The following is a 230,686-nucleotide window of genomic DNA, read 5'->3' as shown; positions in this document are numbered from 1 at the left end:
GACAAGATTCTGGTCGCGGCACCTTCTCGCACCGTCATTCAAGACTTATCAATCAAGCAACGGAGGAAGAGTTTATTCCACTAAACAACATAAGTGAGAAGCAAGCTCGCTTTGAAGTTATAGATAGCGCACTATCTGAGTATGCTGTGATGGGTTTTGAATATGGATATAGCCTTGACTCTCCATATTCACTGGTGCTCTGGGAAGGGCAATTTGGTGATTTTGCAAATGGTGCGCAAATCATGATCGACCAGTTTATTGCATCAGCAGAAACAAAGTGGTTGCGATCAAGTGGTCTAGTTTTACTTTTGCCTCATGGTTATGAAGGGCAGGGGCCTGAGCATAGTTCTGCTCGTATAGAGAGGTTTTTGCAACTCTGTGCAGAGGATAATATGCAGGTGGTTAATTGCTCTACTCCTGCGAATTATTTTCATGTTTTACGCCGACAAATTAATCGAGATTTTCGTAAGCCTTTAGTGATGTTTACACCTAAATCACTATTGCGTCATAAAAGCGCAGTTTCTAACCTTTCTGACTTTGAAGGAAAATTTCTTACGGTAATTCCAGAGTGTAGAACAGGTTTAGTTGCAAGTGATAAAATACGTAAAGTTGTAATATGTAGTGGTAAAGTTTATTACGACATAATTGAAATGCTTGAAGCACAAAAAATAAACGATATAGCAGTAGTGCGTTTAGAACAATTTTATCCATTCCCGGCCGATAAACTAAACAATGAACTCGAAAAATATAAGAACGCTGAAATTATATGGTGTCAAGAGGAACCAAAAAATATGGGAGGATGGTTTTTTGTTAATCCGTTAATAGAAGAGGTTCTATCTAATCTAGACACTCAAGCAAAAAGGCCTAAGTGTGTTGCAAGACCCTCTGCTGCATCTCCTGCATGTGGTTATGCTAATGTCCATGCTCAACAACAAGCAGAAATTTTGAAGCAAGTTGCGCATGAGATCTAGCACAATTGTGCAAATACTAAACAGCTTCAAGCAGGCTCATATAATTAGATGCTGGCACCTAGATAACTCATAGCAATAAAAAATTTCCCATGTTACAAAAAAGATTGTGGCGAGCAAAGCTAGTTTACAGATTCTTAAATTTTATATTCTATGACTAGAATAAATTTAAGGAGTATTTTATGAATAATAATAACACTTTCCAATTACAATCTTATGCTATTACAAAAAAAGAAGAGAGACCAAATTCTCGAATAGATATTAAGGTTGAAAATGACGAACTTATTGATGTCAAAACAGGTGAATCTACTGGCAAAAACTATGAAGAATGCTTCAAGGTTATGCTAAATAATAAAGATAATATTACACTGAATCAATACGATAGGCTTGAAGGAGAATGTAATGATAGTGAATGCCAAGCTTGTATGGATGCAATGAATGCTGCTATAATAGGGGTCATCTGGCTTGAATCTTAAGACATAAAGGTGAGGGCGCTTTTAAGAATAAAATAAATGGAGTAAGAAAAATCAGCGAACATGTTTTTGGATATTGTGCTTAATCTGAAACCAATAGCGTTCAGTAGAATTGAGATCAGGTGAGTAAATGGGAAAAACGAAATCTTATATTCTTCTGATTCTATTAAAACTCTCACTTTTAGCGTTTTATGAAAACATATGATTGATTTTTTTTTACTTCGGTATGGTAAGTTCCAATTTTGGAATTTCTTGCAGCTATTTCAGAAGTAGTGATGTATCAAGCAGAAATCGTAAAAGTGCAAACACCGAACGGCTTCAAGTAGACTTATTAATTAGACGCTGGCACTTAGATAACTTACAACAATCAAACCTCTTATATACTTATACAAATATAAAAAGACTTTTATTTTTTTATATTTGTATAATCTTTATTAAGATTTTCATTTATTTTTCTCAAAATAGTTAATATAGTAAATATTAATATTAATTAATATGAGATATACATGAAGACAGAAACATTTGAGAGGTTAATAGGGCAAACTAGACTACGCAGAAATAGTAAAGCTGAGATCATAAAGTTAAATAGAAACAAAAAGGCTTTTATAGATGAGGATAAAAAGTCTATCGAATTAGCTGAGGCTATTTTTGCAGAAAATAATATGTTTCGTTTTCGCAAACCAGGTCTTGCTACGGATTACATTTTGCACAAACTAATAAATGATAAAAAGCTTCTTGAGGAAATGAAAGATAGAGGTAGAAGTATAATACGTCTTTTTTCTTTGCTATCAATGTATCGTAATCTTCCCGATTGCTATGTTGTGGAAAAAGAAGGATGTATTACTGAGTTTGGAATACTTACTGATGTTGACGAATGTTTAGAATCAGTACCTTTAGAAGACTTTATACTTATTGAGTCTGTTTCGTACCTAGAGTACATTTTGTTTGATAATAATAATATTAGAAATAGGTTAGTTGAAGATTTAACTAAAGATAAAACAAAATTAGATATTTTCATAAATGGAATTTTGACAATATATAGCAAAGAGGAAGCAAAATTAGATATTGCCCTAAATGTAATTTTAGCAATAAATAGCTCGGATTTGGTATTATCTTATATCAACACAATGGAGGCTTTTGATGAGAAAGCTAGAAATTTTGTTAATCACATACAGAAAACCAATAGGATGGACTACCTTTTTAAGGAAAACGGTACAACGCTTGTAAAATTAGTTCTAAAGGAGTTGTTAAAACTTTCTATTTTACAAGAAAGAGAAAACACTACATTAGAATTTCCTCAAATTTCGAGTGTGGAACATTGTAATGGGCGATAGACTTTAAAATATGCTGAGGCTCATTTAAATATGAGCCTAAGTATCGCTTAACTTTTATGGAGCATACTTTAACTTATTTAACTTCCACCAAGGGAATATTATTCCAACTGTTACTGCCACAGTTATCAATAGAAGCGTTTAGGTAATCTGTATCAAATCGTACTGGTACATCAAATTCGAAGCTTGCGGTGATTATTGTGCCTTTTGCTGGTGGTTTCATAAATTCTATTTCTCCAGTTGAATAATTTACTGAATATTTTTCTGTCTCTTCACCATTGAGGTAAATTTTTATTGTATCATGCACTGGCTTTTTAATAGTTCGTGTATGCTTGTCTTTTCCACTTATGTAAGTTTTTATCAGCTGAAAGGTCGCTTTTTTATCGTCTCCTATGCCAATTTCTTGATTGATAACTGTAAAGTCTGACCAATCCTTAAAGCGAAACCCTATAGCTTTACCTTTTCGTGCCTGAAAAAATGTTATGAGTTCTGTTAGCTGCTCGTTTGACCTAACTCCATAAGCTATGTTATACCTGGCACGTGCACGAGACCAATTAATATTGCGCTGCTCACAGCCATTATGAGTTGTTACAATGTCAGTCGAAAATTCCGGTCCTCCAGTAGAGCCATAAGATATATTTTCTGGAAATCTAATTTCTGTAAATGACATATGTCCTCCTGTAAAAATAAAGTTGAGTTGATATAGATGAAGTAGGAAAGATCTTAAATTTTTGAAGCTGCTTTATCAATCAGGCTATAAATTTTAAATCCCGTTTCTTCTAGAAAAGTATGGGCAATATTTTTCTTTGGCTCACTTTTGAGTTCATTAATGTCTTTATGGCTCTGCATCAACTTATACATACAAATACATGTAACAACTAAAGCAACTCCAGCAAGATATGCCAAAGGAATTGGTTGAGTAAAAACAGTAGCTATAGCAGATGCTGTGAATGCTATAGCTGTTATTACAGCAGCTATGCTATAAATAGCTTCTCTTCTGTAACTATTGATTAATTTCTTTTCTATTGCCTCTTGTTGTGTTTCTTGCCCTTGTTGATGAGAAATAGTAATTACTGTATCTGTATGAATTGGCTCACTAGCGCTGCTTTCTTGTTGTACTTCTGGCTTTGGTTACTCATAAGCAGGAACTTCTGTAACCTCACCAAAGATTTCTTCAACAGAAACTGGTTGATTTTCTGTTATATCAGAATGGATTTTGCTAAGAAGTGGCACAAAATGCCTCATGTAATTCACTACTACTACAGTTTTTTTGCTACTATCTATCTCTAGTTGATTGAGATTTATATCTTGTATATACACTTCTGGATCATCATCATGTGCTGTAATTTTAGTTACCGTAACTTTTTGGCTGTCTTCCTCTATTGAATAAATATAAAGCTCCACTTTATACTTGTCGCATATCATTCTACCTTCAATGTCTGGACGACCCCATATAGGTGGATCTGTGGCCATATTCTTAATATTTTTTAAGTACTCATGAAAAGTCTTTTTCTCATCTATCATATTTATTTTAGTTTTTGGATCTTGTATAGGACCATATGGACCTTCTAGCGCAACAAAGTAGCCACCAATAGCAGCGTCTTTTATTACTGCTTTATAGGCCCAACTATCTTGTTTACCATGTTGCTCAACATAATCTGCGCAGTCTTTTCTTAATGATTTTGCAGTAAAATAATGATCTGGTTTTATATTTAACTCATTCAATCCTTGAGCTACAGAGTCAAAAAAGCAATCCCCTGTCTTTATAGCAGCTCCTATTTTTAGCTCTCTAGGATAAGTGCTTTTTAAATTATGCAATAATTTATTCGATTTTTTCTTTCCTTTGATTTGCCGAAAAAGAGCAATTGGTTCTCTGTTAAAATTTCTCATGTTATAACTCCAAAATAATGATTGTATTTTAATAGATTAATCAGCCTAGGAAGGCTAATTACTTAAGGTCGTGCTGTGTTGCAAGCAAACATCACCTACTTTTCTTGAACTAATATGTAGCCTATACATATTGTTACTTACTATATCTTAACTATACTTAAACTCTCTTATGCTGTCAAGCAGGGAATTTATTAATCTTTTAACTCATCTACTTTTTTGCGTAATATATTCAAATCAGTTTTTCCTACAAAAAGACTATCTCCTATTATCACAAAAGGTGTACCGCCTACTCCAAGCTCGCTTACTAAAAGTTTACTGTTGTTTATCATTTGCTCAATTTTGTCTGCATTACTTTTCATAGAGTTGTTAAAATCGTTCTCGTTAACCCCTATATTTTTCACTATACCTAATATAGTTTTATCTGAAAATTCTCCTCTGTGATCTAGTGCAGCATAGTGAAAATCTAAGTACTTTTCTTTATCGATAAAATAAGTTGCTAAAGCAGCTTTTGCTGCCTTTAAGGAATTGTTACCAAGTATTGGAGCATCCCTAAAGATATATTTAATTTTGCCATCATTGATCAACTGTTTTATGTCATTCTTTATTGCCTTACAATAGCCACAAGAATAGTCAAAGAACCCTACAGCTATGACATTGCTATTTTCATTTCCTGAGTAAGGATAAGTGGAGTCAAATATTTCATCTTTATGCTGAGAAATTTTACTTTTGATTGCGTTAGCATAACTATTTTTAGCTGACTCTTCTCGGAGAGCTTTTAGAACTCTATCAAAATTTTTACTGATGTAGTCATCTAATCTCTCACCTATATGGTCGTCATTTAAGACTTGACTGCGGTGTGAAAGCCAATTGTTTATTACTGATAAACTTGCTACTGTAAATATAAAAATCAATAAAAATGGTATCTTAGACATATACTTACTTAAAGAATATAAACATTAAAGAAATGCTCAATATTAAAACATTTATATCAAAAAATGCAAACTTTATATAGTAGTATATCAGAGAATTTGGTGATATTAAGTAGCGAAAACTTGTGTATAATAAAGTATTTGAGATTTAAGTAATCCTTACCGCCATGTATAACAATTGTAACCGCGGCGGTAAAAAAGTTGATTATTTTATAACCGCCGCATATAATGCTGACAAACACGGCGGTAAATTATATGAACGAGCCAATAATTGGTAGAGAGAAGGAAACGGCCATTCTAGAAAATAAGCTTCTTTCCCAATCTGCCGAGTTTATTGCAATTTATGGTCGGCGTCGTGTGGGCAAAACATACCTAATAAAACAATTTTTCAGTAAGCATGCCGATACCTTATTTGAACAGACTGGCCTTAATGATGGTACTCTGCAGGAGCAGCTTACAATTTTTACACAGTCGTTATCAAATACTTTTTATAAAGGTGCAAGAATGGCTTTGCCTAAAAATTGGATGGATGCTTTGCAACAACTCACACTTGCTGTTGATCATAATACGCATGAAGATGAACAAGTTGTTTTATTTTTTGATGAGTTGCCATGGCTTGCAGCAAGAAAATCTGGTTTTCTAAAAGCGTTAGAATATTTTTGGAACACACGTTGGACATACCGAAAGAAACTTATCTTGGTTGTATGTGGTTCAGCAGCTTCTTGGATGCTAGAAAATCTAATTTATAGTAAAGGAGGATTACATAATCGTATTACTGCAAGAATACCTTTACAGCCTTTTAACTTACGTGAAACTAAAGAGTATCTGAAGTATTTAGGAGTTGATCTTAATCACCAGCAGATATTACAAGTCTATATGGCTATGGGAGGAATACCACATTATCTTAAAGAAGTAAGTAAGGGGCTATCAGCAACACAAAATATTAATATGATCTGCTTTCAGAAGGACGGTTTATTATTTGATGAGTTTGATATGCTATTTCATTCTTTATATGAAGAACCAGAAGCGTATCTAAGCATTATTCGCGCAATTACAAAAAAGCCAAAAGGAATCAGTAGAAAAGAACTTATAAAAGCAACTAAAACGACGGAAGGTGGTCGCTTAACTGCTAAATTAAGGAGTTTAGAAGAAGCAGGATTTATTGATGGTTTTTTACCACTGAACAAGGGAAAAAGAGGAGTATATTATAGGGTGGTTGATGAATATATATTATTTTATCTGACATGGATTGAGCCGTTTAAAGAAGTAACAAAAAGGGCAATAATAAGTGATGCTCACTATTGGGAGTTAGCGATAAAGAAACCAGCTTGGCTAACATGGACAGGGCAAACATTTGAAGCAGTATGTTTTAAGCATGCCAATAAAATTAGAAGAAAACTAGATATAGAACATATAGGAGTCATATGTGGGGATTGGCAACATCACCCAGAAAAGAATAGTAAAGAGTTTGGTGCACAAATAGATTTGGTTTTCGATAGAGAGGATGGATGTACAATGCTTTGTGAAATAAAATATAGCGATAAACCTTACCAGGTAACAAAGGAATTTGTTGAACAATTAAAAAGAAAAGAGATGGTTTATAGAGAGAGAGCAAAGTCAAAGAAACAGATATTCTGGATACTAATTGCTGCAAATGGAGCTCCTGAAAATCAATATCTAAAAGATACGATACATCATGTGATTACACTAGAAGATTTGTTTTGAGTAGCTTTGAATTTTAAAAAGGTTGTATAATAACGATTGTCTACAATTCGCAGTGTTTGTACAATAACAGATGAGCATAGAAGTGTTTTAAACCAAAATTAATAATGATGGTGGATAAATGATTGTAGGTATTTTGTCTGGTTATTGTGATGAAATTTTTAAAAACTCTTTTTAACTTAACATTATTAGTATTTTTTGTAACTCCTGCATCTGAAGCAAGGTGGAGTAAGTATGAAGATGCTTCTGTTGAGATTAAGTTTTCTAATGTTAACATCAATGTTAATAGAGATGGTACCTACGAAACGGAAGTAGAACTTCAAGCAAAAATACTCAAGGAGTCTGGGCGTGATAGATTCTCTCTATACAGTCTTGTTTATAATGATGATAGTGCAGATTTTACTGTTTTAGAGGCTAAAACAGCTTACAACGGAGAGGAATATATAGTCACTGAAGACATGATGGAAGATAAACCGCTAGCTAGTCCTAGTAAAGGCTTCGATCAGTTAAGACAAGTAACCATATCATTTCCTAAAATAGAAATTGGTACAGAGGTATATTTAAGATATAAGCAAGTTAACAAAAAAGTTCCTGTTGATAATTTTTATGGTTTGAGCTTCTCTTATTATGGAGATTATTTACAAGCAGAAAATACTAAAATCAATTCTGAATTACCCCTGGAGATTAAAGTTAATGATCCAAGAGAAGTATTAGAAATCGCTGAGGAAAAAAATGATAATATACACTCTATAAGTATTGCTTTAAAGAAAGCAGTTTATGAAAATACAACAAATGAGCCACACAATGGGCTATTGAATATTAAACACAACACCTGGGTATCACTTTCAAGCTTATCTCAATGGGAAGATCTAGCTAAAAAATTAGCTCCTGGATATCATAGCGTCATTAATCAGCCACTTCCTGCAACTTTTACAGCTATAGCAGAGTCTGCTGCCAGTGAGAAGACTGATGAAGATAAGATCAATGCTGTTACTTCTTTATTGAATGAAAAAGTTCAATATATGGGAGATTGGCGCACAGTATCAGGACAATATTTTCCGAGAGATTTAGAGAAAATTGCTGATTCTCAAGTTGGGGATTGCAAAGATTTTTCTGCTAGCACGGCTGCTATTTTACAGGAACTTGATTACAAAGTTCAACCTGTTTTAGTTATGAGAGGAACTACTAACACTTCTAACTCTAAAGCATTACCTAATATGGGTAATTTTAATCATGTGATGCTCAGAGTAACAAATAAAGATGGAAAAATATATTGGATTGATCCAACTAATACCGTCAGTATGGCACAGGGTATTTTTCCAGACATTGCTGATAGGAACGCTCTAGTACTCAATTCTGAGGAAGCAGATTACATAAAAATTCCTGCTGTACAAGCTGAAAATTCAAAAGTGATATCTAATAGTGAATTAACTATAGAAGATAATGTTGTAAATGAATATGGCCGGCTTACCGTACAAGGGGAAGCAGCCCTAGGTTTAACAGGGGTTGGATTGTATTATTCAAATGAGCAATTAAGGGATTCTGTTTTTCATATGATTAGTGGGGTATATCTTGATGAAGAAGAAAAGAAGTTCTTAGAATTGCCTGACCTTACTTTACGTAATGTAGAAGATCTTACAATCAAATATGAGTTTCAGCAAAAAAATAAGATTTTTAAGACAAATCTAGGACCTGCTTTGAATTTAGGAGATAATTGGCTTAATGATGTTGTCAATACAGCTTCTGACCAAGTGTCAGACCTTTTTATTGGTGTTCCTAAAACTAAGGAAAGCCATATGATAATAAAAGATATCAAAATTAAAAACTGTGAAAATTTGAATTTTGAAATAGATACTCCTTGGTTATATGTAAATAGGTTCTGTAAATATAAAAATGATGGAACCGAATTTAGCAATTTAATAACCATAAAGAAAAGTTTTATTACCAATGAAGAATTAAAGACTGCTGAATATAAAAACTTAAAAAGCGAATTGGAGAATAATTTTTCTAGAGCCTCTATAATAATAAGTGAATGAGTTGTGCTGGGAAAAGCACTTCTTAAAAGGCTTAAAATTTTTAAAATATGTACAATAACTTACGCGACTTCATCAAGGCTTTAGAAGAGAGAAAAGATCTAATTAGAGTTAAAAAGGAAGTTTCAACTGTTCTTGAAATGACGGAAATTCATCGCAGAGTTTTGTCAAACAAAGGGCCAGCAATAATCTTTGAGAATGTCACTACTGAAAATGGTAAAAATTCAATTCCAGTTTTGGTGAATGTATTTGGTACCATCAATAGGATAGCTTTAGGGTTGAACATCAACCCTGGTGAATTGAGGGATCTAGGTAAACTTCTAGCATTTTTGCGATCACCTGAGCCGCCAAAAACCTTCAAAGATGCTGTGAAAATGTTTCCTCTACTAAAAGTTGTATTATCGATGCGGAGCAAAGTTGTGAGCAAAGCCCCATGTCAAGAGGTGTTGCTAACTGGGGATAAGGTGGATCTTAGTTTGCTACCTATTCAGACATGCTGGCCAAATGAACTTGCACCGCTTATCACTTGGCCACTTGTGGTAACAAAAGGACCAACAGCAGACAAGCAAGATAATTTTAATCTTGGAATATATCGTATGCAGGTCGTGGATAAAAAAACGACTTTAATGCGCTGGCTTGCACATCGTGGTGGTGCAGGTCACCATAAACGGTGGAAGGAGAGGGGGCAAAATATGAAGTTTCCTGCGGCTGCTGTGATTGGTAGCGATCCTGCAACGATTATTGCTGCGGTAACTCCGGTGCCGGAGACGTTGTCAGAATACCAATTTGCTGGGCTGCTGCGCAAAAAGCCTCTTGAGCTTGTAAATTGTAAGACTATTCCTCTTCAAGTGCCAGCTCATGCAGAAATTGTTTTAGAAGGATATGTAAGTTTGGATAAGTATAGAGATGAAGGGCCATACGGAGACCATACCGGTTACTATAATGCTGTTGAACAGTTTCCTGAGTTTAACATCACTGCAATTACAATGCGCAAAGATCCAATTTATCTCAGCACTTACACTGGTAAGCCGCCAGATGAACCATCAATTCTTGGTGAAGCACTCAATGAAATTTTTGTGCCAATTCTTATCAATCAATTTCCAGAGATAGTGGACTTTTACCTGCCTCCAGAAGGTTGCTCATATAGAATAGCGGTAGTATCGATAAAAAAGGCTTATCCAGGGCATGCAAAAAGAATTATTATGGGCATACTCTCTTTTCTCAAACAGTTCTTATACACCAAATTTATTATAGTTGTTGATGATGATATAAATGTACGTGATTGGAAGGAAGTAATGTGGGCAGTTTCAACGAGAATGGACCCTGTACGTGATACAATCATGATAGAGAATGCTCCAATTGATTATTTAGACTTCGCTTCTCCTGAAAGTGGTCTCGGAGGTAAAATAGGGTTTGATGCAACAAACAAACTTCCACCTGAAACCAAACGAGAATGGGGAAGAAAAATTGAAATGAGCGAGGAAATAATAAAGAAAGTTACAGAGAAGTGGAAGGAATATGGGTTGACAGGTGATTGAGCTATGATGTAGACTACCGCCGTGTATTTAGGTATGGTTTGTGAGGCTTTTATATCTTTTATTTTTGTCGGCATGTTTTTCTCTGTACTACTATGCGGGTCCTATATCCTCGTCTTGCCCAAAAGCAACAGTTTGCTTCTCACCTGAAGAAGACTGTGCTGTACCGATAATAAGCGAGATAGACCAATCTAAAGAATCTATCTTAGTTCAAGAATATACATTTACTCTTGGAACAGTTGCAAAATCTTTGATTAACGCCAAAGAGCGTGGTGTTGATGTTAAAGTCGTCTTAGATAAATCACAACTCCATTCAAAATATAGTGTCATAAGCGAATTGTTTTCAAATGGAATACCGATTTGGATCGATAATAAGCCAAAAATCGCTCATAATAGGGTAATAATTGTTGATAATCAAAAAGTCATCACAGGATCGTTTAACCTCAGTAAGACAGCTGAAAAGGGAAACGCTGAAAATTTATTAATTATTGAAAATTATCCTGAATTAGTCCAGCAGTATGTGAAAAATTGGGAAATACGAATGTCAAAATCCTATCAATATACTCCCTAGATACTTGATATCAAAAAAAGTCTTTTTATTGATAGATGTAATTTCTTGTGATATAATAGATTAAAAGGTTTTAAGGGGTAGGTAATGGATTACATAAATGATGCTGCTGATAGTTACGCTGCCATTCATGATTCTTTTTCAAAATAATGGTGTTGGAGATTACAAAGTTCAATGCAATTATGGTGTTGTACCGTATGCTACTGACGAATATGTACATTTTGGAGCAATAATTTTATAGACTCACAATTTTGGAAGGGAAATAAAAATGTATCCTCAAAGTGAGCTTTTAGCTAAAGAGTATGCTGGTAATACACTACCGGTTTCAATATCACTAGACAAGGATCTAATAAAAATAAAAGAATGTCAGAAAAAAACTAAATTTATAGAACTAGAAGGGGAATCAGGTGATATAGTATATGATAAGCAAAAGCATATAAAGTGCTACACGACAAAGTTATCATATGACGATGTTTCTGTTCATAGTAAAAACGAAGTTTCAATACTGAATATTAGATATGATGTGCCAAACGATCCAAGATACAGTTTAAACATAGCCTTCACAAAGGTTAATGATAATAAACCAGGGTTTTGGCAAAAGTTTAAAAATATGTTTTAATAGAGTAGCTTCTAAATCAAGGGGATTTTGTTGAAAAATGAATATCTACTTAATAATGAATTTGGTCAGTAGCTACTAAGTTTGTTTCATAGCTATGCAACAAAAGGTTTGTGCCCTCACGTTTATTCTCTGCAACACGAAAAGTTCGTACAGTTGTACATGCTATGTAGTAGATAAACTTCTACTATATTTTTTTATTCAACTTACCTCTTGTCTATTGAATAGATTTTGTATTAAACCTAAAATTCAACGCACCTAAATATATAAGCATTCCCAACAAAATCATAGGTATAGAAAGCAACTGTCCCATAGTTAAATTGAACCATAAATAGCCAATTTGATAGTCTGGCTCGCGGAAAAATTCAACCATAAAACGTGCTACTCCATACAACATAACTGCAACTCCAGTTGTTGCACCATAATACAATCTCATTTTGTTCAAGTAAAATAGTGAATTTACAACTACGAAAAGTAGCGCTCCTTCAAAAAATGCCTCATAAAGTTGGCTTGGATGGCGCAATAAATTATCACCACTTTCTGGAAATACCATACCCCACGGCATAGTTGTAACCCTGCCAAATAACTCTCCATTTATAAAATTACCTATGCGGCCTAGAAGTAAACCTATCGGAACTCCACAAGAAATTAGATCCAGTGTGTAAAATATAGGAATGTTATGTCTTCTACAGGAGATTATTACTGCAAGCAAAACTCCTATAGCACCGCCATGAAATGACATACCTCCTTCCCAGGTCTTTAGTATTTCGATAGGATTGCTTATATAGAGAACTGGATCATATATCAATACGTAGCCAAGCCTACCTCCAAGGATAATGCCTATAATAACGGCTGTTAATAACGAATCGTAAAAATTCTTAGTAAATATTTTTTGATTGTCTAGCTTATGTAAATACCAATATGCAAAAACTATACCCAAAACATATGCTAAAGAGTACCAATATATAGAAACAGGACCGATGCTAAAAATAACTGGACTTAAAGACATATTTTACTACAAATTATTCTTAGACAATCTACTTTTCTCACGGTCCCACTCTCTCTGCTTTATGGTTGCTCTCTTATCGTAGAGTTTTTTTCCTTTCACAATGGCAATTTTAGTTTTTGCCAACCCTTTATCATTAAAATAGATAGAAAGTGGCACAACAGTTATTCCAGAGGTTTTGATTTGACCAATTAGCTTATTTATCTCTTTTTTATGCAAAAGCAATTTTCGTTCTCTTTTTGGCTTGTGATTCTTTTGGTTCGCAGCTTTATACTCTGCAATATGCATATTGTTTAGCCATATTTCACCTTTTTTTTCAGTAACGTAAGCATCAGAAATGTTTGCTTTTCTTTCCCTTAGTGATTTTACTTCACTACTTAAGAGGATCATACCTGCTTCAAATTCTTCTAAGATAAAGTATTCAAACCTTGCTTTTCTATTTTCTGCAATAACTTCCATATCTAAAGATATCTTTAAGCTTCAATATATTACAGAACTTTTGGTTTAATTCATAACAAAACAATTATCTCAGTAAATGCAAGTTTGGTTAAAAAAGCTCCAATCTTCCTGCAAGTGTAATTTGTTCCACTCTTCCTACTGCCATTTCAGCTCTAGGACTAGCATTGCCTGACAAAGAACTTATTACATCTTTGCAGCCCCATTCAATAGCAAAGTGTAAAGGAGCATATCTATTATTGTTCTGTTTACTAACATATGCCCCACTTTCAATTAAAATATCTCTTATACTTTCATGATCGCTAGCAAAATGCAAAGGAGCGCGTCCACAACTATCCCACACATTAACACATGCTCCATGTTCAATCAGAGTTCTTACTATGTTTTCATTATCACTTTCAGCAGCAAAATGCAAGGGAGTGCTTCTATAATTATCCCACGCATCGACATATGCTCCGTGTTCAATTAGAGCTATTACTATCTTCTCATAGCCACTCTTAGTAGCAAAATGTAGAGGAGTGTGTCCATCATTGTTCTGCGCGTTAACATCTGCTCCACATGCAATTAGAGCTCTTACTACACTTTCATTCCCACCTTCAGCAGCAAGATGTAAAGGTGTACATACATCATTGTCCCACGCATTAACATTTGCTCCACTTTCAATTAAAATATCTAATATGCCTTTGTGGTTCCATTCAGCAGCAAAATGTAAAGGAGTGCATCCATCGCTGTCCCATGCATCAACATATGCTCCATATTCAATTAGAGCTATTACTATGTTCTCATAGCCACTCTTAGCAGCAAAATGCAACAATGTAGTTTCTACAGGATCTAGATCACTATGTGTAGTGAATATATGATTGATATTAAATCCACTATCTTCCCACCTCCGTAAATCAATACTTTCTAATTTTATTTTTATTCTTTCAACTATGTTGTTCTTGCTTAAACCTGAAGTATCATTTATTTCTTCAAGCATTTTTAGAAAATCATCAAGCGTCATAATCTCCACTACTTATTAAAATAACTTGGTTATTATGTTCTTTGACACAAAAATCAAGAACTTTTTATTTTCCTAAAAAATCATTTAAGTTATACTCCAAATCATGAAAGTCAGGCAAAATATTAAGTTTTTTTCTCTATCATTTGTGATTTTGTTTTCTCTATGGATTACATTGTCTGGTTATTTTGAGCCTTTTTTTATTCTCTGTGGAGTATTTTCTTCTGTGTTCACATTGATTATCTTTAAAAGGTTAATTGATGCTGAAAGTGCCCTTAGTCAAATTCTAAATGATAGTGGTAGGTTATCACTTTATCAGCTTATAAGTTATATGCCTTGGCTAATTTACCAAATTATTTTTTCAAGTATTTATGTAACAAAAAAGGTGCTACGATTCAAATCTACAGTTGAGCCAATTGTTATTGTAAGAGAATGCATAGGACATAATGATAAGACCATTGCATTATTTGCTAACTCGGTTACGATTACTCCTGGAACTTTAACTATCAATGTTGAAAAGAAGCAGAAAACATATTTATCTACCATATGTTTGATAGATAAAGATCTTGAAAGTGGCATTTCTGAAATAGAAGGTAAAGTCTTAAAAATGCTACACCTAGTTAAGTAATTGCTTTAAATAAGTTAACAGCGTCTCTGTATTCTCTTCTTAGGCTTTCAAGCATTTCTTTTGGAAGGCTATCAATAACAGTAGAACATAAATAATTGTACAAATCTTCTAGCCTTGATATGTTATTTTTCTTCTTGCTGTTGAATTTGTACGGAAAAATGCCCTCCATAATTTCAATATCAACAACCTTATTTAAAAATGCATTTTCACTGGTTATGCTTATTCTTGTAAGTATAGTATTAATTTCAGGTTCATTACTCGTATAAATATCTGATAATTCCGCCATTTTAATGACGTATAAAGTTACTACTTTTGATAAACAATTATCAGAATATTCACAATTTTTTATTACCTCCCACTGAGTAACCTGAGACTTGCTTGTTTTTGCATTGCTTGGTAATTTATTCATTGAATTTTCTCCATTTAATTCAGTGTAGTAAATTATACTAATACTTTGTTAAATAAATAATAACGCAGCCATAAAAATATGCATTTATTTACCATAAATTGCACAATATTCCCAAAGTAAAACATTAAAATTACTCTAAAATGAATGATTTCTTTAATTCCATGTTATTCAGCAGTGTAAAATATTGCTACACAATAGTATTTATTCTAAAATAAACTTTCCTTTTGAGCTATTTTATTAATGTCCATTCTTACGGCTGCACTAAAATGAAAAAGATAAGACTCGGAATACTAATTTCAGGTAGAGGATCAAACATGCAGGCTTTAATAGAAGCATGTCAAGATCAGAATTTCCCTGCTGAAACTGTGTGTGTTATCACAAATAATAGTGAAGCTGGAGGCCTTAAAATAGCAAAGCAAGCAGGAGTTTCAGCGTTTGTTGTTGAAGATAAGCCACTTGATACTGATAAAATTCATGAAATACTTGTTCAACATAAGGTTGATTTAATTTGCCTTGCAGGATTTATGAGAATTATAAAGGCCGATTTCCTGAATAAATGGCATAATAAAGTTATAAATATTCATCCCTCTTTACTTCCATCCTTTAAAGGTCTAAATGCCCAAGAGCAAGCTCTGAAAGCAGGTGTAAAAATCACAGGCTGTACTGTGCATTATGTTATTCCTGAAGTTGATGCTGGAGCCGTAATCGCTCAATCTACTGTGCCAGTTCTACCAAATGATGATGTTCAAAGCCTCTCAGAGCGCATTCTAGCTGAAGAACACAAGTGTTATGTGAAAGCAGTAAAGTTAATAGCAGAAAATAACCCTAAGCAATAGCAAATTAGAGAGATCGTGTGGTATTACTTTTTCCTTTTATTACATCTTGATCCAGGGAAAGATTTGTTGGAACTTTAGAGTTGTAGCTTTTTTGCTCGATGTGCTTTTCTTTTTTCATTTCAATAACCTTATCAGATGTATCACCATCGATTGGTTTTTGATTGCCTTCTTTTAGCATGTCTTTTAAATTCTGAACCTTTTCTCGCCTTTCTTTATTCTCCTGATTAGTGTGCAGTTTTGCTAATATTACTATATCAGGTAGTACTTTTGATGCAATTCTGTAAAGGCGTGATAAATTTATTTCTTTTTTCATTTCCGTATACAACTCTTCCTGCTCCTCTTTTGAAAGCTGTGAAAGATGAATTTTAAAGTTTTTAACTTGATGATAAATAGAGTTAATTATGTTACCAATCATTACTATACAGCCCAATGTAACAAGAGGTGCAGTAACAAAAAGAACTATAGGATTACTAAATAAAGCAATAGAAACTGTAGCACCTGTTAAAAATAATGTATCGCACAGAATGTCTAAGCAAATACCTTGAATTCTATATTTATCCCTTCTTTTTTCTTCTAATGTTCTCTTGTAATTACATTTTTTATATAAGCTTTTTTCTCTAAAACAGTCAAAAAAAGAGTACATGCTTGAAATTAAGGATACTGAGCTAAAAAAAACACCTGTGCCAATATTACCGAGCGTTATGCCTATCATACCTATCTGTTGACTTGTAATGTATATCAACTTGAGGATTATCAACACACCTGTATTGATAACAGAAAATATCGTTATTAAAGGATTTAACAAAGCAGTTGGAGTTTTTTTGCTTTCTTTTGTAGTATCGTTTTTCACCTGAACATAAAAATCAATCACATACCTAGATTATAAAGGAATATGGTTAAAATTTTAAATGTACTGTAGTGATTATTTATTTTCTTCCAACCTTAACAAAAAATAAATTTTCAGGATTCAGTAAAGAACTTGCCAATTTGTTTACTTCCTCTAATTTAATATTATTAATGATATTCGTATAATTATTTATATTGTTAACATCACGATCGTCTATCTGCATACTATCCAGCAACATTGCTGTATTCGCATTATTGGATAGGAAAGAGAAGGTAAGGTTATTTACTAAACTGGTTTTTGCATCCTTGAATAATTGTTCGTCAATTCCTTCCTTTTTTATTCTGCTAAATGTATCTTTTACTGCTGATATAGCTTTGCTAGCAGTAGAACTATCAGTACTTATAAATCCAGATATAACATTCCCATGTTTATTTGTAATATTACTTGCACTAACACCATAAGTAATACCTAGATTTTGTCTCAACTCTTTCATCAGTATTGAGTTTAGACTCATACCACCAAGTGCATTAATCAAAACACTAGCATTATAGTAATTAGGGTCTTCATATGCTATGCCTTTTTGAGCAAAAAGTATTACACTCTGTGGTATATCCATAAAAACGCTCTTACTTTCTGCAGGCCCAAATTCATTTTTTACAGATATCTTTCTAACTTTCGATCTTTTTGATGGTAACTTAGATAAATATTTATCGAGCAGCGTACTAACTTGTTCTTTTGTTGCACAACCAACAATACTAATAACGATATTATCCTTAGTAAAACTACGCTTTATGTATGTTAAAACATCGTCTCTAGTAATGCTCATTATAGTGTCTAGAGTTCCATATGGATCTCTTGAGTAAGGATGTTTTTTGAACAACAACGTATCCAACTCTTTTGCAGCAATAAAATAAGGATCTTTTTCAAAATTATTAAAGTTTACTTTGGCTTTTTCAAAAACTCTATTCAATCCTTCAGGATCAACTTTAGGACGCATTATAGCATCACTCAGTAGTGAAATTGCATCCTCTAAATTCTCAGATAAAGTATTTAATGAAACCCTAAATGCTTCTAAACCAGCAGTAAAATTTAAACTAATTCCTTTATCCTCAAGCTTTTTTACAAAATCTTTGGCATCATTTTTTCCTGCTCCTTCTTGAATTACAAGAGAAGTAAACCAAGCAAGCCCCTGCTTTTCTGCACTTTCATACACGTAACCTGCATCTTTGAATGATATATTGAGTGAAACTTTTGGTAAATCACGGTTTTCAACAAACAGAAACTCAAGCCCTTTATTAGTAGTAACCTCCTCTATATTTAGGTGGCTGCTCGCCTGCAAATTAAAGCCCAGACAGAAAAAAAGTAGAAATAAAAGTTTACTTACTCTCATCATTATTACCTCCTTTTGGTAGCAAACGGCCGACTAATTTATTAGTAGAAAAAATAGTACGAATTTTGTGATTTACATCTTTCAGATTGACATCATTAATTTTGCTATATGAAATGTCTATTTCATCAAGTGGGATACCTAGTGCTAGACGTGGTATATAAAATATTGCTACACTAGTTAAATCAGATAGATTATCAAACTGTGCTGCTTTGTATTTAGACTTTGTGCTTTGCAACTCTTCACTTGTTATTCCTTCAGAGTTAAAGTGATTAATAGAATGTTCTAACTCTCTTGCAACAGCATCCAAATTTACCCCGCTTTTTGGAGTTACCCGAATCTCAATGTAACCATTACTAAAAGCTAAGCTATTATAATAAGCAAACACTTCTACTGCTACATTCTTATCTAGAACTAAATCTTTATATAGCTTACTAGACTTGCCATTTCCCAAAACATCAACTGCTAAATCAACAGGAAAAGTTTCACTTATTTGCTCAAATAAAGGAACACGATAGCGAAAGTATAAAACTGGCTCTTTTACTTCAGTGCTTTCTAAAATGACCGATATGTCCGCATTATGTACTGGATCTTGGTTTGGATAATGCTTAACTAAAGGCTCAGCTTTAATTGCACCATATTTTTCCTTTGCTAATTCCGCTACTTCTTCAAATTCTACATCACCAACAACGAGCAGTATAGCATTACCTGGATGATAATAGTTATCATGAAACCTTGTTATGTCATCTTGATTGTAAGTTTTAATATCGCTCTCCCAACCAATAACAGACCTACCATAACCATTACGATAAAATGCACTGTTCATTTCCTCCCATAGTAAAGCTTCAGGATTATTATCAAATCTCATCTTTCTTTCTTCTAATACGATATTTTTTTCTCTATCTATTTTGTCTTGAGTAACATCAAAATTGCCCATTCTATCTGCTTCAATTTCCATTGCTAGTGGTAAATCTTTTTTGAGAACTAATTCGTAGTAGCAGGTGTATTCTTTAGTGGTAAAAGCATTAAATTGGGCCCCAATGCTGCCCAAAGTGGATTCTATGTCTTTAAATTTTCCTGTAGTTTCAAACATTAAGTGTTCAAAGTAGTGAGCCAATCCTGCTTTGCCAATTGGGTCATCCATTCCCCCAACTTTATATATTATTGCATGAAAAACAGTTGGAATTCGGTGATTAGGTACTACATAAACATCCAATCCGTTACTGAGCTTAGCATGCTTTATGATTTCAGCTTCCAAAGAAATCGGACAAATGAAAAAAAACACAGATAGTATAAAAAAACTAAAGAATTTGCGAAGCATTATTTCATTCCTCATTTTGCTTAGAGATAGACCTATCATATATATACCACTTATATAACAATGTACACATTCCACTAACTATAGATAGATCAGCTAAATTAAAGGCTGGCCAATACCAATCATTGATATGAAAATATATGAAATCATATACAGCTCCCCAATAGATTCTATCAATTACATTTCCGATCGCTCCACCAATCATCAGAGAAAAACTAAGGTAAATTGACTTATCATTAGATTTATATATCAAGTATGCAAGTATACCAATTATTAATATTGAACATGCCGAAAAAAAGAAGCTGCCATGCGGTAGAGTACTACACATTCCAAAGCTAATTCCTGAATTCCAAACTTCAACTAATTTCATAAAACTAGTAATCTCGATTGACTCCCCCTCATCAATCAATGAGTTTATATACAATTTACTTGTTTGATCGAATGATACTATAATCAATATAATAACTGAACATATCCTTTTCATAAATTTATCTTTAACTGGTAAGCCTTCATTATATCACGATCTATCTGTTTTGTTAACTCGTTAATACTATGGAATTTTTTTTCTGCCCTAATAAATTTTAAAAGTTGTATATCAACCTTAAAATTGTATAAATTTTCGTTGAAGTCAAATATATGCATTTCTACTATAGGTTTCTTTAAGTCCTTAAATGTAGGTCTCATACCAATGTTGACTACTCCATATAGCCAACTTGAACTATTTTCAGAAAATGCAACTTTGGCGTAATATGTACCAAGCTTAGGTTTTATCATGTAATCTTCTATCGGAATGTTTATGGTTGGAAACCCTATTTCTCTACCTCTACATGCACCTTTTGTTACAATACCAGAAACTTGATAAGACCTACCAAGCAATTTATTAGCAATTTCTATTTCGCCTTTTTGTAAACACTCCCTGATTGAGGAAGAAGAGCAAATTTTTCTATCGATTATCAATGGCTCTAATTTAGTTAAAGAATATTCATACATCTGAGAATATTTTTCTAGAGTTAATATGTTACCCAATCGTTTGTGACCAAAAGTACAACTTTCTCCAACAGTTATATGTTTAGCACCATACTTCTTTACCAAAATCTTACCAATAAAGTCATCGCAGCTAACCTCAGAAAAACCTCTACTAAAATTAATAATATACAAGTAATCTATACCATAGCTGCTGATTAGTTCCTTTTTTTGTTCTTGGTCTATTAACCTAAAATTGTTTCTACTAAATAAAACAGTTGATGGGTGAGGCTCAAAAGTTAAAACTGCAGAGGGTAATCCTCTTTCTTGTGCTACCTTCTTTAGATTGGAAATTGCAAACTTATGTCCTAAATGAACGCCATCGAAATTTCCGAAAGTTAGTGCCACATTATCTTTTATCCCTTGCTCACAGTTGTAAATAATTTTCATACAATTTGATATTTTATATATATTTTTTATATATAATAGTTGTATTTTATAAACTATGGAGATAAATCGTGAAAAACACTAAAGGAAAAGTTGTAATATATGTGAAGAAGTACTGCCCATTCTGCAAGAAAGCAAAAGAGTTATTGGATGAAAAAGGTGTGAAATACGAAGAAATTGATGTACTTAGAAACTCGGATTTGTTTGACGGTATAAAATCAAAATATAACGTCAGTACAGTTCCACAAATTTTTATTACTGATGAAAATGGTGATTATGTACATCATATTGCTGGATGTGACAAATTGATGGATCTTGAAAAAGAAGGAAAGTTGGATAGTATGTTAAATAACAATGAAGATAGCATTAATGCAACAGCTTACACAAGCGGCAGTGATGAACACGAGGGATGTAATATAATACATAATGAAGATTTTATGTGATTTTTTTTTTGTCTTACTGTTGCTGGCATACCCACTTTAAACAATTTTTTATGAATTAAAAATACAATTCATCTAGTGAGTTTTCTTAGTGGGAAAAAATGATAAAAAATATTATAATTGTTAGTAAAAACTTAATTAGTATTGAATTAATTAACAAACAAGATTTAGAGAGTTTCATCAAGATTTTCACAGTGCTTGATAAGCATATAGCAGCTAAAACTCTTTTTACAGAAGAAGTGACAATAGAGTATAAACAACACAATTGCATAGAAGTTGTTGAATTGATAAAAGATACAGGTTTTACATATCATGATGTTGAGAATGTGTTAAATCACCTAAGTAATCATGGAATGAAAGTACCAAGTAGCGTTATAGCAAGCACCCTTTCTTCTTCATACAATCACGCACTTGAGTCTAAGGATGTAGCATTTGCCTGTTCTAAAGGGTTGCCACAATTTTACATCAGGGTAAATAACAATACCTTTATAATGACTCCTATAAGTGAAGAGAATCTGGAATTGAATTCGCAAAATAGCAAAATGCTTATAGAGTCATTAAAGAGCGAAAAAAGCACTTATGATTACATAGTGGAAGAAAATATCATCAAAGTTATAGTGCATTCTGAAATACATCAGGCTATAAACTCGATTATAAAATCACTGATAAAGTCTTGCCTTTTAGCAAGAGATGAAGAAGAAAAATTCAAAGAGAAATTGAGACAACTTGCTTTTAAAGATCAAGCTTTCGTTGAGTATTCTAGCATCAAAACCATTCATAGATATCCGAATAACCATCCTCTGAGAAAGCATGAAAGTGTTATTAAAGATATAGAAAATATTTTATGTGATTTCATAATAAATGAGAACAGCGGGTTTGCTATAGAGCGGTTAAATAGACTGGGCTCAGAAGTCTCTCCAAATACTCCAAGAATCATCACTAAAACTATAGATAAGCTTGTTAAGTTTCACTAAAATGTTGTTGGAATGATTTTAGCCAATGTCTACATATATCTGATTTTTACTGATTGAGTGGAGCAATTGAGCTGCTCTCTGTCATCTCAGCGTTTAACACTGGGATGATTTCGTTGTATGGTATCTTGTATAGTGTTTTACAAATTCACATAGCTATTTCACAATTTATCCATATCAATGTCAGTAAATTTATTGAGAAAATATTACTTAGTTCTTTAAATTTATGTTTTGGGATATATATTAATCATTTATTTTCAAAGCCTCAATAAAAGCATTTTGTGGGATGTTTATGTTTCCCACAGAATGCAATCTTTTCTTACCTTTCTTCTGCTTTTCAAGAAGCTTCATCCTTCGTGTGACGTCTCCACCATAGAGCTTGGCTGTTACATCTTTTCTATACGGGTTAATCGTTTCTCTAGCAATAATTTTTCCGCCTACTGCCGCTTGAATCGCGATTTTATATTGTTGGCGTGGTATCAAGTCTTTCAAACGTGCACATATTTCACGGCCTCTTTTTTCTGCCCTGCTTTTATGAACAATGCAGGCTAATGCATCCACAGGTTCTCCATTAACTAAAAAACTTAATTTATCTATCTGACTTTCCTGATAATTGGATATTTCCCAATCTAAACTTGCATATCCCTTGGAAATTGATTTTAGTCTGTCGTAAAAATCAAAAACAACCTCAGACAGCGGTAATTTATACTTCAGTAGTGCTGTTGTCGTATTACCAACATAAGATAAATCCTGCTGTTCTCCTCTCCTCTCTTCACACAGAGATAGAATCTCTCCTAAATATTGATCAGGTACCATTATAGTTGCAGTGATCCACGGTTCTTCCACTATTTCAATTTTTGTAGGGTCTGGCATATCGCTTGGGTTATGGATATTTAAAACTTTACCATTTTGTGTTGCAACTTTATATATAACACTCGGTGCAGTTGCTGTTAGATCTAAATCAAATTCTCTTTCGAGTCTTTCTTGAATGACTTCAAGATGTAGCATTCCTAAGAAACCGCAACGAAATCCATAACCTAGCGCATTTGACGTTTCAGCATCAAATGTAAAACTAGCATCATTTAAATGTAATTTTTCTAGTGCTTCCCTTAAATATTTAAAATCATCTGTGTTATTGGGAAAAATACTGCAAAATACTACAGGATGTACTTCTTTAAAGCCAGGTAATGCCTTGCTGCACGGCCTTTTCTCTTCAGTAATAGTGTCTCCTACTTTGCAGTCTGCTACTTCTTTCATTGAAGCAGTTATAAAACCAATTTCACCTGCTGAAAGTTCACCAGTCATAACTTTTTTAGGAGTGAAAATACCGATATTATCGACCTGATATGTAGCATTATTAGACATCATAACGATTCTCATGCCTTTTTTTAGTACTCCATTTTTAACTCGCACTAAAATTACTACTCCTAGGTAAGGATCATACCAACTATCAACTAAAATTGCTTGCAGTGGAGCATTTGTATCACCTTGAGGAGCGGGAAGTTTTGTCACTATAGCTTCAAGTACATCCTTTATCCCAAGACCAGTTTTTGCCGATATCAAAATTGACTCAGTTGCATCAATTCCGATTACCTCTTCAATCTGAAACTTTATCCTTTCTGGATCTGCAGCAGGAAGGTCAACTTTATTGAGTACAACTATTATCTCATGATTATTGTCAATTGCCTTGTACACATTTGCCAGAGTCTGAGCTTCAACTCCCTGACTGCTATCTACTACCAAAAGTGAACCTTCACATGCGGCCAAGCTTCTGCTAACTTCATATGAAAAGTCAACATGACCTGGTGTATCCATTAGATTGAGGCAATATTGATTACCATCATTTGCAGTATAATTGAGCCTTACCGTTTGCGCTTTGATTGTGATTCCACGTTCACGCTCTATATCCATTGAGTCAAGTACCTGATTGGTCATTTCCCTTGTCTCAAGACCGTTACATTCTTCTATCAAACGATCAGCAAGAGTTGACTTCCCATGATCTATATGTGCTATTATTGCAAAATTTCTTATATTTTTCATAGATCTACTTATTTAAGTAGATCTATTTTACATTTTAAGTATTACAAGAGCAATTATTTATATCTCTTTATTGCTGAAAACATTTATCTGAAGTCCTTGCCAATGGGCGGCAATGCTCATTAGCTGATGCTTGCTTCACTGTGCTACTTGGATCTTCTTGCTGTCTACACGTTTTTACTGCACCAGCAAGTCTTAGGTAACCAAGGACAGGAACTTTAATTTTTACATCTTTATTTTTTTCTAAATCTTTATCATCTGGTTTATTACTTACTATTTTAATACTGCCATCGCTAGCACTTAATGTGATGCTACATTCCCTTTCACCTACATACCAGTTAAACTTTATTCCATATTGAGCTGCAGTACCTAAATTATAATATCTAACCCCCTCATGTATGTAGCCACTGATAGGTTCTTTTTGATCTCCACTTGAAAGAAGAAAACCGGCAATATTGTTTTCTTTACAAAATTCACTATTTAAAAATTCGCTTACCCTAATATCTGTGTTTTTATTGTCGTCTTTTAGCTTGATTGTTGCATAAAGAGAATTTTGATCCTTACGCTTTTCAATTGACACCGCATCAATGGTGCCATTTTTTATGTACTTGCCAAACTCTGCTTTAGCTTTCTTTTCTAATTCTTTTTGCTTTGCTGCATTTTGTTGTTGTTGCATCTTTTCCAGCACTTCTTTCATTTTTTCCTGAAGTGATTTGATATCACAAATTAACGCAGATTCATCAAGGCCAGGGATCACGAATGCTCTGCCCACTCCTGTCTTCAACCCTTTAATTATGTTTACTATCTTTAAGATAGACTCTAAGTTTTGATAATGTACAATAATTTTTTGATCATTTAGGCTACTCTTATTGTTATCCCAATCGCTAGCAATGTTATCAAATATTGAATTAAGTCCTCTATAAATGGTTATCAATTCATCTGATTCCTCTTTGCCTATTTCATTACCTTTAATACTGCTAATACAATCATTGAATGAATTTATTTCTTCAGGATCTATAAAGAGACTGTACAGTTCATTACTCGATACTCTATTTTGTATTTTTTGTTTTATTGCTTTTAATATCTTACTATTCATATATTTTACCTCATAAAGCTATTCAATGTTATATACATAAAGATTAGGAAATGTTCAAACTTTCTACATTTTTGCACACTTCCTATTATTCTTTTAACATAGACGATACTTTTTTTGAATGAGAAATCGCTTTATTAATCATATAATTCTCATGATTGTTATCTATTTTAGGCAATTCGTACAAATAATTCACCATTATTCCGGTTGACTGACTAATGCCTTTTTCAGAAGTATCAGCCATCCAGTTGATTTGATTGATTGATGCACCATTGCTTAAATGAAAGTGTGCTACTGGATCATAAGCACCTCCACCACTGCTTTTAACCTTTAGCAAATAGTGTGCACAAAGTTTCAGTAGGCACTGTTTTTCGCATTCAACGTTAGTTTTTATGCTTTCTAAAATTTCTGCACCTGATTGTTTTATATTAAGCTTACCTAATAAAGCTACGTCTTGATTTTTTAGCCATTTTGTAAATCCAGGAACTGGAGAAAGAGTTGCATACACTTTTACGCTTTTAAATTCTTGCGATAGTTTTTCTACGACTCTCTTTATTAAAAAGTTACCGAGGCTAATTCCAGATAAACCAGTTTGAGTGTTTGATATTGAATAGAATATAGCAGTACTTGCACTGCTTGGGTCACTTGAAGGAACTGACTCGTCCAAAACGTGTTGAATACTATCTGCAATCTCATTCATCAGTGCAACCTCTACAAAAATTAAAGGTTCATTTGGTATTTTGTAATGAAAGAAAGCGAAACAGAGATGATCAGAATCTAGTCTGTTTTTTAAGTCACCCCAAGAGGAAATTTTATGTACAGCTTCATATTTTATAAGTTTTTCCAACAATGATGCAGGTGAATCCCAGGTGATTTGATGAAGATCAAGTAGATCAACATCAACCAAAGTACAAAGTATACTTTTTAATTCGTTTTCTAGTGGACTTAGACTTTTATATTGATTCTTCAGCTTGAGTACATCAGAACGCATATCAACAATAAACTTAAGGCCCTCCGGTAAGGAGATAAACTGCTTCAATATTTTAGAGCGTGGTGATTCAAGGACTTTTATTAAGTCTTGTTCAAACTTATAACTCGACTCAGAATCTTGATTTTTCTTATATACTTTTATTTCTTCATCTATTTTCGTTTTATCCGGATTGAACTTTTCTGCCAGGGTTTGTAAAAATTTTATTTGACCTGCCTCTGATAAACTCAAGTACAAATTACCAAGAGATACGGTGTTCTTACGTGCTGAGACTTCACCCCCCTTTGGGTTTAAGCATTCGTTCATCTTCAAGACTAAACTATCGACATCGCGACTACTACTTAAATCAGGGCCAATATTGCCAACCCATGACCTTACAGCATCTGCTACTTCACCTAATATTTTAAAAAAGCCCTTTGTTGCTTTCTTATCTTCAACTTTTACTATATCAGTTTTTGCTAATGGCTCTTTTATCATATTTCCTTTTATCGTGTATCTATCTTAATTTAAAGAAAAATCTTAGTCTACAAAGAAGGCATATATTTTCATGGTACAACTATTTTACAATCTATTTAAAATTTTCGTAAAGAGAGTTAGATTTTTAATTTCATTATTTCTCTTACAAAAGTACTTTTATTATAAAAATGCCCTTTTTCCTCTTTCTTTTCCGGGTAAGGCTGATTTTTTAATTACCTAGTCGAAGTTACTTAATTTTTACACATCTATTGTAAAGTACAAAATCTGACTTTGGAATGAAAATGCTAGCTGATGCTTGGACTTTATTGATACTTACGCTACTTGAAACTATACTTGGTATAGACAATTTAATCTTTATTTCTCTAGCAATAGATAAGGTGCCAAATCTGCTGAGAGAAAGAGCCCGCCTTATAGGTTTTGGCTTGGCGCTATTGATGCGTTTTGTAATACTATTTTTTACATCACATATATTATCAATGCAAAAGCCTATATTTCACTCTGTATCACTAGATATTTCAGTAAAAGATTTGCTTATGATTGCAGGAGGGTTATTCCTTATTGTTAAAAGTTCTATAGAGTTATGGAGCGAAATTTTTGTACATAAGGAGAACAAAACAAAGGCAAACGTTAAATCACAATTTTTTTTAGCTCTGCTACAAATTATATTAATAGATTTAGTTTTTTCTGTTGATTCAATATTAACTGCTATAGCATTAACTCATAATATGATAATCGTTGCTATAGAATTTACATTTTCCATATTAGCAATGCTATTTTCATCAAGTTATACCGCTCAGTTAATAAAATCCAGCCCAAGCTTAAAAGTAATTGCCATTCTATTTATTTTACTCATCGGTATATATCTAATACTTGAAGGACTTCACATAGAGCTACCAAAAGCATGTTTGTATTCTTCATTCATGTTTGCATTGCTTGTGGAAGCTATAAGCAAAATAAAGACAATGCGGCCTTGAAATTATTTTGCACAAGGCAAAAGTCTAATTTTTATTCCGGTGTGTGACGAATATCTGTACGAACATTTCGATGTCATTCGAGTAGCTGACACTGGGATCCATTATTCTTTTTTTCTGGATTCCAGCGTCACGCTCTGGAATGACATTAAATAGTTTTTCTTAAAATTTGAGTTATGCAAGCAGCCTCTTTGGTGTGATTCGAGTAGCTGAAACTGGAATGAAATTATTGCTACTCCCACTCAATAGTTGCTGGTGGCTTGGAAGTTAAATCATACACAACTCGATTTACTCCGGAAACTTTGTTAACAATTATACTACTGACGTCTTGCAAAAACCTCCAAAATACTAACGAATGTTGATCTTTATTTTCAAATGGAAATGCATCAGCTGTCATGCCATCAGATGAAGTCACAGCCCTTAAAGCGCAAACATATCCGTATGTACGATTATCTCCCATAACTCCCACAGTTTTTACTGGTAACAGTACAGCAAAAGCCTGCCATATTTTATCATACAAATCATAATTTTTCATTGTGTTGATATATATTTCATCTACTTCTTGCAATATTCGTACCTTTTCTTCAGCAACCTCACCTATGATCCTCACTGCAAGTCCAGGTCCAGGAAATGGATGTTGAAATATTATCTCATCTGAAAGCCCAATTTCTTTGCCAAGCAGCCTTACTTCATCTTTAAAGAGATAGCGTAAAGGTTCTACTAGTGTCAGATTCATTTTTTCTGGCAACCCACCAACATTGTGATGAGATTTAATTGTACTAGTGTTTCCTGAAGCGTGCCCTGATTCAACTACATCAGAGTAAATGGTGCCTTGCATTAAAAAATCCACATCACCTATTTTTTTTGCCTCTTCTTCAAACACTTCGATAAAAGTATTGCCGATAATTTTTCGCTTTTCTTCCGGATCAGTTATTCCCTTTAACCTACTTAAAAACAAGTTTGATTTATCAACGTAATTTATTGGAATTTCTTTTAACATAGCAGTGGTCTGGCTCTTACGCAATAACCCAGTATCGATAAAAATACAGTTTAATTGTTTTCCTATAGCTTTGTGTGTAAGAACTGCTGCAACACTTGAATCAACCCCCCCACTTACTGCAGCAATTACTTTTTTCTCCCCTACTAAGTTTTGAATTTTTTCCTTCTGTTTTTCAATGAATGACTTCATTGTCCAATCTCTCTCACAATTTGCAATATCTAAGAAATTAGAGAGAAGTTTACTACCATTTGTCGTAGGTTTAACTTCAGGGTGGAACTGAGTACAGTAAATCTTCCGCTGTTCGTTGGCAATTATTGCGATTGTTTGATTTATTACACCTGAGGCAATAACAGTAAATCCTTGCGGTATAGTTTCGACACTGTCTGCATGGTTCATTAGCACATCGACTTCGGAATTAACGTCCCAAGTATCCTTTATAATTGGGGATTCTTTTAGTATCTTGATTTTAGTTTTGCCAAATTCCTGATTGAATTCTTTTCTTACCTTTGCCCCAAAATAATGACAAATGAGTTGCTGTCCATAACATATTCCAAGTATAGGAGTGTTTATTGTTTCGTTAAGTTTTATAATTTTATGTGCTACTTCACTTACTTCAGAGCAATTGTCATTTACAGATTGCGGTCCTCCAGAAAAAATAAATCCATTGAATTTTGATACTGTTTCGAAATCGATATTGCTTGGAAATATTTCACAGTAAACGCCCATTTCCCTGATTTGTCTTGCAATAAGCTGTGTAAACTGTGAACCAAAATCAATAACGGCAATTGCTGACAATGTGCTCCTCCATATTATTTAAAGCAATATTTGATAATAAAGAAAACAATAAAGTAAGTAAACTAAGACCTGTTTAAAAACTTTAATATATGACTAAAGTAACTTAAATTTACCGCAACAGATTTATGATTAAGCTGTCTTAATTATCATTCTGATACTCTCTTCTTATCATAATAGCAACCCCAACATCTTTCCTTAAGTTGATGCCATTGCCTGAACGGATACGTTTAATATATATATAAATTCCTATCTTTTATATCTAATAAACCAAGTGTTGGTACGATTGTTGCTTTCAGGAAGATGACGGTTTCTACTGTCTTAGCCAGTTTTTTTGACTTTTGATGCAATAAGTTTTGGTTATCTTTTCTATGCTCTATAAGCCCACCAATTACCATAACTTCGCCACTCTTAATTTTTAACGTAGAGTGCATTTCTCTGGTTTCAATAATTGGAATGTCACTATTTAATTTCATTTTATTTTGTTGTGCGACATATTCTATATTTGGGTCTTTAGTGTAATCGTTAATTCTTGATAAGGTTGGGTGTATATCCATGAATATTTCATTAGTATCAATGTTAATGCTTGGGTGGATTATTAACACCACACCTATTGGAGTGCTATTCATCTTGGTAATTAATGCATGATTAGAATTTTTGGTATTTTTCTGTATATCGGAAGTAAAATAGATATGGTTTTTAGTAAATGAAATCATTGCTTGCTGATTATTTATAGCATGTACTCTAGGGCTTGAAATTACGGCTGAAGTGCCAAATTTGCCTAAATTTTTTACTAAATCTCCTAAATCACTCACACTAGAGTTAATTGCTAGGTCAATAATAGAGTTACCTTGATTTGTTATAGATTTGGTTTCATTATGCAAATCATTTAAGTTGATACCAGAAAGGTATTTATCGTCTAATAAAACTTCAACTATTTTGGCCTCGATCATTACTTGAGAAGACGCCAATTTCTTAACTTTATTAATATATTCTTCAACAGCTTTGTGAATATCTTTTCTAGCATTTAGAATAATGACACCAGCTTCTCTGTTGGATGAAAGAAACTCACCATCATCTACTCCGTTAACATCCATTATTGCATTTAAGCCTTTTTCTAATGAATTCCATAAATCACTACTATATTGAGATTTCATATAGTTTCTATCACCATCACTGTCGGTAATATTGTTACCAATGATAAAACTCCTTTGCGCAGAGTGTTGAATATTGATGAAGTCTACGTAATAATTTTGTGCATATGGCAAATCTTGTTCAATTCTAATTACACCATTATTCATTGAGTAACGCAATTTGGCGCTGTTGGCTATATTCTGAATTACTTCGTTTATGTTCTTATCTTTTAGCTTTAAAGTAATATTACCTGATATTTTGGGATCTATGTCTAAGTTAATGTCAGAAAGTTTTCCTATTTCAATCAGTAAATCCTTTACTGGTACTTTTTCATCAACATTAATCGAAAGAAACTGATTACTGGTTGTAAGATCGGGAAACTCTACCGGTAAAGGTATCATTTCTGGTATTGCTGGTTCGTTATTCTTCAAAGGAGTATTATATTGTTGCAACGAATAATCGTGCTTATAATTGTCTATATTAACAGAATGTTGCTTGTTAGGTAGATGTGTGCAAGAAATAATGAAAAGGAGTATTAAACATTTTAAAATAGCCATGAGGGCAGCATACAAATCTATACTAATAGTTTTCTATAAAAATGTTAAAAATGTATTTAATTGTATCCGTTCAGGGGAGTGATTTAAGAAATGATAGATAGGAAATTATGAAAAGGGTTTAGTCGCATGGAAGTGGGATGAAAAGAAGCACTGGTTTCACATGCGTCTGAACAGACACCATTTTACAGCATTTTAAATTTGTCCTATTCAATGTTTGTACAGTTGTGATAAAAATTACTTGACAAATTTTGACAGCTTTGTTATTTTGATAGTGAAGATATTCTAGAGCTCGAAATCTATCTTCGTCTGCAGACTTTTCAACTTCATTGATTTATAATCTCTAGTTAAAGTATATTGTACTTATGTATAGATAACTTCTATCATAGCTATATACATTTTTCTGAGTTTTTTTGTATTACTTAGGAGGATTATCATGTTTAAAATCATGGATTACGCATATCATTGACATAAATGCCTTAAAAGGACAGATGGTACCTACGTCCTCTTTATATAGATTATGTATTTGTTCAGATACGACTAAATTGTGTCTAGTGTAGAAAAAATTAGACAAATTCAGCCTTATATAGAACCAAATTCAACGGAAGTAGAATTATCCTTATTTCCATAATAGTAAGGATTTGCTTCTTGCGTATTATTAACAACAGTTTTTAATAGTACTTCCTTATCACTATTCCATGCAACTTTCTCCATAATTGGAATATAATCCTTACACTTTTGATTATCTTCACAATCCTTGATTTTACCATCATCATTTAGATAACGCTTCAATGCATCATAGTATACTTTAGTGTTATTACCCTCTTTATCTATCATTTGTCCTAAGGTATTAACAAGTATCAATGGTGCAACTTGTTTTGCTTTTACAACACTTGTTTCACTGGACTCTCTAAAAAGATTAGGACATGCTCCTCTGGAAAAAAAGCTCTTGTTGAATTCTGGATTACTACGGTAAACGTTCGGGTAACAGAAACTCTTAATCTCTTCTTCTTGACACGCTAACTCTCTTTGATCATCCACACATTTTTCACATTCTATATTACCAAGCCAGGATATTGAATTAAGATCCTCTGTAAAGGCAAATTTAAAATTTACTGCACCATAATTACCATTTGCTCCCTCTTCTATATATTTTGCAATCTTAGGATTGCTGTACATCTCGGGATATAATTCCTTTAGTAAATCAGATGCACTAAAACCTTGACAACCTATCTTATTATCAACTTTATAAAAATGAGAATATGGCCCACAATTTTCATACTTGGAACAATCTGAGGTTACTTTTCGAGATGTAATTTCTCCATTTTCATTCCCTCCTTCATCAGTAACGGGTTTATCTATACCATTTTCTTTTTTACATTCTTCAGCTACTTTTTTATACCACTCAGTCTCTGCTTTTGCTCGCTTAACCTCCTCTTCACATTTTGTAAGCTTCTTTTCTACTAGTTCAAAAACCTCTTTTACTATCGGAACTATATTTGTGAATTGCTTCTCAGTCGTAGTTTCACCCTCAGTCATCTCGTCTATACCTTCTTTATCATAAAAAAGTTTGTTGGTATATAAATAACTACTATTAACTTGATCACTATAGGTATTTTTTGACATAGGAACCTCCTCTACAGTCAAAACTGGAATTACATAAAAGTATAAGTATCCACCTGAATATAAAGAAACCACAGTTCAAGAAATCTCAGGTTAACTCAGAAATTATTATAAGCTAAAGTAATTAAAAATTTAATAACTTGCATTATAAATATAGCATATCTATCAATAGAAATTTTCTTTCAATTTTTAACGTATCTTTGCTAATTTTTCATACAGTTCACCTTAGAGAGTCATGATTCTTCTACTTTCCCGTGATTAATCACTATAATCTTGAAGTGTGGTTTGTACGTAATTAGTTCTGGAACTTGCTAATGGATGATTGCTCTACATTTTAATTTCCGTCGCTGTTCACAACATTACACTCTGGAACTGCATACCTAATATCGCATGCTAATTTCTCTCTTTATCTTCTGCAAATTAATTAAATGAAGGGCATTAAGTACCCACACTACTAAAAAAAGTGTGGTACAAAATATAAACATTGCAATGAGTGGCAGCAGTAAAGAACCTTCTATTGCTACTCCACCTTTTCTAAAAATACTTGCTGGCTGATGAAGAGTAGACCATAAATTCACAGAAAATTTTACTATGGGAATATTTATAGCACTAAAAATGGCAAATACTGCTGATGATTTCTCTGCTCTTGCTTGATTATCAAAAGCGCTCCACAATGAAAGATAACCAACATACAGAAAAAACAAAATCAGCATTGAAGTAAGCCTTGCATCCCATACCCACCAAGTACCCCATGTTCCTTTTCCCCAGATGCTACCTGTGATTAAGCATATTGCCGAAAAGACTGTCCCTGCAGGAGCAGCAGCATGTGCTAAGACACTAGCAACACTATTGTTCCATACCAACGAAATGAAACTGAGTAATGCAATGAGTCCGTATATTCCAAGAGCAAGCCATGCAGAAGGCACATGAAGATACATAATTCGTACAATTTCTCCTTGTTTATAATCTCCTGGGGAGAAGAATAATGCCAAGAACATTCCAATTAAAAAACATGCGAAACAAATAACCCCAAGCCAAGGTAGAGCTTTTTTAGTAAAAGAAGTGAAATTTGTAGGCTTTAATAAAAACATTTGTTTTGAGAATAATTGTGTTAAGAACTTATCAATTAGTTTGAGTTTTATCAACAAGATAGTTTTTCTATATTTACGTAGTATAATAAATTAGCACAATTTCAGTAGCAGATTGCTTGCTATTATTTTTAGTATAACGTTGATGACCCTTAAAAAGCTTAACCTACACTTAGTGTCAGATTCAAGTGGTGAAACTGTTATATCAGTTGCAAAATCAGCTCTGAAACACTTTCGTTCTGTAGAAACGATCGAATATGTTTGGTCTTTCGTAAAAGAAGAAGAGCAGATTGACAAAATTTTAGAGGAAATTAATAGAAAAAGTGATGAGCATAATTTTGTTATATGCACTATTACTAATGATGAGCTAAGAAAATATCTAAAAAATAATTGTATAAAGCTAAAAATTCCCTACAGAGCGATATTATCACACATTATTAGGGAAATCTCATCCTATCTTGAAATTAAAAAAGACGAAAAACTTGACTTACATGCTGAGATAAATAACGAATATTTTCAGCGCATTGAGGCAATAAACTATACCATTAATCATGATGATGGACAAAATATTCAAGATATTGATAAAGCCGATATAATTTTGGTTGGAGTTTCACGCACATCAAAATCTCCCACCAGTATGTATTTAGCTTACCGAGGCTATAAAGTTGCAAATGTTCCTTTTGTTAGCGAGATACCCTTTTACGTCGACTTAGCAAAATTAAAAAATAAACTGACTATAGGAGTAACAATAGACGTAAGAAGGCTAATAGAAATACGCAAAAATAGACTGACTTCAATTAATAATGAAGGTAATAATATATATGCTGACCCTAGAAAAGTAGAAAAGGAAATTAAAGAAGCAGAGGAGTTCTTTAAGCAAAATAACTGGCCAATTATTGATGTCACGCAAAAGTCAATCGAAGAAGTATCAGCGACAATTATACAGTATTTTAATAAAATGTGAAAAATTTATCAATTGACTAACTCTCTGTCCGTGATCATAATGTAAGCTAATTCTATTCTTACTGTAGATATGAAAGTTAAAGGGTCACTAAAATCTCATCGTAACAGAGATAAAAATTGTAAAGTTGTGAAAAGGGGTAGTAAGGTTTATGTTATAAATAAGGTAAAGCCAAGATGTAAAGCGCGTCAAGGTTCTTAGCTTTTTGTTTGCCTTTTTATGTCATATGTTTTTCATATGGAAGCATGGTTAGAAAGAAACAAAAATTGTTGTATTTAACCATAGCACTGCCCATTTCTTCTCTTACATTATATTTTGGTATTAACATGATTACAGGCAGACGTGGCTTGTTAACATTAATTAACTTAAAAAAAAGAAATTAATTACGTGCGTCAACAAGTCCATGAATTTTAGTTCCACCCTAAGCCCTCTTGAGCTTGAAAATTTTTTCTATATATAGGCTGAGCATGAATGACATCTGATCATCAATTATGTAAATCTGGATCTTGTTGTGCATACTTAAGTCATTTTGCCAAAATTCCCTTTTTGCATCACCTTTTAAACCTCTTATGTATACTTCTGTAATTGTGGTAAATTTTTGATCATTGGCAGCCACTGCTCCACACTGCTTCCATACATATTCTCAACTTCTCCTCGCTTTTACTGTGTATTCCTTTTGTGCTCTTTAAAACGGTACCTTCTATATATTTATTGTCATTCGGCTAAGTTACCACTTTTTTTCCATTTTTATACTTTCTGCCCTTGATTAATTTGACCTGCTAACATTTTGTTTACAGGGCCTGCTATTAACTCTGCACAATTTATTCTTATGGTAAAAACTTCTTCTTCACTCTTATTTTCCTTAACTTGACGCGTATGGTTTGTTAAATACTACCGTCTGTCAAGGAACTTCTACTCATGAAGGTTATGGCTTGGAAGATTACTGAAATTTTGAAAAATGTAGTCTACTTCTATATTCAAATATATCAAGCAGTAATTCAAAATTAGCTATTGTACCTTTTGCACTATTATATGCAAGGTTGAGCAATTCTCTGTCCTCATATAAATCAGCAAATTTAAACTCCATGCACCCTGATTGTTTTGTGCCTAAAATATCTCCGCTACCCCTCAGCATCATATCCTTTTCAGCAATATAAAATCCATCTTGTGACTCACACATAATCTTTAACTTTGAATACGAACTTTTACTGAGATTGTCATATAACAGTATACAAAAAGACGGTTTATTTCCTCGTCCTACTCTACCTCTTAACTGATGTAATTGCGATAACCCGAACTGCTCTGCATTCTCTATAATCATAATAGTTGCATCTGGTACATCTATACCAACTTCTATCACAGTGGTTGCAACAAGCAGAGAAAATTCATTCCTCTTGAAGGAAAACATCACTTGATCTTTCTGCTCTTGAGTTAGTTTTCCGTGTATTATTCCAACTCTATCAAAAAATGTCTTTTGTAGTTCCTGAAAGCGCATTTCTGCTGCGGCAATATTGAGTTCTTCGTTTTCTTCTATATATGGACAAATCCAATATGCTTTTTCGCCTCTATTTATAGCATCTTTCAGTCTTTGAATAATATCTGATACTTTTTTAACGTTCATAATAACGGTTTTTATTGGCAATCTAGATTTTGGTTTTTCCCTTAAAATAGAACATTCAACGTCACCATACATAGCTTGCTGCAAGGTTCTTGGAATGGGAGTTGCAGTAACAAAAAGTATATCGGTATTTTCTCCTTTTCCTACCAACCGATTCCTCTGCATCACTCCAAATCGCTGTTGTTCGTCTATGACTGCGAGTCCTAAATTTTTAAATGTAACGTTGGCTTGAAATAATGCATGAGTACCAATTACTATATTTAAAATACCACTTGCAAGTTCGTTCATAATAATCTTTCTTTCCTTGCGTGCAGTTTTACCAGTAAGCAAAGCAACTTTTATATCAGTACAAGATAGAGCTTCTTCGATCCAATTATAATGTTGCTCCGCTAAGATAGTGGTTGGTGCCATTAAAGCTGCTTGCATGTTATTTTCTACCACATTCAGCATCGTAAAGAGTGCAACCACGGTTTTTCCACTACCAACGTCACCTTGTAGCAGACTTACCATACGGTATTTGGATTTTTGTCTTTCTGAGATTTCATCTATCGCTCGAATTTGATCATTTGTTAATTGGAACGGTAATTCATTTAAGACCTGCTCTTTGTATTTATTCAATATTACAAATTCCCTTCCTCCTTTTTTTACATGATTTTCCCTTGCAAGCTTTAGTGCCAACTGGTACGCAAATAGCTCATCATAAGCAAGTCTTTCTCTGCAAACTTCTGCTTCTACGAGTGAGCTCGGTCTGTGCAATCTTATGATGCTTTCTTTCCAATTCAGCCATTTCTTTTGCTTGATTAATGTTTCATCTATCCACTCTGGCAAATCAGGCAAATCTTTTAGATTAGAACTTATTATGTTTCTAATGCTCTTGTTAGTAATACCGCGACATAATTGGTAAATTGGCTCTATGCAGGCTATTTCTTTAAATTGATTGATATCAGACAACATGTAATTTGGGTGAGTAATTTGCCAATGTTCGGCAAACTTTTCAAGTTTACCACTGATGACTATATCTGTTCCAACTGGAAATAATTTATACAAATATTTAACTGAGTAATTAAAAAAAACTATAAATAAATACTGACTTTCACTTTCAACGATTATTTTATATGGCCTACCTCTAACAGTGGGGCGCTGGTGCTCATACACTTTTGCCATAAAAGTTGTAAATTCTCCCACTTGAGCATCAGGTAGTGATTTACTTCTATCCACATAACTGAGCGGCCTATAAAACAGCAAGTCCATTACTCTGTCTCCGCCGCAAAGTTTAGGCAATATTGCGGAATGAAACCTTGGTATATTCTCAATTTTACTATTTAGAAAAGTCAGCACACTTGACTGCTCATCAACATTCATACTGTGTAAAACCGTTTATTCATAATAGAGCCTTACTAAAATCCTGTCACCCTATTATGACTGTCTATGTTAAGTATATTATTGACATATTAACTATTTTTATGTATTATTATACTATCAGCAATTCATATCAAAGTATTAACAATGAACAACTCTACACAGGAAAAAAATGAAAATCCAGTCGTTACACTAAAAGCTCAGGCAGAAAAGTTTGATTTTAGCAAGTTAAGAGCTGGTAAAGAGAATGTGGAAGCAAACTCTGGTAAACAGGCGTATCAAGACATTGACAGAATGGATTTTACTATTAATGATCAAAGTGTAGATAAAATCTTAATTAAAGCACTGATAAATAGAGACAAAAAAGAATTTGACAAGATTTGGGCAGAACATTACAAAAACGAAAAAATTCCTGACCATAAAAAAAATGACCAGTACAAAAAGAAATTTGAAGAATTTTACAGTCTAGGTACAAATTATGCTCACCTATTACCAGAGAAAGAGAACGGAAATTATCGACCGTTCGCAAAAGAGATTTTTAAGGAAATGTTTAGATATGCTGAAGCTCAAGTTCCAAGTGACTCTATCTTAGAGGAGTTGGTTACCAATTGTAATCAGGCAGGGTATGAAGCTATTGTATCTATAGAATCTCAAAATTCACTTGAACAATATTCACTTATAGTACCTTCCCCTGAAAAAGTTATAAATATCGATTATGTTAACCAAAATAATGTGAGTATTAGGTCTGATATGAAACTACCGATATTCTTCCACGAGAGTAATGGTCAATTCGGTGATAAGCTATGTGATCTATCCAGCTCACTGGAATTTACACTTGAATCTCAGGATGGAAAAGGTAGTGTGGTATATAAAGATGGCAAATTCTCACTGACTGTGCCCCTGAAATTGAGAGATTATAAAACTGATAGCAGAAATTTATTTGATATTATTAAAGAATATTTCTACAAATTCTGCGAGAAGTTAGGATTTAAATTAAAAATAGAACATGATTTAGGCGATTCAATCGAAGTGAATAGCCATCTGGAAAGTGTGCAGCCACCCATTCATAGCAATGAACACGAAAATACACTCTAATTAAAATATTTCAAAGCTTATTTGCATAGTCAGTTGTACTAGACGCAACTTAACCTGACAGAAAAACTAATGTCACTCTCTATAAACAAAATATACTTAGCCAAGATAGAATAAAGACAAAATTTGAAGAAAAGCTAGAAAAAGAGAGAATAGAAGAGATACTCCAAGCTAAGCCTGGAAAAGATATAATGTGTGCAATACTTTATTCTAAGCCTGAAAAGTCGTATTTTTTTGAGCAAAACATCGCTCAATTTGCTTTTTATCATGAATTAAGAGATATGGCTCAATCATATGATGTTAACTTTATTGAAAATGGTGGTGAGTATCTTGACCAGGGAGAAAAGATCGATAATCAAAAGGTTGGCCACAATGATGTTTCTTGGTGTAAAGATCTTTATATTTAAAAAGAAGAAAGTGAGATTGATGGTATTTTTGCACTAGTTATACATTTATCCACCAAAAAATAGTCATTTTTCTTGGATATTTGATATAATTTAGACCTATTAAAGCAAAAGCATGAATGAAGTAATAACATTTGGTTGTCGTCTAAATTTCTACGAGAGTGAGTTAATCAAAGAAGCATTAAAAAAAGCGAAGAGAGAAAATGTTGTTGTGGTGCATAGCTGTGCAGTGACAAATGAAGCAGAACGTCAAGTAAAGCAAAAAATACGTAAGATCTATAAGAATGACCCAAGTAAAGAAATTATTGTAGTTGGTTGTGCCGTTCAATTAGATCCTAAATCATATAGTGATATTCCTGGTGTAAGTAAAGTGCTAGGTAATCAAGACAAGCTAAGAGCTGAAAATTATCTACTAAATAATGATGAAACCTTAGTCAGTGATAACCAAGTAGAACCTATTCTCATTAATGGATTTGAAGATAAATCAAGGGCATTTATTGAAATTCAAAATGGTTGTAATCATAGCTGCACATTTTGCTCAATTACTGAGGCAAGAGGGAATAATCGATCTGTGCCAGTAAACAATATTATAGAGCAAATTAAGATTTTTATAGAAAATGGGTATCAAGAAGTGGTGTTTACAGGTGTTGATATTACTGACTTTGGTACAGATTTGTTTGGTAAGCAATCACTTGGTTCGATGGTTAGGAGAGTTTTAAAGGATATACCACAGTTAAAGAGACTAAGACTTTCCTCTATTGATGTTGCTGAAGTTGATGATGAACTAATGGATTTAATAGCTAATGAGTCAAGACTTATGCCTCACTTACACTTGAGTCTACAGTCTGGTAATAATTTAATACTAAAGAGAATGAAACGTCGTCACAATAGAGAACAAGTGATAGAATTTTATCATAAAATGAAGAGCTTAAGACCTAATATAGCATTTGGCGCTGATATTATTGCTGGATTTCCAACAGAAACTGATGAAATGTTTCAGGATACAGTTGATTTACTGAAAAAAATAAATGTAGTTTATCTACATGCTTTTCCATATTCAGAGCGGAAAAACACACCTGCTGCACGGATGCCACAAATACCAGAGAATGTACGTAAAGAACGAGTAAAGCATCTAAGAGAAATAAATGAAGAAATGATGAGCAGTTTTTATCAATCTTTGCTCGGCACTGAGCAAAGCGTTTTGGTTGAGCAGAATAATATTGGTAGAACAGAAAATTTTGCATTAATAAAACTTACATCAAGAGTTCAAGCTAAAAGTATTGTGAAAGCTCATGTTAAAGGAATAGAAAATAATTGTTTAATTGGAAATATTATTTCTTAATTTTTGTACATTAAAGGAATATATGATATAGTAGTTATACTATAAGTGATAATTCATTTATGATAATTAGAATATCTATTGCTTTATTTTTCATCTTCATTCCGTGTGTCTATTTTTTTATTACTTATATCAGTAACAATACACACATTGAGCAAGTACAACCGTTAAAATTAGAAACAGATGATAATGAAAGTGTAATACGTTCTGAAGAGGTTGCTGAAAGAGAAATACCAATAAAATATCAAGAACTTAAAAGTAATTCACCTTCTATTTTCCAAGCAGCTGGTCAGAAAAATATGTGGCCACGTATTACAGATCAAGCTGAACCTACAAAAGAAAAATCAAAAAAACTTGATTTCTATGTTAGTGCTAACGGTGGTAAGATATACAATGATAATTCAGAAACATTTGTAAAGGGTATAAAGGCAATAGGAGAAAGGTTTATTAATTTAATCAATACAGCTAATCCTAATCTTTCTTTGCAAGAAAAAGTAGTATCATTGTTTATCAAAGCGGGATTAGTGGATGAAATTCAGAGTATAGAGAAATTTAACGGCAAAATTGATTTCCAGTGGCTTAGGAGCGTATCTTTAGGTTACTATGCTGGGGAAAATGGCCGAGTTGATTTTGAAGCTATGTATTCTACAGCCAATATTAAAGATAGTAATTCTCCTCCGGTATTTGAGAAATCAGCAAGCGTGTTTGCATTTTTATTAAACTTCTATTATAACTCCAGCATTCAAGATACACAATTTGCTCCGTATATTGGTCTTGGTATAGGGCCAACAGTTTTTAGATTAAAAAAGATTAATGGGTCACCAGAAAATTCAATGCCACTGAATGTTCCTTGGTTTGCTTATCAAATAAAGCTTGGTGTTGACTACTCAATAATCCCAGAAGTTAAAACCTTTTTCGGCTATCGTTACTTTAGTATCCCAATACCTATTGCAGATGATATATCCACTCATAATATTGAAGTTGGTTTGATGTTTAATTTCTAGTAATAATATCTGTTCAAGGGCATCTGAAGCAAAAGTGGTCAGTGCTTGCCATTAGACTTCTTGGATAACTTAAGAAACAAGTAGTAGAAGTAATATTAGGGAAGGTATAAATTTTGAGCAGGTAAGTAAACTTGATGAAGAGAAGCTTCGAAGACTAAGAGGAGTAAAAAGAAAAACATTGGAAAAATAATAGAAATTTTAATAGAGGAAGAGGCAAGAAAAATGCAAGAGGAGGAAAACCAAATAAACAATGCATGTTTGTTAATAGCACTAGAATATTTGCGTAAATACCGTACATATTTCCATATAGCGCAAAGCTATGGAATAAGTGAAAGTATTGCTCACGGCTGAATAGAAGATGCATTGATAAAACATTCAGATTTCAGGAAGATAAAGAGCTATTAAAGTCAAATGTAGAATACGAGATTTTAGTAATATAGCTAACCCAAGAAAGGCTTAGCTGATTGCTGAAAAACAAAATCAATAGCCGAATTAATATTGGGCCAAAAGGTTTGTAGAGCCTTTTTTATGGCGTGCTTGATCAGAACTTCTCAATCGGATTTAAATCTGGCGAGTATGGAGGTAAGAACAAAATTTTACACCCAATATTTTCTATCAAATTTTTCGTCCTTGCAGATTTATAAAAGCTCGCATTGTCGAGAACAATAGTCTGTCCAGGTTTAAATACAGGAACAAGTACATTTTCTACATAAGCATCAAAAATCTCGCTGTTGCAGTAGCCATCAATTATCCATGGTGCTTTAACTTTTCCTTCATTTAGTGCTCCAATCATGCTTACCCTCTTTCTTTTAAACCCTGGGCAAATAACCTCTTGCCTCTTTGAGACCACCCATATTCATAAAATTCATTGTCCTCTATTCCAGACTCATCTATGTATATCAAGTTTTCTTTATTTATTTATTTCTTCTACTTTTTTTTATGAACTCTTTGCGTTTCTCTTTCTCGATAAAGAAAAGTTTTTTTTATATGTATAGTTTACTTTGCTAAGGTAGTTATATACTGTGTTTCTACACATATTACCAAATTCTTCAATTATCTTTTCAATTCTAATATCTTGATTTCCATCCAGAAATTTGATAAATCTATCCATATCTTTAATCTTATGGCCATATCCTTTGTGATAGCCTGAAGATGGTTTCTGTTTCTTTTTTCCTTTTCCTCCACAAATATATTGTTTTTATGCTCACTAAATTGGTGAGCATGTTACAACGTTTTTGACGACGCAAAGACTGGATAGCTACTTGCATGACAACCATTTAGTTGTCTTTTCTCGTCTATCTTATTTTGTCACTCTGCTGAACAGATACTAAAGTACTAGCTTTTTTGGGTTCATGCACAATTCTATCAGAAGTTTTGTGACTATAATTGCAGAAAACATCGAGCATAAAACTCCTATCGATAAAGTGATAGAAAATCCTCTAATTGCTCCGCTACCAATAATGAACATTATTCCTGAAGCAATTAGTGTAGTGAGGTTTGAATCAAGAATTGTTTTTATTGCGTTTTTAAATCCTTCTTCAATGGCACGAGCTGTTCTTTTTCCTGCTCTTATTTCTTCGCGGATGCGTTCAAATATCAAAACATTTGCATCAACTGACATACCAACAGTTAGTGCAATGCCGGCAATTCCAGGGAGAGTAAGAGTTGCTTCAAGTAAGGTAAGAATGAGTAGTATAGAGATTACATTAAAAACGAGTGCAACAGATGCTAACAAGCCTAATTTGCCGTAAGTAATAATTATCGATAGACCAACGGCTATGATAGATATTATTGCTGCAATTTCCCCTGCTTTTATTGATTCTTCTCCAAGGCTTGGACCAATGTTTTTTTCTTCAATTATTTTAAGTGGTGCTGGTAGTGCACCGGATTTTAAAAGTATTGCAAGTTCACTTGCCTGTTTTTCAGTGAAGTTACCGCTAATTTCTCCCTCTCCATTTAGAATGGGCTCACGTATTGTTGGTACAGTTAAGACTGTGTTATCTAGAACAATTGCAAAGGGCTTTCCTACATTTTCTTTAGTGATTTTTGCAAATCTTTTGCTTGCTACGCTATCAAATTTAAAATGTACTGTCGGTTTACCTAAATTGCCAAATCTGACTGATGCATTAACTAGTGAGTCACCCCCTATTTCAGTTTTGCGGAATATCGGGTAGGAATTACCCAAAGAATCCTTGAGCATAATTGTAGTGTCATGATCGATATCTTGCATTTTAGCTACATTGGTGTTTGCCAAATGGAAGGCCAGCTTGGCTGTTTTGCCAAGCAGAGATTTTATCTGCTGAGTGTCTTCTACTCCAGGAACTTGGACTAATATCTTATTTTGTCCTTGTTTTTGCACACTTACTTCCTTAGTACCAAGCTTATCTAAGCGTCTTTGAACATTAATTATTGACTCTGAAACTACTTCATTGATTAATGAATTCTTATAATGCGGTTTATATGAAATAAAAATTGAAGTATCTTTTCTATTCAGCTCTAAGTTTGGGTTTATTTTATGAATTAACATCGAAACTTTTTTGTAATCATCCATATTACTTAAAGTTACAACTATTTGTTTATCGTTTTTTATGTTGAATTCAATCCTTTGTGTTAACAGACCTTCTTTTATTTCATCGGCTAGCATGCTCAATTTCTCTTTAAAATAAAAATCTAAATCTACGTTCAGGAGTATAGATGATCCACCTTTCAGGTCGAGCCCTAGATTTATCCTCTTTTTTGAGGTGAGAAACTTATTATCAAAGAAGTTTGGCAGTATTATATATAAAGATAGCAAAAAAATTAGCAATACTGAAAGAGATTTAACTGTGAGCTTGTTTAGCATAAATTTAAACTATACTTAGGTATAGTGTAAACTGAATGGTTGCTAATCACAAGCACCTAAATGAAAAGGTCCGTGAAAGATAAAAAACAAGCCTAGAACCAATATCTCTATAATTGATTTTGTTCTTCTAGAATATCATTTATTGAAGCAGTATAAACACATGTATTAGATTCAGAGTTGGCTCTCAGATTCTCTGTTTGTTTTGTCTAATTTTGTCAATTGCAAGGTAAGTGCATAAACCAAGTGTTAAGAAAATAACTATGCTAAGTGGTATGTGATTAGCAAGAAATTTACTATAACTTAAATCTTTCCAAACGAGAGGACTAGATAGAGAGGGGTGAGAGAAAAATCTGGGAATTGCTACTACTGCATTTAATGCTGTTAGAATAATAGCGACAGTGGCACCTACAAGAGGTAAAATATTCTTTTTATTAAATCTGCCATTAGAATCTTTTAAAATATCAAACATACATACTCCTCGATTACTAAATGTTCGTGATACTATGTACTAATTATAAAGTATTCAATAACTAAACTGGAGATAATAAAAAATGGACATAGAATATAGACATATAATATGAAGGATATATGCTAGTTAAAATAGGTACGAGAGGAAGCGACCTTGCGATCACCCAAGCTTTGGAAGCAAAACAAAGATTATTAGAGTCTTTTCCTAATCTATCCGTTGAGATCATAAAAATCAAAACTTCTGGTGATAAATATGCTAATGTAACCCTTGCTGAAATAGGAGGTAAAGGACTGTTCCTCAGGGAGATTGAGGATGAGCTACTTGAGAACAATATAGACATGGCGGTTCATTCGCTAAAAGATGTACCTGCGTTTTTCTCGAAGGACTTAACAATTCCTTGTGTTTTAGAGAGGCTAAGTCCATGTGATGTATTTATTTCTCATAAATATAAGAGCCTAAAAACTTTGCCACAGCAGGCTACAATTGCAACTTCTTCAATAAGAAGAAAAGTTCAGCTGTTAAATCTCAGGCCAGACTTAAATGTAGTGCCACTGCGTGGAAATGTGACAACTAGACTGCAAAATCAGAATTTTGATGGAATGATTTTAGCCGAAGCAGGACTGATAAGATTAAAAAAACACCATTTAATTACAGAAGTATTATCACCAAAAGTCATGTTAAACGCAGTAGGGCAGGGGGCAATTTGCATTCAATGCCGAAAGAATGATATAAAAGTTATCGATCTTTTAGAGAAAATTAATAATAATATGTCTTTTATAAGGGCAAAATCAGAGCGCAGTTTCATGAAGACAGTAAATGGTTCATGCTTTACACCGCTTGCAGCTTTAGCAGAATATATGAGTGAAAACATGCTACGTCTTCGTTGTATGTTAGCGGGCGAGAGAGGTATATACTTTACTGAACGCACTTCATTTGTAGAAGATGCAGAAGAAATGGGTGTGAATGCAGGAGTAGAGTTAAAATCGAAATGCTTATAAGCTTACCTAAAGTACGTGGAATCTATCGTTATAATGTTTCGATGTCTAAAATGACATGGTTAAATGTTGGTGGCCAAGCTGATGTACTTTTTAAGCCATGTGACATTGAGGATCTAATATGCTTGATAAAAGATGCGGAGTTGCCAATTAGTGTTATCGGTGCAACATCCAACATAATAATTCGAGATAGTGGCATTCGAGGAATAATGGTGAAATTAGGTAAGGAATTTGCATATATAAAATGTAAAGATAATAACTCCATTGTTGCAGGTGGTGCTGCATTGCTTAGTAACCTTGCATACTTTGCCGGGGAGCAGCAAATTAGTGGACTTGAGTTTCTTGCAGGAATTCCAGGAACAGTTGGTGGTGGAATAGAAATGAATGCAGGTGCATATGGTAGTGATATTGCAAGTGTTGTACAGTCGATAAGGGCAGTGAATCTAGAAGATGGAAATTTGTATGAATTCTCCAGCGAAGAAATGGGATATTTTTATCGTGGACATGATCTAAAAGGCAAGTGGATTTTTGTTGAAGCTGAATTTAAAGGAGTAAGTTCAGAGTATGAGCTTATATTGCAAAGATTAAAGGAAGTTATTGACAAAAAAAACAAAAGCCAACCAGTAAGAGGAAAAACTGCTGGCTGTATATTCAAAAATCCAAGGGGTTATCAGGCATGGAAACTGATTGATGAGTCTGGCTGCCGAGGATTAAATAACGGCAGAGCTAAAATTTCTAAGAAACATTGTAATTTTCTGCTCAATTACAACAATGCAACTGCACTTGACTTAGAAAACCTTGGCAACAGAGTACAAAATGCAGTAAAAGATAAATTTAATGTTGAGCTTGAGTGGGAGATAAGGGTTTTAGGCAGCTCTATCTCTACCTCTTAGCTGTTCAATGTTATCTATGTTATCTATTTCTAAAGTGTCCTTATTGTTATCATTTGATTTAGTATGGTTGCTATTCTTTTCCTGTGAAGAAAAGCATTCTTTTACTTTTTCAACTATAGGTGGTAGATATATCATTGCAAGTACTGCTAGGACTGACATAACAAGTCCTATTAGTGCACCAAGGTTAGCTGCTGAGTTTATACTTGGCATTGTACCTGAAATAGCATTTATAGCTGCACTTAAACCAATTCCGATTACTACTTGAGGAATAAATAGTATACTGAATAACTTGAATAATTCTGTATCTGGATCTGGATCAGCAAATATGGACATGAACAACACAATGGGTATAGAAATAAATGCTGCAGAAACAACAGTAGCAATACTGCCTATAATAAGAGGAGATAAAGGTGCACTTAATGCATAACATACAAGACCTGTTGTAGCACCTGTAAGCGCTCCTATTGGTACTCCTATTGCCTTTCCTATCATAGCTGGTATAAATAATACATCAACTATTAAATTTGGCATATTTTAAAAACTTAATCAATAATAGAATATTCACTATTTTTCTCTTATTTGTCAAGTTATCTTAACCTAATTCCAAAAATTGTTGTATAGTATCAATTTGAAGTTTTGTTTTTAATGCATAAGTTCACAGTACTCTTTTCTATACTGTTTGCAATAGTTGCTTACTATTTAAACAATGAAGTGATATTTGAAGTCGCAAAGCTATTTAGTGATATATTTATCAGTTTATTGAAATTGATTAGTTTACCTTTAGTTTTTCTATCAATAGTTTCAACAATTTCTGGACTTAAAGACTCAATTGAAATTAAAGTATTACTTAAAAAGACGCTGTTTTATACTTTGCTTACAACCATTATAGCTGCGTTTGTTGCACTATCTTTCTACTTACTCATAGATCCAGTAAGAAAAAATTTCATAAGTAACACGATAGAAAGTGTGAGTGACAGCAACCACAATTACTTTTCATACTTAAAATCACTCATTCCTTCGAATTTTGTGCAAGTTTTTCTTGAAAATAACGTTATTGGCAGCATATTGATTGCTTTTTTAATGGGCGGAGCTATTATTTCACTTTCAAAAGAAAAACAAGATATATTACACCAAATATTTTCTGCACTGTTTGATACACTTCTTAAAATTGCTCAAGGGTTGTTAAAGTTTATTCCTCTTGCTGTGTGGTCTTTTATCACATGTTTTTTATACGAGTTAAAAGGTGGCAGTGAATTCCATAGTCTTTTTTGGTATTTTGCTTGCATAATGTCTGCAAATTTCGTGCAAGCATTTGTAATTTTACCACTACTCATGTGGTATAAAGGTATATCACCAATTCAAACGATGAAAGGTGTTATGCCAGCACTTACACTTGCGTTTTTTTCTAAATCATCTAGTGCAACGCTGCCTACAACTATAGAATGTGTGCAAAATCACCTAAAGGTACCAAAGAAATTGTCATCTTTTATTCTACCAATATGCACAACAGTCAATATGAATGCGTGTGCTGCATTTATTTTAATCACAGTGATGTTTGTTGCAGAGATGAATGGGCACACATTTTCCTTAAGTGAGATGTTCATATGGATTTTTTTAGCTACAGGAGCTGCAATTGGTAACGCTGGAGTGCCGATGGGGTGCTATTTTATGGCAACTAGTTATTTGGTATCAATGAATGTTCCTTTGTACATTATGGGATTGATTTTGCCTATTTATACAATCATTGATATGTTTGAAACTGCAATAAATGTGTGGTCTGATATCTGTATAACACAGATAATTAATAAAGAATTTAAAACTCAAGAATGATATTAGATAATACAATAATAAAAGAATTTGAAGAGGCTGGTGCGATTTTGCACGGACATTTTGTACTCTCGTCAGGGCTGCACAGCAACACTTACATACAATGCGCTAAAATTTTTGAAAATCCAAGCAGAGCAATGAACGTTTGTGAGCTATTGGCGAATAAAATAAGAAAAGAGATTATTGAACCTGTAGACTTAATACTATCTCCTGCAATTGGTGGAATAATCGTGGGTTATGAGATTGGCAGACAGCTTGGAATCCGAACAATATTTTGCGAACGTGTTAATGGTAAATTTGAATTACGCCGTGGATTTGAGATTAAACAAGGTGAGAAGATATTACTAATTGAAGATGTGATTACCACAGGTAAATCTTCACTTGAAGCAGTAAAATGTGCAGAAGAGAAGGGAGGTAAAGTTGTTGCTGAAGCTTCTTTGATCAAGAGAAATAGTGAAACAAAACTGCCCTTTCCTGTAATATCTTTGATTGAACTTAATATCGAAAACTATAGCGAGGAAGAATTGCCAAGAGAGTTAAAACAATTACCCATAACGAAACCTGGGAGTAGAGAATATTTAACAAAGTAATTCTATATAGTATATTTTCTCTTCATTTAGCTAAGGTTTGTATGGGCTTTTTAAATTTCGCCCATAAAACCCTATTGTGATTAAAAATACACTAAATCTTGGTTTGCGTATATTCCATTATCTGCTATAAAAGGTCCAAGTTTTCTGTGCATTTATCGAAATTATCTGTACAACCTGTTAATTCACGACCTACATCACCAAGTACTACTTTTGCTACTTTAGAACCTATATCATCATATGCTGCTTTTACTAGTTGATAACCTATAGCATCGAATACTATTTTTGTTGCTTTAGAACCTATATCATTCAATGCTCCTTTAGAACCTACATCATCTGCTGTTTCTTCCCCCTCATGTTCTGGGTCGTTCCAATCATATCTCATAATATACTCCTTAATTTAAATTAATACTAATTTAAACATATTAATGTAAATATTGTATTAATATAGTTGCTTTAATAGGGTGTCATTCCAGCGCATGACGCTGGAATCCAGAAAGGAACAATGGATCCCAGTGTCTGTACGACTAGTACAACATTGCATAATTCTATTATGGCTATTTTGATCAAAATTTGCAAGACTTTTTATGCGAAATACTATATACAAGTGGTTATGGTTGATTTCAATTTGATGAATTAACATTCTAATAATATTTTGCTTAGTCTGCCAATCTACTAGATCAAGTTTTGATTCAATACTTGAGGAAAAGTTTTTCAAGCTATCTGTAACTAGACTCAATTCTTGTTGTAACTTATTTTGATCGAGTGTTCTTTCTTTTTCTTCTTCAATTTCTTTCAAATGCTGTTTCATTGTTGTAATTCTTGGCTCAAATTCTTCTTGGCTTATAAAACCTTTGGCATAGCTATCAATAAATTTTTTGATACTCAATCTTAACTTACTTTCCTGCTTTTCACGTGTTTGATTATGTAGAGGTTTTTTGTTCTCTAGCAATCTGCGTTGATATTCATTTGCAATCCTATCTGGCTCTTTTAATACACTCTTGACTTCTTCCCATATAACTGTATCGAGTACATCAGTACGTATTGATTTATTGTCACATACTCTGTTGCCATTAAACCTGGAACCAGAACAACGGTAGTAAGAATAACGTTGATTTCTACTATATGCACCACAATAAGTATATTGGCAGCGCTGACATACTGTTAAACTCCGCAACAAAAACGTTTCTTTTCTTTCCCGTACTCTTGCTCTTTGTCTATTTTCAGTTAGCTGTACTTGCACTGAATCAAATAAATTATCATTGATTATTTTTGGCACTGGAACGTAAATCCAGTTCTCTTTATCATTGCTAAAATGACCATTTTTAAGTTTACCACAAGTTCCTTTTTTTGATTTTCTCACTTGTGGCTTCGAGCATGCTTTAGTTTTACCATAAGCTGCTCGTCCTATATAAGCAGGATTTCTTAACATTTTCCAGATAGTACTTCTTTTCCAACGTTCCTTTCCTGTTTGTGTTATTACCGGTATCTCGCTAAGTCTACGTATAACTTCATTGATGCTTATTCTTCCTTGACCAATCCAATTAAATATTTTGCGTACTACATTTGCCTCTTCTTGATTAATCTCAAACTGAGCACTTCCTTCACCTACGTGTTTTGCTATGTAGCGATAACCATAAGGTGCATTACTCATTACACTTATACGGCCAGTTTTAGCTGCGTGAAGTTTTCCCCTGCGATTACGTTCCATAATCTTTGCACGTTCATACTCTGCTACTAATCCTTGAATTCCTAAAAACATATTAGATTCTGGGTTATCCTCAAATTTGTAATTTAGGAAAATAACCTCTGATCCTGCTTTTCTAAATTCTTCGAGTAAGAGCGCTTGATATGCAGATTTACGTGATAGCCGATCAGGTGAATGAATATATATCTTATCAATCTTACCTTCTGCTACTCTATCACGTAAATTTTCTAAGCCAGGACGTTCTAAATTTGATCCACTATAACCATTATCGACAAACTTATGCTCATCTAATAACTCATGTCCATCACTACCAATGCGGCGCTCCAACTCTACAATCTGACTCTCTATTGTATTCTCTTGTGCCTGTTGTCTTGATGAAACTCTTGCATACAAGCTTACTGTTACCATTTTCTTCTACCTCCTTTATTTTATATTTCAATAATTGTTCATAAGCATTTGCCAAATATGTACTCGCCAATCTGTGAGGTTCATAACGGCAATAAATAGTTAAATCCCCTTTTTGCATGTTTTTCTTCCTGTGAATTTTCTGATAGGTTGGAAGAATTCTTATCACCAGCTAAAAGAAAACGTTTACCATTTTAAACTAAACACCTTATTTAAAAAAGCTGTTTAGTTCGCGCAAACAAGAAATTCCCCTTAATTAAATATACAAGATTTGAAGAAATTATGTCCAAAAAATCTTTGCTTGAATTGTCATATTATGTATAATATAGCTTATTTAATCTGTTATGAATGTTCATCCAAGTTACGAATTCTGGGAGAGTGATTTAGAAGTTCCGGTTAATCTTTTACTAGATCGCTTTCAAGATTCAAAGATACGCCAATCCTGGCTTGACTCCCTTTCTGGTAAACAACTGAGCATTATTTTTCAGCATTGCTTTAAAAATCATTTAAATGGACAACTTTTTCAAGACGGAGACTACGATGATAGATCCACTCAACAAAAACGTAAGATACTTGCCAGTTACTCTGACTCTCTTTTTAACTATTATCTCATTAGCTACTTTGATCGTACGAAACTTGAAGCTACAGTCAGTGAAGTAGCAAGATTTGCCCTCACTCAAGAGTTAATGAGATCGTACCTGATAAAAAATAATACTAAGTATGATAAAAGATCCTTGTTATTTTTACTATTTCACATAAATTGTGAACTTCTCAAATCTGTCTATCACTTTGATAAAGTACAAAAGAAAGGCTTCGTATCATTTGCTCTACAGAAACCACCAAGACAAATAAATACTTCATTTAAGACATTTATGTCACAAGAAGCCGTAAAACAGATACTTAAGTTTGAAAACCAATTGCAGGGTTTTTTCCATCACCAAGATCGAATATATATGTTTGTACGTCGAGGAAGTGACATGGATTTACTGCTTAATTCAAACAAAGTTGTTCATGGGCATAAACCTGATTGGATGATTTTAGATTTTTCTCTTGATGGTACACAGGTTAATCTCTGTGCTAAAAATACTAACAAGGCTGTCGAAATAGCAAATAGTATTGTAAGTGGTTATTTTAACTGCGAATGTACTTTTGTAAATATACAGGATAAGAACTTTCTACTACAAGTGCATAAATTCCTTCAAGCATGTATAGAGGGTTCTGACCCTAATATTTGTATATTTGAGTTAAATTTTAAGTCAGATTATTTTAAAAATAGTAATACATATCTTACTTTGAGTGTAAAGCCGTATGATCCTATTGCACCAGAGTTACATATTTTAAAGCCATCTATTGGCAATATACTACAATCTATTCAATCAGCTAAAGTAATGTTCCAAAACAAAAAGGTAACATTTTCTTTCAAAATAAGTGGGGAAGTTTATTATTCAGAGCATCCACTCAATAAAAAAGAAAGAGAGGACCTGAAGAAACATATGGAACAATCTTATGGTCTTAAAATTCTTTCACGAGCAAATTGCTGATCTTTTAAGTTCAAATAGTTCTTGGGTTAATCCAAGTCAAAATCACATTAAAGCAGCAAGATACTTATTTGATCTTGGATGGATAAAAATGCAAGAAAGGTACTATATTGTTTGTTCTCGTGAAGAGGATCATCTTGATTGGCCAAATGTAGTTGATCCAAGTTGTAGCAATGAGATTTTCATCGATTCAGACTTTGATGAAGCATGTGATGACGCTATTTGTGAAAACTGCTCTCGTCATATTTTGCCTAATACTTATAAAAAACAGAGATTTCATCTCTTATCCATATACTTAAATACAGAGAGAATCATAGACTGGTTTGAAACCGAGTTGAATGATTCAAGACTTATGTGGGAAAAAGTGGAAAAAGGAGTTTATTATGTTTGTAATCAAGGTCGTATTGTAAATCTAATAATCCTTGATTTTTGTACTGATGCAATATTTCTAACTATAGATAAACTTAGAGTCCATCCAACAGTTCTCATTACTCTAAAAAAAGATATACCGAATCTATTATTGAGCCTATATGTAGTGCGAATGGTAGAACTGTTTTGCCAGTATAAGACTGTAACTGAGATATTCCAAGAGGCAGCTAAAAAAGGAGTACCAGAGGTAGTAGAAAATACTTCTTTGCAAGTTTTACCAGCTTCATATATTTCGCTTAAACGTGTTGAACCAATTGTGCCAACAAAGCTTTTGGAGTTACAGGTAGTTAAAGGTATGGTATATGTTAATAGTATTGAAGTCATAAATAAAAAAGCTCCATCATGTCTTAATATCTTTCGAATATTATTTAAGCAATTTTTACATGACTGCGAGAAAGAGCTACCACCTGAAAAATATACGCTTCTCAATATTAATCAGTTAGAAAAGCTTTTGGGACTTAATTTAGAAGCAGATTTAGAACAACAAATCAGAAAACCATTAAATAAAATGCAAAGAACGATTAAAGCTATACTTGCTGAAAAATTAGGATTAAGTATTGAACGTGATGATGTAATACAAACCCTTGGTTGGCAAAGATCATCACATGGTTATCGTATTAACCCTTTTACTTTGACTATAAAAAAATAGAATTTCCTGATTTTAAAAATTTTCAGCTCCATGAGTAAATTTTCCAACTCCACGTGCAAATGGTCCTGTTTTTACATCAAGCCATTTATCTTCTTTTGAACCATTAGCCATTCCTTTAACTATTTGCTTTGCTTGTAAAAGCTCTTGAACTATACGCTCTAGTCTATCTCTTCCCATACTATGAAAAACTTCAGGCAGTCTATGTCGTTGTTTATGTATTCCTGCACTTCCTGTATGAGTAAATGGATGCCCTGAAATAGCAGCTCGTGCAATTGAATCAATAAGATATATTTTAAGATCTTTATCGCTAATATTTTGAGCTTTTAATTGTTCAGTGATGTCTTCTAATAGCCCTGTTTCTTCATTTCTCAGATAAGTACGTACAGTACGATCAGCCAGGCCATTTGCCTTAACAACAGCTCCATAAAATAAAGCATTTTGTCTTGGGATTTTTCCAATTGATCTAAAAATCATTGGTTTAGTTATATCCTCAACAGGCCAAAAAGCAAAAGAACACCTGACTCCATTTACGAGAGCAGAAGTGCCTCGAATAGCATCTCGTGCTTGCTCTACTGTTGATATAGGCTTTTCTCCCTTCAGCTTTCTCATATGATGTGCAGTAATTATTGAAGCTCCAGTGCTACATGCTAAATCAGATAATAAACACATGAGATAATCCCCTACTGCTGGATCAGCATTTAAATCTGCATGAATGAAAGAAGCAAGGGGATCAAATATAATGAGCTTTAAATCCTTTATTCTGCTCAGCTGCTTCATTACAGACTCAAATTCTGGAGATATTTCTACAACTTTACCGCGAACATTCTTAAGTATGGTAAATGATCCTCCTATATTTGGCAGTGGTACAATAAATAGCCTATCTTTATATTTTAATCTCTCGCATTTTGGATCAAGTCGTTCTAAGCGACGATGTATTTCATTTGTATCATCCTCTGCGGAAAATACCACCACAGACCCATGTTCAGTAACAGGTGGGCCAAATCCACACACCTGGTCTATGCTACTTGCAACCTTGAGGGCTAGGTCAAGAAGAAGCATACCTTTGCCTGTATCACCCATTGCAGCCAAAATAGATGTGACACCCAAAGGAAATAATCCTTCAACAAGAAATTTTTGTTTTGGTACAGGTCCTACAAAACGCTCTACACTCCAGCTAAAAATATCAAGCGGTGGTTTAATAATTATTTTTCTTGAGTTTTTTTCGATAAATTCTTCAATATTTATTCCCTCTAACACACAATCAGCAGCATCCCAACTCCTTGGTTTATTCGGTGGAATCTTAAGCGTAGCAAGTGATGCAACACCAAGTTCTAAAAGTCTCTTTTCAGCGTTTTTGGCATATTTATTACCTGCTTCATCATTGTCCGGCCAAATGATAACATGTTTACCTCTAAGCGGAGTCCAATCTGTTCTATCAATAGGCGCATTTGCTCCAAACATCGCAGTTGTAGCTGTAATTCCTTTCTCTATAAGTGCTTCTGCGCATTTTTCTCCTTCTACAAGAACAACTTTATCGGACCTTAAAATACCCGGAATGTTGTAGAGTGGCCTTATCTCTGGCTCTTTGAATCTTTGTTTTTTAACATCAAATGGTTTAAACTGTTTTTTCTCTAAAGGAGGGTCATAACGGTAGACTATTACGATTAGTTGGTTATTTTCATCGTAGTAGTTCCAACTACAAGTTAAGTATTGTTCTAAATTTCTCTGTTCTTTGAAGTTGGTTTTTCCAAGCCATTCACTTATTGAGAGCATTACTTCAGGAAATTCTGTTTTCGCATTCTTCCCGTGTACTGTTGCCCAAAGGTCAATAATGTCACCACCTTCTCCTGTTGCAAAATCTTTCCATAATCCGGCTCTTTCACCTGTTAACTCTATTACAGTGCTTTTGCCTTTGTTACCCTGTACATCACCTACATAAAACTTATCGCCACGAAATGTTCCTCTTGGTAGTAGGTGAAAAAGACAAGATCTGATGTTTTGCAGAAGCTGAGTTTTCACGTTTTTGCAGACAAATTAAGCCGTAGCTATAACTTTAGAGTTCCGCCAACGCCCATTTACTCTGCTAATAAATTTTGCTGGTATTGATTTGCCGTTTCTTAGCTCATATACTACTTGCAAGATATTTGCACGTTTATTTGGTTGAAACATTACCATACCAGACGTGTAAAAACTTCTTAAAGCATTAGCACCAATTAAAGCTTGAAAAGGACTTTTTGCTAATGTAGCTGTTGATACTTTTCTGGTATGACGTGTAATAATTATTCCAGCCATAGGATTAATTATAGAACGTAGTTTTTCTATTCTACTTTGCAGGCCAGAAAATATATTTTCATAGTCAATCGAATCCAAGACGATAAGATCTATCGTTTTAAATTTTTCCCCTATGATCTCTTTTATTCTCTCTATACCTTCATCATTTAAAGTTAATCTCATCTTTGTAGTAATGATCAAGTTTTCTTCTGCTAGATTTGGTAGCCTTTGATTAGTTATGATTTGTTGTATGCGTTCCCTGATATAATTGTACTCCATCTCATTTTGCAGATAGACTATTTTTAGTGGCCTTGCTGACTTCATCTTAAGAAACGACACTCCTGCTGCAAGATGTGCAAGCAAAGAGAGAAGAAAATAACTTTTGCCAACCTTTGGAGTACCACCAATGACTAAAAGACCACCTGGAGTGAGAATTCGTGGAGCTATTATATCTTCTGGTATTGGTGATTGATCACTTAAGTACTGCTTTACAGAAAATATTTTTTCTTCTCTTTTCCCCTCTTTTTTTTCTCCACTCTTTGATTTTTTATTGAGCCACTTTCTAGCAGAATATATATCACCCTTAATTAAAATCCAAAGATCAATAATATCACCACCAGTTCCTTCAGTAAAATTACGCCAATCACCAGCTTCCTTACCTACTATTTTAACTGTAATTGTATTTCGATTTAAGTTTCCAATATAAGTTTTTTCTCGGTAAAACTCACCATTTGGAAGTAGGTAAGAAACACACTCCTTGATATTATCAATTAATAATGCTTTTATCTTTTCTTGCTTTTGAGACATAAAACTCCCATACATACTTTTCACACGTTTAAAGTTGAGATTAGCTAGATCGCAAACAGTTTCGAAAGATTCTGAATTCAGCCAATTAATTGCTTCTTCTCTTAGCTTTGGGTTTTTTCCTACTGCGTCCTGAATACCTCTAGTAACGACAGCAGACCAAAGCTTTTCCTCGTCGTACTTCAAAATGGTACTCTGTCAATTTCATAATTTTTGCGGTATTCTGGAGTAACTACCGAGGCAATTTTGTTCTTCTCTCCATATTCATCAGTTATAACACCTACCTTTACTGTAAACTCTAAGCCATTTAATTCTGCAACTGAATTTAACTTACGAGCAAGGATTGCATTTTCTGAGTTATCATGTGGATGAATGTCACGTGCCGATTCCAAGATACTGCGAAGCATAGAACGACCCATTTCTCCCCAAGTATCTTCTGCTTTACTACTTTTAATACCAATTATTTGATAAATTTTGTGCTTTGCGTATGGGCCTTCAATAACGGTAAATTCTGTATTTAAATAAATGCTACCGGTAGTGGGGCTTTTAGTAAACCAATGCTCATAACCTCCAGGCTTGATTGTCATTTTTACCTTTACTATTGTACCTTTTGGTATCAATCTACTTTGCGGTTTTACAGTGTTAAAATCAGTTAATAGGTTTTGTAACATATATCACTCCTATGATTATTGTCCAGTAGAAATTTCAAATTTTGTAAAATCTTTAAAAACCCAGTTATTTTTAAGAGTGTAGAGAATAGTTATAAGAAATTTTCTAGCAGTAGCAGTTATAGCCTTAGCAGAACCACGCTTCTTTTTTATATGTTCATAAAAGCTTTTCAAGTAAGGACTGTAACGTACAGCAATCCAAGTACATTGAACTAAAGAAGTACGCGCTATTTTTGACCCTCGTTTGGTAATTCTTCCAATTGTACATTGCTGATTAGATTGAGAAACTCTTGGTACAACTCCAAAATATGCAGTAAGTTTCTCAGGTCTACGGAAATCATTAATGTCTCCAATTGTTACAATAAAAACAGCTGCAGAAATTGGACCTATTCCCTTTATGCTGATAAGATTGCTGAACCCAGGAAGTTGTTTAGCGAAAGCTATAATTTCCTTTTCAAGCTTTTTAAGGCTTTCTCGGATAGCTTCTAAATGATAGCTAATCACTTCAATTTCAACTTTTTCTAAAGGATCCCAATTATGCTTTTGAGTAGCACGTTCAAATCCTACTTTAGTTGTAAGTACTTCTTTTTTAATTTTTATTCCATGGTAATTAAAAAGACCATGAACTTTATTGATTAAAGATACCCGTGACTTTACTAACTGATCTCTCGTTTGAAGAAGAGAAGCTAACTGCTGGCATTGTTTGTTTTTGCACCTTGCCTCAGGCAACATATCTTTGCTGAGAAAGAAAGCAATAGCTCGTGCATCATGCTTATCTGTTTTGTTCACAGAGCGACGAACAACTTCAAACTGCCCAGGAGCAATTATTACTATGCATTTAACGTAAGGTGAAACTGCATCATAAAAGAAACAGCTATTACCTGTTGCTTCTATGGCTACTTCATCTGTTTCTTGAAGATCTTTGGTGAAATTATCCAAGTCTTTTAAGCGAAACGTTTGAATATGCTCAGGTTTCCCTTCCTGTAAGTAACAAGCAGTAAAACTATTGGTATGTAAATCAACTCCAATGTGACGCATATTTTTTCCTCCAATTGCATATTTCAATATATCAGAGTAGAATATTGCCAGTTGTTCCAAACTCCTATACGAGGTCATCACATCACATTTTGTGAGCCTCACGATGATTTTCGGTGGCAGGGGCAGTTAATCTCTCCTACGAAGTCTTCTTTCTATTCTTCATATAAGAGCAGAAAGTGCTTCAGAAAAATATCCAACCTGCCACCTAGTCCACTCTGAGAAGTTATTATCTTCTCTTGCTTACAACCAAGCAATACTTATTCATACCATCTCCCCAGTCAGATTTAGCACATTATACATTAAAAGATCCATATATTTTTGATTTTTTAAGTATAGGAAAGGATGCTCATGAAAGAGAAGTAGAAAAAGGGCTTGTAGGACATGTAGAGAAGTTTTTGCTTGAGCTAGGGGAAGGATTTGCGTTTGTTGGTAGACAATTTCATTTAGATGTTGGCGATGACGATTTCTACATAGATTTATTGTTTTATCACTTGAAGCTACGTTGTTTTGTGGTGATTGAATTGAAAGATAAAAAATTTAAACCTGAATATGCAGGAAAAATGAATTTTTATCTTTCAGCCGTTGATGATTTACTGAAGCACGAGACTGATCAACCATCCATAGGATTAATTTTATGTAAATCTAAAAATGATGTACTAGCAAAATACACTCTAAAGGATATGACCAAACCGATAGGTCTTGCAGAATATCGAATTACTGAAAACCTACCAGAGGAGATAAAAACAGCGCTACCAACAATAGAAGAGCTAGAGGCTGAGTTATCCAAAGTTTCAGATAAGGAAAAGTGATGCTACTTAAGTCATTTAAACAACTATTTAACAAGCCAAAAATCAAAAGCTCAGCCTGGGATGCAGCAGGCTCAGGAAGAAGATTTTTACACTTTCAACCAGAGTTAGGAAGTATAAACAATTTGCTGTCTCAAAACCTTGAAACTTTACGTAGTCGATCACGTGACATGGTAAGAAAAAATCCATATGCAGCAAATATCATTGATACGATAGTGAGTAATTCTATTGGAACAGGAATAAAACCACAATCAAAAGCAAGAGATGGAGAATTTCGAAAGAAGGTGCAAGAATTATGGCTAAAATGGACAGATGAAGCAGATAGCTGTGGAATAAGTGATTTTTACGGATTACAAGCTCTGGTATGCAGAAGTATGATAGAGGGAGGAGAATGTTTTGTACGTTTAAGAACGAGAAAGCTAGAGGATAGATTTTCTGTACCATTACAACTGCAAGTACTAGAATCAGAGCATTTGGACAATAAAACAAATCAAACTTTAGGAAATGGTAATGTAATAAGAAACGGGATTGAGTTCAATAGACTTGGGCAAAGAGAGGCATATTACTTATTTAGAGAACATCCAGGCGAAGGCTCATTTGGCGAATCAGTGAGAGTACCGGCAAATGATGTTTTACATATTTATAGACCTTTAAGACCTGGGCAAATTAGAGGAGAGCCATGGCTTTCTAATATACTGCTAAAGCTTTATGAACTTGATCAATACGATGATGCAGAATTAGTGAGAAAAAAGACAGCAGCGATGTTTGCAGGGTTTATTACGAGACTTGATCCAGAAGCAAATATTTTAGGAGAAGGTGAAAGTAATGAGCAAGGAGTAGCATTATCAGGTTTAGAGCCAGGAACAATGCAGCTTTTAGACCCAGGAGAAGACATAAAATTTTCAGAACCGTCTGATGTAGGAGGAAGTTATGAAGCATTCATGAGACAGCAACTGAGGGCAATAGCAATAGGCACAGGAATAACATACGAGCAACTAACAGGAGATTTAACCGGTGTTAATTATTCATCAATCAGAGCTGGATTAATAGAGTTTCGCAGAAGGTGCGCAATGTTACAGCATAACGTGATAGTGTTCCAGTTTTGTAGACCTATTTGGAATAGATGGCTAGAGTTAGCAGTACTTTGTGGAGAACTCTGTATAGATGAAAAAGTAGTAAAAGCAGCGAAAGAAGAAGTAAAATGGATACCACAGGGATTTGATTGGGTGGATCCACTGAAAGACCAGCAAGCACAGCAAATGGCAGTAAGGAATGGATTTAAGAGTCGATCGGAAGTAGTATCAGAAATGGGTTATGATGTAGAAGAAATTGACCAAGAAATAGCAGAAGATCAAAAGCGAGCTAATTCTTTTGGACTTTGTTTCGATTGTGACGTTAATGTGCCATAAAATACAATAAGGGGAGGAAGGTGATGTGGATAAATAAACCAATAATGGTAGAGAGAAGAAGTTTTGAACTACTATCATTATATAACAGCAAACAACCTATCTTTAAGAATTTAAAGCATTTTCATATAAATCCAAAAGGAATAGCAATAATACGTATTTATGGAGTTTTGACAAAAAAAACAGAAGCTTTTGATCATATTTTAGACATGACTTCGTATGAAAATATTCATGAAGAGATAGAGAGTGCTTTAGAAGATAAAAGCATAGAGACGATTCTACTTGACATAGACAGTCCAGGAGGGGAAGTAAACGGTGTCTTTGACCTAGCTGATTTTATTTATGAATCAAGAGCAAAAAAGAGAATTATTGCAATAGCAAATGATGATGCATATTCTGCTGCGTACGCTATAGCCTCTAGCGCTGAAAAGATTTTTCTCACCCGCACTTCAGGAATTGGGAGTATAGGAGTAATAGCAAGTCATATAGATCAAAGTGGATTTGACAAAAAACAGGGAATAAAATATACTACAATATTTGCTGGTAGTCGGAAGAATGATTTAAATCCGCATGAGCCAATGACGTCTGAAAGTTTAGAAAGCTTACAAAAAGAAGTAGGAAGACTATATGAAATGTTTTTGCAGCTAATAGCAAGAAACAGAGGTCTTTCAATTGAAAAGATTCGATCAACAGAAGCAGGTATATATTTTGGCGAGAAAGCAGTAGAAATAGGTCTTGCAGATGGAGTTACAACATTTTTTGAATTTATCAATAATCATAGGAGAGAAACATTAAATCTATTGTCGAGGATGTATATGAGTATCTTCAAGACACAAAAAGTTTGTTTGTTTTCGATGATGCTATTAGTTATAAGGAGATTGAAAATTTTTTGCCATCAAGCTTTCCTGTTTTTTCTAATAGAGAAAAACCTTACGTTTTAATTACTTCTTCTAACAAGGATGGGAAAAAAGAAATAGAAGATATAGAAGAAATAAAGTTGGGTAATTTTAAAAAAGGAGAAGCCGAGGAATTTATTCGAAAAACCTTAGGGGAAGATGAATCACAAGATAAATTTATATCAGAGTTAATAGAAGAACTTAATTATTTTCCATTAGATTTGAAAGTAGCAATATCATGCATTAAATCAAAAGGGCTTAGTATTAGAGAATATCTGGAGGAATATAGAGTAGCTCAGCAATCAAAAACTGATTTTTTGGAGACACAAGTTGTTAATAAAAAATCTTTTAAAGCTTTGAAGGTTAACATTGATAAAATAAAAGAAGAAAAAAATGTTGGACAGCAAGCATATGTTATTTTAGTATTCATGGCTTACCTGGACCCTAATCAAATTAATACAAAAGAAATTTTTTTCAAGGGGGAATCAAAAGAAAATCAACAAAGGGTTTTGAATGCACTTGATCTACTTAATCAGTTCTCATTGATTGGATTAGAGAAAGGGATAGCAAAAATTCATCAAGAAGTACAAAAAATGATAAGGTTAGAGCAAAGAAAAGAAAAAAGAGAAGAAGAATTTTTAAGAAAAATAATGACATCATTGATGGATAATAACTGTAAAAATGTAAGCCATATCATATCCATTTGGAATTATGCAAGTGAATATAAAAAGTTAGTTAATGAATTTATTGAATCTGATTATTATGGAATGAATATCTTACATTTTCTGGCCATAGATGATAGTGAAGAAGTTATTAAGCTTATATTCGAGAATGTAGATCTAAGTAAATTAAGTAAAATTGTTAATATCGGTGATAAAGATGGATCTACTCCTTTAGAATATGCTGTTATATATGGTCACTTAGCGTTAGTTAAATACTTTATAGGAAAAGGGGCTAATTTTAAGGTAAGTGATGACCCGAGCCTTACCCTTTTAGACTGTGCTGCTCTCCATAATCGACTAGAAATAGTTAGGTATTTTATTGATAACGAACATTTTCAGTTTGATAGTACTGTTTTATACTATGCTATTGAAAATAATTGCTTAGAGGTCGTTAGATACTTTATAGAGGAAGAAGAGATTTGTATAAATTCAAAGGACGGAGAAGGTAAAGGTTATTTGCACTATGCTGTTGAACATAATTCCTTAGAGATTTTTGAGTACCTTCTAGCGTACGGGGCTACAGTAGATTTACAGGATGAGAATGGTATAACTCCTTTGCATTTTGCTGCTAAAAATGGTAGATTAAGCATGCTTAAATCCCTTATAGAGAAAAAAGCTGTAATAGAGGTACTGAACAAAGATAATATGACTCCTTTGCATTTTGCTGCTATATATGGTTACCTAGGAATTGTTCACTACCTTGTAGTTTATGGAGCTGGTATAAATCTACAGGATAAGAATGGTATGACTCCTTTGCATTTTGCTGCTATGTATGGTTACCTAGGAATTGTTCGCTATCTTGTAGAGCATGGAGCTGATATAAATTTACAGAATGAAGATCATATGACTCCTTTGCACTTTGCTGATATATATGGTCACTCAAGCACTGTTCGCTACCTTGTAATGAATAACGTTAATACGAATCTAGAGGATATTAGTAATAATATTTCTCGGAACTACGATGTTAAGTTTTGTTGCTACGACAGCGCTAGGTGCCTTTTTTCTTTAGAACAAGGAGCTAATGTGAAACTTGAACTCAACGATGATTTGTACCATTATACTACCAATTATTACCCAAGTAGTATTTGTTGCTATCAACCTCAATCTACTGTGTGCTCAGCTCCATACTTAAAAATGCAATCACATGAAAGACACCTAAAAGCATTTGATGAATACACTACTAAAAAAAGAAAATTAGAAAATATAAGTGAAGCATTGCAATTTGAAGATAAAAGCACGGTTAACTTAACTCATAGGTCACCTATATCTTCATTTAACAGCGTCTCTGTACAACCTGCAAACAAGGACTTAAGACTATAATTTTACAGTAAGCTATTTAATTTTATGAGGGGAATTTCAAAAAAACAGAGAAATAAAGTAATAAATTGATATAAATTCGCGTAGAACAAGTGGTAGACCATACGATCTCAAAATAAAATCTTCTTACAATAGCTGGTTTTGGGTTCTGGAAATGGCTGTGTCGTTTAGGTTTTTAGTGATGTGTGAGATTAAGTGGGTATTAATTTATTTAAAAGTAGAAAGAGTACATTAAAGTAAAAAAATAGAAGTATTTTTGCAAGCACTGGCTTTAGTTTAAAAAATACAAACTAAACTAAAATGCTAAAACATGAAAAAAGTTCTTGTTCTGCTAGATTTCTTTAGCTATAGTGGAGTTTAACATAATAAATACATGAGGTATTGAGTCAGATGCATTGTATTATGTACATCATTCAGAAAGCAATCCTGACTTTTTTAAGAATATATCTAGTTTAGTCAGAAATCAAAAGAAAAGCACACTGTTACTCAGCAATCAAAGTTACTTAGGATTACCGTAAGGTTTCTACAGCAAATTGATTTGGTATAGCTGCATAAGAATCAAATGTTGAAACCAATCTTGAGAAAAGAGGTTTACGACAAAACAATTCAAATATGAACATTAAAATTATAGGGGGCTTTATGTTAGGTAAAGAAAATACAGGAGAACAAGTAGCAGATAATCAATCTAGGTTAATAAGAATGCAAAAAGAAGACGCACCGCTATCTAGTAGTCAGCAAATATTACAGCTGCCGGAAGGTTTTACAATAGAGAAAGCAATTGGAGGAGGGGATTGTTTCTTTCACGCAGTTGCACAAGGACTTAAGCAATTAAAACCTGAAATGAACTTTACTGTGAAGTCTTTGAGGGAAGTTTGTAGGAAGCAAGCTTTAAGTAGTCAAGAAATGAAAAAAAAGATTATAGCAGATGCTAGAAACCGTGGAGATTCTAAAGTAGTACTTCCAGAGCCTGGTATTGATGATGATGAATTATGGAAAACTTATTTGATTTATATAGAATACAGTATTGAAGATATAGAAAAAATGCAGAGGGATAATAAGGACGTGTTTTCATCATTAACTGGTTTAAAGTATGGAAGTACGTTGCAGATTCCTATATGGGGTAGGCCTGAAATTGAGGGAAGAATGATTTGTAATGAATATAATGAATATAATGTTAAGCTGCATGTTATTGAAGATCTTTCCATGTCAGGGTGTCTTATTGATGGGTTAGCATCCAAACCTGTGAGTACAGATTATAATGACAAAGATACTATACATATAATAAATAAAGGAGGTGCGCATTTTGAACCAATCTTGAGGAAGCAAATATTACCTCATTCTGACCTAACTCAAATTCAGAGTATGTTGAAAGAACTGTCCTTGGAGCAAATATATGAAGAACTTATTGATACTATAGAGGACTGTAGTCTTTTAGAAATGGAAAAGCTTGAAAAGCTAAAAGTTTTTTTTAGAGCACATCCAAGGTTGGATGTTAATTTTCAGGTTAATCAACGTGGTGATACACTGTTACATATTGCTGTTCGTAATGACGAGTTAGAAATTATCAGGTTTCTATTGAGAAAAAAAGCTAACGCTAATGTTTTAAACATGGAGGGTAAGACTTCCATAGACATCGCTAGAAGTAATAACAGGAAGGGCATTGCTAAGATACTGCAACCACTTGTTTCGTATAAAAGAATTGATGTTCCAGGAGATGGTAGTTGCCTATTTTGGTCTGCTGCTTTAGCTTATTTAACTCCTGTAAAATTTGACAATAATGAATTCTGCAAGAGATTTTACAAATTATTTGGAGACGGCCATGATGTACAAATAATCCAAAGGCTAATCCAAGGTGATGTAGATATTTATCAAAATGACATGCTAAGGCGGTTAGTAGAGAAAGTATTTCGTGAAAGAGTTGTTAAAAAAATGCGTTCATTTCAAGAGGAATTGAAAGATGAGATCAGTATGACAGACTTTTTTGAGAGTAAAAATGAAAATTATATAACAAATGGTAGCTTTAAAGCAAAATTTCTTTCTGATTTTGGCTCTGAAATTGAAGTTGAGCAGCAGTATGGAATCAAGTCTAGTAAACTCCAGCCCAGCCACTTCAATAGTAAAGCAATAGATGACATTTGTATTGAACTTGAGAAGATAAATAACCCTAAAAAGGTTCAGAAATTTCAATTTGAAGCATATTTAGAATGTATGAGGAGTCCTAAAGCTTGGGGTGGTACATATGAGATAAAAGCAATGTCCCAGCTATTAGAAACTGCAATAACACTGTGTAAGGAAAATTCATTTGAAACTCATGGTGAACAGAGAAAATGTCATAATAAAATACGCTTGTCTTACGAGAATAGGAATCATTGTCAATTTTACAAAACAGAATATTCAAATTTAGTAAATTTTGTTCAGAGCTTTGTACAGTCATTTGAAATGAAGCTTATTATATATTCTACATTTAGAGAGATGATAAGAAGGGAAAAAGAAGTGCTTCCACAAGAAATAGCTAACAAAGATTTTGTACGAAGCATCTTTGGATTTCCAGTATGTGTAGGTGTCAGGACAATAAGTGGCGAGAGAGCATATAGGAGCAGAAGTTTTTCTTGTCTATCAGATTTAATAGAAACATTTGACAGTTGTAAGCTGATTTTTAGGAAAGTGTTAGTAGATGCTGGGTGTGATATTTTTCAAAGCTTTGAAGCACAACTTGAGAAAATTGGTTTTGATCAAGTTTCAAATGTGGTAGAGGATATTATGGATAAGATAATTCAATATTACATTCAAAAAGAATATGATAGGAGTGCAGATGGTGCAAGCATGGTTGAGGCTCTTGTTCTAGATAAATATTCACAGAAAATACATGGTAAAGTGGTGCAGTATGGAAAGAGAAATTATAACATCATAGATCTATGTGAAAATATTGGAATTGTAACAGAAAAAGAAGCCTCTCTTACCTATTATGAAAAAAGAGATAAATCTAGTCAGTATGGTTATCGTCGTCTTTTTATATACGAGAAGTTAAGAAAAGTGTATGATGAAGCAAAAACTACAAGTGCAGAATTTGAGGATTACGTATATACTTTAGATCAGCAAAACTTTGCAAACACTGTGGGAGAGGTGTTCTCTATTGTTAATGAAGAGATTCAAATACCAAGTAGAGAAAAATGGAATAATCTTTTAGGACAGGTTAGATCACATATTGAGAAAGAAGCAAAGTCTTTATTTAAGGAAAGCATGCTTTTTTATAAAAGAAGAAAAACAAGCCTACTCTGTCGTCAAAAATCCTTAATCACAGCAGAAAGTAAGCTCAGTAGGGAGCGAGATACGGCAAGAAGCATAATGAGGCTAAAAAAAGCTGAAAAAAGTTTTGAGTATGTGTCTTTAGTGGAAAGCAATCTAATAAAGTTACAAGATTTAGATTATTATTCCGAGCTAGAAAAAATATTTAAAAGCCGTGCTGAAGAAATTTTTCAAGAGTATAAGAAATCCTTTGAATTAGAGCATACTGACACAAAAGAGACTGAGGAATTTCCACTTAGTATAAAGGGAGTTAATCAATCTTTCTTTTCTATCAAAAAATTTAAGTCTAAATTTAAGAAACAGAAGCTTAAAGATGTATGTGCCACAGTAGATAACTTTACAGGAAGGCAGGAGCAAGTAAAAAAGATATGTCAAGAATTGCAAAAGATAGAAGGGACAGTGGTAGTAATAACTGGCAAACATGGCATGGGTAAAACTCAACTGGCTAGAAAGTGTGCTGAAAAAAGTAAAGAAAGTTATAGCCATATCTATGAGACAGAAGACAGCAACATGTTGTCTATAGAGAGGCGTTTTTCTTCTTTAACTCAAAGGAAGTTAGGTATGTGTATAGAAGAAACCAAATCACTAATAGGAAGTAAGAGATGTCTCATTATTTGTCATAATGCTAGAAGAGAAGACGTGGAAGAGATTATAAAGGTAGAGGATCGAGTAGGTTTTGATTTTTTATTCACTTCTCTTGATCAGCCTTGTAAAGGCGTAGTAGAAGTAGCTTTGGGCACTTTTGAAGAAGACCAAGCTGTACAACTTACTAAAAGAATTTTAGGAATAGTAGATAAATTACAAGACGAACAAATAAAAGTATTTGTAAAAAAGCTCGAAGGTTTTCCATTAGCCATAAGGCTGGCAGCAGCTTATATTAGAAATAGTAAGTTAAGTAATTTAGAAGAAGTATTTGGAATTTATGAATATTTAAAAAAATATGAAGATTTTGATCGGATAATTCCAAAAAACAACAAGCAGAGCAAATATGATAGGGTTGTATCAATAACGACGAGCATTTCCATGAAAGTAATGGAAGAGAAAAATGAAGGAGTACCTTTTAGGTGTTTGAGAGTTATGGCTCATTTGGGTAACAGCTACATTAACCCAGATATGTTTTCAGTTTTGGTTGAACTAGAATCTACTTTCAAATTGATGGAAAATTATTCTCTGCTTGATATAGAAATGATAGGCGAAAAAAAAATGTATGTTATGCATAAATCGATAAAAGAAGCCATACGTTCGCAAATCGCTGAAGATCAAAAGGAGGATATACTGCTAACTGCTGTAGAAATATTTGAAGATGAATTTAGCAATTTGTTGGAAGAAACTGATACTTTGCATCTTATCGCCTTAGTTGATCACCTTGGAAACTATAACACTTTTAGAGAAGAAGAGCCTTTTATGATTAGATCTATCACGCGTTTACATTTAGAGGGCGAGTATAAGGAAGTTGTCGGGCTTTCAACAAGAATACTGCCGGTTATTGCATCTTCAACGGAAAATTCTTTAAAAATTAGATATTTACGTGCCCTTGCGTTAGTTGCATTAGAAGATTGCTCAGGGTTAAAAGAGCTTTTTAAACTCAGAGAAAGCAGCTACAGGAGTTATTTTGAGCAAATGCTCCTAGATCATTTTATAGTTATTACTTACACCATAGAAGAGAAGTATGATTGTGCATTAGATTATTTACGAAGTTGTGCTTCTCTACTTTCTATAAGTGATAGCTTATCAAGTAGATTGGCGACTCTATCAATTGATTTGGCTAGAATATTTGTAATGAAGGGAGAATATCTATGTGCATTTACGGTATTGTACTACGTTGAACACTTTAAGGTAGAATTTAATTCTACAGAAAAAGATGCTTTCTATCAAGATTTTTTTAAAAATCATGACCTATTGTATTTTTCATATCTTAAATACACCCGGACCTTAGCGGAATTTTATAGCATTCAAGATGAAAAATACTTCTATCTTACAACGACATCATCACATATTAACTTACATAAATTGAATTCGTCGATTTTACAAGAGAGTTTGCTCGATATTCTAAAATACCAAAAACAAAGTCAATTTCTACTTAGAAGTCCTTTTATTGAAAAGATGAGAAGTATAAAAGACAAAAAAAATCTATTAGATGAAGTGTTAACGGAGTTCAACGACTTGATTAGCTCAGGTGAGTTGTATGAAAGCAATCATATAGGTTTTTATAAAAATCTTATACAATTATCTGTTGGGTATAACTATCTTGGAAAAAAAGAGGCATCACAAGAGCTTCAAAACTGGCAAGAGTTACAGGAGAAAAGAATAGGGTTAAATCATCTTAGCACTACACAAGAAATGTCTATTGAAAGTGAAAGAAAAAAATATTTAGAAAAGGAAATAGAGAAAAAATCATTTTTTCCACAACCCGAAGTAGTTGATTTTGCTGTTGGTAATACTTTTAATGCTATTCTGAACATTCTCAGGTATGAAGATATTGTAAATCTTCATGGTAGAAATAGTATAAACCTTTTACACTATACTGGTGTCACTGCTAGCTCAGATATTATTGAATACCTTACAGATAAATGGGCTAATGTGAATCGAAAATTCAGTGGTCTCTTAAATATTGTTCCTAGCCTTTTAGAGCGAGAAGATTGCATAAATCTACGAGATAGTCATGGTAGGGGTTTTCTGCACTATGCTGTTATTGCTGGTCACCTAAATATTGTTAAATACTTTGTAGAAAAAGGAGCTAATGTAAATCTACAGGATAGAAATGGTATTAGTCCTCTACACTACGCTTTTATCGCTAGTCGCTTAGATATTATTGAATACCTTTTAGAGCGAGGGGCTACTATGAATCTAGAATATAAAGATCTTTTGCTTTATTGTATTGCTATTCATAGCCAAAAAGCGCAATCAATTATGTCCTCAGGCCCTTGTTCTTCAGACTTAAAAGTGCAATCACATAAGAAACGACATAAGACAACTATACATTTAGATAAGTCTAAGAAAAGGAGATTAGAGAATACAAGTGCAACATCTCAGGAAAATACGCCTAATATACAACTGCTTCAAGGTAACATACCAGACATATCAATGCAATTTGAAGATCTTAATCATAGAATGCAAGGTGACATTTGTAATAAGTTAGAGAAAAAAGTTAGTAATCAATTGGAAAATAGTGATTCACAGAAGTTAGTTGACAATAGGTATTGGTGCATACAATAAAATGAAGAAGCATAAGTAATAAGGTATCTGTATCTTCATTTAACAGAATGGCGGTAGACCATAAGATTCCAAGAAAAACAGTTCTCACGCTTGCTGGTTTTGGTTGCTGGAATGGTTATATTATTGAAGTCGTTAGTAGTAACAAAAGTATAGAGTTACTCCAAAAAAATTGAAATTATAGGTTGATAAATTTTACAAACAAAGTATTACCTTAATCACCTTATAAAATAATTGATTCTTTATGTATGGAAAATATTGTGACTATTATATTTGGTGTAAGTAGTATGCTATATTGAGTATTCTCAAAGTTTGATTCTTATTGAGGTATACATATGACTCTAAACAATAATAATTTATTAATTAGTTCTGCAAGGGAAGGTGATCTTAGCAAGGTTGAAAAGTTTCTTGAGAAGGGAGCGGATATTGATGCTAAAGACAATGATGGCTATACTGCTCTACACTTAGCTGCAAAGTATGGTCATTTAAATGTAGCAGAAAAGCTCTTAGAAAAAGGAGCTAGCTTTGATATTAAGACCAATAGAGGCTATGCCCCTCTGCAATATACCTATTTCCATATGAATCCTTGCAAAGAACATCAACGATGCTTTTTTTATCAGAAGCAATCTCAGGATTCATGATAGTGCTGAGGAACTCAACATCTTCTATAGTGTTAACCCCAGTAAAGCCTAAGATATCGTTGAGGAAGTGGATAAGGATATTCTTATTTTTCTCAGTGCCAAACACTCGTTTAAAGGACAGGTCAAATTTTGGATCGAGAAACTTTGAAAGAGCCATGAGAAAGTAAGATAAAAAGCATTAATAATTATACACAATTGTGTAAAAATATTCAACTAAAATTCAAACATAGATCCACATGAGATAACATTTCGGACTGGGTTTTTACAACTATTTCTGTTTTTAAATTAGTTAAGACACCTAATAGAGAACTTGATTTGCATTGATATTCAAGCTATATCCTGATCAGACTGAGAGTTGGAAATATGGCAATAATTCTTTTAGATACAAAAACAATAAACCGTATAGCAGCGGGAGAGGTAATAGAGAGGCCAGCAAAAGGAATTAGTAGAAAATGCAATAGATGCTAGAGATAGAGATCAAAATAGAAAGTGGTGGGCGTAATCTTATAACTGTAACAGAAGATGGAAATGGAATAGAAAAGGAAGATTTGGAACTTGCGTTTATGCGCCACGCTACTTCAAAATTAAGCGATGGTGAGTTAATAGAAATCAAGCACCTTGGGTTTAGAGGAGAAGCTTTGCCTTCAATTGCAGCAGTAAGATAACATCGCTGAAAAGCTAAATCCTTTGAAATATGGCAATAATTTTTGATTGATACGAAACATCTTTGCTTTATTTTTAGACAATTATATCATTCTTCTTTCTACTTCCTTACAAATGCGACAGAACCTTGATAAAAGCGACAGTAATACTGCTGCTCTTGATGATTTGAATGCAGAAATTTCTGAAGATTACAGTTCTTCAAATAAAATATCTAAATAATATTGTTGATAGGTTTATCAAGAAGCGAATAAAGCCTATGCTTAGTTTTAAAAATTTTCATTCCGCAAAGATTACTATTACAGGTATAGAAAATATTCGCATGATTCAGAAAAAACAAATTATCGGAGCTAATGACAATGTTTCTACTTTTGAGAATTTTGCTATGTTAATGGCTCTATAACTCCTATAATCTCAGCTTTAATGATCTTCTTTTCTATGGTTTATAGATGCGACAGAACCAGATTTCCTACACCTTTTAGCAGGTCTATAGTTGAATTTGGATGTTCTATGAGCAGCAACAAATAAATGTAACTTGCCTTTTTCTATATGATGCTATTAACCGAATAGGTATTCGCTTGACGTTTCCATATCTTTGTTATCATTAGTAATACTAAAGGGAAAACTAAATTATGAACAACTAACTTTACTTCTTTTTAACCTGATACCTATGCTTTGTTTCAAATTTCCATCAAAAAGTAACATTACCCCCTCCAGCCAACCTTTCTGCTTCATTTCGTGAAATCAATGCCTCAATCAATTCATCTAGTTCACCTTCTTTTATAATCTGTTCTAATCGATGTGAAGTGAGATTAATTCTATGATCTGTTATTCTTGATTGTGGAAAGTTATAAGTTCTTATACGTTCAGAGCGATCTCCAGAACCAATTTGGCTTTTCCTCATTGTTGACCTTTCCATTTCTTTTTTTTGTCTTTCAATTTCGTATAGCCTTGCTCTCAACACTTTGAGCGCTTTAGCCTTATTTTTGTGCTGCGATTTTTCATCTTGCTGTATTACGACTATCCCTGTTGGCAAGTGGGTGACCCTTACTGCGCTGTCAGTTGTATTCACTGATTGCCCTCCAGGACCACTGGATCTATAAACATCTATGCGTAAATCTTTTTCTTCTATTTCAAAGTCAACCTCTTCTACTTCAGGTAATATTGCAACAGTAGCTGCGGAAGTGTGCAATCTTCCTGAAGATTCAGTTTCTGGCACTCTTTGTACTCTGTGCACCCCTGACTCAAATTTCAGTCTTGCAAAAACTTCTGTTCCATTAATGAGTGCAGAAGCTTCCTTATAGCCACCTATACCTGTATTGGAAATACTTATTGGCTCAAACTTCCAATTTCTTCTTTCTGCATATTTTTGATACATACGAAATAAAATCGCTGCAAATAATGCCGCTTCTTCTCCGCCTGTGCCTGCCCTAATTTCTAATATTGCATTTCTTGAGTCATCTTCATCTTTGGGTAATAATGCCAACTTTAGTTTTGCTTTTACTTTCGGTAATAGTATCTTTTGCTTCTCAAGAAGTTCTTCTTTTGCTAACTCTTTTATATCACCATCGCTGTTCTCATCTTTCATGATTTCTTCTAAATCTGAAATTTCCTCTTTTAATATATTATATTCATTGATTATCTCGATAATTGGTCTGAGTTCAGAGTATTCCTTTGAAAAACTAACGAATTCTTTTTGACTCAAATTGGTAGGGTTTTCCAGATTTCTCTCTACATCAGAAAACTTTTTTTTTAAGTCTTGTAAATTATTCTCTATATCCATATAGTACAGGTCTAGTTTTCAGCTGTTTAAGTAAGTAATATATACTGAAATAAAAAATTTCTTATATCAAGCAATAACACTATAATTGTCTCGAATATTTCTACCTAAGTATAATGGCAAAACAGATAACATCAATCTGCAGCTTCATATTTGGAGCTTCAGACAAAAAATCATTACCAGATGAGTCGGCTCCAGAGATTGCATTTGCTGGTAGATCAAACGTAGGAAAATCGAGTTTAATCAACTTGCTGATAAACACCAAAAAAGCTGCAAGAGTTTCTTCTAAACCTGGATGCACTAGACAAATAAATTTTTACTCTATGTACAATGATAAGTTTAGGATTGTCGACCTACCGGGTTATGGCTATTCTTTTGCAAGCAAGGAAGAAGCAGTACAATACTTAAACCTAATTGAGTACTATCTAATTCACAGGAGAAATCTAAAAAGAGTGTTTGTGCTTATAGATAGCAAGGTAGGATTAAAAGAAATAGACAAAGACTTTATTTATTGGTTAATATGTAATAGTATTAACTTTAATATTGTGCTAACAAAAATAGATAAAGTGAGTCAGGAAAGTCTAGATGCTATTCTAGAAAATACTCAAAAGTGGGTTAATAATGAACATGTGTCAATTCATCAAATAAGCATTCGTGTTAAGCATAAAATCACCAAGGTAAGAGATGAGTTTTTCAAATTTACAAGATAAAAAAATGAAAAGTGATGAATCTTTAAATGGTAAGATGCCATTGAAGGAAAAAACAGAAATATTATTTGAAATTCTGTCTAACATACCTAAATTTGTAGGCGAAACTTTTATCATCAAATGCAGCAGTGTAATAATCTCAGATGAAACGCTGCTTAGTGCTTTTGCGCATAATGTTGTTCTGTTGAAACAGCTTGGTATAAATCCGGTGGTAGTTCATGACGGAGAATATGAAATTAACTCAGTGTTAAAAATGCTAGGTATGAATGATAAGTTTATAAATGGTGTCAGACTTACAGACAAAAGCACTATGAAAATCATTGAAATGGCACTATGTGGTTCAATTAATAAAAAAATTGTTCAGCATATAAATTCTGCTGGTGGTTCAGCTATTGGACTATGTGGAAAAGATGGCAACCTCATAAAAGCTGAAAAGATAAGCACTACGCTTAGGGAAAATAGATTAAATAATATTGAAAAAATACTAGATATGGGATTTATCGGTAGACCAACTGAAATCAATACTGATATATTATTCTTTATTGAAGAATCAGATTCTATACCAGTTATTGCACCTATCGGTTATGGAAAAAATGGAGAAACATATCATATTGATACTGATAGCACTGCAAGTGCAATTGCACTTGCAGTTTACGCATCTAAAATGATAATCTTGAGTGATACAGATGAAGAAATAAACAAAGTTGGCAATAGAAGAGTCTTGATTAAAAATTTAAAAGAATCGATTGATTGTGGAAAAATTAAAGGAGAAAAATTTGTTGAAAGGCTTATGTCATATACTAAAATGGTGGAAGAATGTGCAGGGGTTGTTCACATAGTTGATGGTAGAGTACCTAACATTATACTTGATTTATTTACTGAGAATAATTCAGGTATATCAATAATGGATGATTAATAGCTGTACTGCTTATAACCATATGAACATTGAAAATTTGGGAATATCTTATGTCAAATTCCTATTCTCTTTTCCAGTTTTTAGGGGTTTTTTTCCGGTTCTGTCGCATCTATAAACCATAGAAAAGAAGATCATTAAAGCTGAGATTATAGGAGTTATAGAGCCATTAACATAGCAAAATTCTCAAAAGTAGAAACATTGTCATTAGCTCCGATAATTTGTTTTTTCTGAATCATGCGAATATTTTCTATACCTGTAATAGTAATCTTTGCGGAATGAAAATTTTTAAAACTAAGCATAGGCTTTATTCGCTTCTTGATAAACCTATCAACAATATTATTTAGATATTTTATTTGAAGAACTGTAATCTTCAGAAATTTCTGCATTCAAATCATCAAGAGCAGCAGTATTACTGCCGCTTTTATCAATGACAATTTTCTCAGGAAGATAGTTACTCCTGAAGGCTTTACGAAAGAATGCAAGTGCTGCAGACTTGTCTCTACTAACACACAAGAGGAAGTCTACAGTATTACCAATAGTGCTCTATATAAATAAACCCATTTACCGTTTAATTTAATGTAGGTCTCTCCAACTACTACCAACCTGCTTCTTTCTTTTCCTTACTGCCTAATCTATCAGTGGTAATAAACCACTTTGTAACGTAGCATGGTCAATTTTTGCTCCCCTTATACTCATAATTTCTTCCAAATCTCGATAGCTCAAAGAGAATCGACATTTCATGTATACAGATAACATCGCTGAAAAGCTAAATCCTTTGAAGTATGGCAATAATTTTTGATTGATACGAAACATCTTTGCTTTATTTTTAGACAATTATATCATTCTTCTTTCTACTTCCCTACAAATGCGACAGAACCGAAGTTTGTCAGTAACTGCCAGTTCTTTTCTCTTGAATGATGCAACAAAGCCTCATAATTCTCCTTCTGCCATAACATTCGGATAATGGACCAAAAAACAACCCTCCTATGCAAATGCCTAAAAAATTATAAGCAATAGTTAATTGAATTGTGCCTTCCGGTACGTTAAAATAGCGTACTATATCAGGAAAACTAGGTACAGAAATATCAATTTCAATGAACTTAGAAATTAGAGATAGAATTAATAAAAACGGTAGTAACACTTAAAATCTTTAATTAATGAATAAAAATATCACATTTAAAGCGTTGAAAGAAGAACATTTTTTACTATTATTAAAATGGGTAGAAACGTCCCATATAAAGAAGTGGTGGGATGCGGATATAAATTGGACACCAGAGTTAATTGAGAAAAAATATAGCAACTATGTTAAAGGATTCAAACGTTTGAAATCTAAGACACAAATTATTGAAAAACCGATGCACGCATTCATTATTAATTGTGATAGAGTTGATATTGGTTATATTCAATATTACAACAAACATGATTTCCCACCTGAACAGGTCTATAACACTTTAGAACTTCCAGAAAGTTGTGCTGCTATAGACTGGTATATCGGAGAGCTGAATTATGTAGGTAAAGGAGTTGGTTCACAAGCTTTGAATATATTTTTAAACAAATTTGTCTTTAAAGTTTATGAGAATGCCTTTGTCGACCCAGGTATAGCAAATGTTTGTGCAATCCGTGTTTACGAAAAAGTTGGCTTTAAAAAATTATGGAAAGTAATAGTGCGATTTTAATGATTAAGGCAAGAATTCCTGAGAACCATTCAAGATGAGTGTTTTTTCAACAATCTACCTAAATTACTACAAGTGGTTTATAAAAATATACAAGGAGCTTTATACAAACTTAACATAATTTAATCATAAAAATATCATTATTAAGTCCTATATAAGAACAAATTTTGGCACTCAGTGAATCTTTTTTAACTAACTATGAACTTGATTAATTGGAAAATAAATTTTACTTACTTTTACAATACCTTAAAATCTAATATCACTTTATCAGCAAAGATATCACAATAAGCTAGTATGTTCTTTACTCTTTTCCTCAAAATATTACCTATTTACATTACAATACTTATTGGTTACTTAGCAGGAAGATATCTTAAAATTGATAGAAATACTATATCTCAAATACTCTTTTATATAGCTAATCCAATAGTGATTTTATACGGAGTATCTCATACAGAAGTTAATTTAAAAGTAATTTCTCTGCCGATTTTGATATGGTTTATAGGTAGTACTATGTCCTTATCAGTGTATTATCTTTCTTCTTTTTTATTTAAGGACAACACGAGAAACATATTAGCGTTTAGCTCGGGCAGCACAAGTATGGGTTATTTTGGTCTACCGATTGCCATGGCTTTATTTGATGAAGATTCAGTGTCTGTGTATGTTGTCTGTTACATAGGAATGGCACTATTTGAAAATAGCTTGGGATTTTATATAGCTGCAAATGGTATCTATACTGCAAAAGAATGCGTATTAAAGTTACTCAAACTTCCCTCATTATATGCAATGATTCTAGGTTTCTTTTTAAGTATATATGATATACAAATACCCACTTTTTTGACAGATGTTATGATAAATATCAGAAGTACATTTATCACATTAGGAATGGTGCTGCTTGGAGTAAGTATTGCACAAATTACAAATTTTAAAGTAGATTGGAAGCTTGCCTTGACCACTATTGTAGCAAAGTACATATTCTGGCCGTTATTTGTTTTGGGAATTGTCTTGCTAGACAAGCATGTTACAGGTATATACGATGAAAGCATCTATAAAGCACTGATGTTACTAGCTATTATTCCGATTTCTGGATCCAGTATAATACTTGCTAATATTTTAAATTACCAACCAGATAAAGCTACTTTATTGCTCTTAATTAGTACTGCAGTGGGACTATTTTATGTTCCACTTATAATATCATTATTTTTTACTAAACTTGTCCCTTTTTGATCAAAAATTTAAGCGCTAGGCCTATTCACAAAACTTGAATTTAGACTAGACTTCTTGGATAATCATAAAAGAAACTAATCCTTTTTTCCTCTCCTTTCTTATTTTTTCACACAGAATAGGAAGTTATCAATTGATAGAATTTTCGCAATAATGTCAATAGCAGTAAGATCTCCGGTTCTGTCGCATCTATAAACCATAGAAAAGAAGATCATTAAAGCTGAGATTATAGGAGTTATAGAGCCATTAACATAGCAAAATTCTCAAAAGTAGAAACATTGTCATTAGCTCCGATAATTTGTTTTTTCTGAATCATGCGAATATTTTCTATACCTGTAATAGTAATCTTTGCGGAATGAAAATTTTTAAAACTAAGCATAGGCTTTATTCGCTTCTTGATAAACCTATCAACAATATTATTTAGATATTTTATTTGAAGAACTGTAATCTTCAGAAATTTCTGCATTCAAATCATCAAGAGCAGCAGTATTACTGCCGCTTTTATCAATGACAATTTTCTCAGGAAGATAGTTACTCCTGAAGGCTTTACGAAAGAATGCAAGTGCTGCAGACTTGTCTCTACTAACACACAAGAGGAAGTCTACAGTATTACCAATAGTGCTCTATATAAATAAACCCATTTACCGTTTAATTTAATGTAGGTCTCTCCAACTACTACCAACCTGCTTCTTTCTTTTCCTTACTGCCTAATCTATCAGTGGTAATAAACCACTTTGTAACGTAGCATGGTCAATTTTTGCTCCCCTTATACTCATAATTTCTTCCAAATCTCGATAGCTCAAAGAGAATCGACATTTCATGTATACAGATAACATCGCTGAAAAGCTAAATCCTTTGAAGTATGGCAATAATTTTTGATTGATACGAAACATCTTTGCTTTATTTTTAGACAATTATATCATTCTTCTTTCTACTTCTCTACAAATGCGACAGAACCAAAAGAACTCATTACTCAGTGAAACAAGACTTGAAATTTTGTGCAATGCTGCTGATTATATCTAGATATGCATCCTTTCCAGGCTCTACATCTGATCCAATAGGATCAAGAATCACCATTTTTACGTCACTAGAAAAGACATTAGGCTTTATGCTATCCTCTCGTGAATGAGAAACAATACATTTAACGTTTTCCTCTTTCATTACCTTTTTTAATTTCATTAAACTCTTCATACCTATGTAAGAATCCTCTTCTATAGAAAGAATGGCGCTTGGGTAACTTAAATCAAAATATTTTTCGAAATATTGATAAGCATCGTGAGTAACTATGTATTTTTGATTTTTTAACTCATCCAATTCTTTCGTAATTTTTTCTACTTCTTGGTCTATCTTTCTTATAGCCTCCTCTGCGTTAGTATTGTATCGATAGGCATTTTCTTTATCTATATTAGATAATGTTGCACTGATAGAAAGTATCATACTTTTTGCATTTTCAGGACTCAGCCAAATATGCAAATCTTTTTCATCTTGAATGTGACTAGAAAATGAATGTGGTCGGGCAGGAAGTAGATCGATTGCACTTGATAACGGTATTAACTTCTTATTTTCTTTAGCGAAAGTTTTAATGAATGTTTCCAAAGAATCATCGGTATAAAATATAATATTACTAGATTCTAATTTACTTGCGTCTGAAGGCCTGAGCATGTAGTTATGTTCAGACACTACTTCGTACATTAGTAGTTCTGGCTTTGAAATTCCATCTGTAACAGAAGCTACAAGTGAGTGTATAGGTTTGATTGTAGCTACAATTTTTAAATTGGATGAAAAGGCACTATTGTAGTATAATGTAAATGAAAGTAATAGAAAAAAAAACAGTAAATGTCTCATATAAGTGTTGAGAAGAAGTCAATTTTTGACAAAAAATTAAGTAGTGTCAATAACTGCATTCTAAAAATAGAAAACCTTACTCTTTCATACGGTAATAAAAAAGTTCTTGATAATATCAACATATCAGTACAAAGAGGAGATATAGTTACAATACTTGGTCCAAATGGCGGAGGTAAAACCTCTTTAGTGAAAGCAGTTGCTGGTATAAATAAAGGTTTTATTGGCAGTATTGTATTCGCTGACAATATAAAAATTAGCTATATGCCACAAAATTTTAGTATTGGTAATTTGATGCCAATAACAGTTGAGTCTTTCCTTTTCAATAGCTCCTCGAAGAAATTGAAGAAAAATCAACCCATTGTTACAGAAGCAATAGAATTGGTTGGTATCGGTAACATCCTAAAAAATCAAGTATTAGAAATCTCTGCAGGACAAACACAATTACTGCTGCTTGCACGCTGTTTAATTTCAGAATCTGATTTGATCATTTTAGATGAGCCAGTCAGTGCAATGGATATTAACGCACGAGCTAAATTTTATGATATTATAAATAAAATCGCAAAAGAACGATCAGTGTCAATTCTCATGACTTCTCATGATCTTAACTCTGCTCTACCATCCTCAGATTACATAATTTGCATAAATAATACTATCTATTATCAAGGTAAACCTGATGAAATTATGGAGATAAATGAAATATTTGGCAGTTACGCAGCGAAATGATTCAAAATATTCTACGTCTTCTGCAAATAACTACAGTGCTAACACGCTACAATGTGTTACCTTATTTACTTCCACCATCAAAAAAATCAATAAATAAAATACAAGGTCATAAACTAAAGCGTGCTCTTGAAAGATTAGGTCCGGTGTTCATTAAATTTGGGCAATCCATTTCATCACGCACTGATATTTTAAATGAGGATATAACAAATAACTTGCTATTGATATGTGATAGATTGCCATCATTTTCGTATAAAATAGCAGTTAAAACTATAGAAAGTGAGTTTAATTGTAAATTAAGCGATATTTTTTCAAGCTTTTCTGAAAAGCCAATTGCAGCAGCATCAATTTCTCAAGTGCATAGAGCAGTTACAACTGCGGGTAAGGAAGTTGCTGTAAAGGTTTTAAGGCCAAATATTGAGAAAACCTTCTCAAGGGATATAAAAATGCTTTCTTGGCTTGCAGAAATTGCAGAAAAATTTAGTGAACAATCAAAAAGGCTGAAGCCAGTTGAATTAGTCAAAACTTTTGCTGAAATTTGCCGATTAGAGTTAGATCTACGCTTTGAGGCTGCCCACTCTTCGGAACTGAAGGAAAATACTAAACATGACAGAGGTTTCTACGTACCTGAAATAGATTGGAGTAGAACTTCAAAAAAGGTTTTAACATTAGAATGGATGGAAGCTATACCAATATACGAAGTTGAAAAGCTGAATAACCGCAAGCAAATAGCTATCAATCTTATAGAATCGTTTTGTAATCAGGTGTATAGGGATTGCTTTTTTCATGCTGATATGCATCCAGGAAATCTAATGATTGATAGTAACAACAATATTATTGCCCTGGATTGTGGAATCATGGGTAGAATAGATCGTGAGACATGCTATTACGTTATAGAGATACTCAAAGGCTTTTTAAATCGGGATTATGATCACGTTGCAAAAATGCACTTTAGAGCCGGTTATGTTCCATCACAGCATAGAAATTTTATTACAGCTTGCAGAGCAATAGGTGAGCCCATTGTTGGACAGCCTATACGAAAGATTTCATTTGCTCGCTTACTTACTCAGCTATTAAAAATAACTGGTGATTTTGATATGAAAGTTCAAACACAATTATTATTACTGCAGAAAACTATGATTTTATTAGAAGGGACATGTAGGAAAGTCTATCCAGAAATCAATATGTGGAAAGTAGTTGAAACATGGATAAGCAGTCAACATGAAAGTAAAATAGGATATAGGGAAAAAATTAAAAGTTCTTATCCCATAAAAGCAATCCAAGGAATATTTACCCTTATAGAAAAATTAAACCTAATAGCTGATAAAAAATTACAAGTGAAAAATAGATCAAATGGAAAAATCTATTTTTTATTGTGGTCTGTAATTATAATTCTAATTGTTAAAATTTTAATTACTTGAACTAAAAGATAACAAAAGCAAGTTTACAGGTTCTGTCACATCTATAAACCATAGAAAAGAAGATCATTAAAGCTGAGATTATAGGAGTTATAGAGCCATTAACATAGCAAAATTCTCAAAAGTAGAAACATTGTCATTAGCTCCGATAATTTGTTTTTTCTGAATCATGCGAATATTTTCTATACCTGTAATAGTAATCTTTGCGGAATGAAAATTTTTAAAACTAAGCATAGGCTTTATTCGCTTCTTGATAAACCTATCAACAATATTATTTAGATATTTTATTTGAAGAACTGTAATCTTCAGAAATTTCTGCATTCAAATCATCAAGAGCAGCAGTATTACTGCCGCTTTTATCAATGACAATTTTCTCAGGAAGATAGTTACTCCTGAAGGCTTTACGAAAGAATGCAAGTGCTGCAGACTTGTCTCTACTAACACACAAGAGGAAGTCTACAGTATTACCAATAGTGCTCTATATAAATAAACCCATTTACCGTTTAATTTAATGTAGGTCTCTCCAACTACTACCAACCTGCTTCTTTCTTTTCCTTACTGCCTAATCTATCAGTGGTAATAAACCACTTTGTAACGTAGCATGGTCAATTTTTGCTCCCCTTATACTCATAATTTCTTCCAAATCTCGATAGCTCAAAGAGAATCGACATTTCATGTATACAGATAACATCGCTGAAAAGCTAAATCCTTTGAAGTATGGCAATAATTTTTGATTGATACGAAACATCTTTGCTTTATTTTTAGACAATTATATCATTCTTCTTTCTACTTCCCTACAAATGCGACAGAACCGTTGAGCAAGTATTCTAGGGAAAACCCTTCGATTTTGATCTACTAACATATGCACTTTAGGCTAGCTAATCTTCAAAGTATTTTCTGTGTTTTGTACTTTTATCTTATACTGTTTAGCTCTATCGTTATAGTATAACTTGGTTATAAATTGTATATAACGATAAACTTACTTTAATTTTTCTTCTTTAAATAATACGTGTCTTCTGACCACTGGGTCATACTTCCTAAACTCGAGCTTCTTGGGAAGGTTCTTAGGATTACGTTTTTTTACACAAAAATAGCCTGTTAGTTTCTCTTCTCCAGTTTTTGTTGTTTTAGTTGCAGTGCTAACCAGCTTGACAAGCAAAGAAGCATTTTTTTTCGCCATAATTGTTAGTGATATAATAAACTCTATGCAAGTTTATTACGCAAAACACTAAAAGTCAACCCAATAATGCAGATCGCAAAATTCTTGACAATCAATAATGTATTAAGTAGCATAAGAACATTTCAGAATGAAAAGCAGACGGTAAATAAGTGGCAAGTGATGGCAAAAGGTTATTGTTGATAGAAAGTACTACCTGTTCTAACGAGGTAAGGGTTGCCCTACTAGTTAATGATAGGGTTGTAGAGTTTGAACAAGAATTCAAGGAAAAAAGACAATTAAGAGGTAATATATACGTTGCTTATATAAAGCGTATAGAGCCTGCTTTGCAGGCCGTGTTCATTGAGTATGGAAAAAATAAGCAAGGTTTTTTGTCTTTTTCTGAGATATCTCTAAATTACTTTAATATTCCAGAAAAAGAGAAGGAAATTTTCCCTGACGAAGGCTATTCGAGTGGTGTGGACTGTTCAAATGATAATTGCACAGAAGAAGGCCTAGATTCTACAGCTAGTAATGAATCCAGCAGTGGTTTTGTGAGGGAGGTACCTTTACATAGAAAATATAAGTTACAAGATGTGATTTCAGTAAATCAAAAGTTATTGGTTCAATTAACTAAAGAAGAACGAGGAAATAAAGGAGCTTCATTTACAACATACGTAACTTTGGTCGGTAGATACTGTGTTTTCATGCCCAATTCCATAAGTAGGGGTGGAGTATCTCGCAGAATTGAAGATACCAACGTTAGAAAACAGTTAAAGGATATATTAGATTCAATAAATTTACCAAAAAGTTCAGGTTTAATAGTAAGAACTGTTGGTGCAGGAAAAAGTAAGAAAGAAATTGAGCAAGATTACAATAATTTGACCTTATTATGGCAAAATATCCAGCAAAACTTCTCTTCTTTAAATGTTCCATCATTAATTTACAACGAAGCAGATGTAGTTATGAGATCTGTACGTGACTTTTGTAGTAATGATACAGAAATTATAGTATCTGATAGAGAAGTTTGTGAAGCGGTAAGAAAATACACTAAAAATGTGTTACAAGGAAAATTACGTCCTAGGTTATATAGAGGCTCTGTTCCAATCTTTACTTACTATCGAGTCGAAGATCAAATTTCTGAATTATATAGCAATAGAGTAGAATTACCATCTGGTGGGTCTTTGGTGATAACCTTAACTGAGGCATTTGTTTCAATAGACGTAAATTCAGGAAAAATGACAGGAGAAGATAACATAGAAGAAACAGCTTATAGAACTAATATGGAGGCATTATCTGAAATATCAAGGCAAGCGAATCTCAGGGGCTTATCAGGGTTAATAGTTGTTGATTTTATTGACATGTTGAAACTTGAGTATTGCAAAAATGTTGAATTTGCTATCAAGCAGGCGTTTAAAGATGATAGAGCTAAAGTTCAATTTAGCTTTATCAATGACTTTGGTTTAATGGTCTTTTCAAGACAAAGAATTAAACCAAATATACAGGAAATTAATACTACAGAGTGTTTGCGCTGTAAAGGTATTGGAAGAGTGAAATCAAACGAAGTGGTTGTTGCATCGATACTAAGGGATTTGCAACATATTGCTAATAAAAATCAAAATAAGTCCTTTGATTTAATAGCACGCAGTGCAGTTATAGCGCACATTTTTAATAATAAGCGTGATATGGTTTCTACAATCGAAAAAGAGTTCAATATTACATTAAATGTTAGTATTGATAATAGTTTAGATGCAGATACATTTATTTTAAAGCAAGGAGATCATGTTAATTTTAATGATTATAAGCCATTGCAGAATTGTGGATGTCAAATTGTGAATAGCAGGGATAAAGAAGCTGGTAGTTCAGATAAACTACCGGGCAACTTTTGGTTAACTAAATGGCTTTCGCGCCTTTTGAGCTCTAACAACTAAACGGGACTTGTAATTAACGAGTTTTATACTTATATATTTTACATCAGATAATATTTAAAAGGGAGTATTCATTATGGGAAGAGCAATAGGTATAGATCTTGGAACAACAAATTCTTGTGTTGCAATAATGCAAGGCAAGGATGCAAAAGTAATCGAGAATAAAGAAGGAGCAAGAACTACTCCATCTATAGTTGCATTTACTTCATCTGGAGAAAGGTTGATTGGCGCTCCAGCAAAAAGGCAAGCAACTACCAATGCAAGTAATACTTTTTTTGCAACTAAGAGATTGATAGGTCGCCAATATAGTGATCCTGAAATGAAAAATCTACAAGCTCCATATAAAGTGTTTGCAGCAAAAAATGGGGATGCATGGGTTAAAACAACTGATAGTAAAGAATACTCTCCTAGTCAAATTGGTGCATTTATACTACAAAATCTGAAAGAAGCAGCTGAGGCTTATCTTGGGGAGGAAGTAAAAGATGCTGTGATAACAGTGCCGGCGTACTTCAATGATTCTCAACGTCAAGCAACAAAAGATGCAGGAAAAATTGCTGGATTAAATGTCCTCAGAATAATTAACGAACCAACTGCTGCAGCACTTGCTTATGGTCTTGATAAAAAGCACGGACACACAATAGTAGTGTATGATCTTGGTGGTGGTACATTTGATATTTCAGTTCTTGAAATAGGTGACGGAGTTTTTGAAGTAAAGGCTACAAATGGTGATACTCACCTTGGAGGGGAAGACTTCGATAATGCAGTAGTAAATTATTTACTGGGTGAATTCAAGAAAAGTAATGGCATTGATTTGAAAAACGATCCAATGGCTATGCAAAGAATCAAAGAAGCTGCAGAAAAAGCAAAGGTAGAATTGTCAAGTGCAATGGAAACAGAAGTAAATCTACCGTTTGTTACAGCTGATGCAAGTGGCCCAAAACACTTAAATATGAAGCTAACAAGAGCAAAGCTTGAAAGTTTAGTGAATGATTTGATTGAAAGGACTATAATTCCTTGCAAAAAAGCTCTTGAAGATGCTGGTTTGTCTGCTAGTCAAATTGGTGAAGTAGTTCTTGTTGGTGGCATGACTCGTATGCCAAAAGTCATAGAGAAAGTTAAAGAATTCTTTGGCAAAGATCCACACAGAGGGGTTAACCCTGATGAAGTTGTAGCAATTGGAGCTGCAATACAAGCAGGGATCATTCAAGGTGACGTAAGAGATGTGTTACTACTTGATGTAACTCCACTTTCCCTTGGTATTGAAACTTTAGGGGGAGTATTTACTCCACTTATTGAACGTAATACTACTATTCCTACTAAAAAATCTCAGGTATTTTCAACTGCAGATGATAACCAAACAGCTGTTACAATTAAGGTGCATCAAGGTGAAAGAAAATTGGCGATTGATAATAAACTGCTTGGTCAGTTTAGTTTAGAAGGAATACCACCTGCTCTTCGCGGGGTTCCTCAAATTGAGGTGACATTTGATATAGATGCAAATGGAATAGCGCATGTTTCTGCAAAGGATAAAGCTACTGGAAAAGAGCAAAAAATACGTATTCAGTCTTCAGGTGGTTTATCGGAGGATGAAATAAATCGGATGGTGAGAGAAGCTGAGGAAAAAGCACAAGAAGATGAAAAGCGTAAGAAATTTATTGAAGTGAAGAATCAAGCGGATAGTTTAGTTCATTCTACAGAAAAATCTCTGACAGAATATGGTGATAAAATTTCTCCAGAAGATAAATCTGCTATTGAAAATGCAGTTAATGAGCTAAAGGAAGTGAGTAAATCTGACAACATTGATGATGCTGATTCAATACAACAGAAAGTTACTAACTTCTCTCAGTTATCTATGAAACTTGGAGAAGCTATGTATAAGGAATCTCAACAACAAGGTGGAGAAAGCTCATCCACAACAAATAATGAGGAAGAAAAAGTAGTAGATTCTGATTATCAAGACATAGATAATAAAGAGGAAAATAAGTAATTGTGATTGCTGTATCACTCTTCTTGTCATTTCAGTATTTGAAGCTGGAATGACAAGAGGAAGACTATACTGTATTGTTGCTTAAAGGAACTATTGTGGATATTATTAAGACAATAGAAGAAAAATTACGCGATTCAATAGGTGTAATTGATATTAATATTATCGATGAATCAGCAAAGCATGTAGATCATTATTTTGCTTCTTCTTCGACACTACCTTCACATATCAAATTAGTATTAATATCTAACGACTTTTCTGGAATGAGCTCTTTGAAGAGGCATAAATTGATCTATGAATTATTAAAGAGTGAAATAGAACGAGTACATGCGATTTCTCTTAACTTATATACGCAAAGTGAATATAATTTAAAAAATAAATAGTAGAAACGTGAGAGGAGAGTCTTTATTAGTTAAAGCAGGAAGAAAATTTAATGATTATAAAGGATCGATGAACCCACCAGTTTATCATTCTTCTACCATATTATTTCCTACTTACAAGGATTACTTAAGTGCAGCGAATGGGGAGAGTATATATGATGTGATCAATGATGGTGTTGCAAGGGATTACAGCTATAGTAATGTTGGTACGCCTACTGTTCATTATTTTTCAAATGCACTGGCTGAAATTGAGGGTAGGGGGCAAGCACTCATTTACCCTTCTGGATTATTTGCACTTACTTTTGCTATTTTGACTTTCACTAAAGCAGGTTCGCATGTCTTGATACAAGATAATAGTTATTATAGACTAAAGAGATTTGCCGAAAATGAACTACCAAAAAGAGGAGTAGAAGTAACTTTTTATGATCCGACACAGGATATAACTGATTTAGTTCAGAGTAACACTTCACTCATCATGATTGAGACGCCTGGTTCTATAACGTTTGAGATTTCGAATGTAGAGCATATAGTAAAAGTTGCTAAAGAACGTGGAATTGTAACCGTTTGTGACAATTCATGGGCCACTCCTTTGTTGTTTAAGCCGCTTGATTATGGAGTTGATATTGCACTATATGCGGTGACAAAGTATCTAGCTGGTCACTCAGATTTAGTGATGGGAGCTATGGTTGCTGAAGGTGAAACTTTTAAATTGCTTTATGAGAGCTATAAAAATTATGGAGTCACCATTCAATCGCATGACTGTTACCTTGCACACAGGGGACTTAGAACACTGCAAACACGCATGAGGAAGCATCAAAGTACAGCAATGCAAGTGGCAAAGTTGCTGGAAAAACATCCAAAAATCAAAAGGGTTTTGTATCCAGCACTTCCCTCCCATCCTCAACATGAATTATGGGAAAGTTATTTCAAAGGGGCAAGTAGTGTATTTAGTATAGTACTAGATAGAGAATATTCATGTGAGGAACTAAGCTGCATGGTTGATCACATGAAAGTTTTCGGCATCGGTGCTTCTTGGGGAGGATGTGACAGTTTGATATTACCAATAGACCATAGATCTATGTCAAGATCTGTAATGAATTCAGATTATGGTGGAAGTTTTGTGCGAATATTTTGCGGACTAGAAGATCCTGAAGATTTGATTTTTGACTTGAATACTGCATTAATAAGACTGCCATGTTCAAGTATTAAAGATGATTGTGAGACTGAAAGAGCTACTGCATAACATTGTAAATGCTGACTTTGATATTGAAATCAAAGGCGTCACATGTAATCCTAAGAGAGTTAAAGAAGGTTACCTTTTTGTTTGTATATCAGAAAGGAGTAAAGAACACGCAACATGTCTTCCTACTGGATGTGTACACAACTGTGTAGACGTTGTGATACAAGGGGCCAAGAAAGATGTCATCCCAGTGCTCAGACACTGGGATCCAGAAAATTTAATTGTAAACAAGCATACTAGACAATTGTATAATGAAAACTGGATTCCAGTGTCAAGCACTGGAATGACAAGTACTCCAAGTTTTGCAGTGCTTTACCACTCGGACCCTCAAGGAATATACAGTGAAATAGTCAGCAGGTTTTATCAATTCAAACAACCTAAATATGTTGCTGCTGTAACTGGTACGAATGGTAAAACTTCAGTGGTGGAATTTTGTCGCCAGATTTGGCAAGATAATGCAGCGTCTATAGGAACACTGGGAACATGTGTCAATAATAATAGAAAAGATAATAGCCTTACAACGCCAAGTGCAGATGATCTTTATTCCACATTGCGTGACATAAATAATAAGAACGTAGAACACTTAGCATTAGAAGCTTCAAGCCATGGAATCGATCAATACAGAATCCATGGACTCAGGCTCAATGCTGCAGCTTTTACTAATTTCTCTCAAGATCATTTGGACTATCACAAAAGTATCGATGAGTATTTTGAGGCCAAGAAAAGGTTGTTTGATGAGGTATTGCCAAAAGAAAAAACAGCGATTTTAAATGCGGATATAGGCGAATATGGAGAGTTGCTCAACATAGCTAAAAAGCGTGGTAACAAAGTTATAACCTATGGAAAAAAAAACTCTGACATTACTTTATTAAAGCAGATACCCACTGCCAATGGTCAATACCTGACAATTCAAATCGGTGATGAAATTTATAACGCATTTTTTCCGATTTTTGGGCGATTTCAAGCATATAATTTGTTGTGTGCAATCGGTATAGTTATTTCATCTGGTATGGACTATCAAAGAATGTGTATAGATAAACTCGCTTCTCCACCTGGAAGAATGGAAAAAGTGAACACTTTTGCATTTGTCGATTACGCTCATACTCCAAGTGCACTCAAACAAGCTCTGTTGTCTTTAAAATGGCACTTCAATAAAAAGATAGTTCTAGTGTTCGGTTGTGGCGGGAATCGTGATCAAACAAAACGTGCAGAGATGGGTAAAATAGCACAAATGCTTGCAGGTAAAGTTATAGTCACAGATGACAATCCGCGTGATGAAGATCCGGGGAAAATTCGTCACGATATTTTGTTACATTGCCCTGATGCACTGGAGATAGGAGATAGAAAAAAAGCTATAGAGAAAGGTATAAATATAGCACATGATGAAAATATGATTCTGCTAGTTGCAGGAAAAGGACATGAAAGATTCCAAATAATAGAAGACCAAGCCCTTGAATTTAGTGATGTTGAAGTTATTAGAGAGGGTCAAAAATTTGCTACTGCTGTTTTGCTCTCTCCTTCATCCAATGCCTGAATGGCTTTTTTCCTTAAGTCATAACTGTACGCTGCTGGCATTTTTACCTTCTTGTTACACTAAATCACTATCTTATCTTATTCCTACTATTATGAGAAGAGCTATACAAGGATATGAAAGTGGAGATTGTGGTTACAAGATTAGTGAGAGAATATAGAAAAATTGAGGATGAAATATTGCGTGATATAGTTCATTTAGTGATAAAGGCTCTTACAGGTATAGTAGCGCTTCATAAGTAAGAATACTTTTACAAAGAATTTAATAATCACAATTTAGGCAATGATGAAAGTTCTTTAAGAAAAAAGTTTAATGCTATCAAGAAAAGTTTGCATAGGCATAGCAATATAATACATAATAATCAAAATATTCCAAATTCTGTCAATTTGCTTGCACAGTCAATTACTTCAGAACTTGGGAACTGGTTTTTAAACCAAGTGTACTGGCGTTTTGCGTAGTGTCTTGTGTTTGTTTGAGCAATCTGTATTGCTTCGTCTAAAGTAATCTCCCCTTTTAAGTATCTTATAATTTCTGGTACTCCATGTGCTTTCATAGCTGGCAAATGTGGAGATGGGTTCATGCTAAGTAGGTTTTTTACTTCATCAATTGCTCCATTTTCAACCATTTCAATAAAACGAGAATTTATTTTTCGGTATATACCCTCACGTTTAGGTAGAATTGTATATACCTTAAAATTATTGAACAAAGGAGGCTGTCTATTTTCTTGCCATACAAAGATTGTCTTGCCAGTTTCAGTGATAACTTCAAGTGCTCTTGAGAGGCGATGTGAGTCATTAATAAATATTTTACCTTGAATCCTTGGATCTTTGCTTAGCACTAATTTGTAGAATTCCTCTTTACTTAAATTTTTCCTAAGTTCATTTACGTTTTCTCTCACTTCCTGGCTTATTTGTGGAATCGATGATAATCCCTTGATTAAGCTGCTAATGTAAAGCCCACTTCCTCCAGTGATGATGGGTATTCGTGAATTTTTCAGCGCGTTGTTAACTTCCCTCTTTAAATCCTCTAGCCATAAACCTACGGAATAATTTTCTCTTGCTGAAACATAACCGTATAGCCTATAAAATTCTTTCTGCTTTGGTGGTTGAGCGGTAATTACGGGAATCTCTTTGTATACCTGCTTTGAGTCACAGTTTATTATGCTAATGTTTTTATACTTTTTTATCAAGTTATCGCATAATTCTGATTTACCTGAGGCTGTAATTCCTGTAATAATTACTATATTATCTTTCATTTACATTAATTTAACTAACCTATGATAGGGTGTAGTAAAAATTTGGATTCTACAATCTAAAATTTGGAGACTTTTATGGCAGAAAATGATAACGATAACTCATTTACTAAGCGTTTTACAAATAGGACTTCTAATGAGACAAGAGGAGGTTTTTCCAGTAAGTATTCATCTCAAAATACCAAAGAACATGCACTAGGAGCAAAAGGAAAAATTTCTGAATTGGCAAACAAAAAAGCTGAAGCCAAGGAAGCTTTTTCTGAAAGTGGCGGCATAAAGAGTAAAAGCAGAACTATCAATGAAAGATCCTTTGCTGATGCAACAAGAAGAAGTAGATCAGATCTCATATACTTAGTCCGTGGTAAAGACCGTGGAAGGTCAGCTTGGCACTATGTATTAGTTGATAAAGAAAAAAGAGAGATGTTTCTAGCAAAAAGCAGAACTGGCTCTATAGATGTTGCAGATTATGGAGAGATTTTATATTCAGGATGGGGAGATGATCCACCACAGACGATAGTCGATAAAATCAATGAGGAGTTCGGGTTGTAGCAGATCTGTTGTAAAAGTGAGCAGTTGCTGATAAAATTTATTGTAAGTATGCAATAGATGCGCGCTAGCCATTTCGGTATCTTAATTGCTACCATATAGCGAGATAACGGTAAACCCAGAGCTATTGTAGACATAAGTTTTAGCTATATGGTATTTGAAGTAATAAATGCAATAAAAAATAATTTGTTAGCATGCTTTCCAACAGAGACAGTATATGCTCTTTCTTGTAATGCGCTAGGTAAGGAATCTATAGAAAAAATATATCGAATAAAAAAGCGTTCTCAAAACAAGCCGCTCTCTGTATTTGTTAGTAATATTGATAGTTTGATAAATATAGCAAAGGTAAAGGAAGAGTATATCGATTTAATAAACTATTTTTCTCCTGGACCAATGACCTATATTTTACCACTTCAAGATAACAGTATATTACCAAATGAGTGCTTTAAAGATAGTATAGGCATAAGAATTCCTGATCATCCTATTGCGATTTCAATATTAAATGAACTGAAAACTCCAGTAGTTGCAACTAGTATTAACATTTCAGGAGAAAAAAGTATATGCAAAGCAAGAGATATACCTCAGTCTATTAAGCAACACTTATCTGCAGTAATTGAAGATGATGAATTAGTTTCTGGTATAGAATCTACTATTATTGACTTAACTGGAGATAAGATTAAGGTTTTAAGAAAAGGCAAAATTTCATTGCAAACAATAAATAACGCATTTTCAAGCTAAGATCTATAGGAGAAAGAATGAAAAAAGTGATAGGCCACACCCAAGCAAAAAAAAGGATAATGAACAACTTATCTGTTCAATCTTGGCTGGTCTGTGGTAAAAAAGGTATAGGAAAAGCGACATTCGCAAAATCCTTTTCTAATTGGTTTCTTGTCAAAAATTATGATGAAGTAGCATTAGACTTACGAATTGTTGAAGGTGATACAATAGGAGTGGAAAAGGTGAGAGAAATGAAAAACTTTTTGCACTTAAGTCCCATTCAATCAGAATATAAAATAGCTATAATAGATAGCTTAGAGTCAATGACTAATAATGCTAAAAATGCAATATTAAAAATATTAGAGGAGCCGCCACAAAATTCTAAAATACTTATAATTAGCCATAAACCATATGATATACAAACCACCATCCGGTGTAGGTGTTTTCAGCTGAATTTACTTCCATTAACTTACGATGAAACAAAGCAAGTTGTTGCATCTCAATGTAAATTTGACGATAAAATATTTAATGAAACCATGAATTTATTCCCTGGAACTCCAGGAGCAATAATAGATGCAATAAACAGTGGTGCTTATGAAACACATAAGTATTTTTACACGCTTTTCCGTAATCTCAATGATTCTGATATAATTAGCAAAATAATTAATAGTGAAATTGATCTAGAACTAGCGTCACATATAATTCAAACCTTCATTTTAGAAAGTATAAAGAAAGAAGTAAATAATGTTGAAATTCTGCTAAGTCAGTGGAAAGAAATAGATGAACTTTTCGTTGCTGCAAAGCAATTTCGCTTAGATAAAAAACATGTTTTAGCTAATGTAGTTAATATCGTGACACAAAAGTGTAATACTTTTAACATAAATTTATGATAAAATTATGCTAATTTAATACTGAAAGTATATAACTTGAATGATAATAAATTAACTGTATGGCAATCAATAGAAGTTTTGACGAAAACCATATTGAACATGCAGAAAGAATTGAGTTTAATTAAGAATATAGATTCAGATCAAGACGTAACCCTAGAAAAAGGAAAGGAGTTGTTAAGCGGCATTTATGAAGCAAATTTTAAGCTAAACAAGTCAATCAATATAGCTACTTTGCCAAAAATTGGCTATCATATGCTCAATGATGAGCTTGTTGTACGTAATCATATTACGGAAGAGGAAGTAAAGATTCCTAGAGATTTTCATTATCTTAAAGTTATTAAACTCAATCATGATGACTATAAACTAACGTTTTGTAATTTTTTGGGTAATGAGTTTTTTGAATATAAAAAGTATGATCCACAATATTCTGATCTTTCAGATGAATATAAATTCGTGGATTTTGGTAGTGTAAAAAAGACTAATAATCTAAAATTTAAGGAGTATGTTGGTCATGCACCTAAATTTTTTGCTGTAGGAGGTCTTATTGAGCCTGGATCTGAAAACCATGTAATTGATCTATTTGAGCTAGTCAGAGACGGTAAAGGCAGAAAAGTGGGAACCCTTGCTGATGAATTTGGTTATTTTGATGATGAAAATAAATTACACTACTATAATTATCACAAAAGTGCAGAAAGTAATACTTATGATCCTGAAAGCTTCAATGTAAAAATGATAAATTTAGATGTGAGCAAAATCAACAAATTCTACCTTATTGCGGAACAAGGTGATATAGTCATTCATCCTTTTTTGGAAAATTTAGACATATTTTAAAGTTTTTTTAGAGTTATTATAATTAGGTTATGGAAGTTGAATCAGTAAAAAACAAAAGTTATTTCAGGAAAGCAGTAGAATGGTATTGCCACAGATACCTGTTCTGCGTTGTAGAAAGATCTTGGATGGCGTTAATAGCGTTACTTCTCTTAGTATGTTTATTTTTATCATTACTAAACATATACCTATTACTTCCTGTTAAAAAAGATTTAAATTTTGTGAAGTACACGAACCACACAGAAGATGAGTTTTCTACAATACATAAACTTAGTTTTAGTGAAAAAGAAGATGAATACACTTCCATAGCAAGGTACTTGGTAAGTCAATACGTTGAAGCATACGAGTCCTCTCAGATCGTTGAATCAAAGTATCAAGAAAATTTTATAAAAAACAATTCTATATATAAAATCTATCAAGACTTTCAGGAAAAAGTAAACAATGAAGCTGTTTCATCCACAAGAAAAATTACCAACACAAACGTAACAACACTATCTATTGACCGATCGATCAAGGACTTAGTTACATTTGCTGGAAATGCCACTGTACTTTTTGCAGCTGAGCAAAATAAGAAAATGAAAGACTATGCTGTGGAGGTTAGCTTTACTTTATCAAACATGAAAGCAACTCTAACTGGTATAATACCATTTAAATTTATTGTTAACGGCTATAAATACAGGTGATTACATTTAAAAAATTACTTGGTAGCTAAAAAAATAACTAAAGTGCATACAGCAGTAACAACTGGAGGTAAAATTAGAAGCATTGGTGTCTTTTTAATAAAATAATTTCTAGAAGGTTTTAAGAAAAAGGCATTGTAAATTATCGGTAAGAAGTATAGAGCGTTGAGTATAGTACTGACAATTAACACCAGAGCTACAAATACAGAAAGTGTTACATTACTAGAGTTAAAAACAGCTTGAAAAATGAAAAATTTGCTCCAAAAAGTCGGAGCAGGTGGTACCCCTATCATGGACAATGCACCTATAGTAAATGCTATCATACTAATTGGCATACTACGTCCTATACCGTGAATTCTATCTATGTATTTCTCACCTGTTTTCGTTATTATTGCTCCAGCAGTGAAAAACAAAGTGATTTTTGCAAATGCGTGGCAAACTAATTGAAAAATTGCAATCCTCATGCTAAATTCACTAAAAATTGAAGCGAACAATATAATATATGACAACTGAGAGATAGTAGAATAAGCAAGCAATTTCTTTAATTCCTTTTGCTTTAATGCAATTAACGATGCAGTAATAATAGTAAATCCAGCAGCGTACGGAAGCCATCCTCCAGCAAACCAACTTTGCTGTGCAAAACGTTGCATATTATCGATGCCAAAAGTGTATAATATAACTTTGATGATGATGAACACTCCTGATTTCACAACAGCAACAGCATGTAGTAGTGCGCTTACAGGAGTTGGTGCAACCATTGCTTTTGGCAACCAAAAATGCATTGGCATTAATGCAGCTTTTCCTATTCCATAAATCAGCATAGCAAAACACACTGCAATAAAAGTTATGAACGAAGTATCAAACTTGAATATTCCACCTCTTACAAAGTCTAAAGTATGGAATTCATTATATAAGAGGCCTATTGCAGGAAAAAATAACACTAAAGAAGAGAAAAATAGTAAACCAAAGTAATAGCGTCCTGCAATTACTGATTCATTTGTTGAATTGTAAGTAATCAGAGGGTATGTACTAATAGTTAGAAGCTCGTAAAAGACAAATGTAGTGAGCAAATCTCCAGAAAAAGCAATAAACATTGCACAGCTAATCGCTATTGAAAAAAAGCATAGAAAACTCGAGTAGTTACTATCAGCATAGTTATTTCGCATATAACATATTGCATATATACTGGTTAGTACCCACAAAAATGATATTAATAAACTGAATATTGCTCCACTAGACTCTAACTTTAAACTAATATGCAAATTATTACCAAAGTCCATGAGAATAAATTGAGAATGATCACCATACACCAAATATAAAGTGCATAGAGATGTATACGCAAATAGAAGCATAGAAGAAACAACAGTAATGCTATTGTTCACTCTGGGCCATTTACTAGTAAAAGAAATAGCTAATGCACTTAAAAGTGGGATCAACGCAGTAATTAACAAATAATTCTCAGTAATAAAAAGTGGCAAGGAAAGAGATATTAAAACAAAATCCATTAAGTAATTCATCTTTCTGTTTAGGTAAAGCTAAAATTATATTCAAGTTATAGAGAATTTGCTATTTTTTAGTTGTATATCGGAAGTGTTAAATAAACCATACGCATCAAGTTAAGAAAAAGTGGCGTAAGGAAGAAAGGAAATAAGAAAAAACTATTTTATATATTAAGTAATAAGGTTAGTAATTTATAGATCTTTCTAAAAGATTATCTTATCCTAGATAAGAATTTCCTAAAAAAATAAATGTAACAAATAAAATGCCAATCTTAAATATTGCTATGTTTCACGATAGCTTCTTAATTTGGCACGTATGGTTTGTTAAACACTTCCAGAATTACTCAAAACCGCTACAGACTATATCTTTCTGTATAATCTTTAAATGCACCTCTATTGGAGTCAAAATGTAGCTTCACACTGCCAATTGGCCCGTTTCTTTGTTTTGCAATGATCAGCTCTGCAATATTTCTAATTTTCTCCATTTTCTCTTGCCACTCTCGATGTTTATTACTTCCTTCATTTGGTTGCTTTCTTAATTCATAATATTCTTCTCTATAGAGGAACATTACTATATCCGCATCCTGCTCTATGCTTCCTGAATCACGTAAATCAGAAAGTTGTGGTTTTTTATCATCCCTTTGCTCAACAGAACGAGAGAGCTGTGATAGTGCAACAATGGGAATATTTAGTTCCTTTGCAATTGCTTTTAAACCCTGCGTCACTTCTGAGATTTCTTGCACTCTATTTTCACTACTCCTTTTTGTTGTTCCTCGAATTAATTGCAGATAATCGATAAATACCACCTCTACATTGTATAGTTGATATAGCAGTCGTATTCTGGTACGAAGGGCACTAATTGATAGAGCAGGAGTATCGTCTATTATGAAAGGTAATTCTGATAGATCTGTACTAGCATTAATGAATTCATGTAATTCAAAATCACTAATTCTCCCAGTCAGTGCCTTATAATAACCAATGCCTGAATCTATAGTAATCAATCTTGCGGTTAATTGCTCTGCTGACATTTCAAGTGAGAAAAAAGCTACGTAGTGTTGTTTATCTGTTCTTTTTTGCAAAATCTTACAAGCGTTAAGTGCGATGTTCAGTGCCAATGCTGTCTTTCCCATTGAGGGCCTTGCAGCTATAATTAACAGATCAGATTTCTGCAAACCACCAAGAAGCTGGTTTAGATCTTGAAGTCCGGTTGTAATACCTAGAGCCTCTGGGTTATTCTTCAGCTTGCTGATCTTCTCAACCACATCTTTAATTGAACTTGCAAGCTTTATATATGTCTTATCACCTTGCTTTTTTACTGCTAAGTTGAACAATTTTGTCATTGCCTGCTCAATTTGTAACTGTGCAGGATTTTCAATGTCGTAGTTGTAACTATCGTCAACTATCTCCTGCCCGAGCTTGATTAAGCATCTCCTTAAATAAGTATCACGGATTATTCTGGTCAAGCTATAGATATCAAGCGCAATGCTTGCCTTTGCTGCAAGTTTTGCTAGGTACTCAACTCCACCACATTCGGCAAATGCTTTATCATTTTCAAAAAACATCTTAAGGCTTAGTTCATTGGCAACTATGCCGTGTTTTCTGGTTTTAGATATCTGGGTAAAAATGCTTTGATGTAGTGGATCATAGAAATTATCTGCTGTGATTATGTCTTCAACTGCATCACAAATTCTATTATCTCGAATCATTGCACCAATGAGCATTTGCTCTGCTTCTAAATTATGTGGCAATTTACATATTTCTTCTCTTGAATCAATAAGATTAGCTAATTCATTCATTTTAAGTTTTCAGAGTAATGATTGATTATTGTAGAATATTCAGTCTTCACTTAAAAGAGAAAAAAAATTTGACTAATCATGTGTTGCTTATAGCATTAAAGCAGGCCCCTGTGGTGGAATGGTAGACACGGCAGACTCAAAATCTGTTGCTTGCAAAAGCATGCTGGTTCAAGTCCGGCCAGGGGCACTCAAACATTGGAAAGTGCTTTATGTTACACAAGTTTTTTAATCGTCTATTTTCCATTCTTTCTTCTATAAATGCTATTCAAAGGGTAAAGAAAGATGAAAATGGAATATGTTACGTAACGGGACTTAGACGCTATTTGTCAGTGCTATTTGATTTAATTATCATCGTTTTATTTTTGCAATTCTGCGGTCAGGCCTTAAATCAACTATTTATGAGCTCAGAGAGCAGTAAAATATTAGGCCAAATTGCCTCAAAATATCAAATGCAGGTGCCATTATCTGCAGAGGAAACAGCAATGCAGAGTAAACTAATCAAGTTACTAATTCTAAATCAAATAGTTCAATTCATTATGCTTGTTAGTTATGTGGCATATATGTGGATAAGGTTTGGTGCTACACCTGGAAAGTTATTACTTGGGCTTAGAGTTGTGAGTGCACAAACTTTTGAAAAATTGACTCTAAAACAAGCAATAAAGAGGTTTTTTTCCTTTATATTGTCAACTGCACCATTATTCTTGGGTTTCATATGGTCAAATTTCGACAAACGTTGCCAAACTTGGCACGATAAGATTGCAGGTACAGTGGTTGTCACGAATAAAAGCCCTAAGCTCAGTAGAGTGGATTAAGTGTCTGGCAATGCATTCTTAAGTGCTATTAAAAAATAGTAAATAATTAAATTACTGTTGACACCGATTACTGTTTTTTTGACTAAATGGTTAATTAGTGTCATACTAATATAAGTTAAGCTTATAGTAGGTAAAAAATATGGCTCCTCCTGATAATACTTCTTTCAATGGATCGATTGCCGCTGAAAATTCAATGAATTCCATTAGCATTGGCTTTGAGAAGATTGATTATAAAGAGGTGAACAAACCACTTCGAGCTTTAGAATTACTTTTAAGTAAAACACAAACTTATATGTTAAAAACAAGTCTTTATAAATGTCACGAAATGGCGGTATAAAGACACGCAGAGAGGAGGAACCGTACATACTCTTATATGTTAAAAACAAGTCTTTATAAATGTCACGAAATGGCGGTATAAAGACACGCAGAGAGGAGGAACCGTACATACTCTTGGTCATAAGGACCGTTTTGCAGCAAGGTTCTCCTCTCTGGTTTATTATACTGAAAGTTCCGAACAACTGGTTGAGCTTTTAGGCTCGTATATAAGGGTGGAAAATGCAGTATACACATTATTTATGGAGGGATTATGAATTTATCAAATATTATTACTGGCATTGATATTAGCAAAAATAAACTAGATATCCATATTCATCCACTTGGACATCATAAAGTATTTGAAAATAACGTTCAAGCTATTGATCAAATAATCGACTTTTTGCGTTTACATAACGTAACCAAAGTTGGACTTGAAGCAACTGGTGGGTACGAAAAATTATGTGCTTATACTTTATTAAGCCATGGTTTTGAAGTATATGTCATTCAACCAAGATGGGTGAGAGATTATGCAAAAAGCCTTGGTATTGCTACTAAAACTGATAAAATAGACTGTAGCATCATCTCACGTTATGTTAGTAATACAGACATGCGTGTCACTCCTTTAAAAGTTAGTAGTATTGACTGTTTGAAGCAAAAATTATCTCGCAGGAATCAACTAGTAGAAATAGCAAAAATACAAAAAACCCAAGCTCATCAAGTAACCGATTTATCTATAATCAAACAAATGGAAGAGCTACTTGCAGTTTTACAAAATCAAATTCAAGTCTTAGAAGATGAGGTAATGGAATTAGTCGATAAAAATCAAGAGCTTAAAAAAAAGTATATGTCAATAACTAGTATACCTGGTATAGGTGCAATAACAGCTATTACTTTTATTTGTTATCTACCCGAGCTTGGAACTCTCCAACATAAAGAAATATCCAGCCTTTCCGGAGTTGCACCTTTTAATCGAGATAGTGGTTTTAGTAAGGGAAAAAGGTGTATTCAGGGTGGTAGATCACAAATTAGAAAGGTTTTACATATGTGCATTCTTAGTGCGCAAAGGTACAATTCTTATATAAAAATCTTCTTTGATAGGCTATACAATCAATATAAAAAACCATATAAAGTTGCTTCTACTGCTGCAATGAGAAAATTACTTATCCTTGCTAACTCTTTAGTAAGAGACGGTAGACTGTTTACTGAGGAGTATAGCCCTAAAACTGTTTCTATATAGTAATAGCATAGCTGTGAATAAGTACGCCCACACAAATTTTAAGTACTTATTCACAGCTACATCAATTTTTCTATTGACTTTTAACACAACTGCTGCAATGCAGAAATGCTCTTGAACAGTTAAGACCATTTTTTAGTAACACAGATAATTCTTGCTCTGATATAAGTAAAATATACAAGAATTTAATAGAATCTTTAAGTAAAGAACCTGATTTAGATCATGCTGCTTTATGCGAAGTTTTCGGTTTAAACGAAGAACAAGCTGAGTTAAACGATGCTTCTGATCTTGCTGATCTGATAAAAGGACAAATTGCAGGATTTAATAAAGAACAATTACGAGAAATGTGTACTTTTAGTAAAATTTCCTATGGTAATGAGGACAGAAAGTTAAAGAAAGATGAATACAAAACTAAAAGACAGTTTGAAGAAGAAGGTTATCAAATTATAAAATTCTACGATAATGAACTCATTGAAGACAAGTATTGCTTAGATACTGATTATAAATTAGAGCAGCGCGGTGTTGGCTATGCTTTAACAGGTAGCAATTCATGCAATCGAGATGCTGGTTATGTTTTTATTAAAAATAATGAAGTAACTATAACTTATCACGGCACTCGTGATTTAAATGATGTAAAGGAAGATCTTCGTGCATCTTTAGCTAAATTGTCATTTTTACCTGAAGATCATCGTGTCCATTCTGGTTTTTACTCTTTATTCAAACGCTCTTGACCCAGTGTGCATAAGATATTAAAAGGGCATGCTAATGATAAAGGATTAGCAATCAAAGATTTGAAAATTAATGTTACAGGTCATAGCATGGGGGGTGCTCTTGCTAGTATAGCTGCTTTATGTCTTAATAAAACAGAAGATGCCGAAGATGTTCATGTTGCAACTTTTGGCTCTCCAAGAGTGTTCTACAATGGTGCTGCTGAAGTTTATAATCAGTGTCTTGGAAATAAGACTATTAGAGTAGCTTGTCAATCAGACCCAGTACCATGTCTACCACATGGTAATGCTGGTATGCATTATAAACACGTCGGTAAACCATTGAAGCTGGAAACGGGTAAAACTCTGGAGTATTTAGAACCACATTACCATAAAATTGATACCTATTATAACCTTGTTCAGAAAGTAGAGCGGGAGAATTTTAAATCAGTTAACAACGCATCTAAGTATCGTCATATTGCTTACATTGTTGGCCTATTTTACCATGCAATTTTGTCATATGTAGATGTGGATGATAAGGAATTTTTTGAAGAAGTTAAGGAAGAAAATAAAGGCATTAGGCTTTCTGAAATACCAATTGAATATGCTCCAAATTTAGAAAAGAAATTTAGACAAGGAAAACAAGAAGTAACTCAACTTACTAATGACAAAACTCAACTAGAGGAAAGATTAAACAATATACAACAAAGTTTGGCTGAAAAAACTGAGGAATTTAAGAGCGCACAAATTCAGTTAGAACAGGAGCGTAAAGGTGCAAGTGAAAAGTTAACACAAGAACAACAGAAGGCTAGTAAATTTAGTGATCAAGTAGATAAACTTACTGAAGCACTACGAAGGATAGAAGATCAGCTTGCAAAAAAGAAAGCAGAGTTGAATGGACAGACTAAAAAAGTAACTAAGCTTAATGATACTATAAAGGAACTTAAGGAAACAAATGCTGAATTAGAAAGAAAGAATAGTAATCTGGCTAATCGACTGGAGAAACTTGAGGAAGCAAAAATTAAGCTAGAAGAAAAGGTAGAATTTGCAGAAAAAGAGCTGAGGGATGCTAAAGCTCAATTCAGAGAGAGTGAGGGAGGGCTAAGGGAAGTAAAAGCTCAACTTGAACAGGAAAATAGTAATTTGTCTAGTCAAGCAAGGGAGCTTGAAGGGAAATGTGAGCAAACAGAAGTTCAACTTGTAGAATCAGAGCAAAAACTAGCTGAAGAAACTAGTAAAGTCATGCAACTTAGCAAAGAATCTAATGAAGCAAGAGTTCAGCTTGAAAAGAAGAAAAAAGAGATTGCAAAGCTAAAAGATCAAGTAGATCAAATGACTATACAAAACAATCAATTGGAAGGGCAGCTGAATGATGCAAGACAATCGTTCACTGATCAAATAATGCAACGCGAAAATGAAAATAACGACTTAAAGACAAAGCTGCAAGAAATTGAAAACAAAAGTGAAGTACTAGAGAAGAGTCTACAGAAGCAATTTGAAAGCAAGAATGAAGAGCTAAGTGAAAAATTCTTGAAAGCAAGAACTTACAGTAAAAGGCAAGGTAATTATTCTTCTGTTTCTTTTGTATTATTTGGAGCATTTGCTGTTGGTACAAGTTTGTTTAACACTCCCACAAGTTTAACAATGGTTCATTTAGCAATGTGTGTTTCGCTTGCTGCTGCATTAACTTTTCATGCAGTAGGATGTTACTGTGCGTATAAGGCAAACACAGCACTTGATAATGTCAAAATCGAAAATGATATTTATAGAATAGAACGGCTGCTTGAGTATTAATTTAAATATCCTTCATTGCTAGTTATTATACCATCACTTTAATTTGGTTGTGTTTTACTAAAAAAACTTTAGATTTATTTTATAATTGATACTCAAATATGATTTGGAATTTATTGCAGAAAGGCCAAAAGGAAGGCTATAAAATTGCGTATACTAATGCTCGTATTATTGACCCGGAAACTAAACTTGATATAAAAGGTTCCTTATTGACTGAAGGGGATAAAATTATTGATTTTGGTAAATCATTATTTTCAACAAGTGGGGTTGATGAAACAATAGACTGTGAAGGGCTTGTTCTAATGCCAGGCCTTATTGACATTCACGTACATTTTCGTGAACCAGGTCAAGAGCATAAAGAAACTATACATACAGGCAGCAAATCTGCGGCTGCAGGAGGCGTTACAACCGTAGTTTGTCAGCCAAACACTGTTCCAGCGATTGATAGTGTTGTCTTGGCTAAATATTTGAAATATAGAGCACTTGAAACTTCACATGTGAATGTTGAATTTTACGCCAAAATTACCACTTCGGAAGAAAAATTAACTGAAATGGCGCTTTTAAAGGAAGCAGGTGCGGTTGGGTTCACCGATGATGGTATGCCAGTTATGAATCCAATGATTATGAGACAGGCACTGCTTTATTCAAGTATGCTTGGTGTTCCTATTGCTCAACATGCAGAAGATTTAAATCTATCTGCTGGTGGCGCAATTAATGAGGGTAAGATTTCTGAAGAATTGGGAGTAAAGGGAATCTTGAGTGCATCAGAATCGGTTATGGTAACTCGTGATATACTGCTAATGAAGGACATAGAAAATGTACACTATCATATTTTACATGTTTCTTCAAAAGATTCACTTGATGCTATTAAACGAGCGAAAGATTTGGGGTTAAATGTTACATGTGAAGTAACTCCTCATCACTTTACTTTAACTGAAGATATAGTAAAGCAACATGGAGCAATCGCAAAAATGAATCCGCCACTGCGTACAGAGGAAGATCGTTTAGCTATGATTGAAGGTTTAAAGACAGGTGTGATTGATTGTATTGCAACCGATCATGCTCCGCATGATCTTAGTTCTAAAGATCTTCCACTTGAAAATGCTGCATTTGGTATTGTTGGCCTTGAAACAATGCTGCCCATTTCACTTGAACTATATCACAGTGGACAAATGGGTCTACTTGATGTGCTTGCAAAATTGACATATAAGCCTGCAGATATCATACATGTGCCACGTGGCCGCGTACAGAAAAACCTTGCAGCGGACTTAATTTTAGTTGATTTGGATCATGAATGGAAAATTAAAGTTGACAACTTTGCTAGTAAATCAAAAAATTCCCCTTTCGATGGACGCAAAGTAAAAGGGCACGTAGTACGTACTGTTGTGTCTGGCAAAACTGTGTACTTACGGAAGAGTTAGTTATCATATAGTTGTGCTTTAAATTTCAACTAATTGTAAAGATTTAATATAAGTGGTAAAATATAGCCACTGAATAAAAAATATATGCTAATTAATACGACATTGGAACTGAAGAATGCGTGTGAAGAATTGATAGCAAAAGAGCCAAAATTTATAGCAGTGGACACGGAGTTCATTAGAAACAATTTAACCTATTACCCAAGATTGTCGCTAATGCAAATTTCTTACGGAGATAAGAGTTTTATTGTAGATATACTAGTGCCAGAGATTGACTTATCGCTCATTAAGAAGATAATGCTGAATCGAGACATAACCAAAGTGTTTCATAGTTGTCGGCAAGACATAGAATCCTTACTCACCGTACTTAAATGTGTTCCCACTCCCATTTTTGATACCCAAGTTGCTGCTATGTTTTGTCATTATTATCACGACTTTATTGGTTATTCAAAAGTAGTAGAGCAATATCAGGGGGTAGCGCTGGATAAAATTAAAGCTAAAAATTCAGACTGGTTAAAACGGCCATTATCTGAGGATCAATTAGATTATGCAGTAAATGACGTTATACACCTATATGACCTACACCAAATATTGTGCAATAAACTTGAAGAAGATAATAGGATGGGCTGGTTTCAAGAAGAGATGGAATCAATAGTTGATGTCAATAAGTATTTGCATAATCCAAAAGATGCATGGAAGAGGATTAAATTTAATTATGAAGCAAATCCAAGGTTGATGTTAACTGTTAAAGCAGTTAGTGAGTGGCAAGAGACCTTAGCACAGCGTTACAATATAAATCGTAATAAGGTAGTCAATAATGCCGTAGTAACTGGTTTAATTGAAAAAAACGTGGAACATATTGATGATATTTTAGATGACCTTAAGAGAAACACAAAAAATATAAAAGAGGAAGATTTATTAGAATTTATAGATATTTTTAATGAGAATGAGAAGGAATTTGTGCAGCAAAATTATACTCTGTCAGATAATTATGATAAATCTGTATTTGATATACTCTCGATTATTTTGGAGAGCAAATGTAAGGAAAATAACATATCAAGAAAGTTAATTTCATCAAAAGCTGAGTTAGCTGGCTCAATATCTGGGCAGATAGATAAACTATTCAAGGGATGGAGATATGATTTTTTCGGCAGATCAGTAGAATCGTTTTTGAATGCAGGCTCAAGGTTTGAAATTTTAATGGTAAAATCTGCTGATAGTATAGCTAAAATTCAGAGTAATCTTGTGGAGAATAACCGTATCACGTGTTGAGGTCTAACGAGTTTATTATATCTTTCACTTGAGAAAGAACATTTGCGCTGGTATTGATGATAAAGTCGCTCATTTGCTTTTTTTCTTCAATAGGTAGCTGAATACTAGACATTAGATCCAGCTTTTTTTTATCCATATTACGCTCACTGATCCTTTGAGCTTGTACGGCGCTATCTGCATGGATAAAGACAATAAAATCGCAATATGAACGGAATCTAGTTTCCAGCAGGAGTGGAATGTCTAGAACTAGAAATTTTCCGTCGTTTTCTTTCTCCTGAGCAATAAAAATTTCTAATTCATTTCGCACAGCGGAATGCACTAAAGACTGAAATTGCTTCCAATTTTCATCATAAGCTAAAAAATATTTAGATAATACTGTTCTATCTATTTTTCCATTTACTATCACCCCAGGAAATTTTTCTTCTGCGTAACTTATTATGTTTTTGTTTACTTTATAAAGCTGGTGCACGACAGAGTCGGCATCAAACAAAGCGGCACCAAATTCTTTAAAGCAATTGGCTACAAAGCTCTTTCCGACTGCAATTCCACCTGTTAAACCTATGATCATATAGCAAAATGCATTAACTTCTTTTGAAACTATAGCTAAGGTTTCTCTATATATATATTAACTAGATTTTCTAGATCCCAATGTCAAGCACATAACTATACGAACATTTATTTGCGAAGGCAGTGTGTTAAATGTTATAGCCGATTTTGCCTCAAACACAAAGATGTCATCCCAGTGCCCAGACACTGGGATCCAGGAAAATTGATTGTGCACTATAGCAACATTTTTGATCAAAAACTGGATTCCAGCGTCAAGCACTGGAATGACACCCTTCCGGTGGAAATTGCTCTCAAACTACAATATTTGTGCAGCGTGTATAGGATAGGCTTTGTTAGCTATAGAGGCTCTGATGATACAAGAAAAAAGAAAAGCTATTATTTTTTTAGTAATTAAGTAAAATAGAGTGAAAGATTAAGAGGAAATTTTGAAAAATAAGATAAAAAAGATAGTGATTTCAGGAAAAGAAGTGTGGCCGATTATCGAAGGTGGCAAAGGCATTGCAATTAGTGACGGAAGATCAAGTGGAGCATTTGCTGCAGCAGATGCTGTTGGTACGTTTTCTGGTGCAAATGCTAAACTTATCGATGACAATGGCGAGCTGGTACCACTAATTTATAAAGGTAAAACAAGAAATGAAAAGCATGAAGAGTTAATCAAGTATAGTATTGAGGCTGGAGTTAGTCAAGCAAAAATAGCGAATGAAATATCAAAGGGCCGTGGAAGAATACATATGAACGTGCTTTGGGAAATGGGAGCAGCAGAACAAGTCCTTCATGGCATATTAGAAAAAGCAAAAGGCTTAGTTCATGGCATCACTTGCGGTGCTGGTATGCCTTACAGGCTTGGAGAAATTGCAGCTAAATATCAAGTTTATTACTACCCTATTATCTCATCGGCGCGCGCTTTTAAAGCGTTGTGGAAACGTGCTTACCAAAAAATATCTTCTTTTTTACTTGGTGGAGTAGTATATGAGGATCCGTGGCTTGCTGGTGGTCACAATGGACTCAGTAATAGTGAAGATCCAGAATTATCACAGGCTCCATTTGAAAGAGTTGCAGAGCTTAGATCTTTCATGAATGAAGTCGGTCTTTCTGAAACGCCAATTGTTATGGCGGGGGGAGTGTGGAATTTGAAGGATTGGGAACATTGGTTTGACAATTTACAAATCGGACCAATAGCTTTTCAGTTTGGCACTCGTCCACTTTTAACAAAAGAAAGTCCGATTTCTACAGAATGGAAAAAGAAGTTACTTACTTTAGAAGAAGGTGATGTATTTTTAAACAAATTTAGTCCAACAGGATTTTACTCATCTGCAGTAAGAAATAGCTTCATACATGAGCTACAGGAACGAAATTCACGTCAAATGAAATTTTCAGAAAGTGTGAGTGGAGAGTTTAATAATGAATTTGCAATGGGTAGCAGAGGTAGAAAGATTTACCTCATTGCAAAAGACAAAGAGCTAGCAAATGCATGGATTAAAGCAGGGTATACAGAGGTAATGAAAACTCCAGATACAACTGTTATTTTTGTGACACCAGGCAAATTTGCGGAAATAAGACAAGATCAAATTAATTGCATGGGATGTTTGAGTCACTGCTTATTTAGCAATTGGAAAGATCATGGTGACCATTCAACAGGGCGAAAACCAGATCCACGAAGCTTCTGTATACAAAAGACACTGCAAAACATTATACATGACGGTGATATTGAAAATGAACTTATGTTTTCTGGACACAATGTGTACAAATTTAAGCAAGACCCATTTTATGAGAATGGCAACGTACCAACAGTAAAGGAGCTGGTGGAAAGAATATTGACAGGTTTATGACTAACTTGACAAAAAGACATTATTCTATATAATTTATAGTAATAATTGTTTATTAATTTAATCTTAATTTGAGGAGAATATCTATGCGCGGTAGTGTTTTAAAAAGGTATGCACTTGCCTATATCAAAAAGTCTGGCAGTGGTAGTGATGTTCAAGAATTTTTACGATCTCGTGGTATGCAAAATATTGAAAACTGGAGTGATAAAATTTTTGAAAATGCGTATAAGGAATTCATGCGATATAGTTCAATTAATGAGCAGCAGCACAGTACAGGACGTGATGATGGAAGTAGTAGACAACAGGTTCCAACTAATGGACGTAATACAGGAAGTGGTCAACGTGATGGTAGAGGTGGTAGGCGACCTACAGACCATCAAGCGCGAAATGAAAGCTTCAGTTTTTTGGATTGTTTATTGTTACAGTGCTGGATTGATTCTTTACTTGGTAGAAGTGGTGGTCACACTACAGTAAATAACATAACAAATATCAATAACTATAGTAATAGTGGCTACCAAAATAACGGAGATAAGCAAAGCAGAGAAGATAAGAAAAAAGACGCAGAAGACAGTAGAAAGTTATTAGCTTTAGGTATAGCAGCTGTAGTTGTGTGTATTGCTTTTCATACTCTAATGTGTTTTGGGTACAACAGTAGCAGAAAAGCGGCTAGAAAGTCGGAAAAACTAGATTATTTAGATAATAAACTTAAAATGTTCAGAAATATAGAATTTGCAGTTGGTGCAATTTCTTTAGCAGCTTTGATAGGTTGCGCTATTAACCCAGTCTTACCAGTTTGGGGTTTAGTCATTCTTGGCATTAATTCTCTTGTGTGTCTTGCTGGTGGTGTGGCTTTTCATATGAAACATGAGAAAGAGTCAGAAGATATTGAGAAAGCTAAAGAAGTGGTAGCTGATTATCATAAACGAGGACCTGGGCATAGCTTTGGAGATCCTTCTCATCGTGAACCACCACCTCCTTACTCTCCTCAAGGTCCTAATGCTGCTCCAAGTGCTCCTCCTCAAAGTGAGTTTAGCAATTCTTATCAGGAAAAAAATTTTGGAGATCATGGAATATAGCTATACGAACATTCATTTTGAAAGGTAAATTGCACAGCAAATGTTCAGTGCTTGACACTGGAATCCAGCTTTTTTGTGATTTTATTGAAAATGTTGTATAGTCATTTGTTTACAATTAATTTTTCTGGATCCCAGTGTCTGGGCACTGGGATGACATCTGTGTGTTTGAGGCAAAATCTGCTATAGTATTTAACACACTACTTTCACAGACGAATGTTCGTACAGTTGTGAGGTTATGGACAGCAAACTGCTTACCCTCAAGCGTAAATTACTTACAGGATACCGCTGCAAAACGCAGCGGTATAATGGATTTTCAGATTGCTTGTATGATAGGATATATATTGATTTTTATTACTAGTGCAGATACGATAAAGCTTTAAACAGTACAAAATGGAGCAATTTGAGAGCTTTTACGTCACTACGCCAATATATTACGTAAACGACAAGCCACACATCGGCCACGCATATACTTCCCTTATCTGTGATGTTGCAGCTAGATTTATGAAACTAGCTGAAAAGAACGTCAAATTTACTACTGGTACGGATGAACATGGACAGAAAATTGAAAAAGCGGCTAAGGTAAAGGGAATAGAGCCAAAAGAATTTACAGATGAAATAAGTGTTACATTCAGAAAATTGGCTGAGCTAATGAACCTTGATTATGATGATTTTATTCGCACTACAGAAGAACGTCATGAAAAAGCAGTTATAGCTCTATGGAATAGGCTTGAAGAGAGAGGGCAAATATATCTGGATTCTTACTCAGGTTGGTATTCAGTTCGTGATGAAGCGTTTTATCAGGAATCAGAGTTGATAGATGGCAGAGCGCCAACAGGTGCTGAAGTTCAGTGGATAAAAGAAGAGAGCTACTTTTTTCGCTTGTCAAATTGGCAAAACAAATTGCTGGAGTTATATGAAAATCAGCCGAATTTTATCTTTCCTGAGAGCAGAAAAAATGAAGTGGTATCGTTTGTAAAATCAGGACTGACTGACCTTTCGATTTCTCGTACTAGTTTTAATTGGGGAATAAAAGTACCAGGGAATGACAAGCACGTAATTTATGTTTGGATAGATGCGCTCACTAACTATCTCACATCAATAGGCTTTCCTAATATAGAAGATGAGGAATATAAGAAGTTTTGGACAAACTCCTTCAACGTTCATGTGATCGGTAAAGACATATTGCGTTTTCACGCTGTATACTGGCCAGCTATTCTTCTTGCAGCAGATTTACCACTGCCAAAGCAAATTGCAGTTCATGGTTGGTGGCTAAACGAGGGGGAAAAAATATCCAAATCCCTTGGTAACGTTATAGATCCAATTGATCTTGCAGAAGAGTTTGGTGTTGATCAACTACGCTATTTTCTCCTTCGGGAAGCAAGTTTCGGTCAAGATGGTAATTTCAGTAAGAAGAACATGATCAGCCGCATAAACTCAGAGCTGGCAAACAATATAGGCAATTTAGTGCAAAGAACAATTTCATTTCTGCACAAGCAATGTTTTGGAGTTGTACCAGTGGTCGATCGCAATTTGCTTAAAGATGATAAGAGTCTACCAGATTGCAAAGCCATAATTGATCAAGTAATGGATCATCTATCAAAGTATGAATTTAACCAGATTATACTTCTGATTATCAATATTTCTTCCAAAGCCAACGCTTACATAGATAAAAGTGCACCTTGGATGTTAAGCAAAACTGACAGAGAGCACATGAATTTAGTAATTTACAAACTACTCGAATACATTAGAATAATTGGTATTTTATTGCAGCCAATTGTTCCCAGATCAGCAGAAACGATACTAGATCAATTGCAAATTCCAAAAGAACAACGTGATTTAAAATCTCTGTGCAACGCATGTGTAAGTTTAGGCATTACACTGCCTAAACCTACGCCGATTTTTTTGAGGATCGATATTTAAAAAATCCTTAGTAAGCCGTTACAAGACTAGACTGAGTTGGCCGTTCTGTAGTTAGCCTTTTTAATTCAACAGAGTCAAAAAAAGTGCCTTGACGTTTTGATGTATCTATACCGTTATCTACTTTGGAAGAAATGATTGAGATGCACCGAAATTATTTTTAGCACTCTTAAAAGAAGAATTTAACATTTCGTGAGACTCATCAACTTTACTTTTCAACATAGTCTGTGGAGTAGGTACATGGTGAGCAGATGGTAAATTTACAGTAGAATTACCATCAGCTTGGCCTAGATGTGCCTGCTGCTCAGATAATCCAGAAGCAGGATCTAAAGTACATACGGGAGTTGGAAACAACTTTGATGCTAAAGCTGCTACTATAACTGATGCGTACGTTGCAATACTACTAAATTTTACAATCTGAGTTGTTCTATCTTTTAGTTTTGGTTGATCACCTGTTTCTTTTGCTACTGCATGCAATTTTGGTTGATTACCTTCTTCTTTAAATAAATTGCTAAGTGACCTTACCCAGAAAAAGTAGAGAGGAAGTTAAGACGTTTTTGAATTAAAATAGAACGTTTTTTCAAAGAGGTGTAGTATGGGAAACAGAAGGGAATATACAATAGAGTTTAAATTGGAAGCAATAAAACTAGTAAGAGAAACAGGTCAACCGTCAGCAAAAATAGCAAGAGATTTAGGTATGAATGGAGATTTATTAAGCAGATGGGTAAGAAAATATAATGAAAAAATGTCTGGAGTAGATGCATTTCCAGGCAAAGGAAAGTTAGCTCCTTATGACAAAGAAAGGTTTTACTTAAAGAAAGAGTTAGCAAGAATAACTAGGGAAAGAGACATTTAAAAAAAAGCTCTGGGATATTTTGCCAGCCAAAAGGAGTAAAATATTCTTTTATAAAAGAGCATAGAAGCAGCTATAAAATACAGGAGTTATGTAGGGTTTTAAATGTATCTGCTTGTGGTTATTATAAATGGGTTGCTCAGGAGAAAAGCAATAAAGAATTAGCAAGAGAGGAGCTTCTAGCAGATTATTCAAAAAATATATCAAGCATCACAATGCAGGTGCGGAGCTCCTAAAATCCATGCTGAACTAAAAGCTTTAGGCAAAAATTATAACATCAAAACAGCGCAAGATGTAATGCAAAAAAATGGCATTCAAGCTAAGCTTAGAAGAAGATTCAAAACTAAAAAACAGCAAACAGATAGTAGGATTATAGCTCCAAATATCCTGGATCAAAATTTTACTACGGACCAGCCCAATAAGGTATGGGTAACTGATATTACTTATATAAAAACCAAAGAAGGCTGGATATATTTGGCAGTCAATAATTGACTTATATTCACGTATGGTAGTTGGTTGGTCAATGAGTAGTTCAATGGATAAACAATTAATTATAGATCCTTTATTTATGGCTGTTAATAAACGAAAATCCACCGAAGATCTACTGTTTCATAGTGATCAAGGGTCACAATATACTTCTAAAAATTACCAATTCTTATTAAATAGGAAAAATATTATCTCTAGCATGAGTCATAAGGGTTGTTGTTATGATAACTCACCTGCAGAAAAGCTCACTCAAAAGAGAGCTACTTATTGATCCTTCACAACACTCTGCTCAACAAGCTAGAACTGCCATATTTGAATACATTGAAATTTTTTATAATAAACAACGACGTCATTCTACTATTAACTATTGCATCCCTGAACAATTTGATGCATCATTTTCATGACAAAAACGTCTTAACTTCCTCTCTACTTTTTCTGGGTAAGGTGACTTGTCATGCATACTTCCATGTAATTGATCGTGGCAGTGCTTATGAAGCAAGGATAGATTTTTCATATTATTGTGCGTCTATTGCGGTCTTGATGATGTACATGTGTTAAACCTAAGCCAAAGATAACAATAATTACATTTACCTTGCTGTAACTTCAGTAATTTTATTACTCGTGATCTGGTAATTTGCTTAACGGTTTCCTCAGTATGGCCAATCCCCATCATATGGAGATCTATTCCCATTTACTTTGATATGTCGTTTAATAGCATGATCTCTATGTCTAATAAGATATAGCTTGTTACTTACCATATACCTTGTATATTCATATAAAGTTATTACTAACCACTTTAGTTCACTGTAGCCTAATTAATACAGAAACATACCTTCTTTAGCATTAACGAAAATTCATTTATTTACTTTCCAAAAAATCACAAAAGTACCTACCTTTGTGAGAACTTGTTGGGTAAAAACGGGGTTGTAAAAATAAAGGTGTGAAAATTTTGCAACAAAGTTAGGCAAATTAGTTCATATCTAAATGTGGCTAAAGTAGGCTAAAATAGCTGCTTTTACGATATAGCAGAATTATTATAAAGAAAAGTTCGCACGGATCCAGCGGTGTACGTGGGTGTTTCTAACCACTTTAGTAGTAATGAAAAGTGTTTCTCGCTCAACGCTTTGAATGCGATATTTTTATTCATCATTACACCGTGTTTAGCACAAGGTTATGCAAGAAATCTAATACTTAATGCTTGCTTCCCGCAGATAAAAGCTCTATCACCTCTTTATAACCATGATAAATAGCATAATGTAGAGGAGTAAATTCTTCTTTATCTACTGTATTAATATCAGCTCCTTCCTTTAGTAAGAGCTCTACTATTACTTTATCATTAATATGCACAGCAAAATGTAAAGGAGTCTTCCCAAATTGATCCAGTGCATTAATATTTATTTCTTTTGCAAGTAAAAACTTCACCATTTCCTTATGACCTTTCGAAGCAGCTGAATGTAAAATAGTAAATCCTTCTTTATCTACCGTACAAATGTCCGCCCCCTCCTGGAGTAAAAATTCTGCCATTTCTTTATTGCCTTGGTGAACAGCATGACGTAAAGGAGTCCAACCATGCTGATCTGCTGCATCAATGTTTGCTCCTTTTTCAAGTAAAAACTTCATCACTTCTTTATGACCTTGTGCAACAGCAAGATATAAAGGAGTACACCCATGCTGATCTGCTGCATCAATGTTTGCTCCTTTTTCAAGTAAAAACTTCATCACTTCTTTATAACCTTGCGCAACAGCAAGATATAAAGGAGTACACCCATGCTGATCTGCTGCATCAATGTTTGCTCCTTTTTCAAGTAAAAATTTCACTAACCCTTTGTGACCATTTTCAGCAGTATAATGTAATGGAGTACGTTGCTCTCTATCTACTGCATTAATATTTGCCCCTTCTTTAAATAACAATTCCGCTATCTCTTTTTTACCACTGAAAGCAGCAACATGCACAAGAGTGCATCCATTCTCATCTGCTAAGTTAACATGCAACCCCTCTTCTATTAGTCTTTGAAGTTGCTTTATATCTCCTTCCATAATAGTAGCATAAAGCTGTTCAGTTGACTTCATAAGCGGTGTATCCATATGTGCCTCCCAAAACTCAAAGCCCTTAGTATGACTTTGGGCCCCCTCATAAGCATGATTTGAAAAGGTATTTATATCAGATAAGTTTGCTGTTTCTATTACTATAGGTCGGTAAATGGCTAGACCTTCTTTACTTTGTGCTGAACGGTAAGGTATTGCAAAAACAAGAGTTATTCCTTCTGGATCTCTGATATCATATGCCTCAATAAAGAGCGATTCATCACGCTTATTGTTCTGTGTAAAAAAACCGTCATAGGCAAGTAGCACGTAATCACCGCGTGAAGAAGAAAGTATAGACTGCAGTTGTTCTCGAGCTATGGCTACAGCGCATTCGTATGGGAGATCATCACCACCAACTCGCCTAAATACACGTTTATCTGCATTCTGTATGGCAATTAGTGGTACAACATTTTCCCCACCCTCTAATTGCCAAATCATATGAACTGTAAAGAACCCGACGAACTGTGCAAAATCATTCTTAACAAGACTTTTAGGTTTTGTCCAAGGTACTTTACGCCACGCACAACTTTCAGTGTACTTATACGTTCCTGTCCCTTTAAGATATTCTGCTATTTCATAGTGATCATATTGAAAAGCTAAATGAAATGGATTATTATCATATTTATCAAGAACATTTACATCGGCTCCTTTTTTCACAAGATGTTTTACCGTTGGAAAGCAGCCATACTGAGCAGCCATATGTAATGCAGTAGATCCATTTCCATTAGTAGAATTTATCTCGATTCCTTTTTCTATAAGGTGTTTAACCATCTTTAAGTGGCCATTTTTAGTAGCTAAATGTAAGGCAGTCCATTTATCTTTTTCCACTGCATTAACATCAGCCCCGTTTTCTATAAGGTATTTAACTATCTCTAAGTGGCCATTTCCAGCAGCTAAATGTAAAGGAGTCCATCCATCAGGGTCTTTCTCATCAACCTTAGCCCCGTTTTCTATAAGGTATTTAACTATCTTTAATTGACCATTGTAAGCAGCTATATGCAGTAATGTAGATTCTTGATCAAATTGCTCATCATTTATGGTCCACGAAATGTTAAATAGGTGCTTTACATCAAATCTATCCTGCTTCCACTTCTCATATACACCTTTAAATTGGTCTTGTAATTTTACCTTTATCTGTTCAAGTATATCATCATTTGAGTTTACTGCATCCAATATCTCCTTCCACTGGCCCAATGTTAAAATCATAAGTATCTCCTTGTTGCTAAAAATAGTAATACAATTTACTTATCGAGTATTCTAATAGAAAAGTCCATATTTATATACTTTTTATACTTTAATGTAAAGTTATTAATAATCACCTTAGCTTCAGAAACATACTACAAATTAGCTTCATAAAAATCTTGAATGTTTACTTTTTCAAAAAACATAAAAATAGTACATATATTTTTGAGAACAAGCCGCGTAAAGATAGGGTTGTAAAAATAGAAGCTTGAAATCTTTGCAACAAAATCAGGCAAACTAATTCGTATATAGATTTAGCGAAAGTGAGCCAATATAGCTAGTTTTAGCGTTATAGTAAAGTTACTATATTAAAAAGTTCGTATGGGTCAAGTGGTAGACCAATTGATTCCAAGAGGAACACTTCTCACGGGCAGAAGTTTTGGTTGCTGAAAGTGGATGTATTACTCAGTTTTTAGTGATGTATGAAATTAAAATAATATTAATTTATTTAGAAATAGAAAGGAGCAGTGAGTACGCTGCAGTAAAAAAACAGAAGTTTATTTGTAAGTACTGACTCAAGTTTTAAAAGCATAAACTATGTATTTCAAATAAAATGCTAAAAAACTCTTGTTTAGCTAATTCTATTAACCATAATGTGTTATATTTGATATAATCAGTATTGAAGGTTGCATTATGTTCAATGGCGCATCGTGTTCTGTAAATCATTCAGAAAAAAATTCAAGTTTTTCTAAGCAAATATCTGGTCAATCTAAGTCAATAAAAAGTCAAAGGGAAGGTACTAGCATTCAAAGTGACTTGAAGCTGCCAAAAGATTTTACAATAGGAAAATCAATTGATGGGAAAGATTGTTTTTTTGATTCAGTTGTACAAGGTCTTAGACAGATTAAACCTGATGTGAACTGTACTGTAAAATCTTTGAGAGAGGTTTGTGGTAAGCACGCTTTCAACAATAAAGAAAAAATGAAAGATAAAATTATAGAAGATACTAAAAATTCTAGCAATACTACAATAGCACTTCCATTGCCTGAGATTAATAATGATGTCTTATGGGAGACTTATTTGGTTGGCATGCAATACACTGTTAAAGATATAGAGAAAATGAAAGATGAAAGACCACACTTATATAAAGAATTAACTGACCTAAAGTATGGAAGTAGATTACGAGCCCCTATATGTGGCAGGCCTGAAATTGAGGGGAAAATGATTTGTAATGAGTATAAGATAAGATTGCATTTAATTGAAGTAACAACCACTATTGATGGAAAAAATGTACCTATACATAACATTCTTGATAGTGAAGATTATCAAAAGAATGTGTTAAGCTCTGAAATTCTTAGTAAAAAAATTTACAATGAAAAAGATACTATACATATACTAAGTATTGGAAGTTTTCATTTTGAGCCAATTTTAAAAAATACAGTGGAGGAATTACACAAAAGATTTACCAGTGTTATAGAAGACTGTAGTCTTTCAGAAAATGAGAAGGTTGTAAAGCTACAAGATTTTTTCAAAGTATGTCCAAGGCTAGATATTAATTTTCAGGTTAATGAACATAATGATACACCCTTACATATTGCTGCTTATAAGGGGGAGTCAAAAACTGTTAAGTTTTTACTGAGAGTGGGAGCACATGTTGATATTTCAAATAATGAAGGAAAGACTCCTATAGATATTGCTGAAGAGAATAACAGGAAAGATATTGCTAAGATAATGCATCCTCTTGTTTCGTATAAAGAAGTTGATGTACCAGGAGATGGTAATTGCTTATTTTGGTCTGTTGCTTTAGCTTACTTAACTCCCGTAAAATTTGATGATTATGCTTTCTATAAGAGGTTTAAAAAACTATTTGAAGAAGGTTATGATGTACAGGCAATGCAAAAGCTAATACAAGACAATATAAATGTTTATGGGAATAACACACTAAGGAAGTTAGTAACGAAAGTATTCCGTATTGAAGTCATTCATGCAATGTATTCTAACCGAGAAGTACTTGAAACAAAAATTAATATGACAGATTTTTTTGAAAGTTGGAATGAAAGTTATTTTATAACAGGTATCTTTAAAGAAAAGTTTAAAAGTAAATTCAATGATAAAAAAATTAAGCAGTATAATATTGATGTTAATAAGCTCCAGCCTGATTTCTTTAATGAAGATGAAGTAAAGAGAATTCGCACTGAGCTTGATAAGATGCAAGAATGTAGTCAACTTCAGCAGTTTATGTTCGAAGCTTATTTAGAATGTATGGAAGTACCTGGAGCTTGGGGCGGAGAATATGAAATATATACAATATCTAAATTACTAGAGACTATGATAATAGTATCTCAAAAAGGCTCAGAAGATCGTATATATAATGAACAGAGAAAATATTATAATAAAATACACTTATCTTATAAGGAAGAGCAGCATTATCAATTTTACCAAATAGAGCATTCAAATTTGATAAGTTTTGTTATAAGTTTTGTACAGTTATTCGAAATTAAACTTGCTGCATACGATGCATTTGGGAATATGCTGAGGCAAGAAAAAAAGAATGTTTCCACAAGAAATTAACATTGATGGGTTTGTTCGGTGCATTTTTGGAATTTCAGCGTATACAGGTGAAAGGATGGTGTCTAATATGAGATTATCTTTGAAAGTAGGTAATGTAACAAAAAAAACAAAAAGTTTTGTTAGTCTATCAGATATGATAGAGACGTTTAAAAGATATAGACTGGATTTTAGAAAAATATTAGTGGATGCTGGATGCAATATTTTTCAAAGTTTTGAAATGCAGTTTGAGAAAATAGGCTTTGATCATGTTTCAAAGATAGCAGATGATACTATAGATAAGATAATTGAATATTACACTCAGAAAGAGCATAAGAAAAAATTGGATTGTATAGGGATAGCTGAGGCTCTTATTTCTGATAAATACTCGCAAGAGGTACCTGACAAGATAGTAAAGTATGGAAAGAAAAATTATAGCCTTAGAGATTTATATGAAAATATTGAAATTATAAGAGAGGAGAAATCTTCTTTTGTCTATTATAGAAGGAATAACGAAGATAAGTCTGGTCAGTATGGTTATCGTCGTTTTCTTATTGGTGAAAGAAAAGACACAACATATATTGGAATAGAAGCTAAAAATAAGGGATCAGAAAACTATCTTTATACTTTAGATTCACAAGACTTTAAGAAAATCGTGAAAGAGGTATTTAATATTATTAATCAGGAAATTCAAGTGCCAAGCACGAAAATAATTCAAAACTGTATAGTAAAAATTAAATCCCATATTGAACTGGAGGTAAGCTTTTTAAGCAATTACATCTTACCTTATCGTCAAGACCGTAAAAAAAGCTTTAATGTACATATGAAATCCTTCAAAGAAACAGCGAAGTTGAGAGAAAGTGAAAAGGCAACAAACAGCAAAAACCGACTAGATAGAGCTAAAAAAAATAGTAAAATTATATCTTTGATGGAAGAGAATTTAAAAAAAACATCAAATTCACTTTATTGTCAAAAAGTGAAAAAAACATTTGTAAGCCATACTGAAGCAATTTGTCAAGACTATGTCAATTCCTCCGACTTACAGTGCACTAGTACAGCAAGACCTAGGAACCTTTGGTCTCGTATAAAGGTACCAAGTGAAAAAGGATTAGTGTCTTTGTTTAGAAAAATAAATTTAAAGGATGTGTGCGCTCCAGTAGGGGAATTCACTGGAAGGGATGAACAAATAGATGAGATATATGAGAAATTACAGGAAGGGGCAGTAGCAATAGTAGGTCCATCTGGCATTGGCAAAACTCAACTAGCTAGAAAATTTGTTGAAGAAAACAAAGGAGTTTATCTTCATGCCTATGAGGTAAATACTCAAGATATATTGTCCATAGAAAGTTCTTTTGCTTCCCTTGTCCGAGATAGGCTAAGCATGTGTATGGAAAGAGAAAGAAATAAAGAAAAGAAAAAATGCCTCTTTCTTTTTCAGGGAGTTAAAAAAGAAGATCTAAAGAGGATTTTAAAGATCAGAGGTCAAAGAGGTGGTTTTGACTGCTTATTTACTTCTTCTGATCAAGGTTATCAAGATATAGCAGAAGTGTCTTTAGATAGTCTTGGAGAAAAAGAAGCTGTACAACTTGTCAAAAGAATTTTAGAGATAGTAGATGGATCACAAGATGAACAAATAAAAGCACTTGTAGGAAAGCTTAAAGGTTTTCCATTAGCTATAAAGCTAGCGGCAACATGTATTAAAAACAAAGGATCAAGTCCTTTGGGGGAAGCATTTGGAATTTGTGAATATTTAATACAGTACGAAAGGTTTGATCAGAAATTTCTACAAAACACTAAGCAAAATGAATACGCTAGGATATTACAAATAACATCACTAATTTCGATAGAAGCAATAGAAGAGATGTATTCCGGAGAAGAAGTTTTCAAAATTTTAAATGCTATGGCTTATTTTGGTTGTAGTGAAATTAACCCCAGTGTATTTCTTGCCTGGATCAGAGATGAGGATGAGCTATATTCCGTTTTCGAATTGCTAGAACAGTATTCTATGATTTATTCAGAAGAGGAAGATAAATACAAAGTTTATATTATGCATGAATTAATAAAAAAAGCAATACGTTCACAGCTTAATATAGATGAGGAAAAACAAATATTAAGCTGTGTCATAGGACTGGTATCTGAAACTGAAGGAGGTTTTTTAGAGGTAAGTCATCTCTTATCTTTGTTTGAGCATAGTCAAAAATATGACTATCTAATAGGGGAAAATAAGAATTTTCCTTGTTTAGTCTTAAGTAGCTTAAATAAGTTGTGTGAGTATCAAAAAGTTATCAATCTTGCGTCAAAATCATATGAATTACTTACTGTAGATGATGGATATTCAAGATTAATTAAATATGAGTTCGCCTGTGCGCAAGCTAGTTTAGGATGGTATAATAGAGCGTTAACAATCTTTCTAGATTTAAAAAAATTAGAGAAGACAAATGGTGCATTCTCTCCTATTTCTTTGGATAAAAAAATACTTTCTACTTATCTCAAACAAAAAAATTATAAAGAAGCATTGTCATACGTTAAACGTAATGACTTTATAGTCACGAGGTTATTTGACGAAGAAGCTCTGGAATCTATAGAAGAATATCTGAATGTAGCAACTATTGTAGCTAAAATATTCGTAATGCAAAAAAAGTATACTGATGCTTTTACGATTTTGTACTATGTAAGACAACTGAGAGATGAAATTTTCCTTGAAAGAAATGATTTTAAATCTCATGGTGATCCTTATATTTATCCTTCTGAAGCGTATGAATTTTATAACTTAGATGAAAAATATGCCTATGCCTTAGCGTGTTTCTTTATAAGTCAAGATAGAAAAAAAGTAACTATAAATGAAAGAATGCTACCATGTGAAGAGGATTTATCACCCAAGTTGAGTATACAAGCTTTACTTGAGCAGCTGCAAGATGTTCTGAAAAATCAAGAAGATAGTCAGTACTTGCAACCTGCTCCTTATTCCATCGAAGAGAATATAGATGAAGGGCTTCGGAAAACATTAAGCAATAGAACGTTACAATATTTTAAAAAAGTGCTGAAGCTGCAAAAAGACTATGAGTTTTCAGAGAGTGCTGCTATAGTACTATCTGTCAAATTTTATATAGCTCTTTTACATTCTGATTTAGGAGAAAGGAAAAGAGCATTACAGGAACTTCAACAGCTGCAAGAAATACAGGAGGAAATTATAGGGATAAGTCATCCTGATACTTTGGAGACTGTAGATGCTATACAAAAGTTGTTTACTAGGGGTGAGGATAGATTAATATATTTAAAAAATGAGATAGAAAAAAGAGAATCACTCTTACAATTTAAAAGATCTGATTTGAATGCTCAAGGTGTTTCAATCTTAAAAGAAATGTATGCAAAAGAAAGTAGCAACTATTATCCTTCAGTCAATACTTCATCAAGTGAAGATTTGCTGTCTCAAGATAAAAGGCCCTTAGACATAGGGAATACACAAGCTAAAAGGAGAAAAATAGACAATAAGCAGGTAAGTAGTTATTTTAATGATGTCAACATTGATCTTAGCTATCAGCAAGATGCTATAGTTAATTTATCATGTATATAGTTATAGTCTCAGTCTATATTAAGTCTATAGTATTATTTGTTTTTCTTTCTATGTATATGTATCACTTGGTAGACTAACCCATCCTAAAACGAACAATTCTCACATTTTTTAGTTTTGAGCGCCGAGAATGGTTATATTGTTTAAATTTTTAGCAATATGTAATACTAATTCATTAAAAAATGGAAAAGAAAAATTATGGTAAGAAAAGTTTATGCTTATCTTATGATAAAAGTGCAATAGAAATTTTCCTAAAGAAAGCAAAAATCGAAGAAGTATACAAAAAATACAAGCATTTATAATGCTTAAAAATGTAAGTACAGTAATGTTGAAAAATATTAAGTATTTATGCTGCATAATGTATCTCTAGGTTAGAGGTAATTTATGAACGAAACACAACAATCACAGAAAAATATTAAATATAAAATGTTAATGGCGGCTGATAATTATAAAGCATTTAGGGAAGCTGCTGCTGAAGGTAATATTGAAACGTTGAAATCTCTATTGGACAGAGCGAAATTACTAGGTGTGCAGAATAAAATGTTGACAGTTAATGATTATGAAGCATTTAGAGAAGCTGCCAGTAATGATAATGCTGAAGTATTAGAGCTGCTGCTGAATAGAGTAGAATTGCCAGAAGAACTACATGCAATGTTAGCAGTGAAGAATTATGAAGCATTTAGAGAAGCTGCTGCTGAAAGTAATATTAAAGTATTGGAGTTTCTATTGGACAGAGCAAAATTACTAGATGTACAGTATAAAATGTTGGCAGCTAATAATTATGAAGCATTTAGAAAAGCTGCTTATGCGGGGCACACTGAAGTACTGGAACTTTTATTGAATAGAACAGAATCATCAGATGTACAGCGTGAAATGTTGGTGGCTAATGATTATGAAGCGTTTAGAGTAGCTGCAAATGATGGTGGTGATATTGAAACGTTGGAGTTTCTATTGGACAGAGCGAAACTACTAGATGTACAGAATAAAATGTTGGCGGCTAATGATTACGAAGCGTTTTGGGAAGCTATCAGTGAAGGTAATATTAAAGTGTTGAAGTTGTTGCTGGATAGAGCAGGATCACTAGAAGAACTACATGCAATGTTAGCAGTGAAGAATTATGAAGCATTTAGGGCAGTTGCTGACAGTGGTAATATTAAAATATTGGAGTTTCTATTGGATAAAGCGAAATTACTAGATGTACAGAGTAAAATATTGGCAGCTAATAATTATGAAGCATTTAGAGTAGCTGCCGGTAATGGTAATGTTGAAGTGTTGAAACTGCTGCTGGATAGAGCAGAATTACCAGAAGAACGACATGCAATGTTGGCGGCTAATAATTATGAAGCATTTAGAGAAGCTGCTGCTGAAAGTAATATTAAAGCATTGGAGTTTTTATTGGATAGAACAGGATCGCCAGAAGAACAACATATAATGTTGGTGGTTAATGCTTGTCAAGCATTCAGAATAGCTGCCAGTGAAGGTAATATTGAAGTGTTGGAGCTGCTATTGGATAGAGCAGGATCACCAGAAGAGCGACATGCAATGTTGGCGGCTAATAATTATGAAGCGTTTAGGGTAAATGCTGTTAACGTTGACATTAAAGTGTTGGAATTTCTATTAGATAGAGCAAGATCACCAGAAGAACGACATGCAATGTTGGCGGCCAATAATTATGAAGCATTTAGAGAAGCTGCTGCTGAAGTTGATATTGAAGTGTTAGAATTTCTATTAGATAAAGCAGGATCGCCAAAAGAACAATATGCAATGTTAGCAGCTTATAATCATAAAATGCTTTCTTCCCATATAATTGAGAGCCATGCATATTCTTCTGAGGAGTTCAAAAGGGTGTGTCTTGAAGCTGTGACAAACTATAGTAGTAAGGAAATGCTTGATACGGTGCAGTCAAACCTTTTCCCTTATAGTACCCGTCAAGAAGTAGATGAATCTTATCAAGTGAAAAAGCGAAAATTTGAGGCAATAGAAGATTTATCAAAATCACAGCCAGGACCTTCTGGATATGAACCACTATCAAGGCATCCTCAAAGAAAAATGTCATGTGTAAATATTGAGCCAGGAAATGGAGAAAGAGAAAAGAGAGAGAAGGTAATGAAATGCTGAGAAAACATTCAAAAAAGTGTGTCAAATCAAAAAATAAATTTGATATAAAGGAAAATTTGTGTAGAACATTTAATAGACCAGCACATCCAAAATAAACACTTCTCTCATTAGCTGATTTTTACTGCTGGAAATGGTTATATTATTTAACATTAGCCATGCATCTGAACGGATACAAAAGTAGAATTTACAATTCTATCTAAAAGGATACCGAAAAAGAGCAGGAGTCCTATCTGGGAATTATTTTTAAATATGGACATGCATTGATTAGAATCGTCTGGATTGAAATTTTTGTGTTGGTGGTGAAATATGAATCCTATGGCAAGTAAAGCAATATAAAAGATGTTATTTAATGATGATAGTATACCAGCGTACAACCATGCCATTAAGGATATTAAGTAAAATCTTTTCAACCAAGATTTTGTTGTATTGCCAAAATATAATGCAGTAGATTTCATTCCTAATTTCTCATCATCTTTTTTATCTTGATGAGCGTATATAGTATCATAACTAAGCGTCCAAAAGACGCATCCTATATAAAATAGCAAGGATTCTATGCTAATCTGGTTTGTTATTGCTGCTGAACCCATGAGTGATCCCATGTTGAAAGTAAACCCTAAAAACAATTGTGGCCACCAAACGTAACGCTTTAGCAAGGGGTAGATAACTATCATGCACATTGAAATTATTCCAAGTATAAGAGTAGTTTTATTGGTTAATAATAAGATTAACAGAGCAATAGACAGTAACAGTGAAAGTAAAGCCAAAGCCTGCTTTATGTTTAATGCACCACTTGCAAGTGGCCTATATTTTGTTCGTTCAACGTGCGCATCTATTTCTCTATCGAAGATATCATTGATTATGCACCCTGCGGGTCTCATTAAAAATGCACCTATAGTAAACAAAACAAGGAGAAAAAGAGCCTGATATGATAGAGAAATTGAGGCTAAAAGAATGCCACTTAAGCTAGGAAATAGCGCAAGCCATAAACCTGTTAAACTGTGTATCCTCATTAATGAGAAATAATGGTTGAAGTACATTAATTAAGTGTGATTATGTAATATTTTGCTTACATTGACAAAATTATCGAATGCTAAATCAGGCTTGAAAATTAACTCAGGTATAAATCGCAAATCAACATAACACAATATAGATTTACGTATTGACCATGCAGATTGGTTCATTTCATTAACAACAGTGCTGATATCATCATTACCATTTTGGATGTTCAATGAAGATAACACAATATATACATCTGCTTTCTTCAAATCTTTGCTTAGCTTTACATCAGATACTACTACTTTTTCATTAAGAACATTACCTTCCATTAAGATTTTTGATATTGCCCTATGTAATACCGATGCTACTTTTAGGTTTCTAATTTCCTTTTTCATATTCAACTACTATAACGTCCTTTCTTCTTGCACTAATTGATAAGCTTCCAAAATATCTCCAACTTTAATATCGATATTACCCTCTAGCGATATTCCGCATTCAAAGTTTACACCTACTTCTTTAACGTCATCTTTAAATCTACGTAGTGCTTTTAACTTTCCTTCATGCACCAATTTGCTGCCACGTACTACCTTAATTAAAGAGTCTTTTTTTATAACTCCATCAGTGACATAACATCCGATTATATTACCGGCTTTGGATGCATTAAATATTTGCCTTACAGATGCAGAACCAACACGAACCTCTCGTGTAACAGGCTTTAACATTTTAGTTAGATACATCCTCATGTCTTCAATAAGCTCATATATTATATTGTAAGTATGTATTTCTATACCTTTTTGTTTTGCTAATTCTCTTATTTTTGAATCCACTTTTACATTAAAGGCTAAAATTACTGCGCTTGATGCTTCTGCAAGCAGCACATCTGAATCTGTTACTCCTCCTACTGCTTTGTGTAGAATATTTAATTTCACTTGGTCTTTACCAAGCTTATCAATTGAACTTGATATTGCTTCAATAGAACCAGTTACATCGCACTTTAAAACTACAGATAGTTCTTCTGTTTCACTATTATTACGACTGAATATATCTAAATTACTGTCGTCTAAATCTTCTTGCTTTTTCTTGATTAATTCTAACCTGTATTCAACAATTTCACGAGCCTGCCTTTCAGAGTTTACAACAACAAATTTATCTCCAGCATTTGGTACACCATTTAAACCAGTAACTTCAACTGGAGTAGAAGGTAGTGCCGCTTTTTCTCTTTGACCAAGGTGATTAATCATACTGCGTACTTTGCTGTATGTTGTACCAACTATCAATATGTCACCAATCTTTAATGTTCCTTCTTCAACTATTAATGTAGCTGATATTCCTTTAGCTTTATCTATTTTGGACTCTATTACCCATCCAAGTGCTCGACAATCCTCTATTCCTTCTAGCGTCATTAATTCAGCAATTAATAAAATTGCCTCTTCTAGTTTATCTAAGTTGATTTTCTTTTTTGCTGATACTGGCACAATTATAACATCACCACCAAGTTCTTCGGGGATGAGGTCATACTGAGGCAAACTATTAATTATTCTTTCTACATCGCCAGGTTGTGATTTATCAATTTTATTAATGGCAACTATAATAGAGACATTTGCTGCTTTTGCATGGTTTATTGCTTCAACTGTTTGTTTCATGATTCCATCATCAGCTGCAACTACTATTACAACTATATTAGTAATATTGGCACCACGTGCACGCATTGCAGTAAACGCTTCATGCCCTGGTGTATCAATGAAGGTAATTTTTTGCTTATTTTTTGTCGTTAATTGATAAGCACCTATGTGTTGAGTGATGCCACCTGACTCTCTTTCTGCAACATTGGATTCACGAAATGCATCGAGTAATGATGTTTTACCATGATCGACATGTCCCATAAAAGTAACGATAGGTGGTTTGAGTCTTTTAGGTAAGTTTTCTCTGTTGCTTATGAAGAGTAAATTCTTTTCTTTATCAGCATCACTTACTCGTTTAGCCGTATGATTAAATTTTTTTGCTATTTCACATGCTATATCTGGATCTACTGTATCATCTACTCTATAATTCTCACCAACTTCTTCTTTAAACATTTTTAACACACTTTTGCTATCTTCTGCCATACGAATAGATAATTCCCTGATAGTTATTTTGTCTGGTATAATAACTTCTCTTGCTATATTTTTACCCTTAGTAAACTTTGATTGTTTACTTCTTATACCAAATTTTTGCTTAAATACAGGGAGGTGTGCATTTCTTTCATCTATTGCCTGTGTAATTACTAGCTTAGAATGCTTAGAGTATATATCTTTGCTAGCTTTAAAAGACTTTTTATCATTGTTCTCATGTTCAATACTATCTTCTTTTTGTTCAACTGAGTTAGTATTACTTAAAACTTCCTTATTTATTTCTTTAGGTACAGAGTGTGATTCATTTTTATCTTCAGCTTCTTGATTGCTTTCTTCTTTTTTTATTTTCTCTTCTTGTTCTCTCTGATTCCTTTCTTTCAGCAAAGTAGCATTCTGTACAGCATTAATGCGGGAAATTTGTTCTTTTTCAGTTAAAGAGCCTAATTTACTCTCGTCAAATAAACTATATTCTTCTGCAGAATGAATTTTTCTTCTTTTTTTTACTATTGTAGTACCAGTACTTTGACTATCTAAAGAGTTTAAATTAATGTCTAATTTAAGCTTGCTTAAGCCTTGTAGGGTTAATTTTTTATTACTGATATCTTCATTATTCATATTGTTTTTATATTAATCCAAGCTTTTTGCGTGCTTCTATGATTATTAAATCTGCTGTATCTTTTAGATTGTCTTTATTGTTAGTTGAGGAAGAGAGTATGCTGCAAAACTCATAATTTGATAAATCTGCTATGTCCTCTAAAGTTTTAATATTATGTTTACTAAGAGCAATTTTATTATCTATTGATAAGGCTAAGTTGATTACATCGTCTTCCATACCTAAATTTTTTAGCTCTTCTATTTTTCTATCATTCTCTGCTTTCAGGTAATTATTTGCTCTATTATGAAGTTCATTTGCAATATCTTCATTGAAGCCCTCTATTGAAGCAAGTTCCTTAATTGAAGTGTTAGATATATCTTCTACACTTGAAAAACCTTCTGTTACCAATAATTGGCCCATAATCTCTTCTAAGTTTAAAGCTTCAGCAAATAAAACTGAACATTGACTAAATTCTTTATTTCTTCTTTCTGATTCTTGCTGAGTGCTTAATATCTCAATTTTCCATCCAACAAGCTCTGAAGCTAATCTTACATTCTGACCCTTTTTTCCTATAGCTAAACTCAATTGATCTTCAGCAACTATTAACTCTATACAATTTTCATTTTCGTCAATAATGACCTTTGATACTTCTGCAGGAGTAATGGCTTTAATAACAAATTGACCCAAATCTGATGAGTAATGTATGACGTCGATTTTTTCACCGCTTAATTCGTGTATAATAGTTTTTATTCTATCTCCTTTAACTCCAACGCAAGCACCTACTGGATCGATATTCTTATCAGATGAAAAAACAGCAACTTTAGATCTTGAACCAGCGTCTCTAGCTATACCTTTAATTGTTATCAATCCGTCAGCAACTTCTGGTACTTCTTGATTCAACAATGCCTCTAAAAAGCCTTCATGAGCCCTAGAAAGAATGATTTGACGTCCATCGTCAGAGCGCTTAACAGCCTGTATGTAAGCTTTAACCTTATCGCCTTCACGAAATGACTCACCACCAATTAAGTTTCGTAAAGGAAGGTATGCTCCAATTCCGTTTATGTCTATAATAAGATCTGAATATTCTACTTGTTTAACGATGCCATACCTCATTTCTCCTACCTTGTCTTTAAATTCCTCATATTGCTTTTTTAACTCTTCATCTTTGATTATTTCAGAAATCTTTTGCTGGGCAATTCTTGCTGAAACAAGATCAGTGTTAAGAGAAATCAACTCACTAATAGTATCTCCAACTTTTGCATCTTCTTTTATTAACTTAGCTTGTGTCAACTTAATTAAGTCACACTCATTTTCATTTGATTCATCATTAATGACTTTTAGTTGTCTATATGAGGTAACTTTGCCTGTGTTTCTATCTATATTAACTACAATTTTACTTTTGCTACCATACTTTTGTTGAGCTACTGCTTCGATAGCACTTTTAAGTGCATTTATTATAATATTAAAATCCAAACCTTTTTGAAGTGAGAGCTCTCCCGCTGTTTTTATTACATCAAGGCTTCCAACTATGTTATTCTTGTTGCTTTTCTGCTTAACACTGCTTTTACGATTAGCAATCATATAAATAAATCCAATTTAATTAGTTATAATTATAGCTTCAACATGTAAAGAACGCTATCTTAAATGTTGAATGATTGCTAATTTAAGTCAAGTTTTTTCATGTCTTTGTATGATAAGCAATGCCGGAGTAAAGAATAAAGTTAAGACCGTTGCAGCCAATATTCCACTTGCTATGGTTGCTGAAATATCAACCCACCACTGGCTTGATGGAGCATCATATGTGATTTGTAGCGTAAAAAAACTGATATTTAACCTAGTAATCATCGGTATTAAACCAAGAACTGTAGTTGCAACGGTAAGTAGTATTGGCCTGATTCGAGAAATTGAAGCGTTTATTATACATTGCTTAATGTTATTTTTGCGCACCTTAATTTGCTGATGAAAGGCATCAAGCAATAGTATATTATTATTCACTATAATTCCTGCTAAAGCAATTATCCCCACTCCACACATGACAACTACAAAAACTTTCTGAATAAGAAAGAAAATGAAAAATACACATGTTGTTGATAAAAACACTGCTGTCATTACGATAAATGTATAGTATATGTTGTTAAACTGTGCCACTAGCACCAATATCATCAATGTAATTGCTAATATAAAAGCCTTTAATAAAAATGCTCCTGATTTCTGTTGATCTTCCTTGTCACCTTTGAAATTAATCTTTACTCCTTTACTACAGTCTTGAGTAATCGAATTTTGAATGAACTTAACTCTTTCATCAACAAGATAGCCAGTATCAACGTCAGCAGAGATTGTTACTGTGCGTGATCCATCAATCCTACTTAGTTTATTTGCCTTTTTTTCGGGAACGTATTTCACTATGCTACTCATAGAATATGGTCCATTTGCTGTGTTAATAAAAAGGTTATCTATAGTTTTCATGTTGCGATTCTTTCTGGGAAAACGTAGTACAATATCAATTTCTTCATCTGCGTTATTTGGTCTATATTTTCCAATTAATACTCCATTTGTAACCATCTTTATAAAATCACCGATGGTTGCAACACTTACTCCAGAGCTTGTAGCCTTACTCTTATCAATACTCATGTTCCACTCTATTTCAGGTGCTGATCTACTATCTTGAATATTTATAAATCCAGATGAAGGTTGGTCCATAATTTTTAGGATTTTCTCTGCTACTGAATTCAAGTTGGATGCACTTCCGCTTAAGTTAATTTGTATTGGCTTGTCAGCTGATGGTCCTGACTTTTGTCCTGTACATCAATTATTACTCCTTTTATGTTTTGCACACTGCTCCTTATATCATTTAGTATTTGCTTAGCTTTGCGCCTGCAGCGCCAATCTACAAGTTCCAATTGAATTTTGGCAATAACGTTGTCTGAAAAAATTCCTGATCGAGCATAAAAAACATAAATTTCTTTTTCAACACCCAAAATACGTTCTTCTACTTTCTTAAGTATCAAATCTCGTTTTTTGGCTGATAAGCTTTCTTTTACTTTAACGCTGATTAAAATGTTATCTGAATCTACATTCGGAAAGAACTTTAATCCAGGACCAAAAGTAAAATATAATATACTAGACAAAAATAAAACAAATACAACAACACATACAAATTTTTTGGGGTGATCTAAGACTTTCTCTAACATACGTACATAAGTTCTTATTATAAGCCCAGTATTTTTTACCTCACCACTTTCTATAGCACTCATTCTTATTATTTCTTTTTTTGAAGTTATTGAAGGTTTACCAAATATTGCACCAAGTGTTGGTATAAAAACCAAAGCCATAATTAGCGATCCAGTTAAAGTTAGAATTATTGTGATTGGTATGTACTGCGTAAATTTACCGACTGTATCGGGCCAGAGTAACAGAGGGAAAAACACTGCTAATTTAGTCAATGTTGATGATAAAACTGGATAGAACATATCATGAACTGAGGTGCAAAAGGCTTCTACTTTATCCATGCCACAAATCATCTTTCTATCAGCATATTCGCTGATTACAATTGCATCATCAATCAGCATGCCAACTGCCATAATTAGGCTGAAGAGCACAACTATATTTAGAGTAATACCCATTAGATAAAGAGCCATTATTCCTATGAGAAAGGAGCCAGGTATTGATAGTGCAACAAGAATAGCAGCCCTTGTTCCCATAAAGAGCATCATTATGGTTAGTATTAGTAATACGGCAAATATTATACCATTTTCCAAGTCGTCAAGCACATCACGTACATTTTTTGACTGGTCATTCAAATAAACTACTTTTAAATTTTCAGGTAATTGATCTTTTGCTTTGTCCATTAAGTATTTTACTTGATTTACCGTGTCTATTATGTTTTTTCCATTACGTTTTGAAATTTCTAGTACAATGCTAGGTAGTCCATTAATACGAGCAAATCCTTGGTGATCCTCAAACCCAAGGTATACTTTTGCTATATCTTTGATTCTCAAAACTGCATCACTTTGAGATCTAATAGGAATATTCATAATATCTTCTATATCTTTTAATAACCCTGATATTTTAATCGAATATTTACCGGTATCATTTTCTAGTGATCCGACTCCTACCAATCTGTTGTTGTGTGATATAGCTTGAAATATCTCATTTGATTGAATGTTATATTTTGTTAGAACTGTGGGCTCAATTATAACTTCCACTGTTTCTTTACGCATACCTGCTACTTCAACTTTAAGAACATTTGGCAGAGCTTCTATTTCTTTCTTTAGTTTGCGTGCTATTTCAGTTAAAGCTCTTTCCGGCAAATTACCAATCAAGCCAACGTTTAGTATCGGAAATAAGCTCAAGTCTATTTCATTGATTATCGGAGATTCTGCTTCAATAGGTAATTTTGATTTTATGTTTAAAAGCTTTGAACGGACATTATCGAGCACTTCTTTATTATTATACTCTGTTCTAAATTCGATTATCATGTGAGCACCATCATTAGTTGCAAAAGCTCTCAATTCTTTTACACCTTCGATGGATCTTAGTTCATTTTCTATAGGAAGCACTAATAGCTTTTCACTATCCTCGACAGAAATACCAGGAAACCCGACAAATACACTAATTATAGGAATCTGTATATCAGGATTGCTTTCTCTTGGCATCTTTATATAAGTGTATGAGCCGAAGGTAAAAATCACGATAAGCAATAATATTACTGTTCTATTCCTCTCTACAAGTAAGCTTTTCATGCCAAACATTATACGTATTTATATCATATTATAGCTAAGATAAATTATATATTAATTAATCCTTATATGTCTTTATGTAAATGATTAAAATTTTTACAGTTTTGCAAGCGTAAGAAAATTTCTATATAATATAACTTTAGTATGGTATTTGAGGGATTATTATGGTAGCAGTTCTAAGTGTGACAGAAGGCAAGAATAAAGTGATCGTATCTGGGTTGATTGGGCTTTCATCAACCTTAGTGTTTTTGACAGTGATTCACATTGCTGCAAAAATAGCCATTATAGTTACTGCTGCTGCAGTTACTTACTTATTACTTTTGCTGATTCATAAAATAAGAACTAAAAAAGAACAGCCTGCTGAAATTACTGGTGTTTCAGGAGATAAAGTTTCAGAAGATGAAGGGTATATCAGTGTTGATGAAGGTGAAGAAAAAGATACCGTAAAAGAACCAGAAAGAACTGAAACTGAGTTAGAAGAAGAAATAATAAGGAAAAGAGCACAAGAACGCATGGAGAAAGGATCACTTGGTGGCCCTATAAATGCGTTTGGCGAACCAATTCATGTAACTATAGATGCTGAAAATAGTAATCCTGTTGATTATACAAAAACTATGGTAGTGCCTGAGAAAATTATTCTTGGCATGCCAGATGATAAAACTCTTACACAAAATAGCTCTAGCTCTATAAAGAATCAGATGAAATCTCTTCCTGAACACATGGATGTATCTGGTAATCCACTTCCTGAGCAGCCACCAAGCAACCTTCCCAATATAGGGCCTAAGTCTAAAAGTACGCAGAAACTATCTGCTGCAGACTTGCTATTACGGTATGGGAATGTAAATAATGATGTGAGGAAAGTGCTAGAATGGCCAATTACCTCAAAGGAGTTTAATGGGTTAGGGTTTAACAGGTAGTTGCTATATCAAACTCTCCATCTTATATTGAGGATCAGATGCAATCCCATACACTCTATTTGGCGGAGCAATTTTGTTCTCTATACCAAAAACTATACCTTCAATTATTGCTGTGAGTACTTTTTCAAGGTTACAATCTGCTCCAGGAACACGGTGCTCTAGGCGGCATCTTTTGGAATCGTTGCCAAAATAGGGGATTCTTATTGCAGCAGTTCTGTTATTCACTCCCCAACTAATCGTCGTTGGAGTATGAATATCTGGGTACTGAAATCTTAAATATGAATCATCATTTGGAGCAAAAAACAACATATGTTTTTTCATCATTGCACATAGTCCACCTATGCTGTGAATCAGGTGGTCACTATATTTTTGTTTGCTGCTGTAAAATAAGTTATCGTTATTTGAATTCATAAGGTTAACATGCACATTTAATGCACTGCCTGCTCTATCCAGATAAGGCTTTGCTTTAAAAGAAACATTTCCCCCAAGTTTTTGTGCTACTTCAGTAAGTAATTGTTTTGCCAACTCAAAATGCATAATTAAATTATCAGAGCTCGTATAACAGCCACTTTTTATCTCATATTGGTTTAAAGAACTCTCTTTCTCACAAAAAAATCCAAGAGAAGCTATTTTATTTTTGATGCTATTCAGAAATAAATATTCTTTTTTTATTCCCTCAGTGTAAAACTCCAGTTCAATACCGAATACAGTATTATGACTCAAATTACTTAATATAATCATAAATTTGCTTTAATAAATTTATACTAAATTAGCTATATTTATGCGAGTACTTTACTTATTTATCAGTAAATTTAATATCTTATTTATACATAATATATTACTGTTTTTTTAATAACATACTTCTAACCCTCGGTACAAGCGACATTTACAAATTGATTGTTTTTATTTCAAAAAAATGATCAATTTTAGTGCTTTTATACTCTTTACAACTCGTCAAAAAATCTACATAATTTTAAGTATGTATTAAGTAGTGTTAGCTTTTTATCTTGCAGTAAGCTATTGGTTATCTTGCATCTTTCTGATTATTGTTCTTTCTTGGTGTGGTATATGAACTTAATTAACCCTAAGGTTTCTACTATGTTTTTTGATCAGATTATTACAGTAACGGACCACAATGTTACTTGGGAAAAAATCCAAAATTATCTCCATAATCTCTATGGAGAAGCAACATATAACAGCTGGCTGAGTTCACTAAGGTTTATCAGCAACAGAAATGGAGAAGTTTTGTTGTCTGTACCAACAAGATTTATAAAGGAGTGGATTACAGTTCACTACATGGAAAAAATATTATCATTATGGCAAAGCGAAGATCAAAGTGTATGTTCTATTGATATTCAATTAATTGAAGAAAGAAATTCAAATTCTAATACGATACTAAAAAATAGAGAGGAAAATAATCATAATCTTGGTTCACCACTAGATACCAGATTCACTTTTGATAATTTTGTGGTAGGAAAGTCAAATGAGTTAGCATTTACAGCGGCAAAGCGTGTAGCGGAATCTATAGATCCAATATCAGGAAGCAACCCTTTATTTCTATATGGTGGAGTGGGACTTGGTAAAACACATTTAATGCATGCTATAGCTTGGGACATAGTCAATTCTCCGTCAGCAAAAAGAAAAGTGGTATATTTATCAGCAGAGAAATTTATGTATCAATATATTACGGCGCTGCGGAGCAAAGATATTATGTTATTTAAAGAGCAATTTAGATCAGTAGATGTATTGATGGTAGATGATGTGCAATTTATCAGTGGTAAAGATAGTACACAAGAAGAATTTTTTCACACTTTCAATGCATTGATAGACCAAAATAAACAATTGGTTATATCAGCTGATAGGTCTCCTAGTGATCTTGATGGAGTAGAAGAAAGAATAAAATCACGACTTGGTTGGGGATTAGTTGCAGATATTAATGAAACAACTTTTGAATTAAGACTTGGTATATTGCAGGCGAAAGTGGAACGAATGAATATGTATGTTCCAAAGGATGTCCTAGAATTTTTGGCAAGGAATATAAAATCCAATATAAGAGAACTAGAAGGAGCATTAAATAAGGTTGCTCATACCTCGTTAATTGGAAGAAGCATGACAGTAGAATCAGCTAGTGAGACCCTGATTGATCTTCTTAGGTCAAATCATAGGTCAATCACAATAGAAGAAATACAGAAAAAAATAGCTGAATTTTTCAATATAAAGATTGCAGATATGCAATCTAATAGAAGGCTCCGTAGTCTTGCGAGGCCGAGACAAATAGCTATGTATTTCGCAAAGAAGTTTACGCAAAAAAGTTTGCCAGATATTGGAAGAAATTTTGGTGGTAGAGATCATGCTACTGTTATACACGCAGTCAAACAAGTGGAAAATTTCATAAGAACTGATCCAAAATTTGCTGATGAAATCAATCGATTAAAAAAGATGTTTAAGTAGCACTTTATTAATGACAACCAGACTGTTTTCATTTTTTTTGATCAAATATCTTTTTCAAGTAGATTAAGTAAATCAAAGATCATTATTAGTATAAGCTAAGAGAAAATAGCTAGTCGATTGCTTAAAAAGTATATAAAATCATAATTTAAGTAGGAAATATGGCAATTAGACTTATTCCAGATAATCTTGATATAAAATTTAGTAAATATAGAAATTTGACAGCACTTGTTAGCGTTATTCTTATCATTTTTTCAATGCTTACTTTTATGCTGCGTGGAATGAATTTGGGTATAGACTTTACAGGTGGAATTTTGATAGAGATAAAATCTTCAAGTAAGGATGATGCTATTCTCAGTATACTAAAAGAGAGTGGATTTACGATACAGAGTTCAAAAGCTGGTGATAACTTAGTTGTGCGGTTTAAAGATGAAGGAGATGAAGATAAAATTAAAAAGGTTAAAAGTATATTAGAAAGCAAATTAGGTAATTTAGTAACTTATCGCAAAATAGATTATGTTGGTCCACAAATAGGCTCAACGCAGATATTTGAAGGGATATCAGCCATGTTAATTGCAATTATTGGAATATTTTTTTATGTTTGGCTTAGATTTAACTGGCAGTGTGGACTTGGTGGAATAATGGCACTGATCCATGATGTGATTTTAACTCTTGGCTTTATCAGTTTAACGAGTATTGAGTTTAATATTTCATCAGTTGCAGCTCTCCTTACCGTAATTGGCTACTCAATCAATAACTCAGTGGTTATATATGATCGGATTCGAGAGTATCAAAAAAGTGGAAAAAATGCAAAAATAGGTGAAGTAGTTGATGCCAGCATTAATTCGACGCTATTTCGAACTATGTTAACTTCAGGTACTACTCTTCTTGCCGCTCTTCCTTTAGTGCTGATTTGTACAGGTATGGTCAGAGACTTCTGCTTAATCATTTCTTTTGGCATTGCAATCGGCACCTGTTCCGCAATATTTATCTCTGCTCCTATATTGACCTGCAGAGCGTTGATAAGTAGAGTATAGAACGTTTAACTACGATATAATATTAGCTTGTTATCCCTAATAGTGAAATGAAAATATCTCAAAAAGCTCATACCAAGTAATGAATGGGACATAGAGTGAGTATTAACACTAGCGTGCACATCATTAATTAAAAAATTTCCTATTTTAACTTGAGGAATGTGAACAACACCAGCTTTTATTTGACCTTTTGCAGTTTCATATATTTTAAAGTCTTGGATGTTTTGTAAGTTAATACCAGCATGTAACGCATCTTTTTGCGATAGAACAATATCAGTTGCTCCGGTATCAAGCAAAAACGTTATATTACGATCATTGACTTGAGCTTGAATATAAAAGTGTCCATCGTATGACTTTGTAAATTCAATACTTCCGCCATTTTGAACCCTTCCTGTGTACGGTAGAAAAGTGCTCAGAAACCTATTGCTTAGTTTATCTCCTTGTGAATCAATAAACATTGCAGTAATGACTATTATCAGTAGCCAAATAACTAGATTTTTTGCTGCATTCATATTATTAAAATTTGAAGCCATAAGAGTAAATTTTTAAGATTAGCGTTAAAAGCTATTATTAAAAATAAGTAAATCTTATTGTTTTAGTACAATATTTAATATATCCTTTAAGGAGGTATGTTCGATTTAATTTCATGTCAGAAGCAAAAAATTTAATTTTAGCAACAATTCTTTCTATATTGATTATAGTATCATGGCATATTATTTATGATAATTTTCTTAACACGAGCCAAAGACAACCATCGATTGAAAATATTGAACATATCGAATCTTCTAACGACCTTGCTCCTATGATATACCAAAATCGTTCTGAAATTATTAATTCTACTAGAGAACAGAGAGTTAATTTAACCAATAACATGCTTGAAGGATCAATTTCTCTGAAAGGTGCAAGGTTTGATGACTTAATCTTAACTAACTACCACTTAGAACCGAGTTCTTCTTCTCCACAAGTGGTGTTACTGTCACCTGCAGAATCAAAAGATGTATATTTCGCAGAATTTGGGTGGCTCGATCCGAATGAAAAGATTAAAGTTCCAGATTCTAAAACAGTATGGCAAGCAGATAAACTCAATCAAAAAGAGGTCAATTTATTTTGGGATAATGAAAATGGCATTTTATTTAGAATGAAAATTAGCCTTGACGATAACTACATGTTTAAAGTTGAGCAAATTATTGAAAACAATACAAAAGATAATGCAGTTTTGGTTCCCTATGGTAAAATCAATCGTAAACGTGATAATATTAATGAATCCTATTGGATATCACATGAAGGAGTATTAGGTGCATTTAACAATAAGCTAGAGGAGTGGACATATAAGGATATTTCTAAGAAGCGTTTAATAAAGGCAAGCACGAGTGAAAAAAATTGGTTTGGTTTTGCTGATAAATACTGGCTTACAGCCATCATACCTAAGAAATCAGATAAAATAAATGTGAGCATTAAACACACGAATGTTAATAACATTGATAAGTTTCAAGCAGATTTTGTTAGACCTTACACACACATACTCCCTGGTACAAGTGCTTCTACTCTGAACTACTTTTTTGCTGGGGCAAAGAAATTGAATTTACTTGATTCTTATAAAGACACTCTCAATATACCTTTGTTTGATAAGGCTGTAGATTTTGGTGTTCTTTATTTTATAACCAAGCCGGTGTTTTTACTGCTTGAATATTTTAACTTTGTTTTGAAAAATTTTGGCTTAGCAATATTATTGCTAACTTTAGTAATCAAACTTTTGATGCTTCCCTTATCTAATAGATCATATATTTCGATGTTCAAGGTGAAAAGCCTGCAGCCTGAATTAACTCGTATAAAAGAGTTGTACAAAAATGACAGCTTAAAGCAGCACAAAGAGACAATTGCGTTGTTCAAGAGAAACAATGTAAATCCAATGTCGAGCATTTTCCCTATGCTCATACAAATACCAGTATTTTTTGCTCTGTATAAAGTATTATTTGTTACTATAGAGATGAGACACGCCCCTTTTTATTTATGGATTAAGGATCTTTCAGCTTCTGATCCAACAAACATTTTTACATTATTTGGGTTGTTTAATTATAACTTTCCTATTTCTATAGGCATTTTACCTATAATTTTCGGCGCTACCATGATAATTCAGCAGAAGCTAAGTGAGAAAGATCAAACCAGTAAAGATGATATTCAAGTAAATGTTATGAAGTTTTTACCTTACATTTCTGTCTTTATTTTTTCTTCTTTTCCTGCCGGCCTGGTAATATATTGGATATTTAGTAATATTATAACTCTGGTTCAACAATACTTAATAAAGTTCTTCTTAACAAGAAAAGTCGGGATAAATGTCGAAAATACTAATAGTTAATTCAATTTATTATACCGAAATAGCGAACCTTTTGCTTGAAGGTGCAGTCGATAGATTAAAAGAAAGTCATGCAAGCTATGACATAATTGAAGTTCCTGGTGCATTTGAGATACCAGCTGCAATTCTCTTTGCAGTAAAAAGCAAGAATGCTAATTATGACGGTTATTTAGCTCTTGGGTGCGTGATTCGCGGTGAAACTGATCATTATAAATACGTTTGTAAAGGAGTAATTGAAGGCTTAAATGAAGTTATTATGCATTATGCAATACCCCTTGGTATGGGCGTAATTACCGCTGACAGCAAAGATAAAGCACTAATTAGAGCTGACAAAAATAAAAAGAACGTTGGTGGCCATGCAGCCTCAACTGTTTTGCATATGATAGATCTACACAATAAATTAAAATAATGGAGGAAAAACCAATAGATAAAAAGTGGCGCATAAAAAGAAGTACGGCAAGATTTCTTGCTGTACAAATTGCTTATTCAAATATTTTTGTAAGTTACAACAAAAGCACTTTTAAATTGGAAAATTGTGAGCTTAAGGACTACATAAGTACGTTGAAAGATATATTTGAATGTGAAGAATTTGAACATCAGTTCTTAGAAAACTTGTTATGTAAGGTTATAAAAAGCAGTGAAGAATATGATAAAATAATAGAGTCTTATTTACACCCAAGCTGGTCACTTTCACGATTAAATCTTATAAGCTTATCTATTTTGCGTATTGCAGTATGTGAGTTAATTGATTTTGATACACCAACACCAATTGTTATTAATGAATATACTAACATTGCATCTGATTTACTTGATGCTCCAAACAAAATTGGCTTTATTAATGGGTTGTTAGATAAGGTAAAGGATGCAGTCAGACTAAATAAAAATCCTTAGCAAATTTCTTACAAGTATGTGAATATCTATTTTTTGAGACAGTTTCTACAATAAGTTTAAGTCATTAACACTAAAAAATGAAGGGAAGACTTATTCCTTTTATACTTGGCTGATTAATAATCTTTCTGGCTTTTCGTGTTCAACTTTTGGTGACTTAACAATTGAGCTTGGCACAAATTCGATGATTACTTCTTTAGCATCATTTTCTTCAACGCCTAAACCTAACGTTTCTAATTCCTGTTCACAATTTATCTGTTCAAATATACTATCCCCTTTCTTCTTGTATAGCTGATGTAGATCAAGGAGTTTAGTGTTGCCAAGCAAGATTGGTTCAGGATTATCCTTGTATTTTATCTGGCCATAACTTGCAGCTTTGAATATTTCACCTTTTGAGTTAGTAAAATCTATGGTATATCCACCATTTTCGTTCTTATAGTTCTCTTCAATAAATTCAAGATCCTCATTTATTACTTGCAATATCAGGTATCTTTGATAGCTACCAGTAACAATTCTCGGAGCTTTAAGCTCAGATATTTCATTATTTTTCATGATGGAATATGTTACTGAAGCAATCAGTGCAACGGTAACAGTTGCAAGTAGATTCATTCCAATTGGCCCTATCATCGAAGCTGAAGACGTCCAACATGGAACTGAAAGTGCTGTTGCTGCACTTATGACACATAGAGAAGTAAGTACTATAAGTACAATGTTTGTTTTTTGAAGATAGCTTTTAGAAGTTAACATAATTATCTCATTTAAATAAGTTGAAGTAATATGTAAAAAATTATTATTGTCAACTTATAAACAATAAATTATCTACCACTTGAGCCAAAGCCCCCTTCATTGCGGACGGTTTCTTCTGTGTAGAATTCTTCTCTGTCATCCCAAATTACTTGAGATATAGGAGTAATGAGGATTTGTGCGATTCTATCTCCTCTTTTTATTTCATATGGCTGATTACTTAGATTGATTAGGCAAACTTTAACTTCACCTCGATAATCGGAGTCTATAGTGCCCGGAGAATTTAAGACAGTGATTCCATATTTTGCAGCAAGCCCAGAACGTGGGCGAACTTGCCCTTCAAAACCGTTTGGTATTGCAATCACAATGCCAGTTGGAATAAGTAACCTTTCAAGTGGATTTAAAATAACAGAGTCGTCCAATGCAGCATAAAGATCCATGCCAGCACTCTGCATAGTTGCATAACAGGGAAGAGGCAAGCTTTTGCCATGTGATAACTTTTTTATTTCTACTTTAATTTTATCTCTCTGCATTTTTATTCACCAGTTATGAAAATTTGATTGTAGCATGTAAATTATGCCTGTAAAAGATAAGAAAACTACTTGACAAATATTGCCAACTTTCCTTATTATGACACTAAGGGTATTTATGACTCAAAACTTGTTTTTGACCTGCAGGCTCAATAACAAAAATTCAGTAAAAAACTTAAGGTACTTATTGGCGGATTACATAAAATTATAGCGGCTGCATGTCTTTTTTATTTTTTCTACATTCAGCCAAAACGCGCTTATTTTAAGCGTTAGCACATTATTACAGCGCCAGTTTAAATTATTATAGGGTCAAACTCACTAAGTGGGGATCCTTTTGCCTTTTTTATAATTAGTAAATTTATTAATATTTTAGATTAGTGAGGAGTCCTATAGAGATAGCACTTGATGCTGGAATCCAGCCTTTCTGCAATCTCATCGAAAACGTTGTACCACCTTTCTATGCTAGTTTGCTTGTGAGCAACATGGATCCCAGTGTCTGGGCACTGGGATGACAAAAAAGGGGTACTTGAATGACAGTAAAGAGTATCAGGATGATAGGATTTACGCTATAAAGCGAACCGATTTGGTGTGCTGATTTTGTTTGCAGTTTCATAGTACGAATTTTTTACTTCGGTAGTTTTTTTATTGTCATTATAATTACAAGAATAGTTGAGGCCAATTAATATGAAAATTTTTGCAAAAAATTTTAAAGGTAAGGAAAGAAAGCTAGAAGAGTTCAATGAAGAAATAGAAGACATAGCAGCTGCGGCTCAAGATAAGTTTGCGCATGAACTTGAAAACATCGCATATGAAAGTGTGCAGAAATTTCGCAGTCTACTTGCTAAAGAGCTAAACTTCACTTTCAATAACATTCATTCTCAGAATGTCAATCTACTAAAATCCGGCCTAAAAAAAGGAGAAACAGCGTTAATACGTTCTCTTCTCAATATACTTGTACGATAGAGTTGCTGCTGCAATTTAATATTAAGTGATAACTAAAATAAGTAAGATTTTTTATAGATAAGTCTTACTTATTTTAGCTATATATAGAAAAGGAGGGTTGTTATGTCAACGAGACTAAAGTATCCAATCATAAATATACAACGTAAGTCTAAGCCTAAATCTTTTCCAGTAACTTTAGGAGAGGTTAAATCTTTTTTACGAATTGAAAATGATCAAGATGATAAGTTGATTTCAAGTTTTATTTTTATGGCAACTGATTATGCTCAGTGGCATATGGAAAAGTCTCTAGTAAAGCAAACGTGGCAAGTTTCATATGAAGGTTATATACCTCGTAGAATCTATTTAAGCTATGGTCCTGTGAATAAAATAATATTGGCTACTGATAAGAATAGAAAACTTAGTTATTATTTTAGTGATATAGGAAGCTATATTGAATTTTTCAATTATTTGAACATAATAAGGGCTGATGTTGTATACGAAGCTGGCTATGACAGCGTTCCTGAGCAAATAAAGCTAGGTATTATACAGCATGTTTCTGCTCTCTATAAAAATCGTGAATCAGAAGTAAGTAGCCATTTATCTGAGGTAAAGAAGGTGTATTCTCCATTTCGCGAACCAAAGGTTGTTTTGTAGTTCCTGTTTGTCATTCAATAGCAGATACAACAGATGGTGTCATCCGAGTAGCCCCTTCGATGTCATACCAGTACTGGGATCCAGTTTTTTCATGATCATCAAAATGTTGTATTTTAAAATAAAACGGCTACTTTTATGCTTACCAACTTAATAAAATTCCTGGATCCCAGTACTGGTATGACAAGAAAGAGCTACTGGAACGACATCATTATAAAGTGAACCAGTGTCTGGGGATGGGATGACATCTTCTTGACAGATAATGTTCGTACAGTAAGCACTAGGATGATACCATCTATTGTACCTGCAAATTGCAATCTTCGTAACCGTATCTGTGAGATGGAAAAAATTCAAATTATAAATGAGTTGTATAATAGTATTTATGCAGCATTAAAAGCAAACTCTGATTTAAAGAAATATGTTACTAACATCTATGATTACCTGCCTAAGCAGGTTACTATTCCTTATCTGAGATTGCGCATAGTAAATTATGTTAACCTGCATATGCTATCTAATTTTGCTACAAAAGTAAGATTTTCATGCGACATATATACTTATCATATAAGCAGCATGCTTGCTGCTATAAAGCATGTTGGCTTGGTGGTAAAGAGCATTAGTAGTGAGACCATTTTGGAAAGTAATTGTGCTATAAATCAGCATGATGAAGTTTTACATTCAACAATTAATTTTGATATTTTAATACAAGGAGGTAGCGATGAGAAAATTACAGCTGAAAATTAAAGGTCATGACAATAATTTTGTTGTGCTGAATAATATACGAAACTTAAGGTTTACTTTGCGTAATAACAAAGAAGAGATGAAAGATATTTTCTCTTTTGGCTGGAGAAAAGTGCTTGATTGTGCTGGAAGTAGAAAGATTACAATAAAAATTAATGGCATTTTAAATTCAGTATTGGCTGATGAATTATTGCGTAATTCTGCAATGTTAAACTCTAATAATGATTATGAGATTAGTTTTAATGCTAAGGAGAAGATAAAACTCAGGTGTTCGATTGAATTGTATGAGAGATATTATGATCCTGCCACTTTTGACAGCTTCACTGTAGTTTTAGCTAGTGCTGAAGTTGTGAACACTTTTCATTAGTGTTAATTTAATTTTTTCATATACAATAATAATAAGTGGGGGTTTTAACTAAATTAAAAAAAATTATGAACGATGAGGATCTTTTCGAAGAAGGAGATGATAATGTTGAAGAGAATAGCGATGACAGAAGAGAAAGAAATTTGAAGAATGAAAATCAGCTGGAAGAGAAATTTAAAGAGTATTTAAAACCTTTTGAGGATATTTTAAGTCAAATTGATGAAGGAGTTGATAATTTAGATAGCTACGAAAGGACTATGCAAGTAAAGCGAAGTATAGATAGGCTCATAGAAACCTTATATAGCCAAGCAGCATCTGAGGATATTGATGTAGAACTTGAAACCACAAAGCACACTCGCGATAAATCAGAGTCCAAGAAAAGAGTTCTGGAAAAGAGAAGGAAACAATTGATGGAAGAGATCTTAAGTGCTCAACAACAAAAGGAGCTAATGAATAATAGGCAAAAACATGAAGCAGTAAGTGATGGGGATGTTCAGAAGGCAAAAGCACGAATGAAGTCTTCAATTAGGGGAGTGTTGTTTTCAGTTATTGCTCATAGAATGGATCCAAGAAGGAGGGCAGGGGAAACTGCTGATGATAATGAAAAGCAAGCTCGTATATATGGTAGGGAAGCAGTTGGTGGAGCTCTAGGTGCACTTCTGAAAGCATTTTTAACCGCAGTTACTGCCGTTGTACGCGAAATTGCTAAACCACTTCAACATATGAATACACAAGAGACGTCTTTTGCAAAACAAGTTGAAGAAAGCAGAAACCAGGATTCACAAAAAGGTCGATCTGTGTAGGTCAAAGTATAATTTCAAAAAAAATTTTTGAAATCATATGTACTAAACAATATCTACTAAACGCAAATTACAACAAACGCAGTAGCATAATCTTGATCATCACTTAGAGAAAGGTGTATCTTGTAGTCTTTTGAGATGAAATCCTTTGTGATAGCAAGATGTGGTTTTCCCCTGATATTACTGTATATTTCTATATCTTTCATTATAATTCCCTGGCTGAATCCAGTGCCTAGCGCTTTAACAAAAGCTTCCTTTGCAGCAAAGCGTTTAGCAAAATATTTTGCCCTTACTTCTTGGCTATTATATTTTTTGCTTATCTCTATCTCCTTCTTAGTATAGACTTTATTGAGAAATTTTTCCCCGTATTTTTGTGATATTCTCAATATTCTGGGTATATATACTATGTCAGTGCCAATACCGTATATCATTTTGCGCTAAAACGATTTATTGCTTCTTCAACTTGTATTTCCTCTACCTCGCCAGTTGCTCTATTTTTTACTTCAACTATATTTGAAGTTACTGCTTTCTTTCCAATAATTATTTGCCACGGCAAGCCTATCAGATCCATTCTGGCAAATTTCACTCCTACACTTTCGTCCGTATCATCATAAAGCACTTCATCGCTTTTCAAAGCTTTGTATATTTTATCTGCAGCCTCCGTTACTTTCGTTTGTAAATTGATCAAACCAACTTTAAAAGGAGCTACTGCCTCTGGCCAGATAATTCCTTTATCATCATGGAAAGCTTCTATTATTGCGCCAACAAGCCTTGAAACTCCAATACCATACGAACCCATATGCATATTAACATTTTTTCCATCTTGAGAAGTAACACTTGCCTTCATAGGCTTCGAATATTTATCACCAAAATAAAAAATGTGCCCTATTTCAATACCTTTACTAACATTTAACTGTTCTTGCGGTATAGGACAAATTTTAGGGTCATGCATATCGTCTGCAACTGCATATATGCTCTTCAGGCTTTCAATATCTTCACTCTCTAGTAGTTCAGAAAATTTATTGTCATAATATAGAGTGCTCTCACCGGTGTTTGCCAATATATGGAATTCATGACTTAAACTTCCTCCAATTGGCCCCGTATCAGCTCGAACTCCAATTGGAGTAAGTCCCATGCGTTTGAAGATTTTTATGTAAGTTTTATACATCAAATTATATGCATTCAATGCACCTTCGTAATCTACATCAAAACTGTATGCATCCTTCATCAGAAATTCCCTGCCTCTCATAACGCCATAACGAGGTCTTACTTCGTCACGAAACTTCCACTGAATTTGATATAAACAAAGTGGCAAATCTTTGTAGCTTTTTACCGTATTTCTAATCAAATCAGTTACCACCTCCTCATGTGTTGGACCAAAAAGCATATCGCTTTCATGCCTATCTTTAATACGCAGCATTTCTTTGCCGTAATCATCGTAACGTCCTGACTCTCGCCAAAGACTTGCTGGCTGCACACAAGGCATCAACACTTCAATAGCACCAATTTCATCTCTGATAATATTTTCAATATTTTTAAGTACCAAAAGGCCAAGCGGTAACCAAGAATAAATTCCAGATGCTGTCTGCTTGATTAAGCCCGCACGTAACAAATATTGATGAGAAATAATTTCAGCACCAGCAGGGGTTTCTTTTAAAGTTGGCAGGTAATATTGAGATAAGCGCATTTGATAAATCTGATTGTACTAAGTAATCTTAATACAATCAGACCTGTAGGTAAACTTATTTTAGGAAAGGAAAGTTGTAGTGTTTTCCTTCTATTTGTTTAAACCTTAGAGATTCTTAATCTTTTCTCCTCAAAAGAAACAATAGATGAATTTTGCACCTCATTACTCACTTGGTCTGCACCACTTCCTTTTGTTGCAGAAGGAGAAACGCCACGCTCCTTCTTCTCTTGTCTTATATCTTGTAATGTCTTATCACGGTTACCGTAAGGTATAGACTGTGGTTGTGTTTCCCAATCTTCATAATCAGGTACATTACCACTATTGCTCGATAAATTATCAATAGGGCTATCTAGTAATGGATTTGTAACGGATATCATATTCCGGAATACTGTTGATTCGTTTGGAAAGTGTACATAGTTATTGTCCTTTTGATTGGACATTTTCTTTTGTTCTATCCATGATTCTTCTTCAAGAGAAAAAAGAGAATTCTCTTGTTCGTCTAAGGAATCTAGCTGTGCATTTTGAAAACCACTTCTTTCTCTTTGTTTTTGAATTGCTATTGTAAAACTATCCATTTGTTGCATACTCTCGCTATTGTTTGGCTCTTTGTCAGTTTTTTGACTTTCAACTTTCCTTACTTGATGTACTCCTTTGTTTCGCAATTGTACGTCGCTCTCTTGCTTTCCATCTTCAGGAAGATAATGTTTCTGTTTATCTGGAACTTTTTTCAAAGTAGTACCTTTGCTAATCTCTGAAAATAGATTGCTTAGAGCATCTACTGGAGTACCAGATTGTTTTTGCTGCACATCTTTTTGATTAGCATCACTAGGGCTATTTTTTCTTATTACCCTTTGTGCTGTAGATAGATCGTTTGATTTCACAGGTGGCGGAGGTGGTGGTGGCGGTGCACTGAGTGTTCCAGATATTTCTAGAGATGGTATAGGAGTATTGCTATGTCCGAAGCTTTCTGCTTCTTGTGATTGTTTTCTATTAGGACCTATTTTTTTCTCACTGTTTAACGCAAAAACACATGAATTGATAAGATATGCAGCTGAACTCAACATAACCAATGCAGAAACAGAAGCAATAACTGCAAAAAATACTGGTACTGCAACATCACTTAATACCGCTGAAATCATAAAATACGTGCATACTCCAGCTACAGCACCGGATGTACACAATAACAAAATAGCAATTGAATATTTTAAGCCAGTTGCCTTTTTTTGTTCTGCTAAAGATGATTTTTGATTTTTACTTTCACATTTCATTTCTCCTGGCTTATCCTTATCAAACTGTACACCACTATGTTGTTCAGTCATAGGTTTTTGCGGCACACCCTGTCCAGTATTGATTTCACATCTTTCTTCAAGGGTGTTTTGCGCTTCTAGGGGTTTATTATTCTCTTCCAACTCTGACGATAGATTATAACTATTAGATAGATCTGGTATTGTTTTAGTTCTCTTGCTATCTTCTGAATTACTGAAAGGTTTGTTACTACTACCATTATCTTGTTGAGGACTCAAAACTCTAGGAAATACAGGCTTGGGAGTTGAGCTTCTATTTTTCTCACTCTGTCTAATATTGCTTCCTTTATCTGCAGTTTCGCCATTCGCATTATTTGCTTCCTTGAATTTTGAATTATTTTTCAACTCTTCGAGAAAATTTGGATTAGAAATCTCAGATAGACCTCTTTTTAATTGAGTGCCACTGCTGCTTTTTTCTGCAGTAACACTAGGAGATTTTCCATCTTTATCGTTATGCTTATAAGTGTTGTTCCAACCCGGAGGTGGGGGAGGTGGCGGTGGCGGAACTGATGCAGGTATGTTATTATTAGATGAATCAGTAGTAGGCATTTCTCTTCCTTATTATTAATATAGTACTAATAATAATTAGATTATTAGTGCTTGTCAATAATTTTTGAGTAAGTTAATATTAAGATAATAAAATAAAAAGGAAAGAGAGAGGAGCAGTCTTCTAAGAAGAAATAGAAGCTGTTTTAAACCTCAAGTCATCACTTTGTTACTACAGCACATTATCAATGTTTTGGTATAGAGTAATCAGAATCATAAAAATAGCTTAGTGTTAGCTATTTTTATGATAACCTCTCTTAAACAATTGATATTTTACAGTGTTTTTGGTAAAATAATAGCTTAAGGCTTAGAATAAAAGTTTATGAGTGAAGCACAAGGTCCAAATATTGCAGAATGGCAGGCACAGCAGCAACATCAGGAAGCCGCTAGTGAAAAAAGTGGTTTCGGTCTTGGTCATAGCGACTCTGTTTCAACAATTGTGGATGGAATGAAGTGGATGTTCAACTTTCATGAAGGAGCAATTGCTGCTTATAATAATGTGTTTGAAGGTTTGGTCAGTGGTAGCAGTCTAGTAACGTTATTTGGGAAATCAGGTAATATGTTTGGCATAAAATTTCTTGAAAGCCTTGCTGAATATTTTTCAGGTGGTGGTGGAGAAGATATGCCATCAGAAGGAATGGGTATGGATTACGGTGATGATGGGCATCATCCGGATGATTATCCCCACTCTAACAATGAAGTAGCTCAAAGTGCCGATGGTTTGCATGATATGCATGATGCAGGTGATCATCATGGCCAATCTTTTTCACCTGGTCCTTCACCATCTGTTGGTGATGATCATGAGCTTGGTTACTAAATAACTAAGAAGATTTTATTGTAGTTAGTATCTTGGTGAAAAAAGTTTCAGTTTTAGGATCAACAGGAAGCATTGGAAAAAAGACTGTAGATTTGCTCTCAAAGAGAAAGGAAGAATATCAGGTGGAAGCACTAAGTGCCAATTCTAACTTTGCTCTGCTAGCACAACAGGCAAATCTACTTAATGCAAAATATGCTGCCATTTCTGATGAAAGGTTCTACAAAGATTTAAAAGAAGATCTACTTGGTACAAACGTCAAAGTAGAAGTTGGCGCTCCAGGTCTAGCAAATGTTGCTTCTCTACCTGTTGATCTCTCAGTTGTTGCAATAGTTGGCATCGCAGGCCTTGATCCAGTTATAAAGGTTATAGAAAGCGGTACTAAAGTTATTGCCCTAGCAAATAAAGAAAGCATTGTTTGTGGTGGCAAGTTACTGCTTGAAAAAGCTAAAGAAAGGAGCGTACAAATAATTCCCATCGACTCTGAACACAACGCAATTTTTCAAGTTTTGCAAAATGATGATAAATGTGTAGAAAAGATTATACTCACTGCCTCTGGTGGACCATTTTTAAATTATAGCCTTGAACAATTAAAAAATATTACAGTAAATCAGGCACTAAGTCACCCTACTTGGAAAATGGGAAAGAAAATCTCAGTTGATAGTGCAACAATGATGAATAAAGCACTAGAAATAATAGAAGCACATCATTTGTTTAAAATTAGCCCAAATAGAATTGAAGCAGTAGTGCACCCTGAATCGATAGTACATGGAATTGTAGTTTATCACGATGGATTCAGCTTTGCTGTGCTTGCAGAAACTGATATGGAAATTCCCATTGCATATGCTTTGTCTTGGCCAGAAAGATCAACTTTGAACTACAAGTTAGACTTAACAAAACAAAAAAAATTGACCTTTCAAGAACCAGATCATAAGCGTTTTCCTGCATTAAAGCTCAGTATGGAAGTGTTAAATTCCTCTTCTCCACATACAAATAGTATTGTTTTGAACGCTGCAAATGAGGTAGCTGTTAATGAATTCTTGAAATCACGAATCGGTTTTTTAGAAATATTAGAGGTGGTAAAATCAACAATAGAAAATTTTGACAAGTATGCTGATATTAACTCATTATCTGGTATAATCAACATTAACCTTGAAAGCCGTATTCTTGCCAATGAAATCATAAAAAGTAAAGATATCCGTTCAGCAGAGTGGTAAAATAAGGTAGACGAGAAAAGACAACTAAATGGTCAAGTAGCCCCATTTCATACTCCTGTCATCCTAGTAGCTGACACTGGAATACAGAAAAGCAGCTAGTTTCAGCTACTCGAATGACAAGACTAGAAAGAAATGGGTGTCATCCCAGTCTGGCATCCAGTCTTTTAGTCATCAAACATTAAAGTATTTACCAAATTAGCTGGATTCCAGCATCAAGTGCTGGAATGACACCTTATCTAAACAGATACATCACTAGTACGTTTGTCCACAATAACTTGAGAGAAGTTTAATATCATTAATAACTGTATTTGCTCTATACAGATAACCGCATCCTATTGCAAAGAACAGCAATGAAACTGCAGCAAGCGGAACTGGGTTGTCAACTACGAAACATAGACCAACAGCAAGTACTCCAGATAACAAAAAAGCACAAGCATACTTAGTTTGTTTCCTTTTTTGAGCAACTTCTTCTACCTTTATGAACTCTGGTTCTATTATTTCCTTGACATGTCCTGCAATACAATCTCTTGGATTTTTGTTTTCATAGTTTTTAATATTAGTTTTGATCTTTGGATGTGTAAGTAATATTTTTACCATGTCTACATTTCCCAACTTGCAAGCAATGTGTAGAGCTGTATTTTTTTCCTTCTTGCCGGTCTTAATTTCATCCTCTGCACGAGCATAATTTTGAGGTATAAATCCTTCATTAACAGGTTGTGAATTGTCAAGGTATACACAACCCCCTCTACCCTGATCTACTAATTCTCTCCCCTCAAATTCATACACTGGATAACCATCATGTTCCTTTGGTCTTCTCTCAATAACAGCTTGCTTGCTTTTAATATTTAAATCGATTTTTTTATGTTCTACAAGCAACTTAGCCATAAGCTCTAAATATTGATGTTCCTCGTTATTACTAGTAACAAAAGCTGAAGTAATGCACATCAAAGGTGTCATCCCATCCTCAAAAGCGTTAACATTCGCTCCTTCTTTCAATGCTTGTTGAAAATGATTCCAAGCTTCCTCAGGTGTTATTCTTTCACCACTAGCATTTTGCAATTCAATAGCTTTAAACAACTTTCTTGTTGCTTCACTTGTGCTAAACATTTTAACCCCCTATCACAACAAACTTGATAAAATTATACATATAAAAAATTAAAATATCAACTATTAAGCTAATGATCCAGAATATACTCCTTCGTTAAAGGAGACTGAGCATTTTCAAATATTTCTTTAGTACTTCCGAGTTCAACAATCTTGCCATTGCAAAAGAAAACTATGCTGTCAGATAATTTTTTAGCTTGCTTCATCGAATGAGTTACCATAATTATGGTGAACCTCAATTTCAATTCTTGTATAAGATTTTCGATTGCATTGGTTGCCATTGGATCAAGAGCAGAGCATGGTTCATCCATTAATAAAATAGTTGGCTTTACTGCAATTGCACGAGCAATGCATAATCTTTGTTGCTGGCCACCAGATAAATTTAGTGCACTATCTTGCAATCTATCTTTCAACTCTTCCCATAAACTAACCTTAGTTAAACTACTTTCTACTATTTCATCTAATTTTTGCTTATTTTTCACCATGCCATGCAATTTAGGCCCATAAGCAACATTATCATATATTGATTTTGGAAAAGGGTTGGGTTTTTGAAATACCATACCAACTTTTGCTCTGAGCAATACAACATCCATATCACGTGAATATATATTACCCAGCCCATCGATTACCAGTTCACCAGTCGCTCTACATCCAGGTACGTAATCATTCATACGATTAAAACAACGCAAAAATGTCGATTTACCACACCCAGACGGTCCGATAAAAGTTGTGACTTTCTTTTTGCAAATATTCAAATTTATGTCGAATAAAACTTGCTTAGAGCCATACCAAAGATTTAAATTTTTAACGAAAGCGTATTTATCATTCATACTAAATCCTGCATTGAATAAAGTCCCGGTATTTCCTTTTTATTCTTGCATAGCCATATTGCTGCTTGAATAGCCCCTCTAGCAAACGTTGTGCGGTCAATTGCCTTGTGATTTAATTCTACTCGTTCATCGGAATTGACAAACATGACACTGTGATCTCCTATTACTCCACCTCCACGAGATACTGCAAAGCCTATTCTTCCTTTCCCTCTTATATTTGAATTATTATGTGAATATTGATTGAGCTCAAAATCCACTTTTGCAGCGTTAGCAACTGCTTTACCAAACTCTATAGCTGTTCCAGATGGTGAATCCTTTTTTAAATTGTGATGCATTTCCCAAATTTCAACGTCATACTCATTACCTAAAAGCTTGGCAGCTTCTTTTACCAATTTCATCAACACATTAACTCCTATACTCATATTTGCTGACCATAATATTGGAACTTTAGCAGCATATTCTTTTAAATTTAGACCTTCTATTCCAGTTGTGCCACTAACTAGCGGTTTTTTAAATTTCACGGCCGCCTTAAGGCAGTCTAGCATACATTCTTTAGTTGTAAAATCTATTACAACATCGGACGATTCAAATACCTCACTAATAGAACTTGTAACTTTGATTCCTAAATTGCAATTATTGCCTACAATAGGACCAATATCTAAGCCTATATACTCACTGTCCAAGCGAGCAACAGCACCTGCTATTTCCACTTTGGTATTCGTAATTAATTCATTGAGTATTTTCTTACCCATTCTGCCTAAGCAGCCTATTACTCCAACTTTGATTTTCATAAAGCTTATATTAGGCCTTTTTTCGAGCTTTGTCATCCTTATAAGCTTAGCATATTTAGCCTTACACTGATAAAACTATAGCTATACATCGATGAATCTATTGAAAATTGATACGAGGAAGATACAAATTGTAATTAGTCAATTTTCTCCTATGGAGAAAACTTATAAAGAAAAAAAAGAGCACAGAGGTGCTCTTTTGTGAAGACTAATTAATAATAACCGTTGCCTACTTTGCTTATGGATTAAAGATATAATATTTTTTTGTCACTACTGCTTCAGTTGTTTGGCGTGGTTGTGTAATTCCATCATCTTCTGCATCGAAGAATTTTTCATCTTCCTCTTCCAAACAGGCAGATGAGCTTGCTTTCGTTTCCGGAAGTTGCTCTTCCATTTCTCGTTTTTCTTCTAATACACGATCATGTGCCTCTGAAGGAGGTACTAGCCTTACTCTTTTTGAACCTGATCTTTCTGTATCAGATAAATCTTTAGATATTTGAGTTATGATAACAACAGCTCCGCTTAGGCCTAACATGCTTTTCATTTCTTCTAGTTCACTACATGGAGTAATACAATCATGCGGCATTATTGAGCATACATTAAAACTTGAATAAAACGGATTACTGCCAAGAACTCGGCCTAGAGTTACTTTGAACACGCTTTTGGCACATTCGATATATGCAGAATATTCTGATAAATTTTCCTTAATATTCTCAATACTATCACAAACAACTTTTGATATGTCATTTGCCCTCACATGTAGCACCAGGTATCTATCGTTACCTTTTCTCATAATATCACAAACACCAGGTTTATCTTGATCTTGTAATAGGGTATGCACTCTATTATCAAATGAATTACCTGCTCGACTTTCTAATTCACTTATTCGACTCACCTTGTCATTAGGGTGATGATTTTTCCAACCTAATTTTCCTAAAATCCATGAAATTGCTGTATGATCAGCAATCCATTTAAAAAAGTTTTTTATTTTTTTTAACATATTTTACTCCTTGAATTAATAATTTAATTATTAAGTATAAAATTTAATTAGTCAATTTTCTCCTATGGAGAAAACTTATAAAGAAAAAAAGAGCACCAAAGGAGGTGCTCTTTTTAACAGTTTGCTATAGTTACTGTGCATTAAGAGATTGATTATTATCAGTAGCGTGTTGTTTTACTTCTAGATCAATAATTTTTGAACTTAATAAAAGACTTGTCATTTCTTCTGGTTTATTATCACCATAAACTTTGTTGCCATTTAGGGTACCAACTGAATTAATAGATAGACATATATTACCATCTTCCATTTTCGTTTTCGAGTCGTAACGACCTGTAATATACAATGATTCATCATTAAAATCTAAACGAAACTCACCATCAATTACATTACCATCTTGATCTTTATTTTTTAGAAATATTATATCTTGCGGCATAACCAACCCTACTTTACCGTTGCTCAAATTTTTAACAGTTAACATTATCTTTTTATTAGGATCAATTACTCGGTTTACCTTATTACCAGACCACCAATTTTTAATGCTGTTCCAGCCTGATGCAATTTTTCCTGCAATTGACTGAAAAAAGTTTTTTATTTTTTTTAACATATTTTACTCCTTAAGTTAATAATAATTTAATTATTACATAAAAAATATAATATGTCAATTATTTCATAAAATAATATAAAATATTAGCACTTGCTCGCAATTTTCAACAATTTAATAGCACTGGTGTTTACAACTTCTCCGCCAACGCGCTTAGTGACAAAAAATTTAACATAAGGTTTGTTTGTATAAGGGTCTCTCAATATTCTCATTCCTCTGTTATCTACGATCTTATAAGCTTGTTTGAAATCCGCTACTGCAATCATTGTAGGTGGCATATCAGCAGATTGATATACTGGTATTCCCATCAAAGTATCTGGTGTTTCAAGCGATAAACTCGGCTGCCAAAGATACTGACCTGTTTCAGATTTTAGTAGCCTCACGTCCTTTAACGTACTCCTGTTCATCAAAAATGATGCATTTTTAGAGTAATGTTCATTTAGAGAGTAGTACAATATCATTATGGCGTCGCTGTCTAGCTTATCAGCTTTAATTTGCTCTATCTTATTATGACCATTTCCATTTTCGTAAGTTAAAATTCCTTTAGGCTGAAAAGTGCCATCACCTTTAATAAAGGCTTCATTCTCCTTCTTACTGAAAGTTTCGGCAACCTTTTCCACAAGCCAATTTTCAACATTGACAAATGCATCATCGAGCAATTTTTGTGATATTTGCGGCTGAGCATAGAGCTCATAAGTTGTGATGGAAATCTTTTGAATTTTAGGTGTACTTGTGTCTTGTGCAAAATCATACTTGGATTTATAGCCACCATCTTCGTCGTCTACTACTTCACCACTCCAACCTGCACCAGCACGGTCACAATCTTCTATAATATAATCCAATGTTTCAGTGGAGATTCTTTGACTAGAACATATCTGCCGCATTGGAGATGAATCAGCTATACGCTTGTTTATCCGTTTTACAATGTGAGGAGTAACTAAATACCCTCCAATATCATTATCATCTCCACTTAGGGTTTTGTGTGATAATCTGTTTTCCATTCCTTTGCGAATATAATCAGAAAAATATTTATCACCTGTATTAAAATCTGTGCTAATCTCTGGACGTTGAGCTGCGGTTTCAATAAAATCTAAGCGCTCTTTGCAATTATCAATATTACTATTTATCTTGCATAGCTGCTCAGGTCCTTTGCTTTCGATTTCTTTTAGTTTGCGATCATTTATTAATTTAAATTGCTCCCATGATGAAGCGAGTTCATTAACACGGTGAGCGATATCAGTAAGTGACATAATAGCCTCCTTTAAAAATAAAATTAGAATAGTTATTGTAATTTGAAGGTAATCTTTATCAGTAATCTCAGCGTTGTCATGCAACCTGCATTCAGAAAAAAGACCAGTGAATGGCAGCTTAGTATAACTCAAACGCTTGTTTACAATATGGATCCCAGTGCTGGGATGGCGCCCTCATGATAAACAACGTTCATACAACTGTATACGTATAATGCTCGTGCCTGCCATTCACTGGTCTTTTTTCTGGATTCTAGCATTGGCTTCATGGTAGATACAAATGAACGTAAGCTACTTGGTAGTGAGAAAAAAATGATACTGATTACTTGTTGAAGTAAAAAAAGGCAGTATAGTATTACACCACGGTAAATACTATACTTAATTGCTAGCACTATACAGCATCTATTTTTTTGTGTCAAGCATTTTTTTCGCTGCGTATCTGTTCAGAAGAATGTACAAATAAAGTACGTAGCTGTTTGCCAAAACAATAAATGGTATCCTGTGCTGGGATCCATTTTTCTATCATCACCAGAAACGTTGATTACTTTTATACCTGTAAATTTAACTGGATCCCAGTGTCAGGGCACTGGGATGACAGAAGAAAAAGGCCTGTATCGGCTACTTCGATGACACTCACAGCCCTGTCATTCCAGCGCGTGACGCTGGAATCCAGAAAAAAAAGAAAAATGGTCAAGCACTGGGATGACACCCATTTAGTTATCTTTTCTCGTCTACCTTGTTTTGCCACCCTGCTGAACAGATACATACCGTTTATTGCTTTTACTCTATATCTGCCCTGCTTCAATTAGTAAGAGATTTCAATATTAATTCTGCACTACTTGCGGGATCACCACTTTTTGTAATGGGTCTGCCAATTACGATATAATCAGCTCCTGAGCTCATTGCTTCTTTTGGTGTTGCCGTCCTTTTTTGATCATCATGACTTGAATCTATACGAATTCCTGGAGTAATAATCTTAAAATCCTTACCACATTCTTGGCGCACTTCTTGAGTTTCTAGTGCAGAGCAAACTACTCCATGTAGTCCAATCTTTTTTGCAAGCTTTGCTAGCAAAATTACCTGTGATTTTGCTTCCCTTGCTACTCCGAGTTCACTCAGATCTTCATTGATCATGTTGGTTAGTACTGTCACTCCAATTAGCTTTATTTTAGTGCCTTGTACTACATTTAGTGCTTCTTCAAGCATTTTTGTTCCACCACTGATATGCAATGTTAGCATTTCAACATCTAGAGCTTTTATTGCTTCAACTGTTCTAGCTACAGTGTTTGGAATATCATACAATTTTAGATCTAAAAAAATTGGTACATTGCATTTTGCAACTTCTCTCACTCCAGAAGGGCCATGTGCAGCAAAAAATTCTAACCCAAGTTTTACCATGCCAACCTTATCACGCAGATCATTAGCCCAAGATATGGCTTCATTCAAATCTTGTGTATCCAGTGCGCATATTATTGGGTTCATTATCTTGTATAATTTTTTTTATAATAAGAGTAATTGTTGCATTTTACAATCCATATTCAGGGATTGGTCCACTTGCAATGCTTTGTACAGACACTGAACCCGATAATCTGGTCGGAGTTGGTGAACGACTGGCATATCCAAGATCTTCCTGTAAAGAATCAGATGTTTCCTCCGATGTTTTGGAACCGTTAACTGACTTGAATTGCACAAGCTGCCCTAATACAAATTTTATTTTCTGAGTCTCCCCTAATATTATTTTTGTGCTATAATCTTTAATTGCTCTATTTTCTCTTATTGATTCTTCTACCTTTTCTATCACATATTGAAGTTGTTTTATTTGACTGTCTCACTCTAAAAGTGAATTTCTTAAATTTTTCACTTTGTTATTACAATCTTGTCTTATTTTGTCTAACTCAAAAGACTGATTTTTAATTAAACCGTCTGCTTTATCTAGCTCTTCAAATTTCCTTTTTAATTCTTTAGATAAGTTTTTATTTTTCTGATTAATTTCTTTGAATTTACACTGTAATTCATCTAATGCCACACAAAGTTCTTCTTGCCTTTTATATAATTCTTCTTTTTGTGTATATAGCATATGTTTCTCTTTACGTAATTTATCTATTTCCTTAGATAACTCCTCGTTTTCTTTGAATAATTTTTCTATTTCCTTATTCAATTCTTCATGTTTATTATTGTCTATTTTTCTTTTCAATTCCATTATGTGTTTTTCCCTCTCAGTTAGATTAGCTTCTTTTTCCTGTAACTGTTTACACAAATATGAGATTTTATGGAGTAGTTCTTTTTCTTGTGCAGCAAGCTCATCTTTCTCCTTCGTTACTTTTTCTAATTCGTCTGTTATTCCAATTATATGGATCATTTTTGCTTCTAATTTCTCCTCCAAAGATTTTTTTTCTTTAAGAAAAGATTTCCTCTCAGCTTCTATTTTTTGACCAAATTTTCTTCCTTCCTCGTATAAATTGTGCTTTTCTTGAGTCAACTCAAGCTCTTTGTGAGCAAATTTCTTCTCCACTTTACTAGTGTCAATAATTATTTTATACAAAATCATAAGAGCCAAAGCAGATAATACAACTAAAGCGAGAATTAAAGAACTAGGTGCATTAATAAGCGCTAAAGATGTAAGTAATGTAAGAGTAGCAAGAGAACTAGCTATAAAATAAAATGTATTATATTTATTAAGTAAATTGCTCATCACCCATATACAAAACTTCAGCAGTCTTGTATATATTGATTAAAATTATCTTACCTGTAGAGGAGAACACTTATCACAATTGTACCAGTGATAAACTTTAGTTGATATGCTAACTAAACTCAAAATACAAGGTGGCATCAGACGGGAGTAGAACATCTACTAGAATATCCAAAATCTTCTGAATATGAAGCTTCATCCAGCTCTTTATTTGGTAGTGCTGATAAGTCTCCATTACTTATATCTGAAGGAGCAAGGCTATCATTAGTTTGTACAGATATTTCTTCAATTATTCCTTTTATTTCTTGATCACTGACTCCAACATTCTTGATTAATTCCTCCAATCTATTCAAAATCTCTAATACAGTTTCCTGCGATATAATCACTTTATCTCCTTCTCTTACATTCTCTTTGAACAAATATATCATGTTTTTTGCCAAATCTTGTGCTAAGCTCACACGATTCTGATGAACTAATGAAGATTGATCATTCAAATCTGAAATTTCTTCTTTTATAGAATGCTTCTCAAATAGTAACTCTTTGTACTTTTCATGTTGAATTTGACTTTCTTCCTCCAGATTGATGCTATAATTTTCTAACTCTTCACTGTTTTTTCTTTCTTTATTAAGAATTTTTTCTAACTCTTTAATCCTACTGAAATATTTAGTTTCTTTCTCTTCCGATTGCTTACTTAGTTCTTCTAAATCTACAGTTAGTTTAATCACTTCTTGAGTTTTTTCATTTAACTTTTTTTGTAATCGTCTTTTTTCTTCTTCTAAATCCAATGATTTAAGCATTAAATCATAAGTTTCAGAACTTTCTTTTTGCAACTGCGCTTTTAACTCTGCTATTTTTTTCTCTTTCTTTTCTAAACATGTCATCAATTCTGTTACTTTTTTAGATTCTAATTCATGTGATTGACTTTCTAATCTCTGGATTTCACTATATTTATCACCTAAATCTTTTTTAGTATCATTCAATTCTTGTTCTAACCTTTTATTTTCATTTTAAGATCTGATCGCCTTATTTGATCAACTAGTTTTTGTATTTTGACAACTAGAACTTCAGCATATCCTTCCAAGCCTTGCTTTTCTTGCACTAATTCAGCTTTTTCTTTACTTAACTGTTGTATCTTTTCTTGCATTTCCCTTAACTTCTTATCTAACTTTTCCTTCTCTATTCTTTTCTCCTCAAATTTACTCTCTACCGAATCACTTAGCTGCCCGAATTTTTGTGTTACTTCAGCCAAAAATTCATCTTTTTCCCTTACCTTTCCATTTAATTCCTCTATCTCTCTCACTTTCTGCTGCAATTGTTCTGACATAGTTTCTTTATCTTCAGTCAATCTTGTATTTTCTTTTTCCAATTTATTAATTCTTTCGTTTAAGCTTTCATCTACAACTTGTGCACTTTTGTCTTGCATTTTAGTACTGCCTATTTGAGCTTCTTTGCTGCCACGCTCAATTTCTTGAGTTGTTTGAATGTTAATATTTCTATTACTATTTTCTATCACAATCTCAGATGATTTATGATTGCCTTTCTCCTTATTTCTAAATTTTATTTGATACAAGAATAAGTTACCTATTTTTACATCTTTATTTGCTTTCAATTGATCATCAGTAACACGATTACGCTCGATAAGTTCTATACCATTAGCATCAATATTAATTATAATAGTGCACTTTTTTCCGTCCTTATCACACCAATTCAGAGTCATTTCGTATGCACCATCAGTTACAACATAGTGCCTTATTCCTTCCTCAGAAACAAAACCGTGCATTCCATTTTTTCCATTGCTATGCAGAGTTGAAAACCCTAAAATTCCATTATCTTGACAGAAATTACTATTCAAAAACTCACTGACTTTGAATTTGTTTTTATTAGCTCCCAATTTAACTTCTGCACAACTACCATATATTGACACTGTTTCAACACCACTTTCAATATACCCATTCAATACTTTTTTAGCCTTATCTTGAAGCTCTAGTCTCGCCTCCTTTACATTATTGAAATCTTGGATAACGGCTTTATACACTTCATCTTCATTAAAATTGACATTGTATTTTATTAAAAAAGATAATATGTGAAAACTAGCTACAGCAGTGTGAATTGATTTATTCTTTTCTTTTATCTTACCGAGCAAAAACAAAAACCTTTGAATGAAGTTATGATAATCATCTTTTTGTTCTTCAAATTTATTATCATATGAATTACCAAACATTATTACCTCACAACTAAATAATTAGTATAGTAATACAAATGCTAAGTTACATCAATCAATAAACTTACAGTAAATTTTCCATTCTCAGTTATAAGCTCTGCTTCTGTACTCTCAACCCATTCTATCACTTCAGCATTGCAAACTGACTGCAAATCATGCTGAGCAGAATAATTTAACTCATCCTCTTTTACACTCGCTTTTATCATCAATTTTTGTATAAGATGCTTAACTGATACGTTATTATCTGCTTTTATTTTTCTCACAAGGTTTAATATCTGCACGAAATTATCTCCCATTTCCTCAGAATATTTATCATAGATAAGTTCTTCCTTGTTAGGCCAATTACTTTTATTGTGAACGGAGTTATAACTATACAACTGATGATATATTTCCTCTGTAATGTATGGCAAAAATGGTGCAAATAACCGCAAAATAATATTGAGTACATATGCTAAACTCTGTTTCGCATTCATGTTTGCCTCGCTGTCCAATGCATCTCCATATGCACGTTTTTTAACTAACTCTAAGTAATTATCACAAAAATCTTTCCAAAAAAATTCTTCTATTGCGCTCAAAGCTTCGCAGTATTCAAACTGTAATAGGTTGTTCGTCGTTTTTTCTATCACTTTATATAATTTGGACAATATCCACTTATCCATCGTCTCACTGATGGAATTTATGCTCAATGCTTGATGTTTTTCCATAAACATGGAAACAAATTTGCTAGCATTCCAAAGTTTCGTAACAAGTCGTTTGCCAATTTTGAAGATATTTTCAGAGTAGACTGTGTCAACTCCAAGTCTTGAGTTTGCTGCCCAATAGCGTACTACGTCAGCTCCATAGGTTTCAAGCATTACATGAGGAGTGATGATATTACCTTTTGATTTACTCATCTTTTTTTTATCATCAGCCAAACACCAACCACTAATCATGATATTTTTCCACGGCAGTGAATCTGCATGATAATGTGCCTTCAAAATCGTATAAAAAGCCCAAGTTCTTATTATCTCGTGGCTTTGGCTGCGCAGATCTGCAGGAAATATCTTATCATACCGATGGCTTGGTAAACCGAGCTCACTGTTTACTGCCAGTGCACTTAGTTGAGGAGTGATCGCACTTGTTGCCCAAGTATCCATCACATCTTGATCTGGAGTAACTTCTTCTCTGCTATAGCCTTTCGGCAAACCTTTTAATGGATCTACAGGTAAATCCTTTACTTCAGCTAGAATGATTTTGCCTTCTTCTCCCTTACGTTTTGAATACCAAATTGGAAATGGCACACCAAAATAACGCTGTCTTGAAATGCACCAATCCCAATTTAGCCCTTCTATCCACACCTCCATGCGTTTACGCATAGATTCTGGATGCCAATTGCATTCTCTCACTTTATCTAACAGTTGAATTTTTTGTTCTAAAGTCTTGATAAACCACTGATAAGTAGATAATATTTCAAGTGATGCACCAGATCTTTCTGCACATTTTACGGAATGAGAAATGTTAGTACTTTCTATCAAAAGGCCCTTTTCAGTTAGGATTTCAATTATTTTCTTTCTTGCTTCTTTGACCTTTAGCCCATGGATCCCAGTGTCAAACACTGGGATCCATTTCACTGCATGCAGATTCATTCTTCCATCCTGATCAATGATAATTGTCACCGGCAGATTATGCTTTTGCTGCCAATATATGTCGAGCTCATCACCAAATGTACAGCACATAACAAGTCCAGTGCCTTTATCTATTTTGACCTTATCATCAGCTGTTATTGGAACTTTTGCCCCTGTCATTGGCACTATGGCTGTCTTACCAATCAGCTGAGTATAGCGTTCATCCTCTGGGTGACAAAAAACCGCAACGCATGCTGGAAGCAACTCAGGTCGTGTAGTTGCGATGTGAATCTGCTCATTTTCTTCAGTGGAAAAAACTATTGTATTTAAAGATGATTCAAAAATTTTATCTTCTATTTCCGCTTGTGCAATTGCGGTTTTATCAACTGGGTCCCAAAGAATAGGTTGCATTTTCCTGTATGCATATCCCTTATTATATAAATCAACAAATGACATTTGAGAAAGTGCCACAGCTTCCTTGCTGATCGTGTGATATTCCAAACTCCAATCATAACTAATGCCGACCGATTTAAATAACTCCTTGAATTCTTGCTTTGACTTCTCAATAATTTCATGGCACATTTCTATAAATTTTTCTCTGCCAACTTCTTTTGCACGGGTTTTATAGGTTTGCTCAACTAACCTTTCAGTGGGAAGCCCATTATCATCAAACCCAATTGGATAAAATACATCTTTTCCCAGCATACGCTGAAACCTTGCAATAAAATCCGTATGGCAATAGCTAAATATGTGACCGATGTGTAACTTTCCAGATATCGTTGGTGGAGGTGTATCTATAGTGAAAGTATTATCCTTTTCACCATTCCATTTATAAACTTTACTACCTTCCCATAATATGTTGTATTTGTCTTCAATTTCTCTAAAGCTGTATTTTTCTTCTAACATAAATATTTTTCAATTTTAAGCTTTAAGTTAGCACAATTGAGCAAATACAGCAATTTTAATGTCTGCCATTTTTAGTTTAGCCTCGTTACAATACAAAATTTTCTTGACCTTATAATTTTAAATGTATTACATAATAAATTTTTAGTATTGAGGTTTATTATGCCTGATTTTAAATTTTCTGATTTACAAGATCTTGTCAATGCTCTATATGATCCATACTATCTGCCCTCCAACGAAAAAATAAAACTAGCAGAATTGCTTAAGGACGTGCTGGAATTAAAAGGTAAAAAAAGCCCAGAAGAGGCAATAGCTACATTGAAAGATAAAATAAGAAATGAACTAAAAAATGAAATGAGAAGTGAAATGAAACAAAAGATAAATAAATTTGAGCAGCTAGAGGAGGAAAATAAAGACTTACAAACTAAAAAAGATAAGGTTGAACGGTTAAACAGAGCTTTAGAACATGCAAAGAATACAGCTCAGAGCGAAAATATAGAGTTAGAAGATGAAAAAAATAAACTAAATACTCAAATCCAGCATTCACAGCAAGAAAAGAAAATATTAGAAGTCAAAAATGAAGCAAATAAACAACTAAAAGAAAAAGCAACATACATCGCTACTGCTAGTACTAATCTTGCTGTTGGGTTAGTAGTGTATATTACACTTGAACATACAACAAAATTGGACATGTGGTTAATCGTTGTTATAGCAACAGTATCTGCATTCTTAGCTGGTGGTTTAATGATGAAACCTAGCTTTCAAGTAAATGGAACACAAGAACCACAAGGAGTAGCAAATAAGAATTCAGTTTAGCTTGATATAGTTTTTTTCATTTCACTGCCTTTCCAAATTTGAAGCAGGTTGTTTGAGCCATAGTACAAAGTAAATATAGTAATTATTTTACACTAAAATTTTTAGTTTTGTTTCTGTGGGTTAGTTGGTACGAGCCTTGCCTTTAAGAAGATGTAAAATCACAATTATTACGAATAACATTCCACCAATAACTGATATAGCTCCACCCGTAATAAAACAAGCACGTGCCAAAATTGATGAAATGCTTGGCAAATCTGCAACTTTTCTTAAAGCTCCATATCCACCAAGCCAAACAAGTCCAGTAATATGGAGAAAATGTCCTAAGCTATATGCATAAATCTGTAATCTTACTATGGAGCTTTTTATTTCTTTACAGCCCAATTTTGGTAACAGCCAGTAGACAAAATTCATAAAAGCTATAGTAATACCAACCACAGAACCGTGATAATGCGCAGGAATGGTAACATTTCCTTCAATAGTTAGCACTCCAAGTACACCTCCATAAATAAACAATACAAACGAGTGGAGCAGATAACTGCCCTTATCATTGAGCAGAGTTTTTATGTTGCAATACACTAATATTGTTAAAAAGCACGGCAGAACTGCTCCAGCAATTCTCATATGCCAGGTAAAAAACTGTATCAATTCAGCACTATCTACCGAATAAATAAAGTATATAAACGGCGCACCTACGGCCAAAACTGTGTTTATAAATAGTGGTAAAATGGTAATTTTATTTAGACTAATATAACGAGCATTCAGTATGGTCAAATAAACTAAAAACATTGCTTGAGCAAAAGCAAACTGCAGTAAATGTCCGCCTCCCCAAAAGAGATATTCATAAAATAAATTCTTGTCTGAGTGATATAGACCTGGAGGCATATTTTTATGTGCTAAAACAACACAAAGAAATGATGACACAAGTATAATGACCAGGCCAATTTGTCCGATTGAAAGATATGAGTCTTGTTTATTTGATATGTAGGCTAGGGCTGCATTTATCAATATGCTGGTAATGAAAAGACTGAGTCCAAGTAAAAATAATTTGTTTTGTAATACGGGAATATAGTTACTTTTGATAACTTCAGTGTTTGGAACAAATGCGGATATAAACATCAGCAGCATAGAAAGGGTTGATAGAGCCCATAAAAAATTGAGCCATTTACTGGTATTTTGTAGGTTTATAATAAAGAGCAGAGATATTATAGAGCACATCCACACCAAAATTGACAAATTCACATGTATCACCAGTGCATTATCAAAAATATATTGTGCGGAGGGAATGAGAGAGGAAATGAAAGGCAATCGTAGAAAGATAACAATTATTGATAGCAAACCAGAGCAAGCAAGGGCACATACTGCCAAGAATACCCATTGCCTACAAAGTGGAGTGTTATCTTGTATGTTGAGCATTTACTTTTAGGTACTATAGCATAAGACAGTGTACATTTTTCAAATTGATATGCATAGTTTAAATGAATGACATTACAACAATATCTTTCATCCTGAAAATGCTGCGTCCATTTCCATTTCATATTGTGGTAGTATTACTGACAGCGTTAGTCTGGGCTATCGAAATGTGTTTTAATCAATACTTGATAAAAATTATTACAGTAAGAGCATCTTTACATAATGGCATGACATTACGTTAATGCTTTTGATCCACAATTAAGAACATTTTCGTTGTGATTTAGGTTTCTAGTATGTATATTAATGAATCTTGTTTTCACTAAATAATGAAAATAATAATTGTCATGATAATGTTATTGTATAGTAACTATACAATGGCAAGCGAACGAATAAGTTTAGTAGATAAAAAATTATCTCAAGGATATGTAGCTCCAATACTTACAGAAAATAGCGTTGTTTTACCAGACAAGCACGGTACCTTATATTCCTTTGATATCGATAACCCAAGAGTTATAAATTGGAAATTATACCTCTCAAGTAGAAAAAAAATTGGTAATATGAGTCTATCGAGCTACAAAAAAAATGTTTTCTTTGTAGTGAATAACATTCTACACACAATAGACGTAAAGACAGGGGAGATTAAATGGGAAAAAGAATTGAGATCTCCGGTAAGAGGGAAAACAGTAGTAATAAATAATAAGCTGTTAGTATTGACTATTGATAACTATCTTCATGCATTTGATATAAAAGATGGCAGTCCCATTTGGGCTTATCAAAATGGTATAAATGAGGTTCGAGGTTTATATTCCATCTCACCAGCAATCTCTAATGATAAAATAATAGCACCATTTTCAAATGGTGAGTTAATAGCTTTTAATGAAGAAGGTAAAAAATTATGGAGCCAAAAATTGGCTACCAACCTTTTGGATACACAGCTTACAGATGTAACTACTACACCTAGAGTGCACGATAACATCTTAATAGCTACGAGTAATTCTTATATTTACGGCATTGATGTAAAATCAGGAAATATCTCATGGTCAAAGCCACTACAAGTAAAAAGTGTATCAGACATAGAGTCATATTATAGCCCTCTTATTCCTGCAGAGAAACAAAAAGAAGGCGGAAGAATTTTCATGGTGACTAAAAATAATAAGGTAATTGGCATCGACATACAAAGTGGAAAAACAGTTTGGACATCTGATTTTATAGAGAATGTGCAATTGTTTGTTCCAATTATGTATGCCCATACGCTTTGGGTAACAAGTAATAAAGGTTCAATATTTGCTTTTCCTGGATCTGAAAGTACAGGAAGGGTAATTAAAATACCTGGTAATGTGTTTCATGCTCCAGTATTTACCCATGGTAAGATGTATATAACGACTGAAGGAAATGGTGTTTATTCTTTAGAAAATAGGTTTGTTTTTTATGACTGATTATGATTTAATTATTATAGGTGGTGGTCCAGGTGGTTACAAATGCGCTATTGCTGCTGCAAAACTTGGACTCAAAGTTGCTTGTATAGACAAAAATAGCATTTTTGGTGGCACGTGTTTGCGAGTTGGGTGTATACCATCAAAAGCATTACTCCATTCCTCTTATCAGTATGCTAGTGCGAAAAATAATCTATCAAAACTTGGCATAAAAGTTAAGGATGTAAGTCTCGATTTGAGAGAAATGATAGGCTATAAAGACGCTAGAGTTCAGGAACTTGGAAAAGGCATAGAATATCTGTTTAACCTTTACAAAATTACTAACATCAATGGACTTGGAAAAATTACTTCTTTTGATCAAGGCAACCTTGAAGTTTCAGTTGAAGGTAAGGTACTGAAGGCAAAAAATATAGTAATTGCAACTGGTTCTGATGTTAGTTCTCTACCAGGAATTGATATTGATGAGAAAAATATCATTTCATCAACTGGTGCATTGTCTTTAACTGAAGTACCAAAAAAACTTGTTGTAATTGGAGCTGGGGCAATAGGACTTGAAATGTCTTCTGTGTGGAATAGGCTAGGCTCTGAAGTTACTGTAGTAGAGTTTTTTGATAGAATCGCTGCAGCAATGGATGGCGAACTAAGTAAGTCTTTACTTTCTAGTCTACAAAAACAGGGAATAAAATTTTTACTCAGCACCAAAGTTGAAGAGATAAAACAAAGTAGTAACTCTTTGAGTGTGAAAGTTTGCTCTGTAAAAGATAATCAAACAAACTCTATAGAGGCGGATAAGGTATTGGTTGCAGTAGGACGCAAACCATGCTCTGAGGGTCTTGAAAAAATAGAAAAAGACAGTCGTGGCTTTATTCAAGTCAATAGTAGGTATGAAACTAATGTAAAAGGAATATTTGCTATTGGTGACGTCATTGGCGGAGCAATGCTTGCTCACAAAGCTGAGGAAGAAGGGGTGACAGTTGCAGAAATACTAGCAAGGCAATTGCCTCACGTTGATTATGAAATCATACCGTCAGTCATTTACACCCACCCTGCAGTTTCTTCAATCGGTAAAACTGAAGAAGAACTAAAAAGTGCTGGTCGAAAGTATAAAGTTGGTAAATGTCAATTTGCTGCAAACGGTAGAGCAAAAGTCACTGACGATGCTGAGGGATTCGTGAAAGTTCTGACTTGTAGCAAAGCAGATACAATACTCGGTGTACATATCATAGGAGCATACGCTGATACGCTAATCAATGAAGCAGCGGTTGCAATGGCATATGGTGCAGCAGCAGAGGATATATACAGAATTTGTCACTCTCATCCTGATATAAATGAAGCCTTTAGGGATGCGTGCATCGATGCTTTCTTTAAAAAGTAACTGTGGACCTCGGTTCAATCATTGAAAAATGGTATGATTGGCTAAAGTACAACAGGTCTTACTCACCAAACACTTTGGAGTCATACATGAGGGACCTCAAGGATCTTATAAGTTTCCTAAATACTCACATTGGTGAAGAAGTAAATGTTGGCTCTTTAGAAAAATTAAGCATACCTGAACTGAGAAGTTGGTTTACCTCTCGTTATGCAAGAGGTGTAAATGCGAGATCTAACACTCGCGCATTGTCAGTAATCAGAAATTTTTTCAAATATATAAAAAACAATTATGAAATAAATAATGAAGCGGTATTTTCTTTATCAAGGCCAATTCAGAGAAGAACTCTACCTAAAGCACTTTCAATATCTAACATAGAAACTCTATTGAAAGAAATGAAATTGCCTGATCTAGGCGAGCCTTGGGTGGTAAAAAGAGAAATTGCAATTGTCGTTCTGCTATATGGTACGGGCTTAAGAATCACTGAAGCATTGAATCTTAAGGTTAGTGATATTAGCAATGAAAGTTTAATAGTAACAGGTAAGGGAGATAAACAAAGGCAGGTATTTATTCTTCCAGTAGTAAAAAAGTGTATACAAAAATATATAAAAGCTTGTCCTCACTTTGACGAAGTGGGACATCTTTTTGTGGGGGTAAGAGGAAAAAAATTGGGAAGAACTTATGTTGCTAATCGTTTGCAAAAAATAAGAAGATTTTTAAACTTACCAGAAATTTTATCTCCACATGCATTTCGCCATAGTTTTGCTACTCATTTGCTTCAGGAAGATATTGACATAAGATCAATACAACAGCTGCTTGGCCACTCAAGCCTTGAAACTACTCAAGTTTACACTCACCTAAATTATCAAGATGTCTTCAATATGTATAAAAACTTTCAGAAAAGTTTGAATAAAAAATCGAAATCTTAACTTCGTCTTAAATCGATAATATTGCCGAACTGAGTGCTTGCAACATCATTCAGTACTGTACTTGCTTTATATAAGCAATAGTGACCAGCAGAGAAGAAAGCAAAAACGTTTTGCAAAAGGTTATGAATGAAAGAGAATAGACAGCAGAATTTAAATTAGAAGCTATGTAAAGAAACAAGTCAAGCAAATAGCAAAAGATCCGGGACCGTACACCTAGGCACTCAATTTTAATTTTTCACTCAAAACCAAGTTTACGACATCAGGGCTGGCTTTTCCTTTGGTGGATTTCATGACTTCACCAACAAAGAACCCATACAATCTTGTTTTACCACCCTTATATTCTTGAACTTTATCTTGGTTGTCATTGATGATTTTATCTATTACCTCTGAGATTTGACATGTGTCAGTTATTTGCTTGAGATTCTGCTCTTCTATAATAAGGGATGCAGGCTTTCCAGTTTCAAACATAATATCAAAAACTTGTTTACCAAGTTTAGCAGAGATCGTTCCATCGACGATAAAGTCGAGGAGCTCGGATAAAGCATCTGCTTTAATTGGAGAACTAACAATATCAATATTTGTTTTATTTAAACGACCGAAAAGCTCGACGGTTAACCAGATAACTGCAATCTTTGAATCATGCTTTTTTGCTAATTTTTCAAAATAATCGGCAATTTCTTTATCAGAAGTGATAACGTCTGCATCATATTCATTGATACCTAATTCCTCTATGTATCGAAGTTTTTTTTGATCTGGCAACTCGGGTAAAGATGATTTAATAGAATCAATTTTGTCTTGGCTTATTTCAACAGGTAGCAAATCAGGTTCAGGGAAATATCTATAGTCACTTGAATCTTCTTTGCTTCTCATCACTTTTGTTTTTCCTAAAGTGACATCAAACAATAAGGTATCTTGACTTATTTCTCCTCCGCTTTCCAAAATTTTGATCTGCCTTTGTGCTTCATAATCTATAGCTTGTACAATATAGCGTATTGAATTTAAGTTTTTTATTTCACAACGAGTGCCAAATGTGCTACTACCCTTTGGGCGAACAGAAACATTTGCATCACAGCGAAGTGACCCCTTTTCCATATCACCATCACATGAACCGATGTAACGCAAAATCTGCCTCAATTTTTTCATGAATTCTGCAGCTTCTGCAGATGAACGGAGATCTGGCTCTGAAACAATTTCCATTAAAGCAACGCCTGCACGATTTAAATCTATGTAAGTTTTGCTTTCTTCATGAATACTCTTTCCTGCATCTTGCTCTAAGTGAATTCTTGCGATTCTTATTTCTTTTTCATTATTATTGATAAAAACTTTGCCATTTTTAACTATTGGCTCAAAGAACTGGGTTATTTGATAACCTTGTGGTAAATCGGGATAAAAATAATTTTTCCGGTCAAAGTAAGAGCATTTATTAATTTCTGCAGAAATTGCAAGTCCGGTGCATATTGCTTGCTCTATGCAGCTATAATTTAATACTGGTAATGTACCTGGCATTCCTGCATCAACTAGAGAAACTTGAGTATTGTGCTCAGTGCCAAATTCCGTTAGTGAACTAGAAAATAGCTTTGTCTTAGAAGAAACCTGAGCGTGTACCTCAAGTCCAATTACTGTCTCCCAGTTTTCTTTTGTCATGTATTTTATTCAATTAATAACTTTATATTCTGCAAACTAGCACAAAAAGTCAAATAAAACTCATTTAACCTATGATCCAAGAGCGGTGTATATCAATAATATAAGAGTTACTACAGTTTCTATTGACTAGGCTGTTATATAATAAAGTTAAGTGCTGCCAAAAAATATCTATAGTAGGCCAAAACATAATTTTGATGGCAACTGATTAGCTAACAAATTTATAAATATCAGTATATAGTTCATCAATGCCTGGCTCTTTACTATTTTTAGCAAAATCTTCTGACTTTTTTACTAAATCTCGTGTTTCCTTATCAATAGCTTTGCATTCTTCATCAGAAGCGATTTTATTGTCTGTTATATACTGCTTTAAGGTGCTTATAGGATCATGATTTTGCTTCATATCTTCAACTTCTTCTTTTGAGCGATAAGTAGCAGGATCTGACATCGAATGGCCACGATATCTATATGTCTTCATTTCAAGTAAGAGAGGTCCTTTTCCCCCACGTACGTGCTCAGCTATTTCACTTGTTACCTCATAGACAGAGAAAAAATCCATTCCATCAACTTGTTTTCCAGGAATACCAAAACTCTCTCCTCTTTTATATAGTTCAGTTACTAAAGTTGATCTTTGCACAGAAGTTCCCATTGCGTATTCGTTATTTTCTATGATATAAACCACAGGTAACTTCCACAAAGATGCCATATTAAATGATTCATATACTTGTCCTTGATTTGCAGCACCGTCACCAAAATATGTGAATACAACGTTATCTTTTTTCTTGTATTTATTAGCAAATGCTATTCCTGTACCAATTGGGACTTGTGCACCTACTATTCCATGTCCACCAAAGAAATTTTTTTCAACATCAAATATGTGCATGGAGCCACCTTTGCCTTTTGAACACCCTGTTTCTTTGCCGGTTAGTTCTGCCATCACAACATTCGGATCAGAATTACATGCAAGCATTAAGCCATGGTCTCTATAGCTTGTGATAAAAGCATCACCAGATTTTGATGCAGCTTGAGTCCCAACTGCAACTGCTTCTTGCCCTATTGATAAGTGACAGAATCCGCCTATTAATCCCATTCCGTATAATTGTCCTGCTTTTTCCTCAAATCTGCGTATGAGAAGCATTTTTCTGTAGAATCCAATCACCTGTTCTTTAGTGAAATTTTCTGCTTTCATATTGACTTTCTTTTATTAAATTGAGATCATACCAGAAATTTTTGACATTTTATAATACTATCTATATGGACTACTATCACTGGCTTGAAGCTTTTCACGTTATCTCTGTAATTATGTGGGTGGCAGGTATGCTCTATTTGCCAAGGCTTTATGTTTACCATGCATCTGTAAAACCAGGGTCAGAAAATGACAGCTTACTTCAAATAATGGAGAAGAGACTCCTTAGATATATCATAAACCCTGCAATGCTTTTCTCCCTTAGTTTTGGAGTTATGCTAATGATTATTAGGGAAGCATATCGCGAAGGGTGGTTTCATGTAAAAGCGCTAGCATTATTCTTAATGTTTGCTATTCATGGTCTACTTGCAAAGCATAGGAAAAATTTTGCAGTGGGCTTGAATAAGAAAATTCACGTTTATTTTCGTGTTTTAAACGAAGCAGTAACAGTGTTAATAATAATTATAGTTATTATGGTTATTGTAAAACCTTTTTGATTTTCTAGCCTAATGCTGAACCATTGAATGGAGTATAAGAATTGTTACTAAATAGTTTATTCTGATGTTCCATAGTCTAAGTAAAATACTTAAGGTATAGATTCTTTGTTTTTGTGTGTTATCCTGGTTAACAAGAATTCGCAGTAGTATTATAATGAGTAAGTTAAAAAAGCTTAGTGCTGGACTTTCTTTGACAGGCCTGATTGGTAGTGATGATATAGATATGCAAAGGGCAGGAAATAAAAAGAAGAAATATCAATTTTTGGATAAGACGTTCGCATGGATTGATGCGATGATAAATTTTATTTTTAAACGTGAGAGTAATAACGTAAATGAAGTCCTAAAAGTCACATGGGGACCACTATTTTTTGGTTTAGTGGTGATATTCATCTTTTTTGGAATAGGTGGTATTTGGTCGGCTATAGCTCCAATTGACGGAGCAGTGCATGCAAGTGGAGAAGTTATTGTCTCTTCAAATAGAAAAATAGTGCAACATTTGGGTGGGGGAATAATAAGCAAAATTTTAGTAAAAGAAGGTCAAACAGTTAAAAAAGATGAGCCTTTAGTTTTATTAAGTGATGTTAACGAAAAGGCAAATTTGAGTATAATTAAAGAAAAACTCTTATCGTTTTTATCAACTGAAGCAAGACTTATTGCAATTAGGGGAGACTTAGATACGCTAGAATTTTCTGATGAGGTTAAAAGATTATCTAACGATGAACTTGTAAATAAAGCGATAAAGAATCAGGTAAAGTTGTTCAACTCTCAAAGAAAGAGTATATTAGGAAAAACTGACATACTGCAACAACGTATAAAGCAGTTAAATGATGAATTAGCAGGGCTAAATTTTCAACTAAATGCAGCCCATAAGCAATATGACTTGATAACTGAAGAGTTAGAAACAAAAAGACAATTACTTGATAGTGGTCATATAAGCAAACCACACATTTTAGCTTTAGAAAAACAGTTTGCTGACATTGAGGGTAGAGTTGGACATTACCGTTCTGCAATATCTCAAGTACAGCAAAAGATTGGAGAAAATGAGTTAGAGATTATAAATGTGAAGAATGATGCTCAAGAAAGAGCAAATGCTGAGCTTAAGGAAGTTAATACATCTATTGCAGACTTAAAAGAGAGGCTGATGGTTGCTGAAGATTCGTTAGCACGTACAATAATTAAATCACCTCAAGATGGTATAGTTACAGATATAAGATACCACACTGAAGGTGGTGTTATACAATCTGGAGTTCCAATCATGAGTATAGTACCATCAGATGATGATCTAATAATAAATGCTAAAGTTCTAACCAGAAACATAGAAGAGATACTGTCAGCAAAAAAGAAAGATAGCAATATAGTCTCTATCGACGGACTAGAAGGGCTGAAAGTTAAAGTAAGGCTGAGCGCTTATAGTGCACGTCGCTTAAGTTTAATTAACGGTATAGTAAACCATATTTCCCCTGATGCTCTTGATGATCCAAGGATGGGGCGTTATTATTCAGTGCGAGTGGTGATACCAAAATCAGAACTTGCTCAATTTAAAAACGTATACCTATATCCTGGTATGCCAGTAGAAGTATATATAGTTACTCAATCCCGCACTCTTTTATCGTTCTTGTTTACACCTATAATTGCAACATTCGATAGATCTTTCATAGAGAGATAATTTATTTGGCTTTTCTAAAAAATTTGTTTACAGAGTTTGATATGCAAAAAAATTTACACACAAGTAGTGTATTATTTTATAATTATTTTCTATAATATGTAAATCTTTGATTTAAGATGCAAATGCTAACGTAAACATTAAAGGTTAATTAGTAAACTCAGCTGTATAATAGAATTAAAGGGATTAGTAAGATTTTTACCTCAATGAATTATAAATAGGCAAACTTACTTAAAGTTTAATAGTGTCTGTTACTGCTTTTAGGTGTGAGGCTAGAGGGTTATTAGCAATAACAGACACTATTAAACTTATTATAGAACTTCCTTAAAGTAAATACTTAAGTTAAAATATTATAATATTTTAACTTAAAATAGATTCATGTAAATGCTTTTTCCTCAAGTTAGTATCATATTATTATATTTATTAAATGCTAAAAAAACATTAATCATCATTTACTTTTGATTCAATATTTAGCAAAACACTTGTGTACATTCTATAATCTCTGTTTGCATAGTAAGTGTATATATATTATTATACAGTTAGTTTTACAGCAAAAAATATGGTGAAGTTATTTGCATTATTGATAATGTTTTACTCAAACATATCAATTGCTTCTGCTCCTACTTCTTGGCAATTTGGATTTCCTGCGCCTGCAACTGAGATAATGGAGGTTGTAGTTAAGTCACATTCGTTTGTGATGAGTGTAATGATTGCAATTATGCTTTTTGTATGGGCCCTGCTTGCTTATGTAGTATTTCGCTTTCGTAAGGGCAAAGTGAAAAATGTCAGTAAAATAACTCATAATATCTTTGTAGAAATTATCTGGTTTGTTATACCAACGATTATTGTTGGGGTATTGGCTTTTAAAAATGCTGAATTAATTAAACTACAGGAGAAAGTGCCAAAAGCTGACATAACACTAAAAGTTATTGGTCATCAATGGTATTGGAGTTACCAGTACCCAGAATATCAAGGTATTTCATTTGACAGCTATATAAAAGGAAAAGAAGACTTTACCGAAAGAGATTTAAAACTATTGTCTGTTGATAATAACGTTATTTTACCTATCAATACTAATATTCGTTTACAAGTGACAGCAGGAGATGTAATACATAGCTGGGGAATACCGGCTTTTGGTATAAAAATTGATGCAATACCAGGTAGGCTGAATGAAGCATGGTTTAACGTTACAAAGCCCGGTATTTATTATGGGCAATGTTATGAACTATGTGGTCAAGGTCATGGATTTATGCCAATTGTTGTTGAAGCAGTGAGTAAAGAAGATTTTAATAAGTGGATTGAAGATAAAAAATTAGTAAGTTAAGTTTGGAGTATAGATATGAGTGATGTACCAAAAGGTATAAGACGTTGGCTGTTTTCTACTAATCACAAAGATATAGGGACACTATACATTATTTTTTCCATATTAGCTGGAATTATTGGTGGATTATTATCGGTAATTATTCGTACTCAGCTAATGCACATTAATATACTTAACAATAATTACCAGCTATATAACGTAATGATTACAGGGCATGCGGTAATAATGGTGTTTTTTATGATAATGCCAGCCTTAATGGGAGGATTTGGTAATTGGTTCGTACCTCTCATGATTGGTTCACCAGATATGGCATTTCCTCGTATGAATAATTTAAGTTTTTGGTTATTAGTATCATCTTTTATTCTGCTCATTCTCTCGGTGTTTGCTGGCGAAGGTCCTGGGACAGGATGGACTTTATACCCACCTCTATCGCAAATCATGTCTCACCCAAGTGCAGGAGTTGATCTTGCTATACTTGCACTTCATGTTGCTGGTATGTCATCAATTGTTGGGGCGATCAACTTTATAGTCACTATATTCAATATGCGTGCAAAAGGCATGTCACTCACTAAAATGCCACTGTTTGTTTGGTCTGTTCTATTAACATCGTTTATGTTAATTGTAGCTTTACCGGTACTTGCTGGTGCTATAACTATGCTGCTCACTGATCGCAATATTGGCACTTCCTTTTTTGATCCTGCTGGTGGTGGTGATCCTGTGTTATTTCAACATCTGTTTTGGTTTTTTGGTCACCCAGAGGTTTATATCATTATTTTTCCTGCGTTTGGCATTATAAGCCAAGTCGTGTCAACTTTTTCCCATAGACCAGTATTTGGCTATAAGGGAATGGTTTATGCAATGATAGGTATAGCAGCATTTGGTTTTATGGTTTGGGCTCACCATATGTTTACTGTTGGGCTTAGCGAAGATGCTGCTGTGTTTTTTAGCACTACAACAATTTTTATTGGTGTTATAACTGGTGTAAAAGTCTTTAGTTGGATTGCAACTATGTGGGGTGGGGCAATTGAATTTAAAACCCCTATGCTATTTGCGCTAGGTTTTATTTTTATGTTTGTTGGTGGTGGTATAACCGGAATAATTCTTTCTCACGGTGGAATAGATAAACTTTTGCATGATACCTATTATGTCGTTGCTCACTTTCACTATGTCATGTCGCTTGCTGCATTGTTTGGAGCCTTTGCTGGTTTTTATTATTGGATAGGTAAAATGTCAGGTAAGCAATATAACGAGTGTTTAGGAAAGGTACACTTTTGGCTCACTTTTATTAGCACTAATGTTACTTTCTTACCTCAGCATTTCCTAGGATTAGCCGGCATGCCAAGGCGTATACCTGATTATCCCGACGCGTTTATCCCTTGGAATTATATATCCTCAATTGGTTCATATATGTCCTTTGTTTCAGTTATGTTTTTTATATTTATAGTTATACATCTCTTCAAATGGGGCAAAAAAACTGGAGATAATCCTTGGGAAGGTGACACTTTAGAATGGACAGTATCTTCGCCACCGCCTTTTCATACTTTTGAAAAACCACCAGTGATAAAATAGAATGTACACAAGTATTTTGCTAAATGTTGAATCAACAATACTGGATTTTTGGTATTTGCTAAAGCCAAGGATAATGTACCTTGTAGTGTTTACTGCAGTTGCTGGAATGGTTGCTGCACCAGGTAGCATTCATCCTTTTCTTATACTAATATCTCTGATATGCATTGCCCTTGGCTCAGGATCTGCAGGTGCGATAAATATGTGGTATGACAGAGATATAGACTTGCTTATGGAGAGAACAAAAAACCGCCCTATACCTTCAGGTAGAGTTCCTGCAGAAAGCGCGCTTGAGTTTGGCATAACTCTTGGAATATTATCAGTATTTATCATGGCAATAGCAGTGAACTATGTTTCTGCTGCTTTGCTTGCAATTAGCATATTATTTTATGTTTTTGTGTATACAATTTGGCTCAAAAGGCGTACTCCGCAGAATATTGTTATTGGTGGTGCAGCGGGTGCTTTTCCTCCAATGATTGGCTGGGCAGTTGTAACTGACTCTGTAAGCTGGGAAAGTTGTATTCTATTTTTAATAATTTTTATGTGGACTCCACCACATTTTTGGGCTCTATCTTTAAACAGATCTGAAGATTATACAAAAGCATCGATTCCAATGTTCAATATCGTTTATGGCTCAGAAAAAACGAGGAGATACATACTAATCTATAGCGTGTTACTAGTGTTAACTAGTTTACTTCCAGCATTATTTTTGAAAAAAGCTCTATTTTACCTCAGCATGGCAATTATTGAAGGTTGTGTTTTTATTTGGTTTGCCGCATCCGTTATAAGGCTTAAGAGTTATAGCTCGCAGAAAAAAATGTTTTCTTACTCAATTTCTTATCTATTTTCTCTGTTTGCTAGTATTATTTTTTGTTCTATTGACTTGTTTTGACTATGAAAGAGCATAAAAACTATCTTTTACTTTCTCTTCTAATAATACTCGTTGCAGCACTTTTTTTTGTTTCCATAATAAAATTTAAAGGTGTGGCTTAAATTGCCTCTATATCTATAAAAATAGTATTTTCATAGAAGTAACGGTATACTTTAATTCATTCACTACAGTAAAGATGAATAAAAAGGAAGTGACAATATACACAGATGGAGCATGCCTTGGTAACCCTGGTTTAGGGGGGTGGGCAGCGATCATATTATTTCAAAATCATAGAAAGAATATTTTTGGTAGAGAAGAAAATACTACAAATAATAAAATGGAGTTAACAGCAGTGATCAATGGACTGAAGGTATTAAAATTTCCTTGTAATGTCAATTTATATACGGATAGTCTTTATGTTAAGCATGGTATAACAGAATGGATAAATAAGTGGAAAATGAATGGTTGGAAGACAAGTAATAAGAAGTCAGTAAAAAATATAGAGTTATGGAAAGAATTAGATAATGCTGCTTTGCAACACGAAATTAATTGGAATTGGGTGAAAGCGCATAATGGTGACAAACACAATGAGGAAGCTGATAGTCTAGCAAGAAAAGCAATAATCGATGCTTAAAAAAATTACTATATCATTTTCTATAATTTTATTATTTATATCCTGCTTCTTTATCTTTTTTAAAGGTGAGGGACCTCTAGAAATCAATATTAGTTATATTAATTTCTACATAAAGAAAAAAATATCAAAAATATTCGCCAATTCGGATGTCAGCATGGAGAGTACTTCGGTTATTTGGCATCAAGATGGCAAGCTAGTCATTACAGATTTAAAAATAACAAATCCTGATTTTACAATAGAAGTTCCTGAGCTTTTCGTACACTTTAAGTTAAGTTCCAAAAAGTTCTCTCAGGTTTTGGCTGATAATGTACACATATATATCAAGAGGGAGGAGAGCAAAGAGATAACATCTGTAATGACAGAGAAGATGAGTAGTACAAAAAATCTGCTAAAGACAATAAGAAAATTTTTTTTCTACTTCAATGCAGACTCAAGGATTAAAATTACTAACATTGCTATCAATAAAAGCATGGAAGGTGAATTTTTTATTGATAAAGTATATGTAGGGAAGGGGGAAGATTTCAATGTTTTGGATATTCGTGTCCATACAAAAGAAGGTAAAGGGTTTCTAGATGATTTATCCATTACGATAAAAAACCGTAATAATTTACTAAATTTCTATGGAACATTCTATAACCTAAAGTTGGGGCTATTTAACGAATTTTCCACACTAGTTAAAAGTTACAATTTGGACAAAGAAATAGGATTCAAAGGAAACTTTTCAATTAGAATTAATGGAAAGGATGAAGTTGTGGACGGAAACATATACGTGTTAAATACAGAGAGTCACTCAGGTAAAAATTTAGCCTTGACTAATGTAAATGTAAATTTGACATATAGTGATGAAATCATTAGCGTAAAAAACTTTCATTTTAAGTTAAATGATACTTACCTTTCTTTGATTGGCAAAATGAACTTTGGCACAAATCATGCTTTGCTTAGAGTTAATATTAGTAAACTTGTTGCAAAAGATGTATGTACTTATGTATCAGATGGTCTAGTGAACAATGAATTTAGAAAGTGGTATTGTAATAATATTGATGGGAATATTATAAATACAATTATAAGTTTTAACGGTAAAATCGATAGTTTAATAAATGATGATCTGTCAGGTATTGTAATTGTTGCTGATATAGAAAATGGCAGCGTTCAATTTGATGAGGATTTTGAACGAGTAGAGAACTTGAACGGTGAGTTAACTCTCAAAGATAACAATCTCAAAATTATTGTAAATAGCGCTAAGTTCCAGAATTTCAATATTGATGGTGGCGAAATTGAGATGCAATCTCTCAATAAAGAGGATTCTGTTCTCACAATTAATGGTCAGGCTGTAAGTGATGCTTATGGGTTATATGAACCTATAAAATTTAAGCTGGATGATATGATGAAGATTACAAGGGACAGTATAGGTGGAATAGCAAAATCTGTATTCAGTTTTCGCATTTTTAATTTAAATGCTGATGATAAAAAAGTAGATTTTTTAGCCAAATTTTATTCTGAAATTGATAATTTTGTCGCGTATAATGGCAGTCTTGGTAAATATGAGATTAAGCTTAATTTCGGCGGAGATTTTATTGATTTAAATGGCAGTGGTATGGTAAATAATACACAGCTGCTATTTGACCTCAAAAGTAGCAATAAAAATGAAAATTTTGCCTGGAGTTTGACTGGAGATTTGCCTGCTCAAATACTTAATTTCGGTGATGGCTATATCAATGCAAATATAGAGTCAGTAATGTATCAAGACAAAACAGGGTATGTTAATGGTAATATAGATTTATCAGAGCTCGAGTTGCGTTCAAGCTACTTAGGGTGGAAAAACCATTTTGAAGATCACAATGAAGTTTTATTTTCTACAAGGCTAAAAGGAGTAGGTAAGTTACTAATAGATAAACTAGATGTTGTAGGAAATGATCTAGACATAAAATTTAGCGGAAGAGTAGAAAATGGAAATCTATATTTAAATTCTAGCAACTTTAAATTACCTGATAATAATTTTAGTATAGAAATTGAATCAGGTAAGGAGAAAAATGCCATAACTATTCACGGTGAGAAAATCAACTTAAGTGATGTGTTAGGTTTACTTGGCAAAGATAGTAATCGATTAAATAACAAAATAGAAGTTACTATGAATGTTGATAATATAATTATGAAAGAAGGAATTATCATAAAAGATGCTAAGCTAAATGTAACTTGTGCTAAAGGTAATTGTAGTGGAAGTCAATTCACAGGACAGTTTTTAGAAGATAACAGTAATATACTAGCAGAACATAGTGAAATAGGGCTTGAAATATACGCGGATAATTCAGGTATGCTTTTGCGTTCTTTAGGTATTGGTAAATCAGTTAAAAATGGTAAATTATCTCTTTATCTATCTTCTAAGAGAGAAAATGGAGAACATTATGGTATGTTATCTATCAGCAATTTCTATATCAAAGATGCTCCACTGCTTACCACTTTATTATCAATGTCTTCACTGCCTGGTATTGTAAATGCTATAAAGAACGAAGGTGTACATTTTTATAAGTGTAATGCACCTTTTTCATATAAAGATGGCACTGTTGAAATTGAAGAGACTTGGCTTGAAGGAGCAGAATTGGGAATTAGCACTAGTGGTAGGCTCGATATTAAGGATTATAAATTCCAAGTTGAAGGACAAGTAATACCAGCATACTCAATTAATAAATCTTTGTTGAAAATTCCTATAATCGGAAAACTTCTGACTGGTGGGAAGAGTAGGGGGATTATTTCGATAGACTACAAAGCAAATGGTGATGATAAGAACAATAACGTATCTGTTAATCCTATCTCTTCGCTAACCCCAAGCTTACTTAAGAGGTTATTAGGAGTATTTGATCGTATTATGACAAAAACTAATAAAAGCATTTTAAAAGATAGTTTGAAGAAGAAATTTAACTCGATATGACCGAAAGGAAAGTTGTTTATTAATGTTTAGCTAGATGGTAAGCGTTAGATACAATAAACAGAGAAAGTTAGATAAAATAATTAAGGGAACAAGAATATAAAGGTTTAACTTGAAGTAACCGGATAAAATCTGAGTCACACTTCCAAGTGCTGGTACCCACGAAAGCAATGCAACTGCACAAATCAGTAGGTGCCTTACAATTTTTGGTGTTTTGTCTTCATTTTCTAATTTGTGATGTGATTTTCTGATAAAAATTGTTATTCCACCTAAATACCAGTTAGCTATTCCACCAAGACTGGATCCCGATACTCCAAAAAGTAATATAAGTAGTGGATTGTAATGTGACCTAAAGCATAACATAGTGTAAAGCACAAAGCCTTGATGTATGGGTAAGATAAGCGATGATACTAGGCTATCTATAAACAATAGGAGATAATTTTCCATACCAAGTTGTTGTACCATCTTCGTTGTCAGAAATTGTAACCCCCATTTGTTTCAATTGCTCTCTTATTTTGTCTGCAGTATCATAATCTTTATTTTGTTTTGCTACTTTTCTTAAGTCTATCAACCTTTCTATTTCTTGATGACTTACATCACTTGCAAACCACTCTTGATAACTTGACTCAAGAAGACCAATGAACCTTGCGCTTTTAACAAAGTTCTTAGTTAATTTGAGCTTCTCATATTCATTACTTGTCTTATTGATTTCTGTAGCCATTTCATGCAATATGGCTACAGCTTCAGGAATGTTTAAATCGTTTTTCAAAGCGTCTATAAAATCTTTAGAGACTTCTGCATCACTTTCCTCAATACATGTAATACGTAATAACCGATAAAACTTGTTTAAAGTTTCTTGCGACTCAGAGATAACATTTTCTGTCCAATCAAGTGGTTTTCTATAGTGAGTTTTGAGCAGTGCATAACGTATTACTTCACCTCTGACTCCACTATCTAGCAAATCCCTTACTTTGACTATATTAAATAAGGATTTGCTCATTTTCTCTTCATTTACCGTAAGAAAACCGTTGTGTATCCAATATTTTGCAAACGTTGACCCAGCAAATGCAGATTTACTCTGCGCAATTTCATTCTCATGATGAGGAAATTGCAAGTCTATACCGCCACCGTGAATGTCAAAATCTTTGCCAAGGTAAGCATATGACATTGCTGAACATTCTATATGCCACCCTGGTCTTCCCTCTCCCCATGGACTATTCCAGTGACTTGAAAGTTTATAGTCAGTTTCGTTTGCAGGTTTCCAAAGTACGAAGTCTCCTGGGTGTTTTTTATTTTCACCAACTTCAACTCTACTACCGTAGTTTAATTCATCAATTTTTTTTCCTGATAAAACGCCGTATTCAGGGTAAGATTCTACACTAAAATATACATGTTTATTGGATTCATAAGCATGACCAGCTTGCAGCAAAGACTCAATTAACTTGATAATGTTATCTATGTTTTCCGTTGCTTTTGGTTCATATGTTGGTTCTGCACAATTTATGCTTTCCATGTCTTCATGAAAAGTTTTAGTGTAATATTTGCTAATGCTTTCTATATTACTATTTTTCTCATTTGCTGCGTTGATTATCTTGTCATCGATGTCGGTTATATTACGCACATAAGTAACTTTGCCATAACAAAATTTAAGCAGTCGAAATAATACATCGTAAACAACAATAGAACGTGCATTACCTATATGTGCTGTATCATATACTGTTGGCCCACAAACGTACATTTTTACATGATCTTTATCGATCGGTGTAAAGGACTCTTTTTTTTTTGTTAAAGTGTTGTAAAGCCTAACCATATACAAAACTTTTTAGAAAAAAAAATGCTCCAAGTATAAGCTGTGGCCCTTTAACTATTACAATAAGGGTAAGTAATAACCCGCACAATGATACTAATACTCCCATTATAGAGAGAAATCCATCTTTGCTCATGATACCCAGTGAAATGAGAGTTGTACCAATTGCAGGAATGAAGTTAGTTAAAGGAAGTGGGATTGCTATCGATAATGCACAAAGCAGCATTATAAATGCTAAAATATTTTCACCAGGACCACGAAAAATGAAAGACATTCTTGGTTTCATGAACTTTTCTATTTTTTTTAATGTAGGTGAAGTCTTCTCTACCACGAGAGCTAGTGTTGAACGTTGAAAAGATTTCCTTTCTAGCCAATTAGGCATCCAAGGAGAATCAAACCCAAATAGAAGCTGCAGTGAAAATAAGATTAAAGGTATAGAAAGAATGGTTGTATAGCCAGGTGGAACAGGTATAGGTACTGATAGTGGTAAGGAGAAGATGATTATTAAAATACCAAAACCACGCTCATGTAAAGCTGTTTTAATATCAAATAATGTTACTTTATCATTATCGTTATTATTAGTATCTGCAACCTCTTTTAGAATATCAGAGGCCAATTTTTTATCTTCAGTCAATTTCACACTTTTTTCCACAATTACCCTTTAATAACAATATAACTTCTAACTAACATAGTTATTGCTATATTTCAATATAGATTATTCATTTCATGCTGTACTTCATTCTTTTATTAAAGTGTTTTAAAGCTTTTAAGTTATAAGGCTTTTAAGAAGAGAAAGTGTTCCGGCTATAAGTTTTGGTCCTTTAACTATTACAATAAGGGTAACCAATAACGCACAGAATGAAAATAACACTCCCAACGTAGATAAAAATCCATCTTTACCCATAATGCCGAGTGAAATAAGAGGGTGCGCCGTGGTACGCATTAAGAAATACTTAGCGGAGCTAAGCGAGGTTCAGAATAAATGGCCTCGAGGTGAACAACTAACTTTAACCCGAAAGGGAAGGAGGACAAGAGCATGTATGTAAAGCGAGAGTTATCTGAAGATGTGTAAGGTAACGGCTTGCAACACCTGATCAATATGGTTAAAGCTAAACTGCTTGAATTCTAATCTTCAGGGGTGGGATTTCACATCCATGGGTATCACATTTAAAACCCCATGTCTACAGTAAGCACAAATTAAACTTTCGTTTGTGTGACATTCTGGCTGTAGAACGATAAGTAGTGAACTTATTTAAGAGGATGAATAGAAAACCTAAGTTGATCTAGAACAGTTCTTAGTGACGGAACATGGGATGACCTAAGGAACGCGAGTTCTATGGTTACGGAGTCATCGTAGTAGTCGTGAAAGTAACGAATCACCGGGGAGTGTGGGAAAGCCACATACAGGGCAAAGGGTGACAGATAATTGAATGTTGAAATTGGGAGGTACGCAAGATGCGGAAAGCTGAAACAATACTTAACATTATACGTGAACGTGGACAAAGAAATTTGCCGGTTAAAAACGTATATCGCCTACTCTATCAGCGTGATCTTTACCTTCGGGCGTATGGCAAACTTTGTCGTAATAAAGGTGCTATGACAGAAGGTGTGACAGTTGAAACAGTTGATGGTATGTCTTTGGAAAAGATCGATAAAATCATAGAGGGTTTACGCTATGAGCGATATCGGTGGACACCAGTAAAACGTATCTATGTTTTAAAGAAGAGTGGTAAACGCAGGCCGTTAGGGTTGCCAACATGGTCAAATAAGTTACTTCAAGAAGTAATTCGATTAATATTGGAAGCCTACTATGAGCCTAAATTTAGTGAATGTTCACATGGATTTCGACCAAAGCGTGGATGCCACACTGCATTAAGAGCAGTAATGCAAAAAGGCAGAGGTACAAAATGGTTTATAGAGGGAGATCTCAGTGCATGTTATGACTCAATTGATCATACTATGTTGTTGAAAATACTGAGTGAAAGCTTCCAAGATAACCGTTTTATTCAGCTAATCAATCGACTGCTAAAAGCAGGATATATGGAAAATTGGAAGTACAATAAGAGTCATAGTGGGGTACCACAAGGTTCTATTATTGGTCCAATTCTGAGTAACATATTACTCGATCGGTTAGATAAACATGTGGAGCATATACTAATACCAGCAAATAACCGAGGTAAGCGAAGAAGGACAAATCCAAAATATTTAAGGTTAACCATGCAAGTATCGATGATGAGAAAACAAGGGAACTGGGATCAAGCAAAACAACTGCGTCAATTAGTGCAGGGTATGCCATCTAAGGATTCTTGCGATCTAAATTATCGACGTCTTTGGTATGTTAGGTATGCTGATGATTTTCTGGTAGGGTTTGCAGGACCAAAGAATGAAGCTGAACAAATTAAGAATGAGATTGCTGGGTTTCTCAATGAGGAGCTCAAACTTATGCTTAATGAAGATAAAACGTTTATTACACATGCGTGTGATAGCAAAGCCAATTTTTTGGGTTATGAAATACATGTTTTGCATGCAGATGATAAACATGATCATCGGACACAACGATGTATTAACGGTAGTATTGGGTTACGTGTACCACATCATATAAAGCAGAAAAAGTGTTCTGAATATATGCGTTGTGGTAAACCGATACATTTACCTCAACGTACAATTGATACAGCTTACAGTATTGTTGCTCAGTATCAAACTGAATATCGAGGAATTGTACAATACTACAAAATGGCCTACAACCTTCACACACTAAGTTATCTGAAATATGTGATGGAAGTATCATTAGTAAAGACTTTAGCATCTAAATACAAAACAACTTGCAGGAAAATTTATAGAAAATTTGGTGCGACGATCGAAAATGATGAAGGTGAAAAACGAAAAGTCATCCAAATCAGAGTAGATCGTTTACCATCAAAGATACCATTAATTACACACTTTGGTGCTGTGTTGCTAAAATGGAATAAATGGGTAAGCATAAGTGATAACCTTATACCAATATGGAATAAGCGTAGTGAAATAGAGCAAAGACTATTGGCACAAACTTGTGAATTATGTAAATCACAAGAGCAGATTGAAGTACATCACGTACGTAAACTTGCTGATTTGCTAGGTAAACGTAATACTGAACTACCGGAATGGAAAAAGAGAATGATTGAACGACAGAGGAAAACTCTTGTTGTTTGTCATGAATGCCATAAGAAAATCCAATATGGAAAATATGATGGTGACTCCTTAAAACATTAGATTATTGGAGAGCCACGTGATACGGAAACGATCATGCGTGGTTCGGAGAGGGGTTGTTGGAAAAGTACTTAACAAGTAACTCGCTGGCTGCCCACTCTACTATACCAATTGCAGGAAGGAAGTGAGTAAAAGGTAATGGAAGAGCTATTATTATTGCACAAAGCAGCATCATAAAAGCTAGAATCTTTTCACCCGGACCAAGAAAAATAAAAGACATTCTTGGTTTCATGAATTTTTCTATTTTTTTTAATATAGGTGAAGTTTTCTCTACCACGAGAGCTAGTGTTGAACGTTGAAAAGATTTCCTTTCTAGCCAATTAGGTATCCAAGGAGAATCAAACCCAAATAGAAGCTGCAGTGAAAATAAGATTAAAGGTATAGAAAGAATGGTTGTATAGCCAGGTGGAACAGGTATAGGTACTGATAGTGGTAAGGAGAAGATGATTATTAAAATACCAAAACCACGCTCATGTAAAGCTGTTTTAATATCAAATAATGTTACTTTATCATTATCGTTATTATTAGTATCTGCAACCTCTTTTAGAATATCAGAGGCCAATTTTTTATCTTCAGTCAATTTCACACTTTTTTCCACAATTACCCTTTAATAACAATATAACTTCTAACTAACATAATTATTACTGTACTTCAATCATACCTCTTCAATTCTTTAGCCTTATTTAAACAAATGACACGCACTAAAGTGCGTGTCACGAAACATAAGGAAGCTAACGATCTGGTTCATTAGATGATAGTTTCTCTGAATCCTTAAGTTCTTGTTTAAGGTTTTTAATGCCTTTGCCTAAATCACCCATAACTTGTGGTAACCTACCTGCACCAAACAGAACTAAGATTATTATTAAGACTAGAAATAGCTGCCATGGACCTAAACTCATTTGTACCTCCGTTGAAAATATTAACTTTTAGGTATTAAAACTTGACTGAAGCCAAGTGATACATAAATTATATCACTTTTATTGAATTATAAATCAAGACTTTTTAATTATCTTATAATAGTTTTAGCCTAACATTAAGTTTAGTTTAGCTGTAGAGTAAAAGGAAGCTCACTAAAAAATTTTGCTAACGTATCATCTTTAGGTCTGTGGTATATGTAGCTAGGAACTCCTGATTGAATAATTTTACCATTTTTCATCACGTAAATAAAATCTGCAACTTTCAACGCTTCTTGTGGGTCATGAGTTACCATGAGTACAGGAATATTTTTACTTCTAAAAAGTGACAATATATGGTGCCTTATTCGGTATTTGAGCAGTACATCTAAATTAGAAAATGGTTCATCGAGCAAAACAACATCAGGATTTTGCGCCATTACTCTTGCTATTGCAACTAATTGTTGCTGTCCTCCTGATAAAGCATGAGGGTACATGTTTTCATATTTTTCTATATTAAATAGCTTCAAGATTTCCAATGCAGTAAGGTATTTTTCTTTCTTAGAAGTACTGCAAATAGCAAAAGTTATATTTTCTATTACTGTTTTATGAGGAAATAATGCAGAATGCTGAAAAATCAATCCGATATTTCTATGCTCTATAGCAATTGATACTTTGTTACTTGCAACTAATCTATCATTTATGAAAATGGTTCCAGACTTTGGGTTTTCTATTCCTGCAATTAATTTTAAAATTGTTGACTTGCCACAACCAGAATGTCCTAGTAAACAGGCAACACTTCCTTTCTTTACCTTAATGTTTATATCGTTTAAAGCAAAGCCATCTTGATTACTATAAAAGTAACTAATATTGTTAACTAGCATTAATCTTTCAATTGGAATCGTGTTATTAAATATAACAGTATTACATTCAAGAAATACAGAAATATTTTTTATTATTGTGAATTAATTGTACAGGGTGCCTAGAAAAATGCGAGACTTTTTGCTATAATTTTGCATAAATAGCAGAAGACATGGGACTATAGCTCAGTAGGATAGAGCGTTGGATTCCTAATCCGAAGGCCGTGCGTTCGAATCGCACTAGTCCCACTTAATCTTAATAAAATGAAAGAAACTAATACAAATTTGCAACATTGCTCTAAACGCTTTTGATTAGTTCTGCAGGTTCAACCTTATTTTCTTTCATCTCTCTATAACTTGGCAATGTAGAATTTTTTACATGTAATCCAGTTACTATTGTAACCAAGACAGCTACAACACCACAAATTACTGCACCAGCTACAGATGGAACTATCACAGCAGTAGCAACAAACAATCCTGTAATAACAACTCCAATAACATCACTCCTTAATGAGGTGTAGAAACTTTCTTTGTATTTAGTTTCTTTTTTGTGTGGTGGAGAAAATTGAGCATCTATAAAGCCGTTAGCTTTCTTATCATTATTTGGTGTGACAGTTGGGTCAGCCCTTGTTGATACAGGCGTTTCATTTTTGTTATTATTACCGTTAGTACTAACTGGAGGCACTGTTGCTACAGGTCTATTATCAATGTTCCCATTACTTCTGCAAGGCTTTGCTCTATTTTCTTCTACATTAGTTGTTTCTGATGTAATAAAGTTTAAAAGCACATGAATAATTTCTTCTTGTGTATTATTCATAGCTAACCCTAAAGCTGCTATTCTGCTTTCAGCATTTATATAACCTAAAAATGCTTTAACTTCTTGAACATTACCTTGGATAATAGCAAGACGCAGAGCGTTAAATTTTTCTTCTTCATTAAATTTACCACTATCCAAGAGTATCTTTATAACATCAGCTTGTTTATTTATTGCAGCTGTACCCAACACAGTTTTGGAAGCAGTATCTTTAAAATCGATTCCGATATTTAAATTTGTGAGTAACTCAACAATCTTTAGGAATATAATGCGATCGTCGATAATACCAGGTCCTTCTGAACGGACAGCATAATAAAGCAAAGTCCAACCATCTTGGTTTGTTATTTTTATATCTATTTTCTCTTTTTTAAGCTCATTACAAAACTTCTCAGCAGTTATATTAGGGTTGCTAGCTACAATTTTCTTTATCTTGTTGTATGAAGTAGAAAATTGATAATCTTCATTTTTGTTGCTAAGTTCTGCTCTATCTTCTTCTACATTAGGTGTATTTTGCTCTTCCTTTTTCTTGTTTTCATCAGCAGTTACTTGTTCTTGCTCAGGAAGCTTGAATCCATTTTTAAGGAAAAATTCCCTAACACGTAGGTAGTCATTTTCATATGCAAGTTTTAAAAGCAAATCTCCTAATGAATTGTTCCCTTCGCATTTACTTTGCAAATCAATGTCTTTAAATTTAGCCTTTCTTCTTAACCTATTTTGAAAGCTTTCAAGGGTGATTTTATTGTTGTACCTATTATCATTAATTAAAAAGCTATCTGCATCTAGACATAATTCCCTGATTTCTTCCTGACTGTACAACATAATTAAACCTACTATTATAATGCTCTATCATACCAACTTCATCAAAGTCAGTCAAGGAATCTTGCAGTCTCAAATAGCATGATATATATTGATCTATGATTCTCGAGTAAATGATGGAAGATTTAGCCTATAAGTTAGTGAAAGTAACCGAAGCTGCAGCACTTGCTGCATATAAATTGGCAGGCCTTGGTAATGAAAAAAAGGCTGATCAGGTTGCAGTTGATGCAATGCGTACGGTGCTAAACTCAATGGAAATAAATGGTACAATTGTGATTGGGGAAGGGGAGAGGGACGAAGCACCGATGCTATATATCGGAGAAAAAGTTGGCACAGGAAGTGGCCCTGAGATTGACATCGCTGTTGATCCACTTGAGGGCACTACGATTTGCGCTCATTATAAACAAGGGGCAATGTCTGTTCTTGCTGCAACAAAAAAAGGTAATTTTTTACATGCACCTGATGTTTATATGGAAAAGATAGCAGTGGGAAAAAATCTCCCAGAGGGTGTAGTCTCACTAAAAAATAGGATTGAGAAGAATCTGGACAATTTAGCCAAGGCAAAAGGATGTAAAGCAAGTGATCTTATAGTAATTGTACTTAAACGTGAAAGACATGATGAACTAATAGCAAAAATTAGGAAGCTAGGAGCAAAAGTGAAATTAATAGATGATGGTGATGTTGCAGCCATAGTTTCGCTAATAAATGGCAATCACGACATGTATATCGGCACAGGAGGAGCTCCAGAAGGAGTGCTTGCAGCAGCAGCGCTAAGCTCAATCGGTGGGCAGATAGAAGGAAGATTAATATTTGACACGGATCAATTAAAAGAAAGAGCAAAAAATTTGAATATCACTGACCCAGAAAAAATCTACACCGTGAAAGACATGGCAAAAAGTGAATCAGTGTTCATTGCAACTGGAGTAACAAATGGAGAGTTTGTGGATGGAGTAAAGTTTGGCCAAGATATTTGTCTGACTAATTCATTAATAATATTGCCTGGTAAAGTAATAAAAATACAAACAAAATCAATATCTTAAACATTTGTCATGTGCGGATTATAAAATTTTTATAGAAGGAAGATACTTATAATTGTCTTAAAATAATGAATTTACATGTTAATTTTAGCTTTACAACATTTGGCATTAAGTTATAATTAAGCTTATTTACGTATAAGAGGTGTGAAATGTTTGGTCGCATTTTTAATTTTTTAAATGTTTTCAGTATTGAGGAGAAAAACTCACCGCCTAAAAAAAATAATAATTCTTCTTTAAAAAGCAAAGAAAGTTTAGCTATCCCACCCACTCAAATAAATTCTCAATGTGTTTTACCTGATGATCAAAGTGGAAAGAATATAACTAACCCATCTCTTCAAACAAATCTTCAATTTAGTGAGAATGATGTAAAAAACGTGCTCCAAGACTTCGAAAAATTGGATTATAATGATAGTAAGTGTTTTAACAAAATAGCAGAGAAGTATAAAAAAGAGAGAGGCCTTTTTGACTATGTAGTGTTAAGCAAGCAAAAGGAGATAATCAATATATTAGATAATAAGCTTCCTGATCTCAAAAGACAAGAAGAGTTTAGAAAAAGATTGGGTGAGTATATTTATTCTAGGATTAAAGATGGAATGAGTTGTGGAGAAAAGCTCCAAAATACACTTCAGTGTCTTAAAGGTAGGGCAGAAGAAGTATTATCAGATTTTAAAAATTTGAGATTCGATTTTAAGGATAATAAATGTGAAGACCCTAATGATTATGTAAATTATAATAGCGGCCAGCCGGCAGATCCACTTGATAAAATAGCAAATTATTATCGAAAAAAAAGGGATATTTTTCTTTTTAACTATGCGATATTGAGTCAGCAAAAAGAAATAATGAATATATTAGATAAGAAGTTTACTAATGAAGATCAGAAAAAGAATTTTGAAAATAGGTTAGGTAGATATCTTATTCGAATTGAAGAAGGGATGAATGATGCAAAAGAATTTCTAAAAGAAGATGGTCTAGTAGGCTTTTTTGATGGACGTTATTGGTCAGGCGAAAATGAAGAAGTTAATCATTATGATAATCTTAGTGTAAATATTATTAAACCTGAAAAGAGTTTAAAAACAAGCCATCTTTTCACTAACAAAATTGAAAGGATGGAAAGAAATAAAAATGAGGTAAAAAGAGCAAAAATATACAGCGATGGTAAACTAATTGTAACGATTAAAAAGAATGATAAGCAACAAAGAAATTACCGCTTTGCAAAAGATGCAACATGCAATATGAAAATTAGGTGGAGTGCAGAAGATGAGAAAGGTAATTCTGTTAACTGCTTTATTAGTTTAAATGTAAATCCTAGTGACATTGAGATTGGTCAGGTAACTATTAATGGTGAAAATGTTCAAGTAGAGGAAATTTTAGAATTAGCTAGGCAAAATAAGGATGTGATTATGGAAGATAAAGCTTTACATGAATTTTTAGAAGGATATCTGGAGCAAAATGTACAATCGCAAAAGGAGGAGATTGTAACACTTGAGGCTGCTGTACCTGTACCATCGGTTAGTTTTTCGTTTGATTCACTAAAACTAGGAGAATTAGAAGTAGGGTGTATAGGAGGAGGATATGATCTTAAGTATCTTTCTCGTCCTAAGACTAGGCTAGAAGGGGTATCTGTAGAAGAAAAATCAAACCCAGAGTATAGGGCATATGATCGTTAATTACAGATTAAACCTAAAGTGCATTATATCACCATCTTGCACTATATAGTCTCTGCCTTCGAAGCGAATTTTGCCTGCATCTTTGCAAGCTAATTCGCTTCCATGTTTTACATAATCTGCAAAACTTATCGTTTCTGCTTTTATAAAGCCTTTCTCAAAATCAGTGTGAATTACACCTGCTGCTTTATCAGCTGTTGATCCTATCTTTACTGGCCATGCCCGTGCTTCTTTTGGCCCTACAGTAAAGAAAGTTATCATACTCAGCACTTCATACATAATACGCGCTACTCCATCAAGTCCTGATTCTTGCAAGCCAAATTCTAATAAAAAATTCTGTTTTTCCTCTTCATTATCAAGATTTGCAATATCTGCTTCAAGTTTTGCTGAAATGCAATAAAATTTACTTTTATTTTCTTCCGCCATTTTTTCCACCCTTTTAGATAGTTCATTACCAGTTATGATATTAGTATCTTCAACATTACAGACGTACATAACAGGTTTTGTTGTCAGCAATTGAAGTGACTTCATTTCAGCTTCGTCCATGGTTCTCAAACTTCTTGCAGGTTTACCAAGTTTTAAAGTAGCTAAAACTTCCTGAGTCAACTCAAGTTGTTTCTTTAGTTCTTTATCGCCTTGCTTTGCTTTTTTTTCAAGTTGAGGTAGCCTTTTTTCTATGCTATCAATGTCAGCGAAAATTAACTCCATTTCCACTATTTCAGCATCTGATATTGGATCTATTTTACTGTTTACATGGCTGATATCGTCATCCGTAAAGCACCTGAGCAGATGAACAATGGCATCAACTTCTCTGATATGACTCAAAAATTTATTTCCTAGTCCTTCACCTTTGCTTGCACCCTTAACCAAGCCTGCAATATCGACAACTTCTAGTTGATTGTAGATTATCTTTTCTGAGTGAGCAATCGCTGCGATTTGTTTCAAACGCTGATCTCGTATTGGCACTTTGCCAACATTTGGCTCGATTGTACAGAAAGGATAATTTGCAGCTTCAGCTGCACTTGATTCTGTAAGCGCATTAAATAAGGTTGATTTTCCTATGTTTGGCAGTCCAACTATGCCACAGTTAAAGCTCATATTTGCTATTTAAAGCTATAATTATTGCATAATTTAAAAATTTTTGCTATACTTTAATTATCTACTTGCTTAGCTTAAGTGAAGGTAAAAATATGAGAAAACGAAAATTACCAAATGATTTTTCTGATGTTCAAAGTCTAAAAAGATTCAAAAATTCAGGACAAGAAATAACTCCTTATCCTGTTATAGGACGATCTGTTAGTGATGTGGAGCAAAAACTCTCTAGCAGTCAAGTAGTTAAATATAGTACTACAGGTGATGGCAATTGCTTTTTCCATGCAGTGTTTGGTGATAATAGCTCCGGTCCATATAAAGCTGAAAGAGCACAAGATATGAGAATGGAATGGCACAAATTCTTAAGTCAATTTACGTCTTTAGATGATCACAATATGCCAGATTCTTTAAGGAGTCAGCTAGAAAAAGTTTTTAATATGTTTTTGAACAAGCCAGGAGATTTAACTGGCGAGTCTGATAAAATAAAGGAGTTGGTTGAGCAAACAAAAAGGAAAATTGAAAATGTTGAAGATAATGTGAAGAGGTTAGTGAATAAAGTTGTTAGCAAACTTAATATACCGTGTGATCAAGCTATGCTTAATTTAAGAGAATATGCAGAAACTCTTAATAACCATAGTGAAGATGAGTACGATGACCAATATAACAGTGAATTTATTACACGCTCATTTCTTAATGAATCTAAACTTTACCAAGCTTACCTTAAGGCAATAGAAAGACCAAATTATTTTATTTTCATTGAAGAAGTTCAGGTATTAGCTTCTTTAGCTAATATTGAAATTAATGTCCATTGTGAAGTAGATGGTAGAGAGGAACAACAAAAGTTTGAACCCAATCCTGAAATGATAAACCCTGAAATGATAAACAATGATCAACTAAATGAGTTATTGAATCGTGAGAGTTATAAATTAAATGACGAGTTATGGGGTAGTAAAGAGAGAGAAACAATATATCTTGAAGGAAATCATTACTCTAGAGCTAAGACTAAGGAAATTCAAGAACAAGAAGACTTCCTATTAGCAAAACGGTTTCAGATAGATGAGATTTTAGAATATTGTAATATTCCAAAAAACATTTCTGAGAGAGCAAAAGTTGAGAAGAGATTTGATGAGTTATTGGCAAAAAATGCTGATGGAAAAATTGGTGATGTTATAGGGCAGTGCATTAATGATGTACAACAACGTATAAAATGTCTTGAGGAGCCAGTCTTATCAAGAAGGTGCAGTGTGGAAAAAGTACATGTAGAAAAAACATTTTATCAACAACACGTACCATAACCTGTAAGATAAGTCTTCATAGTCTATATACTTCTATAGGGGGCATTCTATAGTAAAAGCCATGCTCATTTTTAACGGTTCTATCGCATTTGTAGGGAAGTAGAAAGAAGAATGATATAATTGTCTAAAAATAAAGCAAAGATGTTTCGTATCAATCAAAAATTATTGCCATATTTCAAAGGATTTAGCTTTTTAGCGGTGTTATCTGTATACATGAAATGTCGATTCTCTTTGAGCTATCGAGATTTGGAAGAAATTATGAGTATAAGGGGAGCAAAAATTGACCATGCTACGTTACAAAGTGGTTTATTACCACTGATAGATTAGGCAGTAAGGAAAAGAAAGAAGCAGGTTGGTAGTAGTTGGAGAGACCTACATTAAATTAAACGGTAAATGGGTTTATTTATATAGAGCACTATTGGTAATACTGTAGACTTCCTCTTGTGTGTTAGTAGAGACAAGTCTGCAGCACTTGCATTCTTTCGTAAAGCCTTCAGGAGTAACTATCTTCCTGAGAAAATTGTCATTGATAAAAGCGGCAGTAATACTGCTGCTCTTGATGATTTGAATGCAGAAATTTCTGAAGATTACAGTTCTTCAAATAAAATATCTAAATAATATTGTTGATAGGTTTATCAAGAAGCGAATAAAGCCTATGCTTAGTTTTAAAAATTTTCATTCCGCAAAGATTACTATTACAGGTATAGAAAATATTCGCATGATTCAGAAAAAACAAATTATCGGAGCTAATGACAATGTTTCTACTTTTGAGAATTTTGCTATGTTAATGGCTCTATAACTCCTATAATCCCAGCTTTAATGATCTTCTTTTCTATGGTTTATAGATGCGACAGAACCTATTAGTCTACTATCTTCATTCCCACAATATTATACCCTGAATCAACATGTAAAATTTCTCCAGTTGTACCACTACTCAGGTCGCTTAATAAGTATAGTGCTGCCTTGCCAACATCTTCTATTGTAACATTGCGTCTAAGTGGAGAATTAATTCTATTCCATTCCGATATGGAGTGAAAGTCACTTATTCCAGAAGATGCCAAAGTTCTGATTGGACCAGCAGAAATTGCATTTACTCTGATGTTCTGTGGTCCGAGATCACATGCTATATATTTTACACTTGCTTCAAGTGCTGCTTTACATAAACCCATCACATTATAATTTGGCATAACTTTTTCAGCACCATAGTAAGATAAAGTAAGTAAACTACCGCCATTTAACATCATTTTTTCCGCTCTTTGCGCTAAAGCAGTAAAAGAATAGCACGATATATGCATTGCATTAATAAAGTTATTTAGTGAAGTATTGACATATTTACCATTTAGCTCATTTTTATCGGAGAATGCTATTGCATGTACCAAAAAATCAATAGCACCCCACTTCTCCTTTATTTCCTTAAAAGCATTATCTATAGTTTCCTCATTTGAAACATTACAGTGCAATATTAACTCTACATTTAATTCACTTGCTATTGGTAATAATTTCTCTTTTATTGTTTCATTTTGATAAGTAATTGCAAGCTCAGCTCCATGTTCTGAGAGGGTCTTTGCTATACCATATGCTATTGACCTCTTATTTATTATTCCGGTTATTAACCCTTTTTTGCCCTGCAATATCATAGAATTATTTGCCTTTTTTATAATTTGAAATATTAACTAGGCAAAGTCAATTATGTTTTAACTGTAGCTAACGTATAAAAATTACTTCCGCATATTTCCAACCTCATTATAATTACAATTAGAGATATTTTAAGGATTCTGTCGAATTTATAAACCATAGAAAAGAAGATCATTAAAGCTGGGATTATAGGAGTTATAGATATGACAGAACCGTAAATTTAACACTCTTACTAAATTGGATAAATTGATTGAAAAAAAATAAGATCTTCAATAAGTTGCTTGTATAGCCGGCCTTTCATAGGTAACAAAGCCAACTCTCCTGCTATATTTCTTACCCCTTAAGTTATAATTTTACACTGTTATTTGATTCACTACATCTTCAGCATTGCTATTCTCAAGTGACTTTGAAGGCTTATTACAATAGTATATGATTGCAGCAAAAATAAGACAACAAGCTCCAATCCCTGATATTATTCCTATTGTTAATAAGCTAGCTTGGAAAACGAAATGTGCAATGAGTGCAGCAGGTATTGTAATCGTTGCTAATGTTATGGCTATAAATGTTATAGCTATAATAGGCACCTTACTCCCTTGCGTACTCTGTGTTATAGTAGTACTTCTATTACATGACTTATTAAGCCGTCTTTTATTAGTTTTAGTATCATTTTGTTCAGTTTCTTTCCTGATTATTGGAGGCGGTGTTATTGATGTTGGTGAATCATGATAATTATTTTTACCACTTTGTGGCAGATAAAGATTTTCTGCATCAAATTCTGACAGTGGGGTTGCATCTTCGTTATCTGGATTAGTAAGCTGCTTGCTATTCCCTTGAATGCTACTTTTTTGTTCTAAAGTTAGTGTTTCAACATTTTCATTTGTAATAACTACCTGTATCCAAGAATTTCTTATATTATCTTGCAATAATTTTGCTCTATTATTTAATTCTTGTATCTTAGGAATTAATATACCAGCTTCTTGGTTGGCAATTATACCCTTTAATAATTCTAGTTCTTTTTTGTTTTGCTTCAGTTTTTCAGCGTTTGTGTCAACATCACTTTTCATGGTTCTCTCTAACTTCAGCACAATAGGAATGAATGATGTACTAGTATGAACAATTTGACATTCATTAAATTGATTAAGTACTGTTGTGATCTGATCTAGTCTTTTCAATATATCATCTATAGTCTGCCCAGTATTAACTGCATTATTGAGATGGTTATATTCTTCTTCAATATCATCTATTACTTTAGAATATATCGATAAACACCGCTTACATGCAAACACAAACTGGTTATAAGATATCCTACTTAATTCTTGGTTATATGCATAAATTGCAGGTGTAATGTCATCAACAAATGTATTAGCTAAATTAGGCATAAAAGAACACCCCTCGTATTTCATTTTCTAATATTAACTTTTTTGAGATTGAAAGTCAAATGATAGAAACATAAGACTATTCTATGTAAGTAGATTGAAAGACAATTTTTAGCAAAAATATCCCCTTCTCTAGCATCAAGCAAAATTCACTTATTTACTTTTTCTAAAATCGCAAAAAGGTACGTACCTTTGTGAGAACAGCTTAAATAGAAATGGTATTATTAAAGTAAAAACGCAAAATTGCTGCAACAAAGCTAAGCAAATCAGTTCGTATGTAAATGTGGTTGAAGTAGGCTGTTATAGCTAGTTTTGCGGTATAGTAAAATCGTTATATAAAAAAGTTCGTATGTATCATTTGGTAGACCAACGCATCCCAAGAAAAAGAGTTCTCACCGCACTTGGTTTTGACCATTGGAAATGGCTATGTTACTTAATTTATTAGCGATATATACTACTAAATTAGTAGTAATTTATTTTACGATAAGAATTAAGACACGCTTATGACAAAAACAAAATTAAAAAATAAGTAAAAGGTTATACATTCATTCTATTGAGAAGCTTTTGCCGTAAACTACTTTGGGTTAGAAAAATTTTCTACAATAGTAATTGACAAGTTTTAAAGGTGAAATAATATATCCTAAATATATTAGAGGCTAACTTGTTATGGTGCATAAGAGGGTAGAGTATTTTTTTATTCAACGAATGATTGTATGATAATACTCAGAGTTTGGCTTTATGGGTTGGCTCTATCCTTTACTTTAACCCACAGGTAATGTGACCTTTCATAAAAATGACAGCGAATGATCTATTTTTTACCTATTAATAAACTTATTTATTAATATTAAACTTTGTATTTCTTATAATATTATTTACAGTTTCAATATCATTATTAAAAGAGTGGTATGCATTTTGTACTGAAGATACATCACCAGTAGTATCTAAGTAGTTATAAGGATTTACCTGACGTGAGTAAATGTCAAAAAAAACACACTTGTCATCAATCATACCTCTGTATATATATGTATCATAAGCAGTACCTGCTGCACCTTCACTTGCATGAAGATATATAAAGTGATATCCATTTATCAATATTTTATCTGGTAACACTTTTCCTGTACTGTTAACATGACGTTCGTAATTCATACATGTTGGGTAACTACTATAACATGTTTCTTCTGAAACATCACCCTTGCTAATTAGCACATCTCCTCTTATGTAATAGTGGTAGATATCAGACTTATCAATTTCGAATGAGACAACTTTTCTTGAGTCTTTTATGAGAGAATCACTTTTGTAATGAGTTATCAGGGCACTATTATTATCACCTATAATCATATTACTAGGTAGTGGTAGCTGCAAACCACTGTTTTGATCGTAAAACATATCTGGTTTTTCCTTTGCAAGAAGTGGCAAATGAAAAAAAAGAGTGAAGGTTAAAATTTTACATGAAAAATCAATATACACCTTTAACATTAGCTAGAATGAAACAAGAAAAGTTTTTTTCTCATCATATAGGTACTTTAATTATTGTCTATTCTATTTACTGATATACGTTGGACTTATAGTTTGAAAAAAATTTAAACCAAAAATTTTGTAGTGTGTTTTGAAACTGAAACTTACGCAAAAAAAATTCTAGCATCACTAGGCTCTGTGGACAAAAAATAAGAGAGAAAAGAAAAAAAAGAGGTAGTTCAATCTAATGAGCATAAGAATGGAAAAACTACGAATGGAACATTATATAAAAGAAAGAAATTGGAAACAAATTTTAGAATTCATAAAAAGCGTGAAAGGAATACATAGCAAAGACGAAAAACGTTTAAATAGAAGCAGTGTGGCATATGGCACAAACAGTGGAGGCTTTTGCTAAAAAGCTATGGCAATTACAGAAGTATACACAAACGATTTAAGAGGTGGTGCGAAAGGGATATTTGGAAGAATTTATTGGAGTACGCAAAACGAGGGTCAGATTTAGAAACTGTTATAATTGATCCACCAATGTTCAGCTGGCTATACAAAACACTCCCAGGAGAAAGAAGCTTTAGGGCGAAACAAAGGTGGTTTCATAACTAAGATACATGCACTTATTGATGCACTTGGAAATCCTCTTAAGTTTGCTCTAACTGTTGATCAAAGGAATGAGATTACACACAGCAGCAACATTAACTGAAAATGTCTATAATACTACTTTAGTTGCTGATAAAAGCTACGATAGCAATGTTTTTGTTGCAAGTCTCGAAAGCAAGGGATGTACAGCCCCCAAAACGAAATCGAAAAGTGCAAAGGTATTACGATGAGCACATTTATAAAGAACGTCATTTGATTGAGTGTTTTTCAGTAAAATTAAAAATTTTAGGCGTATTTTTCCCAGATTTGACAAAACATCTGAGGTTTTTATGGGTTTTCTAGATTTTGTTGAGGCTCTTATATGGCTTCTCTAAAATTTTGTCCACAGAGCTTATGAAGATTTGGAAAAAGATAAAAGAATTAGTTATTGACAATGACAATTTAGTACACTAACTAGAGTAGAAAGATGGTTAACCAAGCAGCACTTGTTCATACCACCTGGGTAAGGTTGCAATTGTTAAATATCATAAGGAATCACTCATGAATAATAACCGCCACAAGGTTCATGTTTCTGTAAATCTTCTGTTAATAAAAGAAAATTCAGTGCTGCTTTCACTAAGGCACAATACTGAATTGAGTGGAAATTGTTGGGGATTAATAGCTGGACATCTTGAGCCGGAGGAATCTGTTACATCTGCCATGATAAGAGAGGCTAAAGAAGAGTTGGAAATTGACATAAAAAAAAGTGATTTAAATTTTACGTCTATCATTCACTATCCTCACAAACCAGACTACATTGATTTTTTCTTTAAGTGTTGTAAATGGCACAATGAGATAAAGAATATGGAGCCAAATAAGTGTAGAGAGCTACGTTTTTTTAATATCAGCAATCTTCCAGGTAACATTGTTCAATATATGAAACAAGGAATAGAGTGCTTTGAAAGTGGAATTATTCTCAGTGAAATAGGTTGGTAATGATTTTTATAAATTTATGTGTGTGATTCATATAGGTTGTGACAACTAATCTATCAGATCAAATCTAAATTATTACAAATTAACATAGAAGCCGATCGGGTTTCATGAATGCAAGTTACTATTAATCTCTTGATTAATATACTAAATTATGTTATAAGATACATGCATTAGGGAACACACTGTTTATTGCTGCAGGAAAGCTTTTTAGCCCATCTACACATGCAATTAGAATATCTTCCACTCCTCTCTCTTTGAGATCATTTAGTACTCCCAATCAGAACTTCACTTTCAGCTAAATAAAAACCTAATACTTCTTTTCTGCCATTTTGATCTATACCTAATATATTATACATACATTTACTTACACAATGCCCGTCCTCCTTGACTTTAAAAAACCATGAAAACTATCGGATATACAGACTGCAGCGGACGACTACGCCATTCGTTGATTACTGGTAGCAGTTTGTCAGTAATACTTGATATCTCTACCGCTGATATTTTGTGATCGTAAATTTCCTCAATATGTGACGCTATATCTCTGTATCCCATGCCACTGGCAAATGTGCTTAAGAACCTTTGCTTCAAGTTCTGGATGTAGGCTTGTTTGTCTTTTTCTAACTATTTGGGGTTCAAAGCTTCCTTCCCTGTCTCTAGGTGTTAACAACTCAAATGAGCCTGCACTTGTACGTAAAGTTTTTGCATTTCTACCATTTCTTCGGTTATTTTCTCCACTTTCAACCAACAAGTGGTTTTCTATCTCACCTTCCAGGCTTGCTTCCAGCAACTTTTTATAAACGGTGTTAATGCTCCATCTCTTCCCGTCAGCGGCCTTCCTTCTCTTATCGATGATAGAATATTTGCTTCCAGTTCTTTATAGTCTACCAAACCGGTAGTTCTGTTTACTTGATTCATGTCAAACCTCCATTTTTATATCAATTATATTTTTATTTCTTGGTTTGACACAGTTTATTTAACACTCCCTTTTTTAATGAAATTTCTTAAGTGGTAGATTATTTTTTACAGCTATAGCTGAGGTAGCTGTCACTACCTGAAATGTAACAAATAAAATACCAATCTTAAATATTGCTATATTTCACGATAGTTTCTCAACTTGATGCACATGCTTTTGGAACATTCTCATTTGTCAAATAGTTTCTGGCATGCTACACAATCTGTAATGCAGGTTTTAACTTACTTTTACGCAATATTGATCATTCTTGAAAAGCAATCTAACATTTTCTATTCCTTGATTACGAAGCTTTGATGCAGCTGATTTAGCTACCTGAGCGTTTACAAAAAATGCTACATATCCCTTACTTTCTGCATTGTTTTGTTTTGGGTGACGTTTCTGCATTTCTTTTTCATATTGCCTTTTGTAATGAGGAGTATTTTGTATCAATTGTTCTGACCTCTTTCTTAAGTACTCGACTTTTACCTTCGCAAGCCCAGACTTATGAAGTCCTAAAACTTGTGCTGCTTTTTCTGACAAGTCTATTATTCTACCTTTAACAAATGGCCCTCTATCATTAACTCTTATAACAAGCTTCCTTCCATTTTCTAAATTAGTAACACGAACAAAGCAGGGTAGGGGCAAGGTCTTATGTGCTGCAGAAATCAAGTGACGATTAAACACTTCACCGTTGGCTGTAATTGTGCCATGATCTTCTATTCCATACCACGATGCGATTCCTACTTCTTCGTAACAGCTACAGTATTTTGGGTGGTAGGTGATACCATTTATTGTATAGCTATTGCCAATTTTATAATGACCTGCAGTGTGATTACACCTATTTCTAAAACTACAACTACTCATCAAAACGAATATTAGACATAGAAAGGCTAGTTTTTTTATCATTGTACTTAGTGAAATGGTTCGATACCATGAGGATTTTAAATTATACTATAATAAATTTAGTAATAAGTAAACGTCTACTGCCAAATATGCACAGCACTAAAAAAGAAGTAATACATATAATCGGTATAGGTGGAATTGGAATGAGCGCAATTGCTGAAATTCTTCATAATTCCAGTTATAAAGTTCAAGGCAGTGATACGCGATCAAACGACAATATAGATAGGTTACAAAAATTAGGTATAGAGGTCTATATTGGTCACGATGCAAGTAGTATTAGACAAGCTCAAATAGTTGTACATTCTTCCGCAATAAAACCTGATAATGTGGAGCTAGTTGCAGCAGGAAATAACAATAAAACCGTTTTGCATAGGTCAGACATGCTGGCTAAAATTATGAAAAGTAAATATGTGATAGCAGTTTCAGGTTCAAGTGGCAAGACGACGACGACAGCTATGATTGCTTCCATTTTTGATCATTCTGGTGCTGACGCCACTGTAATTGTTGGAGGAATATTAAATTCCTATCAGAGTAATGCAAAACTTGGCAAAAGTGACATTTTCTTAATTGAGGCTGATGAGTCTGATGGAACTATGTTAAAAATTCCTGCAGATATTGCTGTTGTAACAAGTATTAATGACGACCATATAGACCATTACGGTACATTTAACGACATCAAAAATGCGTTTTCTCGATTTGTAAACAACGCGAATTTTGCTATTTTGCCTGATTCTGCAGACATCAATCATGATGAGAGTAATTCTATAACGTTTGGGTTTGGAAATGGTAAAATTAGAGCTAGCAACATCAAACAACACAATAATAGCATAGAATTTGACGTGCTGATTAGTATAAACGAAAGTAATCGTATTCCATTGTCCACTACTCGAGTAGTTGAGAGGGGTGGAATAAAAGCAGCCCTTTCTTCATCACCTCAATGCTTGAAACTGGATTCTCGTTTCAATGTTAAACAAGATACTATAGAATTTAAGAGGACAATCCCTAAAAAATCTCTACATTCAAAAAAAGTAAGTCGTACTAATGCTATTTGAACAAGCTAGCGTAAAAGTAAGCTAAATTTTTTAAGGTACAAAAATAGCAAGAAACAGTTGTTTGAAAAAAATTGGAATTTGATTGGATTGCTGAAAATTGGCTCTCAAACTTTAGACGCATGAGCAAGATAATACTCTTTAACTAATATAGATTAGGTGATTTGGAAGAGATACATCTAGAGCAGCCGGCAAAGTTACAATACATATTACCGCAATAACTAGAAATGAGAAGGATCTATATGGTGATTATAGATCTTCTCCAGACCTTGAAAACAATAAATAGACAGTAAATTAGAACTACTGCAAAAAAAACAAGAATAGCTACACTGGTTGCTTGACCATCGTAAACGTAGCTTGTTAAGCCGATAAAAATAGCCATGATAGAAGCTCTAATAAATGAAATTGCAGAAGAAGTTGTACCTTTCATTTCAGGGAAAATATTTAATGATGCATTGAAAATGACTGCTTGACAAATTCCACAGCCAATACAAAAAATAACCATAGACAGCGTTACTAAGTAGTAAGCACTGGGCATGATTATACTGAATATTAAAAGTGATAGGGATCCAATAGCAATTACGCCTGTACCGGAAATTACACACCAAATTGCTCCAAGTTTCTTTAAGATCTTACTGGAAAACAGGCTAATTAGTGAGAAAGACCCAACCATTGCACCTTGATGTAGCGCATAAATAGTGCTGGATAAACCAAAAGTTTCCATATACAAAAAAGGGCCACAAGTAATGAATGACATATAAGCCGCAGAAAAAAGGCTCTGTGCCAAAGACAACATCATAAATTTTGAACTTGATAATAATTTTTTATAGTCTTTCATCATTTTTTTTAGACTAAAAATATCACGGTCCTTTTTTGTTTCTGGTAACAGAAAAAGCAGCAAAACCCAAGAGATGAAACAAAGTATTGCAACACTTGCATAGTTGCCACGCCACCCAACAATTTTGTTGATGAAACTGCCTAATACTGGTGCAATTGCTATGAGAACTGTGATAATAGAATTCATGATTCCAATAAATTTTACTGCTTCGTTGCCTTTATAGCTGTCTGCAATAATTGCAAATACAACTACAGATGTGCTAACACCAATGCCTTGAATAAAGCGAGAGATTAAAAGCCAAGAAACTGACAGCGCAAAAACACAGCCAACAGCACCGATGAGTAGCAAAGTGTTGCCTATGATCATCATCCTTCTTCTGCCATAGCATTCAGACAATGGACCAAAAAATAACCCTCCTATGCAAACGCCTAAAAAATTATAAGCAATAGTTAATTGAATTGTGCCTTCCGGTACGTTAAAATAGCGTACTATATCAGGAAAACTAGGTACAGAAATATCAATTTCAATGAACTTAGAAATTAGAGATAGAATTAATAAAAACGGTAGTAACACTTAAAATCTTTAATTAATGAATAAAAATATCACATTTAAAGCGTTGAAGGAAGAACATTTTTCACTATTATTAAAATGGGTAGAATGTAATTTTAGGTTAATAAAATGAATTACGATGTAATCATTTCAGGTAGTGGACTAATTGGTCTTATTACTGCTATTGGCCTGAGTAATGACTCTGTATCTGTAGCCGTAATTGAGAAAAATAATTTACCACGTGCAGTTGATGATAATCGAGCATTCGCTATTTCTCAAGGATCAAAAAAAATACTAGAAAAATCAGGGATTTGGCGGCTCTTAGAAGGCGAAGCTGAACCAATACTTGATATATGCATATTAGATGGAGATAGTCCATTTACTGTACATTATGACCATAAAATGGTTGGTGAAGAGCCAATGGGCTATGTAATCAAGAGCGCTATTATATGGAATGCAATCAATAACAATTTTTTGCATAAACTCAATATATATTCTCCACGTTCCTATAAAACAATCTCTTGTGACAAAGGATACATGGAAGTTACTCTTGATAATGATCAAAAATTGATATCATCACTATTTATCTGTGCTGAAGGTAAAAACTCTAAGTTGCCAGAGTTGTTTTCTATACCAATGATAAAATTTGATTATAAACAAAATAGCATGGTATTTAATGTAAAACATGAATTACATCACCAAAACTTAGCTGTAGAGAGGTTTTTTCCTAGTGGTCCATTTGCAATTTTGCCAATGAAAGGTGGCTATACTTCTTCAATAGTTTGGACAGAAAAATGCGAAATTTCAAAAATGCTGATGAGCTTATCCGAAGAGGAATTTGTCATAGAACTCAAAAAAAGATTTGGTTCTTATTTGGGAGAAATTGAATTAGAGGGTGAAAGAAGACTTTATCCTTTGAGTTTTTCTTTCGCGAGGAAGCTTCATAAAAGCAGAATTTTGCTGATTGGCGATTCAGCACATTCAATCCACCCGATTGCAGGTCAAGGACTTAACCTTGGAATGAGAGATGTAGAGAGTGTTATTAGACAAATAACTGCTGCAAAATCCTCTGGCATTGATGTTGGCAGTAATTATCTATTGAAGAAAATTTCACGTGATAGATACTTTGATAATTTTACTATGGCACTTGCAACTGATGGACTAAATAGAATATTTTCCAACAGAATACTTTGCGTTAAAGTTCTGAGCAATCTTGGTTTAATGGTAGTTGAAAATTCAGATTTTCTTAAAAAAAGCTTCGTTCGACATGCTATGGGGTTTATATAAATCATTAGATTTCTTGATTTTGTCGCATCTATAAACCATAGAAAAGAAGATCATTAAAGCTGAGATTATAGGAGTTATAGAGCCATTAACATAGCAAAATTCTCAAAAGTAGAAACATTGTCATTAGCTCCGATAATTTGTTTTTTCTGAATCATGCGAATATTTTCTATACCTGTAATAGTAATCTTTGCGGAGTGCTGCAGACTTGTCTCTACTAACACACAAGAGGAAGTCTACAGTATTACCAATAGTGCTCTATATAAATAAACCCATTTACCGTTTAATTTAATGTAGGTCTCTCCAATTACTACCAACCTGCTTCTTTCTTTTCCTTACTGCCTAATCTATCAGTGGTGATAAACCACTTTGTAACGTAGCATGGTCAATTTTTGCTCCCCTTATACTCATAATTTCTTCCAAATCTCGATAGCTCAAAGAGAATCGACATTTCATGTATACAGATAACATCGCTGAAAAGCTAAATCCTTTGAAATATGGCAATAATTTTTGATTGATACGAAACATCTTTGCTTTATTTTTAGACAATTATATCATTCTTCTTTCTACTTCCCTACAAATGGGACAGAACCAATTTGAGTGCTTTAAATGAAAGGCAAAATTGAGCATAATACGCCTCTGTACACAGTATCTTTAATGCAAATGCCCATGTGATTCCATAGATAATCTCTGTTTTTTTATTTTGTCTGTCCATTTATCATTTTCTATATCTTGTTTGTTGGTTGCTCTTTTTTCTTGCTCAACAATCGCCTTATCTATCTTCTGATGAATTGCATCAATTGCATTAATTGCATTTTTTTCTTTGTATACTTCGCTTTTTCCTTCAACAATTAAATTGGTAAAAATATTTACAACAAACTGCACTTGATTATGATTAACCTGACCTTTTATCGAAGAAGGTAAAGAGTTTAATTCCATCAATACTTCTGATGCTGTTTTATCTTGAGTGGAAAGCCCTAAATTATCTGCTACTTCACTTATTAATAACTCTCTGTTTTCTTTATTATCTTCCAATTTAGTATAATCACGCAGTAGATCCATAACTGCAGATACTCTGACTTCAATAATATCATCAACATCTTCACCTCCTAGAGCAACTCCTGATTCCAATAACTTCTCTCTGAGGTTTTTGCTTAAAAGATTAATAAATTCTTCATTTGCATCTGATCCTATGGTTGATATCGTACCATCTAAATAGTTATTTACTTTGATTTGAGTACCTAAATCATGCTCTATTTGTATTTTTGTCTCATATTTAAATCCTAGTTCTGCACAGAATTTCTGAAAATATTCTTTAATAATGTCAAACAAGCTCTTGCCATTATCTTTATAGTTTTTTAGCCCTTCAGGAATAGTAAGTGATAACTTACCTTCTTTATATATTATACCATTTTTGCTATCTTGAGATTCAAGTGTGAATTCTAATGAGCTGGATAGGTCACACATTTTCTCTTCCGGATTGTCAATCGTGGTTATAGGCATTGCCATATCAGACGTCACTTTTATGCGGTTGTGGTCGGTGCAGTAAATGTTTAGCGCTTTTTTAGGACTGTGTGGAGTTAAATTACAACTACTGAGTGCGGCATGAGATTCATTAAATATACCAGCCCCATACCCTGCTTGATTACAATTGGTGACTAACTCTTCTAAAATAGCATCACTTGGAACCTTTGCTTCAGCGTATCTAAACATTTCTTTGAAAATTTCCTTTGCTAATGCACGGTAATCTTTTTTGGAGAATAGATGATAAGAGCTTCTCCCTGCGTTATAAAATCTCTCAAATTCCTTTCTATATTCATCAATTTTTTTCTCATCAGCAACTGTAGGGCTATTACAATGATTTTCCCAAACTTCAGATAGTCTATCTTGATCAAGCTCCCTAAGTACTGGTTCCATAAAAGCTTTACCTTCTTCAGAGAGATTATCAAAATTATCACGGTTAAAAATCTCATTTTTATAATCTTTAGCTCCTTCCTTAAGTGCAATAATAAAATTTTTATCTATTTCTTTTTCGTTAATAATAAAATTCATCCTTTGAAAATCTAAGAACATTGTTTCACCAGAATTTGCTAATTTATTAGCTTGATCTGCTCTTAATTTATTAAAATCGAACTCTTTAGCTGTGGTCTTTAATCTAACTGCTGGACTCTTATTATTTCCCTTTGCCTCTTTCATAATTAACACCTCACTGTAAAAATATTGTAAATTATATTATATAATGATGAATAATCTGATAATATATTAAGAAAATCGATAATATAGTTCTCTTTATTTTAAGAATATAGGGAAGGCGTAGATTTCTCTTTTCATTTGTAGCATGCTGCATTAATATTTACGTATTAATCTAGAAAATAGTGATGAATAATATTGTAATTGTTGGTCTGCAATGGGGTGACGAAGGCAAGGGTAAAATAGTAGATTATCTTTCTGAGAATGCAGATGTAGTTGTGAGATTTCAGGGAGGAAATAATGCAGGGCACACTATAGTAATAAATGATGAGGTTTATAAATTAAATTTACTGCCCTCTGCTGTTTTGAGAACAGGCAAAATATCTATTATAGGAAACGGTGTTGCTCTTGATTCGCATGCTCTAGTCTCAGAAATAGAGTCATTGAAAGTTAAAGGAATGGACATAAACTATAACAACTTGATGGTATCCGAGAGCTGTCCATTAATACTTAGCGTACATAAGGACAAGGAAAAGCTATTTGAAGATTTAAACGGAAATCACAAAATTGGTACAACAAACAAAGGGATAGGGCCATGTTATGAAGATAAAGTTGGCAGGAGAGCTATACGCCTTTGTGACTTAGAAAACGCAGATGAGCTCAATCAAAGAGTGGATGCTCTCCTGAATTACCATAATGCTATCAGAAAAGGACTTAACTACCAGGTAGTTAAAAAAGAAGAAATATTAAAGGAAATTCAAGAGATTTCAGAAAAAATTCTTTTATACAAAAAACCTGTGTGGAAGATACTAAATGATTTTATGAAAGAAGGTAAGAAAATAATATTTGAAGGCGCTCAAGGCGCATTTTTAGATATCGACCACGGAACTTACCCTTTTGTTACTTCAAGTAATACCGTAGCATCTCAAGCGATAACAGGCTCAGGATTATCCTACAATGCGCACATTACTGGTGTAGCAAAAGCGTATACCACAAGAGTGGGTAATGGTCCATTTCCTACTGAACAAAATAACGAGATTGGAGACAGCTTATTTTCTATAGGTAAGGAACTTGGAACAGTAAGCAATAGAAGAAGGCGCTGCGGATGGTTTGACGCAGTTTTAGTGCGCCAGGCCGTACAACTCTCTGGAGTTTCAAGCATTGTATTAACCAAATTAGATATTCTTGATTCTTTTGATACTATTAAAATAGGCACTGGTTATAAGTATGGCGGAAAAATGTATGATTATTTACCCGCATCACATTCAATACAAAAAGAATTAGAGCCAATATATGAAGAATTTCCTGGTTGGAAAGAGAAAACTCAAGGCAAAAGGTCAATTAAGGAATTACCTGCAAATTTGATGAAATATGTGAGAAAAATAGAAGAATTAATAGGCGTATCAATTCATCTAATTTCAACTAGTCCCAATAGAGAGGATGTTATTAAGCTTAAAAATCTATGAAAACGCCTTGTTAACTTTTATCTAATAAAAAACGATACTTGTGTGACTTCAAGCAATCTATTATGCAAAGTAGCAGTGTAAACGCACAGTGAGCAGTGTGATTTTTCTTAAATACATGTTGATTGTTATAATATAAACATAGTTAAAGGAGGCGTATTATGATTGCAGGTTTGACTAAGGGAGATAAAGCAGTAGATGCAGGAAAAATAGGTGATCAATTTGAAAAGCATTTTTGTATAGGACCAACTTCACTGAATAGGGAAGTTTATTACTCTACACTTATCTACCATACATTCAAAGAGTTATATTCACAATTAGATAATATCTCCTATGATTATTGTCCAATAGAAATTTCAAATTTTGTAAAATCTTTAAAAACCCAGTTATTTTTAAGAGTGTAGAAAATAGTTATAAGAAATTTTCTAGCAGTAGCAGTTATAGCCTTAGCAGAACCACGCTTCTTTTTTATATGTTCATAAAAGCTTTTCAAGTAAGGACTGTAACGTACAGCAATCCAAGTACATTGAACTAAAGAAGTACGCGCTATTTTTGACCCTCGTTTGGTAATTCTTCCAATTGTACATTGCTGATTAGATTGAGAAACTCTTGGTACAACTCCAAAATATGCAGTAAGTTTCTCAGGTCTACGGAAATCATTAATGTCTCCAATTGTTACAATAAAAACAGCTGCAGAAATTGGACCTATTCCCTTTATGCTGATAAGATTGCTGAACCCAGGAAGTTGTTTAGCGAAAGCTATAATTTCCTTTTCAAGCTTTTTAAGGCTTTCTCGGATAGCTTCTAAATGATAGCTAATCACTTCAATTTCAACTTTTTCTAAAGGATCCCAATTATGCTTTTGAGTAGCACGTTCAAATCCTACTTTAGTTGTAAGTACTTCTTTTTTAATTTTTATTCCATGGTAATTAAAAAGACCATGAACTTTATTGATTAAAGATACCCGTGACTTTACTAACTGATCTCTCGTTTGAAGAAGAGAAGCTAACTGCTGGCATTGTTTGTTTTTGCACCTTGCCTCAGGCAACATATCTTTGCTGAGAAAGAAAGCAATAGCTCGTGCATCATGCTTATCTGTTTTGTTCACAGAGCGACGAACAACTTCAAACTGCCCAGGAGCAATTATTACTATGCATTTAACGTAAGGTGAAACTGCATCATAAAAGAAACAGCTATTACCTGTTGCTTCTATGGCTACTTCATCTGTTTCTTGAAGATCTTTGGTGAAATTATCCAAGTCTTTTAAGCGAAACGTTTGAATATGCTCAGGTTTCCCTTCCTGTAAGTAACAAGCAGTAAAACTATTGGTATGTAAATCAACTCCAATGTGACGCATATTTTTTCCTCCAATTGCATATTTCAATATATCAGAGTAGAATATTGCCAGTTGTTCCAAACTCCTATACGAGGTCATCACATCACATTTTGTGAGCCTCACGATGATTTTCGGTGGCAGGGGCAGTTAATCTCTCCTACGAAGTCTTCTTTCTATTCTTCATATAAGAGCAGAAAGTGCTTCAGAAAAATATCCAACCTGCCACCTAGTCCACTCTGAGAAGTTATTATCTTCTCTTGCTTACAACCAAGCAATACTTATTCATACCATCTCTCATGCTAATAAAACGAGATCAGAAAAAGAAATAATAAATTTTTATGTTCTACCTCAATTTGCACATTTTAAAGAAATTCTTGATGAAGGTATAAAAAAAGATCCTTCGTTTGCAAATTCTGCTATTGTGAAGTTTTGCTACTCAATTATAAAAGATAATAAATTATTTAAAGAATTAGAAGAAATTAGTATTCCCGCAGAAAACTCTAGTGTAAAGGCAAGGATAAGCTTTCAACTGAAAAATCTTAAAGAAAAGGTATGGTTCTTAAGAAAACTAAAGGAAAAAAAGAATTTCACTTATGTGCAGAGGGCTTTTGGGGATGAGTGGAGTTTTTATAACCTAATAAACGATAGAGATTTCAAACAAACGTACATAGATAAAGCAGTAACAGAGTCTGCTAATAAGAGCTTTGAGAAAGATATAAATAAATGCATAGAATTGGCAGAGCAGGGAAAAAAAGCTGCAAGTAAATATTTTGAGAGGAAAGACGTAGAGCTTCAAGCTTATTACACAGAAACTGGTAACGATCATAGAGTTTTGAATATTAACCTTATTAATTACGATAAGAGTGAGCCAACAAAGATTAGTGAAGTTTTACAGCAAGAGAAAGATATTAAAGAACTGAATATCTATTGCAATAAAAAACATGAAATACACGCTCATCAAAAAGATAAGAAAAGATATTATGAATTTAAAGAAGGTGCATGTTATGAAATGACAAGCACTTGGCCTGTAAAGCATGGATCCGGAATGTGTACCATGATTATGAATGTGAGTAGTGATGGCATAACTGAAGTACTAAAATTTGATGGTGAAGATTTTGTGTCATCGAAGGAGATTCTAGAATTAATAAAGCAAAACGATGAATTATATATTCAAGGTCTCCTATTAAAAATAACAATATACTTTAAGTATAAAATATCTTTATAAAAAAATCAAAATTTATATATTTTTTATACTTTATGTAAGGTTATTAATAATCACCTTAGCTCCAGAAACATACTAAAAATTAGCGTCATAAAAATCTTGAATGTTTACTTTTTCAAAAAACATAAAAAAGATCATATATTTTTGAGAACAAGCCGCGTAAAAATAAGGTTATAAAAATAGAAGATTTAAATTATTTCCATAAGCTTGAGCAAATCAATTCGTATGTAAATGTGGTTGAAGTAGGCTGGTATAGCTAGTTTTGCGGTATAGTAAAATCGTTATATTAAAAAGTTCGCACGGATCTAGCGGTAGACCAACACATCCCAAAACGAACAGTTCTCACGAGAGGTGGTTTTAGTTGCTAAAAATGGTTGAATAATTTAAATTTTTAGCAAAATATGTCACTAAGTTAGTGATAATCTATGTTTGGGATAACAGAAGAAACAAGTTAATTTTTGGAACATACATTTGAAACAACTCTTAATAGGAATTAAATATTTTTGATGTATTTTATGGTTTTTCCGATTAAGTAAGTGACATGACAGCTAGTATAGAATTTAAAGATAATCAAGGCAATCAGATATCAGGTTTAAACGATATTAAAATTATAACCTTAAGCGACGGTTTAGGTAATGAATATACTTTAGATGCACGTGGTGATCATCTTAAATTAAAATATATACCAACTAATAAGGATAAAGAAGAGGAGTATACAATAAAAAGTTTAGCAGAGGCTCTCGGAAGTTTGCTGAATGTAAAAAATAGTAGTGGTAAAACAGTGCTTGAAGAAAAAGTATCAGAACAACCTATAGTAGAAGCGATAATGTATGCAAAAGACGACAGTAATAACAGAATTTGTGATACTGTACTAGCTAATACTTTTGCTAGGAAAGATGATACGTCTAGCTATATAAGTGACAAATTAAGCAAAAAAGCTGACAAAGTTGAATTAGATAAGAAAGCTAATGCTGATAGTGTATATACCAAGCAAAATATAGATGACAAATTGAAAACTAAAGTTGATATTGATAATGTATATACTAAACAAGCTATAGATACTGAATTAGCAACTCGAGTTAACGCTGATAGGGTATATACCAAGGAAGAAATGGATAAGAAACTGACAGTCAAAACTGATACTTTCTCTACATATACTAAGCAAGAGGCAAATGAGAGATTCTTCCCGATTGCAAAACATCAGGAGTTAGCAAGGGAGATACTAGGCAAGCGCATAGAAGGAAGATCAGTATTAGTGAATGAGTTAGGAAAGGCTTTTGATGAGCAAGCAATTTGGTATGGTAATAATAACGATCAAACAGCAAAAGATTTCTTGGCTGAAAAAGGTAATTTTGCTAAAATTAATGGCTCCAATATAATGATCCCGGACTTTGTAGAAAAAATACTAGATGCAACAGAAGATATAGGAGAAGGCAAAAAGAAATCAGTTTTAGTAGAGAAATTGGGCAAATTTCTTGATCAAATTGATAATAATGATAAAACATATGACGGTAAGACAGCAAAAGATTTCCTAGGTGAGAAAGGCATGCAGGGACCGAGAGGGGCAGATGGTCCAGCAGGTAAAGATGGAACAAGCACAGCACCTAATTTAGTAGCTCAAGAATTGATTACTAATCAAGCAGATGCACTAGGACAAGCGGTTCTGGGGGCAAAGGATGATGAAAATAGAGAAATCTTAGTAAATAGTCCTATTTTACAGGAAGGCATAGCGAAAAAATTAAAAGAAAATCCTGAAAAGGTAATAGGTCCAAAAGGGGACCCTGGTCAAGATGGAGAAAGTCCATCAGTTGATGCCGTAGCTGCTCAATTACTTATTGGTACAAATAAAAATGCATTAGTCACTGAAGTTGCACGCAATAAAGGTTTACAAGAGTCCTTGGCAATTAATCAAGATTTTAGCACCGCATTGGTGGTAGCTTTGAGTAATGATAAGAATTTTTCCAATATTGTAAAAAGAGATCTTAGTAGAGAAGGAGAAAGTTTATCAGTTGATAATGTAGTTACTAAATTGCTTGCTGATGAGAATAAAACATTAGTTAATGCTATAGGAAATGATAAAGAAGTAGCAAAAAAAATACTTGCTGCAACAGAAGATACAGATGAGAAAAGATCAATTCTTGTGGAAAAATTAGCAGGATTTCTTGATGCTAATGACCACGCATATGATAACAATAAAAGAACAGCAAAAGAGTTCTTAGGCAGTAAAGGACTAGCGTCTGCTAATGCTTCTGATCCAACTTTTCAAGGAGCTGTTGGAGAAGTAATATCTCAACCTCTTTTTGAAATTCCAGATGATCCAAATGCTCCGCTTTCCTGGGATTGGTAATATAGACCTACTGCGAATCAAAGGGTAAGCAAAAGGGAAGAAGGACTGCTAAAATCAAGGTTAACTAAAATTCATGCTTAAGATTTACAATGCCAGCAATAATATTAAATCTCAAGTTGTATTTCTTCTGAAAATTGCAGTAAACGTGTGACATAACCTTAAATATCTTTATCCCGCGGATCTTATTTTCTACTCTCATTCTGAAAGATACTAGTCTTCTATTATAGTCCTTCTGTTCGAGAGTTAATGGCTTTTTACGATACTTTTTGTATGTTATTATAACATTGCTTTGCAATTTTTGCCAACCTTGGTATCCAGAATCGGCATATTTTATACTATCGAGTGGTAGATATTTTCCTTGTTTCCTTATGCGAAAATCACTAATTCTACCACGATATGACTTTGACACTGATAAAATTCTTCCTCCTTCTTCGATAATAATCTCAGTTTTCATAGTGTTGGTTCTTTTTTTTCCTGAATATGATTTCTTCCGTTTTTTACTATCTTCTGGTCTCTGTATTTGCTGTTCTGTAACATCAGCCAGAATTTTCAGTATTTTTTCTGGTGTCATACTTCTATCTTTTTTTATAGTAACTTTTTTGGCGAGTAATGGCTCTATTCTCTTAAGTAACCTACATACATTTGCGTTGTGCACATTGAATAGGCATCCTAAAAATCTATGTGTTATGTAAGTGCGATAGTACAAAATTACGCAAAATAACTTATCTTCTAGGGCTGGTAGTTGTGGTCTTCTGCCATGGCACTTTTTCTGTTTTTCAACTTTTTTCCACTCAGGCCTCATTTTTTCCACCACCTTTTCGAACTCTTCTATAGTTAAGCCTATTATATTACGAAAGTTTCTTGGGTGTTTCTTCATGTTGTAGTAACTAAAGCTCATTTTTTTACCTTACTCAATCTGCTTATTCTTCTTCTACCTCTCTCACATCATTTTGTCATTACCTTTTGCAGCAGGTCTTATGATTTTTATCAAAAAACGACCACCAACACAAATGCTTCCCACGCTAGCTGGTTTGGCTTCCGGAGATAGCCGTGACGTTTATAGCCCTTCTTATAATAGTCTGAACGGGGCAAGATACGTGTTTATGATGGCTATTGTAAGTCATTAGGCTGGCAGCGTATTATGACATGTTTGGACTATTGTGGAAAAAGCTACACATTCTTAATAAAATGCACTGCCAAGTTAATAAAAGTGTACTGAAAAAATCTTTGTTAAAGTTTTAGGTCTCTAACTTGGCTTTCTATCTTGACATCTTGTAGAGCTTGATCTGGTTGTTTTATCATCTCTAACAGCTCACTTACAATATTCTTGTGTTTATTAACTATAGCAACTTGCAACAATGTATTCCCTTGATTATTACGAGCATTTGTTACAGCTACACGTTCATCAGGTTTTATCGCTTTCAACTTACTGATAATTTCAACATTGCCATTTTTTGCACCTTCAAAGAGTTCTTCAACTAGCTTCAGTAATTTAGCAATACTCTTATCTTCAGAAAGACTAAATGGTATTTTACCTTCCTTATTTTGAATATGATAATTTGCACCATGTTTAAGTAAAGATTTGACAATATCTAATGAGCTATTCTTAGCAGCAACGTGAAGTTATGTAGAATTACTAGTAGTGGTTCCAGCATCTATAAAGTCAATTAATTTATCACAACTTACATGTTGTAATAGAACCTCAACGATTTCTTTGTAACCTTTCAAAACAGCAATATGTAAAGGTGTATTCCCTTTATTGGTAACCTGCGTTACATCAGCTCCATTCATTAATAAAGTATTTGTAACACCCATGCTGCCATTATTAACAGCATAATGCAATGGTGTCCATCCGTCAGTATTTTTGGCATTAATAACTATACCTTGTTTTACTAAACCCTCCACTATTTTAAGATTATTACTTTTTATAGCTTTAAAAAATTTTTCGATCATCTTTAGTAATTTTATAACTTCTAAGTTTCCGCTTCTCTCTGCAAAATGTAATGGTAAAGCATATCTATCTACCTGAGTCTTGGCATCAAAATACGCTCCATTCACAAGCAAGTACTTAACTATATCTAAACTACCAAGTTGGGCTCCTAAATGTAAAGGTGTAGTATTTTTATCCATTTTTGCATTAACATCTGCTCCATTTGTAATAAGGGTTTTAACTACCTTAAAGTGGCCATATTGAACTGCAAGATGTAAGGATGTCCCTCTGTCCTTACTTTCTTCCACACTTATATCAGCGCCATGTTTCAACAGAACGGTGGAAATTTGATCATAACCTCTTTCTGCTGCAAAATGCAGAGGGGTCCAATTTGTATGATCTAGAGCATTAACGTTTGCCCCTCTTTCTAAAAGAAATTTGACCACCTCCAAGTGACCATGGTCTACTGCGAAATGTAGAGAAGTAGTATTTTTGACTGTTTTAGTATCAATCTTTCCTCCTGCATCAAGCAAAGATTTAACCACTTCTAAGTTACCATCATAAGCTGCACAATGTAAAGGAGTCCAGTTTCTATTATCCATAGCATTAATATCTGCCCCATTTTAATTAGAAAATTTACTATCTCTAGATGATTATGTTCTGCTGCCAAATGTAGCGCTCTCCTACCATTATCTATCTTTCTTTGCGTTTATATTCGTTCCTTTTGCAATTAGGTTTTCCACTATTCTTAAAGAAAAACCATTATAAGCTGCATTATGTAGAGGAGTCCAATTTTGATCATCTGTAACGTTAATGTTTGCTCCATTTTTAATTAAAAAATCACTTACTTCTATATGAGCTTGCTGAATTGCTAGATGTCAAGGTGTGAAACCTTCATTTTTTTTAATATTAACATTAGCTTTTTTTCTAGTAGTAGCTTGACTACTTCCAAGTGACCGTTCTGAGACCCTATGTGTAAAGCCGTAGAATTATCGTAGTCTTTAGCGTTCACTTCAATTCCTCTTACAAGAAGAGGAGACTTAACTACTCCAAAGTGATTACGTTCTGCTGCTAAGTGTAAAGGTGTAAGGTTTTCATAATCCTTAGCATTGACGTCAGATTTCGCTTCCAATAAAACATCCACTAACTCTAAAAAGCCATTTTGAGATGATAAGTGCAGAGGTGTAATTCTATCACTTGTTTTTGCATTGACTTTTGCTCCCGCTTCGAGCAGAACCTTAACTATATCTAAATTACCAAATTGTGCTCCTAAATGTAAGGGTGTAATGTTTGTATCAACTCTCTTATCATGATTACCAATACCTGAACATCCAGCATTAATATTAGATCCATGTGCAATGAGAGCTTTTACTATCTCGAGATTACCATTTTGTACTACAGAATGTAAGGAGCTTGCTCAATCATTATTGACAGCATTAACATTTAATCCTTTTTCAACAAGAACATTTACTATATCCAGATGACCATTTTCTGCTGCTAGATGTAAGGGTGTATTAAGTTTATCTGTCTTGGTATCAAGATCTGCCACATTTTCAATTAAAGTTTTAACTATATCTAAATAGCCCTGCTGGGATGCAAAATTTAAAGGTGTAAAGCCTATAATGGCCTTATGATTTATATCTGCTCCATTTGCAATGAGAAAATTAACCATTTCTAAAAAGTGTAGTTATGGCTTGTTTATACTATTATGAGACGAACTATATACTCTGGGATCATAAAGTCATTGTTCTGCTGATTTTGATTCCCTATAATGTAGGTTTTAATATAAGTTCTTTTCATGTACAGAATAAAACGCTCAGTAAAAATCTTAAAGAAGGTTAAGCTATTGAAAAAGGAGCAGTACGTAGAGAAAATTAATCAATCTTCTCTATCTAATCAAGAGGAAGATTTAAATTGGCAGCCTGATAGTGAACGTGACTTAAAGCGCTACCGTCGTTCTGATAGTAACGATGAGAGAGATTATGATGATATTACTAGTGAAGTTGAGCTTAATCAGGAATTGATGAGTGCCATTAGAAGTAATGACTTAGAATTAAAAAAACTAGAAAAAATTAAAAACCTTATCCAGAGAGGAGCATATGTTAACTTTCAAGATTCTAACGTTAGGCATAATACACCTTTACATGCAGCTGTTCGTAAACAAGAGGTTGAAGTGGTTAAGCTGCTTTTAGCAGAAGGAGCAATTCAAATCAAGAATGATAACAGTAAAATACCACTAGATCTTGCTAGACGTCTTGGTAAGAAAGATATTGTGCTACAGTTGGAGAAAAACATAGTTCTAAAAAGGGGAAATACTGGGGAAAATAAGCCAGAAGTTGATCTTCCAAAAAAGCCAAAAATTTCTTTCATGAAAGAATCTAAAGAAATAAAAGAAGAGAATATAGAAAGTAAATATCCTGCTTCTGGGCTAAAGCATACTCTTCATGGAAGTATTTATCAGCTAAAATTGTTAATGTTGTTTTTAAAGCGCGGATTAGATCAAGGATACTCTTTTCGTTTGGCTACAGAGTGGGATGATGCTGAAAAATTTGATGACTTGGTGTTTATGTATGATGATTCAAAAGGAAAAAATTATCGTTTTTTGCAAGCTAAACATAAACTAGATGAGAAAAATAACAAAATCACAATAGGAGACTTACTTACAAAAAGTAAGGATGGTGAATTTAATTTAGAGAAGTATTTTGTTTCTTATTTAAGAATTAAGAAGAAAAAAGAATTTAAAGATTGTAACCTGAAAGATTTTATCGTTTGTACTAATATTGGTTTTGATATGGATAATTCAGTGCAAGATCAAGTAAAGAAGCTTAAGGAAGTTAGTTCTGGAAAGAATAAAGGAAAAAAAGTTTTAGTTGAGGCAATTGATGATTATGATAGCTTCTTTAACACAGATACTGGTATAAGATATAAAATAAAATGTAATGATGACTTAGTATCGTATTTAAAACAAGGTAACGAAGTGCAAAATGAAGTGCGTGGACAGTTAGTAGATATTATAGATAAGGAAATAAAAGAGTTTTTTAAAAAATTAGTATTTGCAGTGGGTCAGCCTAATGAAGTCAAGCTTGGTAAAATGCTTGAAGATGAAATAAGTGAAAACTTTAATACAAGACTTAATTATATCGGTCAGTTAAGTAAAGACGCTTATAACAAGTTTGAGAAAGCAATACTAGATTGGTTCAAGGAAAAGGAAGGACGATTTTTTGATAACGAAAAAGTAAAAGACCTTTTTATGAAAATGGAACAAGAAGTTAATAGTTTAAGTATACTAGAAAAAGAAGTCAAAAATATAGGGCAAAAGGTGAGTGAAGTGCATTCGCATATTATAGCGGGACAGAACAACAAACAAGTAGAAGAACATGTTTGGTTTAATATCAAAAGTCCGTCAAAATTATTTACTGGAAGAGAGGAAGAACTAAATAAGGTGCATTTGGCATTGCAGCATACTAAGGAGAGAATAGGAGTAGTATCACAGGGGTCCTCAATTAGCGGTTTAGGGGAATTGGTAAAACTGAGTTAGCCAGAGAGTATGTTCATAGATATGCTGAGGAGTACAGCAACAATATCATATGGATAGATGCTGAAAGTTATCAAACTCTTACAGAATCTTTTTGTAGACTAGCTTCCGATAAATTGAAAATTAATATAAAAAATGCAGATGGTATAGACAAACAGATAATTTCTATAGTGGAAGATGTATACAAATTTTTTGCTAATCGAAGAAGTCTTTTCATTTTTGATAACGCTGAGAAATTTGAGAATCTCAGTAAATTCTTACCACTACATTCTTTCACACCTGAAGCTAATAAACCTTATGTTTTGATTACCTCTCGTAATCGAAATTTGAGAGCAGGGATAGAAGTTATAGATCTAGATAAGTTAAAATTAAATGATTCGATAGAATTTATAAAAAAAGGGCTATTCATAAATGATGAGCTTCAAGACCAAGAAATAAAAAACTTAGTAGAAAAACTACAGCATTTTCCTTTAGCTATACGGCAAGCAATAGCATATATTAATGATAGAAAAGTAACAGAAGAGTTTAGAGTTAGTGATTATTTAAAGGAATATGAGATAAAGACAAAAGATTTGCTTAACTATAAAGTACTTCACGGGATTAATGATGACTATATTAAGACAATTTTTACAACTTGGGAAGTTACGATTAATAAAATAGAAAACTATAAAGAATATGGGCAGCTAGCTTTAAATATTCTTAATATTATGGCTTACTTTGCATCCGAGAACATCTCAAGAGCAATGTTTTTAAGTTTAGCAGGTGGTAATGAAGAACAATTAAAATCAGCTGTCCATTTGCTTATAAATTATTCTATGGTAAATGGTGAAAAAGAGCAAAGCGTATTGAGTATTCATAGACTAGTTCAAGAAGTGACAAGGTTAAAACTGCAAGAGCAACAAAGAAAGAAATTCTAAGAGAAGCTCTAAAATTAATAAGCAACACTGTTCTAAGAGAGGAAGACATGGTTCACGTTACTTCCATTTTGAATTATTCTAGTAGATATAGTAAATTGATAGATGACTCTTATCTTAGTTCTACTTATGGTGAATATAAAGACTCGCCATTGAGTCTACTTGTCAAAAGTAATAAAGAAGAAGCAGTAGAAAATATATTAAAAACCCTGAAAAAATGGAATTATCCAGCTAAATTAATTAAAGTTGTCAACGCTGTTAATGAGAACGGTTATTCTCCTATACAATTTGCTATTGAGAATAATAACTTAAATATAATAGATAATCTTCTGGAAAATGGTGCTGATTTTGATGCCTTATGTGGAGATGGTATGACTCCTCTACATTTTGTTGCTTTGTTTGGTAACTTGGAATTAGCAAAACACCTTATAGATGAAAAGAATATTAATTTAAATCCATTAGATGAATATGGCAACACCCCTCTACACACTGCATGTGAAAATGACCACATAGAGTTAGTCGAATATATTATAGGTGCAAAGCTGGTCAATCCTGATATCCCCGGTCAAAATGATATGACACCTTTACATTTTGCTGCTGAGAGGGGTAGTATAAAATTAGTAGAGTATTTAGTAATAAAAAAGGTTAATGTAAAACACGAAAGACTCTTATAGTCATACACCCCTACATTTAGCTGCCGAAAGAGGCTACTTAGATGTAGTGGAGTATCTGGTAAAAGAAGGTGCTATTTTAGACGCAAAGGATTATCGCAAAAATACACCTCTGCATTTGGCTGCTAAGAACAATCATTTAGATGTAGTGAAGTATCTGATAAAAGAAGGTGCTAATTGTGATATTAAATTTGACTACGGGTGGACTCTTCTACATCTTTTTGCTCGAAAAGGTAATTTAGATGGGGTAAAACTTCTAATGGAGAATGAGGATTTTAGCAGTTATTTTATCACTCGAATTAATGCCCATGACAAGAATCAAGGTACTGCCTTGGACATGGCTGCTCAACTTGGTCACTTAGAGATAGTAAAGCTTCTAAAGGAAAAACATGCTAGTGTTTTGGGTAACGCAAGTTTTACACCCCTACATTTAGCTGCCGAAGGAGGCTACTTAGATGTAGTGGAGTATCTGGTAAAAGAAGGTGCTATTTTAGACGTAAAGGATTATCGCAAAAATACACCTCTGCATTTGGCTGCTAAGAACAATCATTTAGATGTAGTGAAATATCTGGTAGAAAAAGGTGCTAAAGTTGATATTAAAAATAATCGAAACCTTACCCCTCGAGATTTAGCTAAAGAAAAATTTAATCAGAATCCACAAATTTATCAAGAAATTATAGGTATTCTTAAGTCTAAACCCATTAATCGACAACAAGAGAATGACAATATGTATCAAATAGGTGAAGTTTCGGCTGAAAAATGCCTACCCAGTACAAGTGGATATAGCGGAAGAAAAAGAAGAGAAGTTGGTGGTAAAGAGTGTTTATTCACATGGGAAGATGTAGATGAATTTAATGTTGAAAAAGATGAGAATAGAGATTTAGGTAAGATTAAGATAGATAGCGAAAAGTTTGTTAATTACATTAAAGATTTGCCAGAGGGAAAGCGTAGTCAGCTAATTCAGCTAGCAGATGAAGTTAGAGTTACAGGTAACTCTCAAGGTCTAGTCAATAAGCTAACTAGCAACCAAAAAGTCATGAATCATCTAAATAGAGCAGGAAGAATCTCTGGTATGACTATGCATGGAATGATGGCTAAAAATGTTTTAGCTGACTTTTTAAATGGTAATTATCAAGGGGTAGCAGTTAATATAGGCTTTATTGCCGGTGGTCAAGGATTTGCTAAAGTTGCTGAAGCTGCATCTATTAAAGGACTAGAATTAGCCTCGAAAGGAAAGTTTTTACTCAGTAGGTCTTTAAAAGCAGCATCACCTTTTCTCGCTCGTGGCACTTCTGCCTTTATTGCCTATGATCTAGTAAATCAGGTAAAAGCATTTAAAAATGGTACGGAAGGAGCATTGGTTGGCGTAGTAGGAGATAGTATTTACCTAAGTGTTGATGCTGCAGAGATTGGCATAGAAGTAGCTGAAAGTTTTGCAATATTAGAAGGGAGTGTCAAGTGTTACTGGACCAATTGGGTCAGGAATAGGCGCTGTAGTATTTGTTGGCACTGATGTTTACATGGCAGTAAAGAAAGTTGATAAGATTGATCAAATTATTCACCTAACTGGAAAAGAGAAGTTTATTGAAGGTTTACGTGCGTTTATCGGTATGCAACCTGAACAATATATAGAAGAGCTAATGGAAGGAAAACAACTCTATAACCAATTAGTTAAGCAAGGGTTTGAGTATTTGAAGGAGCATAGTAATATTCAAAGCTATGTATTCCCTACTAGTAAGTCATCTGTGGATTCTTGTCGTAAGGTACCATATCAACAAAACATCTGTAATATGGCTAGACTTAGCATTTTATGCCTTAGAAAGGTTAATGTGACATTTTATGCTGAAAAATGTACAACTAAGTTTGAGATAGATTGAGACAGTACAGTATTGCTTGATAGAAAAAGGACCGATATAAGATGGAGCAGAGCAAGACCGGATAATCCAAGTGGTGGAAAATTGTTTTGTTTCTCGCAGGGAAATGACGAACCTGCGCCAAGTTATGGGTCATATTTATGTGAAAATGCAATTGGTTTATCTAATAACAAGATAGAAGGATATACTCTAATTGATTTAGGAGAAGGTAAAGATTATGCCAGAGGATTTAAGGATAGTCAAAACATATTTGTAGTAAATGATGGTTCTAAGGAATATTACGGAGGAAATAAGAATGATATATTTATTTTACAGGGAGATCTTATAGGAGGATCCTTGTACGGAGAAGATGGAATTGATACCTTAGATCTCACTGGATTTGCTCATGGTGTTGTCACTGTAGATGTTTACTTAAATGCAAACATTGGTATTACCGTATATAAGCACCATGGTTATCATAGTTTTAAAATTAATTCAGTGGAAAGAGTGTTTGGCAGAAAAGTTGAGGGAGATCATATATTTAGTGCATGTGAAACTAAATTCGTAGATGGCAATGGTGGTGCAGAAGATCAACTTGATTATGTACAGATAGAAAACAATGACTGTGTCTATGATATACAGGTAATAATTAAACCTTATACTGAAATAGATAATATGGCACTAAAGGGTAACTTTAGCTATATTCTACCATCTCAAAATGGTAGCGCATCTGTTAAATTACTTACTAATTTGGAAAGTAATCATAGGTTTACATTTGGCTATGTGCTTGCTGATGTTCAGAGTATTGATGTTGAAGATCAAAATAGTATAAGGTTCAATTTTTTCTCAAAAGTAATAAATAGTAACTTTAGTATATCTATCTCATATAACATAATGAACAATATAATCTATCAATTAAAAGACAGTGCTGAAATAAAAGTAGGCAAGGAAAGAAATTTGTATGCAATACAGAGTACTAATAAAACTATTGATGAAATTATAGAAAGTTACCCAGCTATAGCGAATAAACTCAATATGACTATTGCTGTACAATCTGTTAATGAATATATATTGGTTGGCCATGAAAAATGTGAGGTGCTTCAAAATAACCCGATTCATAACAGTCACTTGATTAAAAATGGTGGTGAGAATATATACGTAATTACTATAGCTTCAGGTAAGCAAAGATATGACCATAGTATTTTTTCTATACCAGAAGTAAACATCTATAATCTTGATAAAGGAAGTTCAATAGATACATTAGATTTACGAAAAGTGATAAAAATCATACAACAAGATGATCTAAGAGTGCATATTGGCCTGCCAAGAATTTATCAAGATGGAAATGATTTACTAGTTAAGTTAGAAGCAGAATTCGGACAAAGTTTTCCAGCAGAAGTGCTGATGGTAAGATTAAAAGACGGTTTGAATTGGTATGAAAAGCTTCATATTATCTCGAATAATATACCTATGAAAATAAGTTCTGAATTAGAACTAAAACCACTACCTTTGATATTTGAAAAGGATAAGGAGATTATTGTTGTAACTGGTCAAGATGTGGAGGAAGGTACTGAGCTTATCATTTCTAGAAAAGGAGAAAACTATAGGTTTGTTCGTAGTAATGATAATGATCTAATGATAACTAATGCTTTTGATTCGACTATTACTAGAGATGATTTTTGCAGTATTACACTTAGTGAATTCTATAAAACACCTAAGATGAAAACATTATCTATCAAATTTGCTGATAAAGGGATAGTGTTAAGAGATCATGAAAAGGAAATAAATGCTGCAAGAAACGTGGATAGTGTGAAAAGAGAGTATAAGGATCAAGTATATAATGATGTTTTCAGCAAATATAAACAGCAAAATGTTGCAATTAGGCATAGAAGACATAAGGAGTACAGTGATTTAGATAAAAGATTTTCAGAAAATATTAGAAACAGTAGCACAAAAGCATCTTCATGGATAAATGATTTATTTGGTTGGGTAAAGAACTCTATAGGTAGGTTTAGAGCTGCTCTGCCTGAAATTTTAGCAAATTATTCCAATACAGCTGGTACTAGCCAATTTAGTAGCGAAGTTTGTATCAGTAATAATGTTGGTTTAGGATTTCTCTTACTACAAAGTTTCCTAGATAGAAAATATCCTCTGCCTAAGTTTTGTTCTGCTACTCATGAAGAAGTTCTGGCTGATACACTTGATATAATGGAAGAGTTTAAAAAGACACTTAAAAAAACAGCTAAGCAATCTGGTGTATCAGTAAAAGGTTTTGACTTTTTTAAAGTGTATTCAGATATAGCAGGTCATGTAAGGAACGAAAGATATTCTAAAATACCAAGTACATTATATTCAGCCGTAAAAGAAGCTTATCCGAAAAATGAGAAGTTTTTGAGTACTTTCAAAAGCAGTATTGGGAAGATGCTAGATAGGCAGAAAATGGTTAATAATCATAATCAGGAGCAAGGTATAGCTAATGTAGATCCTTCATTTTTACTTAATAGGATTGTTGTAGAATCTGTGAATAACGGGGGCTTGAAAGGAGTTAATTGTGCAGGTCAAGTTGCTTAATCTCATCTACCGAAAGGCCAGTGATTTTAGCGATAACATCAATAGAGACACCGACCTTGAGTGAGTTTCTGGCAACTTCAATTTTACCTTTTTCATGGCCGATTTGGATGCCTTCATGAAGTTTTTCTTCAAGACTAGATAAATAATCATCGGTACGTTTCTTAGCTTGGTCATAAGCAAGACGTTCTTCTTTACTCCAATTATATTGGTTCAGCTCATCATAAGCCCTGCCAATAATTAAATCACTTCCTATTATTCTCTCTAGCTCTTGTTCACTAGTTTTGTCTGCATATCGTTGTCTAAGTGAAGAAGGTCGCCCCTCCTCACTCGACTTCAAAACCGTACGTGAGACTTTGCGCCTCATATCGGCTTCTCTCCAATTTGGTGCTTTTCATGCACACCTCCTGTGTAATTCATCATGACAATGTCCATGCAACAAAGATAAGTTTTTGATCATATTATTTTCCCTGTTTTGGTCTCTATGATGTATTTCTAGAATATCATCACTCTTGAACCAAAGTTGACATTGATCACACTTACTTTGTTGTAACTTCAACAGCTTTATTACTTTCGGTGATTTATCTAGTATTCTATTAAGACGATTCCCCCAATAAACCCAATCACCATCATATGGGGTCTGGTTTTTTGCACTTTGATATGTCGTTTAATAACATGATCGCTGTGTATAGTAAGACGTACCTTGTTACTTGTCATAAAGCGCCAGTTTTCGTTATTATATTTCTTAAAGTACCTTCTTTTTATCCAGCATCTCCCTTTGTTTGGGTGCCTAAAAACTGCCCACTTCCAGAATTTTCTATGCATAATATTATCCAATGAGCTAAAGATTTTACATGAAACTACCGAGGAGTAATATTGACTCCATCCTCTGTTTATTGGATTGAGATCCTTTATCACCCGTTCTTGTGGTGCTCTACGCATTTCTCTGAGTTTATGTTTAATAGCTAGTGTATGCTGTTTTATAGAATTACGACTTGGTTTACTTGTAACCTTTCTTACTTTCTGTTATTGGATATTATCTTATTGAAAATCCAAGAAAATCAAATCCTGGTTTTGTTTCGTCAATGGTTCTTAATGTATGAGAAACTCTTGTTTTAGAGGGCTTTAATTTTAGTCCAATGGTTTCTAACCATTCTTCAACTAAAATTTTTGCTTTAAGAATAATCTCTTCATTTTCATGTATGATGACAAAATCATCACAGTAGAAAATTACACTAATAGACTTTTACGCGTTTTTATGCGGTATCTTACCATATTTTCTTTTCATGCACTGAAAGAGTTCGTTTGTTAAAGCTTTTTTGACATGTTGCTCTAATCCGTGTAATGCAACACAAGCTAGCAACGGTGAGATCGTCCCTCCTTTAATTGTACCACGTTTTGTGGATTGAAGCTTTCCATCTTCCATAATACCCGCTCCTAACCATCCTCTTATGATTTTCTTTAGCGTTGGTATGGTGTTGAGTTTTTCAAGCAATGCATAGTCCCAAAATTGGGAGAAAAATCCTGGAGGTTCTGTCGCATCTATAAACCATAGAAAAGAAGATCATTAAAGTTGGGATTATAGGAGTTATAGAGCCATTAACATAGCAAAATTCTCAAAAGTAGAAACATTGTCATTAGCTCCGATAATTTGTTTTTTCTGAATCATGCGAATATTTTCTATACCTGTAATAGTAATCTTTGCGGAGTGCTGCAGACTTGTCTCTACTAACACACAAGAGGAAGTCTACAGTATTACCAATAGTGCTCTATATAAATAAACCCATTTACCGTTTAATTTAATGTAGGTCTCTCCAACTACTACCAACCTGCTTCTTTCTTTTCCTTACTGCCTAATCTATCAGTGGTAATAAACCACTTTGTAACGTAGCATGGTCAATTTTTGCTCCCCTTATACTCATAATTTCTTCCAAATCTCGATAGCTCAAAGAGAATCGACATTTCATGTATACAGATAACATCGCTGAAAAGCTAAATCCTTTGAAGTATGGCAATAATTTTTGATTGATACGAAACATCTTTGCTTTATTTTTAGACAATTATATCATTCTTCTTTCTACTTCCCTACAAATGCGACAGAACCGAAAGAACTTGCTCTAGAAAGACAAAAAAAAGTGTTCAACATTGTATCGGGATTCCAGCGTCACGCACTGGAACAACAAGAAAAAGGGTGCTGGCATGACATTAAATGATTTTCCTTATTTTAGCATTAAACGCGATGAAGAAAATCATTTATAATTGCTATAGCAACTAGTGTTGAAACCTGACGTACCTTTTGGCTTGACAAACGAGAGTTTTTATCTGATTTGACAACAAGGGCTTCTAGATGACTTTGAAAGTAAATATTACCATGCTTATCTTCGATAGCTTCTATTACCCCGTCATTGGCAAATGCTGCAATTTTATATCCAAGTAGCTCTAGCCTTCTTCTATTCTCTGTAGTATTACTTACTGTACCTGAATGAGCATTCGGAAAATAAGTTGAAAACCAGCCATTTTGATTAGGTAGTAAAAATCTAGCTACCACTTTTTCCAAACGACTACCTGGAACAATTTTTATCTGCTGAAGAGGCATATTCTCTTTTTGTGGATAGGATGCTGATTTTAAATGATTCTTCTCATCATTAACAACATTTGTTATTTCAATTTCTTTTGCATGCATAATGTCTTGTAAACCACCGCATATGGCAAGCAAATGAATTGTAGGATTGTCATCTACTATTTTTACAATTGCTTCATTCACAAGCTGGCGGTAAGGGTTAAGAGCTGAATGAAAGTTATCTGAAATAAATATTCTGTTTATCTTTTGCTCTTTGATAAATTTTGCAACTTCAACTTTTATTCGATCTAGTATCAGCTTTTTTGCCAATATTTCATCTTGTTTTGCGAACTCTTCTTGGATTTCTTTTAGATTAATTATTTTGTCGTAGTCAATGAATATA

193 protein-coding genes, 2 tRNA genes and 21 pseudogenes (2 of these 216 cut by a window edge) are annotated in these 230,686 nt (G+C 33.6%); 111 read left to right on the top strand and 105 right to left on the bottom strand.

All coding sequences use genetic code 11. The features are described 5' to 3' along the window. From EJB00_RS04485 to EJB00_RS04475, 3 genes are all read left to right on the top strand, one after another. Nucleotides 1–971 carry the final stretch of a 2-oxoglutarate dehydrogenase E1 component gene (locus tag EJB00_RS04485; protein WP_135352816.1) on the top strand. Its footprint begins 1,696 nt before the window's first position, so the window shows 971 of its 2,667 coding nt (coding positions 1,697–2,667); the start codon falls outside the window, past its left edge; the stop codon is at nt 969–971. A gap of 179 nt (nt 972–1,150) precedes the next feature. After that, the gene (locus EJB00_RS04480; protein ID WP_041581313.1) at nt 1,151–1,444 is read left to right on the top strand and encodes a hypothetical protein; all 294 of its coding nucleotides are present in this window, start codon (nt 1,151–1,153) and stop codon (nt 1,442–1,444) included. Nucleotides 1,445–1,947: 503 nt separating this feature from the next. Next, nucleotides 1,948–2,775, top strand: a complete 828-nt coding sequence (locus EJB00_RS04475) for a hypothetical protein (protein ID WP_015587793.1) — start codon at nt 1,948–1,950, stop codon at nt 2,773–2,775. 73 nt (nt 2,776–2,848) lie between these two features. On the opposite strand, the gene EJB00_RS04470 is transcribed toward EJB00_RS04475, so the two are convergent. From EJB00_RS04470 to EJB00_RS04460, 3 genes are all read right to left on the bottom strand, one after another. After that, nucleotides 2,849–3,442: a TIGR02217 family protein gene (locus EJB00_RS04470; RefSeq protein ID WP_015587792.1), complete on the bottom strand. Its 594-nt coding sequence runs from the start codon at nt 3,440–3,442 to the stop codon at nt 2,849–2,851. Nucleotides 3,443–3,903: 461 nt separating this feature from the next. Then, nucleotides 3,904–4,662, bottom strand: coding sequence for an OTU domain-containing protein (locus EJB00_RS06455; RefSeq protein ID WP_015587791.1), 759 nt, complete (start codon nt 4,660–4,662; stop codon nt 3,904–3,906). Nucleotides 4,663–4,853: 191 nt separating this feature from the next. Next, entirely contained in the window at nt 4,854–5,594 is a 741-nt protein-coding gene (locus EJB00_RS04460; protein ID WP_135352815.1) for a DsbA family protein, read from the bottom strand. A 252-nt stretch (nt 5,595–5,846) separates the two neighbouring features. Between EJB00_RS04460 and EJB00_RS04455 the strand changes: the two genes are divergently transcribed. The 6 genes from EJB00_RS04455 (at nt 5,847) to EJB00_RS04435 (ending at nt 12,068) form a co-directional block, all read left to right on the top strand. Next, on the top strand, nt 5,847–7,316 hold the full coding sequence (locus EJB00_RS04455) for an AAA family ATPase (protein ID WP_225416250.1): 1,470 nt from the start codon (nt 5,847–5,849) through the stop codon (nt 7,314–7,316). Nucleotides 7,317–7,465: 149 nt separating this feature from the next. Beyond that, nucleotides 7,466–9,349 (top strand): DUF3857 domain-containing protein, encoded by a 1,884-nt coding sequence (locus tag EJB00_RS04450; protein ID WP_015587788.1) that lies wholly within the window; start codon nt 7,466–7,468, stop codon nt 9,347–9,349. A gap of 47 nt (nt 9,350–9,396) precedes the next feature. Next, the gene (locus EJB00_RS04445; RefSeq protein ID WP_135352814.1) at nt 9,397–10,884 is read left to right on the top strand and encodes a UbiD family decarboxylase; all 1,488 of its coding nucleotides are present in this window, start codon (nt 9,397–9,399) and stop codon (nt 10,882–10,884) included. 40 nt (nt 10,885–10,924) lie between these two features. Further along, a complete protein-coding gene (locus EJB00_RS04440) occupies nt 10,925–11,452 on the top strand; it encodes a phospholipase D family nuclease (RefSeq protein WP_015587786.1) in 528 nt (175 codons plus the stop codon). A gap of 97 nt (nt 11,453–11,549) precedes the next feature. Then, entirely contained in the window at nt 11,550–11,690 is a 141-nt protein-coding gene (locus EJB00_RS06450) for a hypothetical protein (protein WP_225416327.1), read from the top strand. Between the two features lie 27 nt (nt 11,691–11,717). Then, complete coding sequence (locus EJB00_RS04435) at nt 11,718–12,068, top strand: hypothetical protein (protein WP_225416249.1); 351 nt, start codon at nt 11,718–11,720, stop codon at nt 12,066–12,068. 214 nt (nt 12,069–12,282) lie between these two features. On the opposite strand, the gene lgt is transcribed toward EJB00_RS04435, so the two are convergent. From lgt to EJB00_RS04420, 3 genes are all read right to left on the bottom strand, one after another. Further along, a complete protein-coding gene (lgt, locus tag EJB00_RS04430; RefSeq protein WP_007301947.1) occupies nt 12,283–13,074 on the bottom strand; it encodes a prolipoprotein diacylglyceryl transferase in 792 nt (263 codons plus the stop codon). Between the two features lie 6 nt (nt 13,075–13,080). Then, nucleotides 13,081–13,530: an SsrA-binding protein SmpB gene (gene smpB / locus EJB00_RS04425; protein WP_015587785.1), complete on the bottom strand. Its 450-nt coding sequence runs from the start codon at nt 13,528–13,530 to the stop codon at nt 13,081–13,083. Nucleotides 13,531–13,618: 88 nt separating this feature from the next. Next, entirely contained in the window at nt 13,619–14,530 is a 912-nt protein-coding gene (locus EJB00_RS04420; protein WP_015587784.1) for an ankyrin repeat domain-containing protein, read from the bottom strand. A gap of 103 nt (nt 14,531–14,633) precedes the next feature. Here EJB00_RS04420 and EJB00_RS04415 point away from each other — a divergent pair, with 103 nt between their 5' ends. After that, nucleotides 14,634–15,155: a Na+/H+ antiporter subunit E gene (locus tag EJB00_RS04415; protein ID WP_015587783.1), complete on the top strand. Its 522-nt coding sequence runs from the start codon at nt 14,634–14,636 to the stop codon at nt 15,153–15,155. On the opposite strand, the gene EJB00_RS04410 is transcribed toward EJB00_RS04415, so the two are convergent. Continuing rightward, nucleotides 15,148–15,564, bottom strand: coding sequence for a hypothetical protein (locus EJB00_RS04410; RefSeq protein WP_007301944.1), 417 nt, complete (start codon nt 15,562–15,564; stop codon nt 15,148–15,150). The genes EJB00_RS04415 and EJB00_RS04410 overlap by 8 nt on opposite strands. A 266-nt stretch (nt 15,565–15,830) precedes the next feature. On the opposite strand from EJB00_RS04410, the gene purN reads away from it, so the two are divergent. Next, nucleotides 15,831–16,400, top strand: a complete 570-nt coding sequence (gene purN / locus EJB00_RS04405; protein WP_015587782.1) for a phosphoribosylglycinamide formyltransferase — start codon at nt 15,831–15,833, stop codon at nt 16,398–16,400. A 4-nt stretch (nt 16,401–16,404) separates the two neighbouring features. Here purN and EJB00_RS04400 read toward each other — a convergent pair whose 3' ends face one another. Genes EJB00_RS04400 through ribF form a run of 5 tightly spaced genes read right to left on the bottom strand, consistent with a single transcriptional unit; the run spans nt 16,405 to nt 21,365 of the window. Next, entirely contained in the window at nt 16,405–17,271 is an 867-nt protein-coding gene (locus EJB00_RS04400; protein ID WP_015587781.1) for a hypothetical protein, read from the bottom strand. Between the two features lie 55 nt (nt 17,272–17,326). Beyond that, a complete protein-coding gene (locus tag EJB00_RS04395; RefSeq protein WP_015587780.1) occupies nt 17,327–18,637 on the bottom strand; it encodes a M16 family metallopeptidase in 1,311 nt (436 codons plus the stop codon). Further along, nucleotides 18,624–19,955, bottom strand: coding sequence for a M16 family metallopeptidase (locus EJB00_RS04390; protein WP_135352827.1), 1,332 nt, complete (start codon nt 19,953–19,955; stop codon nt 18,624–18,626). The genes EJB00_RS04395 and EJB00_RS04390 overlap by 14 nt, the downstream gene beginning before the upstream one ends. A gap of 4 nt (nt 19,956–19,959) precedes the next feature. Then, nucleotides 19,960–20,436 (bottom strand): signal peptidase II, encoded by a 477-nt coding sequence (gene lspA / locus EJB00_RS04385; protein ID WP_015587778.1) that lies wholly within the window; start codon nt 20,434–20,436, stop codon nt 19,960–19,962. Further along, nucleotides 20,433–21,365 (bottom strand): riboflavin biosynthesis protein RibF, encoded by a 933-nt coding sequence (ribF, locus tag EJB00_RS04380; protein ID WP_015587777.1) that lies wholly within the window; start codon nt 21,363–21,365, stop codon nt 20,433–20,435. The genes lspA and ribF overlap by 4 nt, the downstream gene beginning before the upstream one ends. A gap of 68 nt (nt 21,366–21,433) precedes the next feature. Here ribF and EJB00_RS04375 point away from each other — a divergent pair, with 68 nt between their 5' ends. Together EJB00_RS04375 and EJB00_RS04370 are read left to right on the top strand one after the other, a co-directional pair. Further along, nucleotides 21,434–21,805: a glutaredoxin gene (locus EJB00_RS04375; RefSeq protein ID WP_135352813.1), complete on the top strand. Its 372-nt coding sequence runs from the start codon at nt 21,434–21,436 to the stop codon at nt 21,803–21,805. Nucleotides 21,806–21,903: 98 nt separating this feature from the next. Continuing rightward, the gene (locus EJB00_RS04370; protein WP_015587775.1) at nt 21,904–22,776 is read left to right on the top strand and encodes a hypothetical protein; all 873 of its coding nucleotides are present in this window, start codon (nt 21,904–21,906) and stop codon (nt 22,774–22,776) included. Nucleotides 22,777–23,016: 240 nt separating this feature from the next. Here EJB00_RS04370 and lepA read toward each other — a convergent pair whose 3' ends face one another. From lepA to EJB00_RS04355, 3 genes are all read right to left on the bottom strand, one after another. Further along, nucleotides 23,017–24,813 carry a translation elongation factor 4 gene (gene lepA, locus EJB00_RS04365; protein WP_015587774.1) on the bottom strand — a complete coding sequence of 599 codons (1,797 nt, stop codon included), beginning with the start codon at nt 24,811–24,813 and terminating at the stop codon, nt 23,017–23,019. A gap of 67 nt (nt 24,814–24,880) precedes the next feature. Beyond that, nucleotides 24,881–25,906: a hypothetical protein gene (locus tag EJB00_RS04360; RefSeq protein WP_015587773.1), complete on the bottom strand. Its 1,026-nt coding sequence runs from the start codon at nt 25,904–25,906 to the stop codon at nt 24,881–24,883. Between the two features lie 85 nt (nt 25,907–25,991). Beyond that, the gene (locus EJB00_RS04355) at nt 25,992–27,368 is read right to left on the bottom strand and encodes a malonyl-CoA decarboxylase (protein ID WP_135352812.1); all 1,377 of its coding nucleotides are present in this window, start codon (nt 27,366–27,368) and stop codon (nt 25,992–25,994) included. Nucleotides 27,369–27,649: 281 nt separating this feature from the next. Between EJB00_RS04355 and EJB00_RS04350 the strand changes: the two genes are divergently transcribed. Continuing rightward, nucleotides 27,650–28,342 carry a TerC family protein gene (locus EJB00_RS04350; protein ID WP_015587772.1) on the top strand — a complete coding sequence of 231 codons (693 nt, stop codon included), beginning with the start codon at nt 27,650–27,652 and terminating at the stop codon, nt 28,340–28,342. A 229-nt stretch (nt 28,343–28,571) separates the two neighbouring features. Here the strand turns inward: EJB00_RS04350 and guaA are convergent, their stop codons facing one another. From guaA to ccmC, 4 genes are all read right to left on the bottom strand, one after another. Next, nucleotides 28,572–30,134, bottom strand: coding sequence for a glutamine-hydrolyzing GMP synthase (guaA, locus tag EJB00_RS04345; RefSeq protein WP_135352811.1), 1,563 nt, complete (start codon nt 30,132–30,134; stop codon nt 28,572–28,574). A 227-nt stretch (nt 30,135–30,361) separates the two neighbouring features. Beyond that, the gene (locus EJB00_RS04340) at nt 30,362–31,837 is read right to left on the bottom strand and encodes a type II secretion system protein GspD (protein ID WP_015587770.1); all 1,476 of its coding nucleotides are present in this window, start codon (nt 31,835–31,837) and stop codon (nt 30,362–30,364) included. Nucleotides 31,838–32,401: 564 nt separating this feature from the next. Beyond that, nucleotides 32,402–33,445, bottom strand: coding sequence for a hypothetical protein (locus EJB00_RS04335; RefSeq protein ID WP_015587769.1), 1,044 nt, complete (start codon nt 33,443–33,445; stop codon nt 32,402–32,404). Nucleotides 33,446–33,822: 377 nt separating this feature from the next. After that, a complete protein-coding gene (gene ccmC / locus EJB00_RS04330; RefSeq protein ID WP_015587768.1) occupies nt 33,823–34,533 on the bottom strand; it encodes a heme ABC transporter permease CcmC in 711 nt (236 codons plus the stop codon). A 142-nt stretch (nt 34,534–34,675) separates the two neighbouring features. On the opposite strand from ccmC, the gene EJB00_RS04325 reads away from it, so the two are divergent. Continuing rightward, nucleotides 34,676–35,494: a pyruvate, water dikinase regulatory protein gene (locus tag EJB00_RS04325; protein ID WP_015587767.1), complete on the top strand. Its 819-nt coding sequence runs from the start codon at nt 34,676–34,678 to the stop codon at nt 35,492–35,494. 69 nt (nt 35,495–35,563) lie between these two features. Then, nucleotides 35,564–35,692, top strand: a complete 129-nt coding sequence (locus EJB00_RS04320) for a ribosomal protein bL36 (RefSeq protein WP_015587766.1) — start codon at nt 35,564–35,566, stop codon at nt 35,690–35,692. A gap of 739 nt (nt 35,693–36,431) precedes the next feature. On the opposite strand, the gene recG is transcribed toward EJB00_RS04320, so the two are convergent. After that, nucleotides 36,432–38,471: an ATP-dependent DNA helicase RecG gene (gene recG / locus EJB00_RS04305; protein ID WP_135352809.1), complete on the bottom strand. Its 2,040-nt coding sequence runs from the start codon at nt 38,469–38,471 to the stop codon at nt 36,432–36,434. A gap of 144 nt (nt 38,472–38,615) precedes the next feature. Here recG and EJB00_RS04300 point away from each other — a divergent pair, with 144 nt between their 5' ends. The 5 genes from EJB00_RS04300 (at nt 38,616) to EJB00_RS06620 (ending at nt 42,658) form a co-directional block, all read left to right on the top strand. Next, nucleotides 38,616–39,563: a hypothetical protein gene (locus EJB00_RS04300; protein ID WP_135352808.1), complete on the top strand. Its 948-nt coding sequence runs from the start codon at nt 38,616–38,618 to the stop codon at nt 39,561–39,563. 188 nt (nt 39,564–39,751) lie between these two features. Beyond that, nucleotides 39,752–39,967 (top strand): hypothetical protein, encoded by a 216-nt coding sequence (locus EJB00_RS04295; protein ID WP_041581310.1) that lies wholly within the window; start codon nt 39,752–39,754, stop codon nt 39,965–39,967. 112 nt (nt 39,968–40,079) lie between these two features. Continuing rightward, nucleotides 40,080–41,306, top strand: a complete 1,227-nt coding sequence (mtaB, locus tag EJB00_RS04290) for a tRNA (N(6)-L-threonylcarbamoyladenosine(37)-C(2))-methylthiotransferase MtaB (protein WP_063631175.1) — start codon at nt 40,080–40,082, stop codon at nt 41,304–41,306. 59 nt (nt 41,307–41,365) lie between these two features. Further along, a complete protein-coding gene (locus EJB00_RS04285) occupies nt 41,366–42,307 on the top strand; it encodes a P44/Msp2 family outer membrane protein (protein WP_135352807.1) in 942 nt (313 codons plus the stop codon). Nucleotides 42,308–42,529: 222 nt separating this feature from the next. Further along, the gene (locus EJB00_RS06620) at nt 42,530–42,658 is read left to right on the top strand and encodes a transposase family protein (RefSeq protein ID WP_081600812.1); all 129 of its coding nucleotides are present in this window, start codon (nt 42,530–42,532) and stop codon (nt 42,656–42,658) included. Between the two features lie 190 nt (nt 42,659–42,848). Here EJB00_RS06620 and EJB00_RS04275 read toward each other — a convergent pair whose 3' ends face one another. The 3 genes from EJB00_RS04275 to EJB00_RS04260 form a co-directional block, all read right to left on the bottom strand. Then, entirely contained in the window at nt 42,849–43,157 is a 309-nt protein-coding gene (locus tag EJB00_RS04275) for a transposase (protein WP_051063872.1), read from the bottom strand. A gap of 477 nt (nt 43,158–43,634) precedes the next feature. Then, nucleotides 43,635–45,149 (bottom strand): protein translocase subunit SecD, encoded by a 1,515-nt coding sequence (gene secD, locus EJB00_RS04265; RefSeq protein WP_015587761.1) that lies wholly within the window; start codon nt 45,147–45,149, stop codon nt 43,635–43,637. A 184-nt stretch (nt 45,150–45,333) separates the two neighbouring features. Further along, a complete protein-coding gene (locus EJB00_RS04260) occupies nt 45,334–45,618 on the bottom strand; it encodes a hypothetical protein (RefSeq protein ID WP_225416248.1) in 285 nt (94 codons plus the stop codon). Between the two features lie 119 nt (nt 45,619–45,737). Between EJB00_RS04260 and hemC the strand changes: the two genes are divergently transcribed. Together hemC and murB are read left to right on the top strand one after the other, a co-directional pair. Then, nucleotides 45,738–46,616, top strand: coding sequence for a hydroxymethylbilane synthase (gene hemC, locus EJB00_RS04255; protein ID WP_015587760.1), 879 nt, complete (start codon nt 45,738–45,740; stop codon nt 46,614–46,616). Next, on the top strand, nt 46,607–47,506 hold the full coding sequence (murB, locus tag EJB00_RS04250) for a UDP-N-acetylmuramate dehydrogenase (protein ID WP_015587759.1): 900 nt from the start codon (nt 46,607–46,609) through the stop codon (nt 47,504–47,506). The genes hemC and murB overlap by 10 nt, the downstream gene beginning before the upstream one ends. Here the strand turns inward: murB and EJB00_RS04245 are convergent. After that, a complete protein-coding gene (locus tag EJB00_RS04245) occupies nt 47,480–48,037 on the bottom strand; it encodes a hypothetical protein (protein WP_135352748.1) in 558 nt (185 codons plus the stop codon). The genes murB and EJB00_RS04245 overlap by 27 nt on opposite strands. Before the next feature lie 114 nt (nt 48,038–48,151). Here EJB00_RS04245 and EJB00_RS04240 point away from each other — a divergent pair, with 114 nt between their 5' ends. Both EJB00_RS04240 and pyrE read left to right on the top strand, forming a co-directional pair. After that, the gene (locus tag EJB00_RS04240; RefSeq protein WP_015587757.1) at nt 48,152–49,336 is read left to right on the top strand and encodes a dicarboxylate/amino acid:cation symporter; all 1,185 of its coding nucleotides are present in this window, start codon (nt 48,152–48,154) and stop codon (nt 49,334–49,336) included. After that, nucleotides 49,333–49,923 (top strand): orotate phosphoribosyltransferase, encoded by a 591-nt coding sequence (gene pyrE / locus EJB00_RS04235; protein ID WP_015587756.1) that lies wholly within the window; start codon nt 49,333–49,335, stop codon nt 49,921–49,923. Before EJB00_RS04240 ends, pyrE begins: the two co-directional genes overlap by 4 nt. A gap of 124 nt (nt 49,924–50,047) precedes the next feature. On the opposite strand, the gene EJB00_RS04230 is transcribed toward pyrE, so the two are convergent. Further along, nucleotides 50,048–50,305 (bottom strand): hypothetical protein, encoded by a 258-nt coding sequence (locus tag EJB00_RS04230; protein WP_041581309.1) that lies wholly within the window; start codon nt 50,303–50,305, stop codon nt 50,048–50,050. Nucleotides 50,306–50,362: 57 nt separating this feature from the next. Further along, complete coding sequence (locus EJB00_RS04225) at nt 50,363–52,036, bottom strand: recombinase family protein (RefSeq protein ID WP_135352747.1); 1,674 nt, start codon at nt 52,034–52,036, stop codon at nt 50,363–50,365. A 341-nt stretch (nt 52,037–52,377) separates the two neighbouring features. Between EJB00_RS04225 and EJB00_RS04215 the strand changes: the two genes are divergently transcribed. Next, nucleotides 52,378–53,574 carry a hypothetical protein gene (locus EJB00_RS04215; protein WP_135352746.1) on the top strand — a complete coding sequence of 399 codons (1,197 nt, stop codon included), beginning with the start codon at nt 52,378–52,380 and terminating at the stop codon, nt 53,572–53,574. Beyond that, nucleotides 53,540–54,649, top strand: a complete 1,110-nt coding sequence (locus EJB00_RS04210) for a hypothetical protein (protein WP_135352745.1) — start codon at nt 53,540–53,542, stop codon at nt 54,647–54,649. Before EJB00_RS04215 ends, EJB00_RS04210 begins: the two co-directional genes overlap by 35 nt. A gap of 12 nt (nt 54,650–54,661) precedes the next feature. Here EJB00_RS04210 and EJB00_RS04205 read toward each other — a convergent pair whose 3' ends face one another. From EJB00_RS04205 to EJB00_RS04190, 4 genes are read right to left on the bottom strand one after another with little or no spacing between them, the layout of a single operon-like run. Continuing rightward, a complete protein-coding gene (locus EJB00_RS04205; protein ID WP_015587753.1) occupies nt 54,662–56,668 on the bottom strand; it encodes an AAA family ATPase in 2,007 nt (668 codons plus the stop codon). 15 nt (nt 56,669–56,683) lie between these two features. Then, the gene (locus EJB00_RS04200) at nt 56,684–57,910 is read right to left on the bottom strand and encodes an AAA family ATPase (protein WP_135352744.1); all 1,227 of its coding nucleotides are present in this window, start codon (nt 57,908–57,910) and stop codon (nt 56,684–56,686) included. Beyond that, nucleotides 57,907–58,395 carry a hypothetical protein gene (locus EJB00_RS04195; RefSeq protein ID WP_015587751.1) on the bottom strand — a complete coding sequence of 163 codons (489 nt, stop codon included), beginning with the start codon at nt 58,393–58,395 and terminating at the stop codon, nt 57,907–57,909. The genes EJB00_RS04200 and EJB00_RS04195 overlap by 4 nt, the downstream gene beginning before the upstream one ends. 15 nt (nt 58,396–58,410) lie before the next feature. After that, the gene (locus EJB00_RS04190) at nt 58,411–59,430 is read right to left on the bottom strand and encodes an IS110 family RNA-guided transposase (RefSeq protein WP_135352749.1); all 1,020 of its coding nucleotides are present in this window, start codon (nt 59,428–59,430) and stop codon (nt 58,411–58,413) included. A gap of 263 nt (nt 59,431–59,693) precedes the next feature. Here EJB00_RS04190 and EJB00_RS04185 point away from each other — a divergent pair. From EJB00_RS04185 to EJB00_RS04155, 6 genes and pseudogenes are all read left to right on the top strand, one after another. After that, a pseudogene (locus EJB00_RS04185) lies at nt 59,694–60,239 on the top strand (PDDEXK nuclease domain-containing protein); the annotation flags it as partial. Continuing rightward, nucleotides 60,239–61,645: a phage portal protein gene (locus EJB00_RS04180; RefSeq protein ID WP_015588417.1), complete on the top strand. Its 1,407-nt coding sequence runs from the start codon at nt 60,239–60,241 to the stop codon at nt 61,643–61,645. The pseudogene EJB00_RS04185 and the gene EJB00_RS04180, both read left to right, overlap by 1 nt. Nucleotides 61,646–61,668: 23 nt before the next feature. After that, a complete protein-coding gene (locus tag EJB00_RS04175; RefSeq protein WP_225416246.1) occupies nt 61,669–62,583 on the top strand; it encodes a S49 family peptidase in 915 nt (304 codons plus the stop codon). Then, complete coding sequence (locus tag EJB00_RS04165) at nt 62,484–64,580, top strand: ankyrin repeat domain-containing protein (RefSeq protein ID WP_225416326.1); 2,097 nt, start codon at nt 62,484–62,486, stop codon at nt 64,578–64,580. Before EJB00_RS04175 ends, EJB00_RS04165 begins: the two co-directional genes overlap by 100 nt. Before the next feature lie 636 nt (nt 64,581–65,216). Further along, a complete protein-coding gene (locus EJB00_RS04160; protein ID WP_135352780.1) occupies nt 65,217–71,099 on the top strand; it encodes an ankyrin repeat domain-containing protein in 5,883 nt (1,960 codons plus the stop codon). A 332-nt stretch (nt 71,100–71,431) separates the two neighbouring features. Further along, nucleotides 71,432–71,737 (top strand): ankyrin repeat domain-containing protein, encoded by a 306-nt coding sequence (locus EJB00_RS04155; protein ID WP_051063883.1) that lies wholly within the window; start codon nt 71,432–71,434, stop codon nt 71,735–71,737. Here EJB00_RS04155 and EJB00_RS04150 read toward each other — a convergent pair. After that, nucleotides 71,652–71,894: pseudogene (locus tag EJB00_RS04150) on the bottom strand (PD-(D/E)XK nuclease family transposase); the annotation flags it as partial. The gene EJB00_RS04155 and the pseudogene EJB00_RS04150 overlap by 86 nt on opposite strands. Nucleotides 71,895–72,100: 206 nt before the next feature. Here EJB00_RS04150 and EJB00_RS04145 point away from each other — a divergent pair. Beyond that, nucleotides 72,101–72,396: pseudogene (locus EJB00_RS04145) on the top strand (ATP-binding protein); the annotation flags it as partial. A 130-nt stretch (nt 72,397–72,526) separates the two neighbouring features. Beyond that, a pseudogene (locus EJB00_RS04140) lies at nt 72,527–72,800 on the top strand (DDE-type integrase/transposase/recombinase); the annotation flags it as partial. A 288-nt stretch (nt 72,801–73,088) separates the two neighbouring features. Here EJB00_RS04140 and prfA read toward each other — a convergent pair. Next, nucleotides 73,089–74,180, bottom strand: a complete 1,092-nt coding sequence (gene prfA, locus EJB00_RS04135; protein WP_135352696.1) for a peptide chain release factor 1 — start codon at nt 74,178–74,180, stop codon at nt 73,089–73,091. A gap of 110 nt (nt 74,181–74,290) precedes the next feature. Between prfA and yihA the strand changes: the two genes are divergently transcribed. Both yihA and argB read left to right on the top strand, forming a co-directional pair. Then, nucleotides 74,291–74,887 carry a ribosome biogenesis GTP-binding protein YihA/YsxC gene (gene yihA / locus EJB00_RS04130; protein ID WP_369800724.1) on the top strand — a complete coding sequence of 199 codons (597 nt, stop codon included), beginning with the start codon at nt 74,291–74,293 and terminating at the stop codon, nt 74,885–74,887. After that, nucleotides 74,862–75,800, top strand: a complete 939-nt coding sequence (argB, locus tag EJB00_RS04125) for an acetylglutamate kinase (RefSeq protein WP_225416244.1) — start codon at nt 74,862–74,864, stop codon at nt 75,798–75,800. The genes yihA and argB overlap by 26 nt, the downstream gene beginning before the upstream one ends. Nucleotides 75,801–75,955: 155 nt before the next feature. Here argB and EJB00_RS04120 read toward each other — a convergent pair. Together EJB00_RS04120 and EJB00_RS04115 are read right to left on the bottom strand one after the other, a co-directional pair. Continuing rightward, a pseudogene (locus EJB00_RS04120) lies at nt 75,956–76,613 on the bottom strand (IS6 family transposase). Between the two features lie 73 nt (nt 76,614–76,686). After that, entirely contained in the window at nt 76,687–76,941 is a 255-nt protein-coding gene (locus EJB00_RS04115) for an MFS transporter (RefSeq protein ID WP_225416243.1), read from the bottom strand. 16 nt (nt 76,942–76,957) lie between these two features. Here EJB00_RS04115 and EJB00_RS04110 point away from each other — a divergent pair. Continuing rightward, nucleotides 76,958–77,514 (top strand): annotated as a pseudogene (locus tag EJB00_RS04110) (GNAT family N-acetyltransferase). Nucleotides 77,515–77,767: 253 nt separating this feature from the next. Further along, nucleotides 77,768–78,697 carry an AEC family transporter gene (locus EJB00_RS04105; RefSeq protein WP_015588425.1) on the top strand — a complete coding sequence of 310 codons (930 nt, stop codon included), beginning with the start codon at nt 77,768–77,770 and terminating at the stop codon, nt 78,695–78,697. 232 nt (nt 78,698–78,929) lie between these two features. Here EJB00_RS04105 and EJB00_RS04100 read toward each other — a convergent pair. Next, nucleotides 78,930–79,587 (bottom strand): annotated as a pseudogene (locus EJB00_RS04100) (IS6 family transposase). Nucleotides 79,588–79,663: 76 nt separating this feature from the next. Further along, nucleotides 79,664–80,539, bottom strand: coding sequence for a zinc ABC transporter substrate-binding protein (locus EJB00_RS04095; protein ID WP_015588426.1), 876 nt, complete (start codon nt 80,537–80,539; stop codon nt 79,664–79,666). On the opposite strand from EJB00_RS04095, the gene EJB00_RS04090 reads away from it, so the two are divergent. Beyond that, nucleotides 80,531–81,262: a metal ABC transporter ATP-binding protein gene (locus EJB00_RS04090; RefSeq protein WP_015588427.1), complete on the top strand. Its 732-nt coding sequence runs from the start codon at nt 80,531–80,533 to the stop codon at nt 81,260–81,262. The genes EJB00_RS04095 and EJB00_RS04090 overlap by 9 nt on opposite strands. Then, entirely contained in the window at nt 81,259–82,680 is a 1,422-nt protein-coding gene (gene ubiB, locus EJB00_RS04085; RefSeq protein WP_015588428.1) for a 2-polyprenylphenol 6-hydroxylase, read from the top strand. Before EJB00_RS04090 ends, ubiB begins: the two co-directional genes overlap by 4 nt. Nucleotides 82,681–82,767: 87 nt before the next feature. Here the strand turns inward: ubiB and EJB00_RS04080 are convergent. Continuing rightward, a pseudogene (locus EJB00_RS04080) lies at nt 82,768–83,425 on the bottom strand (IS6 family transposase). Between the two features lie 231 nt (nt 83,426–83,656). Next, a complete protein-coding gene (gene rpmG / locus EJB00_RS04075) occupies nt 83,657–83,857 on the bottom strand; it encodes a 50S ribosomal protein L33 (RefSeq protein ID WP_012481745.1) in 201 nt (66 codons plus the stop codon). A gap of 149 nt (nt 83,858–84,006) precedes the next feature. Between rpmG and EJB00_RS04070 the strand changes: the two genes are divergently transcribed. The 5 genes from EJB00_RS04070 (at nt 84,007) to EJB00_RS04050 (ending at nt 90,899) form a co-directional block, all read left to right on the top strand. Further along, entirely contained in the window at nt 84,007–85,764 is a 1,758-nt protein-coding gene (locus tag EJB00_RS04070; RefSeq protein WP_135352707.1) for an Rne/Rng family ribonuclease, read from the top strand. Nucleotides 85,765–85,837: 73 nt separating this feature from the next. Beyond that, entirely contained in the window at nt 85,838–87,748 is a 1,911-nt protein-coding gene (dnaK, locus tag EJB00_RS04065; protein ID WP_135352706.1) for a molecular chaperone DnaK, read from the top strand. Between the two features lie 95 nt (nt 87,749–87,843). Next, nucleotides 87,844–88,128 (top strand): BolA family protein, encoded by a 285-nt coding sequence (locus tag EJB00_RS04060; protein WP_015588431.1) that lies wholly within the window; start codon nt 87,844–87,846, stop codon nt 88,126–88,128. A gap of 7 nt (nt 88,129–88,135) precedes the next feature. Beyond that, a complete protein-coding gene (gene metC / locus EJB00_RS04055; RefSeq protein WP_015588432.1) occupies nt 88,136–89,368 on the top strand; it encodes a cystathionine beta-lyase in 1,233 nt (410 codons plus the stop codon). Further along, nucleotides 89,337–90,899 carry a Mur ligase family protein gene (locus EJB00_RS04050; RefSeq protein ID WP_015588433.1) on the top strand — a complete coding sequence of 521 codons (1,563 nt, stop codon included), beginning with the start codon at nt 89,337–89,339 and terminating at the stop codon, nt 90,897–90,899. Before metC ends, EJB00_RS04050 begins: the two co-directional genes overlap by 32 nt. A gap of 358 nt (nt 90,900–91,257) precedes the next feature. On the opposite strand, the gene miaA is transcribed toward EJB00_RS04050, so the two are convergent. Then, nucleotides 91,258–92,151, bottom strand: coding sequence for a tRNA (adenosine(37)-N6)-dimethylallyltransferase MiaA (gene miaA / locus EJB00_RS04045; protein ID WP_015588434.1), 894 nt, complete (start codon nt 92,149–92,151; stop codon nt 91,258–91,260). A 75-nt stretch (nt 92,152–92,226) separates the two neighbouring features. Here miaA and EJB00_RS04040 point away from each other — a divergent pair, with 75 nt between their 5' ends. The 5 genes from EJB00_RS04040 (at nt 92,227) to EJB00_RS04020 (ending at nt 95,812) form a co-directional block, all read left to right on the top strand. Further along, nucleotides 92,227–92,697 carry a hypothetical protein gene (locus EJB00_RS04040; protein WP_015588435.1) on the top strand — a complete coding sequence of 157 codons (471 nt, stop codon included), beginning with the start codon at nt 92,227–92,229 and terminating at the stop codon, nt 92,695–92,697. Between the two features lie 147 nt (nt 92,698–92,844). Continuing rightward, nucleotides 92,845–93,432 (top strand): L-threonylcarbamoyladenylate synthase, encoded by a 588-nt coding sequence (locus EJB00_RS04035; RefSeq protein WP_015588436.1) that lies wholly within the window; start codon nt 92,845–92,847, stop codon nt 93,430–93,432. 17 nt (nt 93,433–93,449) lie between these two features. Continuing rightward, on the top strand, nt 93,450–94,301 hold the full coding sequence (locus EJB00_RS04030; RefSeq protein ID WP_015588437.1) for a DNA polymerase III, delta' subunit: 852 nt from the start codon (nt 93,450–93,452) through the stop codon (nt 94,299–94,301). Between the two features lie 36 nt (nt 94,302–94,337). Beyond that, a complete protein-coding gene (locus tag EJB00_RS04025) occupies nt 94,338–95,132 on the top strand; it encodes a hypothetical protein (protein WP_041581380.1) in 795 nt (264 codons plus the stop codon). Between the two features lie 29 nt (nt 95,133–95,161). Then, nucleotides 95,162–95,812, top strand: a complete 651-nt coding sequence (locus tag EJB00_RS04020; protein WP_015588439.1) for a VirB8/TrbF family protein — start codon at nt 95,162–95,164, stop codon at nt 95,810–95,812. Nucleotides 95,813–95,826: 14 nt separating this feature from the next. Here EJB00_RS04020 and EJB00_RS04015 read toward each other — a convergent pair whose 3' ends face one another. Beyond that, on the bottom strand, nt 95,827–97,314 hold the full coding sequence (locus EJB00_RS04015; protein WP_135352705.1) for a proton-conducting transporter transmembrane domain-containing protein: 1,488 nt from the start codon (nt 97,312–97,314) through the stop codon (nt 95,827–95,829). A gap of 347 nt (nt 97,315–97,661) precedes the next feature. After that, nucleotides 97,662–99,104, bottom strand: coding sequence for a replicative DNA helicase (locus tag EJB00_RS04010; RefSeq protein WP_015588441.1), 1,443 nt, complete (start codon nt 99,102–99,104; stop codon nt 97,662–97,664). Nucleotides 99,105–99,208: 104 nt separating this feature from the next. Between EJB00_RS04010 and EJB00_RS04005 the strand changes: the two genes are divergently transcribed. The 8 genes from EJB00_RS04005 to EJB00_RS03965 all read left to right on the top strand — a co-directional run bounded on the left by EJB00_RS04005 (nt 99,209) and on the right by EJB00_RS03965 (nt 106,653). After that, nucleotides 99,209–99,291, top strand: a tRNA-Leu gene (locus tag EJB00_RS04005). Between the two features lie 22 nt (nt 99,292–99,313). Further along, nucleotides 99,314–99,916: an RDD family protein gene (locus tag EJB00_RS04000; RefSeq protein WP_015588442.1), complete on the top strand. Its 603-nt coding sequence runs from the start codon at nt 99,314–99,316 to the stop codon at nt 99,914–99,916. A gap of 139 nt (nt 99,917–100,055) precedes the next feature. After that, nucleotides 100,056–100,253: a hypothetical protein gene (locus tag EJB00_RS03995; RefSeq protein ID WP_041581382.1), complete on the top strand. Its 198-nt coding sequence runs from the start codon at nt 100,056–100,058 to the stop codon at nt 100,251–100,253. A 249-nt stretch (nt 100,254–100,502) separates the two neighbouring features. Beyond that, nucleotides 100,503–101,468 (top strand): IS110 family RNA-guided transposase, encoded by a 966-nt coding sequence (locus EJB00_RS03985; RefSeq protein WP_135352759.1) that lies wholly within the window; start codon nt 100,503–100,505, stop codon nt 101,466–101,468. A 341-nt stretch (nt 101,469–101,809) separates the two neighbouring features. Continuing rightward, a complete protein-coding gene (locus EJB00_RS06445; protein ID WP_225416242.1) occupies nt 101,810–102,196 on the top strand; it encodes an alpha/beta hydrolase family protein in 387 nt (128 codons plus the stop codon). Nucleotides 102,197–102,202: 6 nt separating this feature from the next. Further along, the gene (locus tag EJB00_RS03975) at nt 102,203–103,966 is read left to right on the top strand and encodes a lipase family protein (RefSeq protein ID WP_225416241.1); all 1,764 of its coding nucleotides are present in this window, start codon (nt 102,203–102,205) and stop codon (nt 103,964–103,966) included. A gap of 98 nt (nt 103,967–104,064) precedes the next feature. Continuing rightward, nucleotides 104,065–105,384: a dihydroorotase gene (locus EJB00_RS03970; protein ID WP_015588591.1), complete on the top strand. Its 1,320-nt coding sequence runs from the start codon at nt 104,065–104,067 to the stop codon at nt 105,382–105,384. An 84-nt stretch (nt 105,385–105,468) separates the two neighbouring features. Then, a complete protein-coding gene (locus EJB00_RS03965; RefSeq protein ID WP_015588592.1) occupies nt 105,469–106,653 on the top strand; it encodes a ribonuclease D in 1,185 nt (394 codons plus the stop codon). On the opposite strand, the gene coaE is transcribed toward EJB00_RS03965, so the two are convergent. Next, nucleotides 106,643–107,221: a dephospho-CoA kinase gene (coaE, locus tag EJB00_RS03960; RefSeq protein ID WP_135353052.1), complete on the bottom strand. Its 579-nt coding sequence runs from the start codon at nt 107,219–107,221 to the stop codon at nt 106,643–106,645. The genes EJB00_RS03965 and coaE overlap by 11 nt on opposite strands. 424 nt (nt 107,222–107,645) lie before the next feature. Here coaE and EJB00_RS03955 point away from each other — a divergent pair, with 424 nt between their 5' ends. The 3 genes from EJB00_RS03955 (at nt 107,646) to metG (ending at nt 112,042) form a co-directional block, all read left to right on the top strand. Beyond that, nucleotides 107,646–109,049 carry an NAD(P)H-dependent flavin oxidoreductase gene (locus EJB00_RS03955; protein WP_135353053.1) on the top strand — a complete coding sequence of 468 codons (1,404 nt, stop codon included), beginning with the start codon at nt 107,646–107,648 and terminating at the stop codon, nt 109,047–109,049. A gap of 83 nt (nt 109,050–109,132) precedes the next feature. Then, nucleotides 109,133–110,122, top strand: coding sequence for a hypothetical protein (locus EJB00_RS03950; protein WP_015588595.1), 990 nt, complete (start codon nt 109,133–109,135; stop codon nt 110,120–110,122). 390 nt (nt 110,123–110,512) lie between these two features. Further along, nucleotides 110,513–112,042: a methionine--tRNA ligase gene (gene metG, locus EJB00_RS03935; protein ID WP_135353055.1), complete on the top strand. Its 1,530-nt coding sequence runs from the start codon at nt 110,513–110,515 to the stop codon at nt 112,040–112,042. A 117-nt stretch (nt 112,043–112,159) separates the two neighbouring features. Here metG and EJB00_RS03930 read toward each other — a convergent pair whose 3' ends face one another. Next, entirely contained in the window at nt 112,160–112,516 is a 357-nt protein-coding gene (locus EJB00_RS03930) for a hypothetical protein (protein WP_015588597.1), read from the bottom strand. Nucleotides 112,517–112,634: 118 nt separating this feature from the next. Between EJB00_RS03930 and EJB00_RS06675 the strand changes: the two are divergent. Continuing rightward, a pseudogene (locus EJB00_RS06675) lies at nt 112,635–113,782 on the top strand (IS3 family transposase). 668 nt (nt 113,783–114,450) lie between these two features. Here EJB00_RS06675 and EJB00_RS06670 read toward each other — a convergent pair. Both EJB00_RS06670 and EJB00_RS03900 read right to left on the bottom strand, forming a co-directional pair. Then, nucleotides 114,451–114,525 (bottom strand): annotated as a pseudogene (locus EJB00_RS06670) (N-acetyltransferase); the annotation flags it as partial. Nucleotides 114,526–114,569: 44 nt separating this feature from the next. Next, nucleotides 114,570–116,669 (bottom strand): ankyrin repeat domain-containing protein, encoded by a 2,100-nt coding sequence (locus tag EJB00_RS03900; RefSeq protein ID WP_135353057.1) that lies wholly within the window; start codon nt 116,667–116,669, stop codon nt 114,570–114,572. 669 nt (nt 116,670–117,338) lie between these two features. On the opposite strand from EJB00_RS03900, the gene EJB00_RS03895 reads away from it, so the two are divergent. The 3 genes from EJB00_RS03895 to EJB00_RS03885 all read left to right on the top strand — a co-directional run bounded on the left by EJB00_RS03895 (nt 117,339) and on the right by EJB00_RS03885 (nt 124,881). Beyond that, nucleotides 117,339–119,216, top strand: coding sequence for an ankyrin repeat domain-containing protein (locus EJB00_RS03895; RefSeq protein ID WP_135353058.1), 1,878 nt, complete (start codon nt 117,339–117,341; stop codon nt 119,214–119,216). Beyond that, the gene (locus EJB00_RS03890; RefSeq protein ID WP_135353059.1) at nt 119,197–122,766 is read left to right on the top strand and encodes a P-loop NTPase family protein; all 3,570 of its coding nucleotides are present in this window, start codon (nt 119,197–119,199) and stop codon (nt 122,764–122,766) included. The genes EJB00_RS03895 and EJB00_RS03890 overlap by 20 nt, the downstream gene beginning before the upstream one ends. Nucleotides 122,767–123,147: 381 nt before the next feature. Then, complete coding sequence (locus EJB00_RS03885; protein ID WP_135353060.1) at nt 123,148–124,881, top strand: ankyrin repeat domain-containing protein; 1,734 nt, start codon at nt 123,148–123,150, stop codon at nt 124,879–124,881. A 149-nt stretch (nt 124,882–125,030) separates the two neighbouring features. Here EJB00_RS03885 and ubiA read toward each other — a convergent pair whose 3' ends face one another. The 6 genes from ubiA to EJB00_RS06545 all read right to left on the bottom strand — a co-directional run bounded on the left by ubiA (nt 125,031) and on the right by EJB00_RS06545 (nt 133,325). Further along, complete coding sequence (gene ubiA, locus EJB00_RS03880) at nt 125,031–125,918, bottom strand: 4-hydroxybenzoate octaprenyltransferase (RefSeq protein ID WP_135353061.1); 888 nt, start codon at nt 125,916–125,918, stop codon at nt 125,031–125,033. Nucleotides 125,919–125,921: 3 nt separating this feature from the next. Further along, nucleotides 125,922–126,272, bottom strand: a complete 351-nt coding sequence (locus tag EJB00_RS03875) for a ribosome-binding factor A (RefSeq protein ID WP_015588604.1) — start codon at nt 126,270–126,272, stop codon at nt 125,922–125,924. A 9-nt stretch (nt 126,273–126,281) separates the two neighbouring features. Beyond that, nucleotides 126,282–128,603, bottom strand: coding sequence for a translation initiation factor IF-2 (gene infB, locus EJB00_RS03870; RefSeq protein ID WP_015588605.1), 2,322 nt, complete (start codon nt 128,601–128,603; stop codon nt 126,282–126,284). Nucleotides 128,604–128,610: 7 nt separating this feature from the next. Then, nucleotides 128,611–130,164, bottom strand: coding sequence for a transcription termination factor NusA (nusA, locus tag EJB00_RS03865; RefSeq protein ID WP_015588606.1), 1,554 nt, complete (start codon nt 130,162–130,164; stop codon nt 128,611–128,613). An 87-nt stretch (nt 130,165–130,251) separates the two neighbouring features. Continuing rightward, entirely contained in the window at nt 130,252–131,316 is a 1,065-nt protein-coding gene (locus EJB00_RS06550) for an efflux RND transporter permease subunit (protein ID WP_251373702.1), read from the bottom strand. Nucleotides 131,317–131,333: 17 nt separating this feature from the next. Next, nucleotides 131,334–133,325 (bottom strand): efflux RND transporter permease subunit, encoded by a 1,992-nt coding sequence (locus EJB00_RS06545; RefSeq protein ID WP_251373703.1) that lies wholly within the window; start codon nt 133,323–133,325, stop codon nt 131,334–131,336. A gap of 161 nt (nt 133,326–133,486) precedes the next feature. On the opposite strand from EJB00_RS06545, the gene EJB00_RS03855 reads away from it, so the two are divergent. Then, on the top strand, nt 133,487–134,239 hold the full coding sequence (locus EJB00_RS03855; RefSeq protein ID WP_015588607.1) for a hypothetical protein: 753 nt from the start codon (nt 133,487–133,489) through the stop codon (nt 134,237–134,239). A gap of 3 nt (nt 134,240–134,242) precedes the next feature. Here the strand turns inward: EJB00_RS03855 and EJB00_RS03850 are convergent, their stop codons facing one another. Then, on the bottom strand, nt 134,243–134,980 hold the full coding sequence (locus EJB00_RS03850) for a type I glutamate--ammonia ligase (protein WP_135353062.1): 738 nt from the start codon (nt 134,978–134,980) through the stop codon (nt 134,243–134,245). Between the two features lie 327 nt (nt 134,981–135,307). On the opposite strand from EJB00_RS03850, the gene dnaA reads away from it, so the two are divergent. Both dnaA and secF read left to right on the top strand, forming a co-directional pair. After that, nucleotides 135,308–136,690 carry a chromosomal replication initiator protein DnaA gene (dnaA, locus tag EJB00_RS03845; RefSeq protein WP_015587641.1) on the top strand — a complete coding sequence of 461 codons (1,383 nt, stop codon included), beginning with the start codon at nt 135,308–135,310 and terminating at the stop codon, nt 136,688–136,690. A 158-nt stretch (nt 136,691–136,848) separates the two neighbouring features. After that, on the top strand, nt 136,849–137,724 hold the full coding sequence (secF, locus tag EJB00_RS03840; RefSeq protein ID WP_135353063.1) for a protein translocase subunit SecF: 876 nt from the start codon (nt 136,849–136,851) through the stop codon (nt 137,722–137,724). 5 nt (nt 137,725–137,729) lie between these two features. On the opposite strand, the gene EJB00_RS03835 is transcribed toward secF, so the two are convergent. Further along, a complete protein-coding gene (locus tag EJB00_RS03835) occupies nt 137,730–138,254 on the bottom strand; it encodes a TIGR02281 family clan AA aspartic protease (protein ID WP_041581299.1) in 525 nt (174 codons plus the stop codon). A gap of 113 nt (nt 138,255–138,367) precedes the next feature. On the opposite strand from EJB00_RS03835, the gene yidC reads away from it, so the two are divergent. The 3 genes from yidC to nusB are packed head-to-tail and all read left to right on the top strand — an operon-like array spanning nt 138,368 to nt 140,965. Beyond that, nucleotides 138,368–140,077, top strand: coding sequence for a membrane protein insertase YidC (gene yidC, locus EJB00_RS03830; RefSeq protein WP_135353064.1), 1,710 nt, complete (start codon nt 138,368–138,370; stop codon nt 140,075–140,077). Beyond that, entirely contained in the window at nt 140,055–140,483 is a 429-nt protein-coding gene (locus tag EJB00_RS03825) for a 6,7-dimethyl-8-ribityllumazine synthase (RefSeq protein ID WP_135353065.1), read from the top strand. The genes yidC and EJB00_RS03825 overlap by 23 nt, the downstream gene beginning before the upstream one ends. Beyond that, complete coding sequence (nusB, locus tag EJB00_RS03820; protein ID WP_015587646.1) at nt 140,483–140,965, top strand: transcription antitermination factor NusB; 483 nt, start codon at nt 140,483–140,485, stop codon at nt 140,963–140,965. The genes EJB00_RS03825 and nusB overlap by 1 nt, the downstream gene beginning before the upstream one ends. Before the next feature lie 99 nt (nt 140,966–141,064). On the opposite strand, the gene EJB00_RS03815 is transcribed toward nusB, so the two are convergent. After that, nucleotides 141,065–141,709, bottom strand: a complete 645-nt coding sequence (locus tag EJB00_RS03815; RefSeq protein WP_015587647.1) for a hypothetical protein — start codon at nt 141,707–141,709, stop codon at nt 141,065–141,067. A gap of 68 nt (nt 141,710–141,777) precedes the next feature. Next, nucleotides 141,778–142,239 (bottom strand): dUTP diphosphatase, encoded by a 462-nt coding sequence (gene dut / locus EJB00_RS03810; RefSeq protein WP_015587648.1) that lies wholly within the window; start codon nt 142,237–142,239, stop codon nt 141,778–141,780. A gap of 681 nt (nt 142,240–142,920) precedes the next feature. Here dut and EJB00_RS03805 point away from each other — a divergent pair. From EJB00_RS03805 to EJB00_RS03785, 5 genes are all read left to right on the top strand, one after another. Next, nucleotides 142,921–143,199, top strand: a complete 279-nt coding sequence (locus EJB00_RS03805; protein WP_015587649.1) for a hypothetical protein — start codon at nt 142,921–142,923, stop codon at nt 143,197–143,199. Nucleotides 143,200–143,301: 102 nt separating this feature from the next. After that, a complete protein-coding gene (locus EJB00_RS03800) occupies nt 143,302–143,832 on the top strand; it encodes a head-tail connector protein (protein ID WP_007302801.1) in 531 nt (176 codons plus the stop codon). A 336-nt stretch (nt 143,833–144,168) separates the two neighbouring features. After that, on the top strand, nt 144,169–144,570 hold the full coding sequence (gp17, locus tag EJB00_RS03795; protein ID WP_015587651.1) for a tail completion protein gp17: 402 nt from the start codon (nt 144,169–144,171) through the stop codon (nt 144,568–144,570). Next, nucleotides 144,545–144,934, top strand: coding sequence for a phage tail tube protein (locus EJB00_RS03790; protein ID WP_015587652.1), 390 nt, complete (start codon nt 144,545–144,547; stop codon nt 144,932–144,934). The genes gp17 and EJB00_RS03790 overlap by 26 nt, the downstream gene beginning before the upstream one ends. A 65-nt stretch (nt 144,935–144,999) precedes the next feature. Then, nucleotides 145,000–145,734: a hypothetical protein gene (locus tag EJB00_RS03785; RefSeq protein WP_041581431.1), complete on the top strand. Its 735-nt coding sequence runs from the start codon at nt 145,000–145,002 to the stop codon at nt 145,732–145,734. A 56-nt stretch (nt 145,735–145,790) separates the two neighbouring features. On the opposite strand, the gene EJB00_RS03780 is transcribed toward EJB00_RS03785, so the two are convergent. From EJB00_RS03780 to EJB00_RS03770, 3 genes are all read right to left on the bottom strand, one after another. Continuing rightward, complete coding sequence (locus tag EJB00_RS03780; protein ID WP_015587654.1) at nt 145,791–146,162, bottom strand: holo-[acyl-carrier-protein] synthase; 372 nt, start codon at nt 146,160–146,162, stop codon at nt 145,791–145,793. Then, nucleotides 146,159–147,418, bottom strand: a complete 1,260-nt coding sequence (proS, locus tag EJB00_RS03775) for a proline--tRNA ligase (RefSeq protein WP_015587655.1) — start codon at nt 147,416–147,418, stop codon at nt 146,159–146,161. Before proS ends, EJB00_RS03780 begins: the two co-directional genes overlap by 4 nt. 98 nt (nt 147,419–147,516) lie before the next feature. Further along, on the bottom strand, nt 147,517–149,271 hold the full coding sequence (locus tag EJB00_RS03770; protein WP_135353066.1) for a hypothetical protein: 1,755 nt from the start codon (nt 149,269–149,271) through the stop codon (nt 147,517–147,519). Nucleotides 149,272–149,590: 319 nt separating this feature from the next. Here EJB00_RS03770 and EJB00_RS03765 point away from each other — a divergent pair, with 319 nt between their 5' ends. Both EJB00_RS03765 and dxr read left to right on the top strand, forming a co-directional pair. Next, the gene (locus EJB00_RS03765) at nt 149,591–150,085 is read left to right on the top strand and encodes a hypothetical protein (RefSeq protein WP_015587657.1); all 495 of its coding nucleotides are present in this window, start codon (nt 149,591–149,593) and stop codon (nt 150,083–150,085) included. Between the two features lie 35 nt (nt 150,086–150,120). Continuing rightward, nucleotides 150,121–151,299 (top strand): 1-deoxy-D-xylulose-5-phosphate reductoisomerase, encoded by a 1,179-nt coding sequence (gene dxr / locus EJB00_RS03760; protein ID WP_015587658.1) that lies wholly within the window; start codon nt 150,121–150,123, stop codon nt 151,297–151,299. A gap of 252 nt (nt 151,300–151,551) precedes the next feature. Here dxr and EJB00_RS03755 read toward each other — a convergent pair whose 3' ends face one another. The 13 genes from EJB00_RS03755 to EJB00_RS03705 form a co-directional block, all read right to left on the bottom strand. Next, nucleotides 151,552–152,406: an ankyrin repeat domain-containing protein gene (locus tag EJB00_RS03755; protein WP_135353067.1), complete on the bottom strand. Its 855-nt coding sequence runs from the start codon at nt 152,404–152,406 to the stop codon at nt 151,552–151,554. Nucleotides 152,407–152,474: 68 nt separating this feature from the next. Then, nucleotides 152,475–153,233: a phosphate ABC transporter ATP-binding protein PstB gene (gene pstB / locus EJB00_RS03750; RefSeq protein WP_135353068.1), complete on the bottom strand. Its 759-nt coding sequence runs from the start codon at nt 153,231–153,233 to the stop codon at nt 152,475–152,477. Next, nucleotides 153,230–154,024, bottom strand: coding sequence for a 4-hydroxy-tetrahydrodipicolinate reductase (gene dapB / locus EJB00_RS03745; RefSeq protein ID WP_015587661.1), 795 nt, complete (start codon nt 154,022–154,024; stop codon nt 153,230–153,232). The genes pstB and dapB overlap by 4 nt, the downstream gene beginning before the upstream one ends. A 235-nt stretch (nt 154,025–154,259) precedes the next feature. Further along, nucleotides 154,260–155,021 (bottom strand): hypothetical protein, encoded by a 762-nt coding sequence (locus EJB00_RS03740; protein WP_015587662.1) that lies wholly within the window; start codon nt 155,019–155,021, stop codon nt 154,260–154,262. Between the two features lie 130 nt (nt 155,022–155,151). Continuing rightward, nucleotides 155,152–155,625, bottom strand: a complete 474-nt coding sequence (locus EJB00_RS03735) for a hypothetical protein (protein ID WP_015587663.1) — start codon at nt 155,623–155,625, stop codon at nt 155,152–155,154. A gap of 83 nt (nt 155,626–155,708) precedes the next feature. Continuing rightward, nucleotides 155,709–156,872, bottom strand: coding sequence for a phage major capsid protein (locus tag EJB00_RS03730; RefSeq protein WP_135353069.1), 1,164 nt, complete (start codon nt 156,870–156,872; stop codon nt 155,709–155,711). A gap of 544 nt (nt 156,873–157,416) precedes the next feature. Continuing rightward, nucleotides 157,417–157,617 (bottom strand): hypothetical protein, encoded by a 201-nt coding sequence (locus tag EJB00_RS03725; protein ID WP_135353070.1) that lies wholly within the window; start codon nt 157,615–157,617, stop codon nt 157,417–157,419. 53 nt (nt 157,618–157,670) lie between these two features. Continuing rightward, nucleotides 157,671–158,351 (bottom strand): orotidine-5'-phosphate decarboxylase, encoded by a 681-nt coding sequence (pyrF, locus tag EJB00_RS03720; protein ID WP_135353071.1) that lies wholly within the window; start codon nt 158,349–158,351, stop codon nt 157,671–157,673. 43 nt (nt 158,352–158,394) lie between these two features. Then, nucleotides 158,395–158,670, bottom strand: a complete 276-nt coding sequence (locus tag EJB00_RS06435; RefSeq protein ID WP_225416239.1) for a hypothetical protein — start codon at nt 158,668–158,670, stop codon at nt 158,395–158,397. A 27-nt stretch (nt 158,671–158,697) separates the two neighbouring features. Further along, the gene (locus EJB00_RS03715; protein WP_225416238.1) at nt 158,698–159,561 is read right to left on the bottom strand and encodes a hypothetical protein; all 864 of its coding nucleotides are present in this window, start codon (nt 159,559–159,561) and stop codon (nt 158,698–158,700) included. A 137-nt stretch (nt 159,562–159,698) separates the two neighbouring features. Further along, the gene (locus EJB00_RS06430; RefSeq protein ID WP_225416237.1) at nt 159,699–160,538 is read right to left on the bottom strand and encodes a hypothetical protein; all 840 of its coding nucleotides are present in this window, start codon (nt 160,536–160,538) and stop codon (nt 159,699–159,701) included. Between the two features lie 8 nt (nt 160,539–160,546). Beyond that, nucleotides 160,547–161,779, bottom strand: a complete 1,233-nt coding sequence (locus EJB00_RS06425; protein WP_225416236.1) for a coiled-coil domain-containing protein — start codon at nt 161,777–161,779, stop codon at nt 160,547–160,549. 41 nt (nt 161,780–161,820) lie between these two features. Next, a complete protein-coding gene (locus EJB00_RS03705; RefSeq protein ID WP_135353072.1) occupies nt 161,821–164,289 on the bottom strand; it encodes a valine--tRNA ligase in 2,469 nt (822 codons plus the stop codon). 159 nt (nt 164,290–164,448) lie between these two features. Between EJB00_RS03705 and EJB00_RS03700 the strand changes: the two genes are divergently transcribed. Next, nucleotides 164,449–165,102, top strand: coding sequence for a hypothetical protein (locus EJB00_RS03700; RefSeq protein ID WP_135353073.1), 654 nt, complete (start codon nt 164,449–164,451; stop codon nt 165,100–165,102). A 120-nt stretch (nt 165,103–165,222) separates the two neighbouring features. Here EJB00_RS03700 and EJB00_RS03695 read toward each other — a convergent pair whose 3' ends face one another. Then, on the bottom strand, nt 165,223–166,515 hold the full coding sequence (locus EJB00_RS03695; RefSeq protein WP_015587671.1) for a cbb3-type cytochrome c oxidase subunit I: 1,293 nt from the start codon (nt 166,513–166,515) through the stop codon (nt 165,223–165,225). Nucleotides 166,516–166,577: 62 nt separating this feature from the next. On the opposite strand from EJB00_RS03695, the gene EJB00_RS06155 reads away from it, so the two are divergent. The 4 genes from EJB00_RS06155 to EJB00_RS03680 all read left to right on the top strand — a co-directional run bounded on the left by EJB00_RS06155 (nt 166,578) and on the right by EJB00_RS03680 (nt 170,243). Further along, nucleotides 166,578–166,754 carry a hypothetical protein gene (locus EJB00_RS06155; protein ID WP_158673919.1) on the top strand — a complete coding sequence of 59 codons (177 nt, stop codon included), beginning with the start codon at nt 166,578–166,580 and terminating at the stop codon, nt 166,752–166,754. 84 nt (nt 166,755–166,838) lie between these two features. Then, nucleotides 166,839–167,948 (top strand): outer membrane protein assembly factor BamB family protein, encoded by a 1,110-nt coding sequence (locus EJB00_RS03690; protein ID WP_135353074.1) that lies wholly within the window; start codon nt 166,839–166,841, stop codon nt 167,946–167,948. Further along, nucleotides 167,941–169,320 (top strand): dihydrolipoyl dehydrogenase, encoded by a 1,380-nt coding sequence (gene lpdA / locus EJB00_RS03685; protein WP_015587673.1) that lies wholly within the window; start codon nt 167,941–167,943, stop codon nt 169,318–169,320. The genes EJB00_RS03690 and lpdA overlap by 8 nt, the downstream gene beginning before the upstream one ends. A 2-nt stretch (nt 169,321–169,322) precedes the next feature. Next, entirely contained in the window at nt 169,323–170,243 is a 921-nt protein-coding gene (locus tag EJB00_RS03680) for a tyrosine-type recombinase/integrase (protein WP_015587674.1), read from the top strand. A gap of 213 nt (nt 170,244–170,456) precedes the next feature. Here EJB00_RS03680 and gatB read toward each other — a convergent pair whose 3' ends face one another. Both gatB and pdhA read right to left on the bottom strand, forming a co-directional pair. Then, nucleotides 170,457–171,887 (bottom strand): Asp-tRNA(Asn)/Glu-tRNA(Gln) amidotransferase subunit GatB, encoded by a 1,431-nt coding sequence (gene gatB, locus EJB00_RS03675; protein ID WP_015587675.1) that lies wholly within the window; start codon nt 171,885–171,887, stop codon nt 170,457–170,459. Nucleotides 171,888–172,092: 205 nt separating this feature from the next. Next, nucleotides 172,093–173,073 (bottom strand): pyruvate dehydrogenase (acetyl-transferring) E1 component subunit alpha, encoded by a 981-nt coding sequence (gene pdhA, locus EJB00_RS03670; RefSeq protein ID WP_015587676.1) that lies wholly within the window; start codon nt 173,071–173,073, stop codon nt 172,093–172,095. Between the two features lie 65 nt (nt 173,074–173,138). Between pdhA and hemJ the strand changes: the two genes are divergently transcribed. The 7 genes from hemJ to EJB00_RS03635 all read left to right on the top strand — a co-directional run bounded on the left by hemJ (nt 173,139) and on the right by EJB00_RS03635 (nt 182,548). Then, a complete protein-coding gene (gene hemJ / locus EJB00_RS03665) occupies nt 173,139–173,567 on the top strand; it encodes a protoporphyrinogen oxidase HemJ (protein ID WP_135353078.1) in 429 nt (142 codons plus the stop codon). Nucleotides 173,568–173,721: 154 nt separating this feature from the next. Then, complete coding sequence (locus tag EJB00_RS03660; RefSeq protein ID WP_135353075.1) at nt 173,722–175,233, top strand: HlyD family type I secretion periplasmic adaptor subunit; 1,512 nt, start codon at nt 173,722–173,724, stop codon at nt 175,231–175,233. Between the two features lie 556 nt (nt 175,234–175,789). Then, nucleotides 175,790–176,554: a cytochrome c oxidase subunit II gene (coxB, locus tag EJB00_RS03655; RefSeq protein ID WP_015587679.1), complete on the top strand. Its 765-nt coding sequence runs from the start codon at nt 175,790–175,792 to the stop codon at nt 176,552–176,554. Nucleotides 176,555–176,569: 15 nt separating this feature from the next. After that, the gene (ctaD, locus tag EJB00_RS03650) at nt 176,570–178,120 is read left to right on the top strand and encodes a cytochrome c oxidase subunit I (protein WP_015587680.1); all 1,551 of its coding nucleotides are present in this window, start codon (nt 176,570–176,572) and stop codon (nt 178,118–178,120) included. A gap of 1 nt (nt 178,121) precedes the next feature. After that, nucleotides 178,122–179,009 (top strand): heme o synthase, encoded by an 888-nt coding sequence (locus tag EJB00_RS03645; protein ID WP_015587681.1) that lies wholly within the window; start codon nt 178,122–178,124, stop codon nt 179,007–179,009. A 175-nt stretch (nt 179,010–179,184) separates the two neighbouring features. Next, nucleotides 179,185–179,622, top strand: coding sequence for a ribonuclease HI (rnhA, locus tag EJB00_RS03640; protein WP_015587682.1), 438 nt, complete (start codon nt 179,185–179,187; stop codon nt 179,620–179,622). Then, nucleotides 179,615–182,548, top strand: coding sequence for a YhdP family protein (locus EJB00_RS03635; RefSeq protein WP_135353076.1), 2,934 nt, complete (start codon nt 179,615–179,617; stop codon nt 182,546–182,548). The genes rnhA and EJB00_RS03635 overlap by 8 nt, the downstream gene beginning before the upstream one ends. A gap of 30 nt (nt 182,549–182,578) precedes the next feature. Here EJB00_RS03635 and EJB00_RS06600 read toward each other — a convergent pair whose 3' ends face one another. Genes EJB00_RS06600 through EJB00_RS03620 form a run of 3 tightly spaced genes read right to left on the bottom strand, consistent with a single transcriptional unit; the run spans nt 182,579 to nt 185,004 of the window. Next, the gene (locus tag EJB00_RS06600; RefSeq protein WP_015587684.1) at nt 182,579–182,992 is read right to left on the bottom strand and encodes a YqaA family protein; all 414 of its coding nucleotides are present in this window, start codon (nt 182,990–182,992) and stop codon (nt 182,579–182,581) included. Further along, nucleotides 182,961–184,355, bottom strand: a complete 1,395-nt coding sequence (gene cysS / locus EJB00_RS03625) for a cysteine--tRNA ligase (RefSeq protein ID WP_015587685.1) — start codon at nt 184,353–184,355, stop codon at nt 182,961–182,963. The genes EJB00_RS06600 and cysS overlap by 32 nt, the downstream gene beginning before the upstream one ends. Next, complete coding sequence (locus tag EJB00_RS03620; protein WP_015587686.1) at nt 184,348–185,004, bottom strand: exopolysaccharide biosynthesis protein; 657 nt, start codon at nt 185,002–185,004, stop codon at nt 184,348–184,350. Before EJB00_RS03620 ends, cysS begins: the two co-directional genes overlap by 8 nt. An 803-nt stretch (nt 185,005–185,807) precedes the next feature. Between EJB00_RS03620 and EJB00_RS03610 the strand changes: the two genes are divergently transcribed. Beyond that, nucleotides 185,808–187,601 (top strand): reverse transcriptase/maturase family protein, encoded by a 1,794-nt coding sequence (locus EJB00_RS03610; RefSeq protein WP_015587817.1) that lies wholly within the window; start codon nt 185,808–185,810, stop codon nt 187,599–187,601. A gap of 103 nt (nt 187,602–187,704) precedes the next feature. Here the strand turns inward: EJB00_RS03610 and EJB00_RS03605 are convergent. From EJB00_RS03605 to EJB00_RS03595, 3 genes and pseudogenes are all read right to left on the bottom strand, one after another. Beyond that, nucleotides 187,705–188,196, bottom strand: a pseudogene (locus EJB00_RS03605) (exopolysaccharide biosynthesis protein); the annotation flags it as partial. 133 nt (nt 188,197–188,329) lie between these two features. Continuing rightward, a complete protein-coding gene (tatA, locus tag EJB00_RS03600) occupies nt 188,330–188,497 on the bottom strand; it encodes a twin-arginine translocase TatA (RefSeq protein ID WP_006013840.1) in 168 nt (55 codons plus the stop codon). Between the two features lie 140 nt (nt 188,498–188,637). Next, a complete protein-coding gene (locus EJB00_RS03595) occupies nt 188,638–189,375 on the bottom strand; it encodes an ABC transporter ATP-binding protein (RefSeq protein ID WP_015587687.1) in 738 nt (245 codons plus the stop codon). 151 nt (nt 189,376–189,526) lie between these two features. Here EJB00_RS03595 and EJB00_RS03590 point away from each other — a divergent pair. Continuing rightward, nucleotides 189,527–189,600 (top strand) — tRNA-Arg (locus EJB00_RS03590). A gap of 49 nt (nt 189,601–189,649) precedes the next feature. On the opposite strand, the gene EJB00_RS03585 is transcribed toward EJB00_RS03590, so the two are convergent. Next, a complete protein-coding gene (locus tag EJB00_RS03585; RefSeq protein ID WP_015587688.1) occupies nt 189,650–190,984 on the bottom strand; it encodes an ankyrin repeat domain-containing protein in 1,335 nt (444 codons plus the stop codon). A gap of 113 nt (nt 190,985–191,097) precedes the next feature. Between EJB00_RS03585 and glpX the strand changes: the two genes are divergently transcribed. Beyond that, nucleotides 191,098–192,021: a class II fructose-bisphosphatase gene (gene glpX, locus EJB00_RS03580; protein ID WP_015587689.1), complete on the top strand. Its 924-nt coding sequence runs from the start codon at nt 191,098–191,100 to the stop codon at nt 192,019–192,021. 146 nt (nt 192,022–192,167) lie between these two features. Further along, a complete protein-coding gene (locus EJB00_RS03575) occupies nt 192,168–193,685 on the top strand; it encodes a hypothetical protein (protein WP_015587690.1) in 1,518 nt (505 codons plus the stop codon). On the opposite strand, the gene ychF is transcribed toward EJB00_RS03575, so the two are convergent. Next, nucleotides 193,686–194,780, bottom strand: coding sequence for a redox-regulated ATPase YchF (gene ychF / locus EJB00_RS03570; protein ID WP_135353077.1), 1,095 nt, complete (start codon nt 194,778–194,780; stop codon nt 193,686–193,688). It abuts the gene before it with no gap. A 92-nt stretch (nt 194,781–194,872) separates the two neighbouring features. Here ychF and EJB00_RS03565 point away from each other — a divergent pair, with 92 nt between their 5' ends. Both EJB00_RS03565 and EJB00_RS03560 read left to right on the top strand, forming a co-directional pair. Next, nucleotides 194,873–196,069, top strand: coding sequence for an OTU domain-containing protein (locus EJB00_RS03565; protein WP_015587692.1), 1,197 nt, complete (start codon nt 194,873–194,875; stop codon nt 196,067–196,069). Between the two features lie 141 nt (nt 196,070–196,210). Further along, nucleotides 196,211–196,868 (top strand): annotated as a pseudogene (locus tag EJB00_RS03560) (IS6 family transposase). Nucleotides 196,869–196,929: 61 nt separating this feature from the next. On the opposite strand, the gene EJB00_RS03555 reads toward EJB00_RS03560, so the two are convergent. The 3 genes from EJB00_RS03555 to EJB00_RS03545 all read right to left on the bottom strand — a co-directional run bounded on the left by EJB00_RS03555 (nt 196,930) and on the right by EJB00_RS03545 (nt 200,466). Then, complete coding sequence (locus tag EJB00_RS03555) at nt 196,930–197,706, bottom strand: enoyl-ACP reductase FabI (RefSeq protein ID WP_015587693.1); 777 nt, start codon at nt 197,704–197,706, stop codon at nt 196,930–196,932. A 351-nt stretch (nt 197,707–198,057) separates the two neighbouring features. Further along, nucleotides 198,058–199,083: a TomO hydrophobic C-terminal domain-containing protein gene (locus EJB00_RS03550; protein WP_015587694.1), complete on the bottom strand. Its 1,026-nt coding sequence runs from the start codon at nt 199,081–199,083 to the stop codon at nt 198,058–198,060. An 828-nt stretch (nt 199,084–199,911) separates the two neighbouring features. After that, the gene (locus EJB00_RS03545; RefSeq protein WP_158673918.1) at nt 199,912–200,466 is read right to left on the bottom strand and encodes a hypothetical protein; all 555 of its coding nucleotides are present in this window, start codon (nt 200,464–200,466) and stop codon (nt 199,912–199,914) included. 328 nt (nt 200,467–200,794) lie between these two features. Here EJB00_RS03545 and EJB00_RS06150 point away from each other — a divergent pair, with 328 nt between their 5' ends. Both EJB00_RS06150 and EJB00_RS03535 read left to right on the top strand, forming a co-directional pair. Beyond that, nucleotides 200,795–200,950, top strand: a complete 156-nt coding sequence (locus tag EJB00_RS06150; RefSeq protein ID WP_158673917.1) for a hypothetical protein — start codon at nt 200,795–200,797, stop codon at nt 200,948–200,950. 737 nt (nt 200,951–201,687) lie between these two features. After that, on the top strand, nt 201,688–202,122 hold the full coding sequence (locus EJB00_RS03535; protein WP_135352946.1) for an NUDIX hydrolase: 435 nt from the start codon (nt 201,688–201,690) through the stop codon (nt 202,120–202,122). Between the two features lie 163 nt (nt 202,123–202,285). Here the strand turns inward: EJB00_RS03535 and EJB00_RS03530 are convergent. Both EJB00_RS03530 and EJB00_RS03525 read right to left on the bottom strand, forming a co-directional pair. Further along, a pseudogene (locus EJB00_RS03530) lies at nt 202,286–203,034 on the bottom strand (IS256 family transposase); the annotation flags it as partial. Nucleotides 203,035–203,308: 274 nt separating this feature from the next. Next, entirely contained in the window at nt 203,309–203,977 is a 669-nt protein-coding gene (locus tag EJB00_RS03525; protein ID WP_015587697.1) for a septal ring lytic transglycosylase RlpA family protein, read from the bottom strand. A gap of 26 nt (nt 203,978–204,003) precedes the next feature. Here EJB00_RS03525 and EJB00_RS03520 point away from each other — a divergent pair. After that, nucleotides 204,004–204,832, top strand: a pseudogene (locus EJB00_RS03520) (Mur ligase domain-containing protein); the annotation flags it as partial. Between the two features lie 429 nt (nt 204,833–205,261). Here the strand turns inward: EJB00_RS03520 and EJB00_RS03515 are convergent. Next, a complete protein-coding gene (locus EJB00_RS03515; RefSeq protein WP_015587699.1) occupies nt 205,262–206,434 on the bottom strand; it encodes a multidrug effflux MFS transporter in 1,173 nt (390 codons plus the stop codon). 16 nt (nt 206,435–206,450) lie between these two features. Between EJB00_RS03515 and EJB00_RS06665 the strand changes: the two are divergent. Together EJB00_RS06665 and ubiH are read left to right on the top strand one after the other, a co-directional pair. Further along, nucleotides 206,451–206,519 (top strand): annotated as a pseudogene (locus tag EJB00_RS06665) (N-acetyltransferase); the annotation flags it as partial. Between the two features lie 20 nt (nt 206,520–206,539). After that, a complete protein-coding gene (ubiH, locus tag EJB00_RS03505) occupies nt 206,540–207,697 on the top strand; it encodes a 2-octaprenyl-6-methoxyphenyl hydroxylase (protein WP_135352944.1) in 1,158 nt (385 codons plus the stop codon). A 74-nt stretch (nt 207,698–207,771) separates the two neighbouring features. Here ubiH and EJB00_RS03500 read toward each other — a convergent pair. Beyond that, nucleotides 207,772–208,222, bottom strand: a pseudogene (locus tag EJB00_RS03500) (DDE-type integrase/transposase/recombinase). Nucleotides 208,223–208,348: 126 nt separating this feature from the next. After that, nucleotides 208,349–209,890 (bottom strand): hypothetical protein, encoded by a 1,542-nt coding sequence (locus EJB00_RS03495; protein WP_015587701.1) that lies wholly within the window; start codon nt 209,888–209,890, stop codon nt 208,349–208,351. 182 nt (nt 209,891–210,072) lie between these two features. Between EJB00_RS03495 and EJB00_RS03490 the strand changes: the two genes are divergently transcribed. Next, the gene (locus EJB00_RS03490) at nt 210,073–211,350 is read left to right on the top strand and encodes an adenylosuccinate synthase (RefSeq protein ID WP_135352806.1); all 1,278 of its coding nucleotides are present in this window, start codon (nt 210,073–210,075) and stop codon (nt 211,348–211,350) included. 334 nt (nt 211,351–211,684) lie between these two features. On the opposite strand, the gene EJB00_RS03480 is transcribed toward EJB00_RS03490, so the two are convergent. Beyond that, the gene (locus EJB00_RS03480) at nt 211,685–212,704 is read right to left on the bottom strand and encodes an IS110 family RNA-guided transposase (RefSeq protein ID WP_135352712.1); all 1,020 of its coding nucleotides are present in this window, start codon (nt 212,702–212,704) and stop codon (nt 211,685–211,687) included. 304 nt (nt 212,705–213,008) lie between these two features. Here EJB00_RS03480 and EJB00_RS03475 point away from each other — a divergent pair. Beyond that, a pseudogene (locus EJB00_RS03475) lies at nt 213,009–213,869 on the top strand (hypothetical protein); the annotation flags it as partial. A 577-nt stretch (nt 213,870–214,446) separates the two neighbouring features. Continuing rightward, nucleotides 214,447–216,252, top strand: coding sequence for a hypothetical protein (locus EJB00_RS03470; RefSeq protein ID WP_135352913.1), 1,806 nt, complete (start codon nt 214,447–214,449; stop codon nt 216,250–216,252). A gap of 64 nt (nt 216,253–216,316) precedes the next feature. Here EJB00_RS03470 and EJB00_RS03465 read toward each other — a convergent pair whose 3' ends face one another. From EJB00_RS03465 to EJB00_RS06395, 8 genes and pseudogenes are all read right to left on the bottom strand, one after another. Next, a complete protein-coding gene (locus EJB00_RS03465) occupies nt 216,317–217,150 on the bottom strand; it encodes a transposase family protein (protein ID WP_136132833.1) in 834 nt (277 codons plus the stop codon). A 332-nt stretch (nt 217,151–217,482) separates the two neighbouring features. Continuing rightward, the gene (locus EJB00_RS06695) at nt 217,483–217,677 is read right to left on the bottom strand and encodes a hypothetical protein (protein ID WP_041581414.1); all 195 of its coding nucleotides are present in this window, start codon (nt 217,675–217,677) and stop codon (nt 217,483–217,485) included. A gap of 198 nt (nt 217,678–217,875) precedes the next feature. Beyond that, the gene (locus tag EJB00_RS06415) at nt 217,876–218,784 is read right to left on the bottom strand and encodes an ankyrin repeat domain-containing protein (RefSeq protein WP_251373706.1); all 909 of its coding nucleotides are present in this window, start codon (nt 218,782–218,784) and stop codon (nt 217,876–217,878) included. Continuing rightward, nucleotides 218,730–218,852, bottom strand: a complete 123-nt coding sequence (locus EJB00_RS06410) for a hypothetical protein (RefSeq protein ID WP_251373708.1) — start codon at nt 218,850–218,852, stop codon at nt 218,730–218,732. Before EJB00_RS06410 ends, EJB00_RS06415 begins: the two co-directional genes overlap by 55 nt. A gap of 19 nt (nt 218,853–218,871) precedes the next feature. Continuing rightward, entirely contained in the window at nt 218,872–219,036 is a 165-nt protein-coding gene (locus tag EJB00_RS06405) for an ankyrin repeat domain-containing protein (protein WP_319803094.1), read from the bottom strand. A gap of 17 nt (nt 219,037–219,053) precedes the next feature. Continuing rightward, nucleotides 219,054–219,194, bottom strand: a complete 141-nt coding sequence (locus EJB00_RS06690) for an ankyrin repeat domain-containing protein (protein ID WP_479688242.1) — start codon at nt 219,192–219,194, stop codon at nt 219,054–219,056. A gap of 27 nt (nt 219,195–219,221) precedes the next feature. Continuing rightward, nucleotides 219,222–219,560, bottom strand: a pseudogene (locus EJB00_RS06535) (ankyrin repeat domain-containing protein); the annotation flags it as partial. A gap of 39 nt (nt 219,561–219,599) precedes the next feature. After that, the gene (locus EJB00_RS06395; protein ID WP_041581417.1) at nt 219,600–219,854 is read right to left on the bottom strand and encodes an ankyrin repeat domain-containing protein; all 255 of its coding nucleotides are present in this window, start codon (nt 219,852–219,854) and stop codon (nt 219,600–219,602) included. Between the two features lie 126 nt (nt 219,855–219,980). On the opposite strand from EJB00_RS06395, the gene EJB00_RS03455 reads away from it, so the two are divergent. The 6 genes and pseudogenes from EJB00_RS03455 to EJB00_RS03430 all read left to right on the top strand — a co-directional run bounded on the left by EJB00_RS03455 (nt 219,981) and on the right by EJB00_RS03430 (nt 227,726). Then, complete coding sequence (locus EJB00_RS03455; protein WP_225416325.1) at nt 219,981–221,720, top strand: ankyrin repeat domain-containing protein; 1,740 nt, start codon at nt 219,981–219,983, stop codon at nt 221,718–221,720. A gap of 113 nt (nt 221,721–221,833) precedes the next feature. Beyond that, the gene (locus tag EJB00_RS03450) at nt 221,834–222,634 is read left to right on the top strand and encodes a DUF7779 domain-containing protein (RefSeq protein WP_136132832.1); all 801 of its coding nucleotides are present in this window, start codon (nt 221,834–221,836) and stop codon (nt 222,632–222,634) included. A 47-nt stretch (nt 222,635–222,681) separates the two neighbouring features. After that, a complete protein-coding gene (locus EJB00_RS03445; RefSeq protein ID WP_135352914.1) occupies nt 222,682–223,305 on the top strand; it encodes an ankyrin repeat domain-containing protein in 624 nt (207 codons plus the stop codon). A gap of 13 nt (nt 223,306–223,318) precedes the next feature. After that, nucleotides 223,319–224,815: pseudogene (locus EJB00_RS03440) on the top strand (ankyrin repeat domain-containing protein); the annotation flags it as partial. Beyond that, nucleotides 224,754–225,179 (top strand): hypothetical protein, encoded by a 426-nt coding sequence (locus EJB00_RS03435; protein WP_135352916.1) that lies wholly within the window; start codon nt 224,754–224,756, stop codon nt 225,177–225,179. The pseudogene EJB00_RS03440 and the gene EJB00_RS03435, both read left to right, overlap by 62 nt. A 12-nt stretch (nt 225,180–225,191) precedes the next feature. After that, the gene (locus EJB00_RS03430; protein WP_135352917.1) at nt 225,192–227,726 is read left to right on the top strand and encodes a hypothetical protein; all 2,535 of its coding nucleotides are present in this window, start codon (nt 225,192–225,194) and stop codon (nt 227,724–227,726) included. Here EJB00_RS03430 and EJB00_RS03425 read toward each other — a convergent pair. The 6 genes and pseudogenes from EJB00_RS03425 to EJB00_RS03400 form a co-directional block, all read right to left on the bottom strand. Further along, nucleotides 227,701–228,021, bottom strand: a pseudogene (locus EJB00_RS03425) (Rpn family recombination-promoting nuclease/putative transposase); the annotation flags it as partial. The gene EJB00_RS03430 and the pseudogene EJB00_RS03425 overlap by 26 nt on opposite strands. Nucleotides 228,022–228,308: 287 nt before the next feature. Further along, the gene (locus EJB00_RS03420; RefSeq protein WP_225416315.1) at nt 228,309–228,686 is read right to left on the bottom strand and encodes a group II intron maturase-specific domain-containing protein; all 378 of its coding nucleotides are present in this window, start codon (nt 228,684–228,686) and stop codon (nt 228,309–228,311) included. A gap of 73 nt (nt 228,687–228,759) precedes the next feature. Continuing rightward, nucleotides 228,760–228,954, bottom strand: coding sequence for a reverse transcriptase domain-containing protein (locus tag EJB00_RS06595; RefSeq protein WP_225416314.1), 195 nt, complete (start codon nt 228,952–228,954; stop codon nt 228,760–228,762). A gap of 15 nt (nt 228,955–228,969) precedes the next feature. Beyond that, nucleotides 228,970–229,149, bottom strand: coding sequence for an RNA-dependent RNA polymerase family protein (locus EJB00_RS03410; protein WP_051063868.1), 180 nt, complete (start codon nt 229,147–229,149; stop codon nt 228,970–228,972). A gap of 162 nt (nt 229,150–229,311) precedes the next feature. Further along, nucleotides 229,312–229,762 (bottom strand): annotated as a pseudogene (locus tag EJB00_RS03405) (DDE-type integrase/transposase/recombinase). A 191-nt stretch (nt 229,763–229,953) separates the two neighbouring features. After that, a protein-coding gene (locus EJB00_RS03400) for a gamma-glutamyl-gamma-aminobutyrate hydrolase family protein (RefSeq protein ID WP_135352788.1) crosses the window boundary here: on the bottom strand, nt 229,954–230,686 show its 3' portion. The gene runs 206 nt beyond the window's last position; the window shows 733 of its 939 coding nt (coding positions 207–939); the start codon falls outside the window, past its right edge — the gene reads right to left on this strand; its stop codon occupies nt 229,954–229,956.

Source organism: Wolbachia endosymbiont of Drosophila mauritiana, from assembly GCF_004795975.1.
Lineage (GTDB): Bacteria > Pseudomonadota > Alphaproteobacteria > Rickettsiales > Anaplasmataceae > Wolbachia.
The sequence above is the reverse complement of the archived record's forward strand: the minus strand, read 5'-3'. Positions and strand labels throughout refer to the sequence as shown.

Coding starts and splice junctions, on each gene's coding strand:
- ribF (WP_015587777.1), bottom strand. CDS start 21,365: ATGAAAATTATTTACAACTGTGAGCAAGGGATAAAAGATAATGTGGCA.
- EJB00_RS03785 (WP_041581431.1), top strand. CDS start 145,000: ATGAACGATGAGGATCTTTTCGAAGAAGGAGATGATAATGTTGAAGAG.
- glpX (WP_015587689.1), top strand. CDS start 191,098: ATGGAAGATTTAGCCTATAAGTTAGTGAAAGTAACCGAAGCTGCAGCA.
- EJB00_RS04000 (WP_015588442.1), top strand. CDS start 99,314: ATGTTACACAAGTTTTTTAATCGTCTATTTTCCATTCTTTCTTCTATA.
- EJB00_RS04225 (WP_135352747.1), bottom strand. CDS start 52,036: ATGGTAACAGTAAGCTTGTATGCAAGAGTTTCATCAAGACAACAGGCA.
- gp17 (WP_015587651.1), top strand. CDS start 144,169: ATGGAAAAAATTCAAATTATAAATGAGTTGTATAATAGTATTTATGCA.
- EJB00_RS04015 (WP_135352705.1), bottom strand. CDS start 97,314: ATGGATTTTGTTTTAATATCTCTTTCCTTGCCACTTTTTATTACTGAG.
- EJB00_RS06415 (WP_251373706.1), bottom strand. CDS start 218,784: ATGGATAATAGAAACTGGACTCCTTTACATTGTGCAGCTTATGATGGT.
- EJB00_RS04355 (WP_135352812.1), bottom strand. CDS start 27,368: ATGATAAAAGAGCCATTAGCAAAAACTGATATAGTAAAAGTTGAAGAT.
- EJB00_RS03490 (WP_135352806.1), top strand. CDS start 210,073: ATGAATAATATTGTAATTGTTGGTCTGCAATGGGGTGACGAAGGCAAG.
- EJB00_RS06395 (WP_041581417.1), bottom strand. CDS start 219,854: ATGGTTAATTTTCTCATTGCAAATGGAGCAGATATAAATCATAAGGCC.
- EJB00_RS04245 (WP_135352748.1), bottom strand. CDS start 48,037: ATGCCAAATTTAATAGTTGATGTATTATTTATACCAGCTATGATAGGA.
- EJB00_RS04445 (WP_135352814.1), top strand. CDS start 9,397: ATGTACAATAACTTACGCGACTTCATCAAGGCTTTAGAAGAGAGAAAA.
- nusB (WP_015587646.1), top strand. CDS start 140,483: ATGGAGGAAAAACCAATAGATAAAAAGTGGCGCATAAAAAGAAGTACG.
- EJB00_RS04285 (WP_135352807.1), top strand. CDS start 41,366: ATGATAATTAGAATATCTATTGCTTTATTTTTCATCTTCATTCCGTGT.
- EJB00_RS06455 (WP_015587791.1), bottom strand. CDS start 4,662: ATGAGAAATTTTAACAGAGAACCAATTGCTCTTTTTCGGCAAATCAAA.
- EJB00_RS06445 (WP_225416242.1), top strand. CDS start 101,810: ATGTGTACTTTTAGTAAAATTTCCTATGGTAATGAGGACAGAAAGTTA.
- hemC (WP_015587760.1), top strand. CDS start 45,738: ATGCTAGTTAAAATAGGTACGAGAGGAAGCGACCTTGCGATCACCCAA.
- EJB00_RS03410 (WP_051063868.1), bottom strand. CDS start 229,149: ATGGAAGATGGAAAGCTTCAATCCACAAAACGTGGTACAATTAAAGGA.
- EJB00_RS04455 (WP_225416250.1), top strand. CDS start 5,847: ATGAACGAGCCAATAATTGGTAGAGAGAAGGAAACGGCCATTCTAGAA.
- smpB (WP_015587785.1), bottom strand. CDS start 13,530: ATGGAAGTTATTGCAGAAAATAGAAAAGCAAGGTTTGAATACTTTATC.
- coxB (WP_015587679.1), top strand. CDS start 175,790: ATGGTGAAGTTATTTGCATTATTGATAATGTTTTACTCAAACATATCA.
- ychF (WP_135353077.1), bottom strand. CDS start 194,780: ATGAGCTTTAACTGTGGCATAGTTGGACTGCCAAACATAGGAAAATCA.
- EJB00_RS04260 (WP_225416248.1), bottom strand. CDS start 45,618: ATGTTTGATATTTTAAAAGATTCTAATGGCAGATTTAATAAAAAGAAT.
- EJB00_RS03610 (WP_015587817.1), top strand. CDS start 185,808: ATGCGGAAAGCTGAAACAATACTTAACATTATACGTGAACGTGGACAA.
- EJB00_RS04020 (WP_015588439.1), top strand. CDS start 95,162: ATGGAAGTTGAATCAGTAAAAAACAAAAGTTATTTCAGGAAAGCAGTA.
- EJB00_RS03550 (WP_015587694.1), bottom strand. CDS start 199,083: ATGCCTAATTTAGCTAATACATTTGTTGATGACATTACACCTGCAATT.
- EJB00_RS03815 (WP_015587647.1), bottom strand. CDS start 141,709: ATGTTAACTTCTAAAAGCTATCTTCAAAAAACAAACATTGTACTTATA.
- EJB00_RS03765 (WP_015587657.1), top strand. CDS start 149,591: ATGAGTGAAGCACAAGGTCCAAATATTGCAGAATGGCAGGCACAGCAG.
- murB (WP_015587759.1), top strand. CDS start 46,607: ATGCTTATAAGCTTACCTAAAGTACGTGGAATCTATCGTTATAATGTT.
- secF (WP_135353063.1), top strand. CDS start 136,849: ATGGCAATTAGACTTATTCCAGATAATCTTGATATAAAATTTAGTAAA.
- EJB00_RS03770 (WP_135353066.1), bottom strand. CDS start 149,271: ATGCCTACTACTGATTCATCTAATAATAACATACCTGCATCAGTTCCG.
- EJB00_RS04335 (WP_015587769.1), bottom strand. CDS start 33,445: ATGTCAAAAAATACCTATAGTGATCAAGTTAATAGTAGTTATTTATAT.
- EJB00_RS04230 (WP_041581309.1), bottom strand. CDS start 50,305: ATGAGATATGATTGGAACGACCCAGAACATGAGGGGGAAGAAACAGCA.
- ctaD (WP_015587680.1), top strand. CDS start 176,570: ATGAGTGATGTACCAAAAGGTATAAGACGTTGGCTGTTTTCTACTAAT.
- EJB00_RS03970 (WP_015588591.1), top strand. CDS start 104,065: ATGATTTGGAATTTATTGCAGAAAGGCCAAAAGGAAGGCTATAAAATT.
- EJB00_RS04395 (WP_015587780.1), bottom strand. CDS start 18,637: ATGAGAGTAAGTAAACTTTTATTTCTACTTTTTTTCTGTCTGGGCTTT.
- EJB00_RS04415 (WP_015587783.1), top strand. CDS start 14,634: ATGAAAGTCAGGCAAAATATTAAGTTTTTTTCTCTATCATTTGTGATT.
- EJB00_RS03660 (WP_135353075.1), top strand. CDS start 173,722: ATGAGTAAGTTAAAAAAGCTTAGTGCTGGACTTTCTTTGACAGGCCTG.
- EJB00_RS04180 (WP_015588417.1), top strand. CDS start 60,239: ATGCTACTTAAGTCATTTAAACAACTATTTAACAAGCCAAAAATCAAA.
- EJB00_RS03595 (WP_015587687.1), bottom strand. CDS start 189,375: ATGCTAGTTAACAATATTAGTTACTTTTATAGTAATCAAGATGGCTTT.
- EJB00_RS04460 (WP_135352815.1), bottom strand. CDS start 5,594: ATGTCTAAGATACCATTTTTATTGATTTTTATATTTACAGTAGCAAGT.
- EJB00_RS03995 (WP_041581382.1), top strand. CDS start 100,056: ATGGCTCCTCCTGATAATACTTCTTTCAATGGATCGATTGCCGCTGAA.
- mtaB (WP_063631175.1), top strand. CDS start 40,080: ATGAATGAAGTAATAACATTTGGTTGTCGTCTAAATTTCTACGAGAGT.
- EJB00_RS04320 (WP_015587766.1), top strand. CDS start 35,564: ATGAAAGTTAAAGGGTCACTAAAATCTCATCGTAACAGAGATAAAAAT.
- EJB00_RS06425 (WP_225416236.1), bottom strand. CDS start 161,779: ATGTTTGGTAATTCATATGATAATAAATTTGAAGAACAAAAAGATGAT.
- EJB00_RS03985 (WP_135352759.1), top strand. CDS start 100,503: ATGAATTTATCAAATATTATTACTGGCATTGATATTAGCAAAAATAAA.
- EJB00_RS04370 (WP_015587775.1), top strand. CDS start 21,904: ATGATAAAAAATATTATAATTGTTAGTAAAAACTTAATTAGTATTGAA.
- EJB00_RS03495 (WP_015587701.1), bottom strand. CDS start 209,890: ATGAAAGAGGCAAAGGGAAATAATAAGAGTCCAGCAGTTAGATTAAAG.
- EJB00_RS04325 (WP_015587767.1), top strand. CDS start 34,676: ATGACCCTTAAAAAGCTTAACCTACACTTAGTGTCAGATTCAAGTGGT.
- pyrF (WP_135353071.1), bottom strand. CDS start 158,351: ATGAACCCAATAATATGCGCACTGGATACACAAGATTTGAATGAAGCC.
- EJB00_RS03705 (WP_135353072.1), bottom strand. CDS start 164,289: ATGTTAGAAGAAAAATACAGCTTTAGAGAAATTGAAGACAAATACAAC.
- EJB00_RS04295 (WP_041581310.1), top strand. CDS start 39,752: ATGTGTGCAATACTTTATTCTAAGCCTGAAAAGTCGTATTTTTTTGAG.
- EJB00_RS04300 (WP_135352808.1), top strand. CDS start 38,616: ATGAACAACTCTACACAGGAAAAAAATGAAAATCCAGTCGTTACACTA.
- EJB00_RS04470 (WP_015587792.1), bottom strand. CDS start 3,442: ATGTCATTTACAGAAATTAGATTTCCAGAAAATATATCTTATGGCTCT.
- ubiH (WP_135352944.1), top strand. CDS start 206,540: ATGAATTACGATGTAATCATTTCAGGTAGTGGACTAATTGGTCTTATT.
- EJB00_RS03900 (WP_135353057.1), bottom strand. CDS start 116,669: ATGATTTTAACATTGGGCCAGTGGAAGGAGATATTGGATGCAGTAAAC.
- EJB00_RS03715 (WP_225416238.1), bottom strand. CDS start 159,561: ATGAGCAATTTACTTAATAAATATAATACATTTTATTTTATAGCTAGT.
- EJB00_RS04240 (WP_015587757.1), top strand. CDS start 48,152: ATGCATAAGTTCACAGTACTCTTTTCTATACTGTTTGCAATAGTTGCT.
- EJB00_RS03965 (WP_015588592.1), top strand. CDS start 105,469: ATGCTAATTAATACGACATTGGAACTGAAGAATGCGTGTGAAGAATTG.
- EJB00_RS03730 (WP_135353069.1), bottom strand. CDS start 156,872: ATGTCACTTACTGATATCGCTCACCGTGTTAATGAACTCGCTTCATCA.
- EJB00_RS03780 (WP_015587654.1), bottom strand. CDS start 146,162: ATGATATACGGTATTGGCACTGACATAGTATATATACCCAGAATATTG.
- EJB00_RS04410 (WP_007301944.1), bottom strand. CDS start 15,564: ATGAATAAATTACCAAGCAATGCAAAAACAAGCAAGTCTCAGGTTACT.
- EJB00_RS04210 (WP_135352745.1), top strand. CDS start 53,540: ATGGTCTTAAAATTCTTTCACGAGCAAATTGCTGATCTTTTAAGTTCA.
- EJB00_RS03480 (WP_135352712.1), bottom strand. CDS start 212,704: ATGCGTCACATTGGAGTTGATTTACATACCAATAGTTTTACTGCTTGT.
- EJB00_RS04040 (WP_015588435.1), top strand. CDS start 92,227: ATGGCAGAAAATGATAACGATAACTCATTTACTAAGCGTTTTACAAAT.
- dapB (WP_015587661.1), bottom strand. CDS start 154,024: ATGAAAATCAAAGTTGGAGTAATAGGCTGCTTAGGCAGAATGGGTAAG.
- recG (WP_135352809.1), bottom strand. CDS start 38,471: ATGAATGTTGATGAGCAGTCAAGTGTGCTGACTTTTCTAAATAGTAAA.
- EJB00_RS04155 (WP_051063883.1), top strand. CDS start 71,432: ATGACTCTAAACAATAATAATTTATTAATTAGTTCTGCAAGGGAAGGT.
- EJB00_RS06155 (WP_158673919.1), top strand. CDS start 166,578: ATGAATGACATTACAACAATATCTTTCATCCTGAAAATGCTGCGTCCA.
- EJB00_RS03895 (WP_135353058.1), top strand. CDS start 117,339: ATGTTCAATGGCGCATCGTGTTCTGTAAATCATTCAGAAAAAAATTCA.
- EJB00_RS03790 (WP_015587652.1), top strand. CDS start 144,545: ATGAGAAAATTACAGCTGAAAATTAAAGGTCATGACAATAATTTTGTT.
- purN (WP_015587782.1), top strand. CDS start 15,831: ATGAAAAAGATAAGACTCGGAATACTAATTTCAGGTAGAGGATCAAAC.
- ubiA (WP_135353061.1), bottom strand. CDS start 125,918: ATGTACTTCAACCATTATTTCTCATTAATGAGGATACACAGTTTAACA.
- EJB00_RS04480 (WP_041581313.1), top strand. CDS start 1,151: ATGAATAATAATAACACTTTCCAATTACAATCTTATGCTATTACAAAA.
- infB (WP_015588605.1), bottom strand. CDS start 128,603: ATGAATAATGAAGATATCAGTAATAAAAAATTAACCCTACAAGGCTTA.
- EJB00_RS04450 (WP_015587788.1), top strand. CDS start 7,466: ATGAAATTTTTAAAAACTCTTTTTAACTTAACATTATTAGTATTTTTT.
- dnaK (WP_135352706.1), top strand. CDS start 85,838: ATGGGAAGAGCAATAGGTATAGATCTTGGAACAACAAATTCTTGTGTT.
- tatA (WP_006013840.1), bottom strand. CDS start 188,497: ATGAGTTTAGGTCCATGGCAGCTATTTCTAGTCTTAATAATAATCTTA.
- secD (WP_015587761.1), bottom strand. CDS start 45,149: ATGCTAAACAAGCTCACAGTTAAATCTCTTTCAGTATTGCTAATTTTT.
- lspA (WP_015587778.1), bottom strand. CDS start 20,436: ATGAAAAGGATATGTTCAGTTATTATATTGATTATAGTATCATTCGAT.
- EJB00_RS03805 (WP_015587649.1), top strand. CDS start 142,921: ATGAAAATTTTTGCAAAAAATTTTAAAGGTAAGGAAAGAAAGCTAGAA.
- EJB00_RS04420 (WP_015587784.1), bottom strand. CDS start 14,530: ATGACGCTTGATGATTTTCTAAAAATGCTTGAAGAAATAAATGATACT.
- pdhA (WP_015587676.1), bottom strand. CDS start 173,073: ATGAAAGCAGAAAATTTCACTAAAGAACAGGTGATTGGATTCTACAGA.
- EJB00_RS03525 (WP_015587697.1), bottom strand. CDS start 203,977: ATGATAAAAAAACTAGCCTTTCTATGTCTAATATTCGTTTTGATGAGT.
- dut (WP_015587648.1), bottom strand. CDS start 142,239: ATGCAGAGAGATAAAATTAAAGTAGAAATAAAAAAGTTATCACATGGC.
- rnhA (WP_015587682.1), top strand. CDS start 179,185: ATGAATAAAAAGGAAGTGACAATATACACAGATGGAGCATGCCTTGGT.
- pyrE (WP_015587756.1), top strand. CDS start 49,333: ATGATATTAGATAATACAATAATAAAAGAATTTGAAGAGGCTGGTGCG.
- EJB00_RS03850 (WP_135353062.1), bottom strand. CDS start 134,980: ATGATTATATTAAGTAATTTGAGTCATAATACTGTATTCGGTATTGAA.
- EJB00_RS03950 (WP_015588595.1), top strand. CDS start 109,133: ATGCGCGGTAGTGTTTTAAAAAGGTATGCACTTGCCTATATCAAAAAG.
- EJB00_RS03455 (WP_225416325.1), top strand. CDS start 219,981: ATGTACAGAATAAAACGCTCAGTAAAAATCTTAAAGAAGGTTAAGCTA.
- lpdA (WP_015587673.1), top strand. CDS start 167,941: ATGACTGATTATGATTTAATTATTATAGGTGGTGGTCCAGGTGGTTAC.
- prfA (WP_135352696.1), bottom strand. CDS start 74,180: ATGGATATAGAGAATAATTTACAAGACTTAAAAAAAAAGTTTTCTGAT.
- EJB00_RS04215 (WP_135352746.1), top strand. CDS start 52,378: ATGAATGTTCATCCAAGTTACGAATTCTGGGAGAGTGATTTAGAAGTT.
- rpmG (WP_012481745.1), bottom strand. CDS start 83,857: ATGGCGAAAAAAAATGCTTCTTTGCTTGTCAAGCTGGTTAGCACTGCA.
- miaA (WP_015588434.1), bottom strand. CDS start 92,151: ATGAAAGATAATATAGTAATTATTACAGGAATTACAGCCTCAGGTAAA.
- yidC (WP_135353064.1), top strand. CDS start 138,368: ATGTCAGAAGCAAAAAATTTAATTTTAGCAACAATTCTTTCTATATTG.
- EJB00_RS03645 (WP_015587681.1), top strand. CDS start 178,122: ATGTACACAAGTATTTTGCTAAATGTTGAATCAACAATACTGGATTTT.
- argB (WP_225416244.1), top strand. CDS start 74,862: ATGAGTTTTTCAAATTTACAAGATAAAAAAATGAAAAGTGATGAATCT.
- ubiB (WP_015588428.1), top strand. CDS start 81,259: ATGATTCAAAATATTCTACGTCTTCTGCAAATAACTACAGTGCTAACA.
- EJB00_RS03690 (WP_135353074.1), top strand. CDS start 166,839: ATGAAAATAATAATTGTCATGATAATGTTATTGTATAGTAACTATACA.
- EJB00_RS03735 (WP_015587663.1), bottom strand. CDS start 155,625: ATGTTAAAAAAAATAAAAAACTTTTTTCAGTCAATTGCAGGAAAAATT.
- EJB00_RS03555 (WP_015587693.1), bottom strand. CDS start 197,706: ATGATATTGCAGGGCAAAAAAGGGTTAATAACCGGAATAATAAATAAG.
- EJB00_RS04090 (WP_015588427.1), top strand. CDS start 80,531: ATGTCTCATATAAGTGTTGAGAAGAAGTCAATTTTTGACAAAAAATTA.
- cysS (WP_015587685.1), bottom strand. CDS start 184,355: ATGGTTAGGCTTTACAACACTTTAACAAAAAAAAAAGAGTCCTTTACA.
- pstB (WP_135353068.1), bottom strand. CDS start 153,233: ATGAATGATAAATACGCTTTCGTTAAAAATTTAAATCTTTGGTATGGC.
- EJB00_RS04195 (WP_015587751.1), bottom strand. CDS start 58,395: ATGTTACAAAACCTATTAACTGATTTTAACACTGTAAAACCGCAAAGT.
- EJB00_RS03465 (WP_136132833.1), bottom strand. CDS start 217,150: ATGAGCTTTAGTTACTACAACATGAAGAAACACCCAAGAAACTTTCGT.
- EJB00_RS03885 (WP_135353060.1), top strand. CDS start 123,148: ATGAACGAAACACAACAATCACAGAAAAATATTAAATATAAAATGTTA.
- EJB00_RS06600 (WP_015587684.1), bottom strand. CDS start 182,992: ATGGAAAATTATCTCCTATTGTTTATAGATAGCCTAGTATCATCGCTT.
- EJB00_RS03700 (WP_135353073.1), top strand. CDS start 164,449: ATGCCTGATTTTAAATTTTCTGATTTACAAGATCTTGTCAATGCTCTA.
- EJB00_RS06545 (WP_251373703.1), bottom strand. CDS start 133,325: ATGAAAAGCTTACTTGTAGAGAGGAATAGAACAGTAATATTATTGCTT.
- coaE (WP_135353052.1), bottom strand. CDS start 107,221: ATGATCATAGGTTTAACAGGTGGAATTGCAGTCGGAAAGAGCTTTGTA.
- EJB00_RS06620 (WP_081600812.1), top strand. CDS start 42,530: ATGCAAGAGGAGGAAAACCAAATAAACAATGCATGTTTGTTAATAGCA.
- EJB00_RS04360 (WP_015587773.1), bottom strand. CDS start 25,906: ATGAATAGTAAGATATTAAAAGCAATAAAACAAAAAATACAAAATAGA.
- EJB00_RS04030 (WP_015588437.1), top strand. CDS start 93,450: ATGAAAAAAGTGATAGGCCACACCCAAGCAAAAAAAAGGATAATGAAC.
- EJB00_RS03575 (WP_015587690.1), top strand. CDS start 192,168: ATGTTTGGTCGCATTTTTAATTTTTTAAATGTTTTCAGTATTGAGGAG.
- EJB00_RS04475 (WP_015587793.1), top strand. CDS start 1,948: ATGAAGACAGAAACATTTGAGAGGTTAATAGGGCAAACTAGACTACGC.
- EJB00_RS03835 (WP_041581299.1), bottom strand. CDS start 138,254: ATGGCTTCAAATTTTAATAATATGAATGCAGCAAAAAATCTAGTTATT.
- EJB00_RS04010 (WP_015588441.1), bottom strand. CDS start 99,104: ATGAATGAATTAGCTAATCTTATTGATTCAAGAGAAGAAATATGTAAA.
- EJB00_RS03535 (WP_135352946.1), top strand. CDS start 201,688: ATGAATAATAACCGCCACAAGGTTCATGTTTCTGTAAATCTTCTGTTA.
- EJB00_RS04035 (WP_015588436.1), top strand. CDS start 92,845: ATGGTATTTGAAGTAATAAATGCAATAAAAAATAATTTGTTAGCATGC.
- EJB00_RS04160 (WP_135352780.1), top strand. CDS start 65,217: ATGTTAGGTAAAGAAAATACAGGAGAACAAGTAGCAGATAATCAATCT.
- EJB00_RS03875 (WP_015588604.1), bottom strand. CDS start 126,272: ATGAAAAAGGAAATTAGAAACCTAAAAGTAGCATCGGTATTACATAGG.
- EJB00_RS03470 (WP_135352913.1), top strand. CDS start 214,447: ATGACAGCTAGTATAGAATTTAAAGATAATCAAGGCAATCAGATATCA.
- EJB00_RS06450 (WP_225416327.1), top strand. CDS start 11,550: ATGATGCTGCTGATAGTTACGCTGCCATTCATGATTCTTTTTCAAAAT.
- EJB00_RS03545 (WP_158673918.1), bottom strand. CDS start 200,466: ATGTTTTACGATCAAAACAGTGGTTTGCAGCTACCACTACCTAGTAAT.
- lgt (WP_007301947.1), bottom strand. CDS start 13,074: ATGTCTTTAAGTCCAGTTATTTTTAGCATCGGTCCTGTTTCTATATAT.
- EJB00_RS06150 (WP_158673917.1), top strand. CDS start 200,795: ATGGAAAAACTACGAATGGAACATTATATAAAAGAAAGAAATTGGAAA.
- EJB00_RS03855 (WP_015588607.1), top strand. CDS start 133,487: ATGGTAGCAGTTCTAAGTGTGACAGAAGGCAAGAATAAAGTGATCGTA.
- EJB00_RS03825 (WP_135353065.1), top strand. CDS start 140,055: ATGTCGAAAATACTAATAGTTAATTCAATTTATTATACCGAAATAGCG.
- ccmC (WP_015587768.1), bottom strand. CDS start 34,533: ATGTTTTTATTAAAGCCTACAAATTTCACTTCTTTTACTAAAAAAGCT.
- dnaA (WP_015587641.1), top strand. CDS start 135,308: ATGAACTTAATTAACCCTAAGGTTTCTACTATGTTTTTTGATCAGATT.
- EJB00_RS04175 (WP_225416246.1), top strand. CDS start 61,669: ATGTGGATAAATAAACCAATAATGGTAGAGAGAAGAAGTTTTGAACTA.
- EJB00_RS04350 (WP_015587772.1), top strand. CDS start 27,650: ATGCTAGCTGATGCTTGGACTTTATTGATACTTACGCTACTTGAAACT.
- EJB00_RS04390 (WP_135352827.1), bottom strand. CDS start 19,955: ATGCTTCGCAAATTCTTTAGTTTTTTTATACTATCTGTGTTTTTTTTC.
- EJB00_RS03740 (WP_015587662.1), bottom strand. CDS start 155,021: ATGTTAAAAAAAATAAAAAACTTTTTTAAATGGATTGCTGATCATACA.
- proS (WP_015587655.1), bottom strand. CDS start 147,418: ATGCGCTTATCTCAATATTACCTGCCAACTTTAAAAGAAACCCCTGCT.
- EJB00_RS04190 (WP_135352749.1), bottom strand. CDS start 59,430: ATGCGTCACATTGGAGTTGATTTACATACCAATAGTTTTACTGCTTGT.
- EJB00_RS04050 (WP_015588433.1), top strand. CDS start 89,337: ATGATTGTGAGACTGAAAGAGCTACTGCATAACATTGTAAATGCTGAC.
- gatB (WP_015587675.1), bottom strand. CDS start 171,887: ATGACAAAAGAAAACTGGGAGACAGTAATTGGACTTGAGGTACACGCT.
- EJB00_RS03565 (WP_015587692.1), top strand. CDS start 194,873: ATGAGAAAACGAAAATTACCAAATGATTTTTCTGATGTTCAAAGTCTA.
- EJB00_RS03635 (WP_135353076.1), top strand. CDS start 179,615: ATGCTTAAAAAAATTACTATATCATTTTCTATAATTTTATTATTTATA.
- EJB00_RS03445 (WP_135352914.1), top strand. CDS start 222,682: ATGGTTCACGTTACTTCCATTTTGAATTATTCTAGTAGATATAGTAAA.
- lepA (WP_015587774.1), bottom strand. CDS start 24,813: ATGAAAAATATAAGAAATTTTGCAATAATAGCACATATAGATCATGGG.
- EJB00_RS04105 (WP_015588425.1), top strand. CDS start 77,768: ATGTTCTTTACTCTTTTCCTCAAAATATTACCTATTTACATTACAATA.
- EJB00_RS04435 (WP_225416249.1), top strand. CDS start 11,718: ATGTATCCTCAAAGTGAGCTTTTAGCTAAAGAGTATGCTGGTAATACA.
- nusA (WP_015588606.1), bottom strand. CDS start 130,164: ATGATTGCTAATCGTAAAAGCAGTGTTAAGCAGAAAAGCAACAAGAAT.
- EJB00_RS04095 (WP_015588426.1), bottom strand. CDS start 80,539: ATGAGACATTTACTGTTTTTTTTTCTATTACTTTCATTTACATTATAC.
- EJB00_RS03755 (WP_135353067.1), bottom strand. CDS start 152,406: ATGTTTAGCACAAGTGAAGCAACAAGAAAGTTGTTTAAAGCTATTGAA.
- EJB00_RS03890 (WP_135353059.1), top strand. CDS start 119,197: ATGTTTCCACAAGAAATTAACATTGATGGGTTTGTTCGGTGCATTTTT.
- hemJ (WP_135353078.1), top strand. CDS start 173,139: ATGGACTACTATCACTGGCTTGAAGCTTTTCACGTTATCTCTGTAATT.
- metG (WP_135353055.1), top strand. CDS start 110,513: ATGGAGCAATTTGAGAGCTTTTACGTCACTACGCCAATATATTACGTA.
- EJB00_RS03695 (WP_015587671.1), bottom strand. CDS start 166,515: ATGCTCAACATACAAGATAACACTCCACTTTGTAGGCAATGGGTATTC.
- EJB00_RS03800 (WP_007302801.1), top strand. CDS start 143,302: ATGTCAACGAGACTAAAGTATCCAATCATAAATATACAACGTAAGTCT.
- EJB00_RS03585 (WP_015587688.1), bottom strand. CDS start 190,984: ATGTTGTACAGTCAGGAAGAAATCAGGGAATTATGTCTAGATGCAGAT.